Origin of the sequence: Vibrio sp. B1ASS3 (assembly GCF_905175355.1) — a bacterium.
GTDB classification, from domain to species: Bacteria; Pseudomonadota; Gammaproteobacteria; order Enterobacterales; family Vibrionaceae; genus Vibrio; species Vibrio owensii.
Map to the genome: position 1 here is coordinate 980,417 of NZ_HG992743.1, position 230,686 is coordinate 1,211,102.

Sequence of the window (230,686 nt, forward strand, 5' to 3'; positions counted from 1 at the left end):
ATACCCAAGCTGGCGTAGAGTTTGAAATCAGTGATATTCACTTCACGAAGTAAACAGACCATCTAGGAAAGTTACTCAATTAAGTCGAAACAAGGCGAGCCTCAATAGCTCGCCTTTCTCGTAGAGGAAGCCTTTAGAAGTCAAGTGTGAACTTTCTTGCGGCAATCTATGTGAAATCTCTTTAGAATGTCTACTTCGACAAGGAAGCAGTGAAGACACATGAGAAATACCGACGACTACATTATTTTCTATCATTTGGTTGAGCAAGGTTCATTCAGCGCCGCTGCAAGACAAATGGAACTTACTAAGTCGGTCGTCAGTAAGCGCATTGCCAAATTAGAGCAGGAGATAGGTGTTCAACTGCTTTATCGAACTACACGCACGCTTAAACTGACAGAAGCAGGGCAATCCTTCTTCGAACATGCTCGTAGTGTTTATCAAGCCGTCGCAACCGCCGAGGAGTCGATTGTTGGTTTAGGCAAGAGCCTATCAGGCAACATCAAGATTACCGTTCCGACCATCTCTGGTGAACTCATCCTTCCTACCGTTATTTCTGAATTCAACCAAGCTTATCCAGATATCAACATTGATATGGAACTGGACAATCGGTTTGCCGACATCGTCAACGAAGGTTTTGACCTTGCCATTCGTACCGGGGTTTTGCCTGACTCAAGCCTAATAGCACGCAAGCTCGTCGATGCAAACTGGATTGTGTGTGCATCGCCTAGGTACGTCGCCAAACATGGCAAACCCAAAACGCCGGACGATCTCACTAAGCACAACTGCTTGGTTTACGCCTATCAAGAGACAGGGGCTCGTGAGTGGGCTTTCAAGCGTGATGATGAGGTGTATCAGGTTAAGGTGGATGGGAATCTATGTACCAATAACTCATCTGCGTTACGTAACGTCGCTTTGCTGGGGCAAGGTATCATTTATGTGCCTCGGGTGCTGGTTTATGAAGACTTGCAGCAAGGTAAGCTGATTCAGTTGTTTAAAGACGAAACGGCTAAGTGCTTGGGTATTTATGCCGTGTACCCATACACCCGCCAGCAACCAGAAAAGATTAAGATCTTTATCGAGCATCTGTATCAGTGCTTTCAACGTCGTAGCCATCAATTCTAGTGGCTCAACTTTTCTCAAAGGAGTGATTCTCCTTTGATCGAACGGATTCGCTCTAAATTTTAAACTCACCAATCTATCGACTTTCTTCATTAACCGACAATGTCACAGCCATATAACGCTGCTATAATGTTATGGTGTTCATATGTTGTGGTTTTGTTTTGACTTAATTTTCTTTCAAGGTTAGGTATATAAGGGCTTGTTGACCCTTTTGACTTTCTTTTTCTTCGATATCGTGCACATTTGTTAACAATGTACTTTGCTATTGTTTCTTTTTGGAAACGATAAGTTTCTTTGTTGATTTTACAGTTCTGAGAATTTTAAGTAATTGAATATATGGGTAATTAATGTAGTTAACTTTATCTGGGCGTTGTTATCGGACTTTGGTGGCATGGACGTTCAGATTCGGACTACTTATATTGGCTGGGCATAATAACTAGAGATACGGATATGAAACAGAAGCAGCTCATCGACGCGTTTGTCACCATTGTCGGGGAAGAAAATGTCCTTACCGATCAAATCAAAACCAAGTATTACCGCAGCGGTTTTCGCTCAGGCAGCGGCACGGCGTTGGCGGTGGTTTTTCCTAAGACTCTGCTAGAGCAGTGGAAGGTCATCCAACAATGTGTGGACAATAATTGCATCATCATCATGCAAGCAGCCAAGACGGGCCTGACCGAAGGCTCTGCGCCAAATGGTAGTGATTATGACCGCGATGTGGTGGTGATCAATATTACCAAGATGAAGCAAATCTATCTGTTAGACGGCGGTAAGCAAGCAGTTTGTCTTCCGGGAGCAAGTTTACATTCGTTAGAAAAAGAGCTGCGAGCGGTTAATCGTGCGCCGCATTCAGTGATTGGTTCTTCCTCTCTTGGCGCAACCGTCGTGGGCGGTATTGCAAACAACTCTGGTGGCGCTTTGGTTAAACGTGGCCCTGCTTATACAGAGTTAGCCATATTCGCTCAGGTGGACAAAGACGGTAAGCTCAATCTTGTTAACCACCTTGGTATCGAAGGATTAGGCTCGACACCTGAAGAGATCTTACAGAACATTCAAGATGGTAACTTCGACCCAGATAAAGTGATTCATGATGAACGTATGGCGTCGGATAAAGAATACGACGAACGTGTTCGTGATGTGACTTCTGATATCCCATCGCGCTTTAATGCCGACGAACGTCGTCTGTACGAGGCGAGCGGTTGTGCGGGTAAGCTTGGCGTGTTCGCTGTTCGAGTCGATAGCTATCCAATCCCTGAGAAAGAGCAGGTGTTCTACCTAGGTACTAACGATCCAGATAAACTGACCAAGCTGAGAAAAGACTTCCTTACTCAATTCGAAAACTTACCAGAGATGGGAGAGTACCTTCACCGTGATATCTTTAACATGGCGGAGAAATACGGTAAAGATGTGTTCCTTTCTATCGATTTATTAGGCACAGACAATCTGCCTAAGATGTTCTCGCTTAAAGCTAAGGTTGAAAACTTCTTAGAGCGTGTTCCGTTGGTCAGCAAATACCTGCCAGACACTATTCTCTACTATGCGAGCAAGTTATTCCCGCAGCATCTTCCTAAGCGCATGTTGGAATACCGTGATAAGTACGAGCACCATCTTGTACTTAAAATGAGTGACGGCGGCATTGCCGAAGCGCAGAAATACCTAAAAGAGGTGTGGGCGGCTGAGCACGATAGTGACTTCTTCGAATGTACACCTGAAGAGGGCAAGAAAGCGTATTTACACCGTTTTGCAGCAGCAGGCGCAGCCATTCGTTACGAAACCATTCATCGCAAGGAAGTGGAAGACATTGTGGCTCTTGATGTTGCGTTACGACGTAACGATGAGGAATGGTTAGAAACATTACCTGAAGAAGTGAGTAAGAACTTGGTTAAGTCCCTCTATTACGGTCACTTTATGTGTTATGTTTTCCACCAAGACTATGTTTTCAAAAAGGGCACAGACACCAAGCTGATGAAGAAACTGATGCTGGAACACCTAAACAGTCGTGGCGCGAAGTACCCAGCAGAACACAACGTAGGGCACCTATACGAGGCAGAAAACTCGCTGCAAAAGTTCTACCATCAACTTGACCCGACCAATACCTTTAACCCAGGGATAGGTAAAATGGACCGCTACAAGCGCAACTGTAACTGCTGTGCTTAGAAGGTAAGAGTTTTGATTCTAAGAGCCGCTGACATACGCGGCTCTTTTTATTTGTACCTTTACAATCCACCAGAGATGACTGTTTAGAGGTAGATCACATGGAATCCAGCCTTTCAAATTAATAAGTCAGTATTGTGTGGCTTACTATCATTATGATTTAAAAATGCATTTTAAAAACTATCAGTTTTAATTATGAATTGTTTGGTTTTTAATCGTTCTGTTTGGTAATATTTCCTTCGCTAAATATTTAAAGGAAGTAATAATTATGAAATTGAGTTAATAATTATAAGGATTTTATATCCACATCGTTGCATTGGTTACTTACAGCGTCCTCCAAAATTAAAGTTAAGGTTAAAGTTAAATATAACTCAACATAACCTTGGGTTACTTACGCTTTAAATTTAATACCTATTACGTTCTATTTCTTTATATGTGCTTAGATACGCCATGTGAAGTTATAGTAATGTGCGTCACCCTTAGCTGATTTACATTCTGTAAAAATAGGTGAGGCTTTTATTGCTCATTGATTTTAGCAATGTCATGCTTGGTCGGACGGTCATCTGTAGTAGAGATGCAAGAAAATTAGTAACCCGTTTTGACTTGAATCATAAGTCACAAGACGTTGTTGTTTTCTATCCATAATAAGATATAAATCTAAAATATAATTATGTTTAATTTTAATAATTACTTACCAGTTAATGGCGTTAATTTAAATAAAAGATTCGTTCAAAAACTTGCTGTTATATCCCTTGCTATATTTTCGTCAAATATCTTAGCAGCATATATAAATGATGTAACGAACCAAAATAATCATCTACATCACCACCATACACATTATGATGTACATGAATCAAAAGAGAAATTGTTTGCTGATAAGAAAAATCTAAAACGAAAAATACAGCAGAAGAACTCAGACCTATTGGTCGCAATTGATAATTACAAGAATAATGATGGCGAAGCTAAATTACGTTATTTTTCAGAAGCATTAATGTTGCTCAAGTCGAGACAGGAAACTATTGCACAATTGGCTGACTTCGACTCAGACCTTGCAACAAAAGTCGCTTTTAACAACAAGCAGCGCAAGCTTATTCCATCAGAACTTCAAGGCTTTGTTGAGCAAGAGCAGCAGTTAGAAGGCGCTTTGGAAGTGTTTTATGAAGATGACGAAAAAACGCACTCCAGTCGTCTTCGTTATATCTTGAATTCTGGTAACGCACGTACCGAAATCAAATTTCCCCTTCATGCGTACGCGAAGCGCTTAAAGGATGGCGTCAAAGTACGCGCTAACGGCCTCAGCATCAAGCAAACGGGTAAGAAATTAGATGTATTAACATTGAACGAGGAGCCATCTAATTTATTGGTTTTGGCCGATGGTAGTAACACGATTTCTACAGCCGGAACTGATTCGACACAAGTGACCGCGAGTTCATTTGGTGAACAGCGTACTTTGGTGATGCTATTGAACTTTCTGGATAACACGCAGACACAGTGGTCAGTCGAAGAAACGCGAGAGCTTGTGTTCGGCCAAGTTAATGACTTTTATAAAGAAAACTCTGATAACCAAGTATGGTTAACGGGCGATGTCGCTGGTTACTATACCTTGCCAATGAATGCTACGTGCGACACTTGGACAATTCACACTACCGCTGAAGATGTTGCCCGAGACAATGGCATTAACTTTGGCAATTATGCTCGAATTGTTTACGTGTTTCCTGAAAACTCGACATGCGGTTGGACAGGCAAAGGAACCGTTGGCGGCAATCCCTCAAAAGCTTATGTGAATGGCTCTTTAACTCTGCGCACGGTAGGGCATGAACTTGGACACAACTTTGGCTTACATCACGCTATAGATCTCGATTGTGGCGCTGACATTGTCGGTGATCGATGTGCATCGGCAGAATATGGTGATGCGCTTGATATCATGGGTATGTCAGGCATCACTGGTCATTTTAATGCCTTTAGCAAGGAGCTCTTAGGCTGGATTAGTACAGACTCAGGAAAGGTTGTTTCTGTTGAGGTTGACGGCAGCTATTTACTTGAACCTGTTGAAACACCGCATATTGGTGGTGCCAAAGGATTGAAAATTAGACGTGGCACAGATGAAGTAACGGGTAAACCATTGTGGTATTACCTTGAGTATCGCCAAGCGATTGGGTTTGATAGCTTTGTTGAAGGCAAATCGGGCATTACGGATGGGGTAATTTTCCACTTAGCGACAGAAGATGACCCACAAAGTAACTTGATGCTAGATATGATTCCAAATAGTGGTCTGAGAGATCTTGATGAATCCGCTCTGCTTGTCGGCCAAACATATACTGATGTTCAAGCTGGTATTACCATTACGACGGAATGGGCAAATGCCAATGCAGCTAGCGTACATGTGACCTTTGATAATGAACAGTGTGTGCAAGCAAGCCCTTCAATTGATCTTGCATCCAGTCAAGTGGTGAGTGGCGTTGCTGGTTCTTCAGCCTCTTATAAGTTGAACGTGACGAACAACGATACGAATGCTTGCTCGTCAACGTCATTTAATGTGAGCGCAAATGTGCCATCTGGTTGGTCATCGACGCATGAGTCTTTGACACTGTCTTCTGGTGAGACGAAATCGGTAGAAATTAGCGTAGTGTCGAGTGATTCAGCACAAGAAGGCAGTTACGACATTCTGCTGAAGGCGGAAAATAGCACTGATTTAGCATTGGCCACCAGTATTCCAGCGGTTTATCAAATTGAACCAAGCGTTCAGACGTGTGAGATGGCTAATCCAACGTTAACGCTCGTTGCAAACTCAGCGGCGGAGTTCGAACCGGGAGCAATAGCTAACTACACCGCAACGATTACCAATAATGATAGCCAAGTGTGTGAGCCAGCAAATTTTCAAATCAATGCCAATGTGCCTGAAGGGTGGGTTACGACTAACAGCGTTGCTTCACTAGCTTCGGGTGAAACGACATCTATTAGTTTGAGTGTTACTTCTGACGTTTCGGCCGAAGCAGGAAGTTACAGTATTGATGCGATAGCAACCAACATGCTAGATGCTAGTTATAATGCGCGAGCGAGCAGCGTGTACAAAGTGGCTGAAGTGACGCCTACTTGTGAGCTAAGCCCTCCATTGTTGACCTTTTCTTCTTTGATTCAAGAGGGGGATGCCGGTGACACCTTGGTGTATTCCGCGACTTTCACGAGCCAGAATGGTCCTGAATGCGACTCTGTGTCATACACAATCTCTACGGATGTACCAAGTGGGTGGAGTAGCTCGACTCGCCAGCTATTGCTTGAGTCTGGACAGAAGGTGAGTGTTGAGTTGATGGTTACTTCTGCAGAGAATGCAACCGAGGGTGAGTATTCGATTCAAGTTCATGCGCTGTCAACGGAAAGCGGTGAAGACGTGGCTAATGGTGTTGTCGAATATCGCATCCTAGCGATCGCAAACTTATCTCCCATCGCTAACGACGACTCAGTTGTGTTGACGGCAAAAGAGGTGACCGAGATTGATGCGCTTGCAAATGATAGCGATCCTGAAGGAGACATACTGCAAGTCGTTGGCTTTACTCAAGGCTCTAAGGGAGCAGTCAGTTTAAACAGTTCTGGGCGCTTATTGTATTCACCGGCGAAGAAGTTTAAAGGGAGTGATAGCTTTAGCTACACCATATCTGATGGTCAAAATACAGCGACCGCAATGGTTTCCATCCAGTTAAGCAGCACGAGTGAGGGCGGTGGTAATAAGGGAAAAGGAAACAGTAAATAGAGTTTGTTGAGCTGCGCGATAGAGGAGGCAATAGCGAAAGTTATTGCCTCTTTTGGTTTATATTAGCGCTTAGTTAAACAGCTAGTTAGGCACTTTAAGAAGATCGTCAAACAGCGCGGAAAATACGTGATAATCTTGCGCACCAACAACCAGTTGTGCGCCGACTAATTGACCATCTTCAATACGTCCGACAACAAAACTTGGCGTCCCCCGAATACCAAGAGTGGATGCAAGGGCAATGTCGTTTTCTACATTTTTTGCCATTTGAGGATCTTCAAGACACGCGGAGAACTTGTCGATATCCAGCTTTAAGTCACTTGCGGTTTTTTGGTACAAAGCGGTATTTAAGTTGCGCATATTTGAAAACAAAGCGTGTCGCATTGGCCAATACTCGCCTTGCTTAAAGCTACAATTGGCAGCAATTGCGGCACCTTTAGCTTGTGGATGGAATCCCAGTGGAAAGTCTCTTGTTAAGTACTTAACTTTTCCTGAGTCGACATAGTTTTCTTTGATCTTTGCGAATGTGTTGTCGGTGAAGCGTTTGCAGTAAGGGCATTGGTAGTCAGAAAACTCGATGATCGCGATTGTCGCGTTGTCAGCGCCCATAGACGGAATGGTTCCATTGCCATCAAAATCTTTTTGATCGGGTAAAGTCCTGAATTTTGGTTTGGCCGCTTTGGCTGCATTTTCTTTAGCTAACTCAATGTCTGAGTTAATGCTTTCAACCTGCGCTTTTAAGTCTTTTACTTCTTGTCTTAATGCGGCTAATTCGGATTCCACTTTCTCATCATTGGCTGGTTGACAACCAATGACCAGCGCAATCGACAGCAGCATAACGTAAATGCTTTTTCCATACTTCAACATAGTGATATCCCCTTGTATGGATTGAGAAAAGGGGCAATGACGCTGCCCCTTTAATGTTAAGAACGTGAAGTTCTCTGTGTTGGTTACTCGACAGTGTTGACTTCGATAGATACGAAGTTGGTTAACGCATCACCATCATCGTCTTCAACCGTTGCTACAATACCGTCTAGTACACCTTGCGCTTGGAAGGTAATAGGATCGGTATTTTCCAGACCAGGTCGAAGTTCTACGGTAAACGCACAGGTGTAAACGTTGTTGCCTGAACCGCTGTAACCGAGCTCTTGTCCGATGTTACAAGGTGGATATGTCATACCACTGTGGGTGCCGCCTTGAGTATTAAAGATGGTAAAGTTGGCATTGCCATTACCATCGATAATATCAACGCCACGCAGAGTCAAACCAGTTAACTTGACATTGTCTACTTCAGACGTGTTGGTAAGTTGAATAATAACCAAACCACTCAATGCGAATGCAATATCCGTATCTGGAGCAAGTGGATCAAACGTTACTGTTGCATCATCCATCGCGCTTACACCTAGGCCGTCCTCGTCAGTACCATTAATAGTGGCAACGTTAACGTGGCTATCACCGGCATTACCTTGGACTTGTAATGTGATGGTACAGCTTGCTGTTTCGCCTGGGTCTAACTCAAACCCGTTTAACCCAGTTGGCGTGATAGCGCCGCCATTTTTCATGTCTACCATACAGTCGTCAGTGAGTGTTCCGAAACGGTTGTCATTTAGGCTAGAGAAGACCACAGTGTCGGATGTTGAGACGTCATCTATTGTGTCTTTGACCGTAAAGTAGAAGGTGTAATCAACATCTCTGAACAAGGTTGGATTATCGCCTGTCTCAAACACTGATGTTGGATTGGCTGTTTTTTCTAACGTAATCATAGAAGGAACATCCAGAACCATGATGGTGTGAGAATCCATAGCATTGGCTGTGTCATTCTCGTTGTCTCTCGCGGTTGCTGTCACTGTATTTGTGAAACTATCACCTGCATCGCCAGCAACAAAGACGCTTAGGGTACAGCTGTATGTTGCACCAAATGCTATCGTTACAGGGTTATCAAGACAGTCACTCTCAGCCCCAATTGCGCTTAGATCACCATAGATGGTGTCGACTAAGCTCACGAGTTCGATAGGAGAATCAAATGTACCGGAGTCGTTAGTCACTTCGAACGTAAATGTGACATTTTCTCCAGGCTCCAGTACTTCATTTTTATCCGCTGACTTAACAACGCTAATCGCTGGTGGGACATTCGTAATCTGAACTTGTCGTTCGACACTACAGCGATCGCCAAGTGCCGCGTTGCCAACTCCAACTGGACAAGTGTCGCCGTTTACCACAGGATCGCCGTTCTTGTCTTGTAATGTTACTTTGACAACGTCTTTATAGAGTTCAGGGTTTGGTATATCCGGAAGGTCACTATCTACGACAAAGACTTTGAACTCACAACTGTAGGTTGCGCTCGGAGCCACTTCATACAGAGGTGTACCGACTGGACAGTTAGTCGATGTCAGATAAACACCGTCAGCCATAGCAGGGCCTGAGGTCGCTCCCCAAAGATCGAAGCTAACGTCATAAGTGCCATCGCCGTTGATGTCGATTTCATCGGTTAATGCACTAATGAATAACGATGTTTGAGCGTTAGGGTTAGTGAAACTTAGATTAAAGGTAAACTCGCCGCCTGCTTCTGGGTGAGAGCTAGGCGCACCTTCAGATTTTACGATATCTGGTGGTGACGGTTTGATGAACACATCAATATTAAAGGTGTCACAGTTACATTTAGATTTGGTATTTGGGATCTGACCAGCGTACGGATCTTCATCGATCGTACAGTTATCTCGTTCTTGATTATCCCATGCTGCACAATAGGTAAAGTCGGCTCGGTTGTCGCCGTCGTTATCTGAACAGAGCATGGTAATGGTTTCGTTAAGTAGTGTGTATTCGTCCGGACCTAAAGCTTTAGTGATGTCACCACAAGCATCGCCATCTAACTGAGCATCAGCAGTCTCACCACTTCCTCCTGGCACGGGTAGAATCATGCTACAGTTTCTAAAGTTACCTTGAACGACCTGAGGGCTAGCCTCAGTTAAAGGAAGATAAAAGGTGGTGTCGTATCGTTCATTGGCGTTAGTTCGCACGGTAACGTCAGCTTGGAAAGAGAAGGTATCTCCAAGGTTACATTCTGCATTCGGATCGACGGGAATCACTTGCGTGATCTCGACGTCATTAGCGGTACAGTTTAAAGCATCTCTTGGTAATGAGTTTCCCGGCTCTTGCAAATAAGCATCTGCCATACAGAGTTTTTCTGTTGGTGAGAGGTTATAGGCTTCCGCTTGAGCAGGAGAATGACTCGTTACGCCATACAATGCCGCCGAGCTAACAAAGATGACACTTATCACTTTGCTTAATCGGCTGTGTATTAATCGTTCCATCATTGACCTTCTTTTTATTCGAAAGTTTGAACAAGAGGGCTATATGAACGCTGAGCAAACTTTCGTGTCCCCTTTAAAAAATGACACTTATCAGCGAGTTAAAAAACGAGCCCTCATTCCTTGACCAAACAACCTCTTGGGTGAATCTTGTTGGATTCACCGATGAGACAATGTGTTGGTTGCCCTCTGAAGAGCAAGAAATGAACCAAGTTCTATGTTATTGAATTTGCTAAATAATATTTATTAGGTGCTCAGAATAACTGTTAAGGCGTGTACAGGTTGTTCACTTGTGTTGAGTACCACTGAGTGGAAGTTGTTAAAAAGCGTTATTTATCAGTCAGGTAAGTCTTTTATGATAATTGTGCTTTTGGTGGACACAAGTTAACAGTTCGATCACTATTGCTGTTGCAAAGAAAGGGCGTTCAGAGAAGCACAGTATTTGCGCATGCCGATTATGATTTACTCAAAAAGAATGATTAATGTTCATTCGGTTGATAATTATAATAATTTTTGTTGACCTGAAATCTTAATCCGTTAAAGTACGCCTCGTTCTCACGGCGAAGGTCGTTAGAACTGATGGTGTCACCATCGCATTGATTGCGTTGCCCTGGTGGTGGAATTGGTAGACACAAGGGATTTAAAATCCCTCGACGTTCGCGTTGTGCCGGTTCAAGTCCGGCCCGGGGCACCATCCAAAAATTGAGTGGGTGAATTTAATATCCCGCCGTCGAGTTGACCGGCAGAGTGTCGGACCATAAATTCCGGCTCGGGACACCATCTCAAATTATGCGACACTAGCTCAGTTGGTAGAGCGCAACCTTGCCAAGGTTGAGGTCACGAGTTCGAACCTCGTGTGTCGCTCCAGTTGAGGCGCCTTGGCAGAGTGGCTATGCAGCGGATTGCAAATCCGTGGACCTCGGTTCGACTCCGGGAGGCGCCTCCATTCTTTTCGAAAGCTCGTCATTATGACGAGCTTTCTTCGTTTTAGCGCAATGGAATCGACGCGCGTTAATCCTTCTTTTTGCTGTTTACTTATTATCTCCTCCCTGATTATTTGATCGGGATTCAATAATTGCACTCAATTAGTTATTGGTTTTATAAATGTTATACATCTCAATAATTGTAGAGGGTGATTGGTGATAATTTCTCCACGATTGTAGTCCGAACTTTTTGTTGTACAACAGACGGTTAGTTGGATCTTTTCTTCCTGTCATGTTGGCTCTCTAAGCTCGAACTTCGTTCTAAAACGTGAGAGAAAAATAATGAAAACATTCAACCTTAAACCCACACTTTTACCTTTAACTTTGCTGCTCAGTTCGCCGGTAATGGCGGCTCAAAATGGAACCATGATGCAGTATTTCCATTGGTATGTGCCAAATGACGGTGCACTCTGGACGCAAGTTGAAAACAACGCGCCAGCACTATCTGACAACGGCTTTACCGCGTTATGGCTGCCGCCTGCCTATAAAGGTGCTGGTGGCAGCAACGACGTAGGTTATGGCGTTTACGATATGTATGACTTGGGGGAGTTTGATCAAAAAGGATCGGTGCGAACCAAATACGGTACTAAAGACCAATACCTCGATGCTATCAAAGCGGCGCACGCAAACAACATTCAAATTTATGGTGATGTGGTGTTTAACCACCGTGGCGGTGCGGATGGTAAATCGTGGGTCGACACCAAGCGAGTCGATTGGAACAACCGGAACATTGAGCTCGGCGACAAATGGATTGAAGCATGGGTCGAATTTAGCTTCCCGGGGCGTAACGACAAATACTCAGATTTCCATTGGACGTGGTATCACTTTGATGGCGTTGACTGGGACGACGCAGGTAAAGAAAAAGCGATCTTCAAATTTAAAGGCGATGGCAAAGCATGGGATTGGGAAGTCAGTTCTGAAAAAGGCAACTATGACTACCTCATGTACGCAGATTTAGACATGGACCACCCAGAAGTGAAGCAAGAGCTGAAAGACTGGGGCGAGTGGTACTTAAACATGACGGGTGTGGATGGCTTCCGAATGGACGCAGTCAAACACATCAAATATCAATACCTGCAAGAGTGGATCGATTACTTGCGACAGAAAACGGGCAAAGAGTTGTTTACTGTCGGTGAGTACTGGAACTACGACGTGAACAATCTGCACAACTTTATCACCAAGACGTCTGGCAGTATGTCATTGTTTGATGCACCGTTACACATGAACTTCTATAACGCTTCACGCTCAGGTGGTAACTTCGACATGCGTCGTATCATGGATGGTACCTTGATGAAGGACAACCCAGTGAAAGCAGTGACTCTGGTTGAGAACCACGATACGCAGCCTCTTCAAGCGCTAGAATCTCCAGTCGATTGGTGGTTCAAGCCTCTCGCGTATGCGTTTATCTTGTTACGTGAAGAGGGCTATCCGTCAGTCTTTTATGCTGATTACTACGGCGCGCAATACAGTGATAAAGGGCACGACATCAATATGGTGAAAGTGCCGTACATTGAGCAATTGGTGAAAGCTCGTAAAGATTATGCGCATGGTAAACAGCATTCTTACCTCGACCATTGGGACGTGATTGGCTGGACAAGAGAGGGGGATGCGGAACATCCTAACTCAATGGCGGTTATCATGAGCGATGGCCCTGGTGGAGCAAAATGGATGTACACAGGTTCGCCGAGCACTCGTTACGTCGACAAGCTAGGTATTCGGACTGAAGAAGTTTGGACGGATGCTAATGGATGGGCACAGTTCCCAGTGAACGGCGGTTCGGTTTCTGTTTGGGTTGGCGTTAAATAATCCAACTTTCAGACTTGCAGATGTGACGAATTTCGAAAATTGTTCGCATTTAATCAATGTCTTGTTTGATATTCATGAAACATATGCGTAACTTTATACCAAAGCATTATCACTAGGCAGATTAAGGAAAGGAATCTATGGCTGACGTTTTGATTGTTGCGATTGTATTCGGTGCAATATTTGGTGGTGGTATCGTTAAGCTGATTCTTAATCATCGTAAGGAAGTAAGAGCGTTAGAGATTTCTGAACGCAACCAGATGAGTCAAGAAGAGCGAGATGGTCTTAACAAGCAAGTAGAAGACCTAAAACAACGTGTTGAAGTATTAGAGCGCATCGTTACTGACAACAGATACCAACTTGATAAAGAAATTGCGTCTTTGTAATTCTGAACCAACAAGAAAGAGCCAGTTTAATACCGGCTCTTTTTGTATCTGCTTCTTTTTCCAAACTAAGTGAAGCGATTGACTACCGCTCATCAAAGAAGTCTTTGTTACGAATGTATTTGCTCATTAGATGGTAGGAGAAAGGGCGGATCAGCCAACTCACCAAAGAGCGTCCAAGACGCATCAATGTTGGCGTATTCTCATAAATTCTTCCGTTATAAAGCCAAAGCATTTTACCCACATGCCAGTAGAGAAAAGGTACTGGAGGCATAAAGGTGACAATGTCGATATCACAACAAATACGATAGGTTTTATGGCCTAACCCATACCGTTTTCTAAATGTCCAATCGCCAATTGCTGGCTGCCCAAATGTGACTACTCGTTTAATGCTTTTCGGGTACTTACGTTCGATATAGTCGGCAAAAACGCTGCCAATTGCGCCGCCCGATGAATGCCCAGTAATGGTGATGCGCTTACCCTGTAGAATCAGAGGTACAATGGTGGCTTCTAATCTCTCAATCACACTCAAACCGAGACGATCTTCATTTCTCGATGGTTGGCTTTCTTGGAATAACAAATGGTAGAAACCGGCATGGATGCGATAGTTGAGCCCAAGGCGCTTGCAGCTACGAGTCCACATGGCAAAGTTCAAAAGCCAATCGCTAATGCTGTGCGACCCCTTAATCACAACAACGACTTCTGTGCGCTTTTTACTCCACAGAACACGGATCATGGTTTTGCCAAACTCGTTTTTAATGATGCGCTGTCCATTAGGATCAAAACCATAGCGAGTCTGCCTAAAGACCCTAGGATAAGCGAGATTACAGAGCACAGCGTAGCGTTCGTATTGGTATCGTTTTAATGGCTTCACGTTTTTCTACTTAGTTTTAGTTAATGTAAAACTCTAGACGTGAAATATGAAAAGAACATGAATGGTTGTCATTAGGTAGGAAAATGAATTGATTTTTACTAGGAGTAGAGAGCGAGTACGTTGGCTGTTTCGATTCTTTTTCTAAATGCGGCCAAGTCTAGGAAGATCGTTTGCTTTGAGTTGTAGTGTTGGTCTTTTACGGCCTTGAGTAAGGCTTTGATAGCTTTCCTTTGAGGTTTTTCAAGATAAGATTGCGACTTTTGAAAACGGAAAAACGCTATTTGGCCTGAAGTGTCATTGAATATACCGAGACAATCTTGTAAGTGTTTGAGCTGTTTGATATTCGCCTTATGCTGAGCGCTATCATACAAAGGGGAAAAGTAATCTAGTAAATAGCGCAGCTTTTTGCATTCAATTCTTAACGCGTGAATTTTGCTATCTTTGCTTTCTGTCGTTAAACCATTGCTTACCTTAATTACCTTTTGAAAGTGCTGAGTAATTTTAAGATTGGCCAAATCCATCGCCTTTCCAACTTCGTGTTTGGGTTCGTACACGCGCGAGCGTTGAAGGCTGTTTTCGATGAGAATGCAGGTCTTATGGTAGCAATCAGACTTTAACCACTCAGACACCAGTTGTTGCTCCTTGGTTTGAAGGTTGGATATGTGAGCAAATACAGACTTTAGGGCCTCCTTTTGCTCTGGATGTTTGTTTAGATAGTGGGGAGTGTCAGAGACAAAAACGTCAAGATCGCGAAGCTGGTTCGTTTGCTTCATTAGGGTTCTGATATGGCGTTTCAATAGTCGATGTTCAAAAGGGGCAAAACGTCTTTTAAGAGCAAACTTAGGGAGTGGATACGACGTAAAGTGACTCGATATTGATGGTTGAACTCGGGGTCGTTTCCTCTTGCTACTCCCAATTCAAGCTGTCGTACATGGCGGAATTCATGGGCGAAAAACCGAGGTAAAGTGAAGCTCAAATCTGACTCCGTATGTAAGTCCCATGCAAAAGGTGGTTTCCGAAAAATTCCCATGATCCGTTTTCCTATTCTGATGTGGTTAAGTTTAGAATATTGCTTTCATACTCTCCCACTAAAGTGCATAACGTTTAGTGAGAAAGGCTAACGTTATGTTTTTATGGGATTGTCTTAATGCATTATTAAATCAGTAACATAATAATGTTGTTTTTATTATTCCTATTTCATAATGAAGTTCTTAAATATAAAATATTTAATAAGCATCAGTATGATTTGCAAAGCCTTATTTAAAAACTCTTAATTTTGATAACTTGGTTGGTTGAAATTTAAGCTATTTGTTTGTTAGTATCGCACTCACAATGAAATACAGTCATTATAATAAATGGATATAAAGCAGTGGATTAAGTCAGTTTTTCTAGGCTCTTCGTTCTAGAAACCTACCTTGATGAATTAAAGCGCGTCTATTGAGTTCTATTAGGCTCAATGTGTATCAGTTTGCTCCTTTTGATTGGACTGAACTGAGAGTCCGTGTGCTTTGAATGCCCCTTGTTTTCTGTCTTTACAGGCTGTAATTAACTAATGGAACCTCGCTTATATTTAGTGAGTAGTTTCGTGCACTTAAATAAATCTGACGCTTTGACATTGAAGTAAGTGAACGCAACAACATAGGAAATTACCACTTTATTAATCTTATTCTTTTAGTAACCGATTTAGTTTAATAGATTATCTCGTCTCTTTTTAATTCGAACCTATATTAATCGTCGAAATAATGAAGACGAGGGTCTGTTTTATTCTGTGGTAAAAGCAAGGCGATGTTTTTACTAGTTAATATATTTTGGCTTTGAGTGATTAAAGGCTAAATTTGAGGTCCATAAATTGAATTTATTCAACTCTACTAATATCTTGAGTTATATTTCTAACTTAAGGATGAAAGCAAAAGGAAAAGTTGCAATTTCTATTGCTGTTCTATTCACCATTTCTACATTTTCTACATTTTCTACATTTTCTACATTTTCTGCAATTGCAGGTGAAGTTTTACCTACGAAAGGTGAATAAAAGACGCTAGTTTTACTGGTCAATTTTCAAGAGAATCCCAATGAACAACCTTTAAGTGTTGAGCAAGCGGAGAGCCTTATATTCGGCGAAATAAACGACTTCTATCGTCAAGCATCCTTTGATCAAACGTGGTTATCTGGTGAGGTGGCGGGTTGGTTTACATTGCCGCTTTCCAACCAAGTCTGCGACTTTACTGCTGTTCAAAATGCTGCTGACGAAAAAGCAGTGGCAGCAGGCGTTCCTTTAGCAGATTACGACCGCATCATTTATTTAATGACACAAACAGCGTGTGGTGTCGCGGGTTCAGCCACACTAGAAGGTATTCCATCGAGAGCGCATATCAACGGAAACTTCTCTGCGACAAACATTACCCATGAACTTGGGCATAATTTTGGGCTACATCACTCTCGAGCGCTAGACTGCGGCGACCAAACATTAGGCGGGCAATGCGAGGTTCGTGAGTATGGCGATACCTATGACGTAATGGGTGGCCCTGATATTGGTTACTTTAATACGTTTCAGCGTGAACAATTGGGTTGGTTAGATGGTGAATATGCTGCTAAAACCATCGAATCAACGCAAGATGGTAATTACTCCATTGCTTACTATGAGTCCCAAGGTGAACAACCAATAACATTAAAAGTGCCTCGCGGAATAGATTCGGCTACTGGAAACATGCGTTGGTTCTATATCGAATACCGTCAGTCTGTTGGTTTTGATGACTTTCTTGATGGTCGTTCGTACTCTTTCTATCGTGGGGACGTAACGGATGCAATCATTATCCGTAGTGCCACTGAAGGAGATGCTCGAAGCAGCAATCTTCTGCATTTCAAGACGGATTCAGAATACAAAGCAGTATTTGGTCGTAACGATTGGTTTGACCCAGCAATGCCAGTCGGAGGCAGTTATACAGACCCAGAGTCGGGTGTTACTTTGAGCCTGACTAGCGCTGCGAACGGGACAGCTGAAATCAATGTTCATTTTGGCGACGACAACTCCGGTGAGGGCAGTACGTGTACGACTAATACCCCAAGCCTTGAAGTGACTCCATTGTCTGAGAGTGCGGTTTTTGCTGGTGCAAAAGTAGAGTATAAAGCACATATCACAAACCAAGATGGCGTTGATTGTGCGAGCACTACTTTTAATGTCAATGCAGCTGTACCTAATGGCTGGCAAGCGACAAATGGAGACATCACGTTGGCACCGGGCGAATCTGGTGACGTGTTATTTACCGTCACTTCATCAATCGATGCAACTGCAAAAGATTACTCAATTGCAGTATCGGTGAACCATAGTCAAGACGCGGAAGCGAATGTTGAAACCTCGGTTCTTTACACTGTGCTTGATGAAGGCGGTACACACCCAGAGCTTACTGCTGAAGATGACAGCGTGGTATTGACTGAGAAGCAAGCCGTCATCATTGACGTACTATCAAACGATAATATTGATGAACAAGTGCAAGTCACCATTGTTTCTTACTCGAACCCTAGCAAAGGTCGATTGGAGTTATTGTCGGATGGCACGTTCCGTTATAGTCCGGAAAATCGCTTAAAACACACAGATAGCTTCACTTACACCATTAGTGATGGTCACAATACTGCGACGGCAATGGTGAATATCACCTTACAAGAATCGTCGGGTGGTGGTGATGGCGGTGGAAACGGCAACGGTTCAAAGCCTGACAAAGGAAATAACAAGTAATCTGATGAAAATGCCCGGTAAACTCGCTACCGGGCATTTTTGTTGTGAGTTAACGATCATGTTGATGTTATTAATTCACCTTTGATAGTTACTCAGGACATTGAACTGGCTCTGGACAAGTAGGGCACAGAGTACATTCGGCGTATGCGGTCATCGCTTCGACGGTAGCGCCAAAGACCGTTTGACCCGCGGCATCGACAGTATCAGTAAACGCTGCCACTTGTTCACCAGGAAGAGGAAGTCCATCTGCTTCACCTGGGATTGGCTCATAATGACCAGTAAAGTCGGCACATTGAGCTGGAGTTAGAGTACCAATAAAGATAGGGTCTGAATCTTTGTTATCAATAACGACAACATCCTCTATCGTAATGTTCGAGGTATTACAAACGCTACCACTGTAGTTCACCTCTAATCCGTACTCATTAATACCAGTGTTCGCAAATCTGTTCACAACCACCACGTTACATTCTTTTTGCAGCGTTAATGAACCAGGAATGTTTTGGTTTGGACATTCCCAATCAGCGTTGTCAGATACCGCGATGTCACCTCCGCCAGCAAGAGCAGCAGTCACTTCTGCGTAGTTAGTGATACCATTTTGAGCAACTCGGAATGTAACGCTAAACTCTTGGTGATCACCGACGGCTAACGTGTCTAAGTTATAGACATGAACACCGTTATCTAGGTCTTCATTTACGGCTGTTGTGTCTGTAGCTACGATATCGTAAAGAGGCAATTGACCAATATTTTCTACTTTCAATAGGTAGTTATATTGTAGAGAGTCGCCGTTAACGATGTCACTGAAGGTACAAGTCTTCGTGATTTTGATTTCTGGTTTACCAGGGGTGTAACAAAAAGAGATATGACTTAAACCATAGAAATCGTCACTGTTACGCAAAGGGGAATGTAGCCCTGCATCGCTACTTAGCAGAAGTCCTTGGGAATAGTACTCATAAAGGTTACCAACTGGACCACCTTTAACGAAGATACCTTGGATGATCACTGGACTAGTGCCCTGATCCCAAGAAAACGTTTTTGCCCCTTCTTGGACAGATATTGTCACTTCCAATTCGCCATCGGAATAACCCCCATCAGCGACAGGTTCAATTTTGAACTCTTTTAAATCTGGCATCCCATAGAAGTCGGAACATGTTGGATTACCTTTATATTCGACGGGCTGGACACCGGCACTTGTCGGATCGCCAGCATCACCGCGTACACTATAAGCAGCGAATATTGCGCCTAAAACGAGCAACCATGCTAACGATTTAATCAGCTTTGAGCTCAGTATACTGGTACAGTTTAAATCCATAGAGTACCAGCACGTTTTGTTTGTTTGTTTCATAAAACCTCCGGCGGGTACAAATCCAAGAGTGCTCTTTGTACAACCGCATCGTTGTTCTTACTGAAATAAGTTAAGTACTGCATCGGGGTAGTTAGCATAGAGCGTTCCAATTTTAAGTGTTTGTATTTATTGATTAAAATATTTTTGGGTTTAGAAGGTTTACAGTTAGGTGTTTACCTTTATTTTTGTTTGTTGCTTCGGGTAGGTGTAAGCAATTGAAATGGTGGTGCTTATCTGGAAATAGCGAAAGTGTTCACAAAATGAACAGAGTGTAACAGCGCAGAAATAGGTAACTAAAAAGCAACGGCCGCATTAGGCACTACGGTGAGAGAAAATGAGGCACAGACAGCGGATTATGAAATAAATTTCTAGCATGAATGAGTAACCGCTATGAAGGAAGTCCTAAGACAAAGCCAGATTAATCGTGTGAAGATTGTTCGAATTGTTCGTGGAATGATCTTAGAAGTCTGCTTTTTAACCGTATGAATAAAAAAGATAAAATTTGTTGTTGACCTAGAATCTTAATCCGTTAAAGTACGCCTCGTTCTCACGGCGAAGGTCGTTAGAGCAGGTGGTGTTACCATCGCATTGATTGCGTTGCCCTGGTGGTGGAATTGGTAGACACAAGGGATTTAAAATCCCTCGACGTTCGCGTTGTGCCGGTTCAAGTCCGGCCCGGGGCACCATCCGCTAATTGAGTGCGTGGATTTAATATCCCGTCGTCGAGTTGACCGGCCGAGTGTCGGACCATCAATTCCGGCCGGGGCACCATCTCTCATAGATTGAGATTTATAAGAGTCTCAGAGAACAACAATTCGGTAAGGCGCCTTGGCAGAGTGGCTATGCAGCGGATTGCAAATCCGTGGACCTCGGTTCGACTCCGGGAGGTGCCTCCATTCAACATCGATATTTAAAGAGTACCATCGCTCTAAGTGTTGAATGATAAACCGACAAGTTGCTGCTTTTTATATCGAACGACTCAGGCTTAGGTGTTTTCCTTTGACACTCACTGATAATTCCGTAAAGTAGCGGCCATCGAAAGGGGTAACCCAGACGACACATTTCAGAGTTTCTTTATTGAAACGCTATGGCGCCTTGGCAGAGTGGCTATGCAGCGGATTGCAAATCCGTGGACCTCGGTTCGATTCCGGGAGGCGCCTCCATTATCTTTCTTTTCCCCCGTAAATTGAATCCAAAGCCCTAGTTCAGACCTCTGACCATTGCAAATTCCCAACAAAACTAACCTCTTAGAACCCACAAAATCGTTACACTTGATCGTTATTTACGTAAGTAATTTCGACAGAACCCTCATTTTACACTTTTTGCCTTTCTCTTTAGTTCCCAAAACACCGATTCAACTGTATTAACAGAACGTTGTTAATTATAAACTGAGTGCATTACCAAAGGCTAATTGATAACATCATATATAACTTATTGTTAATATATGACATTGTTAGTTTTTGGCTCAGGATGAGCCCATTTTGTTTTAGGGAGAAGTACACGTGTTATCTCATTTAAGCAGGCCATTCGTAGCCTTAACGTTAAGTGCTGCGTCACTCACTGCTTTCGCAGCCTCAATGGCGAGTTATCCAGAAGGTTGGCAAGATTGGCCAGTGGTTAAAGAGTCACAAAACCTACCTGCAGACACTGTTCTGCCGCCTGACACCTCATTGTTTATTCAAGAATCCGTTCGAGCGTATAGCTGGATCAATAATGGTCAAGGATCACCACTCACGATCCGCGTAAACCCTCAGAAAATCGAACAATACAAAACTCACGGTCCATATACTGATGGTCCAACGGCTGTGGCTATTTCAGAAGTTGACGGGATCGTTTGGGTGACTGAGCATATCGGTGGCATGGCCATCTATGGTAGTTATGATCGTCAAGGCAAAGATATTAGCCATACTCATCCTTCTTTAGAGCCCTCATTTTGTCAGAGCTGCCACACGACATATCAGGACATTTGTATCAATGGTACATGTGCTGAGCCCGTTCTAGGTGTTTATAAAGACAAACAGTAGTTAATTGTGAGTAATCGAGTTTTCGGCTGGTTGACGATTAACCAGATGCTGTTTGTTTCGCATCTGGTGTTGGTTCTTTCCATTATCTTAGGTTTATCATTTACGCGTTTCCAAAGTGAATGGAACATGCGTATTGAGCATGCCGCGACCATGGCGAAAACCCATTTGTCTTCTCAAGTAACGTTTTTGTCTGGCTCGATAGCTGGTCGCAACTACGCCAACCTGATGATGCCATCGACGAAAGAAAACCTTAGAGCGATCGATGATCTTCTGTTTATTGAGATATCAGGTGTTTCAGATTACAAAACTCAAAATGTAGCAGTGCGTTACCTGTCTGAATCGAACCAAGTGTGGCGAATTGATGTCAGTGATCAAGAAGTTAAGGTCTTAAAAAACCAAAAGGCCAATCTGGTGAAAATGTTGTCGTTAACGCCAGATACGGAGGAGATCAAACGCAATAAACTTCAATACCTGATAAACAAAACCAATGTGGATTTAGCGTCACTCTCGGCCAGTCAAACGTTAAACCGGGAGACAGAACTTCCTTGGAATAAAAGTGCTTTGCAGCAATCAGATTTTTATTACGATTCAACTCTTTCTGTATTGCATGTCTGCATACCTTTAAGAAATATCAATGGTGGGTACATCTGGGCTGTGTTAGATGCGAGCGCATTGGACAACATTAAAGGTCACTTGATAAAAGAGCTGCTTAGTGAGGCGTTAACGGCGACACTGATTTCTATGGTGTTGATTTATATGGTCACAATATGGATAGTGAGTCCGCTTAAGCGTCTTTCTCAATCAATGAAGAAAGACATCGAAAAGATTGACCAATCACATATCCCAGAAATCACACGTTCAGATGAAATTGGTGAACTCGCACGTTCCTATTCAAGTTTAATTACCAAAATCAAAAACCAATTGAGGGTACTTCGCCAGCAAACGGATACGGATACCTTAACAGGGATTGGCTCACGTTATTTGTACAAGCGCAGTGCCCCAGTATTCGTGAATGAAACCCTTAGCCATATGAATTATGCCTGCTTTGTGTTGTGCGATATCGATAACTTCAAAAAGTTTAACGATACCTATGGACACACTGAAGGGGACAACGCCTTGTGTGATGTCGCTGAAGTCTTTCGTTCTCAGCTAGGTAAAGATCAACCTTCATTTCGCTTAGGCGGAGAGGAGTTTGCTTTGCTTGTCTACGGTAACACTTTAGACGTGTTGAACTCCAAAGTTGAGCACTTGAGACGAGCAGTCGAAACACTTGCCATCCCCCATATCAAAAACCTGCCATCTGAAGTTGTGACGATTTCAGTGGGTGCGGTTCCACTTACAAAAGTAACGCCACACCTTGATTTAGAAGCCTGTGAAAAAGCGCTAGAGCAAGCCTTTGAAGTTGCAGATAAGAACTTGTACACAGCAAAAGATAAAGGCCGAAACGTTGTCATTATGGCAGAGCCTATCAGCCTGTAGATTTTAGTTTCATTCCATTTAATTCGGCTGTTCGGCCATTTAAGACCAAAAAAGAGAAAGGAGTCTCGATGCATAACATCGGAGAGGATAAGCATAACTGTCACCCACAAACACGAGTCTGGGTCGACACAGATATCACGATCGGACATCACGATGGCTTTAAACTTTGTGATGTCGATGATGGATACGCGTTAGGTTTACTACTAAGAAGCCAAGAAGTCGATATCGTCGGAGTAAGCTCGACACTCGGCAATTGTGATGACATTGAAGTGACCACAAGTATTGCGAGAACTTTCATTAAAAAGTTTGGACCGACTTACCTTGAAGTGTCGCAAGGGAGTGCCACTTACTTAGACTCTACGAAAGATATTCCCCCGGCCGTCAACGATCTTGCCACTCAACTAGAACAAGAACCATTAACCATTCTTGCAATTGGCGCACTGACCAACATTGCTTTGCTCATTCGTCATTTCCCAGAACAAGCTAAGAATATTGAAAAAGTAGTGTGCGTAGCGGGTAGACGCACTACAGAGCAGCACTTTGTTGCCAGCAAACGCCAACCGAGACCATTTCGAGATTTGAACTTTGAAGTTGATCAGGCGGCTTTTCAAGTACTGCTCGATAGCGATATCCCAGTAACACTTGTCCCATTTGAAGCTTGCGCGCAAGTTTGGATTAACTTTAAAGAGCTTCATAAAATGAGCCACGGGAGCAGTCTTAGCCATTTCTTAGAGTCCCATTCCATTGCATGGTGCGCTGAGTGGGAGGTGATCTTTGGTGCGAAAGATGGCTTTATTCCTTTTGATATGGTGGCTGCCGCTTACGTTGTGAATCCTGAATGGTTTATTTCCCGCCATTGGAAATCAAAGGTAGAGCTCGCTGTGAGTGATACAGAGAAACACAAAGAGAAAGCGTATCTGATCTGTAACGAGTCGATAGAGCAGGGGCGAGAGCTCGAATATGTGGTCGAAGTGTCACCGGATGCGGAGCCGGAAATGCTCAAGCGTCTTGCAGAACGCGACATTGGTGCTTTCGTGCTTGGCTTATCTCACATCAATGTCATTGTTGATGATGTTGATTTGGCAGCGGATTACTATCAGCGCGTGCTTGGATTTGAGCGTGCAGTCGATGCTCAAAGTCAAAAGATGGATTACCGCAGTGTGAGTATGGCCGAGTTTAACCAAGATGCAGGGTTAGGTGGGCAAGATGTCGTTGTTGATGTGTTATTTGTAAAGCATCCTTACGCATCAGTCTATCTTGAATTGATGAAATATCACACGCCAGTTGGGACAACCGAAATACCACCTCAACCAAAAACCTACGATATAGGTGGCCCACGTCATATTGCCCTCGAAGTCTCAAACTGTAGTGAGGTGTTCCGATACTTGAAAGAGCAAGAGGGCGTAACCATGATTGATGACTCAGATAACTATCACCCAGAAAAATTGGACGGGTTCCCGATCTCGTTTTTCTACTGGATAGACAAATATGGCATTCAATGGGAAATGGAAGAAGGTCGTAGAGTAGGGACATCCCGCGGAATTATTTAACACAAACCTACGAAACCCACTTGAATCTGATTAAAAAGCAAGCGTTTAGTCGTTTGCTTTTTCTTTGTTATGAAGAAATATGACATTTATATTGGGTTGATATTAGTTGGGTTACAGAAATTTTGTTTGAATTACGAAAGCAAAGGTTTAAATACTGATTAAAAACTACTCCTACCCCTTTAGGGTAGTTTGATTCTGTAATTGATTTACATCATGTATTAATTTTCTTTCACATTTAACAATGCGCTCAGTGATAAGAACCTAACCCTTAGGAAGTACAATGAGCAAGTTGAAGCTAGTAGTCATCGGTAACGGCATGGTAGGCCACCGTTACATTGAAGACTTAGTCGAGAAAGCTGATATGTCTAATATGGACATTACGGTTTTCTGTGAAGAACCTCGTGTCGCATACGACCGTGTGCACCTTTCCTCTTACTTTTCTCACCATACTGCAGATGAACTTTCTTTAGTGAAAGAAGGCTTCTACGAGAAATACGGTATTAACATGCTGATCGGCGAACGCGCGATTAACATCAACCGTGAAAACCGCATTGTTTACTCAAGCACTGGTCGCGAAGTTCAATACGACAAGCTGATTCTTGCTACTGGCTCATTCCCATTTGTTCCACCTATCAAAGGTCACGAAAGCAAAGACTGTTTTGTTTACCGTACTATCGAAGATCTTAAAGCGATCGAAGCGTGTGCGAAGAAGAGCAAATCAGGCGTTGTTGTCGGTGGTGGTCTGCTAGGTCTTGAAGCAGCAGGCGCATTGAAAGCTCTGGGAGTAGAAACGCACGTTGTTGAGTTCGCACCAAAGCTAATGGCTGAGCAACTTGACCTTGCTGGTGGTAACCAACTTCGTCAAAAGATCGAGCGTATGGGCGTGAACGTTCACACCAGCAAAAATACGCTTGAGATTGCGGCAGAAGGCACAAACGCACGCAATGTTATGCGTTTTGCTGACGGTTCAGAGCTAGAAACAGACTTCATCGTATTCTCTGCAGGTATTCGTCCACAAGACAAACTAGCACGCCAAATGGAGCTAGAAGTGGCACCTCGTGGCGGTGTTGCTATCAACGACCATTGTCAGACTTCTGATGAGAACATCTACGCTATCGGTGAGTGTGCGTCTTGGAACGAAATGTTCTACGGCCTTGTTGCTCCAGGCTACAAGATGGCGACAGTTGCTGTTGATCACCTACTAGGTAACACAGAAAGCAAATTCGAAGGCGCTGACATGTCTGCGAAGCTGAAACTGTTGGGCGTGAAAGTAGGTTCAATTGGTGACGCGAACGGTCGTACTGAAGGCTGTAAGAGTTACGTTTACCAGAACGAAGAACAAGAAGTTTACAAACGTCTTATCGTTTCTGAAGACAACAAGAAACTGCTTGGTGCGGTTATGGTTGGCGATACGTCTGACTACGGCGATCTGCTTCAACTTATGTTGAACGAAATCGACCTACCAGAACACCCAGATGCATTGATCCTTCCTGCACACGCAGGCGCTGAGAAACCAGCACTAGGTGCAGACGCTCTACCAGAAAGCGCAGTGATCTGTTCATGTTTCGACGTGACAAAAGGCAAGATCGCACAAGCAGTTGCTGATGGCCACCACACATTGGGCGACATCAAAGCAGTGACTGGCGCAGGTACAGGCTGTGGTGGTTGTATTCCGCTCGTGACGTCTGTTCTAAATGCTGAGCTTGCTAAATCTGGCATCGAAGTGAAGAACGACGTGTGTGAGCACTTTGCATACTCACGCCAAGAGTTGTTCCACCTAATCCGCATTGAAGAGATCAAAACGTTTGATGAGCTTCTAGAGAAATACGGTAAAGGTTACGGCTGTGAAGTTTGTAAACCATTGGCTGGTTCTATCTTGGCTTCTTGCTGGGGTGAGCACATTCTTAAGCCACAACTGGTTAAACTGCACGACACGAACGATAACTTCCTAGGTAACATCCAAAAAGACGGTACTTACTCTGTTATCCCACGTATGGCGGGTGGTGAAGTAACACCTCAAGCACTGGGTGCGTTAGCGAACGTTGCTGCAGAATACAACCTATACACCAAAGTCACCGGCGCTCAACGTATTGGTCTGTTTGGTGCTCAAAAAGACGATCTTCCAGAGATCTGGCGCAAGCTTATCGACGCTGGTTTCGAAACAGGTCAAGCGTACGCAAAAGCACTTCGTATGGCGAAGACATGTGTTGGCTCAACATGGTGTCGTTATGGCGTTCAAGACTCTGTTGGTCTAGGTTCTTACATCGAGAACCGTTACAAAGGCATCCGTACTCCTCATAAGATGAAGTTCGGTGTTTCTGGCTGTACTCGTGAGTGTGCGGAAGCACAAGGTAAAGACTTAGGCATCATCGCAACTGACGCAGGCTGGAACATGTACGTATGTGGTAACGGTGGTATGAAGCCTCGTCACGCAGACCTACTAGCAAGCGATCTAGATAAAGAAACGCTAATCAAGTACATCGACCGCTTCATGATGTTCTACATCCGTACTGCTGCGCCACTACAACGCACATCAGTTTGGATGGAAAACATGGAAGGTGGCGTTGACTACCTACGCGAAGTGATTGTTAACGACAAACTTGGCATCAACGCTCAACTAGAAGCAGACGTAGCGAAGCTTGTAGACGAGTACGAGTGTGAGTGGACTGCGACCATCAACGACGAATCACAACTGACTCGCTTCGCGCACTTCATCAACTCTGACAAGCGCGATGAAAACGTCGTGTTTGTACAAGAGCGTGAACAGCACCGCCCAGCAACCTTCACGGAAAAACACCCTGAAGCGAAAGGCGACATCCTACACGTAGCAATCACTGAAGCATAAGGGAAGGTTGATTATGTCATTTGAAAAGATTTGCCAAATCAGCGACATCGTACCGGGCACGGGTGTTTGTGCACTGGTTGATGGTCAGCAAGTTGCAGTATTCCGCCCAACACAAGCAGAAGAGGTGCTGGCGATCAGCAACACAGACCCGTTCTTCCAATCAAACGTACTTTCTCGCGGTTTGATTTGTGAGCACCAAGGCGAGCTTTGGGTGGCAAGCCCACTTAAGAAGCAGCGCTTTAACCTGACAACAGGTGCGTGCATGGAAGACGAGCGTTTTAGCGTGAAAGCGTACAAAACGCGCGTAACCAACGGCGAAGTAGAAATTTCTGCATAAGCTTGGTTTCCATTCCCTCCTCTAAGGGGGAGGGAATGAACCGAAATCTAGATTTAATAGGTAAAGGCTTTCCGTGGTTCATCTGCGGGGACAGGGAAGCTAGGTGTTACTCAGCGGCAAGCCTTTCTCTATTCAATCTTTAATTTTTAACTTTCACTTTTGAATAAGGACACATTCATGTCTACTGATTATAAGCCTGCAGAATTCGTTCAAACCATGATCAACGTGGGTGAAGCGAAAACCAACACTAGCACTCGCGATTTGTTACTTCGCGGTACTATGGCGGGTATCATCCTATCGCTAGCGGTTGTTGTTGCTATTACCACTATGGTTCAAACCGGTATTGGCATCGTGGGTGCACTTGTTTTCCCAGTTGGTTTCGTGATTCTAAGTGTGATGGGTTACGACCTAGTAACCGGTGTTTTTGGTCTAGCGCCTCTGGCTAAGTTTGCAAACCGTCCTGGTATCACTTGGGGTCGTATCTTCCGTTGTTGGGGTCTTGTAGGCTTGGGTAACCTTATCGGTTCTCTAATCGTTGCTTACCTTGTGGCTATCTCACTAACAGGTAACTTCTCTCTAGAACTGAACGCAGTAGCGAAGAAATTCATCGCTGTTTCTACCGCACGTAGCCTTGGTTTTGAAAACATGGGTATGGACGGATGGATTACATGTTTCGTACGCGGCATCTTCTGTAACTTAATGGTGTGTCTAGGCGTTATCGGCAACATGACTGCACGTTCAGTGTCTGGTCGCGTAGCAATGATGTGGTTCCCAATCTTCATCTTCTTCGCTCTAGTATTTGAGCACACGGTAGTAAACATGTTCCTATTCCCATTAGGTATGATTCTAGGTGCTGATTTTGGTATCGCGACTTGGTTGAACTTCAACCTTATCCCAACCATCCTAGGTAACATTGTTGGTGGTCTAGTAATGACTTGTATTCCACTGTACCTAACTCACGCAAAAACTGCGCCTTCTATCAACGCTGAAGAAGAAGTAAAAGCACAACCTGCAATGGCTAAATAACCATTAACGGGTAATTCGCTTAATATGGTCCCGCTTCTGGATGGGCGGGACTATTCTCTAACTTGGATTTCAATTTTTAACTTTCACTTTCGCGATATATTTTATTGGTTTAGCTATAAAAAGTAATAACTCCTTAGAGTGGTTTTAGCCCTAAGTGCATAACTCGAGTGTTACTCTTTATATCTAAATTTTTCGATAGGCGTTGATATGACTACTGCTCACTCATCTTTAAACAGCGGCTTTGTTTCTCTTGTTGGTGCAGGTCCCGGTGATCCTGATTTGCTCACCGTAAAAGGCTTAAAAGCCATTCAAGCAGCTGAAGTTGTGGTGTACGACCGATTGGTGTCGAAAGACATTCTTGAATTGGCTCATGCATCAGCAGAGATGATCTACGTAGGCAAAAAATTGGACTTTCACTGTGTGCCTCAAGATCAAATCAATCAAATCTTGGTGCAAAAAGCGCAAGAGGGTAAGCGTGTTGTACGTCTGAAGGGCGGCGATTCATTTATCTTTGGCCGTGGTGGTGAAGAGCTAGAAGAATTAGCGGAATTTGGCATCAAATACGAAGTAGTTCCAGGTATCACAGCGGCAGCGGGTGCAACGGCTTACGCCGGTATTCCATTAACACACCGCGACCATGCGCAAAGCGTTCAATTTATCACTGGTCATGTACAAAAAGATGGTCGTGAGATTGAATGGCACTCGCTAGCGCAGTCAAACAACACGCTCGTTTTTTATATGGGTTTGAAGCAAAGCGGTCATATTATGGACAAGCTGATCACACATGGATTAGACCCAGAAATGTCATGCGCAATCATTGAGAATGGCACGCGCCCAGAACAACGAGTGTCCCAAGGTAAGTTGAACGAACTTTCTAGCATGGCAGAGCAAGCAGTGAGCCCAGCATTGATTGTGGTTGGTAGCGTTACTCAGCTGCACAACAAATTGGATTGGTTCGGCAAGTAACCGAAGACTTATTCTTAAGCACTAGATCGCGCAAGGACTGCGTTTCTGTTGCATCTCTCTTTTCCGCATTGGCATTTCATCGATAAGGTTGTTGATAAATTGCCAATCGGTCTTCGCTCCCCAGCGGTGCTTCTCTTCGCCATCTTTACCCAAAAGAATCGCAGTGTGTTGACCTGCTTTGACTTCGTAGAGAGCGGCCAGCATTTTCAAATCGAACTCTTCTTTTAACCATGAAGGTTCAGTAAAACCGTCCTCTGCAATCACTAAAGTGATCACGTCGCGGTCTTCCAATTCACATTCATTCATCAAGGCTTCGAGCAAAAACTGTTTTACGTGGTCGTCATTCGCAGGTGCAAAATACAACACGCTACGATGCGGCCAGTATTGGGCATGCGCTGGATAACCAAATACCGGGCTCGATATGAGGCATGAAAGCAACAGGGCAATGATTGTCTTACTCATGGCTTCACTCCTAGTAACGCGAATACCAAGTTATACGGTAAGTTTAGTGGAATTAGCTCATTGTGCTTTGGTGCAAAGTGGCATAGGGTATGCGGCAAACAAATAAAGCGTATTAAATAGATGAATTCTGAAAGCAAACAAAAGATCGCAATCTTAGTCGACGTACAAAACGTCTATTACACCTGTCGTGAAGCGTACCGCAGCAATTTTGATTACAACCAGTTTTGGTATGTCGCGACACAAGGGAAAGAAGTGGTGAGTGCACGAGCTTATGCAATTGCGAGTAACGATCCTAAGCAGCGCCAGTTCCACCATATTTTGCGTGGTGTTGGCTTTGAGGTGATGCTTAAACCTTACATTCAACGCCGTGACGGCAGTGCGAAAGGTGACTGGGATGTGGGTATCACGCTAGATGCGATTGAAATTGCCCCTGAAGTGGATGAAGTGATACTGGTATCAGGCGATGGTGATTTCAGTCTGCTGGTGGAACGCATTCAGCAACGCTTCAACAAGAAAGTCACTGTGTATGGGGTACCAAAGTTAACTTCCCAAACCTTGATTGATTGCGCGGACAACTTTGTTGCTGTCGATGAGGACTTTCTTCTTTAATCTCTCCTCACGGTATAGCTTCGAGAAAAAAGAAAGGGCGAGTCACTTCAGGCTGTACGCAAACGTACAATGACTCGCCCCATATTCTGTCTAATGAATAGGTTATGACGGAATGATCATTTGCCCTAGCAAGTAACCCAAACAACACGCACCAATCACGCCGATTAAACCCACAGACATGAATGAGTGGTTGAAGTACCACTTGCCAATCTTAGTCGTACCTGAGGTATCGAAGTTCACAGTCGCGATATCTGAAGGGTAGTTTGGAATAAAGAAGTAGCCGTAAACCGCTGGCATTAAACCGATAAGCAGTGCTGGCTCTAAACCTAGACCTAAACCGACCGGTAACATCATGCGAGCTGTCGCTGCTTGAGAGTTCACCACAACAGACACAATGAATAGTGCTAGTGCGAATGTCCAAGGGTAGTTGGTTACCATCTCTACGATGCCTGACTTAAACTGAGGCATTGCGTATTGGAAGTAAGTATCTGACATCCATGCAATACCGAAGATTGCAATCGCTGCCACCATACCTGACTTGAACACCACGCCATTTGGTACGTCTCGAGGATCAGTCTTAGTCGCTAGCAAAATGATACCGCCGAAGCAGAGCATCATCATTTGAATCACAACCGCCATACTGATTGGTTTTGCACCTTCAACGATAGTACGAACCTCTGGCCACATCGCAATAACGACAATCACAAGAATCGATAGGATGAACAGCAGAACAGAGTTACGAGCACTAGACGGCAGTACTTCATCCAAAGAGGTTGCCGTTGTGTTTAAGATCTTGTCGCGCCAAACCGGATCTTTCAGACGCTCTTGATACTCTTCATCGTCTTCAAGCTCTTTGCCGCGTTTCAAGCTGTAAAGAGACATCAGTAATGTACCGAACAAGGTCGCAGGCACTGTGACAAGAAGAATCGATAGCAAGGTAATTTCGTGTTGAATGTCAGAAAGCTGCGCTAGGTAGTAAACCACTGCCGCCGAAATCGGGGATGCTGTGATGGCGATTTGAGAGGCAACCGATGCTGCAGCCATTGGGCGCTCGGGACGAATGCCGTTTTTCAGCGCAACGTCGCCAATGATTGGCATGATGGAGTAAACCGCGTGACCAGTACCAAGTAGGAAAGTCATAAAGTAAGTCACGAACGGCGCAATAAGAGTCACACGTTTAGGGTTCTTACGTAGTACGCGTTCTGCCACCTGCAACATGTATTTTAAGCCACCTGCGGCTTCAAGAATGGAGGCACAAGTGACCACCGCGAGGATGATCAGCATTACCGTCACTGGCGGAGACGTTGGAGGCATCTTGAAAATGAAAACCTCAATGACTAAACCAATACCAGAAACGACACCAAGACCAATGCCGCCATACCGTGAGCCGATATACAGCATCACGAGCAAAAACAGAAACTCAAGATACAACATGTTTAATTTCCTTATTAGAAACAGGGACTTCTATTGTTTCGATATTGAAGGGAAAAATACTTAGCCTTGTTCACATTCCGTTTTATAAGAAACAGCAATGTCCAATAATTGGGAATAACTCACGCTGAGCCGTGTCAGTGTTAATAGTGGTTTGAAAGGGTGTTGAAGGAATGTTTGAATCGTCGTCAGCTAAGGTTACAGCGGTCCATTTTGGTGCCAGGATTTTCAGTGGTTTTGAGCGCTTTTTGGCCTAGATGATAATTTAAACGATAGGTGTTAGATTTTCAGGTGACTCAATGCCGAGTTAACCTTGGTTAAAATAAAAAAGCCGCGTTATGCGGCTTTTCTTTTATGCTTCGTCAGTTGTTTGAGCTTCTTCACTCACTTGCGAAGTTTGCTCAGCTGCTTTTTCTTCAGCTTCCATCTTCGCGCGCTCTGCTTTTGAGATATAGCGAGGCTTGTTGCTCTTATGAAGCTTTGCATTTTGTTTTTTCAACTTCGCTTTTAAGATCGAATTGATTTTCTTCTTGCGGTTCATGGTGTTGGTCCTTTAATTTAGCGGGGCAGGATAGTGATTTTTCCACCAAGTTACAAGCCTAATGGATCCCTTATGAAAACACTTATTACAGAACGCCTGACACTTCGTCTTGTTAGTGTAGAAGATGCGCCGTTTATTTTAGAACTCTACAATCAGCCTGACTTTTATCGCTTCGTCGGTGACAAGCAAATTCGCACCTTGGAAGAAGCAAAACGCTACATTCAAGACAACATGTTAAGGATGCAAGAACTCAAGGGCGTCAGTTTGCTGGTGGTAGAAACCAATCATGATAAACAACCTATAGGTATTTGTGGTTTGGTCAAACGCGACACATTAACGGCGTTTGATATTGGTTACGGTTATCTACCTAGCGCTTATGGCAAAGGTTACGCAAAAGAAGCAGCGAGTGTCGTGGTCGATTTTGCTCGGGACGAGATGAACATAGAAAACTTGGTCGCCATCACCAATAATGACAATAATCGTAGTATAAGTTTGCTAGAAAAATTGGGTTTTCAGTTTGAACGTGTCGAGCAGACTTACGATAATAGCCGTACATTGCAACTCTATACCATGAAGTTGTGACCAGATAAGCGGTAACTAAAGCTTTTTGGTTAGTGCCTTATTGTTAAGGTCTCTGAGCCAAAACTGCTTTAGATTGAGGAAAGAATGAGCGATATTTTATTAGGCAAACTCGCCACAGAATTTAAAACCGTTAAAGCGATGGTGGAGGTTTACTGTAAAGACCACCACGGCACCAAAGGTGAGTTGTGCGCGGAATGTCGCGAATTATTAGAATATGCGGAAGTACGGCTTGATCGTTGTCCTTACGGAGAAGACAAGCCGACTTGCAACAAATGTCCGATTCACTGTTACAAGCCAGAGCCCAAGGAACAAATGCGTTTAGTGATGCGTTATTCAGGGCCGAGAATGTTGCTTAAGCATCCAATCTTGGCAATTCGACACTTGATGCATGAGAAGCGCGAGGTGCCTGAAAAACCCGCTGCCAATGCGTCGAATCGCCACAAACGGATGAGTGCAGAGCGCGAGGCTAAGAAATCCTAGTCAACATAAGAATTAAGAAGTTGTCACGACCGTTAAGTTCTTAATCCAATACTTTTGTGTGTATCTGCGGTAACACAATGCCAATTTCACGACTTCTTCGGCGATCATAAGCGCATAAACGTATTTGAATTCCCAATCTAATACAAACGCAGCAATTGCACACAAAGGTAGGCCCGTCATCCACATCGCGATAAAGTCCATGCGTAAGCAAAAGACGTTATCGCCACCCGCACGAATAATACCGTTGATGATGATCATATTAAGCATGCGAAGCCAAATTGCGCTGCATAAGATCACGACCGCAGGCGCTGCAAGTGGGTAAAGCTCAGGGTTGTCTAAGTTCAAAGCAGCAATGATTAACTCTCGGTTTAGTAGCAGTAACGCACCAATAGAAATACCAAACACAAATACCGCTTTAATGAAGAAGCTTGCCATGTGCTGAGCTTGTTCAAAAGCATCACGCCCTAACGACTGCCCAATCATCACTGAACACGCGACCGATATACCAAAAAAGATGGAATAACATAGCGACTCAAACGGGCCTAACATGCTAAATACCGCGAGTTCTGTCGTGCCCATGTGACCAAAAATCATTTGATACACCATGGTGCCAATAGCCCATAGTAGCGCACCTAACGTCATTGGAAGCGCTAAGCGGCGGTAAGAAAGCCACAAAGAAGGGCGCTCAGAACCTTCTTTCACTTCCAATAACCAATGCTTACGCCAACGCATGTAGCCAACCATTGCCAGCACTTGGAACAGGCGAGAAATTGTTGTTGCTAGAGCCGCACCCGCAACGCCCATTGCTGGTACACCGAAACCACCTTTGATCAGCCAGAAGTTCAGTGCGATATTAAGAACAATCGTCACCGCGCCCATAAGTAAAGGAGTGACGGTGTCACCGGAAGAGCGCATGCTCGCTTCTAAAACAATAATGATATGAGTGAGTAACAGAACAGGGAACGCATACCAAAGATAGGTGGAGCCGAGTTCGATGACTTGCGTATCGTTGGTTTGTAGACGCATGATAAGTTCGCTACCGACAGTGATTATCAGGGTAACAGGAATCAAGACTTTTAAACCAAATCGAATCGCTATACCAGTAACAGTTTTTGCGCTTACTGCGTCATCACGTCCCCAATATTGAGCCACAAGCGTACCATTTGCGGACGCCAAACCTGCCATGATCATAATCGCGACAAAATGCCATTTTGATGCAATTCCCACAGCTGCGGTTGCTTCTTTACCAAAGTCACTAACCATGAGAACATCAGCCAAGGCGAGAATAGCCACCAACGCACTCTGGATCGCGACAGGGAAACCCAAGCGGATGATCTGCTTCAGTAGCCCGCTAGATAAAGAGTTGTCGCTGTTTTTGATGCCAATGTTGTTCGTCATAGTTACTCCTCGAAATTTGTGAGGAATATAAAGCCAATAGGGACAGAAATACATGTGCGAAAAACCACAAAACCTGTGCGAATCCGTCATCGAACAATTTGCCATCAAAACAGAGTGGCACGACGATGTGCATTTAGCACCCGCATGTAAAGAACGATTCCTGACTCTAACTGAAATCCCCGAATGGAAACGAGCTGATATCTTTATGGCGGGGCTGGCTGAACTGCGCGATGGTTACCATGTCGAGCGAGACAAAGTGGGCGTTCATACCTTGCTGTTTACCATTGAAGGTGGCGGTGTTTTGATTACACCGGATTTCGTTAAAGAAATTGAGCCTTATACGCTGACTATTTTGCCCGTGGATACGTGTTTTCGATTTGAAATGAATCCAAGTAAAGGACTCTGGAAGATGGTTTGGCTTCTGCCACAAAATACCGAGGCTTGGCAGCACCTTTCTGACTTGGGGCAAACTGTGGTGCCGTTTCGGGGCTCTGAGCAGGTATGGTCATTGATGACCTTACTCTATAACGAAATTGGGGGTCGAACGGGGTTTCGTCAGTTGTTGATCAGTGAAGTGCAGCGATTGGTAAAAAGTGTTGAAACCCCAATCAGTACATCGCTATCGCGCGTTCAAACACTCTTTAACGAAGTAGAAGGTCAGTTACACTTACCGTGGACCATTGCCGAAATGGCCAAGCAGTGTTTTATCAGTGAAGAGCAGTTCAACCGTTTATCTAAACAGCTTTTCAATATGAGTCCGCGAAGCAAGTTAATTGAGCTTCGTATGCACAAAGCCGCCGACTTGTTGCAGTATCCAGCTTGGTCAGTCGCTATGATTGCGAACCGTTTGGGCTATCGCGATCCTTACAACTTCACTCATCGATTTAAAAAGTTCTACGGCACATCACCAACGCGTTATCGCAAGAGGTTATTGGTGAATCAAAACCAATGAGTCGTTTTGATTTCTAATGATCACCTAATGATCGAGAAAGTAGAGAATTCAGAAACAAAAAAACGAGGGCATTGACCCTCGTTTTTGTTTGTCTTTTTGGAAAGGCTTGAATTACAAACCCGCTGCCATTTGATGTTTTGACTTGGTTGCTGCGATTAGCATGTAGATGCAAGTTGCAAGTAATGCTGCGAACAAGTAGCCCAACAAGCCGTGCATTTGACCCATGAACTTATCAGCAACCACTGGACCTGCTACCGAGCCAACGCTGTAGCTGAACAGCATGACTTGTGTTGCAGACACGATGAAACGCTCGTCCAAACCTTCACAACCCAGATTAATCGCAATTGGGTATAGTGCGAATGTTGCCATGCCCAATAGGAACAGTGCCGCTGCCAATACTACCGCTGACGAAGAAACGAAGGTCAGACCGATAGAGAAAATACCAAGGATACAGAAGAACGCCATTAGCACTGTACGCGCCATGTACTTGTTTAAGGTTGTCACCATTGGTTGAACCAGCATGCCGCCTAGGATCACTAGCGCCATTAGAGTGCCAATGTCTTGGTGGCTGATTTTGCGGTTTGCAAGCTCAACAGGCATCAAACCGTAAATCGCACCTAAAGTAAGACCAGACACTACACAACCAATGATCGCAGCGTGGCTTAGTTTAGAAATCTGTTTAAACGACAGTGCAGTCGATTCATGGCTGTTTGGTTGTTCACAATCGATGAACAGTAGCACTAGCATCGCCATTAAGATCAGTGTTGTGATGGCAATAAAAGGAACACCGCCGCTCACACCAAGGATACCGATACCAAACTGGCCCAGTGCAGAACCACCGTATAGTGACAGCATGTACAGGCTCAAGCGTTTAGCGCGTGATGCTTCATCACCAGACATTAGCCATGATTCAACAATGACAAATACGCCAGCGACCGCAATACCTGCGATAAAACGTGCGACAAGCCATACCATGCCGTTGGGGATAATAGGCAGTACGATGATCGTTAGTGAGAATGCAGCTAAGCTACCTACAAACGCTTTACGGTGACCAACGCTGCGAACGATACGTTCAAAGAACATTGCGCCGATCAATAGACCGCCATAGAACACACTCGCCAACCAACTCGCGTAATCAGCAGAGATGTTGTATTCACCAAGCATAAGAGGGATCAAGCTCATCAAATAGCCTGACGCCACTGCATAAAGAGACAGTGCTACGACAGGAACTGTGACTCGTGGTGATGCTGCAGGAATGGCTGTGTTTTCCAATGTTTTGCGCCTATAAGTTAAGTAAAAATCAGGGGTTATTCGGCGCGAATATGAGGCTAATTAATAGGCAAGTAAAACGATATATTTGAGTCGTTTCGACAAAAGAAATTTATCGAAATTCTATGGGGAAATGCTGCATAAAAACGCCAGCCTGTAAGCGAGGCTGGCGGAAGGGATTATTTGCTAAGTGCTTGATTTAACCACTGATCGAATTGAGTCTTCGGTAGGGCGCCGTTGATCATATCCACGCGCTGGCCATTCTTGAAAACCATAATGGTTGGGATGCTACGAATACCAAATTGAGCGGCAAGCTGCTGTTGCGCTTCGGTATCAATCTTGACAAAACGAGCGTTTCCGGTCTGTTCTTGTGCCACATCCGAGAAAACCGGCGCAAAACCAACACATGGATTGCACCATGGTGCCAAAATCCACCACAACTGGCGTGTTACTTTCTAGCAGCGCCGAGAAGTTATCGACAGTACCTTCTATCGGTGCACCATCAAACAGGGCGTTTTTGCATTTACCGCAACTTGCAGCTTCTGCAACTCGCTCATTAGGGACACGATTTAAACCGCCACAAGACGGGCAACGAGTTTTAAACGATGACATGACTTCTTCCTTTATGACAACTTGATGAAAACATGACTTACCAGTCAGCCTCATAATTTGTATACTTATTTTTTAGCCTGCCGAATTATAAGACGGCAAGTCTGTATTTGGACCCGAACAGGTTCTAAGAAATTTCATTAAAATACAACAATAAATAGGTCTGCGATGACAAATTACTACGCTGAAATTACCGGTTGGGGAAAATGTCTTCCACCAGCCACGCTCTCTAACGATGACCTTAGCACTTTCCTTGAAACTTCAGATGAATGGATTCGCACCCGTACTGGTATTGAAAACCGTCGCATCAGCCACGTAAACACGTCTGACATGGCAACGGTAGCCGCGCAACACGCGATGGCTCGTGCAGGTGTAGAAGCGAGTGACATCGACCTAATCATTGTTGCGACATGCTCTCCTGATTCTCTTATTCCAAACATTGCTTCTAAGGTTCAGCAAAACCTTGGTATTCGCTCTGCTGCTGCATTCGATTTAAACGCGGCATGTACTGGCTTCGTATACGGCCTAGAAACAGGCACACGTTTGATTCAATCGGGCAACTACAGAAACGCAATCATTATTGGTGCTGAGCGTCTTTCTTTCTACATCGACTGGGCAATGCGCGATACTGCTGTACTGTTCGGCGATGGTGCAGGGGCCGTTGTTCTGACTCGTACAGAACAAGAAACTGGTCTACTGCAATCGCAAATTGGTTGTGATGCAAAAGGGCGCGACATCCTATCCGTACCTAAGTTTGGTACATGCATGGATCGCTTTGCGGAAGACAACGGTTACTGGGACTTCAACTTTGTAGGTCAAGAGATCTTCAAACGCGCCGTAAAAGGCATGGGTCTAGCGGCGAAAACGGTTCTGAAAGCTTCAGAACTAACCACAGATCAAATCGACGTGGTAATCCCGCACCAAGCAAACATTCGTATCATCCAAACACTGTGTGACCTTTCTGGTATCCCACAAGAAAAAGCGTTTGTGAACATCCAAAACTACGGCAACACTTCGGCAGCGACGGTGCCAATCGCATTGTGTGAAGCGCTAGAACAAGGTCGTGTTAAGCCAGGCGACAACATGTTATTAGCAGCGTTCGGTGCTGGCCTAACATGGGGTGCAGCTGTGTTGAAGTGGGGTGACCGCGTAACGCCTATTGCTGAAAGCGATGCTGCGTTACCTGAGAGTGACAAGTCTGCACTTGAGCTACTAGAGCGTGCTATTAAGCTTTGTAATGAACGCCCACGTGGTGAAGACGCATAACTAGCGCTAGCGGCTAACTGGTCAAAACAAATAATAAGCGAAAGGGAGCACAGTGCTCCCTTTTTTGTGCTTATCTCGCACGCGTTAAGGCGTTACGACATAAAGCCGAGATTTGATGAAGAGAAGTTTCGAATGTTAGGGAACACGTAATCCAACGCTGCGCCATCGGTAATGCCCATCCATTGAGCTAGCGTTGCACCCACTTGATCAGTACCGATTTTCGGAATCAAACGTCCTTTCGAGTAATCATCTTCGCCATCCAATACCAATTCAGGCCATGTTCCAATTGGCTTCGACCCGTTAACCGCGCCACCCATAATAAACTGATGTCCGCCCCAACCGTGGTCTGTACCGTTACCGTTGTTTGTCATGCGGCGGCCAAAGTCAGACATGGTAAATGTAGTGACATTGTCACGCATTCCAAGTGCATCGATTGCTCGATACATGGCAAACAGGTTTGTCGCCAAGTCTCCTAATAATGCAGGGTGTTTCGACAGTTGCGAATCATGAACGTCATAACCAGTATGTTTAACGAAGAACACTTGTTGCTGTTGATTCAAGTGGCTTTGGCTCGCAATCAATTTGTAGACCGTCTGCATTTGCTTCCCGAGCGTGGTAGAGGAAAACAGCGGTGCATCTTCTACATTGTGCAGTTGCTCTGCTAATACGCCGCTCATGGTCATAGACTCATCAACCATCAGATTAAAGTGGCCACTGAATGGATTATTAGGAGAAGTCGCCAAGAGTTGGTCATAGACCTCTTTGTAAAGTGGGTTGCCAATCGCGCTCAGCTGAACAGCTCGGTCTTTCTTAAGCACGGTTTGTCGGTGTTCAAGTGAACGTAACCACAAGGAATCACCATGAACACTGTACAGCGGCGTAATCTCTGAGTGTGAGCTCATGACATCAAGCATTCTTCCTGCCCAGCCTAGGTTTGTGAAAGTGTTCATGCCGCCTCGCATTAAGGTGTTGCTTTGCGAGTTGTGAGAAAAAAGCTGATCAGGCAAAGTAACCTCACCAGATTCAATCATCTGTTTCGTCATGGGTTGCTCAAGGACACCACTGTTAAGAACGACAGTGGCATCACCGTTATCGAACATTTCAGACAGTCGCGCTAACTTTGGATGCATACCCAAGGGTACCGTATTGCCTTGGTTGTCTGTGGCATTTAACCCAATAGGTATAATGCTGTTTTTGGCAACAGAGAGTTTGCCTCTCACATTGGCGTATTGGTCGTAATGGAAGTCGGATAAGGGTAGGAAAGTATTAATAGCATCATTACCGCCAGACAAATACACACAGATAAGCGCACGAAAATCATTGGTTTGTGAAGCCATTGCATAACCTGGTAAACCCACGGAAGCCATAGCACCCAAAGAAGCCGTACTTTTCATAAAATTGCGTCGTGAAAGTTTCATAAGTCGCTCCTAATTTTGAATGTAGAATTCGCTGCCAGAAATCGCGGTGAAAATCACTAAGGCAAGTTTGGTGGTGGGAACATAATTGGTTTTGTATTTGTTGAGTGCGTTGTGCATGATTTGTTTTAGCTGCGGAGAAGCCGTGCCCGCAAAGAAACGCACATCGATGGCCTCAACCAATGCCTCATGATCATCAAGCAACTCGTACAACTCAGTCATATCCAATGAGTAAGTAGAGCTAGAACCTTTACGGACGCTGTAAAGCATGAAGTTAACCAACTCTGTATATACCGACCAATCCAATAGTTCGTACTCAGGCGAAACCATTCCGGTAAACACAAAGTCGGCTGAAGGCTGATAATCGGGTGAATAGAAGTTAAACACAGAGGGTGACCTTAATGGTCCTTGATTGGCGATGTTCATCAAGGATACCGCGCCATCGTATCGTGCAGCGTCGAGTGTAAAGCCCGCCGCGCGATGGAAATTGGTGAGCACCAAGATTGGCTCTTTTACTTTTATTGGGCGAATGGATTTTTTTCCGCGAGCCTCGTCATCAAGTAAGATCGCTCGAATGACAGCATTCAAATCACCCTTCACATCATTGCCATTGTTATTGAACACGGTTGCGACTCTTGCAATGTATTCAGGTGTTGGATTAGAGGTCACAAAGCGTTGGATGAGCAGTTTAGAGACAAACGGCCCGATATTGTCGTGACTCATCAAAATATCAATGACACGTTCCAGTTCCTCTTCGGCGGTCAGTCCCGCAGGTATCTTGCTTCCGAGTACGTGTTTTTCACCAGTGTCGTGGCGGTTTTTAATCACGCGCATAGGCTTAACAAACGCGGTGTCTGACTTGTTCCAACCCGTCAGCGCGCGTGCGAGTTCTTGTATGTCTGTTTGCGTGTAGGTCGCGAGCGCATGCCCAGTTTCTAAATCGTATTTGACGCTGCCGTCTAAGTTCAATTGATACAAACCGATGGTGAACAGTTGCATCAATTCACGAGCAAAGTTTTCATCTGGAAGTGCGCCTGTCGCCGCGTTTGCTTTTGCGCTTCCCATCATCGACAAATAGTTTCCCATGGCAGGGTGCATAGCGGTTTTTAGCAACAAGTCACGATAGTTGCCAAAGGCATTTTCGACCAGTAAGTCATAATAATTGACCAGACTTTCCGGCTTGCTACCGAGTAGGCCGCCATATCGGGATACAACAAGAACTTGGCTAAGAGCAAAGGCCATTCTTTGTCTGAGTTGATCTTCGGAAGTGAGGACTATTTGATACCAAGCGTTTTCTCGGTTTGCTTGTGCCCCTTTACTAAAAGACGTGAAGTAAAGATCACTGTGATAAGTAGGAGGGAGAAGTATTTGTTCTGTAATCCATTCCTCGTAATTGGTTTGGTTTATTTGGTCGATCAAAGCAGGAGTGGGACCAAATGTGGTTTGATATAGAAAGCGTGCAGTTGGTAGATCTGGATCGTCTTCGTCCGCCGATACTGGTCCTACAAAAAACAACAGCATGGCAACAAAACCTAGCACCCAACAAGAAATCTCATTCTGTTTCTGACGTCTCATAGTTAACTCGCTTACCCAAAGGAACGACTTAAATCCATTTAACGGGAGTAAAATGAAGCTCATAGTGAGCTGTAAAATAAAGTAACGAAATCAAGCAGCTGCAGAGCGGAGTATAGACGGGAAAATTCACTAACAAAGTATGATTTCTCAGAAAATAATCTGGATTCAAAAATGTAGGCTCACGTTTGGTTTGATAAATATCTGATAGATAAGCGCCAAAACTGCCTTGTTAAACTTCAAATTAATTATGAAATTTTTAAGCAAGCTTTCATGTTTTGCCTGTTTTTATCATTCGAACACTCAATGGTTGGCTTGTTGATATATCACTTAGTTTGGTTGAATTGAGCCTTTAAAGAAAATAGATAAAAAAAACATGCCAGAGTGTTTACTTTACTGATCGATTTATTAATTAAGTTGCATAAAGCGTGAATGAGCTCACGATTGTACATAAATTACACAAACAAATGCGATCAGTAACTAACATTTACCGGGTCGATAAGTTCGACACGGTTCAATCCGCAGCTAGTAAAGAGGAGAGGTAATAGCTGCACCATAAATGTTGGATAGGAGAGCACACATGGAAGCTCGCAAAACTATGCTCGCTGTTGTTATTGCATCTACGGTCGCTGCGTGTGGCAGTGATGACAATGATGAGAGCGCCAGTCAAACGTACACACTTAATGGTACCGTCGTGGATGGGTACATCTATAACGCCTTAGTCTGGATGGACATCGATAGAGATGGTGAGCCAGATGCCGATGAACCTCAGGCAAACACTGGTCTTGATGGTACATATTCATTTCAAATTTCAGAAGCACAAAAGGACGCCTTAGTGGGTGTGCCGATTTTGGCTCAGTTAACGAACGACTCTGTCGATGTCGGGACTGAACCCCCAACTACGATGGAAGAGTTAGAGCAGAAAATCGCTGCCAATGAAGCAGAGAAAGTCTTTGAAGATGCTGAAGATGGGCACGCCATTGTTCTTGGGATGCCACCTTTAACACAAGCCGACTTTGATGATCTTGAAGACGGTGAACTCGATGGTCAGGTCATCAACCCTTTTACTACCCAAGTTCATGAAGAGCTGACATCTCGAGTAAGCGCCGTTCTGGAAGATCAAAACCTCGATGAGTTGAGTGATGAGGAAATAGCAGCGCTGCTTGTTTCGCTTGGGAGCCTGGTGAACCAAGCAATTGACGATGCAGTCGACGAGTTAAAAGAAGAGCTCGAAGATAGCACCTTGACCGATGAAGAACTTAAAGACCGTTTGATGGGTGATTTTATCGCTGAAGGCGACACAGGCGAAATTCTCGAACTAGCTGAAAGTAAAGTCGACGAGCGCGTATCGGATGAGCGAGTTGCCGAAGAGCTAGAAGATGAATACCCCGACGGTAAGGTGACCCATTACTCGTATACAGACAGTTACTACGGTACGCCGGACAACATGGATATCTCATTAGACTTCACGGTCGAAGGCAGTGAAACGGAGATCGTCGATGAAACCGCGAACACATTGACCTATCAAGCCACGGCTACAGAGTATTATGAACGAGCCGGCGTAAAAACGGTGTTCAGTACATTTACAGAGGAAGCGGTGCAGAACCTCGATGACGGTACCTTCACGGCCAAGATTACGTTTAAAGCAGACTTGAACTTCGATGGCGAGTTTGATTTTACCAGCCATGTATATGATGTCGGTGTCGCAGATGAGGGGGAGACTCGCGGTCAGTGGGAATTTACCCGTTACGTTGATGAATCCAATCCTGCCGATTCTGGTGGTGACAGCGTCACTACGGATGATTCAGAACGTGAGTTAAGTTACAGCACGGTGGATTTGTTTGCAGAAGCGGTCATGGCCGGCGATATGTCTGGTGTGGACTTACTTCAAACCATGGTTGAGGTAGAAGAAACAACGGCGGATTATGATTACGAATCTCGTGAATTTAAAGAGTACGACCTAGACGCTGCAGTTCCGCTAGAAGCGGCCACCTATGCGCAAGTTCGTGAGCGATGGGACTATGTGGATGGTGGGAACAAAGAAGTCATCATGCATGACTGGGATGCAGACGGTTCAGTTAATGAAACGACAACAAGTATGAACAATGCCGATGGCTCCGAGTCATACACGAAAGCAGGCCCGGTTTGGAACTGGGATGGTTCAGTTAGCTTCGAATACCAAGTCAATTATTGGGAAGAATATACCTATACCAAGGGTGCCAACGACGACGGTCAGAAAATCGAAACGAGTGTTGGTGGCAAATATATTCTCGATGAAGCTAACGCGGTCAAGAAAGTTGATGAGAATGGCGATGGTATGATGTTCAACCGTTGGGACGAAGTGAAAACCTATTGGTCAGAGACAGATATTCGTACTCATGTTGAATGGCAACACTTTGCAATTGAAGGGTATGACTACACCTTTAATGATGGTGGACAAAAATACAGTACTCTGATCAACGACAATTACACAGGTTATCCTGAATACGTCGGTCCTTATATTGAAGACTTAGACGAACTCGTCGACGGTTGGCTCGAAGAAGGACTGTCTGAACAAGCGATCTGGTTGCGAGTCATTGGTGAGTCTATCCGTGGCGTGAGCCGCAGTGAGGGTTACGATTACTGCGAGGTCAATGCGACTGGTGAATCAGTCAATGCCGCGTTGTTGGCGACAGAGCTGACAAACTGTGGTGGACTTCAACCATTAACGGCGGATGACGTTGTCGATTCAAGACTGACGAGACGCAAAGGAAACGGAGTCGAAGTTCGGTTCTGGGATATCTATGAAGGTGGTATGGCCGATCGCGAGACTTGGAAAGCCGATGGCAATACTGAAAACCTCGGTTGGGATTGGAGTATCACCTCAGAAGGTTACTTAAGGTTAAGCAAAGGAGACGATTTTGTCCGTTTGATTGCGCCTTACTTCAAAGGTGAATATGGCGCTGCCGTTATTATCTTTGACGAGTACTCAGATACAAGTATGAACGAAATGTGGAGTACGTATTTTGTCGATACTGTGGATTTATACATACCACCGCAACCTGAGTAAAATAGCCAAGTTGCTTGCAGCATCGATAACGAAATAAGCACAAGAGCTTAAACTAAAAAGCCGCTCACTCATTGTATTAACACGAGTGCGCGGCTTTTGGTTTTTAACGGTTTAGGCTGAACGGTTTATTTTCTCGCTAGCTTGTGATGCGCTCTAGAAAAATGATCGGCACAGAATGCACCAACAATGGAAAGCTCACCTGCCAAGCATAAACCTGCAGCGACTTCTGCTAACGCCTTTGCTTTGCCATTGCCGTGCAAGCCAAGGATATCCAAACACGCTTTCTGAGTTGGTAGGCCAGTACCGCCACCAACGGTGCCAACCATGATGTTTGGCAAAGTTACAGAGGTATACAGGTTGCCGTGAGAATCCACATCCATTCTAGTAATACCAACCGCAGATTCTGCAACGCACGCTGCATCTTGTCCGCAGGCGATGTACAAAGCGGTGAGGGCATTGGCGTAGTGTGCATTAATACCGATAGTGCCACTTAGCAATCCACCAACAGTATTCATTTTGCCAAATTTCACCATCGCCTCTGGTGTGGTGTGCAGGTATTTCTCGACCAAAGCTGCAGGAATCGTCACTTCAGCTGAGACTTTTTTACCGCGAACAGATCGTAAAGTGTGGGCGTTGGCTTTTTTATCACCAGACAAGTTGCCGTCAAGGTAAGCATCAGCCGGCGCGACTGGACTGTGTTCAAGAATGTAATGGAAGACTTTGTGTGTCGCGATGGTCACCATGTTCTGGCCAGACGCGTCGCCCGTTACGTATTCAAACACTAAGTAAACATGATTGCCTTCGATGTTAACGTTGATGTCTTTCAGCTTGCCGTGCGTGGTGGTGGATTCCGCTTCTTTACGGAAGATATCGTATTGAGTCACCACCCAACTGACGAACTGCGCTGCTTCTGCAAGTGATTGGAAACCAAACACCGGAGTACGACTCACGCCTTCGCTGATCAAAAGCGTACTTGCGCCACCAGCTGCGGTAATCAAGTTCGCGCCGCGGTTATAAGAGGCAACGAGCGCGGCTTCTGTTGTTGCGAGTGGTACTAGGTAGTCGTCATTCGCGAACAAGCCGTTAATACGTAGAGGCCCAGCAACACCGACAGGGACGTTAACCGTACCAATAAAGTGTTCAATGTTGTTGGCGTATTGGTCGAAATGCGATTGTGTGAAAGGATCCAGAAGAAGATCTTTGTCCGTCATGGATTCGAGTACTTTCCAACGGCGTTCAATGTGCTTTTCCGTCAGACCCGCACTGAGGCAAAGTTTCTTTTCTGGCTTGTGGTATTTCGGTTCTAATGCCGATTGTACTTTTCCGCAGGTTTCATTATCAGAGAGTGCAGAGCTATTCCTTGCGCTGTCTAAATTTAATTTCGGCATACAAACGTTTCTTTATTCATTTGGTTTGGAATTGTAGTGATACAAAACGTGATTACAATCCCGCGTATACGTTTTGCAACAAAAGGCTGCTCAGCTTCAAACTGATGAACATTCGGCTTGACCAATAGATAGAGCGTTATCCATTGGCCGACAAAAACGATATTTGGGCTAACTAATACGGTATGTTATTGAAAATTAGATAAAAGCTAATATGGAAGCGGGACTGAGAAGTAAAAGGCAATGAACAAACCACTTAATTTCTTCTTATTGTAAAAATTGTGCAAAGTGGGCGAACTACTCTAATTTGAGACTTCAAATATTGAGATTGGAATGTGGTCGGGTGGCGTAAAATGGTAAATAACTTGGTTTACGCCACGGCATAATAGCCCCACGTTTTCAATTGAGGGTAACGTATGATTGTTTACTTTCGAGTTCAGGACGTGGAAGTGCTGTGTGATGAAATAGACCTCGCAACACTGATGCAGGCCAAGCTCAAACAATTACCAAGTACCAAGCCTCAAATGGACTGAGCAGTATAACGTCACGAAGTGCTGGATGCGTTCAGCGCAATAGACTGTTTATACACTTTAGGAGATAACCCGGACACTCTTTTAAAGGCGCGCGAAAAGTGCGAAATACTGGTGTAACCAAGTTGATTGGATATATAGGTGAGAGAGTGTCCTTCTTCCATCAATTCGCAAGAAACAGAGAACATCAATGACTCTTTAATATGTCGGAAAGAAGTCCCTTCATTCTTTAACTTTCTTTGAAAGGTTCGAACAGAATAGCTCAGCAACTGAGCCGCTTCTTCTATCGACAAATTACGCTCACGCACATAAGGGCGCAGGAGTTCAAACACGCTATCGGTAAAACTGGTATGCCACTGAATCTGACTTGGTTCAGCGCCTAACTGTGAGTCCGATATTTGGATTGGTACGTTAAGAATGTCCGCGGGAATGTAAACACCGGTCTTCTCTTGACCCACAAATATCTGGCACTGGCTAGGAACAACACTTTTTACGATATCACTGTGGCTGCCTTGCAGGCGTACCTTGTTTGGGTACCAAGCGGTTTTGGTCAAAATGCTGATGAGTTCGATAATGTAAATCACGGCAAACGCTTCAGACCAATCCGCGATTTGAGTGTCTTTTTGTTCTGAGAAACGACAGAACCAGGCGTGGCCATGATGGGTTTCGAAAGAAACGTTACTGCCAGGTGAGTCTAAACTGAAGATTTCATCAATGTGCTGCATTGAATCGCCGATGGTTTGAAATGGCACAAACTGATGCAAGACATTGGGTATAACGCGGCGACGAAAGACTAACACCAGTAAGTCGGTGAATTTCGTTACGCCAAGTTGAGAAGAAGTGAGATGAATTAAACGTTTTATCGATTCAGACGGAATGTAGTCGCTCTCAGTTTGGAATAAGTCCGCAGGTAAGCCAGCGTCACTAAGTAGCTTATGCTTGTCCAAGCCATAGTCAGCAAAGACTTCGACTAGGATTCGAGCATAGTTAGTCTGAATGACAGGTAGATGAAACGTTTGATTTGGCATTTTTGCGGATACTCCTTTATCACTGTTTTATCTTAGCGCATAACGCACGGTTTTAGATATAGCTCGCTATTTATTATTCAATTAATTGAAGGTTGAGCAGGACGGTATATTCTTAAAATGTTCAATCTATTCAATGGCAAGGGGAAAACATGTCCGAGAACGAAAAACAACAACAGCCAACGGAAGTGGCGGATAATAACGAGGCAAGTAAAAACGACAAGGTGAAGAAGGTCACTAACTATCTCATTTTGTTTATTGTCGTCATGCTCGGGTTCAGTATTGTGGCAGATCGGATTATCCCAGTAACCGATAATGCACGAGTAAAAGGCTACATCGTTCCGATTAAACCTCAGGTCTCTGGTAACGTTCTAGATATTAGAGTTCGCCCGAATCAACTGGTGGAAGAAGGTGATGAGCTGGCCATTTTAGACAAGTCTGATTACGAAATAGCAGTAAAACAAGCTGAAGAGAATTTAGAGATCGCTGGCCAAAACGTCGGAGCACAAACCGCTTCTATTGCTTCCGCTCAAGCGCGATTGACTTCCGCAATAGTAGAACGTCAGAACACCGAAGCTCAAGGCAATCGAATTCTTGCGATGGCAGAGAAAGGTGTGGTGTCGAAATCAGACGCTGATAAAGCAAGAGCGGCATTGGCAACCGCAAGAGCGAACGTAGTAAATGCAGAAGCGGATCTTGAAAAAGCGAAACAACAACTTGGCGCAGAAGGTGAAGAGAACAGCCAAGTTAAAGCAGCATTGCTGGCACTTGAGCAAGCTCAACTGAATCTAGAACGTACTGTGATTCGGGCGCCAACTCAAGGTGGTGTTTCAAACTTCAGCTTGACCGAAGGTTTCTATGCTTCAGTAGGTCAGCCAATCATGACGTTTGTATCGACAGAAGACATTTGGATTGAGGCTTATTTCCGAGAAAACAGTCTAGGCAACGTGAGCGTTGGTGATGAGGTGGAAATCGCATTGGATTTCGCTCCGGGTAAGGTTATCAAAGGCAAAGTCAGCAGTATTGACTGGGGTGTGGATTGGGGACAAAACCAACAAGCCGGTAAGCTCGCGCAAGCTAATCAACAAACTGGTTGGTTACGTCAAACGCAGATGCTTCCGATTGCAATCGAGTTTGACCGCAGTGAAACGAGCGGAATGCTTCGTGTTGGTGGACAAGCAGATGTGATTGTCTACAGCAGCGATAACTTTATCTTTAACGCGGTTGGCAAACTTTGGATTCGTCTACTGAGTGTATTGTCTTATGTCCGATAACGTGAGCATTGATAACGCCACGCAACGCCGGATATTACGTTTTACTTTTGGTGTCGCGCTGGCGGTATTTCTTGCGGCTTGGTTGAATTGGTCACTGGCGTTTGTCGCGCCAGTGTTCACCGCGAAGTTCCTCGTGGACAAACCCAAAGCCCACAAAGAAACCGTGTATGAGTTGCTTTTGGCAATGATTGCGACAATGGGGCTAGGGTTGCTGTTATCGGGTGGCATTACGCAATTCCCAATCATTCTGTTATTGGCCGTTGGGTTAATGATGATATGGGGTTACTACCTGTTTACAGACCCTAAGTGGAATTTATTTGCGACGATATTGATGATAGCGGTGCTTATGCTGCCATTTATGGCGATAGGCAACCCCGCAATGTCAATTTATCTCGCAGGTGGCTTGGCAACATCAGGGGCGGTGGCGGTATTCATTTACACCCTGATGCACATTTATCTACCGGAACCTGAAAGTAAATTTGAAGGTTACGCAGAGCCGCCAATAAGCAAAAAACAACGTTGGAATGCAGCATTCAGAGCAATGTTGATTTCCTTTCCCTTGGTGTGCTTCTTCTTTGTTTTTCAAATCTCAGAAGCTTTGCTCACCATGATGTTCGTTGCGCTGTTGTCTTTGATGATTACTTCAGAGAAGTCCGTCAAATTGAGCGCGTTCTTGATCATCAGTAACGGAATCGGTGGTGTACTCGCCATCCTCGCGTTTTCTATCCTCGCGATTGTTCCGAACATTTGGTTTTACACCGCCTTCATCGCTTTGTTGGCTGTAGTGATAGGAACCAAGATATACACAGTGCCAGAGAAGGCGCCGGTGTTCGCCACTGCATTCAGTACGCTACTTGTTCTGATCGGCAGTACGTTGATGAGCTCTGGCGACATCGACAGCAACACATTTATCCGAATCTTCCAGTTGGTGATGGTTGGGACATACATGATTGTCGCCTCACTCTTTCTGGAAACCCGACAATGGAAGTTTTTGCAAACATAACACTTAACTTACAGTGAAAAGGTAACGCTATGAAAGCTTCAAATGATTTCTCTAAACAGGCGATAGACGCCGCAATCAAGATCGGAGCCGTAGCGTTACTGATCTGGTGGTGTTTCTCTATCCTCAGCCCATTCATTATGCTGGTTGTGTGGGGTGGCATTATTGCTATCGCGCTCTACCCAGTCATGATGTCTCTTCATAATCGCTTAGGTATTTCCAAAGGCAAGGCGAGTGCGCTCCTCAGTACGATAGGCGTCTTGTTGCTTCTGATTCCACTGATTGCTCTTTCATCTGGCCTTTACACCAGTGGTACTGAGGTTGTTACAGGTCTACAGGATGGCACGCTCGTTGTGCCTAAGCCTCAAGAGAGCCTGAAGGAAATCCCATTGGTGGGTGACAAACTCTATGTCGCGATCAACTACGCATCGACCAATATGGAAGGCTTCTTGGTTAATTATGGCGAGCAAGTAAAAGGTTTTCTTTCTCAAGCCGCATCTATCGTTGGTTCCGTAAGCGGTGGTTTCATCCAGTTCATTATCTCGACCATGATTGCAGGTGCGTTCATGAGTAATGCTGAAGTGTGCCAGAAAGGCTTTACCAAGTTGGCTGACCGTCTAACTAACAAGAAAGGCGAAGCGTTGATTGATCTTTCAAAATCGACCGTTCGAAGTGTGGTGCAAGGCGTAATTGGTGTCGCGTTAATTCAATCTGTTATGGCAGGTGTTGGTATGGTCGCGGTCGGCGTTCCTGCAGCTGCACTTTGGATGGTTGCCGTGATTCTGATTGCGATTGTTCAGTTGCCTCCAATTCTGGCATTGATCCCTGCGATTATTTACGTGTTTAGTGTCGAATCGACACTGGTTGCTGGCATCTTCCTAGTTTGGTGTATTTTGGTGAGCGCGAGTGATGCTGTACTGAAACCAGTTCTTCTAAGCCGTGGTTCTGACACGCCGATGCTTGTGACACTGTTGGGAGCACTGGGTGGTATGGCAATGTCTGGTATCGTCGGTCTGTTCGTTGGCGCCGTGGTTCTAAGTCTGACTTACCAGTTAATGGTGAACTGGTTAGATGAAGATGACACTGAAGAAAACAAAGCACTGAGCATTGACCATAAAGCGAAGGAGGAAGACAAAGTAGAGGTAGCATCATGAAACCGATGACCAGGGAAGATAACTTTTACTTTTTGTTTTTCGCACTCATTGCGTTGTTTTTCGGTTGTGCTGTGATGCATCAGTTTTATCCAGATGGGCAGGAATTTGTGCTTGCTCTTTTGGTGGTGACACTAGGCGCTTCTATTGTTGGTATCAACAAGAAGAACAAAACCAACCGAACATGGTATGGCGTGCTACTGATTGTCGCCGTCATCTCCTATGGGATGTCGTTCTTAGAGCATTTAGATCTGTCCATTTTAACGCTAGGTGCGTTATTGGTGTTCTTGTTTTCGCACATATACTCGGCGCTAAAGCAGGTGGTGTTAACCAAGTCAGTAACGACAAACCACATCATAGGTTCGATTTGCATCTATCTACTACTGGGGCTTGCGTGGGCGGTGATCTACTTGTTGGTGTTGGAGTTTTTCCCAAGCTCTTTCACAGGATTAGAAGCAAAACCTTGGCTGTCGAACTTGTTTAATGCTTTGTACTTTAGCTTTATCACATTAACGACAGTGGGCTATGGTGACATTTCACCAACGGTTCCAGTGGCTCAGTTCTTCGTTTTCTTTGAAGCGATAGTCGGGAGCTTTTACTTGGCCATCATGGTGGCAAGTTTGGTGAGTATTCGTTTAGCTCAAGCACAGAGTGAGTAAACAAATGAATGGTTTGAATGGCGGAGCTGAAAAGTCTCCGCCATTTTTGTTTTAAGAGGAGATGAACTTAGCCATTAAATGCACGAGCTACGCGACCTTCACAGCTGAGCGTGTAGTTCCCTACATAAGCAGGGATGAAAGCCGATTGCCCTTTGCCAAGCACCAATGTTTCGCCGCTTTCTGCAAGCAGCGTTACGTCCGCATCGATTGGCATTAAGATTTCTGCACTGGTCATCTCGACTTGTTGATCTTTTGGCTCTTGGAACACAGAGAACTTGAAGTCTTGTACAGGGACAGGGAAGTTGTGCTCACAGTCTTTGATTTCTGCTTTGGTTAGCAGCGTGTTCATTGGCTTTGGAATAAAGTCGGTACACTTAACCAGTTCCTCCACATCCATGTGTTTTGGTGTTAAACCAGCGCGAAGTACGTTGTCTGAGTTCGCCATGATTTCCAGACCAGTGCCTTTAATGTAAGCATGAGGTGTTCTTGCGCTCAGGAACATGGCTTCACTGGGTTTAAGAGTAATAACATTCAGCAGTAATGGGGCAAACAAACCCACGTCATTCGGGTATTGCTCTGCAAGGTCTAAAATCAATCCGCACATAGGGCGTACTTGGTTGGCTGCTGCGTAACTTAATAAGTGATCCACTGCGTTAGCCTTGCGAGCCTCTTCCATGGAGAGAATCTCTACGAAGAACTGACACAACCCATCTTGGTTGGGGTTGCGCTCAAACTGTTCTAGGTAGCCGTTAATCTCTGGAATGTCACACAGACGGAACTCAGCGATGATTTCATCAAACGGACGAAAGCCATTCATTGCTTGATATTCCGTTAGGGCGTAAACGAGCTCTGGCTTGTGGTTTGCATCTTTGTAATTACGATTGAATGCACTCAGCGGGACACTTAGCTGTTGTTCATTTGCATAACCGAGCTCTGCATCTTGCTTGTTTGGGTGCACTTGAATAGACAAGGCTTTATCCGCCGCAAGAATCTTGAAAAGGAAAGGTAGGTCACCAAATACTTCAGCCGTGTTTTGGGATAGAAACGCTGAAGGATCTTGTTTGATCAATTCTGATAACGACACATTTGTAGTTCCTTGATTGACGATAGAGCAACCATTCGGATGGGTGCCCATCCAAACTTCGGCTTGAGGTTGCTGAGCTTCGTTAGCGAAGCCAAACAAATCGTGGATAGCCGTGCGGCTTCCCCAGTCGTAGTTTTGGATCTTATTGTCCATTTTGAAGAAGCATTTTGATGAAATAGTATTCGAATTCATGAATTTTACCCGTAGAAATCCCTCCGAACTGAATCGGAAGCAAAAAATAGTGGAGATTAGACGGGTGAGCCGGTTAACTCACCCTAAGAGGTGTAGAAGTCGCTTCTACAATCAGATGTCTACAACCTAAGCTTAGGAGCGAGCGGCTTTCTTGAAGGTTGAGCCTGTAAGAACGGTAATAACAACAAGCCAATAACGGCTGCGCATACCGAGATAGTGATAAAGAACCCAGTCCAACTGTATTCTTCAAGAATCAATGCCAATGGATAGCCAGAAAGTGCAGCACCCATGTAAGCAAACAAACCAACAAAGCCCGTTGCTGCACCAGCGGAATCTTTGTGTGAACATTCCGCTGCCGCCATGCCAATCAACATTTGTGGACCAAACACAAAGAAGCCAATAGAAAACAGTCCCGCAGCTTGGAACGCGAAGTTGGTTAATGGCATCAACCACAGTGCAGCAACAGATAGGAATATACCTGCGGCAAACAATAGGTTCATCGGGCCTCGGTTACCACCGAACAGTTTATCCGAGCCCCAACCAGCCACCAGAGAACCAACAAAGCCACCGATTTCAAACATCGACAATGCCGCGTTAGCATTGATTAGACTGTAGTGGTGTTGTTCTGTCAGGTACAAGTTACCCCAGTCATTAATGGCGGTGCGCACGATATAAACCAGTACATAGCTGAATGCGAGCAACCAAATATACTTGTTGTTGAACACGTATTGTTTGAGGATTTCTTTATAACTCAGACCTTGTCCGTGATTTTCTTGAGCGAGTTCTAACTTGTCATCACGCCATTGACCAACTGTCGGCAGTCCTTGAGTGGTCGGTTTATCGCGCAAGCGCCAACAAACAATCACACCTAGAATCACGCCGATTACGCCCGGTACGATAAAACCTTCTCGCCAGCTGTAATGGAATGTGAGAAACCCAACGAGTAGGGGAATTAAAGCGCCGCCTACGTTATGCGCCGTGTTCCAAATTGCCCACAAGAAGCCACGTTCTGAACGCGAATACCACGTCGTAAGTAACTTAGAGCACGAGGGCCAGCCCCAACCTTGGAACCAGGCGTTCATCACCCACAGGGCAGCGAGTGCAACCAAAGAGCTAGAGAAACCAAACGCGATATTGATAAGGCCCGTCGCGATTAAACCGACACCCATAAAAAAGCGAGGGTTAGAACGGTCAGAAATGGTGCCCGAGATAAACTTCGACAAACCATAGGTGATGTAGAAAAGCGTACCAATCATACCGATATCGGCTTTATCTAAACCTAAATCAGCAATCATTGCGGGTGCAGCGTAGTTGAAGGTTTTACGAGTGAAGTAAAAGCCTGCATAACCAAGATACATACCCAGCATGATGTGCAGACGCCAATAACGATAGCGTTCATCCACTTGGTCTTTGCTAAGGGGAGCTTGGTTGTAGCTCGGAGACTGAAATAATCCAAACATGCTCGTTACACCTTAGGTAATGTGATGGCGATTTGTGTGCCATCCACATGATCGTTCAAAGAGTAGATATACATTTTGCCGCCAAGTGCTTGCACGCGTTCTTGCATGCCGCGAACACCCATGCCTTTCATGCAGTCTTCGGTTTTGAAACCAATGCCGTTGTCTGCAATGTTCAACGAAATGTTCTCGTCAATAGACAGCTCGATAACAATAGACGTCGCATTCGCGTATTTAGCTGCGTTGTTTAACGCTTCTTGGCATAAACGGAATAGGGTGACTTTTAGCGTGTCGCCTAAAGACTCATAGTCACCTTGCCAATCGAGCACAACGCGAGTGCCGTGATTGTCGAACTCCATTTCACGGGTTAACTGGTGAACGGAGTCTTTCAAATCCAAATCATCGAGCATTTTCGGACGCAGTTTGCTCAGCAAATGTTTAGTGGTGTCATAAACATTGAGTGATAGGTTCTCGATCATATCGGCACAACGTGTGTTCATTTCGGCGTTATCGACCCGCTTAATGATGCTCGCTTGGGTACGAATCGCCGTGATGTTCTGACCAATCTCATCGTGCAGTTCTCTTGCCACGTCACGACGCACCGACTCTTCCGCTTGAATGAGTTGTCGAGACAAAGTTTGGTTTCTCGACAATTCGCCACGCAGCTTTTGGTTAAGATCTTTTTGTTTCTGAACCGCTAAACCGAGCATGATGCCCGTTAAGGTTTGGGCCGAAAGGGACAACAGCAGGTCAGTGATTTCCAGATTCGAAACACCACTTCGCGCAGCGATCAAGGCAATACTGTTTAACATGGTCGCAAGCAGAGCGCCTTGCCAGCCGTAGCGTAGCGCAAGCACAATGATTGGTATCGCCATGCAAAAAGGCGCGAAGCGTTTTAACTCATCCGGCAAGCTGGTTTGAACCAAAATGCTGGCAATCAACAGCACGCTATAAAGCAGAATATGACGAACTTTGAATTGAACTTCATTCGCCAGTAGATTCGAAGTCAACGGTGACCAAGGGCTTTGGAAGAGATAGTTCCAAAGCAAATAGCACATTGGCAGAACCAACAAACCGCCCGCAATGCTCGCTAACCACGCCATGTAGACAGATTGAACGTGATAACCAACCGCAAGTACGTTAATGCAAGACGTCACGAGCAACACGACCGCCATCACCGCTAAGTGTTGATTCTGATCGCCTTTGTAATAACGTTTAGCAAGGTAAACAACCGGAATGCTCAATACGCTGGCCACCAACACCATCAGCCATTGTGGTTGTTCAAGAAGTAGAGCAAGAGCCACGGTCAATCCCCATTCAGCGAGATAAATCGTTGCCCAATACTTTGTACGCGTGTGCAGTGTTAGACCCAAACGCAACGCGAAGGGAAACAACAAGATCGCCAGTTCGGCATCGTTCACAAAGTAATAAGCGATCACCCACAGACAGAACCACGAGCATGCTGTCATGAATAAACCGCAAATAGAGGTGATGGTGTAGCTGCGCATTAAAATGACTCTTGCGAGAACAGTTTGGCGAGTTCAACGTTGTTCTTTACGCCAAGCTTATCCATGGCGTTTGCACGGTGAACGTGAACGGTTTTATGGCTTAAGCCAAGCTCAGTGGCGATAGACTTCACATCCAAGCCACGAGCCAGCAATTGGCAGACTTCGTTTTCTCGGCGAGTCAATTGAGTCAGCGTCGCCGCTTTGTCACTTGGTGTGGCGAGCTTCAATGCAATATCAGGCGTTAGGTAACAACCGCCTGAAGCACTGGTTCTTACGGCTTGAATTAACTCGTCAGGGCTACAACGTTTACTTAGGTAACCTTTTGCGCCGAGTTTAAGTGACTTTTCAACCATTGCTGGCGAGTCATGTACGCTCAACATGACACAAGCAATACCAGAAGGGATTTCGGAGAGTAGGGTAAGCCCACTTTCGTCTGCCATCGAGATATCTAGGATAACCACATTTGCCTTGCACGCAGGTAATCCCACTCGAGCTTCTGCTACCGAGCTAAATTCACCTACAACATTCATGTCTGTTTCAAGGCTCAGCAATTGAGCAAATCCAGAACGAACAATGACATGGTCATCAACAAGCGCTACGTTAATCATCTTAAATACCAAACTTCAGCAATACACAAACGAAAATGAGCTCTCAAAGAGCTCAATAAAAACCTACTATGATACTAAATTGACCAAGTTTATTTAATGATCTAGCGCGCTTTGACTAGCAAAGCGCGCTGTTTGATTAAGCTTGGTTTTCTGCGAGTTCAAGCTTCTTCTTGTTTTGACGAATCTTTTTCTCTTCTGCAATAGCAACGAAAGCAAGCAAAACAATACAAATCACTGCTGAGGTATCTAGGGCAGCGAACGTACCTTTCCAACCGGTTAGACCAAAGATTGGTGTGCCATCTGCAATCATACCAAGACCCAATTTCGCGAAGCTGTCACCAATTAGGTAAGCGAATGTGCCTTTTACGCCGTCTGCCACACTGATTGCTTTCTTAGGAACAAAGCCAACCGCGGCAACACCGATAAGCAGTTGAGGACCAAACACTAGGAAGCCAAGAACAAATAGCGACGCTAGGTACATGAACTCACTGGTTGCGTGTTGGTAGAACTCAAGTGATACGATGATCAAACCCAAAGAAACACAAGCCACTAGCGCACGGCGACCGTTTGCAAGGTCAGACAGGTAACCCCACATCAAAGTACCCACAAGCGCACCCACTTCGAATAGGGTAAAGCCAGAGATTGCTGCTTCTTTTGATAGACCAAGTTCTTGGTATGCGTAAACCGTTGACCATTGGTCGATACCGATACGCACGATGTAAAGGAAGATGTTTGCGAAGCAAAGTAGCCAGATCACTTTGTTTTTCAGAACGTACTCAACAAAGATCTCTTTCTTAGTCATTTGATTGCCTTCAGCCGCTTCGTCTTCTTCGCTGACTGCTTCATCAAATAGCTCTTCTACTTTACCTAGGCCGTAGGCTTCAGGAGAGTCGTTACCATAGCGCATACCGATGAAACCAACGATGATCGCAATGATAGAAGGGAACACGAACATGCCGATCACGTGACCGTCAAACAAGTAGTTAGCACCAAACAGAGCCACACCTGCAGCACCTGCACCACCTACGTTGTGAGACATGTTCCAAAGGCCTAGGTAAGAACCACGCTTGTTACGCGGTGTCCACTTAGTAATGGTTGAGTAACTAGAAGGACCACCAGTACTTTGGAAGAAACCACTTAGTGCGTAGAACGCCACCATCAAGAACAAGCTCGCGCTGCCACCACCCATGCTGAAACTGAAACCAAGCATTGCCAGGCCAGAAAGGATAAGCATGAAAGGAAGGAACTGCTTGGTGTTTTTGCCATCGGCGTAGTAGGAAACTACGGTCTTACCGATGCCGTAAGTAATCGAGAAACCCAGACCAATCAAGCCTAGATCTGTCATCGACAAACCGTAAGTAGAAATCATGTCGTTTTGCGCGACGTTGAAGTTTTTACGGATCAGGTACATAGTCAAATAGCCAATAAATACCACTAGGTAAGATTGGATAAATGGTTTGAACCACATTTTTCTACGTACTTCGACAGGAAGGTCGAGGGTAGGCTTCCGGACTTGTTCAAGGAATTTTAACATCGTGAACTCTCTTGTATTAGTGTGATGCACTTGCGTGCTCGCTTTCTTTTAGCTGTCGGCGATTTTAGAGAGTCCTCTTTTGAACCACATGAGAGGAGGGCTTAGATCGACTAGGAAAAATTCCTAGAAAACGATTGCTGATTAAGAAAGCGTGAAAATCATCACATTCATAGAAATATAAATAGCGCTTAAAAAGTGGATAAAACGCATTTGTGGCGCGAACTGGCAAGTATTCGCTCTGGCGCTGATCTATGTTGAAGGCCGATATTGGTTGGCTTGTTTGTTCGGAGTGAGTCACTTCTCAATATCAAATTGCACTTAGATTGCTATTGATGACAGCTCGGAAGTTTGTGCATAAACTAGAATAATCCTTGGTATTTTAAGATGATAGCTTGCATGCCCAATACAGATATTCCTTTGGTTCACTCGGAAGAAGTAAAGCTTTTTGCCACGATGCTCAATGAGCTTGATGGAGATATTCATTCATTACTTGAATCCGCCCGAATGCCACAGGATATCTTGTCTAACCAATCCCTTGACGCGTTTGTTCCCGAGAGCGCGCTAAAAGCAGTTTTCCAAACGTTAGGTGAACGCGCATCACCAGAGAAGTTTGCCTTGCTTACTTGGACACTTTGTCACGACATCTACGTTCCTAGATTTGCGAATCAAATTACTCAAACTCACTCGCTAAAAGCAGCCCTAGAAGATGTATCCCAACTGCTTAAACAAATCTCCGATAACGTGAGTATTTCTGTTCAATCACGCGGCGGGAAGTGGTGGCTGGTCAGAGAAAAACAAAACGCAGAGAGAGAATGGTTCCGCTACGCAGAAATGTTCTCCGCAATGTTCATGAATGAGTTGCTCAAAAAGCTTGTTGGCCCCCGATGGCGATTGGCAGAAGTCGGGATTCAAGATGTAGAAGCCGAGCCTTTCAATCTGTTGCCGGGTATGAAGAGCGCGCAGTTCTTTACTGGTAGACCGGTTACTGCAATCTCAATCCCTAATGAATGGATTAACCAGCCGATTGCTTTCACGCCATCTCAAGCGGCGCCAAGTACAAGTTTTCGGGGGGAGGATGATAAGTTCAGTGACGCGTTAGCAAGGGCGCTGACGCCTTATCTCTCGATGGGTAAGATCTCTATTCAGTTTGCTGGCGAGTTGATTGACATGAATGCTCGCACCATACAAAGGCGGCTAGCGAATGAGGATACGACGTATAGAGAAGTGATAGAAGGCTTGGTGCTTAAACAAACGCTAGAGCTTTTGGCGGACCGAGACCTAAGTATCACGCATATTGCGCTCAAAACAGGCTACTCCGATTCTGCTCATTTCACGCGTGCATTTAAGCGAATGATGAATCTCACGCCTAAAGCGTACCGCCAATCTTTGTCTTAATTACTTACACATAAAACCTCTGAATAATCGGAGGTTTTCGTCTCAACTCACATTTCTATAACAATATCCGCATGTTGTCGTGTAAAGGCAATTAAACCACCTTGAAAGTCGTCATTATGACTTCTATGTTTTTAACGTAAGTCGTCTGTTTCATATGTGTTTTTATCTGATCAGTTGTTTTTGGTGATCACTGAAATAGACGCCCTCATAACGCCGCTGTTTAAACAGGGAGGTTATAGGAAATGGACCCCAACTATCCAAAAACATAGGTGTAATAATGACAATTTCTAAGAAGAGCCTTTCTTTAGTTGCGCTATCTTGTGCGTTCGCCCTCAATGCCAATGCAGCCTCAACGCTGTTTACCAACGTCGATGTTTTCAATGGCACGGATGAAAAGCTACTGCAAAACCAGAACGTATTGGTTGTCGATAACTTAATCAAAGAGATTTCGGCTAAACCGATAAAAACCGACAAGCAAACCACGACGATTAACGGCGAAGGCTTAACCATGATCCCTGGCTTGATCGACATGCATTCCCACATGTGTATTCAGGAAGGCATGTTGGTAGGTCGAGATGGTTACGATCAAATGGCAATGGGGGCTCGTGCCCACGTTTCCATGATGCAGTACCTCGACCAAGGTTTTACCACAGCTCGTGACGCAGGCTGTAACATTCTTGGTATGGCAAAAGCCATCAACAATGGTTTGCTAGAAGGCCCACGGCTATTCCCAGCGGGCGGTTTCTTGAGTCAAACTGGCGGTCACGCAGATACCGGCAGCTTCAATGATGTACCAGGGCGCGTTGACGATCTTGAACGCCACGGCTTTGGTTATATCGTTGATGGTGAAACAGAGGCGCGTCGCGCTGCGCGTCAGAACCTACGTTCGGGGGCAACTCAAATCAAGATCATGGCTGGCGGCGGTGTCGCAAGTGAGTTTGACCCAATCCATATGACGCAATTCTCGAAAGAAGAAATGGAAGCGATTGTGGGTGTAGCGGAAGACTATGGCACTTATGTCATGGCACACGCCTATCATGACCGTTCGGTTAATCGTGCCATTGATGCAGGAGTGAGAGTTATCGAGCATAACTTCCTTATCTCTGAGGAAACCATCAAGCGAATGAAAGAGAAGGGTGTGGCACTTTCTGCGCAAGCGGTGATGTCTCTCGAAGCCTTTGCAGAACCAGAAAAGATCACCTTCTTTAGTCCAGATCAAAAAGCCAAAGCGACCAAAGTAAACGAAGGCGCAAAACAGATGTTTGAGTGGGCGCGTAAATACGACCTTTTGATTGTGACTGGCGGCGATATGTTTGGTCCGGCTTACAATACACGCCAAGCAGACAATATGGTTTGGATGGAGAAAGTCGGATTTACTCCTTATCAAATCATGAAGATGGGCACATCAAACGCAGCAGAAGTGCTTAGTTGGTCGGGTGGTATGAATCCATATAAATACGGCAAATTGGGCGTCGTAGAGTCTGGTGCATATGCAGATGTGGTGCTGGTGGACGGAAATCCTCTGGAGGACATCACAGTTCTTAACGATTACCAAGATAAATTCAAAGTAATTATGAAAGACGGCAAGATCCACAAGAACACCTTGTAGTAAACTCTGCAATCAGTTTGGGGGCATACGTTGTCCCCAAATTTTTCTCTAAAAGACAAAGAACTATTCAAGGGAACGTATGAAGAAGTACCTATTGGCTGGCTTAGTTTTGCTGGCTTCATCAAATGTATCCGCCGATCAATTAAGCTGGGAGCAATTGCTGCCGGTGAATGTTCCTCAGATTGAAGACCCATTTGTAAAACTCACAGACCAACAACTTTTTGAACTGGGCTCTCTTGCAAGATATCGCGATTCTCAAAATCTTAATGAGCAACAAAAGCAAACCATGAAAGAACTGGAAGACAGTTTAAAAGCTGACGACTTAGACATTGAGTGGTTGTTCAAAAAGCGCAACGAAATTACTGAACATCGTCGTATGTTGGCATCAATGCCAAACACAACACTAACAGAAGAAACTTATGAAATTCCTGGCTTTGTTACGCCGGTAGAATTTAACAATGACGTTGTCACAAAATTCTTCCTTGTTCCAACCATGGGTGCATGTATCCATACACCTCCGCCACCTGCAAACCAGATTGTATTGGTTGATTATCCAAAAGGTTTGAAACTGACTTCTCTTTACGAACCAATTTGGGTGAAAGGGGATCTGCATGTGAAAAAGACCAAAGCAGACGTTTCATACTCTGATGGTGCTGCGAACGTAGAAACTATCTACCAAATGGATGAGGTTTCTATCCGACCTTATCGATAAGAGTACATATCGAAAATACATAAAAGCAGTGAGCTGTCGCTTAATGGCAATTTTCAAAACTCTGAGTCATTAAAATCTCTTTCTAGAAATCAATTTAATGAGAACCCAGACATGAAAGTAACTGTTCCAAAGCTTAGTTTTATCGCTCTTTCACTTGTAATGGCATCATCGGTTCACGCGGCGAACTTTGGCAGCCCTGATACGGTGGACAATACTATTGCAGAAAATGCTCGAGAAAAACGCTCATGGCGTGAGTCATTAGCAGAGGAACATAATGTTACTTTCGGTCTGGACTATCAGTTCCTTGGTCTAACGACCTCAGACCCTCAAAGTGGTGGTGAAGATACAGCAAGCGCTGGTGTTGTTCGCTTTTACGGTAGTTGGAATCTTGTTGGGCTTGAATCTGGCAACACGGGCGGATTGGTTTGGAAAGTCGAACACCGCCATGCTTATAGCGATTTGTCACCGAAAGAGTTTAGCTTTATCGGTAATGGGTTAGGCTACGCAGGGATGATTGGTCCAGCATACAGTGATCAAGGGGCTCGTCTAACCAACCTATATTGGAAGCAAAAGCTCAACGGTGGCAAAACTTCCTTCATGGTGGGTTTTCTAGATACAACTGACTACGTTGATGCCTATGCATTAGCAAGCCCTTGGACCGGATTTACTAACCTTGCATTCAGCACTGGTGGCGGTTCCATTGGTCTACCGGATGATGGGATTCTGGGCTTAGCCGTGGGACACATGCTGACTGATAACTTATATATGGTTGCAGGCGTCGCAGATGGTAAAGGGCGTTCAGATGAGCCATTTGATGGCTTCGATACCTTATTCAACGATCATAAATTGTTTACGACGTTCGAGCTGGGTTGGACGGCTTCACAAGACCAAATCTATACCGACAATGTTCACCTAACGGCTTGGCATTTGGATGGCGATACGCAACATAACCTCACGAATAAAGACAGCGGACAGGGTATTAACTTTTCAGCAAGCTACTTTGCTACAGAGCAATTAATGCCATTTGTTCGCGGTGGTTTCTCGGAAGGTGATGTAGCGCTTTATGATCGCTCCCTAACGGTGGGGATTGGTTACTTTGGTTTAGGCAAGCCAACAAACAACCTAGGTTTTGCGGTTAACTGGAGCCATGTTAACGATAACCTAGAGCACGCTTATGGTGTAGATGACTCTGAACAGTTCACTGCCGAGCTTTACTACAACGTGCAGTTGAACGACTACATCCAAATCACTCCGGATATTCAGTACATCAAAGACCCAGCATTTTCGAACAAAAGCAGCACTTGGGTATTAGGTCTTCGTGCGCGAATATTCATCTAGATGAATATGCTTATTTGCCTTACTAAGAATAACTGTATATAAATACAGTTATTCTTGTTTTGGGTTAATTTTGCTATCGCAAAGAGAAAGGGAAAGGCAATGAACATCGCGTTAAGAGACAAAATCATTCAGGTGTGTAAGAAGAAAATAGAGCAGAAAGGCGACAATGTTGGCGTGTCCTTTTATGCCTTTTTCGCTAATAAGAATGACAATCCTGAGTTATTGATGAAAGCGGCGACTTGGTGGATTCAAATTCATCAACTCGACCACTTCGAAAAAGCGACCAAGATTATTCAATTAGTCGAATCCGAAATGTAAAAAGGGGCACATTACGTGCCCCTTTTTTATTTTCAGCCCTAAACCACCTACTTCAGTAGGTGGTTATCATCCGTTTCGGCTTTGCCTGTAAAACTACTCATGCTAAATGCGTCTTTGATTTTTCCAGAAGTCAAAGAGGACAAATAACATGAGTAGATACAATCAAGCTTCCCACGTATTTTGGCGATGTCAATACCATATAGTGTGGACTCCAAAGTATCGATTTAGGATCTTGAAGAACAATATAGGTAAAGAAGTTTATCGATGTATTTATGTTTACTGTAATCAACTTGGATGTGAAGTAGTAGAGTTAAACATACAAGTTGACCACGTGCATTTAGTAGTAAAGATTCCACCAAAGCTATCGATATCCAAGTTGATGGGGGTATTGAAAGGCAAAATAGCCTTAAAGCTATTTAGTAAGTTCCCTCATCTTAGGAAGAACAGGCTTTGGGGTAATCACTTTTGGCAAAGAGGCTATTTTGTCGATAGTGTTGGAATCAATGAAGAAATCATACGCCGATATGTAAGACATCAAGAGAAGCAAGAGCGAGTAGAGCAGCACCAGTTGGCGTTGGATTAAACAAAGGCCCCCTTTTAGGGGGCTCACACAAAGCCACCTTCTTTAGAAGGTGGTAATTTACTTTCAGCCCTAAACCTTAGATTTTTAGAATCAGAGATTAAGCTTTTGCGAACTTGTAAGTACGGTAACCGCCAAGTAGGTTACGTGCTTTAAACCCTGAGTTGACCAGTTGACGATAGGCGACGTTACCGCGCAAACCGACCTGACAATAAATCACGATCTCTTTGTCTTTCGGCAGTTCATTCATACGTTGGCGAAGCTGGTCGACAGGAATATTGATCGCGCCTTCAATGAAGCCTACAGATTCCAATTCTCCCGGGTTACGTACATCAAGCAGCACTTGGTTTTCTGACAGGTTGTCGATTTCATCAAAATGAATCGCTGTTGCGTCACCTTTAATGATGTTGTTCGCAACGAACGCTGCTTGGTTAATCACATCTTTCGCTGAACCATAAGGTGGCGCGTAAGTTAGCTCAAGGTGTTGTAATTGTTCTACCGTCATACCTGCACGCTGAGCAACTGCCATTACGTCGATACGTTTATCAACGCCATCTTTACCTACAGCTTGTGCTCCTAAAATCTTTCCGGTTGCTGGATCAAACAACATTTTGAACGACACAGTTTCTGCGCCAGGGTAGTAGCTGGCATGGCTTGCTGTGTGGACATACACTTTTTCATAAGCGATGTTTTCACGTTTAAGCTGCTTCTCGTTTTTACCAGTGGAAGCGATGGCCAAATTAAAGATCTTACAGATCGCCGTGCCTTGTGTTCCTTGATAAGTTTCTTGGCGGCCAAGCATGTTGTCTGCTGCCATACGACCTTGACGGTTTGCCGGACCTGCCAACGGAACAAGTGTTTGTTCGCCAGTGACAAAGTCTTTCTCTTCAACCGCATCACCAACAGCATAGATTGAAGGATCGCTGCTCTGCATGTACTCGTTGGTGTAAATACCGCCTAGCGCACCAATTTGAAGACCGGCTTCTTGTGCGAGTTTTGTCTCAGGGCGAACACCGATCGCCATGATCAGGATATCGGTATCAAGTTGATCACCATTGTTTAGAGACAGTGTCAGCATTCCTTGAAGGTGTTGGTGCGTGTCATCTTCACCCGCTTCAGTGTTAGCGACAGATTGGTTCGCAACATATTCAACAGAAGATAGAGCAACGCCTAAACGCAGGTCGATGCCTTTTTCGCGAATTTCAGCATGAGCAAAGCCAGCCATTTCTCGGTCAACGGGCGTCATCACTTGATCCGCCATTTCAACCAATGTGATTTTTACACCAAGCTGGTGGAAGGCTTCCATCATTTCCAAACCGATAAAACCACCGCCAACGACGGTAGCGTGTTCAACTTTGTTGGTTTCGATCGTCTTAATGATGCGATCCATGTCTGGAATATTACGCAGCGAATGCGTTAACGGGTTATCAATACCCGGAATAGGCGGCACTACTGGACCTGCACCAGGGCTAAGTAGAAGGAAGTCGTAACTCTCTTGGTATTCAGAGCCATCAAGTAGGTTCTTAACCGTAACCGTTTTATCTTGGCGGTTAATTGAAACCACTTCGTTCATCACACGAACATCAACATTGAAACGCGCTAAAAAGCTCTCAGGCGTTTGAAGAAGCAGTTTGCTGCGTTCTTGGATATCGCCACCAATGTGGTACGGCAAGCCACAGTTTGCAAATGACACAAATGGACCGCGTTCAAACATAATGATTTCTGCGTCTTCACTAAGACGACGAGCGCGAGCTGCTGCAGATGCACCGCCAGCAACACCACCAATAATCACGATTTTGCTCATGGATTTCTCCTACTGAATGATCGAAAACGCCTACACCTTACTTAAATAAATTAGTCATGTCTAATGTTAATTTAGCTACATTAGCATTGACTTAATAATATTAATTAGTAATATCTAATAAAACTTAACGTATTGATGAAGGGGCATAAGAATGGGCGACAGTATGCTACAAAGCGCGACCGAAGCGAGTGAGCTACTTAAAATTATGGCTCATCCGGAGCGCTTAATCGTGATGTGCAAGCTAATTCAAGGCGAAAAAGGGGTCGGTGAACTGTTTGAAGGCTCAACATTAAGCCAATCAGCCTTTTCACAACACCTCACCGTATTGAGAAAACACGACATCATCAAAGCTCGAAAGGTGTCTCAGCAGGTGTTTTATTCGATTTCTGATGGAAGAGTCGCTCCGCTGATCGAAGCGTTTAACCAAATTTTCTGTAAGCAATAATTCAAACTTTATATTGGTGATTGTTATGTTTGAAGTTCCTTGGATGTCGCTTTTGGGCGGCGTAATGGTTGGCGCATCAGCGGTAATATTGATGCTCTTCACTGGTAAGACAGCGGGAATCAGCGGGATCTTAAATGGCGCGATTGAGAATACAGATCGCGTTTGGCGAATTGTGTTCTTAATTGCGATGGCATTAGGCGGTGTGTTTGCTGTTTATGCCCTTGGCGGACACGTACCAACTGAGTACAGCGGTTCTCTTGGTTTGGTTGTCGTTGCTGGTTTACTGGTTGGGGTAGGTACACGTATTGGTAATGGTTGTACAAGTGGTCATGGTATTTGCGGAATGGGGCGTTTCTCTATCCGTTCTGTTGTCGCGACGTGTACTTTTATGGCAACAGCTATGTTGACCGTCTTGCTAATATCGTAAGGAATAGTGTCGTTATGAAAACTGACGTAATGAAAAGTATTAAACAAATTTCCATTGTTGCATTTTCTGGTGTGCTCTTCGGCATTGGTATGGTGATTTCCGGTATGGCAGACCCGGCAAAAGTGATCGGCTTTCTCGATATTACCGGTTCATGGGACCCAAGCTTGGCCTTCGTTATGGGCGGAGCACTTGCGGTGTTCGTTCCTGCTTATCTGTTATTAATAAAGCCAAGAAGCGAATCTGTGTTTGGTGATGAGATTGTATGTCCAACTTCTAAAACGATAGACAAAAAGCTAGTTGGTGGTGCAGCACTGTTTGGTGTTGGTTGGGGCTTATTGGGTGTGTGTCCTGGTCCTGCGGTTGCCAGCCTTTTTACTGGCAACGTACAAGTTCTGCTCTTTATAGCGGCAATGTTGGTTGGGTCATTCACCGCTAAAAGAGTGGTTCATCGCTAAAGAAAGTATCAACGTTAAAAAGAGAGCGTCGTAGACACCGGGCAATGATCACTCAGTTTGTAGTCGAGCACATCTTGTGTTTTGAAAACGGTTTGAACACCAGACGACGCCTTTAAATCACCACTCACAATAATGTGGTCTATCACCGAGCGGAATTGGTGGGTTTTATTCGGATTACGATTAGAACGCACTTTACATTCCGCTTTGGTATTTTTGGTCACTAACTTAGCATCGGTCTTGTCCGATAGTACTTCCCATAACCAATCTCCTCGATAACCCAAATTGTGGTTAAAGTCGCCAAGCACAACATATTGTTGTTTGTTGTCTTCGCGCGCTTTTATCCACTTAGCTAGTGCCTGTCCTTGTTGTTTCACTATCTTACAGTCTCGGTTATTGCGATATGCGCCACTGCAACCCGCTTTTAGATGCACAGAGAGTAGGTGAGTCTCGTTGTCTTGGTTTGGATTCAAAACAAGGTAGCTGGCGAAGCGGAGCTTGCTGTTGCCTCGTGTAATAGAAAAGTCAGGTTTGTCTAATACGGTTACGCCATTACGCACCGCGAAACCTGTGTATTGATTGGTATCGTTGAACTGAAGATGTCGATTAGAGGCGTTCGCACGATCAGACAGATAAATAGTGAAGTCATTACCAACAGCTTTTTGGATGGCAGCAGCACTTTCGACTTCTTGAAAAGCAAGAATGTCGGCTTGTGTTTTATCCACATAGTGGGTCAGTTTTTCAAAATCTTGTGGTGTTCTCGAAACTTTTCCACCATCTATAGATAACCATTCAATATTCCAACTGGTTAAGTTGATGGAATTTTGAGCGAATGAAAGAGAACTAAAAAGTAATATCGTCGTAACAAAAAGTGATCGCATTTTGGTCTGTTGCACTCCTATTATTTAGCGCATTCCTTTCCATCCTTTATCCTATAAGACCTCGAAAAAAAGCAAGTGGATTTCGCTCCAATTTTGCAATTTTCACAGTTTTCTTCGCAACTGAGATCAACGCCAATAAGATCGATTTGTTCTTGTTCGCTACCCATTTTTTATTGATCAAAATCAATGTTTTCAATTGGTGCTTCTCGTTAAATACGCCACAATATATTGTGTCATCAGAATAAGAAATAACCCCATATAGTGTATTTGTGGATAACTCTGTGAGTATTTTGGGGTAAGGAGAAAAAGTGAAACCAATCGTAATCAAGCGTGACGGCTCAAGAGCTCCGTTTAACAGGGATCGTATTCAAGCAGCAGTAGAAGCAGCAGCGGAAAACAAAGACAAAGATGTCGCCATTTATGCACTAAATGTTGCTCTGGCAGTTGAGTTACAGCTTCAGGATCACGATGAAGTTCACATCCATGAGATTCAAGACTTAGTCGAGAATGAACTCATGCAAGGTCCTTACAAAGCCCTAGCACGTTCTTACATCGAATACCGCCACGATCGCGACATCGCTCGTGAAAAACAAAGCGCATTGACTCGCGAAATCGAAGGTCTGATTGAAGAAAGCAACCTAGACCTAATCAACGAGAACGCGAACAAAGACGGTAAAGTAATCCCGACTCAACGTGACTTGTTGGCAGGTATCGTAGCGAAACACTACGCGAAGACACACATCCTTCCACGCGATGTGGTTCAAGCACACGAAGTAGGTGACATTCACTACCACGATTTGGATTACGCTCCGTTCTTCCCAATGTTTAACTGTATGCTTATCGATCTTAAAGGCATGCTTACGCACGGCTTTAAAATGGGTAACGCTGAGATTGATACGCCAAAATCAATCTCGACTGCAACAGCAGTAACGGCACAGATCATTGCTCAAGTAGCGAGCCACATTTACGGCGGTACAACCATCAACCGTATTGATGAAGTTCTAGAACCGTACGTAATCACAAGCTACGAGAAACACCTAGAGATCGCAAAAGAGTGGAACATTGCTGAGCCAGAAGAGTTCGCAAAAGCGCGCACTGAGAAAGAGTGTTACGACGCGTTCCAATCTCTAGAATACGAAGTAAACACGCTACACACGGCGAACGGTCAAACCCCATTCGTTACGTTCGGTTTTGGTCTTGGTACAAGCTGGGCTTCACGCCTTATCCAGAAATCGATTCTGAAGAACCGTATTGCAGGTCTAGGTAAGAACCGTAAAACAGCGGTATTCCCTAAACTGGTATTCGGCATCAAAGATGGCTTGAACCACAAATCAGAAGATCCAAACTACGACATCAAGCAACTTGCGCTTGAGTGTGCGTCTAAGCGTATGTACCCAGACATTCTTAACTACGACAAAGTAGTGGAAGTAACGGGTTCATTCAAAACCCCAATGGGCTGTCGTAGCTTCCTTGGTACTTACGAAGAAAACGGCGAGCTGATTCACGAAGGTCGTAACAACCTTGGCGTAGTGAGCTTGAACCTTCCTCGTATCGCTATCCGTGCAAACGGCAGCGAAGAGAAATTCTACGAGCTTCTAAACGATCGCCTACGTCTTGCTCGTAAAGCGCTAGAGACACGTATCACTCGTCTAGAAAACGTGAAAGCACGTGTTGCACCAATCCTTTACATGGAAGGTGCGTGTGGTGTTCGCCTGAAAGCTGACGACTCAATCGCAGATATCTTCAAGAATGGTCGTGCGTCTATTTCTCTTGGTTACATCGGTGTACACGAGACAATTAACGCGCTATTCGGTACAGAAGCGCACGTTTACGATGACGCTGTGCTGCGTGAAAAAGCAGTAGCGATCATCAAGCACCTGAAAGACACAGTAAACGGTTGGGCAGAAGATACTGGTTACGGTTTCAGCCTATACGCAACGCCAAGTGAAAACCTATGTAGCCGTTTCTGCCGCATCGACGCGAAAGAGTTCGGCGTTATTGAAGGCGTAACAGACAAAGGTTACTACACCAACAGCTTCCACCTAGATGTTGAGAAAAAGGTGAACCCATACGACAAGATCGACTTTGAGATGCCTTACCCAGAAATCTCAAGCGGCGGCTTTATCTGTTACGGCGAGTTCCCGAACATGCAACGTAACGTTGAAGCACTAGAAAACGTATGGGACTACAGTTACACCCGCGTACCTTACTACGGTACAAACACTCCAATTGATGAGTGTTACGAGTGTGGCTACAACGGTGAATTTGACTGTACAAGTAAAGGCTTCACTTGCCCAAGCTGTGGCAACCATGATTCAACCAAAGTGTCAGTGACACGTCGTGTTTGTGGCTACCTAGGCAGCCCAGATGCACGTCCGTTTAACTTCGGTAAGCAAGAAGAAGTGAAGCGTCGAGTTAAACACCTGTAAGGTTTACTTAAGCTCAAACCCAATAATGAAAATCAACCTGTCGTGGGTTGATTTTCTTTTCTAGCCAGCAAAACAAGGCACGATTATGAACTACCACCAATATTATCCAATTGACGTTGTTAACGGACCAGGTACACGCTGCACGCTATTTGTGTCGGGCTGTGTACACCAGTGCCGCGGCTGTTATAACCAGTCGACGCAACGCTTGGATTCTGGTGTGTTTTTCACGCAAGAAGCAGAAGACAAAATCATTGCAGACCTAAACGACACGCGTATCAAACGCCGTGGTTTATCTCTGTCTGGTGGTGACCCTTTGCATCCAGCGAACGTGCCGCACATTCTTAAGCTTGTAAAACGCGTAAGAGAAGAGTGCCCAGGCAAAGATATTTGGGTTTGGACAGGTTACACGCTTGAAGAGCTCGACGATGCGCAGCGTGAAGTGACGCAATACATCGACACATTAATCGATGGCAAATACGAGCAAGATAAACGAGACCTCAATCTAGAATGGCGAGGCAGCTCGAATCAAATCATCCATCGATTCACTGAGCTTTAAGCGTTCCAACTCAAGAAAAGCCAAACATAAAAAGGGCACATTCGGATATTTCGAATGTGCCCTTTTGGTGTGAGTTCTTTTAAAGCTTTGATTGATGAAATCGTTCGGTGTGAGGCTTGACTCAACAACTATAGCACAACGTTACAGTTACGCCGTCACACTAGAGTCATCATCAACTATGTTGTTAATCCATCGCTTAGACTGAATTCGGTGTGTGGTCAGAATACCTTTTACTAATTCTTCGACCAGTAGGGACATCAACACCCAATGCAGTGGTAAACCTAACACCATCCCTGTGTAGTAGGTAAGCGGAATACCAATCGCCCATTGACCAAACGTGTCGATGAAAATGCTATAGCGAATATCAGCGCCACTCTTTAATACGCCTCCAATACCAACCATATTAAACACGCGCAGTATCATGCCTAATGCGAGCACCAAACATACATTTAACGCCATTTGTTTGTCTGTGAGCGGGCTCATCTCTAACAAATTCAAAATCAAAGGCGAGCAAATCCATACGGCAAAGAACAAAATGGTTGCCAATACTGCGCTCGTTAATACATACCACCACGCGGTTTTCTCTACACGGTCATATTGTTGGGCTCCAATGTCATTCCCAAGCAGCACAGATGCGGCAACAGCGAATCCCATAAAGGTTGAAATCAATACCCCTTCAATTGGTGATAGGAACGAGATAATCGCCAGTTCGGTTACGCCCAATTGGCCGTAAATGATGCTGTAGACTATTAATCCGCCAGTCCACAACGCATCGTGGATTAACATTGGCATAGAGACTTTGAAATATTTGTTTCGATACTTCTTTACTGTGCCTTCACGCCAATCTGAAAGAGTAGGGAGCAGATGGGAATACCGACGACAAAAGAAGTAAACCAGTACCGCAGTTTGGAAAAAGCGTGAGATAAATGTACCGACTGCAGCCCCAAATACACCCCATTGTGGAAATCCTAGCAAGCCAAAGATCAAAACCGCATTAAGGAAAACGTTCACGATGATAGCGGCAATACTAACGTAAGTCGGCATCTTTGCCTCACCGACGGATCTCAAAACCGACTCAATAGGAACGACAACTGCCGTGCCTATCAAACTCAAACCTGTGACGACTAAATATTCTCTCGCATAGCCAACATACTCAGGATCGTCCGCCATAAAAGAGACGATCTCTTTGTCATAAACCACATACAGCCAGATGAATGGCAGAGTTACCACCAGCGAAATAAACCAAGATTGCGCTAGCGTTCTACGTATGCCAGCAAGGTTTCCAGAGCCATAATATTGGGAGGCTAAAACCGCTACTGCACCACACAATCCAAACACTACGGCGAGATTAAAGAAAAAGATTCGGTTACCAACGCCAACCGCTGCTGTCGCAGACTCACCTAACTGACTCACCATAAAAATATCGATGGCACCGAGTAACGAAAACAGCATGGATTGCAGTGACACAGGTACACCGATCGCAATCAGTTTTTTCCAAAATGCTTTGTCTATGTATTGACGTGTTAAGAGCATCGCATTTCTCCTCTAAGAACAATGCGAGTAGTTTATCCGTATGATTTGACGGTGTATTTTTCAAAGACATCCAAAAGTTTTGTCAAACTATCCAGTCTTTATCGATGCTTTGATAAAACACGTTTGCCTTAAGTGCATTTGTGAGTTGTCGTCCCATGGAAGAAAAACAAGAACGCTACGCTATTTCAGATAAGACCTATCAAGAATTTGTCGATCACACTCGAGTACTTGCCCTCGAAGAAAGAGGGATCGTCCAATGCGGCATCGCGACTTGCCGAGATTTCTTTTCGGTTTATCGCAAAAACCAGAAGAAACACATGTTGCTGTATACGGTTCGTGGAAAAGGCTGGTTAGAGAGCGGAGCTTGTCGTTATGAACTTGAGCCAGGATCATTAGTGATCGTGCCAGCAGGCATTGAAAATGGCTTTGGGATGGAAGACGAGACATGGCAAATCGCATGGGTGTTTCTTTCCCAATATAAAGAGTGGGAAATGGTGAATGACGATATCGACTATCAACTAACTCCAGCGCCAGAGGTGATGTATTCCTGTATTCAAACCCTATTGCGTAGCATCAATTTGCCCATAGATTACGGTGGTGAGGTAGGGGCGCATAGCGTTGCTCAACTAGAGCTTATGTTAAACATGCCGCACTCTGACGCGCTTTCAAGAAACCAATTAAAACTGCGTCGTGTATTCGATTTGGTTCAACGACAGCTCCACAAAGATTGGACAGTAGAGCAACTTGCCGCACTTTATCCTTGTTCAGAGCCTCACTTACATCGCCTGACGCAACAGCAGTTTGGTCGAAGCCCAATGGCACACTTAACTCGTATGCGAATGGAATACGCAGCCCGTTTGTTGAGATCGACTGAGTGGTCCATTCAACATATTGGTGAAATAGTTGGTTATCCAACTGGAGCAAACTTTAGCACTCGGTTCAAAGCATGGTCGTCAATGACCCCTCGTGAGTTCAGGAAAAATGGCAAACTCGATATCAATTACAATGAGTGAATCGTTCTTTTTGTGACCGATTGAGTTCATAAAATTCCGCAGTCACCAGAATTTTGTACTCTAATTGGCGAAATGAGTAAAAAATCATTTCGCCATTGTTAGCGAAAGTGTTACCGTGAGGTTCGATACTTGAATTTCAAAGGGTTATGACTTTCATGTTTTCTAATCTACCAACTCCCGTATTAGATCCCATTTTGTCTCTTTCCGTCGCATACCGCGGCGATGAACGTCCAAACAAGGTTGACCTTGGTATTGGCGTATACAAAAACAGCGCTGGTGAAACGCCAATCATGAAAGCCATTCAAATGGCACAAGAAGTGGTTGTCGAAAACCAGAAGACCAAGTCTTACGTTGGCCTTGCTGGCTGTGAAGAATTCAACCAAAGCATGATCGATTTGCTTCTGACTGGCACGTCAGCAACAGATCGCGTGGCTGCGATTCAAACGCCTGGTGCGAGTGGTGCGTTACGTATGCTGGGTGACCTAATGAAGGTTGCACAACCAGATACAACGGTTTGGATTTCAAACCCAAGCTACGTAAACCACAAGCCAGTGATGGAAGCGGCTGGGCTTAGAGTGAAGTTCTACCATTACTTCTCTCCAGAAACCAAGCAAGTTGATACTGCGAAAATGCTAGAAGACCTTTCTAAAGCAGGTCCTTCTGACGTGGTTCTTCTGCATGGTTGCTGCCACAACCCAACGGGTGCAGACATCGACTTCTCTGCATGGCAAGCGATTACAGAGCTTTCGCAAAAGAACGGTTTTACTCCGTTTGTAGATATTGCTTACCAAGGTTTTGGTGACGGTCTAGAAGAAGATGCAAAAGGTCTTCGCTTTATGGCCGACAATGTTGAAGAAATGCTGATCACGACTTCATGTTCGAAGAACTTTGGTCTGTACCGCGAGCGTACTGGTGCAGCGATTGTAATCGGTAAAAATGCAAAAGATGTGGCGAATGCGAAAGGCAAACTGCTTACGTTAGCGCGTTCAACATACACTATGCCGCCAGATCACGGTGCAGCATTAGTGAAAACTATCCTTCAAGATGTAAATCTTACTTCCGTTTGGAAACAAGAATTGAACGAAATGCAGCAACGCTTGCTAAACCTTCGTCAAACTTTGTGTAACGAATTGAGAAACAACCATAATACAGATCAATTTGATTTCATTGAGAGCCACAAAGGCATGTTTACTGTGCTAGGCTTTAGTGAAAACCAAATGGCGCAACTGCGTGAAGATTATGGCATTTATGGTGTCGGTGATGGTCGTATCAACATCGCTGGTTTAACCGAAACTCATATTCCTTACGTTGCTGACGCTATCCAAAAAGTATCTCAACGTTAATTGGGAGAGTTAATGAAGAACTGGAAACTGATTCTGCCGCTAATGATGAGCGGCGGTCTTATCGCTTGTACGTCGACACCGACGACCACTGAGCCCGTTGAGCCAGAAACACCAGTCGTTGAGCAACCGGTTGAAACACCGGATGTGAAACCTGAAGTAGAACCGAAACCTGAGGTGAAGCCGGAACAAAAACCGGAAACTAAGCCTGAGAAGAAACCAGAACCAAAGCCAGAAAAACCAGCTAAGGTACAAAAAACACCTGATGGTATGTTGATTCTGGGCGCTGAAGAGTGGGTCCACATTCCAGCTATCAACCAGACGTTCAAAGGACGTGTTGATACTGGCGCAACGACATCATCGATCAGTGCTACTGAAGTAGTTCCATTTGAGCGTGATGGCAAAGACTGGGTTCAGTTCAAAATCGACATCAATGGCAAGGCGAGCAAAGAGTTCAAACTGCCTGTTGAGCGTTGGGCCAAGATTCGTCAATCTTCATCTGAAGACGTAGATAAGCGTCCCGTCGTTTTAGCTTACATCCAAGTCGGTGACTTAAAAGAGCAAACCGAGTTTACGTTAACAGAACGTGGTCACATGAAGTTCCCAATTTTGTTAGGTCGTAGCTTCTTCCGTGATGTAGCCGTTGTGGATGTATCTAAGAAATACGTTCAGAACAAACCAAGCGGCAAATAACTTACTGTTAAGCGCTTAACGTAATAACAAAAAAGCCTCTCAATCGAGAGGCTTTTTTAATTTTAATCAATCACTTATTGGTATTAATAAGCAAAACGCGCAGAAAGAACAAGCTGTTGACCATACGTGCCATTGTCTTTTAAATCTGCACCCAACGACAGTTGTTGTGTTGAATGGAAGCGAGCACCAAGGTTGTAGATGGTTTTAGAATCATCATTGTCGATCAACTGGCCAATACGACCGTGTAATTCAACGTTCTGCATAAACCAAATACGTGTGCCAATGTTAACTTCGGTTTTCCATTCGTCACCATCACCATTGTCTTTTTTAATGTTGTGGACCAACATTTGGCCGAAGATATCCGCGAACTGACCAGCAGGGCCATTAAAACCAATACCACCTGCAATGTCCCAATCGCCGCTGAACTCACTATCGGCACGGCCTACAAAGTGTGTGTTTTCAGTGAAGTAGGTTGTTACTTCTCCACCAAACGTACCTGGGCTAGTACCCATGCGGAATTCCATCGTGTTGTAGTTGAAGTTGTTTGCATGTGCAGATAGCGGCAAAACAGCGCACAAACCAAAGGCAGCAACCTTTAGAGCTTTACCTAACATGGGTGTCTCCGGGCAAGAAAATAATACGAACGAAAAAAAGGTCTGCAAAATGCAGACCAAGATTTACAAAGTATCATTTTAGGCGTTTCCCGTCACCTAATGCACTAGGACAAAGTGCGTATGATTTTTCAGTTCAATGTTGTGCAGCTCAATTGAGCGGCGAAAAGGCAAAATTACATAACAACAAGGTGTTCTACTTCAATCTCTGGCTTGCTGCCGCCTTCAAACTCGCCAAACAGACGTACTTTTGTCGTTTGGTCAATTGGCGTCGTTAGGCGGATGTCGTCGTCCAGCTCAACCATGATTTCACCAGAGCCGTCGCTAAAGATAAATTGGTCGGCACGAGTTTGACGAAGTAGGTTGCCTTCAACAACCACGTCTTTCTCAGTGAACATGCTTGAGTCTTTAATCAATGCATCGACTTTCTCAACGGTAACAGGGCCATTAAATTGAATGCTTGATTGGCCATGGTTGTGGTCTTTAGCCATTGCAACAGTAGGAGCGATAGCAAGTGCAGCGATAGTAGCGATAACAGTGTTTTTCATAATTTGGTTTCTCTATACAGGTGTTCGTTTTTGATGGTGCTATTAAAACAAACCTTATTTGAACCATTACTGATTCGAACATTCATATTCGATTCATTTTCTTGAGTCCTATGCTGAGATAACGTTATGATTGTTCACCTTCTTTTTTCTCTTATTAAACGTTCATGAAATCACCAATCCCTTCATTAATGGTTCAAGGTACAACTTCAGATGCCGGAAAAAGCGTTCTTGTGGCAGGTTTATGCCGGGTATTAGCCCGCAAAGGGATAAAGGTTGCCCCATTCAAGCCACAGAATATGGCTTTAAACAGTGCGGTAACCAAAGATGGCGGAGAGATTGGTCGTGCTCAAGCGGTTCAGGCACAAGCTTGCAACGTTGAGCCTACGGTTCACATGAATCCTGTGCTGATTAAGCCTAACAGTGATACCGGTGCTCAGATCATCTTACAAGGCAAAGCGTTGTCGAATATGGACGCTGTCGGCTTTCATGATTACAAGAAAGTGGCAATGGGAACGGTGCTGGATTCATTCGCAAAGCTAACAGATGAATTCGAATCCGTGATGATTGAAGGCGCTGGTAGTCCTGCGGAAATCAACTTAAGAGAAAATGACATCGCAAACATGGGCTTTGCAGAAGAAGCCGACGTTCCGGTCATTATTATTGCGGATATCGACCGTGGTGGTGTGTTTGCCCATCTGTATGGAACGCTGGCGTTACTATCCGAATCTGAACAAGCTCGCGTTAAAGGCTTCGTTATAAATCGCTTCCGTGGCGACATCAGCTTGCTTGAATCTGGTCTTGATTGGCTAGAAGAGAAAACGGGCAAGCCTGTACTCGGTGTATTGCCGTATCTTCACGGATTAAACCTTGAAGCGGAAGATGCCATTACGGCACAGCAAGAGCTGTCTTCACAAGTGAAACTCAATGTTGTGGTACCAGTATTAACGCGCATCAGTAATCATACCGATTTTGATGTGTTGCGCCTAAATCCAGACATTAATCTTCGCTATGTGGGTAAAGGCGAAAAGATCGATAAAGCCGATCTCGTGGTCCTACCGGGCACTAAGTCAGTTCGAGACGATTTGGATTACCTACGTAGCCAAGGTTGGGATAAAGACATTCAACGCCACATCCGTCTGGGCGGTAAAGTCATTGGCATCTGTGGTGGTTACCAGATGCTTGGCAACGTAATTGATGACCCAAATGGCGTAGAAGGCCAGCCTGGTCGCAGTGAAGGTCTTGGTTTGTTAGACATCACGACAACTCTAACCGACAGTAAACAGCTTACTCATTCCCAAGCAGATCTATCCCTAAACGGCAAAACAGCCAAAGTGAAGGGTTATGAAATTCATGTAGGAAGAAGTGAAGTGCAGGGCGCTCAACCTCTCAAGTTAAATTCTGGTGAGTCAGAAGGAGCGCTGAGTGAATGTGGCCAAATTATGGGAACCTACCTACACGGGTTCTTCGATGAGGCAGATGTGCTGAGCTTGGTATCTGAGTGGGTAAACGGTACTCAAATCAAACAACAAGACTTTGAAGAGTTAAAAGAACAAGGCATTAATCGCATTGCGGATGCGATAGAACAACATATGAATCTTGACTTTCTGTTCAAATAAATCCAGTTTTTAACTGTTTGAAGCATAAATAAAAGTGGGCACGTTGTTCCACAATATCTTTTTCTGCCTGTCTAGCACCGGAGTGTTTTTATGAAAGCATGGAAGATTCATGCTTGCCTAGCGGCAATACTGAGCGTTTCATCAGCAGCAAACGCAACGACCGATTTAAAAGTCTATGCGGCTTCGTCAATGACCAATGCGATTGACGATATCGCGCAAAAATTTGAACAACAATACGACGTAAAAGTCACACCAGTATACGGCGGGTCTTCATCCATCGCTCGCCAAATTCTAAACGGCGCACCAGCTGATGTGTTTATCTCTGCAAACACTAAGTGGATGAACTACTTGGTAAAATCAAAAGCGGTCAAGAGTGACAATGTCACTGAACTGGTTCGTAATAGTCTGGTTCTTATCGCACCTAAAGCTTCAACCGTCACTTCATTTAACTTTTCAGACGCCAATGCATGGGGCCAAGCTTTAGAGGGCAATCGCCTTGCGCTAGGTAACCCAGTCTCGGTTCCTGCGGGCATGTATGCGCGAGAATCTCTTACTAACCTTGGTGTTTGGAAACAACTTGAGCGACAAGTAGCGCCAGCGAAAAACGTTCGACTCGCCTTAGCATTAGTTGAACGCGGTGAAGCGCCACTTGGTGTGGTTTACAAAACGGATGCGCTTTTAACAGATAAAGTAAAAGTGGTCGGTGAATTTGCCAATAACACCCACGCTGATATCGTCTATCCAGCGGCTATCGTTAAAGACTCGACGCAATCAGAACAATTCTTCGAATATTTGAAATCTGACGATGCCAAACAAGTGTTTGCGCAGTACGGTTTTCAATAAAAAGGGCCCAGAGTGACAGAACTTGAATACCAAGCCTTAATGTTAAGCCTAAAAGTTGGCGCGTATGCCGTCGTGTGGCTTATTCCATTGGGCGTCGCTCTTGCTTGGTTGCTTTCACGAAAAGAGTTTATCGGCAAATCCATTCTCGACAGCCTCATTCATTTGCCCTTGGTTTTACCACCAGTAGTGATCGGCTATCTACTGCTGATCTCTCTAGGTCGCCAAGGCGTTTTGGGTAACTGGCTATTTGAACACTTTGGTCTGGTGTTCAGTTTCAATTGGAAGGGCGCAGTTATCGCTTGTATCGTCGTTGCATTGCCTCTAATGGTGCGCTCCGTTCGCCTTAGCTTAGATAACGTTGATCCTAAACTCGAACACGCCGCATCAACGCTAGGCGCGTCACCTTTCAAAGTCTTCCTAACTATTACGCTACCTTTAACGATTCCCGGCATCATTACTGGCACTATGCTGTCTTTTGCTCGCAGCTTAGGAGAGTTTGGGGCAACGATCAGTTTTGTCTCAAACATTCCCGGAGAGACACAAACCATTCCTTTAGCGATGTACAACTTCATAGAAACACCCGGAGCTGAGATGGAAGCCGCGCGCTTATGCATCATTTCTATTGTTTTGGCTCTGTCGACGTTAATGATTTCAGAATGGTTAAATCGCAAAGCTGCAGCGCGTCTGGGAGCTAAGCGATGAGCATAGTAATTCAATTTAAACAATCACTTGGTGAAACTGATTTTGATATCGACCTATCGTTACCGGGTAACGGAATAAGCGCGTTATTTGGCCGTTCTGGAGCCGGAAAGACCACACTAATCAACGTTATCAGCGGGTTGGTCACGCCAAAGCAAGGTAAAGTGTCGATTGGTGAATACGTTCTTTTCGATAGTGATACCGGAATAAATTTACCCACGCACAAACGCAAAATCGGTTATGTATTTCAAGACTCGCGCTTGTTCCCGCATTACTCCGTGAAAGGTAACTTGCTCTACGGCGTAGCCGAAAAAGACGATGATTACTTTGATAAAGTGATAGAGCTGCTCGCGATTAAGCCGCTATTAAAGCGCTTTCCAATCTCGTTATCCGGCGGTGAAAAGCAGCGTGTCGCTATTGCTCGAGCCTTGCTATCAAAGCCAAATCTACTATTGATGGATGAGCCTTTAGCGTCATTGGATATGCCACGTAAGCGTGAAGTCATGCCATTTTTGGAAGAGTTGTCTGAGCAGGTCAATATTCCTATCGTCTACGTTACCCATAGCTTGCAAGAGATCCTGCGTTTAGCGCAGCACCTGTCGATTCTCGATAAAGGCAGAATCATGACTTCAGGTAAATTAGAAGAGGTATGGGCATCTCATGCTATGCGTCCTTGGCAATCATTCTCAGACCACAGCAGCTTGTTTGAAGGCAAGATCGCGACACACCACGAGAAATACGCGTTAACGTGCGTGAAACTCGCCCCAAGCGCTTGTCTGTGGGTTCAAAAAGTGGATGGGGAGCCAGATACGCCAATCCGACTGCAAGTGCGTGCAAACGACGTTTCCATCGCGCTAGAGAAGCCAGTCTCAACATCGATTCGAAACGTACTACCAGCGACTGTGGCATCAATAGAGGCGTTCTCTGCTGGGGAAGATAAGCAAAGTATCACAGTCTCGTTAAAGCTTGATGAAGATTGCCATTTATGGGCGACGATAACACCGTGGGCATTGGATGATCTTAATTTGAAAGTCGGTGATGAGGTTTATGCTCAAGTTAAAGGCGTAAGTGTCACGCAACGCGATATTGCTTTGGCGCACCATTAAGCTTTCTAAACCGTAGATACACAAAAGGCCGCAGGGTGCGGCCTTTATTATTAAAGAAAGTGTCGGAATTACTTCGCGAAAACTTCTTTGAATTCACGCTTAAGAAGAGGGTCACGACGTGCTTTCTTAAGTTGCTTAACCATGTCTTTTACACAGTTGTGTAGAACATTGTCTAGCAGTTGAGCACGGTAGTCTTCTTTATCTTCATCTGTCATGTTTTCTGGCAGGTTAAGAGTCGGGAATTCTTCCATTACATTCAGACCAGCAAAAGCTTGGCCAACAGAAACTAGAGCGTGGAACTGCTCGAAGTTGTCTAGAATGTTTTGTGCACTTCCTGGCATTTCATCCCAAGATGCACGAACAGCTTCTTCAGACACTTCATGGATAGAGGTAACCATCTCGAACATTTGCTCTGGAACTTCATCGAATTCGATAACTTTACGTAGTTCTGGAGAAATAGCTTCTAGATCGATTTTTTTGCTTTCGTTGTTAGTTGCTTCTGACATCATGAGTCCTGTTAGTACATAAGAGCGCACGTAATTTGTAGTGCGTAATGTAACCAGATTAAAGTGTCTCTAGTTACAAAAGGCGGGAATATTAATACCAAATGCGTCAAATAGCTACCATAAGAACTATTTGATTACGTGACCGTTCAACAAAAAAATATAGCACTAAATTTGTCGCGTAATGCAACAACCTCGTGTGTATGATATATGTTTAATAAAGACTGATAAAAAGAATGGAACGCGCTATGCAACCGACAGGGACATCGATGCGCATTCTCTTAGTTGATGACGTTCAGCTAGATCGAATGCAGTTGGCAATCCGATTAAAACAACAAGGTCACATTGTTAAAGCCGTTGGTAGCGGGATGGAAGCCCTCAATACCTATGAGAGTTTCGACCCTGAACTCGTGCTGCTGGATATTGCGATGCCAGACATGAACGGCTTCGAAGTCTCACTTCATATCAGAGAAACATTTCCTGACTGGATTCCAATTATCTTCTTAAGCAGTCACGAAGAGCCAGAAATGATCGCGAAAGCAATCGAAGCGGGCGGTGATGACTATTTGATTAAGCCTGTTGATAAGCTTGTTCTAAACTCTAAGTTAATGGCAATGCAGCGAATTGCGCACATGCGTCGTGAGTTAAAGCAAGCCACCGCACAGCTCGAAGAGATGAATTCACGTTTGCAACAACAAGCAAATGAAGATGGCCTGACTAAACTCTACAACCGTCGTTATATTGATCAGAAGCTCGAAACCATGATTGCGTGGCACGGTCGTCACCACATGCCGATGGCGCTAATTCTTCTTGATGTCGATTTCTTTAAGCCGTTTAACGATAACTACGGCCATATAGAGGGGGATCGCTGTCTACAAGCCATCGCGAATCAGTTAAAAGCAACCTTCTGTCGTTCTGGTGAATATGTGGGGCGTTATGGAGGGGAAGAGTTTGTCATCTTGCTTAATAGCACAGATGCGCAGACCGCCGAAAAAGAAGCTGAGCGTGTACAAGAAGCCATGTACTTCCTAGATTATCCTCATGCGTATTCAAGCGTCGCAAATAGAGTGACAGTGTCACAGGGGGTGTTTGCATTTCAACCAACAGGTAAGGATAATGTCGCCGAATTGTACGCGACAGCAGATAGGGCGCTATATACGTCCAAATCGCTTGGAAGAAACACGTACACGGTGGTAAATGCAAGTTAAATCAAAAGGATAAGATGAAATATGCTTTAGTGACATTGTCACTTATTTCAATGGCAACTCACGCCAGCCCTGTTCAACAAACTTTGCAGAAAGAGTTTGAGCGTAACTTTGCCATCGGTATCGTCCTATCAGACAGTGATGTGTTCACCCTTGGCTTTCACGACTTTGACCCTAACAAATACCTCGACATAGACAACGAAGACATAGGAACGCAAGACTCCGTTGACTTAAGAAAACAAGTTGCTATTTCCACACTTCCTTATCATCTCTCTCTCACTGACGACGAGCAATCCCCAACAAAGTACAATTTAAAAGGGCGCTTGTATGCATTGGGAATCGATCAAGACGTTCATATAAATGAAGACAAAACCCCTGATCGAAACAAAGAGCTTATCCTAGGTTCTTATACCGAACTCGAACGCCAAAACAAACTTACAGAACATCTCACGTTGAGCACCGCCGCTGGCGCTCATCTTATGTATTATCGCAACGAGTATGACTACCGAAGTGATGCTATCAGTGACTTGAGGCCCTTTTTAGATGGCGTATTCCTGAATACGGATGCGTGGGCTATTGTGGGTGAAGTGAACGCCGAACTGAAGTATTTAGAAAACGAGCATTGGGGTAAATGGTATGTTTGGTCGTCTCCACATTATTTCTACGGTAAGGGATGGGGAGAAGGCAATAACGGGGATGTCGGCAACCCAGAAGGCTGGTATTGGGTCAACGGGGTAAAGTTATTCTATGACTTTACCAAGGTAGGCCGAACCGTCCAGTCCGTTTATACCAGCTTTAACCGAGTTGATGTAGGTGGAGACACGAGCAAACCGATGAACACGTCGCATTACTATGAAGCGAGTGTCGGTTGGCTGATGACACCACCTTTTAAGTCAGATTGGATTGATAACGTCGGTCTGGGGCTGACCATTAACTATGGCAGCGCGCTAAAAGGCGGCAGTTTAGTGTTGTTCTTTAATCAAGAGTAGTTTTTATAAGCGTTAGGCGTGGCAGTACTTCACACAGTTTCTGCCCGCTTTTTTGGCTTTATACAAAGCTTCATCCGCAAGCTTAATGACATCTGCAGGGTTGCGTGCACTGCGACTGTCTGCAACACCAAAGCTTGCTGTAACTGACACCGTTTTCTTCTTCGAATCTGCACTACCGCGTTTTTTACGACCTTGCTTGTTGTCGTCAGGGCGGGTGTCTTGGTCACGAAGAATCATTTCATATTGCGCTATCAATTCACGAACTTCTTCTAAATGCGCTTCACAGTCTTCCGTATATTTGCCTTTGAATACAATGGTGAACTCCTCGCCACCAAAGCGGTAAACTTTCGCGCCACCTTGTGTCTTCATTAGGCGTGATGCGACCATTTTTAACACGTCATCGCCTGTGTCATGACCATAGGTATCATTGAACTTTTTAAAGTGGTCAACGTCTAGCATCGCAATAGTAAATTTACGTCCCATGTGTTTAAGCTCAAGATCCAGCGCACGGCGGCTTGGAATCAGCGTCAAACTGTCGGTAAAAGCCAATTGATGACTAGCCGAAGTAGAGTAGATGATGATCAAAAGACCTGTCAGCGTAAACATCGTGCTCGAAATATACTGAACGTCAAAGAAGATAAACGTTGCTGATGCAAGCACCATCGCAGAGTAGGTCATGGCGTGAATGATCTTGTTTTTCTTTAAGACCAAGATACCCAGAAAACACACGATGCCAATGCAATACAACACCAAGACGAGTGGTAACTTAGAAAGCGTCGGCACGATAAACAAAATACCGTTTGTCCATTCGTCAAATCCACCTTCGACGTAATACGTCAAAGTCACGTAGGACCAAAATACGAACATGATCAGCATGAACACGTAAGTCAACGTCGCTCTTGAATCAAAACCTTCTTTATTGAAGATGAACACCGCGAGAAATGAAACGGGTAACAAGCTCGCTAGTATGGTCAGCTCTAAAAGCGCAGTTCCGGTTTGAAGAGGGACTTGAAGGCGATATTGAATCACAAAGTAGGCAAAGAGCATGGCGATACAAACCATGGACTCTCGGCCTTGCTTGAACGAATAACACATCAACAACGCACAACCGAGTAAAATGTACGGCAAATTCGCAGCAATTCCCCAGTTAGATTGCGTCATCTGAATGATGTTATCCATACCCAAACTGACTACGCCCAACAACAAGATTGGGAATAGGAATCGAAAGCCTGGGGAGGTCATTAAAGATGAAACCATCTACTGCAAATTACCTGAAAATAGTTGAATATATCTAGTGAGTTACGTTAAGCATTCAATTAATACCGTGTGCAAACAGTATAAATTCTGTAACTTTCAAAACTAACAAGAATACGTGTATTTGGGAATTTTCCAAGTGTTTTACAGCGAACGCTTACAAAAAGAGAGAGGTTGATTAAATTAAGAGCAATCAACGAGTTGCACGTTAGTCCCGACTGCTATACTTTCAAAGTGTTGAACAAAGGAGAAAAATCGATGCAGATCAGTTCAGACGTACACAATTACATGGAAACATTGGTTGGGCAGGTGCTTGCCTCAGAGCAATACGTGGAGCAGTTCGACAATGAACAATTGGCAGATATTGCGTGTTTAGCGCTCATTCAACTTAAGCCAGTATACATTCGTCATGACATCGATTTTTTGTCTGCACTTCCAGAGCGTAAACTGGCTCAATTCAAACAAAGTGTCGATGTGGCGGTTGAGAACGCAGCAGTGATGATTCAGGAAGACAGACGCAAAAATCGTAACAATGATGTGCCTGTAATTTTGTCGCATACCAGTTATGATGAAGACAAAGAACTGGATTGGTTCGAGAAACCGATCCTCAACGTCAACATAAAGTAATTGATGCTCACCACTGTATAGGAAACGACCTATAAGAGAGTGGGCATACCCAAGGAGGAACCGTGGGATTCTTTTCGCGCTTGTTTGGTGGCAGTGACAAAGCTGCCGAAGTAAAAACCGTTGAACCAGTAGAATACAAAGGCTACTTAATTTACCAAGAAAGCCTTTCAGAAGGTGGCCAGTACCGCATCGCAGGGCGTATCGAAAAAGATTTCGACGGAGAAGTGAAATCACACCGTTTTATCCGTTCAGATTTGCTAGGTTCAGAGCAAGATGCCAACGAACTGATGCTAAAAAAATCGCAGATGTTTATCGACCAAATGGGTGAAAAGATCTTCGATTAAGAAATCACTGCAACTTGATTCGAATCATCTTAAAGAGAGCCATTAGTGTATATGCTGATGGCTCTCTTTCTTTTTTAGGCTTAAATATCTGTAAAACAAGCAGTTAGCAGACATCTGGTTAGACCTCTGCTTAGTGATGCAAATCGTTGTTATTTTTCAGCGCGAAGTGGAGAATCATTCATTACGTGGCGTTATATGTAATGAAATTTAGTATTTTTATTACAAAACACTTGAAGTCACGATTGACGTTAGATAAAAACAGAATAATAACAGGACTGTTAGTCAAGAAGTGACTGTGCAAATGGGTGACCCCAAACACCATCATTCGTTTGTATTTATCTTGCGTAGTAAACAGATAGAAATAAAAAAGAATTAGAGTAGAGCGACGCTCTGTTTTGGGACTAATTTATTGATATGTATACAAGGAGTATGCGTTTTGCAAATCGGTGTACCTAGAGAAATACTCGCGGGTGAATCGCGAGTAGCTGCATCACCAAAATCGGTTGAGCAGTTAATTAAGTTGGGGTTCGATGTCGCAATCGAATCACAAGCGGGGGGGCTAGCCAGTTTCGATGATGCCGCTTATGAAGCTGCAGGGGCGAAAATTGTATCTAGTGAAGAAGTATGGACATCAGGCTTAATCCTTAAAGTCAATGCGCCACTCGTAGATGAAGAAAAAGGCATCGACGAAATCGCATTACTGCAAGATGGCGCGACATTGGTTAGCTTCATCTGGCCTGCTCAAAATGCAGAGTTAATGGAACAACTCTCTAGCAAGAACATCAACGTTCTCGCAATGGACGCGGTTCCTCGTATTTCTCGTGCTCAAGCATTAGACGCACTCTCTTCTATGGCGAACATTGCCGGTTACCGTGCAGTGGTTGAAGCCGCTCATGAATTCGGTCGATTCTTCACTGGTCAAATCACCGCTGCTGGTAAAGTACCGCCTGCGAAAGTATTGGTTGCAGGTGCAGGTGTAGCAGGTCTTGCTGCTATCGGTGCAGCAGGTAGCCTTGGTGCTATCGTTCGTTCTTTTGACGTTCGTCCTGAAGTAAAAGAGCAAGTTGAATCGATGGGCGCAGAGTTCCTAACGGTAGACTTCAAAGAAGACTCTGGTTCAGGTGACGGCTACGCAAAAGAAATGTCGGATGAATTCAACAAGAAAGCAGCTGAGCTTTACGCTGAGCAAGCGAAAGATGTTGATATCATCATTACAACTGCACTGATTCCTGGCAGACCAGCGCCAACGCTTATCACCAAAGAGATGGTTGATAGCATGAAAGCGGGCAGTGTGATCGTTGACCTTGCTGCTGCAAACGGTGGTAACTGCGAATACACAGTAAAAGATCAAGTTATTACCACGGCTAACGGCGTGAAAATCGTTGGTTACACTGACATGGTAGGCCGTCTGCCAACGCAATCTTCTCAGCTTTACGCAACCAACCTTGTAAACCTTCTTAAACTGCTTTGCAAAGAGAAAGATGGCAACATCAATATCGACTTCGAAGACGTTGTGCTTCGTGGCGTAACAGTAGTAAAAGAGGGCGAAGTGACATGGCCTGCGCCACCAATTCAGGTTTCAGCACAGCCGCAAGCCAAACCGAAAGAACCCGTTAAACCTCAACCTAAAGTTGAAGAACCTACGTCACCACTGAAGAAATTTGGTGCTCTAGCTGTTGGTTTAGGTGCCTTTGCTTGGGTTGCCTCTGTTGCTCCGGCTGCATTCCTATCTCATTTCACCGTATTCGTACTGGCGTGTGTAGTAGGTTACTACGTAGTTTGGAACGTAACACATGCACTGCACACACCGCTTATGTCTGTAACCAACGCGATTTCAGGCATCATCGTAGTAGGTGCACTGCTGCAAATTGGTCAGGGTAATGGTGTCGTTACCTTCCTATCATTCATTGCTGTACTCATTGCGAGCATTAACATCTTTGGTGGCTTTACCGTAACCAAACGTATGCTCGAAATGTTCCGCAAAGATAAATAATAGGAGTGACCAATGTCTGCAGGATTAGTACAAGCGGCATACATCATTGCTGCGCTATTTTTCATCTTAAGTCTCGCGGGACTTTCTAAACAAGAATCGGCAAGAAACGGTAACTACTATGGTATTGCGGGTATGGCGATTGCGCTTATTGCGACAATCTTTAGCCCGAATGCGGAAGGTTTTGTTTGGGTCATCATCGCGATGGTCATCGGTGGTAGCATCGGTATCCACTACGCGAAGAAAGTAGAAATGACTCAAATGCCAGAACTGGTTGCGATCCTACACAGCTTTGTAGGTATGGCAGCAGTCTTGGTAGGTTACAACAGTTACCTAGAGCCACCAGCACCAGTTTCAACTGACCTAGCTGGTATGCACGCTGAACACGTAATTCACCTAGTGGAAGTCTTCCTTGGTGTGTTCATCGGTGCGGTAACCTTCACTGGTTCAGTCGTTGCTTTCGGTAAGCTACGCGGCACGATCTCTTCTTCGCCACTTAACTTGCCTCACAAACACAAAATGAACCTTGCGGCGATCGTCGTTTCTACGCTTCTTATGATTTACTTCGTAAAAGCGGACGGCAGCATGTTCGCACTGATCGTAATGACGCTGATTGCTTTTGCATTCGGTTACCACTTGGTAGCGTCTATCGGTGGTGCAGATATGCCAGTTGTAGTTTCAATGCTGAACTCATACTCAGGTTGGGCAGCAGCGGCAGCAGGTTTCATGCTTGCAAACGACCTATTGATCGTGACAGGTGCATTGGTAGGTTCTTCTGGTGCGATCCTTTCTTACATCATGTGTAAAGCAATGAACCGCTCGTTCATCAGCGTTATCGCTGGCGGCTTCGGTCAAGAAGTTGTGATTTCAAGTGATGAAGAGCAGGGCGAGCATCGCGAAACTTCAGCAGAAGAAGTAGCAGAAATGCTGAAGAACTCAAAATCAGTGATCATCACTCCGGGATACGGCATGGCAGTAGCTCAAGCGCAATACCCAGTGCATGAGATTACTGAGAAGCTACGCGCGCAAGGTATTGAAGTTCGCTTCGGTATTCACCCAGTAGCGGGCCGTCTACCTGGTCACATGAACGTACTGCTAGCGGAAGCAAAAGTGCCTTACGATATCGTGCTAGAAATGGACGAAATAAACGATGACTTCCCAGAAACAGATACCGTTCTTGTCATCGGTGCAAACGACACGGTTAACCCGGCAGCTCTTGAAGATCCAAACAGCCCAATTGCAGGCATGCCTGTACTAGAAGTTTGGAACGCGCAAAACGTAGTCGTATTCAAGCGTTCAATGAATACAGGTTACGCAGGTGTACAGAACCCACTGTTCTTTAAAGAAAACACCTCAATGCTGTTCGGTGATGCGAAAGAAAGCGTCGAGGCAATTTTCAAAGCACTTTAATATAATTTGCTTTAAAACTAATCAAGGCCAGCATTCGCTGGCCTTTTTTTGTGCGCTTTCAATGTTATAGTACTGCAAATCCTTAAGCCGTCTAATGTCATTTGCTTGTTTATTGATGTATAGTTCTGGCTAATATAATTAGTAACGGTAACAGTTTGATTAAACAGTTTTTGCTACGTTCTGCCTTAATGCTGCCAATTTTTTCGGCACCCGCATTTGCAGATTCATTACCAGAACGAATAGATACGTTTACAGAGCTATTTAATTACGAAGTGGCTCTTAAATCGTATGACATACGCATACTGCAGTCTAACTATCCGACCAAGTTACTGTCGCCGGATTCGATGTTGCCTCAAACGGCAGATTATCCGCTGAAAGACATTCAGCAGCTGTACCGTTTAGCGAACACGTGTCGCGGAAAATTACCATTAAGTCCTTTAATTACTGAACCTTTAGTCTTTACACGTGCCTTATGTAAGGGGACGCAACTTACGCCACGTTGGTTCTCGCGCAGCGGTTTAATTCACCCAGGTGGTGGTACCTACGCAGCACGTTATGCAGAGAAGTATCCTGAGCTGCGTCCTAAGCTTGCTCAGTACATGCATATCAAAGAGCGAAAAAACGACGAAGGGGACGAGCTACTCGAAAGCCTACAGAATATGGATGATGACGCGATCAACGCTCTCATCGCTGGCGCGAGTATGTTTATTGAACGAAAAGAGTTGTGGTTACGCCGTGGCGACCATTACTTTGTATTCGCTAAAAACGTCTGGCAGGAGAACGTAGCAAACGCTGGTCTGTCTTACGGTTTAGCATCAGAAAGCCGAAGCTGCTTCGTAAAGCGTGGCAACATTTGTTGGGATGTCGAAGATCACTCGCAAGTGTTGCGGATCAGTATGATCATCCTCGTGATTGCCAATATTTTGTTGGTGATTGGTTGGGCAGTGTATCGTTGGAACAGTAAACGGGAAGAAATGCGCAGCCGAATGTTGGTACTGCAAATTCTAACGCACGAACTGAGAACGCCGATCGCATCGCTGTCTTTAACAGTTGAGGGTTTCCGTCGCGAATTTGAACATCTGCCCGAAAGTGTTTATGACGAATTTCGCCGATTGTGTGAAGATACGCGCCGATTACGCCAATTAGCAGAGGCAAGTAAGGATTATTTGCAATCTGATAACCAAATGCTTGCAACAGACTGGGTTCCATCCGTTGCAGAATGGCTAGAATATAAGATTGAAGAAGAATTTGATAACGCTGTACTTTTCAAAATAAATGAAGATGTAGCTGCTAAAGTTAACGTGTATTGGCTCGGGACCTGTATCGATAACTTGCTACGTAACGCATTGAAGTATGGTGAAGCACCGGTTGAGCTATGTGTAGAAACCAGTGCAGATAAAATCATTATCCAAGTCATCGATGCCGGCAGTTTAACTGCGAAAGATTGGGCAAACCTAAGAAAACCGTTCGTGAGTAAGAGCGGCTTAGGACTTGGACTAACAATAGTTGAATCAATGGTAGGCCGCATGGGCGGAAAAATGTCCCTGATGGGACCACCTACAACCTTTATATTGGAGATACCTTGTGAAACAGACACTGCTTCTCGTTGAGGACGATAAAAACTTGGCTGACGGCCTGTTAGTAAGCCTGGAACAAGCAGGATATGAGTGTTTACATGTGGAGCGTATTTCAGACGTTGAGCCACAATGGAAAAAGGCTGACTTAGTCATTCTGGATCGCCAACTACCAGACGGCGATTCTGTACAATCTCTTCCTGAATGGAAAAAAATTAAAGATATCCCAGTAATCCTGCTAACAGCATTGGTTACTGTTAAAGATAAAGTAGCGGGCCTAGACTCTGGCGCAAACGACTACTTGACTAAACCTTTCGCTGAAGCGGAGCTATTTGCTCGCATTCGTGCACAACTACGTGCACCAGATTCAGCAGAGCAAGGTAACGCTGATAAAGTGATGACAAAAGACCTAGAGATCGACCGTGCAACACGCGAAGTCGTATTTAAAGGTGAAATGATCACACTGACTCGTACAGAGTTTGACTTGTTGTTGTTCCTAGCATCAAACCTAGGCCGTGTATTTACACGTGACGAATTGCTTGACCACGTATGGGGTTACAACCATTTCCCAACAACGCGTACAGTTGATACTCACGTACTTCAGCTTCGCCAAAAACTGCCTGGTCTTGAAATCGAAACGCTTCGTGGCGTTGGCTACAAGATGAAAGCGTAAGAGCAAGAATGAAAACACTACTTCCTGTAGTTCTATCATTACTGTTAATGAAACCAGTCCATGCAACGGACTGGTTTCAAACAAACACACCTCTCACACAAGCGCACCAACATCTCCTAGAAGATGACCTTGGTGGCATGTTCAATTCCCTGGTCGAACTCTGGCAAAGTGAACCCAATAAAGAGCTAAGACCGCATCTTAATGACTTGCTTGCTCAATCATTATCTAAAGACTGTGGTAAATCCCTTACTGGTGTAACACTGCCTGATTGGATCAGCGGTATTAACGTTATTCGTCAGACTATTCAGAGTCCCGGTCGTGATACTTACCGCTTAGTGGTGAAGTTACGTGCAACCACCGATATTGAAGACATTTCGTTTCGTCGTTGGGTTGATAGCTCAATCTCTGCGGATGCCTCATTTAACTATGAAGAGCCGCAAGAGGGCACAGAACTTGCGAATGAACGAAACTTCCTTAAGCGCTATAACTTAACCGGTAAGCTAGACGCAGGGTTGTACCATCTCTCTATCACCACAAAAGACAAGCGCACTTATCGCACTTGGGTGATTTTGGGTGACTCAAACTCATCGCAATATGTTCGTTGGACATCTAAAGAGAATTGGAAGGTCGAAAAGAGCGCATTACGAAATCCGCACTGTCCATTGCCACAACTCGAAGTCGGTTTATACGATTATGTTGAAGGGCAATACGATCAGGTTTGGAAAAAGACCTACGAGTCTAACTATCCAAATGCACTCGAGCTTGAAGGCATCCCTAACGACCGCTATGTGTTAGCTGTGAGCATTAACAGTCGCCGTTGGCAAGGGGACATTATTGTGGAGCAAGCTCAAACTATTAGTCGAACTTATGATGTTTCTCTCGAAGAATAGTTAAAGAAATTACACTTGTGCCGATATAAGTTCAGGAAGAACAAAAACACAAGTGTAGTATGAAGACACAATACAAAATTTTAGCCACCACAATGACTGCTGCGCTATTCTCTGGCGCGGCTTCTGCTGCTACTTACGCAGTCGAGGCACGCAGTGATGCGATGGGTGGCGTTGGCACCGTATCTGCCTCTTACCTAACAGCACCATTCTTTAACCCAGCCCTTACCGCGATTTACCGACGTAATGATGATGCTGGTATGATCGTACCGAGCTTTGGTATCAACTATAACGACCAAGATGGTTTAATCGATGAGATTGAGCGCATTGGTAAACTTAATGACCCTACAGATATCGTCAATTCACTGAACGCCATTGATGGGCAGAAGATGGACTTCGATTTGGGCGGCGTTGTGGCAGTTGGTATCCCTAATCGATTTTTATCGGCAACGGCTTACGGCAAGCTTTACACTGAATCCTTTGTAGCTCCGGAAGTTGATACTTCGGTTCCAGCCGATTCTCTCAAAAACAGTTATGTTCGCGGTGTTTCAATCGGTGTAGCAGAAGCGGGGATCTCACTCGCGAAGTACACCAACTTCATGAACCAGCACTTGTCATTTGGTATCACACCTAAACTTCAGCGCATTTACACATATTCATACGCGACAAGCTTTGCTGCGTTCGATACTAAAGATCTACGTGAAAATGAAACCGAAGAAACCATGTTCAACTTGGACGCTGGCGCTCTTTGGTTCTTCGGTCCGTATCGATTAGGTATTTCTGCGAAGAACTTGATTGGCCGAGATGTGAAAACCAAGTCATTCACATACAACAGCGACACAATCCAATCCTATGAATACAGCATGCGACCTGTTTACACCGTTGGTGCAGGTTACGTAGCGGATTACTTTAGCTTCAGTGTTGATTACGACCTAAATGAAGAGAAGAAGTTCTCTACCTTTGATGACAACACACAAATGCTTCGTGCGGGTTTTGAAATCGATGTACTACGCCAGCTCGCGCTTCGCGGCGGTTACATGAAAAACCTAGCTCGTTCAGACGACGAGGGCACGATTACTGCGGGTATTGGATTATCACCACTCAACCTAATAGAGATGGATATTGCCGCTCAATACACCAATGAAAACGCAATGGGCGCTTCAATTAATTTCCTTGCGACCTACTAAGCGAATCGTTATAGTCAGCTCCTCACATTGAGGAGCTTTTTTATGTTTGACGATTTACCACCTCTGTCCCATCAAGAACAGCAACAAGCTGTAGAACGTATTCAAGAGCTAATGCAAAAGGGTACCAGTACCGCAGCAGCGATTAAGATCGTTGCAGAGCAAATTCGAGCAGAATACGCAGCAAAGAAACAAGACTAAGAAATTACGAAGAGCAGGGCACAGACCCTGCTTTTTTACGCCTGTCGTATACCCAACCAAAGCAGACAACTCACCACCTTTCTTCTAACAAAACATTCCGTTACCACGTCACACCAATAAGCCAGAAGTACAGTAGGAACCTCTACCATAATCAGTTAGTAAAATTTTACTAACTTCAATTAACTGTCACTTTTAAAATGCAGAGGAAAACACCGCCCATAGAGGGCAACGCCAATAAAAACCATAAAATACAGCGAGTTAACAAAGAACAAAAGACTAACGTAGAATTATGCGAAGCATGATTTTGTAATTAAATTACAAAGGCCAATTTGAGCGAGTGAGTGGGTAGTGGAATATTCTGCAAAAATCTAAAAGAGACACCGTCACTTTGATGCTTACTTAGTTAAGTTCGATATAAAGGGAACTTTGAGGACAGTAAGTGCTTGCGGACTAACATCCATTAATCCAACAGCACTCACCCAAAACAGCAAATCCTAAATGCGTGAATAGAAAGAAATCGGATTGGACGGATGTACAGTTAGTGCTGTTATTTTTAAGAAAATGATCATTGGGCAACACAGCGAGGCAGAGCGATTCTGGAACCTCTTTTACTTACGTGTTACGTCGTAACGTACTGTGTGACGAAAAGAAATAGAGCATAAGCCGCTCGTACTATGAGTAGCGATCTGAGAAGGGAAGTTCGGTTTGACTACCTGATTTTGCTTCAATACAGAAGCTCAGTGGTGAGTTCTCGAAAGAAAATAGAAGAATGTAAGTAGGGTTGAGTTATGTATGGTCGGTCTAATCATTGTGTAATGAGGATCAGTAAAACGCTTAAACCTTCCGAGCGAGTTCAGACCCACACTAATGACGATTTACACAGCGGGCAGTGAACCAATACATTTGGCAGGTCGATTGACCTCGACAGGCTTCCAATTCGTTTTCATCGACGTCCACCAAAATCAAGAAGCCTTAAAAAGCCGAACCTTAGCGATGGGGTTCGGCTTTTTACTTTAAATCTTATGCATATAGTTTTAATCGACTCTTGAAAGAAGGATAATGCACAATAGAGTTATAACTTCAGAATTAATTGGATGAAGCACGGTGCGAAAATGTTAAATGAACTCACAAATATAGAAGTCATTAAACTTACTCTGGGAGCCGCTTCGGTAGTAACGGGGTTCGCTGGAGCTTGGTTCGGTGCCGTACTTGCTTTAAGAAAAAACAAACAAGAAAAGGTGTGGGATGAAAAAAGGGAACTTTACAGTCGGGTAATTGTGGCGTCAGAAGATATCCTTTATTGGGCCGAACAAGTTAGAGCAGAAAGATGTGGAGAGTATACAAACAGTATAGACTCAAACGTAAACGAATCATTCAGAGAGATTGAAAAGAGCGCAGTTACAGGTCGTTTAGTCATGAACGATAGATTCTACGGCGTGCTTAAGAGCCTCAACGATAAACTTCAGGTTGAAAACTTCAGATCTCACGAAGACTATCTTGAGTCGATGGATAATCCCAGCTCAGAGCATCGATTTAGACATGCATTAAATATAAGGGATATAGTTTCAAATCATCTTGAATCATTAATCGACGCGGCGAAAGAGGATATGCCGAACAAAAAATGGCGATGGTTAAGAGTCGTAAAAAGCAAATACAAAGTCATTAACTAAAAGTATGAGTTTATATGGTTGAGATATGGAATCATTATTAAGTGTAAGTAGTCTCGTTGCTGCAATATCCGGTGCTTTAGGGGCTTATTTCGGTGCGTACTTGAAAGAAAAAGCAAAAAATAAAGCCATTCAAGAAGACTTGAAAGAGTTACAAAAGCAACTTAAAGAAAATACGTTAATTGTTGAACGAGTTCGCACAGATTTCGGCGAAAAAGCATGGATAAGTCAGCAAGTCTGGGGGAAAAAGCAAGAAGCATATCACGCAATATTTGGTCTATTGCTACATATTAAACGTTACGTCGAGCATCAAGTTTTAGAATTTGAAGAATGGGAATATATTCATAGATATCACCCTTATTTTCAGAACTTTGATAAATCTCATGAAGAGGGGCTTCGAGCTATGTGGGAAAAAGACCGCAAAGATTTTGAAGAACTAAGAAAAGAACCAGATAGTGAAGAACTCACAAGGGAGCTCAAGACTAAATATGACGATGCAATTCTAGAGTTACTCCAAATTGTTGAATTAGAGGCTATCTATATTAGTTCAGAAATTCCGATAGAGCTAAATAACATGAGAGATGAGCTCGGTAAGACTTACGATGCAGAAGACTGGGACGAGCACTTCTCAAGGCTTGCATCACAAATGGATGAAACCATTAATAAGGTTAGAGAGATTAGTCGCGTAGAACTAAAACTATGAAGATTAACACCAACTAACGACGCTTACTTGGTATCCATTCGGCGGCTTTCATTCGATGGCCGCCTTTAAACGGCAACACGTTTTCTTTTGCAGGATAGACCTTTGGCTGGTCTATGTGCCCAAACTTTTCTAGAAGCTGACGATGCTCGTCACGCCAGAACACAAAGCTTTCCAATTATTTAGGGCTGAACTCACGGCCAGACGGCGTAATGATGATGGCGCGTTTCTCACAGACACGAAAGGCAGACCAACGTAAATCGTTAGGCAACTAACCAAGCGACTTAATCAGCATTAGTTTTCTTGCCATTGGAATGATTGGAACAGAGCCAACGAGTCATCGTCGGTTTGGACAACTGAAAGTATTCAGCGCCTTGCTTGATGGATTTAAACTCACGCCAAAAGAGTGTGCGAAATGATTCGTGAAAGATCACAATGCTGGAGTTAATACAATGAAGCGATAATTATCTTTTTTACTGAAGGTAATCAGCAACGGCTAAAGTCTTAAAAGGAAAGAATGCTGTTAATCTTAGGAGGACATTTTAAAATGGCTCAAGCCGGACATTACTATCTGGGACTTACACCTTGAGTTCGCATTATGTATAAAAGGGTTAATAGGGGGTTAGACTGGTGCGCGAGACTGTAAAGCATTGATTAGGCGAGGGTTTACGGTCTTTTCATCAAGTAAACCGTACACAACATCTTGATCATCGAGTTCTAATAAGTCGGCAATTTTAAACGCCATTTCCCAATCAAGTACACTGCGTCCATTGCGGTAGTTGCTAATTCTACTAGACCCAACGTCCAAAAACTTAGCCAACTGATAGTCAGAGGTAAGCTCTAACTGGGTTTTCAGTTGGTCTAAAAGCACGTTTGTATAATTAGTCATGTTCCCACATCCCTTCACTGTATTGTTAAATTTTAGTGGATAGTATTGCTTCTTTCACTAACGCAAGCGACTTGCGCGGCCAAAAAGATTTCCTTAACGTTATTTTTGAGACAGGAAATCAACAGCTTGCGGAGGCTAGAACATGGAACGTATCGTTACCAACCCCATTCACTTACCTTGCCCAGATATGGCAGGGTGCAAAAACCCAGACCCAAATAAAACGGCTAATTCGTTGCGTAAAGTTGCAGAGTTACGCCAGAAGTTTGCAGAGCATTTCCCAAAGAAAGAGCAAACCTACATTCCAGCACGTTTTCGTCAGGGAGTAGTAGCATGAATATTAGTATCTGGAAATCTCGCCGCAACAAAAACCAGCTTGTTGCATCGCAAAGCAACGGAATTCATATCTACTTCGATAGTTTTGAACTCGAAACCGTCGAAGCATCATTATGGCTTTACCAAGGCAGCGTGTTAGTGGCGTGCTTTGAGGCGAAAAGCGACACCTTAAACGAATTAACAAAAACGGCTCAACGCATGTTTGCTAACGGTGCTCAAAATCATGGCGCACCGCTAAACGATTTCCGCAAGCAAGATGAAGCGTCCCAAGTGGGCGCGGATTCTTCCTTTGTGGAGGCGTAACCGTGAAGCATCTTTATGAGGCGCAAGAACCGCGCCCATTCACCAATCAACTAAGCCCACAAGATGTGGGCTTTATAACGGCTTTAGCTCAAGACGTCACCATCACTGAGAAAAACATTACCGCTATCGAAAGCGTTTTTTTAGTGCTGAAAATACCCAGAGTCTCGATTCAGAGTTGCAAAAGCTTAAAGCTTTGGAGCAAATCCACTTCATTCGCACACAACAAAGTGCTGAACTTGGGCGCGAAGCGCTGGACGAAGTCCAGAAAAGACTAGGCTCGTCAAAGGGCGCAAAAGTCGGACACGGAAAACGAAAGCAGATAGACCGCTTAATTACCCGTTCTCGACGCTTGCCGCCGCGCCACAAAACAGAATCGTTTTGTGGCGACAACGTGACCGATGAATATCGAGCACGCCCAGAATCGCAGACAGGCTGGATTCTGAACGAAAACAAACGCTTGGAATGGCAACCAATCGGCAAAAGTCGCGCTTATTTGATGCGCCGAAGCTGGGCAAAACAAACCAAGATGCAAGTGAAGTTTCACCCAAGCCCATCGGACGCGCCAGCGCCGCAAAGTGGTGAGCGATTCACAGAAAAACTGACGCCTCGCGCTGTAAAGAAAATCTTTGAAGCGGGCGCATATGTCGCAGCGTGTCACGGTGGATTCAGCACATTTCTCACTTTGACGTTTTCCCCAAAACAGCGCGAGCGCATCTTTGGCGGTGAGGCTGTGACGGATGAAGGTCTGCCATATTGCCCAATCCAGACCACGATTGGCGCGGAGGTTTCCCGCTTCTTGGATGGTTTGAAGAAGATGTACCAGCGCGGTTTCGAATATGCGGCAACCGATGCCAACCAGCTTGGGCTTGATGGTAACAAAATCAAAGTGTCGGGTAGGTTGGGACGCGCTTTAAAAGCCGCTTGGAAAGATGACGACGGCATCAAGCACGTGAAAGAGATTCACGGCGCAACGAAAAAGCCTTTTGACTTCCATTATATCTGGGTTGCCGAGTCGCCAGCCAATGAAGACGGTGAACCAAACCCGCATGTACATGTACTTTTGAACTGGCGTGTTGAAAAACATCACTTTGCTGGCTGGGCTAAACGCATCGAGCAGCTTTGGGGTAATGGCATGGCGCACCTAGAGAAAATCAAATTCAGTGAAGCCGCCGCCGGATATCTGATTAAAGCGGTGGGCTATGCCGCCAAGGGTGATAACGCCGACCAAGGGCTAATCAAAGGCAACCGTTACAACATTTCACGCTGTAGCCGCGCACCTGATTGGGACGTTTTAGCCTCGTTCGAGGTAGACAACATGACGGGCATTATTAAGGAGTGTGGCTACATGTTGGAGCAATGGCGCAAGCCAATGCAGCGCGAAATCAAGCGCAAACAAATCAAGAAAGATGAAACGATTAAAGCCATCGACATCAATAAAAAGCAGGGCAAAGTCAGCGCGGTGGTGAAACTTAATCACCTGATCAAACGACTCGATACCGAAGCGCGAGAACTGCGCCAAGAAATCAAGCAGCGCGGCACGTTCGCCAGTAGTCAAAACCAATTTTCTATCGTGTTTGAAGGTGACGACGCTCAAAGCAAAGCTGATGATTTTCTTTACTGGGCGCATGGTGCGCGAGGTTGGTCAATGAAGTGCTCTATTGAAACATTGGGTAATGATATTGAGCTATACCGCGCCAGTGCAACGCATTTGTATGGCGAACAATTTGAACGCTTTCAACTCAGCCAAGCCAATTGGAAAAGCCAGCTACAGCAACCTATACCACCGGAGCCCGATTTCAACACCATAAAGAGCAATAACATGGCGGAGTACCTTGATTATTGCCGTTCTATTTAGCCCGTTTGAGCACTTGCTTGCGAAATGATTTCAGCAAACTAGGAAAGGAAACCCAATGAGCAACATCGACAAAATCACCGATGCAATGGAAAAGGAAGTAAAGCGCAGCAAGGGCGGCGTGTTTTGGCGCCTCTTGTTGGTCTGGATGAAAGAAGTGAACAAACAAATCCAGAAGAAACCCGACACCGACGAACTAACAGCCGAGGTTAACTAAATGAAAATGCTATCTCTTAACGAATGTCACCAAGCTATTGCGGCTCTGGACGCTGCCGACAAACTGAACGCCAGTGTTGAAAAGGAATTGAGCCAGTTTAAAGACTTGGACACCAACGCGATAATCAAGCGTGCCAGCAAGATGCTTATGACGGGTAACTTTACGCTTGAAGCATTTGGTTTAAATCCGGCGTTATTCACCCATATCGAGCAACTAACCAAACTCAACAATGTGGCGCGTGAGAAGTACCGCGCCTGTGTTGAAGCTAACATTGAACAGCTTTCTGATGTTGAGGCGGTTGCCGATGAGTAAACATCCAAACCCAATTCGCGGGCACGTTTCGTGCCCAGTTTGTAGCAGTCCGTCAACCGTTCACCGTGTCGGTGAAGGCAAGCTGATTGCCGAAGGTGAGCCAACCAAAAACGGGCGTAATTTGGGGCTGCTTTATTACAAATGTCCAAGCTGCGGCAACAGTCCAATGAGCAAAAGCATTAACTCATTTGTCGAATCCAACATGGTGGAATCGGTAGACCAACTGAACACGCCAGAGTTGAGTGACGCCGTCACTAATGAGGGCGATATTTCAACGGTTGAGCCAGTGGTTGAAACCGTTGAAAGCACTGATACGCCTAGCTTAGAGCAAAGTGAAGTGGTAACGGTTGAAACGCTAGATAGTGAACAGCCAATGCCCGTTAAAAAGCGTGTCTTTCCGGTTAAAAAGGTCTTGGCTGGGCTGGCAATTATTGCGCTTTTGCTTTGGGCAGTACGCCAACTGATACCAACCAAAAAACCAACCGAACAGGGAGAGCCAATCAATGCAGGGTGAACTTGAAAACCAACCGGAGCACGATGATTGGGGCGACTTTTCAGCGGTTATCAGTGGACTAGAAGAAACCGAAACCACCACTGTGATTGATGCGCCAACCGAAGCCGCCAACGACGAAAAGCCAGCGGGTGAAATGTTCGAAGGGGCGCTGTCTGTCCTGTTTACCATTGCCGAGCAAGCAACCAGCATCATTTCGGGTGTGGACTTTGAATTCGATGAAAAAGGCAAAGCGGCAGTGATTGATGCTGCCTTGCCAGTGCTTGAAAAGCATGGTGACACGGTCACTTCTCTGTTCGGTAATTACATGGAAGAAGCCGTGTTAGGTTTGGCGGTGCTGTCTTTGGTCTACAGCGCGAAAAAGACCATGACACACCAAAAGGAACTGTTAGCCATAGAGGAGAAAAAACAGCGTGAGCAAAACCAAAAAGACGCCGCTTAAATTCCCTAATCCGGTGAACTCGAACCCGTCACACGATGCTGAGCATGTGATTTATGTGGCGGGTACTGGCGGGGGTAAAACCTCCGCCGTTAAGCACTTGGGATTAGTACCGAAAGCCGCGCAAGCGGTTTTTTTTGACCCATACCGAAACTATGCGGGTGCGAAGTATCGCGGGCAAATGTGCCTTGAAACCTCATCACGTGTCGCGTTCGTCAAAGCCTTGGTGTTAGCGCGTAAGCGTGGCAAGTCGTTCAAGTTGGCGTATGTACCCAGTGAGGGTGCGTGCGGTGATGAATTGGAGTTTTTCAGTGCTGCGGTGTGGGCGGTCGGTAATGGCGACGCTGACCGTCTGCACGTGGTGATTGAAGAACTCGCCAGTTGTGTGGAGACGTCCGGCAAACTCAAAGGCAAAGCGGGCGAACTGTGGCGTGGTGGCCGTCAATATGGTCTGGTGCTGCATTCGATTTTCCAACGTGGACAGGAAGTGCCGAAAACCGTCACCGAGCAATCACCCGTTTGGTGGATTGGCGCTGTTAACTCGATGGCTGACGCTCGTTGGCTTGCTGATAAAAAGGGCTTGTGTGTCGAAACGCTGGCAGGGTTGAAATCTGCCAAGCACAACAAAGCCGCGATAGGTAAACCCATTGCCGAATATTTATTGGTTCGTGATGGTATCGGCAACGTCGAAAAGTCCTCGTTTAACTGCCTGACGGGTAAGATTCACGGCTAATTTCAACGCTCATTCAACCTATAGGTTAGCCACTTAACCTATAGGTTGCTCCAACTTCCCAGCCTTTCAAATTCCTTGTTTCATGAATGCACTTTTTAACCGTGTGCAACCGAAAGGAACAACATGAAACAGCAACATAAAAACCTATTGATGGCGCTCATCATCACGCTAATCGTGATTGCGGCTATCAACAACATCAGCGTACTGACTCCGGTGCGTGAGACTCTAAACGGCGACAAAGGATGGTTCTAAATGGAAGCGCTAAAACAGCCTTTTAACCCTCGTCCTCGTGAACTTGATCCAGTGGAAGGTGTGAACTGGGGCAACCAAGCCACGCTGCGATTGGTATCGGGTCCAACTTATCAAAACATTGAGCTGGTGACTGATATTACCGACCCGTCAGACATTGAGCGCATCACTGTGAAAGTGAACGGTCGTGAAATCGTGAACGTAACCGCGCAAGACTTGATTGACTTGCAAGAGCACAAAAAAGAGTACGTGCAACAAGGTCGTTACGTGCTCAACTTCTCTGATATGTCGATGCGCACCAAGCTGGGTATCCGTACAGGTGAGCTAGTAACCCTACAAGGTGAAATCTGGTTTATGTACATCCAGCTAAAAGCTAAGTCTGGTCAAGCTGCGCCAATGATTCGAGCTCGTGCTCATACGACAGCAGCGCAATCACAACGCATCTACATGCCTCGTATCTACTCACAAACATGGTATGCAGCCTCTAGCGGTCGTACACCGTTTGACTTTGCCGAGCGTAGCGCGGCGCTGTCTCTAAAGCGTGTTCATTTGAAAGACGCAACGATTGAGCGTGTGCGTGTTCTACGTGATGAGCGCGAAGAACTGAACGTCAACAAAGCCGATAACGCTTATGACTTGGCGGCAGCGGGTCGTGAGCAAAATGCGGGCTTCTTCTCGATGGACTTCACGCGCTGCGGCTTTGGCAGTGAAGCACGTTTGCCAACGGCAGCCATGAAGCAACTCGCGTTCGAAGTCGAAAAGACGGCGGCGGGCAGTATTCCGGTACTGATTGAAGCCATCGAACAAGTGTCTGTGCCTACAGCGCAGTAAGGGGGCGTTATGGTGATGGCGCAGGAAACGTGGGGCGGTGTTTGGGATGGCGTTTTAGAAGCGGGCGGTGAACTGCTAACAGACGTAACCAGCATTGGCAAAGATTGGCTCGGCATCAAACTGCAAAATGAAGCGCAGCGCGTCGAGTCCAGCAACCCCGACGAACAGCGCAAGCACAATAACGACTACCAGCAACCAACGGGTGAGCCTGTTCATACCTCCGCTTTTGCGGGGGTAAACCCGACTTATCTCGCTATGGGTGCGGTGCTCTTACTGGTGCTTTTGTTAGTGGTATTTACCGCTAAGGGGAAGAAGTAATGCCGCTCATTCCATATCTGATTGCAGGTGCGGTGGGTGCATGGGCAGGCATCAAGGTTACGGGCGGTTTTGACCGCATCGGCTTGGTGCTTGGCTTACTTCTGGTGTGTTACATCCTCTACAAGAAAGGATTCAAGCTGTGATAGGTGGACCACTTACTAATTCTGGCTCAATGCCAATCAATGCGGGCGCCGGTCCCGCGACCAGTGGCTCAAAAGGTCAGGCAAATGGCAGCCTTTCAATGGGCAACATCAACATGGGCGGCAGTGGTATCGACCGCATCACGTTGATTGCCATTGTGATGGCGTTATTGGTGGGGCTGTGGCTATGGAAAAAGAAGTAATTCAAGTCATGACCCATTCAGCGCGTGCGCTTGGCGAACTCAAGCCAGCGTTTCGCGCTGTGCCTAACGAATACAAGGAGCTGTGCAAAGCCGTCAAGGAAGGGCGCGTGTCTTTGTATCGCTTAACCAGTGATAAGTGCGACTTGCTGATTGCGGGCGAACGTGATGGTGACAGCTATTACCTATGGGCGGTTGTCGGTCACGGCTTGGCATCGGGTATCAAGCAACTGTGTAAAACCGTGAAAGCGGCGGGCATTGGCTCACTGGTTGCGGATACCGCTTTTGAAGGTGTGGCGCGTTTGGTTCGTCGCCTTGGCGTCACACAAAAACACGATGGCGATTTCATTCGCCTCGATTTGGAGGGCTTTTAGATGGGACGTTCCAAGTCCAAATCAACCAGCACCAACAATACAACCAACGTCAGCGGTCAAAATGCCATTGATGGCGATAACCTTGGGGTGGCGCTGTCCGGCGTTAATAACTCCACGATTAACGCCAACATGACCATGACCGACCACGGCGCCATTGATGCGGCGTTGGCATTAGGTGAAGAAGCGTTTCACCTTGGCGGGGAAATGATTGATAGCAACGAGCGGGTGACGCTTGAAGCGATGGACATGAACCGCGACATGGCAGAAACCGCCATTGATGAAGTTGCCGATTTTGCGGGGGCATCGCTGAAAACCTACGCTTCAACGAACAGTGAAAACCTCAACATGTTGGCGGGGCTGGCTGGCAACCAAGCGGCGCAGAACTCGAAGAATCTCGAATCAATGATGGATCTTGCCAAGTTCAATAAGGACGGCGGGCAAGTGGAAACCAGCAAGATGATGATGGCCGTTGCCATTGTGTTGGTACTGATGCTTGGCTTTGTAATGGTGAAACGATGAATACCACTCTTATTGCGGGACAACAAATCCCGCTTACTCCAGACGGCAATTGGCTGTATTTGAAAGCGGCGCAAGGTGAAATTGATGTTTATCGAGAAGTCAGCGGTGAGCGCGTCACGCTTGGGCAGTCGTCCGTATTTAACGTGGGTGAAGGTAAGCAGCTAGGGCGCTTGCTTATCTCAAGCCGCATTGATAACGAAATCGAAATCCAGTTTGGTTTTGGTACGTTCACGCCGCCAGTGGAAGGTCAAAGCGTGGTGATTCAAGCGCTGCCAAGTGTCGAGATTAACGCCTTGCCACCAATGCAGATTGCAGAAAATCAGCAAGTCGCTATCAGTGCATTGCCATCGGTACAAATCAACCAACTGCCAGCGGTGAGCATTGCTGCCAATCAACAACTGGCGGTCAGCCAATTGCCAGCGCTTCACCTAGCGTCATTGCCTCCGGTAGCGCTGGACGGGGAGCAGTCGGTAAAGATTGCCACCATGCCCGCCGTTCGTATCTCTGCCGCGCAAATTGTTCGTGTCGCAGAAGAAGCCAGCAGCGAGTTAATCACCGAAGCGGTGAGCACTTTCCCGCACAACATTGCCCAAAAGGACACCCGCAAAGCCATCACCATCAAGGCAGCTAAGACCAACACGGAATCGGTGTTTGTCGATGCCTTTGAGTTGGAAGCGGGCGAACGTATCGAAATCGCCAGCAAAGCCGCCATGACGTTAACAGGCGCGGCGGGCGACAAAGTCACACTAATGGAGATTTAAAGCATGGGAGTTATTCGCTCAAATCTGCCAAACGGCAGCCCACGCAACAAAATCGAATATCTAGCTGACTTGCTAGATTCAATGGGAACGGGTGAAACCGTTATCAATCTACTGCCAAATGGCGAAATCAATCTTAATACGCATAGTTTGCCAACGGCGCCAACTATCAGCGTAAAAACAACTCAACCCGTAAACCCAAACGCAACCATTGAGTTTGGTCGCAATGCTGTAAGCGGTATTTATGGCTGGGGCTTAGAGCTTGCCACCTCAAAAGATACAACGGGCTGGGTGAAGCATGAAAGCAGCATCAAGAGCAGCTACAGTCACCCATCTATTCCCGCAACCAATGGCGTGCTGCGCTGTAGCATTGGGGGCGATGGTGTGGCTTATAGTGTGTTTAGCGCGCCCCAAGGCGGTAAAGCGCATAATGCTCTCAAAGCTCGCGTCCTTGTTGGCGCTTCGGCCAATGCCAATATCACTGTTGGTATTGCTCGCGTACTCATCGACGAAAACACGGGTGAAATCAGCATCACCAAAGTGATGGATAACCAATATCACCGCATGGAAACCAAAGCCAAGGCCGAGCACTACATTACGCCAACATGGATTGAAACGCCGGAGCTCGTTTGCCAGTTTGACGGGGGTGCTGGCTTGTTTGTTGTCTATGTGCATGTAACCAATGATACGTCATTCATGATTTACGGCGCAGAAGCCTGGCACGCGTCCGTTGGTCATTTAGCACAGGGCGATGCTGTGACATTGCCCAATCCAGTGGCAATGACGGCTTATCACAATTACACCCGCATGCTGAAAAGTAGCAACGCCGAGTACATATCAGGCCGCCGCTATAAGTGGAGCTTTAGTCGTCATTATCACTTTGCGTTTCACCCTAAGCACCATTTAACACTGTGGCACAGCATGAGCTATCAAAACGGGTTTAGCGCCGACATTGTGGAATATGGGAGCAATTACGTGGTGATTGAATACTCTCAAGCAATGTTTGATTGGCTTACTGACAATCAATCGCTGAGTGTGGCTTATACCGCGATTCCGGTCTGCATTAACTTTTACGGTTAACGCTTATGCCTCTGTTTTTAATCGTATTTGTCATTCTAGGAATGGGAGCTTTTACCATGACAACCACATCAAGCGTTCGCGGGGTGCGCATCAATAACCCGCTTAACATTCGTATTGCTGGCAACGCATGGAAAGGCAAGGTGACGCCGTCACGCGATAAGGCATTCGAAACCTTTAAAGCACCTGAATGGGGCTTTCGTGCGGGTGCTGTCTTGCTGCGCAATTACCAGCAACGGCATGAGCTGTTCACGCTAAGTGAAATCATTCACCGATTCGCGCCACCAATCGAGAACAAAACCCACAATTACGCGCAGTTCGTTGCGGGTCGTGTTGGGGTTGGTATCGATGAGCGCATTGATTTGGTCAACAACATGCCGCTATTGGTCGAAGTCCTGCACGCCATGAGCATCATGGAAGTCGGGCGCCATTACAGCAAAGACACCGTGATTAAAGGTGTGAAACTGATTTAGGGAGAAATCAAACATGTTTGAACGTTCAACATTAAAAGGCTTGGCGTTATTAGGTTCAGTCGTCGCTGCAGCGACAGGCTACGGACATTTATTCAGTGTCGAAATCACCGAAACGGGCGTACACCTCGGCGGTGCGATTGGCTTGGCAATTCCGGCGGTTATCGGTGTTTATGAAGCGCTGCCGGACAGCTGGAAACCGACCAAAAGTGTAGGGGGCTTGGATGGAAGCCGCCCTAGTTAACGCTTTATCTGGTTTGGGCTTTTCGTCTGAATCGCTTGTGATGTTTGCGCTTATGGGGATGAATCTGAAATACCAGATTGCTATCAACAAGCAACTCACCAAAGGACTGCAAGATGTTAGAGAAAGCGTGTTAGTTCTTAAAGCTAAAAACGAGAAGGGAAGTCACTAATCCATCAAAAGAATATAAAACTAGTTGAGCACATGACAAAAACCACAGTAATATAGTGGTTATACATAAAAATCATTCGAGGTTTATCAATGAGTTATTTTGTTATGTGCACTTTTGATTTATTTAATGCGACATCAGCAGACTATGAGAATGCCTATTCTGTTCTGGAGGATCACGGTTTAAAAACATCATTAACTTCTAGTAGTGGAAAAACTGTTGATTTACCGAACACGACAGCTGCAGGTTTATTTACTGGTGAAAAATGCGCATCGATAGGAGATGACATTCTTCAAAGGGTGAAGGAAGGGTTTAACGCGAAAGGATTAAAGTATAAGGTTTTTGTCACCGTAGCTGACGGATATGCTTGGAGACACTCGAAAAACTAATTGTTACTAACTCGCCCTTAACGTCCTGAAAGACTGCATCTTTACCATCAGTCTTTCAGGATTATATAAATTAAGCCATTAACTCATTTCTTTTTATAACCTTATATTTTTCAATGTTTTTTTAACTCACCCCCTTGGAATAATGTGCAAAAAGCCTCATATAACTTAAGTCCTGAATTGCTATAGGGACAAGTAACCAAACATTTTTACGCGAGGCTTTATTAATGCATGATTACGCAATATTTAACCATTCTCGTTCTTTTATTGGACGTTACCTTGGGCTGGCTTCGTTTGTACTAGCCTCAGCTCTAACCTCAATGTTTGCCGCACTATCTGTACTGACTGGTACAGTTCTTTTCGCTGGAGCTAGTGTTACTTCCGCTTTAGTTTATTTAATACTTCATTGGCTCTTCAACCGTGTGGCATGGAAGATCAAATGGTTTGAAATTCCCGACATAAGCGGGGTTTGGTTAGTAAGAGGAGAAACATTAAACGATGATGGCACCGTTCGTTATCACTGGGAAGGTGAGCTAGATATAAGCCAAACATGGGAAAAAATCCTGATTTCACAAGAAACAGCCAAGAGTGAAAGTAATAGTTATACAGCAACCCTTGCCAAGCTCAACACAACAAAAGGCGGCAGTATCCTTCATTACAGTTACAAAAACACACCTAAAAGTGACCAATACCATGAACTCCAGCATCACACAGGGTACTGTGAGATCAAGTTTGCTCAAGATGCAAAGAGCGCCGAAGCAGCTTATTTCAACAGCAACGGAAGACGAACGTTCGGAAAAATGTACCTAACTAAGAAGGAAGCATAAGATGATTGATTTTGAAAAACGCTTGAGCAGCTTGAAAGATAGACGCCAAGGGGCGTTAGCAAGAGCTACTTTAGATAAAATTGCTCTAAATAAGTCGTTAGGTCTTGAGTCATCGAGTCTGGATGATCGAAAAACCGAGGATTATGAAGCGTTAACTCAAAGTGCAGCTATTAAATATACGATTGGAGCAATGAGTGCTGTAGATGATAAGTCGACGCAAGTTTCTATTAGTGAAGGAGAACGTGTTGCAAGCACGTTAGTCAGTCTATTAGAGACTGATGGCATTAATACTTGTTTTCGAATGCAAGGCTCAGTGCCGTTGGATGTTCACATAAAAGGGCACTCTGATGTAGACATGCTGATCCTTTTAAGAGATATCTTTATTTATGAAACACCATGTGCCACAGGTGTTAATTACTACCCTGCAAGTGACCAACGAGCAATGGTTGATATCGTTAAAGAACTTCGAGAAAAGTGTGAAGAAAAACTGACATCTCGCTATTTTGTTGCTGATGTAGATTGTAATAAAGCGAAAAGTATCGAGATGAGCGGCGGCAGCTTGAGAAGAAAAGTAGATATCGTACCGTCATGTTGGTACAACAATATTGACTTTCAACTAACTGGCGACGAAACAGAAAGGCAAGTCCGTATTTACAATAAAGAAGAGCATAAGCTAATAGGTAACTCACCGTTTAAGCACATTAAGCTAGTTGACCAAAAAGACAAACTTTACAACGGAAACTTGAAAAAATGTGTCCGATTGGTAAAAAACTTAGTAGCCGACATGCCTGAATACAAAAAAACGACGGCTAAAAAGCTTTCCAGCTTTGACATTGTCGGCATTGTTTACAATATGAATGATCTGTTGCAAGCCAGCACCTATACTCCTTTAGCACTGGTTAACGCGTTACGTATCCAGTTCGGTCTCCTTAAACTTATTGAAGCAACGAGAGATATAAAGGTTCCTGACGGCTCAAGAAAAGTTCTTGATTCTGAAGAAAAAATAGAGGCGCTAGGGGTAATTTATGACGAAATTTTAGCTTTATCAGAAGCTCTAAACAAAGACATTGACCCTTGGAGCTCGTCATACAAGCCAGAACGTCTTACTGAAAAGGTTATTTGGTTTTAACTTTTGACGGTGTCCACTTGGCGGCTTTCATTCGATGGCCGCCACGAAAAGGTAAGACGTTTTCTTTTGCTGGGTAGACCTTCGGTTGGTCTATATGTCCAAACTTTTCGACAAGCTGGCGGTGCTCATCACGCCAGAACACAAAACTTTCCAATTCTTTCGGACTGAACTCACGACCAGACGGCGTGATGATGATGGCGCGTTTCTCACACACGAAAGCCAGACCAACGTAAATCATTAGGCAAGTAACCAAGCGACTTAATCAGCATGAGTTTTTCTGCCATTGGATTGATTGGAACAGTGCCATCAAGCCAACGGGTAATCGTCGGTTTGGACACGTGAAAATATTCAGCGCCTTGCTTGATGGATTTAAACTCACGCCAAAAGAGTGTGCGGAATGACTCGTGAAACATGACAACGCTCGCATATTGGATAACTGACTAAAATTAATTTTCTTGTTGTTTTTGCCGATACGGAACGCTTCATAATGTTGCGGTCGGGGATTTCGGCGTTTTTCGTAGATTGCACAAAACAATCGTTAGGAATAGTACAAGTAACTTGAGTTATGGAAACTCACAAAATTAAAAATTACAGCTTGGTTATCAGACACTTATGAAACGCTTAATCAAATAGTTAGCCTTTGTTAACAATCACCCCTCAAGTGCGCATTATGTATATTATGTTAAATTATATATCCATGTACGCCAATTCTTCTCTAGTTTGGTCTCCTATCCCTCTCAGATTTTAAAATACAGCGCTTTTTGGCGGTGTCATTAAACATAACCGTGATTTACCATAAAATAGCTAATATGGATCTATCAATCTACGATTGCTCGCTCTGCTATTAGCTGGTTTTCTTTGACGGACAATTTGTGTTTATCGTTCTGCACTGATTGTTATCTGCCGTTTCGCTCTACAAGTCATCACACAAACTACAGATACAAAAAGAGCGTCAATTGAGACGCTCTTTAAAATCTACTGAACAGTTTGAATTAACCACCGGCTAATTTTACTGTCATGCCTTTCTTCTCAAGATGTGCTTTGATCTTGTCACGAGCATCACCTTGAATTTCGATGTTGCCATCTTTTACAGAGCCACCGCAACCGCAGACTTTCTTAAGTTCAGCGGCTAACAGTTTTAGTGGCGCGTCATCCATATCCAAACCAGTTACGATACAAACGCCTTTGCCTTTGCGGCCTTTAGTTTGCTTTTGAATACGAACAATACCGTCGCCTTTAGGACGTTCGACTTTTTCTTCTTCTGGTTTGATTCGACCAGTTTCTGTTGAATATACGAGAGTCATACTCTTATTTCTTTTGTTGTTGTGCTTGTAGCGCTTTTTGTTTCGCAACCAAATACGCTTCGATATGGCGTTGAATCGCAGGCTTCGCGCCCTTGATCAATTTGCCATTGAACATACAGTACCAAGCGTTAGGCTCGCCTGTGTCGTTCTTTATCGTGTAGCCGTTAAATACTTCAGATTGAGGATTGTTAGTGCTTTGCGCTCTTTGCCCCAGAGTTGCGAACTCTTTTGGGTCAATAATAGAAGCAGTGTCACACCACCAATCTATGCTCTTTTTTACCGCCGTCAAACTGCCTTGTAAAACGTGGTTTTTGATCTTTACCTTCCAAACGCTACCATCAGGTCCGCCCGATTGCAGGTTAAAACCTCTATAATTTGAAATTGCCATACCACTGAGCCATCTATTTAATGCTTTGATACAATCATAAATGCAACTGAGTAATATTCAAACTTTAACGCTGTGACATTACTCAGTTATGCTTAGGTTTACCACAAAATGAATGACGGTAACGTTAGTTAGATTGCAGTATGAATACAATCTGCTAGGAATTCGTGGAATTTGTGACCGTTGTTTTGCAGCATTTTAGGGAACATCGAAATCGGCGTCATACCCGGGAACGTGTTTACTTCGTTTAAGTAGATTTCATCATCTTCTGTTAAAAAGAAGTCGATGCGCGATAAATGACGTAAATTCATTTGCTTAAACACAGTTTCTGAAGCCACGCGAATCGCTTCTACCTGTTCTTCCGTTAGGTTTTTCGCTTCTACTTCAGTCAATGAATGGCTCGAGCTGCTGTACTTTTCATCGTACGAGTAGAAAGCACCATCAGGCGCAATCACTTCGCCAGGCTTAGTGATGAATAGCTGACCATTCATCTCATAAGCTGCGACTTCCAGTTCACGAGGCTTGACTGATTTTTCTACCAATACTTGCTCTGAGAAACCAAATGCATCGTTAACGGCTTGCGATAAAGCTTCCTTTTCAGTGACGCTGTAACAGCCAACTGAAGAACCTTGACGAGCCGCTTTGACAAACACTTTACCCCATTTATCAAACGCTTGTGACGCTTGTTCATGGGCTTGTTCATCATTACGCGTTAAGAAAAGGTATGGTGTGTTTGAGATACCAATCGCATCGTACCAAAGCTTTGATGTGATCTTATTGAAGCTGTTGCTGCTCGCTTCAGGCCCACAACCTAGGTAAGGAATACCCGCGATTTCAAACATAGATTGGATATCACCAGTTTCACCCGGGAAACCGTGGATACAAGGGACAATGAAATCGATATCTAGGTTAAGGTTGTCTGAGCAAAGCTTTTTGGTATTAAGGTCCAAATAAACCAGTTCACCTTGGTTTGTCACCCAACCTTCATTTTTGATTTCTACGCGCGTCACGCTTACGTTTTCGATCAGATTTAACTGTTGCTCTACAAAGTTTGCAGAAAGCAGTGAAATCTCGTGCTCAGATGAGCCGCCACCGCATAGTAAAAGGATATTTTTGATCATGAATCAATCTTTCCGTGATTTCCAAAAGATACTATTCAGTATGATAAACCTTTGAGTAGTAACGTACAGTAATTTTACTGTGAGGAATACTGTTCGAATAGGAATTAACCAAAGAAAGAAGGGAGCATTTTGCTCCCTTCCCTTGTTCAATTAGTTTAGCTTGTTAAGCGTTGGATATGCCGAGTTTTTAATGGCATCAATGCTCTTAACGAAAGGCTTAAGTTGCTGGAAATGACTCGGTAATGTTGAGATCGCATTCTTCGCTTCTGCGCTTGTTGCGTAATCACCGTAAAGCACTGAGAACCATTTCGTGCCGTTTACCACTTTGTAGTTTTCCCAGATTGGCTGGCCGTTTTGAGGAAGTTGACGTGCAAACTGGTCAACTTTCGCTTGGCTACCTACAGCAACAACTTGAATGGTGTAACCAAAGCGCTGGATACCCGCTTGTTTCTTGCTAGGCGGAATGATCTTAACTGGTTTCGCCTGATCTTTAGGGGTTAGTTTCACCACCTTTTTCTCTTCAGGCTTCGCAGTCATTTTTACAACTGTTGGTTCTACGTCTTTCTCAACCACTGCGTTCTCAGACGACATAATTGGTTTAGAAATTGACTGAGATTGGTAGTCTTCTCGGTAGCTTTCTGACGTTACGTCAGTGATGTAAGTTTCCGATGCACAAGCAGAAAGCAGTACAGACAAGCCGATGATTGCGATTTTTTTCATGAAGTAACAAACGCTCTGGATAAATATTACGATAAATCATGCCGATAGCAGGCTATTTTATCAAGCACCAAACACAATAAACTGTGATTTTGATGTGATGAGTGACACAAACTCTGTACGCTTGGCTCAGTTTTAAGCCAATGTCTGACCTGTTCATATTTCAACAGTGACTTATTCGTTTATGATTGTATGAGGAATGACCAACCGTTCTCGGTGTCACTGGCCAAGGAGTCACAATGAACAAACTACAAAAACTCTTTAAACCGAATTCTGTTGCAGTGATTGGTGCTTCTCAAAAAGAACTGCGCGCCGGCCAAATCGTAATGCGAAATTTACTACAGAGTGGCTTTGGTGGCGCTATCATGCCCGTCACACCGAAATACAAATCAGTCTCCGGCGTGATTGCTTATCCAAACGTGGCTTCCCTGCCCTATACGCCTGATATTGCCATACTCTGCACCAATGTTTCTCGCAATAAACAGCTGTTGAAAGAGCTTGATGAACGCGGGACTGAGTTTGCAATTGTCATCTCTGACGATGCAGAAAGCTTAGATCTCTCAGACTTGAACATTCGTGTGCTTGGCCCTAACAGTCTCGGCATCATTCTACCTTGGCATCACTTTAACTGTTCCTTTTCTCCTGTTGCGGCGAAACCAGGAAAGATCGCCTTTATTTCGCAGTCCGCAGCGGTGTGTACGACCGTGTTGGATTGGGCGAATGATAAAAACATCGGTTTCTCTTCATTCATCTCTATTGGGCAAGGCCAAGATATCGACTTTGCTGAGCTGCTTGACTATTTGAGTATGGATGGCAAAACAGAAGCGATTTTGCTTTATGTCGACTCGATTAAAGATGCACGACGATTTATGTCCGCAGCACGAGCAGCTTCTCGTAATCGACGCATCTTAGTGCTTAAAGCAGGACGTTCGACTCAAGCTCGTACGCTTGGAGAAAAAGATATAGATTCTCTCGACGTTATCTATGATTCAGCAATCAGAAGAACCGGTATGCTGCGTGTTGGTAATACACACGAATTATTCGCCGCAGTTGAAACGCTCACACATTCAGTCCCGCTACGAGGTGAACGTCTCGCGATAGTAACCAATGGCGGTGGCCCAGCAGTGATGGCCGTTGACACCTTATTAGATAGAGGTGGCAAGCTAGCAACGTTAGATGAAGATTCTATCGCTAATCTGCGTGGTCAATTGCCGGATAGTTGGCGAGGTGTAAATCCAATCGACTTAGCTGGCGACGCAACGAAAAAGCGATACGTCGATACCATCAACGCATTGATGAACAATGACTGCGCTGATGCGATTTTGATTATGCACAGCCCTTCGGCTGTCTCAGATTCGTTAGAGACAGCAAACGCAGTAATCAAAGCCATACAAGCGCATCCGAGACATAAACATTTTAATATTCTCACCAATTGGTCTGGTGAACAGACCTCTAGAGAAGCACGCTTAGCATTCACGCAAGCAGGCATTCCAACCTACCGAACACCAGAGAGTGCGGTCGTTGCTTACATGCACTTAGTCGAGTACAGACGAAACCAGAAACAACTGATGGAAACACCGACTACGGCGGAACCGCTCCATTCCGGCAGTGTGAGTTCTGCTCGCGAATGGGTGAATGAGCAACTACTGGATAAAAACACAGTTACATTAGATACACACCAAACAAGCCCCCTATTTGAGCAGTTTGGTTTTGATATTCTCCCGACTTGGATTGCTTCAGAAGTCACAGAAGCCGTTCATATGGCAGAGAATATTGGCTATCCGGTTGCAGTAAAGCTTCGGTCTCCAGATATTGCTCATAAATCAGATGTACATGGTGTCGCGCTTAACCTGCGCAATAGCCAAGAAGTATCTAGCGCCGCGCAAGCCATTTTAGATACCGCTAAGCTCAGTTACCCTGCAGCCAACCTTCAAGGCCTTTTAGTACAAGGGATGGCAAAGCTTGGTAGCGCAGAGGAGTTGCGTGTCAGTATTGCCGTGGATAAGGTTTTTGGCCCTGTAATCTTACTTGGACAAGGTGGTTCAGACTGGAACATTACTCAAGATGCCGTTGCAGCCCTGCCACCACTGAACATGAATCTGGCGCGCTATCTGATCGTCATAGCGCTCAAATCAGGCAAGGTGCGGCTGCAGAAACACAAAGACGCTCTAGACATCACAGAGCTGTCAAAATTCTTGGTGCGAATCTCTCAGATGGCCGTTGAACTACCAGAAATAGAAAGACTGGATATTCATCCAGTACTGGTGTCTGGTAGCGATTTAACCATCATCGATGCGGACGTTACGCTGAAGAAATACGAAGGCGACGCGCAAGAACGATTAGCTATCCGCCCTTTCCCTGCCGAGTTCGTGGAGACGGTGACCTTACGAGATGGGCAACCTATTTTGCTTCGTCCAATCTTACCAGAAGACGAACCAATCCATGCGCAGTTCATCAATAGCGTATCTAAGGAAGATTTATATAACCGATTCTTCTCTGACGTCGGCGAGTTCAACCATGAGGCACTCGCGAATCTGACACAAATCGATTATGACCGAGAGATGGCTTTTGTCGCCGTTGCATTCGATGAAAATGGACCTTCCATTATCGGTGTGGCGAGAGCGTTAATAACACCGGACAATAGCGACGCAGAATTTGCGATTTTAGTTCGTTCAGATTTGAAAGGAAAAGGATTGGGTAAACTGTTGATGCAAAAGATCATCAGTTACTGCCAAATCAAAGGGACCAAACAGATGTCTGGTATGACGATGCCCACTAACCGCGGGATGCTGTCACTTGCGCAAAGTTTAGGTTTCGAATTGGATGTTCAGTTTGCAGATGGCACTGCCGATATGGTTTTACCTTTGAATTAATTGTGTTCATCTACTGATGAAGTAACAAAAGAAAGGACGCATCGCCGCGTCCTTTTCTTTATTCCTGTACAAATTAGTGACAAGGTCACTTCATTTTCCAGTTTTTCTTTAGGTATTGTACGCACCAAGACTTCGCTTCACCCATCGTATTTCTACGCCAAGCTAGGATGATATCTATCGGCTTACTTTCTGCGCCATCAATGTACTTGAGCTGACCGCTTTCTACCAAAGGCTGTGCAACTTGCGTTGGCAAGGTACCGATCCCTAGTCCCGATAATAGAGCTTCAACCTTTGCTGAAAAGTTAGTAACGGTCAGACGTGGTTGTTTTTGCATTACATTGATCGACAGCGCTGGTTGTTCTCGCGCAGTATCTGCAATGGCTATGACTCGATACTTTTCCCTTGCCGCGTCATCAAATTCCCCACTGCGTTTATGAACATAATGATCAGCCGCTGCTACCCAAACCATACTTAGTTTGCCAATTTTTTCTGCTTTTACATCTTGTGGGAGCGTATCTAAAGCTGGACAAACCAATAAATCTGAACGCCCGGTATTTAATGATTCCCAACTGCCAGCAAGAATCTCTTCTTGCAGTCGGATCCGTGTACTACTCACATTGGACAACGCATCAACCATAGGGAAGAAATTTGCGATAGGAATAATGCCATCGAACGCAACGGTAATATCCAACTCCCAACCATTCGCTAACAAGGTAGCATCATTGACGAGTTTTTCGCTTGCTTGAAGGATTGCCCTGCCACGCTCAAGTATTAACTTACCGGCTTCGGTGAAATGTGCTTTATGACCAGAACGGTCGAAAATGATGATATCAAGGTCTTGCTCTAGCTTTTGAATCTGATAACTCAACGAAGACGGTGCGCGGTCTAACTCGTTGGCTGCAGCAGCAAAACTTCCTCTTCTATCAATGGCATCCAAGATATGAAGTGCTTCTAACGTGATTGGACTCTGCACAATAACTCCCTATTTATGTGATAGCTATCACAGTAGTGGTATTTGAAAAATCACTCAAAAAAACGACTTTAGACAATATAACACATTGATTATCAAAGACTAGGCGGTGCGTAGTACAAATTTCCATTGATAAAAACAACATTAAACAACAATGGTAATGATAGTAATTACCATTTAGATCCACTAAGATGCCGCACGTTGTTATTGCCTATTATGGATTTAAGGTATTAAAGCCAATGTATAAAAAATCAATTTTATCAGCCTCTATTGTCATCGCCCTCTCCCAAGGCGCTTACGCTGAAGAAACATCAACGTTCAATGAAGTCGTTGTTTCTGCCACTCGTACTAACCAAACTATGGATACTGTAGCAGCTTCTGTTGCCGTTGTTTCTGAGAAAGATCTCGAAGAAAACATGGCAAAAGATCTTAATGATGTATTCGAATACACACCAGGCGTTACTGTTAACGGTACTCAACGTCAAGGTGTTCAAAGCATTAACATTCGCGGCATGGAAGGCAAGCGAGTGAAAATCTTGGTAGACGGAGCTTCTCAGCCAGGTGTATTCGACGGCGGTCCATACTCTTTCATTAACTCTAGCGCCGTGACTGTCGACCCTGACATGCTAAAAAGCGTTGAGATTGTAAAAGGTGCGGCTTCTAGTTTGCACGGTAGTGATGCTATCGGTGGCGTTGTTGCATTTGAAACGAAAGATCCAAGTGACTTCTTGAAGGACGGCAAAGACTTTGGTGGCCAAGCTAAGCTTTCTTACTCTTCTGAAGATAACTCGTTTGCAGAGCACATTGCGGTTGCGAAACGATTTGATAATCTTGAAGCATTGGTGGCATACACACGCCGTGACGGTTCTGAACTACAAAACTTTTCTAAAGCGCCTTACGACGACTACTCAGTGACGGACCAAGATTACTACAAAAACGATTTGTTGGTTAAATTGCAGTCACAATTGAATGAAGACCATCGTTTGGAGTTTTTGGGTGAAGTAATTTACAACCAAACGGACTCAGACATCGCGAGTTCTTCATACAAAAACTTCAATGCAGAAGACCAAACTAAGCAAAACCGTCTTGGTTTGAAACACATCTGGTTTGCTGATTTAGCTATCTCAGACACGATCACTTCTCAGCTAACTTGGACAAGTAAAGAAGAAAACGGTGTAACAAACCGCTTTAAAGAAGCAAGTCCTGGCTTCCCACCGTGGGTTCCGCCTAATGGTGATAACCAGCAGAAAAAAGACTACGAATACACTGAAGACAAGATCGAATTTGAAACTCAGTTAGACAAAGAGATTCAAAACCACTACTTGGTTTACGGCCTGTCTTACAAACACAGCGACATCAGCAACACAAACCGCGAGTTTAACTCTGATCCAGGCACGCCTGACACGGTTTACATTTACACGCCAGATGCTAAAGAACAAAGCTTTGGTTTATTCTTGCAAGATGAAATCGCACTACTTAACGACAAGTTAATCTTAACTCCTGGTGTACGTTACGATTACTTCTCTACTGATCCATCAGATACCTCTGAAGAGTCATTCAAGAAGTTCAGCGATTCTGCGTTTACTGGCCGTCTAGGTGCAACATATAAGCTGTCTCAACCAGGTACGGTATTCGCTCAAGTAAGCCAAGGTTTCCGTGCACCATCATTTGATGAGCTTTACTACACGTACGACAACCCAGGACACGGTTACACTAACCGCCCTAACCCAGACCTAGAGTCTGAAAAGAGCTTGTCTTACGAATTAGGTTACCGTCATAACACAGCAGCGTCGGCTACAGAGTTCGCACTTTACTACAGTGATTTCACCGACTTCATTGATCAAACATCATCGAGTAATGGTGGTCTAACTGAATACACGTTCATCAACATCAATGAAGCTACAGTAAAAGGTGTCGAGCTGTCTAATAGCCTTGACTGGCACGCTATTGCTAGCCTTCCTAAAGGTGTAACGACTCGTCTAGCTGCAGCGTACACTGAAGGTGAAGATGGTGATGGTAATCCGCTTAATAGTGTGAACCCTTGGAATGCGGTTGCTGCAGTAAACTACGATTCACCAAACGCACTTTGGGGTACAAGCTTAAAAGTTAACTACACAGCGAAGAAGTCTAACAGTGATATCAACTCAGATGGTGACAATGGCGGAACTCAAGACCAAGTTGCACTACCATCAGCGACAGTTGTTGATCTAACGGCCTACTACAAGCCAATGAAAGACCTAACCGTTCGTGCAGGTGTGATGAACTTGACGAATGAAGAGTACTACTTGTGGAACGATGTACGTGGTGAAACTGAGCTAAGCCGTGATATCACGCAAGCAGAGCGTAACTACAACATTAGTGTCAAATACGAGTTCTAAGTGTTACAAACACAAAAAAGCCAGCATTATGCTGGCTTTTTTTATGTGCTTTCATTTCAAAAATGTTAAGAAAAGAATGAAAAATGAAAGACTATTGTTTTGCCATCTCTTTTTTCACCATTACTGCTGCTGCAACGATGAATGCGATGATTAAACCAAGTTCCATGAACTACCCCGAATAGTTTAATGAAAATTTACGACCTAAATTAAGATTCGCACATAGTTTAGCATTTCTATTTATCGAAGCTACCTTTTAACCAGTAATTTACGAATTTTTCCGATTTAGATCAAAAAAGGCGCAGAAGTGCGCCTTTTTGTTATAAAAGTGTAAAACTTGAAGTTTTAAGCGTCTGGATAACCTTGAGGGTTATTTGACTGCCAGCGCCAAGTATCACTCGTCATCTCTTCAAGTGTACGGGTCGCCTTCCAACCGAGTTCGTTTGCTGCTTTTGAAGGATCCGCCCAACACTCTGCGATATCGCCAGGACGGCGATCCACCAGCTTAAACGGAACTTCTTTGCCAGAAGCGGCTTCAAACGCTTTCACCATTTCCAATACGCTGTAGCCATTACCTGTACCCAGGTTATAGATATGTAGGCCTGCTTTGTTGCCTACTTTATCAAGAGCAGCAACGTGACCATCAGAAAGATCCATTACGTGGATGTAATCACGAACACCTGTACCATCTTTAGTTGGGTAATCACTACCAAATACCGACAGGAATTCACGACGACCGACCGCAACTTGAGAAACGAACGGCATCAAGTTATTAGGAATGCCTTGTGGATCTTCGCCAAGCTCACCGGTTGGGTGTGAACCAACAGGGTTGAAGTAACGCAGAAGTGTGATGCTCCAATCTGGATTCGCTTTTTGGAAATCCGTTAGACACTCTTCTACCATCAACTTACTGCGACCGTATGGGTTGGTCGCACTTGTTGGGAAGTCTTCCATAATTGGCACAGAAGCTGGATCACCGTAAACCGTTGCTGAAGAGCTAAATACGATCGATTTAACGCCGGCTTCGCGCATAGCATCAACAAGAACAAGCGTACCATTTACGTTGTTATCGTAATATTCAAGTGGCTTTTCTACCGACTCACCAACCGCTTTAAGACCAGCAAAATGGATAACGGCTTCAATGTTGTGTGTTGTCATTGCATCAACAAGCGCTGCTTTGTCGCGAATGTCTGCTTCAATGAATACTGGTTTTACGCCACAAACCTTTTCGATGCGCTCAAGCACAGTTGGTTTACTATTGTAAAGGTTATCGAGGATAACTGGTGTCATACCAGCTTCGATCATTTGAATACAAGTGTGGCTGCCAATGTAGCCCATACCACCCGTAACAAGTACTTTCATTTTATCATTCCTTCTGACGCGAATCGGGCTAGTCTAAAGGTTTCTAGCCCGTTTTTAAACTGTATCTGGGGATTCGCAACCCATTAAAATTGCTTGGCCTTTACCGGCCTTCTTCGCTTGATACATGGCAGTATCTGCGCTTTTAAGAATTCGGGTAGCGTCACGCTCGTTAACACCCACCAATTTCACACCGATACTAACGCCAACTTTCAACAAAGAACCACGATACTCTATTGGAGCACAAATCGTTTCTAATAACTGCTCTGCAATCCTAGTCACCACTTTTTGATTGGCTGGATTCACTAACATGACAAATTCATCACCAGACAAACGAGCAATCAAATCACTGTGTCTTGTGGCTCCAGTCATACGTTTAGCGACAATCTTAAGCACTTCATCCCCAGCATCATGACCATAAGTATCGTTGATACCCTTAAAACCGTCCAAGTCGAGATAAAGTACCGCAAACTCGTCACGCAGATAGCCTGATCTTTGTACTAATTCTTCCAATTCGAAATGGAACTTTGAACGGTTAGCAAGTCCCGTCAACGGATCGTGATGCGCTAAGTATTCTAAACGCTCCATCTCTTTTGCACTTGAAAGGTCGGTTAGGATTATCACCATATCGAACGAGTTCTGATCTTCACTCTTAATGATACGATTCACTCTCGCAAACATTGGTATAAGCTGGCCTAGATGGTTTTTTTCTATTACTTCACCTTGCCACATTCCATAGTTTTCAATCGATTCGATGATACTTGGCATCATTGCTTGCAGTTTCCGCCAGCGAATTGATTTTATAAACGGCTGTCCAACCAATTGTTCGGCGGTCAAACCAATCAACTTTGTCACCGCCGGGTTTACCATCGTAATAACCCCAAGATGGTTGAGAACAACTAAGCCATCTTGACTGCTTTCAAATACACGCCCGGCAACTCGTTGTCGGTTCATCGCTTCTTCGATCTCGGTGATATCCTGAATCACAAAAAGAAGATAGCCGTGTTTTGCTAATCGGCGACTGGTTAAACTTAATTGCTGTTCATCTTCTGCATTTTGTAGATGGATGTCGTCACACTCTAAGCCTCGACTTAAAATTTGTCCTAACTCATTTGGCGCTTTAGTTTGGATCAAGTCGCAGATATTTGCCGTTTCTAATCCATGGTAAGTCTTTTCGAAAATCCTCTGCGTTGCCTTATTACAGTGAATTACGCGACCTAAGTTATCCGTTACGATAAGCGCATCTTGAATCGAATCTACCACTTCTTCTGCAAACGCTTTACGACGTTCCAGCACTTCCAAACTGTGTTTACGTTGTTTTTCTAGTCTTTTTTGCTTGTCTACCATCAGATTCAGAGTAGCCACGAGTTGCCCTACTTCATCTTTTGAACGGTGACTAATGCGGCCACTCAAATGATGGCCATTAGCGAAGTCTTGGAGTGCTTGATTGACTTCCACTAGAGGGCGAAGAACACGACGCTCGACACCGATATAAAAGGTAACGCCACCAGCAAGAAGAATGATTAGGAACAGAAGCCCATCTTGCAATAGCGCATCTCTTACCTGCATCAAAGGACGTTGAGACAATGTGACTCTAATCGTTCCAATCACCTGTCCGTCATGGATTATCGGTTCAAGCACATAAAGAAAATGAGCAGATAACGCATACCCCATTGCATGCAGATGACTTCGCTCATGCTTTGTTGGCGAAGGCGCTGAAAAACCGTCGAGAGCAAAAATCGCAAATGGTTGATTTTCTTTGTCGTAAAGCTTAACGCGTGATACGTTTGGCTCCTTCAGAAAGTCAGCCAAAATAGATTGCGCTTTTTGCTTGTTCTTTGTGGCCAGCGCATCTTTAATTGAGTGAGATACGTCATTGATGAGCACTTTTGTTTGTTCAACAAGTTCATGTTTTGCTGACTGGTAGGTGATGTACGATGTGTAACTTTGAGATGTAACAAAGATGACCGTGATGAAAACGAGAATCGGCCATATTAGCTTTGCTCTTAATGACATATATATTCCTGTCGCAGAAAGCAACCAAAAGAACAAAAGGGTTGCTATGCAAACTATTACACAAAAAGAAGAGCCAAGACTAACACGACAGGCACTGAAATGAACCTAAAATTCTCAGATATTAGACTGATTAATCATGATTTTCTTGAAAATTCGGATCATTTCAAATTCCCAGTCGATCATTTATGGCGTATTTTTTCGAACACCTGCTTGAAAAATGACGTTAGTCACTGAACCAAAACGTAATTTCCTTGCATTTTTAAGCATACTTTGGACACAATAAACGTATGACATTGAACAACCAGCAACTAACACTAAACTGCGATATGGGCGAAAGCTATGGCGCATGGACCATGGGTGCAGATGAAAGCGTAATGCCTTTCATAGACATGGCGAACATTGCTTGTGGCTTCCACGCGTCTGATCCTAATGTCATGCACGATACCATTACCCTCGCTAATCAACATGACGTTGAAATTGGTGCGCATCCTGGTTATCCAGACTTACAAGGGTTTGGACGCCGCAGCTTAAAGATGACCTACGAAGAAATCACTAATATGGTGATTTACCAAGTTGGCGCACTCCAGGCTCTGTGTAAGGCACAATATACTGATATTGGTTACATCAAGCCTCACGGAGCACTCTACAACGACATGATGCTAAGTGATGGTATTTTCTTAGCGGTCGTTAAAGCGGCAGCCCTGTTTAAAGTGCCTCTTATGATATTGGCGTCCCAAGAAAACGAAAAATACTTAGAAATTGCCGATGATTTTGATGTACCTCTACTCTTCGAAGCATTCGCGGACCGCCTTTATCAAGATGACGGGTTACTAACGCCAAGAACACAAGCTAATGCGGTACTAAACAGCGAACATGCAATACTAGAACAAGTCAGAATGCTGGCAGAATCAGGTCGAGTAAAAACGACATCTGGGCAATATATTTTGTTAGAGGCCGACACGATTTGTGTACATGGCGATAATGATGAATCTATCGCGTTGATTCAAAAAATTCGTCAGAGTCTCTACACCGGAGGAAATTAATGAATCAAGGGCAGTTTTCGATCTCTCCTATATCTGAATGCAGCATTCTAATTCGCTTTGATGAAACTATTACTGTTGAGCACATAGGCGAGTTAGCACATCAAATTGTAGATAAACTCAATCTCATCGTAATGAATGTGGTTCCTTCTTACCGCACCATTTTGATTGACTACCTGCCCTTTAGAGTTCAAGAGTCTGTGATACTCCAAACGCTCAATGAGATCGTGAGCCGCTTTGACGTTCAGTCTATGGACAACAAACAGCCGAACTACATTTCTATTCCCGTTTATTATTCGAATGAAACGGCTCTCGATTTGGAACGATTTCAACAAAATGGGCTATCAATGGACAAGCTTATTGAACTGCATACCAAGCCTGTTTATACCGTTTCAGCCATTGGGTTCGCTCCGGGCTTTGCTTTTCTGTCGGATGTAAGTCCAGAACTTCACATGCCAAGACACCATACACCTCGTACCAATGTACCTGCCGGAAGCGTGGCGATTGCCGACAGTAAAACCGCAGTCTATCCATCCGACAGCCCTGGTGGATGGAACATCATAGGCCGTACGCCAATCTCGTTATTCACTGATACTCCACCCTTCATCCCTTTTGAGGTTGGTGACAAGGTCACGTTTGGTTCAATATCCAAACAAGAGTTTGTCAGTTTAGGAGGCGTTTTATGGGCTTCGTAGGATTGTTAGTAGAAAAGCCGGGCCCACTCTCTTTGATTCAAGATTTTGGTCGTTTTGGCCTTGCTCATATTGGGATAACTCAAAGCGGCCCTGTCGATGATTATGCTTACAGTTGGTCGAATCATCTTCTAGGCAACCCCGTTAACTGCTCTGTTATCGAAATCACATTGGGTAATGCGAGCTTTAAAGCCCTAGCCGATTGTCATTTGGCCCTTTGTGGCGGTGATCTTAATGCATCAGTAAACGGTGAGCCTATCTCTAATTGGTCTGACTTTTGCCTCAGAAAAGGCCAGACACTTAAGTTCGGAATGCCAAAGAATGGTTTACGTGCGTATCTTGCTGTTAAAGGCGGATTTAGTGTTGAGAAACACCTAGGGAGCACGTCTACGGTAGTGAGAGAATCTCTCGGCGGTATGACAAAAGATGGTGAGCCTTTGAAAGCCGGAGATATTATTAGCTTTGAGCCACACTCGCTTCCAACGTCAAAACCCAAACAGATGACGTTCCGATTTAAACCAGATTACAACTTGCCATTAAAACTGAGAGTGATCGAAGGCTACCAGTTCGAAGATTTTTCCCAGCAGTCTATTGATGATTTCTATTCTGCTAGCTTTAAGATATCACCCAATTCAAATCGTATGGGTTATCGTCTTGAGGGTAAAACGATACAGCCGCCCTATGACGGCGTGCTTTCAGAAGGTATTGCACTGGGCTCTATTCAGATTCCAAACGATGGCAACCCGATCGTCTTATTGAACGACCACCAGACCATTGGTGGCTATCCGAAGTTTGGTTGTGTCGCAAGAATTGATCTGCCACGCTTGGCGCAAGCTAAACCCGGGCAAGCAGTGAGTTTCGCCAGAGGAGACAGACAAGGCCTGCAAGATGTGTGGTGTCAATGGGCTCAGTTTTTTGGTTACTAAGCCCATCTAAAGTCGTCATTAAATTGTGAGCGCTACATCCCGTAGCGCTCTGCCAATGCTTTTGGATAACCGCGCTCTTGAGTGAGTTTTACCGCAAACTGCTCTATGTCTTCTTCACTCCAATGTACCGTTACAGGATGTTCAAGTTCCACATTGGCATTCGGAGCTATATCAAACCAATATTGCGCCATTTTCTGAGCTGCTAGTAGCGTTGAAGAAGCTTTAACTACTTCAATTCGAGCATAGTTGTTGTCTTCAAATGTCACGTCTGCTGCACGCAATACAGGGTCAGTACCTGGGATTTGCTGCGCACCGAACAGTGCTTTCCCGCCTTTCACTGCACTTTGATAATCCGGAATGAATTGAGACATATGCTTAATCGCATTATCAGTACGCTCATCGAGGATCTCTTGTCGCCACCCGTTGCGTATTTTTGACAGTAAACTGGTTGGTAACTCAGGTTGTGCAGAAATGTTTGAGCTTTCCACCAAACCATCATCAAACAGCGTGATGCCTTTGGTCATTCCATGTAATTGGAAGTAACCATCACCGTAGGGCGTTAATTGAGCCATGCCTTTGTCTGTACCGCGAGGGCCATGGAAGATCACTTCTGGCCATTGTTGAGTACATTCATTCCAACGGGTAACGTAAGCCGCTTTGAATTCGACAAGTCGATCGCGCTTTACGCCAATCGCATCATCAACTGCGCCGGTCTCAAAGCCACAAGCATTAACTAAGTAATCACAACGTAGTGTCTTTTGTTCATCAGCTTGAAGGTAAGCCAGTTCCCAATCAGAGCCACTCCAATGGGTGTGTTTTAGCTCTGCTTGCGTCAGTACATCAACATTAGGAAGTTGTTCTAGCGTCATGTTCGCTACAGCTGCAAGCCTAAATACGCTCCATCCGTATTCCTGAACAGCGACCACTGGATACTTGAGCGCATCAAGGTCTGCGTGCTGAGCAAACGGGATAGCCCACTCGTCAATGCTTTGCGGGTGTTGTGGCTGTACAAGCTTAGAAAGCGCCATGAGGGCCTCTTTGGAGTACAACTTGTAATACTCGTCTGGTTCTCCCAACACCTGATTACTTGTGTCTTGTTCAACCAGAGATTGATAAGCACGTTTAATTACTTCTAATCGAGGTAATAATGCTTCTGGGTCTCCTCCATCTGAATGAGGCACGGCAATGATGGTAGGACGAATGTTCAGTGAATGTGGATACAATCGGATTGTGTCGATCGATTGAGTCAGAAGATCCAAACATTGCTGTTCGGAAATCTCACGATAAAGGTTTCCGCCTGCGTGTAGGTGGCAGATCGGAGGTCCATTTACTAATGAGACCCCTTTCTCGAGAATGGAGACTTTAAAACCTAACTCGGCAAAGTGGATTGCCGCGGTAGAGCCAGCGACACCGCCACCAACAATAGCGATGTGTTTATCTTTACGATTTGGAAACTCAGACTTCATTGCTTCACTGAAATTTTATAAGGAGAAATCTTTACTTAATGTGGATTCTACTCGGGTTTGACTATGATTAAAATCACAAAAAGTTCATGGGTTTGCATTTGTTAAAGGTATACGCGAAAAGTTACTTTCGAGAGCAAAAAATTTCCGAAAAAAGTGCTTGACGAGGTTGTTGGGAAAGCCCGATTTTGACCCTTTGTGAATAATAATTTAACGCTAACACCCATGGCGTAAAGCCTGCGGAAACACCCCACTTTATTAACACTTCAGTTATCCCAAAAGTTATCCACTGTTTTTGTGGATAACTAAAATAAAACTGTCATGGAGTGCTTCCGTTTTGCCTTATTACAAGCTAATTAAGTGTTTACTGGCGTTAACAATCTTTTCAAAAGACTCATAACGACCAAGGCGAGAACGGCAAACGTAGCAAATGGTAAAGCTATCCACAATTCTGGGTGGATTTGCGCATTCAACTCGAAGCCATACTTCATCACCGCAGCGACACAAAGCTCGGCTGCAAAAACCGCCACACCACTTGCGACGAGAGCCATAATTCCGTATTCCGCCCACAATGTCGTGTTAATCCGTTTTTTGCTAGACCCGAGAGTTCGGTAAAGTCGAATTTCTTGCTGACGTTGAGACAAGCTCAATCGAAGCAATGTGAATATCAACAATAAGCCAGCGACAACGCCTAACAACGCCAAGATGGTAATGGCTGACACAATCTGCTGAATAAGCTCTTGGATTTTATCGCCCATCGTTCGTATATCTAGCACTGAAACAGTTGGGTGCTCACGTGACATAGATGCCAAGAGCGCTTCATTCTCTTCGCCAATGCGGTAACTAATCAGGTAAGAACCTGGCAAGCTCGCCATAACATCCGAAGAAAAAATAAAGTAGAAGTTTGGCTTCATATCTCGCCATTCAACATGACGAATGCTGTCGACTGTCGCATCGAAGTTCTGACTGTTGATCACAAATCGTAATTTGTCGCCCAACTCAATGCCAAGCTCACTGGCCACTTCTGCTTCTACCGATACGCTACCTTTGTTGGTCCACTCTCCAGAAAGAATGTCATTGTACTCTGGTAGAGAATCTCCCCAAGTAAGGTTGAGTTCACGACTCACCGCATCAGAGCCCTGACCTTCAGATTTGATCTCTTTGACGCTCACGTCATTAATCTCAGCCAACCGTCCTCGAATGATCGGGAAAGCTTGTGACCGCGTCACGCCATTTTTGTCCAACGTTTCCACATAGCTATCAAGTTCGTAATCAGCGATGTTCAATGCAAAGACGTTAGGTGCATCCGCTGGGAGTGTTCTCGCCCAATCAGCAAGTATGTCACTACGTACAAGCCAGATAATAGAAAGCAACATCAATGACAGTGATAATGCACCAAACTGCAATCCACTTGTCACGGGCGTACGGTTGATGCGACTTAAGGCTAATTTCATTGCAGGTCGAGTTGAAACGCGAGCGAACAACTTGGTCAACATCACACTCATTATTGCGAGTACAACAAACAATGCGGCGATTCCCGCAAGTACAATCCAAACGAGTGTGTTGTTCGCGTAAAGGATAAGCAATGGCACCACAGGAACCAACACTAGCCACATACGCTTCCATGAACGTTTACCTGAACCTTGCTGCAGAACTTCTAAAGCCGGCGTTTTGATCAAACCAAGTAACGGAATCCCCAGCGCAGGAACCGTAATCAGAACCGCTGAAACAACAGAAACTAAAAACGGAGTGACACCGTAACTAGGTAGTGGATTTGGCAGCAAGTCCTTGAGTGGAATTCGTAACAAATACTCCAAACCACTACCCAGCAACAAGCCCACAATGCTTGCACTGACCAGCAAAATGGTAACTTGAATCAATAACCACTTTTCAATCCAACGACGACTCGCACCTAAGCTTTTCAACATCGCGATGGTTTGTGTCCGGCTGTTTACGTAGCTTTGACACGTCAAAACCAAGGTCGTTGCCGCCATGATGATGACAATCGCTACCGTCAAAGAAAGGTATTGCGTTGTACGTTCAAACACCTCATTGCTTCGACTTGCCGTATCCTGAGTACGCCAACGGTCACTTGGCGAAAGTTCAGTGCTGTCTTGCAGTTGCGTCAGTGTTGCATCATCCCCTTTAAGGAATAAGCGATATTGTACTCGGCTACCTACCTGAATAGCGCCAGTTTTATCAACGTCGCTATTGTGGATGTAAGCAGAAGGCATTTGTTGGAAAGGGTTGAAACTCAATCCTGGCTCCATCAAAACGGCACCGGAAACCGTGAAATCGGCGTCGCCTATAGTGACAATGTCACCCTTATCAACATCCAATTGTGCCATGATGCGCTCATCCAACCACAACTGATTTGGCTTTATGTGCCCTGATGAGTCATTGTCCAAAACCAAGTCACCCATCAATGGGTATTGCTCATCGACTCCGCGTACCGAGATAAGCTGCATACCATTATCGCTGAATGCCATGGTTGCAAAGCGCGTCATGGTCGAGCGCTCAAGCTCTTTAGTTGAAGTGAGAAGCGTATCCGGAATAGGGTTTGCTGAAACAAACACGGCATCGGCTGTTAATGCATCTTTGCCTTGCTTAACGATGACCTGCTCCATTCGTTCTGCCAACGCAGACAAAGCAAAAATACTGGCTATAACAAGAATGAGTGCGACACTAATCGGCCACAAGTTACCTTGACGTATTTCCCCAAAGCTCCAACCAACCAAGCTTTTATTCGGCGACTGATGAGCTTTTTTATTTGATGCAGAGCTTTGTTCACTTGAGGAGATCACGGACATAGCACCTCCTCTTTTAGCTCACCCGCTTCCATACGGTAGACACGGTCACAGCGACTCGCTAAATGACTGTCATGCGTAACTAAGATCAGCGTCGTGCCATGCTGCTCATTAAGATCGAATAGAAGCTCAATGACTTTCTCTGCCGTTTGATGATCAAGGTTGCCCGTTGGTTCATCGGCGAATAACAGTTCTGGCTGAGTCATGAATGCGCGAGCTAGAGCAACTCGTTGTTGTTCACCACCGGATAACTGACTTGGCAAATGGTCAAGACGCTTCTCAAGCCCTACCGCAGTCAGTAGTTCTGTCGCTCGTGCATCATCTTCAGATTCACCACGTAAAAGACATGGAAGAGTAACGTTACGTAGTGCACTCAAACTCGGGATTAACAAGAAGCTTTGAAACACAAATCCCAGTGAATCTGCGCGGATTTTAGCGCGAGCTTCATCGTCCAGTTTAGATAGCTCTTGTCCAAGTAACGTGATTTCACCAGACGTCGGCGTATCTAGCCCAGCAAGCAGCGTCATGAGCGTCGATTTACCGGCACCAGAGGTGCCAACGATAGCAATCTTCTCACCCTTTCTAATGTCAACATTTACATTTTTAAGGATTGTTAATTGCTCTTGATTAGTAGAGACTTGTTTAGAAACTAAATTAGCTTGAACAATAGGTGCTTTAAGTACAGGTGTTTGCATGATTCGTATACTTTCCTTAGTTCTCTTTTTCTGCCTTTCCGCCACCGCACATGCGAGCGAAAAGGTACTTGTTTTGGGCGACAGCTTGAGCGCTGGTTATCAAATGCCGATTGAGAAGAGCTGGCCTAGCTTACTTCCTGATGCCTTATTAGAACACGGCCAAGATGTAAAAGTTGTAAACGGCAGCATCTCCGGAGACACCACTGGCAATGGCTTAGCTCGTTTACCCTCTCTTCTTGAGCAACACACACCGGATCTTGTTCTTATCGAACTCGGCGCTAACGATGGCCTTCGTGGTTTTCCACCTAATGTTATTACGTCGAACTTATCGAAAATGATTACCATGATCAAAGATTCTGGTGCGGATGTTGTCATGATGCAAATCCGCGTCCCGCCAAACTATGGTAAGCGATACAGTGATATGTTCTACGATATCTATCCGAAACTCGCCGAGCATCAACAAGTCGCGTTAATGCCATTCTTTTTAGAGCACGTCATCGTCAAACCAGAATGGATGATGGACGATGGCCTGCACCCTAAACCGGAAGCTCAACCTTTCATTGCCGACTTCGTCGCCGAAGAATTGGTTAAACATCTCTAATTTTACTGGTCTAGCTCAATAAGTTTTACCTAACTTTACGTTACCCTGTCGAAAGTATTATTCACCAAGGTTAGATAATAAAAATGCAAATAGAACCGTTGATTCAAGGTGTTGTAGCTCGTTCGGCACATCCGTATGGGTGCCGCGCTTCCATCAAAGAGCAAATTGAATACGTTAAACAAGCTCCGCAGATCAAAAATGGCCCCAAGCGTGTTTTGATCATCGGTGCTTCTTCAGGTTTTGGCTTGGCCGCCCGTATCGCCCTTACATTTGGTGGTGCTGAAGCAGACACCATTGGCGTCTCATTTGAACGCGGTCCGTCAGACAAAAGTGTCGGTAGTGCTGGTTGGTACAACAACATCTTTTTTAAAGAAGAAGCCATTCATCATGGACGCACTGCAGTAAACATCGTTGGTGATGCTTTCTCAGACTCAGTTCGCAGCCAAGTTATTGAAGCCATTGAAACCTACTTTGAGGGTGAAGTAGATTTAGTGATTTACAGCTTAGCAACAGGCGTTCGCCCTAAGCCTGAATCTGAAGAATTTTGGCGTAGTGTCATTAAGCCAATTGGAGAATCGGTAACGGGCGCTTCAATCATGCTGGAAAACGATCAATGGGTAGAGTCCACATTGGCGCCAGCAACAGAAGTAGAAGCAGAAGCCACGATTAAAGTAATGGGTGGTGAAGACTGGGAAAGCTGGATAGACACACTGATCAACTCAGAATCTGTTGCCAAGGGTTGTAAGACGATTGCCTTTTCTTACATGGGCCCTGAAGTTACACACCCAATTTACCTAGATGGTACGTTAGGCCGAGCAAAAGTTGACCTTCACCAAACCAGCCATGCATTGAACATGAAGATGGCGAACTTTGGCGGCGCTGCCTACGCAACAGTCTGTAAAGCGCTCGTCACCAAGGCAAGTGTGTTCATCCCTGCCCTAAGCCCTTATCTACTTGCGCTATACCGCGTAATGAAAGAGAAAGGTACTCACGAGCGTTGTATTGAGCAAATGCAACGTCTGTTCACGACAAAGCTTTACGACCAAAGCAAAGTACCCGTTGATGGCGAACGCTTGATTCGTATCGATGATCTTGAGTTAGATCCTCAAGTGCAAGAAGAAGTTTCTGCACTTTTAGAGCAAATGAACGCAGACAACTTCGCTGATATCGGTGATTACGACGGCTTTAAAGGCGAGTTTATGAAATTGAACGGCTTTAACTTTGAGGGTGTCGATTATGCTCAAGACATCTCAATGAAGACTCTGAAAGCATTAAAGCCTTAATTTAAAGCGTCTCACTATTGAGATAGTGCCAAGTAATTCAAAGTCCTGAAAGGTTTTCGGGACTTTTTTTGTTTCCGAATCCGCCCCCCCTATACTTTAAATAAACGAGTGGTTAAATAACGAGCTCGCGCAAAAACAAAAACGATATTCATTCACAGGACGTGAAATTACGGGAAAGGATGACCTATATGGGTACATTGCAAACATTAGATTACGAAATACCCGAATCCATGCGGAAAAGCTGGCAAAATATCGTCAACCTGCTCGCGCGCATCGCGGATGTCCCAACGACGCTGATCATGCGTATCCACCCAAACCACATTGAAGTAAATACCTCCAGCGAGACTGATAACAACCCTTACAAAGTCGGTGACAAAGAAGAACTAGGTCATGGCCTTTACTGTGAGCATGTCATTAAAAACAAACGCGAACTCATCGTTCCTAATGCGCTCATTGATGACGAGTGGAAAGACAATCCTGATATTAAGCTCGGCATGATCTCGTATTGTGGCTTACCACTCTATTGGCCAAACGGGGAAACGTTCGGCACCATCTGTATGCTCGATACCAAAGAGAATCAGTACAATGACACCTACCGAGAACTATTGAGCACATTTAAAGAATCTATAGAGGCTCAACTAGCCGTCGTTTTCCAACAACATAAGCTACTGCGCTTAAATAACGAACTGAAAAATAGAGTCGAGAATAGAACGACGGACCTCGCCCAACTTAGCTACTCGCTAACAAAAGAAATTGATCGACGTAAGGCCGCAGAGAAGCAAGTAAGCTATCAACAAACCCACGATCATGGGACGGGCTTTTTAAACCGCGTAGCACTTGAAGAAGTGTTAGACCACATCTTAGAAACCATGGACCATGACCAACAATCTTTGGTGGTGATTAACGTCGGTTTTAGTAACGCGCGCAGTATCGAAACAAAATACGGATTTGAAGCCTTTGACGAGGTATTGAAAGAGTTTCGCTTCCGCCTAGGCCACAACGAATCCAGTTATTTTGTGACTGGTCGTCCAAGTTCAAACGACTTGGTGATTGTTGTCTCTGGTGAAGATATCGAATCAAAAGTCCAACACTTACTTGAAGACATCACCCATGTTAGCGTCGGCAACTTCCACATTGATGAAAACGAAGTCCACCTTCACTCTTATATTGGCGTCGTTCAAGCGCACAGAAGCAGTCACGCCAAACAACTGCTGCAAAACGCCTGTTATGCTATGTTGCTATGTAAAGAGTCTGGTGAATCGTACAACTACTTCTGTGAGAGCCACACTCAAGAACTGAACAATCACAATCAGCTTGAAAGCTACCTATTACAAGCCGTTCGCAACGACGACTTAATGCTTTACTTCCAACCTAAGGTACTTCCACATACGCACAAATGGATAGGTGCCGAAGCACTACTGCGATGGCGTCATCCTGTCTTGGGTGATGTATCCAACGAAGCATTAATTCACATGGCTGAACAAAACGGATTGATTTTCGAAGTCGGCTCTTTTGTCTTGAGAACCGCGATTGATAAAGCCAAACAGTGGTCTGAGCTGGTGGACAATTTCAAGATTGCAGTGAACGTGTCTCCGATCCAATTACAAAACGTTAATTTCGCTGAGCAAATAGAACACCTCCTTGAAACCTTCCACCTGCCGGCACACTTCCTAGAGTTAGAGGTGACTGAAAGTGCGTTGATTGCAGATGAAGTCGTGGCTCGTAACACATTGAATAAATTACATAACCTTGGAGTGACACTGTCACTTGATGACTTTGGCACGGGGTACGCATCATTCAGTTATCTGAAAAAATACCCTTTTGACGCGATTAAGATCGACAAAAGCTTTGTTCAACAAATGGAGAAATCTGATGACGACAGAGCCATCATTTGTTCAATCATACACATTGCGAAAAAGCTCGATCTACAAGTGGTCATAGAAGGCATTGAATCAGCCCAACAAGAGCAGTTTTTGATCAATGAAGGCTGCGATATTGGACAAGGCTTTTTGTATGGTAAACCTATGCCGTGCAATGAATTTGAACAAAGTTTGTTTAATCAAAACCTTTTAGGTGGTCAATACACCTATTCTTCCTAAGCATTTCCTTTACTCTGCAGGCGGTGGTTTCTATAATCGCCGCCCGCTTCCAATAAAAAGGCCATTATCTTCATGGATCAGTTGACTGCCACGCTTAAGAAAATCGAAAAGCAGAACTACCGCGCATACCAACAAATCAAGGGTCAATACGACTTCGGTGATTTCGACTTGTACATTGATTACGTTCAAGGCGACCCATACGCATCTGCTTCTCGTCTACGTGCAACTCGCGCGTGGTCTTTAACCGGTCTTGAGTGGCTAAAAGACGAATCACCTGCATTTCAGCGTGCGGCTCGTGACTTTATTGCTCGAAGCTTTGATGACTTTGCGAAACAAGAGAACGCAGTATCAATCTCTTTAAGCGGCCAAACCGTTCTAGACAACACAGCAGTGCTATTCACTGAAGAAGGCATTGAACTTCGCTTCCGCGTTAACTTGCCTGCAGAAGGTCGTTCTGTTCTTGGTAAGAAAGCCAACAACATCCTTAGTTTCTACTTGCCGAAGTTTATCCGTCGCGCGACGCTAGAGCGTGAGCTGAACAAAGATGCGTTGATTGAGCACTGTAAAGTGATTGAAGACCAAGCATCTCTACGTGAACAGCTAGAGGCGAACAACTTGGTTGCTTTTGTGGCGAATGGCAGCATCCTTCCACGTATCGCAGGTAACTGTGACTTGCCGATGAAAGACGCGGTTGAGTTCAAAGCGCCAGAATCCCTTCAAGTTACGCTACATGCGCCTAACAAAGGCTACGTAACGGGTTTGGGTATCCCTAAAGGCATTACTTTGATTGTTGGTGGTGGTTTCCATGGTAAATCGACGTTGTTGAATGCCGTTGAACGCTCTATCTACGATCACATTCCTGGCGATGGCCGCGAATACATCGTGACAGATGGAAATGCGATGAAGATTCGTGCGGAAGATGGTCGTTGTGTTCATCACTTGAACCTATCGAACTACATCAATCACTTGCCAATGGACAAAGACACGGCTGATTTCTCTACACAAGACGCATCGGGTTCTACCTCTCAAGCGGCTTGGCTACAAGAGTCTATTGAAGCAGGTGCAAGTTCTTTGCTTATCGATGAAGATACTTCAGCAACCAACTTTATGATCCGTGATGAGCGCATGCAGGCGTTGGTAGCAAAAGGTGATGAGCCAATTACACCATTAGTTGACCGTATCGGCCAGTTACGTGATGAGCTAGAGATCTCGACCATCATCGTTATGGGTGGTTCTGGCGACTACCTAGACGTTGCAGATACCGTAATCCAAATGCACGACTACCAAGCGGTTGATGTAACTGAAAAAGCAAAACAAGTGATTGCTCAGCACCCTACTCAGCGTCATAACGAATCTGAAGAAAGTCTGCAAACGTTCCGCCCTCGTGCGTTGAACCGAGTAGCACTGATGAACATTCTGACAGACGGTAAGTTCCGCGTGAACGCGAAAGGCAAAGATTCTCTTCGCTTTGGTAAAGAGTTCGCAGACCTAAGTGCACTTGAACAACTAGAATCCGCAGATGAAGTAAACACGATTGGTTGGTTGTGGTTCCAAATTGCCCAACTTCCGGGTTGGTGTAACCACCCAGCAAAAGAAATCGAAGACATGCTTTCTGGCGAATGGCAAGCGACACTACCTAAACAAGGTGACTTAGCAAAACCACGCACATTGGATGTAATGGCAGCCCTAAACCGCATGCGTAAGTCTCAGTTCAAACCTTCTCGTTAGTACTGGACAAGACAAATAGCAAAAGGCAGCGATGAACGCTGCCTTTTTTGTATCTAGCTGATAGGTAAAAGGATAAATAACGTTACACTGTGACTAACGTTTGTTTTATCCGCTACGCAGTACATTCCAAGCCTCGCAGAGAATACGAAACCTATCTGCATCACCGTTCTCTCGATCTGGGTGCCACCGTAATGCAAGCTTTCTCCACTGCTTACGAATATCCGCCCGAGTCGCCTCCGAACCCAACTCAAATAAACTTAACGCTTTCGCTCGATCCAAATCGCTAAAACTGCTTCCGCCAATGTAGCGTTGATATCGACTCCAAAAATCATTGAGCAGTCTACGTACCTCGCCTTCATCGGCTTCGTAATTTTTCCAATCAAGGTAGTACTCTCTGAGTGGGTCATTAATGTCGATGCTGTGACGGGAAGCTTCAATTGCAGACATTAGCACAATGTTCATCGCTTCAATTTGTAGCCAACCGTCTGGATAAAGCGTTTCTTGCAGTTGATAGAGCGCGTTCATCAACAAGAAATTGCGCTTAAAGAGGTCTTTATCCGGAGATGGATCTAACTGAGGAATATAATCGTGCTCACTGAGCTCTTGCGCAAGTGTGTGCACCTTCCAACTCGTTGGTTGTTTACGGAGAATTTCTAGAATCGGCCACAACAATGGATTTTCCATGTATTGCTGACCGTTTTGGCAAACGTCGAATTGTTCGTCCATGTATCCCCTAACCGTTTTAAGTACCTGTTATTAAAGCTAGTCAATTTGTACCATAAAGACAAAAAGGCTGACAGTCATAAACCATCAGCCTTTTGAAGGAGGATCTCGTTAGCTTAAATAACGCCAAGTTCTCTTAGGCGCTCCATTAGGTAGCTATGCGCTGTGTAACGCTCAGACAAAACCGTATCTGGCTTCGGGTGTAGGAACAATGGAAGCGAGATACGAGACTTCTCTTGACGGCCACCCGTTGGGTTAATCACACGGTGAGTCGTGGATGGGAAGTAACCACCAGATGCTTCTTGCAGCATGTCACCGATGTTAATGATCAAATTACCAAAGTCACATGGCACATCTAACCAATCACCTTCTTTGCTCTTTACCTGAAGGCCAGGTTCGTTTGCTGCTGGCAGAACAGTCAGCAAGTTAATGTCTTCATGTGCTGCCGCACGAATCGCACCTGGTTCCTCTTCGCCCGTCATTGGTGGGTAATGCAGAACGCGTAGTAGTGTTTTGTCGCTGTTGTTGATCATTTCAGACAACGCGATAGAGAATTTCTCTTGAACCTCTTTTGGTGCATACTCTTCCACCCATCCAAGAAGCTCTTGAGCAAAGGCATTTGCGCGCTCGTAGTACTCAAGAATTTCTTCTCTAAGTTGCTCTGGCATTTGACCCCAAGGGTAAACATGGAAGTACTCTTTAATGTCTTTAACTGAGTGCCCCTTCGCGACTTCAGAAACTGATGGTGGAAAATAACCGTCTTGTGTTTCAACATTAAATTGGAAGTCGTTTTTTTGTTCAGAACAGAAGAACTCGTACCAATTTTTGTAAATAGACTCGACGAGCTCTTGTGGAATTGGATGGTTCTTAAGAACACCAAAGCCCGTTTCGCGCAGTGAGGTGACGAACTGTTGAGCAGCATCGTCAGCAAGATAATCGACAGTTTCCAGTTTCATGACTTTACTTCTTTTTTATTAGACTGAGCGGTGAATTCTATGGATGGCCATGTTGTAAATCAAACTTTAATGAAATGTTTACGCGCAAACGTTTTATTGTTGAGCAGTTTGGCAATATATCAACATAAAAAGTAAGCATCTCCCCGACAAAATAAACAATTGCACACTGTACAATTAAGTGTAATCATAATCACAGATTTCAATTGAAGGATCAATTTCTCTATGAAAAGTACTTCTACCTTATTGGGTTTAACGATTTTCTACGCCGTTGTTTTTTTGTTTTCTGCCTTAGAGCCAAGCTCTCGCGCGGTGTGGTTTGCAGAGATCGTTCCAGCCATCGGTATTCTCATTGCCATTTGGGCGCTTTCCATTCGTTACCAATTCAGCAATACCGCTTATGTACTGATGTTTATCTGGCTTTGTCTTCATACCATTGGTGCCAAATACACGTTTGCAGAGGTTCCGTTTGATTGGTTCAACAACTTAATTGGCTCGGAGCGCAATAACTTTGACCGTGTAGCTCACTTCTCGATTGGCTTATACGCTTACCCGATTGCTGAATATCTAATTAATAAGAAAAAGATCAGTGTTGGATTTGCTTGTTGGTTTGCTTTGTTTGCCATTATGTCTTTGGCAGCTGGCTACGAGATCATCGAATGGTGGTATGCGGAAATTGCAGGCGGTGATGAGGGAATTGCCTTCCTGGGATCGCAAGGCGATATTTGGGATGCCCAGAAAGACATGTTATGTGACACCATGGGTGCGATATTGTCGTTGCTTCTACTGACAACTCAACGTCGACTGGCGAAGCCACTCTAAATAAGGGTTAAAACCTTCTACAATTGGGACCTGTACGATCTGAGCCACCTCATATTCGTGCAGGTCTTTTATTTTGTCTTCGACCAATGCGTATAAGTCTTTGCGTGTTTTAATGATCAACAACCACTCATTATCGCTACACACTTCCCCTTTCCACACATAATGGCTCTCTATTGCCATGGTCTGTATACAAGCAGCAAGTTGACCTTCCAACAAACCTTTGATGATCTCGTCTCGGTTCTTCTGCGTGCCAGCGGTACTCAATACCATGCAGTATTCATGTTGTTCGCTCATAACTGACTCTTATTTCATCGTCACCTTGCCGCCAATCATCTTGTAGGCAGGTGTTCCTCTTACTAACGTGTCTCTTGCAAACTCTTGTTCACAACCCGGGCAAATGCAAGGTGTGTTGGTGAAATCTTCAACAATGCGTTCTTTAAAGCACTTCACTAATGCCCCTTTACCGCCTTTGCGATATTTAAACAGCTGCGTTTTACATTTTGCACAAAATATCTCAACCGTTTTGGTCGGTTGCTTCTTATTCGGTTTCGCCATCTTTCTCTATCTTCGGTTTTACCCACACGGTACTGAAATCAAACCAACCTAAGGCGTTACATTTGGCGTTTTGCAGCGCACCGCTGTGGTCTTTGTTCACGCCTAACCAACAGTGGAACATCGGGATCACTTGGCAGCTCTTTACCAGTTGTCTGCCTAACTCTCGGGCAGGAAAATCCGTGTGTTGCCCCGCTCTCCATTGATCCACCAGCGTTGACCAACCGGAGAAATCATAACCCGCACTAAACTTATCAATATCGCTGTAATCCAACAGCCAACCTGCAAGTGCGTCGTTACGGTTGGTCGCAATGCCCATTGCTTTGATCCAAATATCCACTTCTTCTGGTGAAGGCGGCTGAGTATCGTAACGAATGAACTCCACATCAATTCCATGTGGCTTGAGCAAGGTTTTGATCGCTTTAGCAATAACAGGAAACATAGGGTGTTTCTTTTGGTAAGCGACACAAATGGTTTTCTCTTTCTGGGGCGCGTCACCGGACATTGTCGGTTTAAGGTCAATCCACCCAGGCTTTAATCCAAATGCTTGCAGCACTCCTAGTTCAATGACCTTGTCTTGGGGAACATGGGAGTACACTTGGTAGCTGTTCAAGGTTTGACTCAAAAACTCCGCCCATCTTGGGTCTTTTGCGATACCTGTATTTTTATTCAGTAGTAGGAAAGTACAACCGGGATCGAGCTCGACTTCATCCGTCGACGCTTGTTTATCCATTTGTGGCTTAGTCAAACTTGGGTAAACCATCGAAGAATACGCCTCGTCGATTACCCACACTTCAACTTGATCCAAGAGTGGACGCAAACCAAAATAGCCATCAAACGCCGTCAGAATTAAGCGTTTGTCATCATTGACTTTAACTTGGAATGGGCCTGTGCCGATTGGCTTTCTATCGAATTCTTCTGAACGTAAGTTGCTTGGTAATAAGACTTTGGCTTGTGACTCACTCAATGCAAGTGGCAGGTACTTATCCGGGCGTACTAGATGGATGTCTACCGTCCAAGGCTCTGGAGAGATGACCTTTTCTATGTGAGAGAACAAGTTGAGTTCGCTTAACGCCCCAATACTTTCGATAACGCAATCTGTCGTCAGCAGTTCGCCATTATGAAAACGAACCCCACGACGTAGATAGAAACGCCAATGTGTATCTGAAAGTGCTTCCCAGTAATGCGCTAAATCGGGTTGAAGCTGCTCGTTGTCGTCGAGTTTCGTAAGGCCACTGAACACCTGACGCGCGATATGCTGCTCTGAACGGCGCATTGGCTTTTGCGGGTTCAACATAGAAAGCGGTCTGTAATAAGGTAAACGAACGACCTGCTCACCTTGTCGATGTTGCAGACCTAAATAGCCCTGAATAACCTGAGTGAGCTTAGCTGCATCGTTGTCGAGCGCTTCAAGGGCTTGACCTATTTTCCCTTCGTCTAAGTAACGACGTGCAAGGTTCTCACTTACATCGCTACGATTGCGCTTGAAGATCAGTTTAGAAAGCTTGCCTCGACCTGCGGCAGGATGCCATTCGATCCACCCTTCTTCCTCTAGTTTATTGAGGACGATTCGAGCGTTTCGACGAGTACAAAAGAGTGCTTCGGTAATGTCTTCGAGCTGAACATCCGTGTCATTACCAGAAAATTTTTCAAACAGCGTTTCAAACTGAACGCGTAAACGAGGGCTACTCATAAAGAGGAAATTTTAGTTTTCATAACGATAAACTAAGTTTCCTCATTTTTTGTGAAAAGTGCAAACTCAGACGTGCAAATTATTGAATGTCGATACCAATTTCTTGCGCTAGTTGGCGTAATTGATCTTCATCGTCGAGTTTGATCGACCATTTCGTTTCCGCACCATGAGCCAAAACAACATTCGCACCACGTCCAAGTAGCTGAATTGCATCAGTTTGTGCTTGCAAAGTAACCATCGCGCTACCCGTAAGTTTGATAACAATTTCACGCTGCGTTGCTATGATTTTTCCTAAAGAGAATTCAATGACCATATGAGTATTCTCTTACTGAACTTGTTTTTCTTTCGGATGTTTTACTGCGATCGTCAAACGGCTCGTACAAACCAGACGTCCGCGTTCATCGGTGATTTCGATTTGCCACACTTGTGTAGACACGCCCAAATGAACAGGCTTTGCGGTACCAATAACATGGCCACTGCGCATCGCACGAACATGGTTTGCATTAATGTCCAAACCAACACAGTAACAGCCTTCCTCAACACAGAAATTCGCAGCAAGTGAACCAAGCGTTTCCGCAAGTACAACAGACGCACCACCATGCAGCATACCCAATGGTTGGTGCGTAAAGCTGCACACAGGCATGGTCGCGCTCAGTGAATCATCAGTGAAATCGGTATAGACGATTTGCAGATGCTCCATCATGGTATTTTTTGACGTGGCGTTAAGAATGTCTAAGTTAATTGGCTTTTTCCAAATACTCATTTTTCGCTCTTATCTCGTCCCGTATCGCACTGGACGGTTTATCTATGAAAAGTGCGCCTAGCATAGTCCTGATCGCATCGCGACTTCAAGGTCAAACGCAAGTCTCAACGTGATCAACATAATGACTTAACGTTTCTTTACTAAGCGTTATACTATTGGTACAAAACAAAAAATATTTATATGGACCCCGCTATGAGAACATGGATTAAAGCCTCAGTACTTTTGACCGTTGCAGGTCTAACAGCGTGTAGCTCTTCGCCCACTGGCCGTAACCAAATTTTGATGTTTTCCGACCAAGAGATGTCATCGCTCGGCGCAAAGTCATTCGACCAAATGAAGAAAGAGATACCAATCAGTAAAGACAAAAAGACCAATGCCTACGTTCAATGTGTTGCGAAACAAATCACCGACACGATTCCGCCTCAAGCAGGCTTCAAAGAATGGGAAGTGGTTGTGTTTGACAGCCCTCAGGTAAACGCCTTTGCTTTACCGGGCGGTAAAATTGGTGTTTATACCGGCTTACTGAAAGTGGCGAAAAACCAAGATCAACTTGCAACGGTAATCGGTCACGAAGTCGCACACGTTTTAGCTGATCACAGTAATGAGCGTTTGTCTCAAAGCCAGTTAGCCAATGCAGGGCTATCACTTGCTAATGTTGCAATCGGTGCGTCTGAATACAAGCAATACCAGCAGATGACGATGGCGGCGCTTGGTGTGGGTGTTCAATACGGTGTGATTCTTCCTTATGGACGAACTCAAGAATCTGAAGCCGATATTGTTGGCCTTGGATTTATGGCAAAAGCTGGCTTCGATCCTAACCAAAGTGTCGATCTTTGGAAAAACATGAGCGTTGCAGGTGGTGCTCAACCACCAGAGTTTTTCTCAACTCACCCATCGCACAGCACTCGTATTAGAGATCTACAGGCAACCATTAAAACGCTGCCAGCATCTAACGTTAAAGCACCCAAGTGTGGTTGATTCAAAACCCAAGGCATTCTAACTAAGAACTATCCTTAAGCCGCAAACAAGAAGAGCTCCATTTCGGAGCTCTTTTTATACGTCTATGTTTTTACTTATTGCGTCTACGTACCTAAGATCTGCAAAGGCAAGCTTAACAAGCTGTCTCCTAACCCAGCGAAGTACCAAATGATGGCAATAAAGCCACCGATAGAAACTAAGTACCAAGCAAACGAGAACAGTTGCCCATATCGGGTTAATGGCAGCAAATGACTGTGGTGTCGAGTTCGCCATTCCATTACCACCTCTAACATCCCCATCAATAGCAAGAAACCAAGCAACGTTAAGCCGAAGGTGTAACTGATGTAGATGCCAAGCAACGCCGTGACAATACTCCCTGCCAAACCAATCCATGTATTCATTGAAAAAGTGATACTTTTAAGAACATGTCCGCCATCTAATGGCAAGATCGGCAGCAAGTTGAAGAGGTTTAACAAGGCGTTAAACACAGCAAGGCCCGCAAAGATCATCTCCCCTGTCATCCAATATAAGACGGTGAATAGAATGCTGAGGACTAACCCAAAGAACGGGCCCATGATGGAAATAACCACATCTTGCCAACGTGTGTTTATCTTTTCATCGCTTAGCGCTAAGCCACCTAAAAATGGGATGAGATAAATGCCTTTGGTCTTCATGCCAAAGTACTTCATCGCTCGGATATGGCCATATTCGTGAAAAACCAAACATGCCACCAATGCAAGGGCGAACTCAATCGAAAACAGCCATGAGTATGCCGCAAGGCTTGCAGAGGCTAACGCCACCTTAATGACCTTCGCGCTTTTCAACGCTTTCATGCCGAGCGACACAATACCAATTAGACTAAAACGCTTTTCTGCCGGTGGCGGTTCGACCGGTACTTGGCGTTCGATGTCTTTTTCGTCACGAGTCCCTTCGACAACCAGTGAGTCATTCACTGTCGCTTGATACTTAAAGTCAAATGGCTGCCAGTTTAGTTCACAGCTCAATTGGCAATGTAAAACGTCCTCTCCAGCAGTGAGCTTGAACTCATGCTCTGTCTTGCCTGAGTCATCATCGCTCGCAGCAATCTGCGAAACTAAGGTGTTATCCCAAAACAGTTGTTGCCAACCCGCCATAGAGCCTTCAAGCCTGAGCGACTTTCCTAAAAATTCAATGTGTAGTAATTCCAACGCGATTTCCAATGCGATAAACACAAAGTGCGAATTATGCCTGCAATGGCACCGAACGAAAAGCATGTTAACAACACGTATTTGATTGGCTTTTAATCATAAGATTTACAAAACAACTCTGGTCATACCATTCTTTACAAAAATATCACCATAATACATGACCTTATTAATTGCGGTTTGACCTATGCATCAAATTTAAAACGCAATATACGTCTGATCTTTGACAAGTTAACAAACATACAATTAACATTATATTTACATTACAGTTGTAAATCGAACCGACAGCAACTGGTGTAAAAGGCACACAACAAATACAAAGACTTCGGTCTAATATAATGACACCCTAGGAGGGTCAAGGATGAACAAGAAGCACTGCTCTCTGCTTACAATTTCAATATTGTTTGCGTGTAATGCCCAGTCTGCGGGCTTTCAGGTGGCCGAACACTCGGCTTCTGGTCTTGGTAGAGCATTTTCAGGTGAAGGCGCAGTAGCCGACAATGCGAGCGTATTAGCCCGCAACCCAGCTGCGATGACACTTTTTAAAGAAGCTCAATTTTCAGGCGCGCTGTCTGTCGTCGATCCTGAAGTTAACGTCTATGACACTTTCCATAAAGAACACGCGAATGACGTTGCCCCACTACAAATCGTTCCGGCTGGCTACTACATCAGCCCAATCAACGACAAATGGGCTTGGGGTATTGGCATGTTCACAACCTACGGTGTCGCGACCGATTACCCAGATGACATTTCTGCTGGTGACATGGCGGGTGATACTTCCCTACTTTCAGTCAACATTAACCCGAATATTGCTTACCGCATCAACGAACAATTTAGCGTTGGTGGTGGTATTAACATTGTTTACGCGCATGCAGAGCTTACTCGCCACAAAGGCTCATTGGCGCCGCTATTTGGCCCAGGAAGCAAAAAATCTGACAACCTAATCGGCATGGAAGGCGATACTTTCGCTTTCGGTTGGAACATTGGTGCCCTTTACGAATTGAATGAAAACAACCGTTTTGGATTCGGTTACCGTTCCAAAGTGGATTTAGACTTCGATGAAGGTGAATTTAGCAGCTATGACTCTGGCATTGCTAATGCGTCAAAAGTCGATGGCCGTTTACAAATCTCTCTCCCATCCATTATCGAATTGTCTGCATTCCATCAATTAAATGATAAATGGGCGATCCACTACGGATGGCAACAGACAGACTGGAGCACATTTAAAGAGCTAAAAGCAACCAGTAAAGACTGTGTTGATGGCGTTTGCTTCTTTAAACCTGAGAAATATGAAGACAACAACCGTTACTCCTTCGGTGGTACATACACACTAAACAATCAATGGACACTTCGCGCTGGTATCGCATACGACGAGCAAGCAGGTGAAGCAACATTGAGTATCCCTGATAGCGACCGTTTCTGGTACAGCGCAGGCGTGACTTATGCAATGAAAGAGAACCTAACCTTCGATGCAGGTTTTGCTTTTGTTAAGAGTAAGTCCGGCTCGTTCACTGAAACCAACGCAGCAGATCAAGAGATCACATTCGACTCAGAAGGTACTGCTTACATCAGTGCTGTTCAAGTGAACTACACCTTCAAATAATCAGGATTAACGGAGTAAACCAATGAAACACACGTTTAAACTATCACTGCTTTGTTCTGCAATCCTACTTGCAGGTTGTGGTGACGATACCTCTAGCTCGGGCACATCGGATACCGTCACGTTTGAGCCAGCAGTTCAAGCGCTTCTTGACCGTAACACGTCTATCAGCTTTACACTTCAAGGTGCCAATGCAGATGTTCCTGCACCATCTTACCTATTGATGGATACAACAGACGGAACACTTGGTCTTCCTACCGGTGGTGATGATGCTCTAACTAACCCGTTAGCGGCAATGAACACCATGGATGGTTGGTCAACATCAATGCCTATCGTACTAAACTTCAACGGCGATGGTTTCGCTGATGGCCTTGTTACGTCAGGCGTTAGCGTTATTAAGATCAACCAACGCTTGACTGATTGGGATGGTGCTTCAAACCCAATTGAAAAAGTACTAACGCTTGGTACAGATTTCGTTGTGCAAGCAAGTGGTAACTCGCTTTACATCCAATTCATGAATTCTCTCGATGAATCTGGCGAATATATTTTCGCAGTAACTCAAGCGATTCAGGATGTTAACGGCAACCCTATCGGCACTTCAGGCAGCTACGCGACTGGTAAATCAAAAGAGATTGTCTACGAGACTGGTGACCTAGCTTCAGTACAAGCGGCAACAACCGCTGTAGAAGGCATTTTCGGCCTAGCAAGCGTGAACCCAGCTGACATCGTTTACTCTTCATGGTTTAGCACCCAGTCTGTCGGCGATACGCTTGCTGCAGTAAAAGGCGTGACAGCAACAGGCTTTGCTACAGGTGCAAATACGTTAAACACGGTTTACAAGAACGATGCGAATGAAGGTTCTGTAGATTTAGCAACAGCATACACAATGACATTGGGTACAACGCAAGACTTTGTTACTGCACTAGATGCCGATGAAGATTTCAACAAATACATCAGCGATCTGGATGCTGCTAAGACGGCAATCAAAGGTTTGTACGCTGGTGCAATGGTGGATGTGAATGTCACTCAGGGTGTAGTGCGACTACCACATTACCTAGAGAAAGGCGCAGACTGGAACATGCAGCCTATGGTTTCTGCAATGCCTAGCCTAGCGAAGCTAAGTGCAGCCTTGGCAGATCCTGCAGAGCAAGCGAACATGGTTCAACAACTGTCTACTGGTGTATTTGCTGATGATCCTGTTGATGTGACCAAGCTAGCAACCGACCCAACCGAGCAGTTGAAACTGGTTGGTTCTACGCTGTTCCTATCAGACGGCACTCAACTAGATAGCGACCGCATTATTACTCGATACTCTCCAGTGCCTGTGGTTAAATCATTAGAAGACGTGGAGTTCCTACTGTTTACGCCAGAAACTGGTACTCCTACAGATGTTGTGATTTACCAACACGGTATTACGTCAGCCAAAGAAAATGCTTACTCTTTTGCGTTCAACATGGTGAAAGCCGGTGTTGCTGTTATCGCAATTGACCTGCCTATCCACGGTACTCGTAGCCTAGATGACCAACGCTCTGCAAATGCGGATGTACTGGCTTACCTAAACCTGTCTAACCTAGCGGTAGCGCGTGATAACCTTCGCCAAAGCGTGCTTGATGTTCTTGGTCTACGTGCAAGCTTAGTTGTTTCAGCGCAAGCTGGCCTTCTGGCAAGCAGCCCGCTTCAAGGCTTTAATCCAATGACGGGTTCAAAAGTGAAGATGCTTGGTCACTCATTGGGTGGCATTGTTGGTACTTCTGCTGTAGCGGCAGCGAACAACACATTGGGTAGCCCAACGGCAGACGCGTTGTACACGTTCAGCGGTGCATCAATTCAAAACGCAGGTGGCCAAATTGGTAACCTACTGCTTGGTTCGTCTAACTTTGGCCCACAGATCAAACACAACTTGGCTTATGCAGCATCAACTGAGTACGCGAGCTACGCTGATGCATCTTGTGCAGAGCTATCAGATAAAGCGTGTTACGAAGCATTTGAGCAAGTAGCAACAGAAGCACAATTAGCAGCACTTGAGTCTGGCTTCTCTAGCTTTATCTACGCCGCGCAGACGACGCTAGATACGGTTGATCCATTTACTAACGCGAGTGACCTAATGGCTTCAGGTTCGCTATCAACACCATTCTTTATGACAGAAGTCGATGGTGACGATACTGTGCCAAACAACGTAGCCAATGCACCGTTTGCGGGTACTGAACCTCTAGCAGCGAAACTAGGACTAACAACTGTAAACAGTTCGAACACAACCGTGTCTCCTTCAGCGAGCTTTGTACAGTTCAATGCAACTGCGACACACAGTACATTCGCTTCTCCTGGCGGTACGTTAGCGGACCTAGACCATCATGTAGAGATGCAGATGGAAAATGCTGACTTCCTAATGGACGATATGCTAACGGGTGTAACTAACACCGCTGTACTTAAGTAAGCATCGTTACCAAACCAAAGCCCAGTTTCGACTGGGCTTTTTCGTTTCTGTTCTATTCAAACCCACTCATATTTCCTCTGCTATAGTTAAAACGTTGTCTTTGTCTAACTTACTTGTTTAAAAAGGAAAACTTATGCGCGTATTGACCGTTATTGCTACTGCACTACTTCTTGCCGCTTGCGGCAGCAGCCAATACCTAATGTCAACGAATGAAGGGAAAATCATTACCTCTTACGGCAAGCCGGACTTAAATGAAGATACTGGTATGTACGAGTACGAGGACGTGGATGGCAAAGAAATGAGTATTTCGAAAGACCAAGTCGTGCAGATTATTGAACGATAAAACGACATGCCCTCTGGAAATCAGGGGGCACTTTCCATTCATTTTGAATAACTTTACCCCTCAGCAATAACATTCACCAATGCAACTGATTCATCACTCAAAGCAATCAACACCCTTATTTATATTCTAGATATTATTTGTTTAGCCAATATTTTACATCTTCACCTCTTTCAGGTTGGAATATTGTAAAATCTCGCCTTTAATTCTCTAACACCCTTTTATTTCTCAGGATAAAGTGGATAATACCGCCACCAAAAAACATTACTAAGGTGAGTCCTTATGTCTATCGAAGCTACTCTGCTTGCTCGCTGCGAGTCAAAATGTGAACTGTGTTCTTCTGAATCTCAACTAACAGCATTTGCTGTTCCACCACACGGTAACGTGACGGTTGATACTGCTATCATGGTTTGTGATAAGTGTCTTGGTGAGATCGAAGATCCTAAAGACATTAACCACTGGCGCTGCTTGAACGACAGCATGTGGAGTCAGGTTCCTGCGGTACAAGTAACTGCATGGCGCCAACTTACTCGCCTAAACACAGAAAGCTGGGCTCAAGACGCTCTTGACATGATGTACATGGAAGAAGAGCAAATGAACTGGGCTATGAAAGGTATGTCTGCTGACGATAAAACTGTTGACTGCAACGGCACTGAACTTAAGAAAGGTGACGATGTAACAGTAATCAAAGACCTACCAGTTAAAGGTACAAACCAAGTAATCAAACAAGGTACTGTTATTCGCGGTATCAGCCTTGGTGATGACCCTAAACTTGTTTCAGGTAAGGCAAACGGTGGTCAGTCAATGTACGTGATCGCTGAGTACTGCCGTAAGAAGTAATCTCAACATTACTTTCGAATTAAACGGGGTTCCAATCGGGACCCCGTTTTCGTTCCTGGTGTTCTGCACCTTTCGGTTATCTAACTCACTACTTATCTGCCTATTTACTCCGCCTATCCTTTTCCGTTAGTCACTTTCGCTCATCGCTATTTTCATTTAAGGTTCAACCAGGAAGAATTTAGATGGATTGTAGTATGAAGAAGTTAACTATCCTTGACGGCGGTATGGGAAGAGAACTGAAACGCATGGGTGCCCCATTCTCTCAACCACTTTGGAGCGCACAAGCTCTGATTGAATCGCCAGAATTCGTTTACCAAGCGCATAACAACTTTATCCACGCTGGCGCAGAGATCATCATCGCCAACAGTTATGCCTGTGTGCCATTCCACCTTGGACAAGCTCTTTACGATCAGAAAGGCGGTGACCTAGCACGTTTTGCAGCCCAAATTGCTCGTGAATGTGCAGATAAGTCATCGACACTCGTTCAAGTAGCAGGTTGTATTCCACCAGCGTTTGGTAGTTATCGACCAGATCTGTTCGAACCCAAATTAGGTGAAATCATTTTCAGGACTTTGTTTGAAGCTCAAGAGGATTACGTTGATCTTTGGTTAGCAGAGACCATTTGCAGCCTTGAAGAGCTAACGTGTTTACAAAGCGTGTTCGCACGCAGCACCAAACCTACTGCGTATGCCTTTTCTTTAATGATGATTCATTGGAAACCGCATTGTTGCGCTCTGGGGAAACCGTTATTCAAGCCATTGAACACATTGTACAAAGCGCAGATAACACCAATACCATCAGTGTTTACTTTAACTGTTCAGTACCTGAAGTAATGACAAAAGCTGTCAGTGATACCAAAGCAGTTTTAAACCAACATAAGCTCGACATTGAAATTGGGGTTTACGCGAACAACTTCACCGCAATCAAATCTAACCACGAAGCTAATAGCGCATTACAATCGATGCGGGAGCTATCACCAGAAGAGTACCTGACTTTTGCGCAAGAGTGGCATCAACGCGGGGCTACCATTATAGGTGGGTGCTGCGGTATTGGACCAGAACACATCAAAGCGCTTTCGGATTGGAAGGCGTCCCTCTAATTCGTTTATCGAATCTCACCCGCGACAGTCTGAACACGATTAAAGGTCCCCGGCTCAGTCACCCACGCAGCAACAGCATCAATGTTCTTGATGGGTTGATTGAGCTTAAACCTCCACTTTCCATTCTTTGAGCGACCTTGTTGCTTCTCTAATGCGACAAAATCATGTTCTAGTACTGTACCTCTGTTTTCACCGCGCTTAACCGGCGTGGTTTCATTACTTGAGAGAAACACAATCGTTGCGTCATACGTACCATTCTCTTCAAATCGTAGAGTGAATTGGTTGCCAGAGCGCTCTAGTGCTAGTGATTGGGCTTTCTCGTTGTCGTTGCTGGGTAATACGCGCTTGCGCCAATTGAAAAAACCGCGCCACTCTTCACTATCAACGACAAATGCCGGAGTATAGACACTCCCTACCGCGCCATAAGCACGATACAAACGTTGCAACTGCGAGAATTCAGGCTTTGCGAATTTGTCTTTCCAGCCAAGATAGTCCCAATAATCAACGTGGTAGGCAACGGGAATGTACTTTCCCCACAAATCAGGGTTGGATTCAAACGTAGAAAGGTATTTGTCTGCTGGTGGACAACTTGAGCAACCTTCGGAGGTAAACAGTTCTATCACTTGTGCGGGCTGTCCTTCATGAACCCAACTTTGTGATGCTGAAAGACTGGTAATAGCAGCAAGTGCAATCGCGTTAATCATAGACAGCTCCTTTTCTTTGATACTGACTATGACCGTGCTAGCGACAGATAGCTTTCAATGCGGTTTTAGATGTGGCGATTTCAGATACAAAAATGCCGGCGATTAAGCCGGCATTTCGAATTCGCTTTCCATTCAGATTAACGGTACATACCGATGTCTTTCTGAATGTGTGCAGATAGGTCTTCTGCGTAGTAGCTGCGAGGTGCAGAGTTGTCTACGAAAAGAATATCTAGTAAGTGAGCAATCAATCCTTTGAAGTTAACCGCGTAGGTCTTCTTGTCCATAGAGGTTGGTAAAGCTACATTTGTCATTTGCATTGCTTGTGCCATGATTGCCTCTCTTTAAAAGCAGTAAATTGTTTTGTTGGTTGTATATTAGTCATTTTTTCTCTGAGCAAAAAATGACAAAATTTGGTTATTCAGATTAGTTTTTCTTATAAAACAAATTCGTTACAAACCATAGGAATACAAAATCCAACTAACTGCATATTTATTCAACAAAGCGAATCTTTAGTTGAATAACTTGGATTTACATAAGTAAACCCAAGTTTATTTGCAACATTTAATTAACCAAATAATCTTTTAAAGGATTTTGCATTTACAAAAAACTTAAGAGTTTTGATTAGTAATTTTAACGCTAGAACTATTGGTTTCTTTGTTCTTATAGATAGAAGCAATAACCGCTGTCGTCATCACTGTCACTAGGAAAGTTAATGACCAAACCGTTGGGATCTCGTATTGCGTGCCAACCAGTAGCATCTTCACACCAATGAACATCATGATCACTGACAGCGCTGGTTTTAGGTACACAAACTTGTCCAACATTGCTTGCAGTACAAAGTACAGAGAACGTAAGCCAAGCAGAGCAAACACGTTAGCCGCTAATACCAAGAATGGTTCACGCGTTACTGCAAAGATTGCAGGGATCGAATCCAGTGCAAACATCACGTCCATCACCGCAATCACACCAACAACAATCAACATTGGCGTTGCAACCCACTTACCTGCTTGTTTCAAGATCAGGTGGTTACCTTGATACTCTTCTGTCACTGGTAAGAATTTACGAATGAACTGCTCAGGGTATGGGTTCACCTCTTCTTCTTCGCCTTTATCTCGCGCCAGTTTAATACCAGTCCAAATTAGGAATGCTGCGAATAGGTAAAGCACCCAATGGTATTGAGCAAGTAATTGAGCACCTACTGCGATCATGATTGCACGTAGAACTAACGCACCAATCACACCCCACAATAGAGCGCGTGGACGCAAATGCTCTGGCACCTTGTATTGCGCAAAGATGATTGCGAACACAAACAAGTTATCGACACTTAACGATTTCTCAAGCAAGTAACCAGTTAAGAATGATATGGTCGCTTTTTCGTGAGTATAAACGCTATGAGGCGCGTAATAATCCCAAAAGAAATAGATAGAGCCTGCAAAGACAAACGCTAATAAGAACCAGAATACGCTCCAACCAATTGCTTTTTTCATGGTAATCACGCCGCCACGAGTCTGATAGATATCGAGAGCGACTAAAACCAAAGTAAATAGGCCGAATACACCGTACATTGTCAGTGATTCTTGCAGTGGAACAGACTGGGATAATTGGGTGGTATTTTCGATAAGAGACATGCTTCCTCCCATGCGGAAGGACATTATTCGGGCTGACCTTCCGCAAACAATACAAACCAACAGTCACATTACCCATGTGTCTGCTAGTCAATGAATGCGTTGGTCTCGTTGAAGTGATCACATGACGAATCAAGTGACACCTTTATTTACCGGATAAGCTGATGCTTAACGAGATGACGATAAATAAACTTGCGCTAACTACTCCCCAAACGCCGCCATCATACCCCTGCTTGCGTCGATATCCAACAAAAAATCGTTATCGATAACAACAAAGTATTTTGTGAAGAATGTTTATCAACGTCATGAATTTGAAGCGGTTCAGATACAAAAAAGGAGCACTTATGCGCCCCTCATTTGTTGAATAGTCGATCCTTTAAAAACCAGCTAACGGTACAAAGTAAACCAGTGTTGACCAAACTGCGACCCAAGCAACGACAACCGCTGCGTCAGCCCAATCTTTTTTCCACATACTCTCTTCCCTCTTAATCGCATGTGCATCAGGAAGGCAGCAAAAAGGATACCAATAACGGTTATTGATTCTTCTGCGAGTAAAGTTTGTGACCTTGGTTCAAACAGCTTGGTTCATCCGTAAGTAATTCAATAAAGCAATCCGCCATGGAGAGGTTGCTAACGAAGCCTTCGCCTTTCATATCCAGCAACGCCTCATAGCCCTCTTTGCCTTTCATGGTATAAGCGGACGAAGCACCACGATACCAAGCCTCATCGTCAATCTGACACCAACGCTTACCATCAAAAATTTCTAGGTTTTTAATACGTTGACCTTTTGGAGCGTCTGCTTGGTATTCAAAATTCAAGTTATGTGTATATGGGTAGCTGCCAGAACCGGTACCTTCAACGCCGTTGTTCAGCGCATTATTGATTGCGCCTTCTAATGCTAGGCGAACCACTTTACCCTGCACGTCATAACAACCGATTGGAACGGCAAATGGCAACAATCGTCCGGCAACATCTGCCACAGTAATATTTCCCGGATTGAGAGAAGTACGCACGCCTCCCGCATTATGAATTGCAAATTGAACGTTGTGGCCACGCTTGTTAAGCGCATACAAGAAAGAGTGTGCGACTGCCGGAGCAAGTTCGCTTCCACCAAATTCATCAGGAACACGCACATGACGTTTCTTTTCTGCCACATTGGCAATCACTTGTGACTGAAGCTTACGTACTCTCGGGATGTACTTGTCGCTTAAGATCGCTTGTGTTTCTGGGTGCTTTTTACAAACGACCACGTTTGGTTGACCATGAATAAAGTCACACGCTTCTTCGAACACACCTTGGTCAAGTTGCTCATTTAGTGTCGAATCCCAGAAAATGCGTCTTCCGAGTAGCAACTCATTTTGACCACTTAACATGTTCGCTTTGCCGCTTTCATCAAATTCCAGAACGCAGTGCCCCATGGTTAATGCGTGATAACCGGCTTGTACAACATAAGTATCGTTGACTTTAACACCATAAGGGTCGTCTTCGCCTAAACCGATCGCCGTGAAGTTACCTTGTAACCTATGACTATGACCTCCCACAATAATACCAATGCCATCCACTTGCGCTGCGAGCTCTAAATCCCCTTCATAACCTAAGTGACTCAAAAGGATGATGTTTTTGATGCCCGCTTGATGAATTTGTTCAACAGTATGTCTTGCCGTTTCAATAGCAGAGATAAATGGCGTATCGGCATCTGGGTTGGCAATGTCGCTCATCTTGTCGATAGACAGACCAAAGATGGCAACTTTCTCTCCGTGAAACTCTTTCACCAGATATTGCGCGCTTTGAGTTGTCGTATCGAAGCTCAATACGTTATTGCAATCGCCCATGCGGTGATCTTTTGTTGGCAATTCATTTGATAGGTCCCAGTTACCGGCAAGCAGCGGGAAGTTGGTACGCTGACAAAACAAAGCAACGGGCTCATTACCCATATCCAGCTCGTGATTGCCTAAAGCCATCGCATCGATGTTTAGCGCGTTTAATAAGTCGGCGTTTGCTTTGCCTTTAAATAACGAAAAATACAACGTGCCTTGGAAACAGTCGCCAGCATGAAGAAACAGCATGCCCTGACCTTGGCGCTGTGCATCATCGCGAAGCTGCTCTACGCGCGTTGCAATACGTGAAAATCCACCAGCGCTCACGTAAGGCTCTAGTGTACGTTCGTTATCAATATTGAGTTTTAGCTGTAATGACGTTGGCTCAAAGTAGGAATGAGTGTCATTGATGTGTGCCAGTTTGATTCTGACTGGCTTATGATTTTTATTCATTGTCATCTTCTCTCTTTTCATTCCTTTTAATTATTAGAACTGAATCATGACAGAATCATGAATTTTATGAAACAGAGAAATTGTCATTTCATTTTAACGTGATCAAGATTCATCTTACGTACGAATTTGAAAGTGACTGTACGCCTAAACGGTCTGTATTCATAGGTTGATTGCTCTTAAATTTGTGAACTGAGCTTAACTTGCCTAGATCAATTTCATATATGCTTAGGAGAAGCAAAAGAACCCTCGATAATTCAAATAATTGCAAGGAGGAGCGAGATGAGACTAGAACGCATCGAAATCTCTGGGTTTAGAGGCATCAAACGCCTTTCACTCTCTTTTGACGAGCTGACAACTCTGATCGGCGAAAACACTTGGGGCAAGTCTTCCCTTCTTGATGCCCTATCCCTCGCACTGCCAGCTGATGGCTCGCTTTATCAATTTGAAATGACGGATTTTCACGTCGATTACGCCATTTCTCATCCACAGACGCAACACCTTCAAATCGTCTTGTGTTTCAAAGCTCAAGATAAGCAAGAGGTCAACGCGGGGCGTTATCGCCGGATAAAACCAACTTGGTGTATAAATGCTGATAACGAGAACGTCATCTACTATCGCTTAAGTGCGACGCGCGATGGACACCATATTACCACCAAATATGCATTTTTAGACTGTGATGGTGAACCTAAGCAGCTTCACCATTCAGAAAAGCTCGCAATTGAATTGATGACGTTACACCCAGTAATCCGACTACGCGATTCGCGTCGATTCCCACAACCCAACCACATTAATGGTGAAAATAAGAACGCCCGCATTGAGAAGCGCATTAACAATACATGCCGCCGCTTGTTTGCCATGCCGGGCCATGTAAATAAAGGCGAAGTACGAAGTAGTTTAGATTCGATGCAAACCCTAGTGGAGCATTACTTCGCTTTCAGAAGCGTAAAAAAAGGCAACCCTCGAAAACCACGCGATGGACTCTTTTATGCCAGCCCTTCTTCAGACAAAGGCTTACCGCAGTTTTTGAAAGAGACAAACAACAAACAATCACGTCTATTGTTAATGGGTTTGCTTAACGCTTACCTTCAAGCAAAAGGACCGACCGATTTAAGACGTTGCGCTCGACCGATTTTGATCATCGAAGATCCAGAAGGACGTTTGCACCCTACCCATCTCTCTCGTGCTTGGAGCTTGTTGCAACTTCTTCCGATGCAGAAGATTCTAACGACAAACAGTGCTCGATTGCTTGGATCGGTTCCTCTCGCCTCAATACGTCGGTTAATGCGCTTGTCTGACCGTACCATTGCAAAATCACTCAACACTAATCGATTCAGTGTCGATCAATTGCGTCGCATTGGCTTCCATATTCGCTTTCACCGTGCAGGCGCTTTATTTGCTCGCTGTTGGTTGCTAGTCGAGGGCGAAACCGAGGTCTGGTTGTTCAACGAATTAGCTCGTCAATGCGGGTATGATTTGGCCGCAGAGGGCGTGCAGATTGTTGAGTTTGCTCAATCGGGATTGAAGTCACTGGTCAAAGTTGCGAAGGAATTCGGCATTGATTGGCACGTGGTAACAGATGGAGATCCTGCAGGTAAGAAATACGCCCATACTGTTCGCGCACATCTGGAAAATGACCAAGAACGTCATCGATTAACAGAACTTCCAGACAGAGACATTGAGCACTTCCTTTACAACAATGGCTTTGAATTATTCTTTAAGGACATTATCAAAGTTCCTCATGATCATCCCATGCCCGCCAAGAAAGTTGTAAGTCGTGTTTTGAAAAAACAGGCCAAGCCAGATTTAGCCTTAGCGATAGTCGCAAACTGTGAAGAGAGAGGAATGGAATGCATTCCTGTACTCCTTCGCTGGACGCTTAAACGCGTGGTAACCATGGCAAATGGCAACACGTGACAACTCGAAGACAAAAAAAAGCACACCAATTGGGTGTGCTTGTATCAAGAATCAGTAATTTTGATTAACGGTATTGAGCGGGATAAGTCTCAACACACAGCGGATACAAATAAGATCGGGGGTTCACTACTGTACTTGCTCAGCAAGCGAAGAAGTAGCGGCTGATTTCGCATGTAACCAAAGTCCTGTTGCTTTCATTAGGTAACCAAACACACCACCTAAAATCAGCGATGGCACCACAAGTTGCCAATTGCCGTCTGCAGCAAAAGTCGCGCATGAGCCAATGAAAGTACCAGGGATATACGCCAACCAAGCTTGCTTAGCTTGAATACACATGAAAAACGCAACCACAGCAGTAATTACATAGCCAAGAATCTCTAGCCCTGCATAAGTCGAACCGTAGATGATCACCATCGCCCAGAAAACACCACTCATGTTGGTGATTAAGCTAATTCCTAAGCCTTTCAAGCCACTTGTCGGGGATGCAAAGTAACTTGTACAGCCAAGAAAGCCAGCCCAAGATAATAGGCCTAGGGAGATCGCGATCCAGCCCCACACGCCAGAGAGAATGCCAGTGGTAATAGAGATTGCTAAAAGTGTTGTCATGGTATTCTTACCCGCTTGCTAGTTTCGTACCGTTATGGTTCGAAAACTGCCTTCATACATTGAAATCAGGCAGTCAATACTAGGCATATAGATCGAATACTTCGGTGATTACGATCACATTAAAGTTTATATCGTTTCATTTTTTACACGTTAAATTTGACGCAACCGATAAATCAACAGATTTCGAAAATAACAAAGTCACAATAAATTGGGCGAACCGAGCAATAAATGACAAAAAAGGCCCTGCGAGATGCAGAGCCTTTTCTAAGATACGATCATTTTGTTTCGAATATCGCTTAAAGCACTGAAGGTTTACCCTTCATCATGCGTAAGCCTTCACGCTTAATGCAATCAACCAGCGGGTTTTCCGCCATATCGGCACGCCAGATAAATGACAACGTTCGATCCATCTTTAAATCAGGTACGTTCAATGCAACCAAATCACCGGCTTCGATGTAACGTTCTACATCAAGGTATGGTAGACACGTTAAGTATTGGCCATTCGATACTAAACTTCTGAGTACTGGCACGTGTTCATATTCGCGCCATACATCCAAATCTTCAATAAGATGGTGAATTGAACTATCAAAAATCTTGCGAGTTCCAGAGCCGTGTTCACGCAATACCCATTTTGCTTGCTCTAGTTGCGCTAGGCTCACAGACGAGTTACGCGCAAATGGATGGTGAGACGCTGCAACTACGGTAAGATGGTCACGACACCAAATCTCTTGGTGTAAACGGTTGTCATCGCAGCGACCTTCAATAACGCCTAGGTCGTATTTGTAATCTAGAACACCATCAATGACTGCTTGCGTACTTTGCACGCCTAACGAAATTCGCATCTCTGGAAAGTCGTTATCAATGATACTGATAAGGTCAGGAACCAAGTGTTCTGCCGGCGTTTGACTCGCACCTAATCGAATATGTCCACTCAGCAAATGTTGCTCATAAAATCCCATTTCGATTTGCAGTGCGTCTTGTAACAAACGCTTTGCTTTCGGCCTTAACCACATCCCCCAATGCGTTAACGCCATTTGCTTGCCTTGCCTTTCAAATAAAGGTCTGCCAAGCATTTTTTCTAACTGAGCGAGCGACATACTCGTCGCTGATTGTGTCAGAGCCAGTTTATCTGCGGCCTGGCTTACACTGCCGGTATCTGCAACTGCGTCAAAAACCGCTAATTGCTTAAGTGAGTAGCGCAAAGTTTCCTCCCTAATTGGCGAGTATTCACCATACTCTCGCAACCCCAAAAATACTGCGTTAATACGCAATGAAGTTCATTTTACCTGCCTTGAAAAACTTATCAAATAATTTGATGAGGATTCTAAATATTATCAATTTTACCTGTAGCTCTGACCTGCTTAATCTGGATATGCGGTTCGGGAACACCGCAACAAAAACAATAACACCTTCACTTTCGAGTACAGAAAACACTCGAGTTCATTAACCAAGGAGTTCATATGGAACCACAGACTAAGGAGTCATTATGGCGGTGACCAGCCCTCAAAATCACCAGTATTTCTCTCCAAAAGAGATGATGGCTGAAGCTGAGAAGTTTGCCCTTAGCAAAGCAAACAAAACCAGCGGCATGACACTGGGTTTGGCAATTATGGCAGGCGCATTCATCGGTTTAGCATTCTTGTTTTACATTACAGTGACAACAGGTAGTGCGGACGCAGGTTGGGGGCTTAGCCGTCTTGCAGGTGGTTTAGCATTCAGTATGGGTTTGATACTCATCGTCATTTGTGGTGGTGAGTTGTTTACCAGCTCAGTGCTTTCGAGCATCTCATGGGCAAACAAACAAATCTCATTCGGCAAAATGTTGTCGATTTGGGGCAAGGTTTATGTAGGTAACTTCATCGGTGCGATGTTCCTACTTGCATTGGTAAGCGCTGCTGGCTTGTACCAGATGGATGCGGGTCAATGGGGTTTAAACGCACTAAACATTGCACAGCACAAGCTACACCACACATTGGTACAAGCATTTGCACTGGGCATTCTATGTAACTTATTGGTTTGTCTTGCTATTTGGCTAACGTTCAGTTCTGCAAATGCAATGACAAAAGCAGCGATGACCATCATGCCAGTGGCAATGTTCGTCAGCAGTGGCTTTGAGCACTGTGTAGCAAACATGTTCATGGTACCGCTAGGCATCGTAATCGCGAATTTCGCACCGGAAACTTTCTGGACTTCGGTTGGCGTATCGGCTTCTCAATACGCAGACCTAAATGTTAGCCACTTTATCACTGCAAACTTAATTCCAGTGACTCTGGGCAACATTGTTGGCGGCGCTGTGTTAGTTGGCTTAGCTAACTGGTGTATCTACCGTCGACCAGAACTAAAAGCAGCAAAAATTTCATCCATTACAAACACTACAACACTAATGTCAGTTAAGGAAACCACTATGAAAAACGCATCAATTGTAAAAGAAATCATGAACCCGAGCCCAGTTACTCTGAGCGTAGAAATGCCAGTTTCAACTGCACTAGATACCCTATTGGACAACAATCTAATCAGTGCTCCTGTTGTTGACATCGACAATCGTTTGGTTGGTTTCTTCTCAGCGCACGACGTAATGGTTGAATTGTGGTGCCAAGATTACATCCCTGCTCAAGAACAAAAAGTGGTAGATTTGATGAGCCGTGACGTTGTAGCGATTGACGCTGGTGACCGTTTAGTGGATGTAGTTGAGTTCCTATGTATCGATAAAGAACAACTTTACCCAACAACAAGTATGGGCATGGCGACGCGCTTTACTTCTCTTTCTCTTGAAGAGCGTGCTAAGAGCATCAAAGTAAGCAAGCCACAAGTGCTTCCTGTATTAGAAAACGGTTTGATGGTTGGTGTAGTAACACGTAACGAAGTACTAAAAGCACTACGTCCAGTTTACGGCGAACGTCTAAACCTAGTTGAAGACAAAGTACTAGAAACTGCATAAGACTATTACAACGAATAACTAGCAACTAACAAGAAAAGTTGGCACCAATAAAAAAAGCGCTCTATTTAGAGCGCTTTCTTCATTTATGTCGTTAAGAACGAGGTATAGCGAGAGGAGCTAGAGGAGCTAGAAGTTACTTCTTAACACCTTCGATGTGCAGTTCCATATCAACATAGCTTGAAGAACCCATTACAGGAATTTCAAAATCAGCAAGCTCAAGACGAGTTTGACCGATGAAGCCTGCACGCTCACCACCCCATGGGTCGTTACCTGCACCAACAAATTCCGCTTCGATTGTGATTGGTTTCGTTACACCATGAAGAGTAAGGTCACCCGTTACATCTAGTTTACCGTCACCTTTGTCTACAACTTTTGTACTCTTGAACGTCGCTTCGCTGTATTTACCTGCGTCGATGAAGTCGCCGCTACGGATGTGCTTGTCACGCTCAGCATGGTTTGAATCAAGGCTTGTCGTATCAACCACTACGTTTACTTTAGAGTCAGCGATGTTATTTTCATCAAAAGAAAAGTCACCAGAAAATGTATTAAAACGACCTTTGATGAAACTGTAACCTAGGTGGCTAACTTTGAAGTTGATTGATGCGTGAGCACCTTTAGTATCGATAACATAATCTGCAGCGTTAGCACCAAACGGTAGTGCCATAGCGATTGCTAATCCTGTAGCGAAAAGTGACTTTTTCATTTTGAAGCTCCTAACATTTTTCTTAATGTGTTGTCTTTATCGATAAAGTGATGTTTGAGTGCAGCAGCAGCATGCAATCCAGCCATTAGGATCACAGCCCAAGCTGCATAAAAGTGGATTTCACCTGCAATGTCTGATTGACCAGGGAATAACTCCCCTGCGCTTGGTACGGTAAACCAGTTAAACACTTCGATACCGCGACCATCAGATGTTGAGATGAGGTAACCTGAAACAAAGATAGTAATAAGCAACAGGTACATAACCCCATGTGCGGCTTTTGCTGCAACTACCTCGTAAGGTTTACCTTCTACTTTTGGTGACGCCGTCACATATTTCCATACGATGCGACCTAAAGTGAGTATTGCCAGTAAAATGCCCACAGAGCGGTGATAATGTGGTGCGGTTTGGTACCATTCACTGTAGTAGCTTAAATCGACCATCCACAGACCCACAGCAAACAAGCCGATAATGCAAAGCGCTGAAATCCAATGCATCGCTCTCGCCGGCACGTTGTAGTTCTTTACCAGTGTTTCCATCTCACGTTCCTAGATATTTTCCTAAGTTGATGTTGAGCAAGAAACACAACATTAACTTATTTGCTTTGTATGCAACAGATTATTTACCATCCTTTACATCAAACCAATAATACCTTTTTAAACAACTTGTTCGAAAAATTAGAAGGAACTTCAAACCATTTAAAAATCGGACACTTAGAGTTGAACTTCTTGCTCTATCTCATACAGTTCATCTGTCATTTTTAACATGCGTCGTTCAATCACGGTTTTGGCGTCTTCGATGCCCTTGTTGTAGTAGATAGGCGCTAATTTTTCAGTGATGAAGTCAATCAAAAACTCACTGTCGAACTGGCCTATTTCCACTTCCAACTCATCTTGCATGTAATCTTGTATCGCTGTCGCCAATGCTTCTTTTTGTGCTCTTTCTAGTTTGATCATATTTTACCTGCGGAACTCTATTCTCAATTTTGATGTTTAGATCAAGAAGTTGCCTATCTAAATTAGTCTATCCTAAAAGGACTATGCTAACCTTTCGCCGTTCTATTTGTTAACCGTTAAGGGATATTCTTTGCTACTCGACTTAGTCATCCAAAGTGTCAATGATTTTCAGGACGATTGTCTCAAACTGTGTGAGAAGCATTATCCTGCGGTACATAACCAAGGTATGAGTGAACACCATCTAGGCCTCGCATTTGCTCGACGCATGGAACACACTTTTCGTCACTTTGGTCATAGCAGTACCATCAAACCTATTGAAGTACTTGATGCCCCCGACCTGCCTCACCACTACCGAATCTCATCTGAAATTGGAACGGTTTGGGTATTGAGCCACCATTTAGTCAGCGCTGGTAACTCATGCCGAGAGAACCTACTCTCCTCGATAACGGAATGGCAAAGTGAATATGGTTATGCCCTGCAGCCTAACGACCTATTGTTTTTAGTCAGCGATCATTGGATCAGTCGCAGCAAAACCAGCCGTGAGCTGTTGCACTGGTGGATGGGAGAATTACCAGAACCGATTAACGAGTATACAGAGCAAGGTATTACCCTGTTTACCAGCGAATCACAGCTGACTCATTCATTAGATACACGTTTTGGGATCAGCCCTTGTTACATCAAATTCGGCCACCCTTTACGACGTTCCAATAAACAACAACAGGTAAGAAAGTACATTCAGCTGTATGCGGTTTTACAGTGGTAGCATCAAATAGCAACGGGTAGATTATCAGTTCATTCAGCGATTTGTTTGAGGCGGGTCGATATTTCTGAGTGTGTTGAGCTATCTCGCTTGCCTTGCCTACGCTCCCCGCTTAGATTCAAGAAACTAAAGTAAAACTAGATGCACAACAATCAGTTAAGCATCAATACAGTGTCTTGGTCTAGGTTACAACAATAATGATGAGTATCTCGCAGCTGCTTAGCTGCATTTTAAAACAAGTAGATGGTCAGTACATCGCGCAATATAAACAACTGACATTGCGTAGCGTGTTTCAACCTATTTATCAAAAAGATCTTTCCATTATCGGTCTAGAAGCCTTGGTTCGTATTAGTAACCAAGACGGCTTAATGATTCGACCTGACCAGTTCTTTCAATCCACTACGATTCCTACAGAAGATCAAATCAACGTTGAGCGACTAAGCCGTCTCATTCACATCAGTAACTTTGGTCAATCCAAATTCCGCAATAAAAAGCTTTTTCTCAACGTGCTACCAAAAGCGGCAGAAATGCTCGCAAAAGACATTTCCTATAGTAACTTGTTAAAGCAGTCCATTATTGAAGCGGATTTGTGCCGTGAACAGATTGTGATGGAATTGGTAGAGCTCGATGCGAGCGACGAAAACTTCTTATACAAAGCAACAAAAGAGCTAAGCGATAACGGCTATTTATTGGCAATAGACGACTACGGTATTGATGCTTCAACAATAGAACGCGTTAGGTGTGTAAAACCCAACATCATTAAAATCGATCGTTCGTTGTTATTGAGATATGAGAATGGTGATTTTTCTTGTTTGATGGAAGCGTTGTCTTTGGCAAAAGATATTCGCTCAAAAACCGTTATAGAAGGAATTGAAACCGAGCATCAACTTAACTTAATGAAAAAGCTCGGTTTCGATATGTATCAAGGCTACTTATTGGCAATGCCACAAACGCTTGAAGCCTACCGGGAAGCAAAGACGGCATAATCAGAGTTACTGATGAATACCATCATCTTTTTATTTTCGGTTCTTACCACGGTTTTTATGAATCGCCAGTTTCGCCTTCATCTTGCGTTTTTCTGATGAACGACTCTTACGACGACCACCGCCATTACGCTCCGGTTCAACCTCTTCGATTAAACTCGGTTCAAAACCTTCCAACCATTCTTGCGGCAAACGTTGATCAAGCAGGTTTTCTATAGCATGCAATAGATACTCTTCGTCGCGGCTCATCAAAGAAACGGCCAAACCAGATTTACCTGCACGACCAGTACGACCGATGCGGTGAACATAATCTTCGGCTTTGAATGGCATGTCGAAATTAACTACTTGTTCTAACTCTTGAATGTCCAAACCACGAGCCGCTACATCCGTCGCGATCAGCGCACGTACTTTGCCTTCTTTGAATTCATCAAGCGCACGTTGACGCGCACCTTGTGATTTATCGCCGTTGATAGAAACCGCTTTGATGCCATCCAGCTTAAGCTCTTTGGCCAACTCATCACTGCCTTGTTTGGTTTTTGTAAACACCAACACTTGCTGCCAGTTACGAGAACCAATCAAGTAAGCAAGTAGCTCACGCTTGCGCTTTTTATCGACTGGATAAACCATCTGCTTAACGGTTTCTGCGGTCGTGTTTGCTGGAGAGACTTCCACCTCAACCGGAGAATCCATCAGTTTGTACGCGATGGTTTTGATACGCTTCTCAAATGTTGCTGAGAACAACATAATCTGTTTATCTTGAGGTAGGCGACGAAGAATGCGTTGTAGATCTGGCCAGAAGCCCATGTCTAACATGCGGTCTGCTTCATCAAGCACAAGAACACCAGTTTTAGAGATGTTTACATTGCCGTTAAACAAATGGTCAAGCAAGCGGCCAGGCGTCGCGATCAGAATGTCTGCGCCCTCTTCCAGCTTTCTCTTTTGTACGCCAATGCTCGTACCACCATAAACACAAACAATTTTAAGATCGGTGTTTGCTGAGTACTGCGTCAGGTTATCCATCACTTGCTGAGCAAGTTCACGCGTTGGCACGAGAATCAGTGCTTGCGGTGTTCCGTTTCGTTTCTTGTGCTGAACCGTTTGAATTATCGGCAAACCAAATGCAGCCGTTTTACCTGTACCGGTTTGAGCGGCAGCCAGTAGATCTTTACCTTCCAAAACATGCGGAATCGACTTTTCCTGAACAGGTGTCGGGGTAACGATATTCATACCGCTTAGGGTATCAACCAACTGTTGTTCAATGCCAAGATCAGCGAAATTAACGGACATGATAAACCTCATAATTTTTGGAGCGCAGAGTTTACCAGAGCCCCTTTGGTCATACTACCTTTAGCAGTCAAGACGTTATGAATTAATTAACTGTTGGTGATACTCAGCGGATTGACGCAACACATCTTGATATAGCGCAGCAAATTTCGCTTCCAATTGCTCATATTCATTGTCCAAAACTTCGAACGTTGTCGTTAAGTCAGCCATTCTTGGGCTTCTTTGGGACATTCGATGAAGAGCAAATTCGATGTTTTCTAAGTCTTGATATGACTGTAGCCAACCGCCCCTCCACATTCGGCTGTGAAGCATTAAAAATCGCGGTGGAAGATCGTCAGAGATTTGTTTGTTCACTTCGCTATATGCATAACGAACGAAGGAATCTAAGGATTGCGGGCTGAATGTGCGCCAATGTTTCGCTAAACAATGGTCCCAAAACATATCAAGTGCGATGGGTGCGAAACGTCGAGCGACACCTGTGAAGTGCGGTTTGCATTCTTCAACAAGAGCATGATGGTCTGTAATGCGATCAACGAAACGGTGGAGTTTGATGCCATTGGAAATATCAGTCTGATATTGCTTGCTTGGATCTCCCTTTACGAAATCTCCAAGCAAGTTTCCCATTAAATGGCTATTACAGTGATCTGCAATATGCAGGTGGGCTAGAAAGTTCATTAGACGCTGTGAGTGGCCTTTTGGCTCGTCTTACATGAACTTAGTATAACGTCTGTTGTGACGCGATGAGAGTACTAATTGTACTTATTCGGCTTCGTCTTCTGAGCCAATGTAGTCCGAGAGGATAATACCGATTTCAAGAGCATCTAGCATCTCTAGGCATTCGTCGTTTTGATATTGGTCGCTCATTGTGACCTCCTTTGTTTTACATCTCCTGAAGCTGCTTGCTTCAATCTCTACTGCCATTTCTTTTCTTCATCGATGACAGCAACTCCTTTTTATAGCCTTTATATGACACATTCATGACAGCGAGAAGTAAAGTTTTAGAAAGCTATGACAGAAATCATAAGTAAACGTTTGCTCTAATAACACCCTCTCGTTCATTAATTGCATTAAATTGCACCCACCCTTTCTTTAACAAACTGTCAGTATTTATTTAGTTTTTTGTCATTTATGGAGACGACGTACCGTTATAAGCGATCATAGATCTCATATTTTGAAATCTATCAACCTCTCGTTACATATTTTGCTGATAACCATCGCATATTTTGTTTCGATATATCTCTAAGTTTGTTCATCCCCTTTTCATCTCAAATGGAGCTATAAATGAGAGAAGTTGAGTTTAGAACGATAGACAGGTTATTTATCAAGATGTCTATCAACGACAAAATGTGGGTCATTTTCCTTCTATTCCTAGTGACTTTAACTTCAGTGGCGGGAAGCCGTTATTTCAATGATATTCAACAGTTTGAGCAGCAATCTATCCTAGCGGCAGAAGCGAAGCTCTCAGGCGTAGTTCAAGCTCAAGTACAAAACGTGGCAAGCGTGAATGGTGTGGTAAACGTGAGCAACGTTAATGATGCCAAATTCAACAACGGCACCGTGACGGTTTATGCGAAGCTGAGTTCAGGTCAGGCAATCCAACTGACAGAAAACCTTTCACGCCAGTTTGAGCAAGCAAAATCTGACGCTTTAACCTCTTTCCTTCTTAGCTTGCTTTGGATGGTACCATTCGCCCTTTTCACTTACTGGGTTGCGACTTTCCTTGGTGGTGCGCTTTGGGTGCTATACACCACTACGCAGAAAATTGGAGAAGGTGACTTAACTTCTCGCCTAGGTTTTCATCCGGGTCGTGATGAGTTTGGCACGATTGGTTGCGCACTAGATAAATCAATGGATACGCTGACAGAACTTGTCAACAATGTAAAAGACAATGCCAACACGTTAAGTGAGACATCCGCTGCGTTTGAGCAAGACATGAAGCTCAGTGAAACGCAAATCGCACATCAATACCAGACGCTGGATTCTGTTGCGACAGCGATGGAAGAGATGACGGCTTCAGCAAAAGAAGTCTCAAGTATCTCTCAGCAAGCTACGTTGCAATCAGATCAAGATGCTCAGCAAATCGAAAATAGCCGTAGTCGGGTTCAAAGCGTCATTTCAGAAATCGAAACACTATCCAGTTACATCGAACAAGCATCCGCATCTGTTAGCAGTTTGAACGAAAACACGACACAGATTAACGATGTGATTACCACGATTAACGCGATTTCAGAACAAACTAACCTTCTCGCGTTAAATGCAGCTATTGAAGCGGCGCGCGCTGGTGAACAAGGTCGTGGTTTTGCCGTAGTGGCGGATGAAGTTCGTACCCTTGCTAGCCGCACGCAACAGGCAACCGTCGAAATCCAAGCGATGATCGAGAAATTGCAAACGGAAAGCCAGAACATTGCGTCTATCACTGACCGTACGGTTCAACAAGCACAAACAAGCAGTCAGTTGATAGATGAGATTGGTGGTGACGTCACTGCAATTGCCGACTCTGCACGTTCATTAATGGATATGAGTATTCAGATTTCAACATCTGCAGAAGAACAAAGTGCCGTCGCGAATGACATCGCTTCTGAGCTGTCTGACATTCGTTCGCAATCCAATACTATTCGTGAAGTTGCCGAACAATCGACAACTGGTGTGGCAAACTTAACCAAAGCTTCTCAATCCCTTGGCGAAATATTGAAGCGATACCGAACAGCCTAAAACTCGAACACGCTAAAAAAGCTCCCAAAGTGGAGCTTTTTTTATGCTCGAACAACGGCAACGGGCAAAAAGCAACCATTAGATTGTCGAGGGAAAGCGAGCGGAAAAATAATTAAATCAAGCGTTCGATGAGTGCTTGTTTAATTTACTTTGAAGTGAATCGAAATAATTCTCTGAATTCGACTAAAGAATGTTCAAAGGTTAGGTGTTCGGCTATTCTAGATCTTGCCAATTTAATTTTGCTGCTGGTGAACAATATGAATAATTACAACAAAACAAAAGACACTGAAGATCTCCAGTGTCCACTCTGCCAATGCGATGAATATCTGATTTCATCCGATGGTGAAAAATTCACATGTGCCTCTTGCGGGTTTCATACAAAAAACTTTTCTTCCATCCAGTGCTTACATCAAACTCCTTACCTACAAACTAAATTTAAACACATCCATAGTTTGAGTAATATTTGTCACTAAACTGAGCAGCCTAAGAGCTGCTCTTTTAGTTCATCTAGATGGGAAATTTGAATAACACGTTCGTCATCGACCAAGTTAATCGGTGCGCCGTTGTATAGTTGTACGGTTTTTATGCCAGCGTTAAGCCCTGCTTCAACGCCTTTCGGCGTGTCATCAATGTACAAGCAATCACTTGGTAAAAAACCCATATTCATCGCGCTGTACATGATCAAGTCTGGTTCAGGCTTCCAGCTGTTCGCATCGAACGCAGAGAACACTTTGCCTTTAAACGCATCAAGTAGCCCCGTCAACTCAAGCGAGTATTCTATTTTGTCTTTTGGTCCATTTGACGCCACGCAATACTCAATATTGTGCGAATCTAAAAACTGGATAAGTCGTTTCGCACCGTCCATTGGTTTTAAATGACGGACAAACAGTTTCTGTAACTCGTCACGGTACTGCGGCTCTAGTACATCAATCGGAACATTTAAGTTCATCAACTCTTTAGTGTCACGAAGGATATCCGCAAGCTTACCGCCTCTGAAGTGTTCTACGCATTCACTAAAACTCATCTCTGCACCGTATTGGCCAAAGACGTTCACTAGGGCCTGACAACACAAGCGTTCACTGTCTACTAGTGTGCCATCGCAATCAAAGATGACACATTTTATATTGTTAATAGCCATACGCCCTTCCCCCCGACGCTGAATATCTTAAAGACTTTAGCTGACCAATTTAATTGGCCTTATTGACTTATTTATTTATACTAAATATGTATCAACATGATAGGTAAGTTTAGAAATGTTTAAACGACAGACTTGGCATTTCGTAGAAATGAGAAAGAGGAATTAATGATTTTTTAAGCGAGATCACCGAATGAAGCCCCTAAATTAAGAAATATGAAACTTCACTCGGTACAAAGGAAAGGATTAAACTTCAGAATCTGGATATAAATAACGCACTTCTATAAAGTCGTCCAAATTATCCAATAACAATTGGCTCAGCGTTGGATCAAAGTGTTTACCTTTTTCACGCGTAAACAGATCCACAACTTCTTCAACCGTCCAAGCTCGCTTATAACAGCGTTCACTCAGTAAGGCGTCAAAAACATCGGCAATCGCCACAATACGTGCAAACAGATGAATCTCCTCACCTTTTAGGCCATTCGGATAACCCGTACCGTCCCAACGCTCATGGTGTTCATGAGCAACAATGGCGGCCAACTTAGTGATTTCGCCTTCACGATTGTTCAGCAATTCATAACCTTTCACCGTATGGCGCTTCATGATTTCCCATTCAGCCTCATCTAACTTGCCACTTTTGTCCAAGATAGATTCAGGAACCGAAATCTTACCAACGTCATGCATTGGGCTGATGACTTCAATCATCTCAACTTCACGATGGCTTAACCCGCAAAACTCAGCCAAGGTCGCAGACAATCTAGCAACACGTTTAACGTGCTGTCCTGTCTCACCAGAGCGCGATTCAATCGCCTCGCCAAGAACGTGAATCATCTCCTTTTGAACGCTCAAGGTGCGCTTTTGTAAGGTCACGATCTTGCGGTTCTTCTGATCGATCACCTTACGCTGGCGAATGGTCATAAACTGACTAACAATGACCAAAGAAAGCAGAACTATCAGCGCACAAGCAAAGAGCAACAGTTTGATATTAACTTTAACTGCAGGAGGCGGTGCATTGATAATGTGGGCTGATTTAGGAATGTCGTAGCGACTGATACCATATTTTTGAATAGCCACGAAATCTAATACGGCTTCAGAAATCAATTCGTTCTCGGTTTTGGTCATCGATAGACCCAACTTGGCAGCCATTAGCTCTGCGGCTTCGTGACCATATTGCTTCGAACGATTTAAGAATCCCCCCAAGATACCCGGTTCTTCTAGGTACATTTCCCACAAGACAAATACAGGAGCAACACTTTTAGCGCCAATAACGTGTGCCACTTCTTGGTAAGAATGGTAATGGCCTTGTTCCGCTTCTGTGTTGAAATGAGTCAGCAGCACGGCATCATTTGGGTTAATCTTTGAAAGCCGATCCGCAGCTTCAGCCAAAGGTTCATCCCGAAGCTCAATCAAATTGATTTGTGGAAACTTCTTCATCTCTTCTACAACACGAGCATGAACCAGTTCCGATGTCATGCTTCTGTCGGCGAGATAATACAAGTTCTTTATCTGAGGACGTAGCTTAATGATGAGCTTGATGTTTTCGATAACTTTATCTTGTTCATACAAGATACTACCGGAAGTGCTTAAAGAATCTAACGTTGCTTGTGTGTTATTGATGCCAACGGCCACTAAAGGTACAGAGCGTTCGTCGTTTGGTAAGTAACGTTTAGAAAATTCTAATGCAGCGTCGTCCGAGATGATGATGCCGTCAAACTTGTAGTTTTGATATTTAAGCTGCAGATAATTGGCCATGTTTTGAAAATAGCCATCTGAATGCACGCGCTTAGCGTCTAGGTATTCGATCGATAGTTTGACTTCGCTGTTGGTCTGCTCAAAGCCCTCTTCGACACCACGTTGAATGTCATTGGTCCATTGGTATGAGGGCTCATACGAATGTAAAACCAGTACTTTTTTGATTTCCCAATCCGTTTGGTCAGCATTGACTGCGGCCGTCCCTAGGCATAGAAATAGAGCCAATAAACGCGTCAAACGCATAACCATGTGTCGCCCAGCCGAGAAAGAATGTTGTTGCACATATTAAATGCCAAATCCCCATCTGGGACCGACATTGATCAATTTTCTACAACTATTGTTTCACACAACTTTTGATCGTCGTTCAATTTTTTCGCCAAATCACACACAAACTGCGATTTATCCAAGTTTTGAGAAACGGTAATGTCAGAAACAAGTGTGTTGCCTTCATATTGGCTGACAATTGCAGCTGCTACAGCCTCGCCTTGTTTAAAACCGACATAAAGCTCAAACTCAGGTGTCAAAATGATCTGAGTTAAGTATTCGACGATCATTTCTTGCTCGTGCTTATCCGACCAACGTTGTGACTGTAGAATCGAAAACATCACGGTAAGCCTATGAAAATCAACAAGGAAGATGTCGTCCCCTGTTAACTCTTGCCCGTTTTCTAAAAGCGTAGTTTTATCGACAGCATCGTAGGTTAAAGCGTCGAGCATACGAGTATAGATGGCTCGCCCTTCAATGCTTTCTTTAGTAGGAAATTCGACTTCTACTAAATCATGCAACCACGCATTTTTTCTGTTGATGCTTTCTAATTGTTGTTGGTTCATTTTCTTACCTTAAGCGCTGCAAGCCTAGTGTTTTACAGCGAATGAAAAACAGGACTTTGATTAGAAATGTAGGCGTCATCTGTTCTGGAGCGGTACATTAGCATGAAGCCTCTTACAAACCTAGCTAAACTCCTGAGGTAACGCCAAATTTTGTTTTAAGTGTGTGCGTCTGATAAATTGAATTAATAAATTAGCCTAATTAAGGGATGAAAAATGAAGAAAAGCTTGCTTGCTTTGGGTTTGGTAACTGTTCTGGCTGGGTGTAGTGATAATGAAGTGGGTGACGTATCACTGGGTATGTTCACAATGAAAGACATCAAAATCGGCCACCTACAAGACGAAGTCGTGACGGGTGTAACCTGTCATATTGCTTCTATCGAGGCGAATTTAAGCCTGTCTGATCCAAGTGACAGTTCTATTTCATGTCGTCAAACAGGTGACATCACGCCAGAGATGATTGCAAAGATTGATAAAAGCAAATCTGGTGAAGTCGTCTTCAAGAAGTCAAAAAGCATCTTCTTCAAGACCATGAAAGTACGTCGCATCTACGATCCAGAAAACCAAACGCTACTTTACTTGTCTTACACAACCAAAGAGACAGAAGGCAGTTTCAAACATAGCTTATCAACTGTTCCTCTATATGGCACAAAAGCTTATGTAGAACCGACTGTAACTCCTACAAATTAACCCCAATTTGTGTGTAAAAACAGCAGCCCGTTGAATTTTTCAGCGGGCAAATTTCTTTGCAAGAAAACGGAACGATTTTCAAAATTTTGTGATACAATCCCGCCTCTTTTTTTCTCACTCAAGAACAAGCATGAAGTTTCCTGGTCAGCGAAAATCTAAACACTACTTTCCAACTCACGCTCGAGATCCATTAGTAAACCAAATTCGACAAGCACCGAAATTGTACCGCCCTACGGTCGTTGGTGTGGGTCAAACCATCGTAGATATCGAAGCGCGCGTAGATGATGCGTTTTTAGAAAAATACAACCTAAGTAAAGGACATTCTCTCGTTCTTGAAGAGAGCAAAGCGGACGCACTGTACGAAGAGCTAGTAGAACAAGGCCTGATTACTCACCAATACCCAGGTGACACTATCGGTAACACTCTTCACAACTACTCCGTGCTTGCGGACAGCAAATCAGTGCTACTCGGCGTTATGTCAAAGAACATTCAAGTTGGTTCTTTCGCTTACCGTTACCTGTGCCGTACCTCTTCTCGTATGAACCTAAACCACCTACAAACCGTAGATGGTCCAATTGGTCGTTGTTACACGTTGATCACTCACGATGGCGAACGTACTTTCGCGATCAACGAAGGTCACATGAACAAACTCTCTCCAGAGAGCATTCCAGAAGAAGTATTTACCAAAGCATCTGCTCTGGTTGTTTCTTCTTACCTAATGCGTGGTAAAGAAGAAGATCAAATGCCTCAAGCCGTTCAACGTGCGATTGAGTTTGCTAAGAAGCACGAGGTCCCTGTAGTACTGACGCTTGGTACTAAGTATGTGATCGAAGGCAACGCTGAATGGTGGCAAGAGTACATTCGCGAGAACGTATCTGTTGTTGCAATGAACGAAGAAGAAGGCGCAGCACTGACAGGCGAAGGCGATCCACTTGCAGCAGCGAATAAAGCGCTTGAATGGGTAGATCTAGTTCTTTGTACTGCAGGTCCTGACGGTCTTTACATGGCGGGTTACACTGATGAGAAAGTGAAACGCGAAACGACGCACGATATTCTTGAAGGCTCTATTGAAGAGTTCAACAAGTTTGAGTTTAGCCGTGCAATGCGTAAAGACGATTGCCAAAACCCAATGAAAGTGTACTCACACATTGGCCCTTACCTTGGTGGTCCACTTGAGATCAAGAACACCAACGGTGCAGGTGATGCAGCATTGTCAGCGCTTCTACACGACATGGCGGCGAACTCATTCCACCATAAAGAAGTGCCAAACTCTGAAAAACACGAAGTACGCTGCCTAACTTACTCTTCTCTATCTCAGATCTGTAAGTACGCAAACCGTGTAAGCTACGAGGTGTTAACTCAGCACTCTCCTCGCTTATCACGTGCACTACCAGAGCGTGAAGATAGCCTAGAAGAAACCTACTGGGATCGCTAAGAACCAAGTACTTAGAGCAATAAATATGCGAAGGTCACCATTTGGTGGCCTTTTTGTTTTGATCTAGCGCAGTAATTAGTGGTTTTTGTTATGATGTAGCACGCTAAGGCGCACGAACTGCTTTACACCTCGTTTTTTACCAGTATTATTCTCGCGCAAACGTTTGCGCAACACTTGCTAAGTCTTTTGCTTACTTGATGTTGAACGCCACGTGTTAGCCATTTTTTTGGAGTATCCATGCAGTCTGATATTGAAATTTGCCGAAACACACCGTTGTCTTCTATCGCTACCGTCGCTGCCAATGCCGGTCTTTTACCACAAGAGTTAGATACACACGGAAAACACAAAGCTAAAGTTCATCCCCAATGTCTTGATCGCTTAAACGCAAATCAAGACGGCAAGTTGGTGTTGGTTACTGCAATTACACCTACCCCTCTGGGTGAAGGTAAAACCGTAACTACAATCGGCCTTTCTCAAGGTTTATCTAAGATCAACCAATCTGTAATGGCGTGTATCCGTCAACCATCAATGGGGCCAGTCTTTGGTGTCAAAGGTGGCGCTGCAGGTGGTGGTTATTCCCAAGTTGCACCAATGGATGAGTTAAACCTACATCTAACCGGTGATATTCACGCGGTAACAGCGGCACATAACTTGGCCTCTGCTGCATTAGATGCTCGCCTTTATCATGAACAACGTGAAGGCTACGAGGCGTTCGAAGCCCGTACTGGCTTAAAAGCATTGAAAATCGATGTTGAGCGAATCACTTGGAAACGCGTGATGGACCACAACGACCGTGCACTGCGCATGGTTAAGATTGGACTAAATGAAGAAGGAAAAACCATTAACGGCTTTGAGCGCGAAGAAGGTTTTGATATCTCTGCCGCTTCTGAGCTAATGGCGATCCTCGCTTTAGCTAAAGACTTAAAAGATCTGCGCCAACGCATTGGCCGTATCGTCGTGGCTTACAACTTAGATGGCCTTCCAGTGACAACTGAAGACTTGCAAGTTGCTGGTGCAATGGCGGTTACACTAAAAGAGACGATTGCACCAACTTTGATGCAAACACTAGAAGGTGTGCCAACCCTAATCCACGCGGGTCCATTTGCGAACATCGCTCACGGCAACTCTTCTATCATCGCAGACCAAATTGCACTAAAGCTTTCTAGTTACGTTGTCACTGAGGCGGGTTTTGGCTCAGACATGGGATTCGAGAAAGCGTGTAACATTAAAGCGCCTGCTGCGGGTCGTGCACCAGATTGTGTCGTGATTGTCGCTACGTTACGTGGTTTAAAAGCAAACTCAGGTCACTATGATCTGCGCCCAGGTATGGCCATTCCGGATTCAATTTTCAATCCAGACCAAGCTGCACTTGAAGCAGGATTTGAAAACTTAAAGTGGCACATTAACAATGTCCATAAATACGGTATCCCTGCCGTGGTTGCCATCAACCAATTCCCACAAGATTCTCAGCAAGAATTGGCAGTACTTAAGGCGTTGATTCATGAATTTAACCCGGAAGTAAAGGTGGCCGTCAGCACAGCATTTGGTCAAGGTGGTGAAGGAGCCATAGAACTAGCGCAACACGTTGTTGAAACGTGTGAACAAGCTTCTGATTTCCGCCCTCTTTACCGCAAAGAGCAAACTCTAAAAGAGAAACTCATGGCCGTTTGCGAAGCGGGTTACGGCGCTGCAAACATTGAAATGAGTGAACTCGCGACACAACAGCTAAAGCACTTTGAACAATTGGGCTTTGATGAACTAGCGGTATGCATTGCGAAAACGCCGCTCTCCATTACCACTGATTCAGCTATAAAAGGAGCGCCAAGTGGCTTTAGCGTTCCTATTCGTGAGCTACGCTTATGTGCAGGTGCTGGTTTTGTTTACGCGCTTTCAGGTAATGTTATGACCATGCCTGGTTTACCGGATAAACCCGCGTTCATGAATCTCGATCTTGACGATCAAGGCAATATTATCGGCCTTTCATAGCGTTAAACGTTTATCTCAAACAAACAGGAGCCATGGTGCTCCTGTTTTCATTTTAAATGACCGCTAATTTATTGTTTTTAAAGCCCTTTACACTGTAAACTGAAACCACCAAATTAAAGTATTTACTTTATTTCACCAATTCGGTGCAGCAACAATTTCCTCACTCCCTAATATAGTGCAATAAATAATACCCCACCTCTAAAGGGCATTGATTTTATTAACAAAATCCAATGGCTCGAATCTTGTACTACGTTATATAGCACTACCATTTATAAGTTCAAAGGACACTCAACAACGTCACTCGAAAGCCACCAGCAGTTGGCTAACTCCTCAGGCTTTAAGTTGCTTTCGATGTACGTAACATAAGGGAAAGGGAACATTATGCAAGACGCACTCGCAGTAATCTTAGCTGGCGGTATGGGATCAAGGTTGAGCCCTCTTACCGATGACAGAGCCAAACCAGCCGTTCCATTTGGCGGTAAATATCGCATTATTGATTTCACACTAACTAATTGTCTTCATTCAGGTTTAAGAAAGATTTTAGTGTTAACTCAATACAAATCACACTCGCTACAAAAGCACTTGCGAGATGGTTGGTCGATCTTCAATCCCGAACTTGGTGAATACATCACTGCAGTTCCACCTCAAATGCGCAAAGGTGGTGCATGGTATGAAGGCACAGCAGATGCCATTTACCACAACATGTGGCTATTATCTCGAAACGACGCCAAGTATGTCGTCGTTCTGTCCGGCGACCACATTTATCGCATGGACTACGCAGCAATGCTGGAAGAGCACAAAGAAAACGGCGCGAAGTTAACGGTCGCATGTATGGATGTGCCTGTCGAAGAAGCAACTGCATTTGGCGTAATGGGCATTAAAGAGAATGGTTTGGTCGAGTCCTTTGTCGAGAAGCCGAAGAACCCACCTACTCTTCCTAACGACCCAACGCAGAGTCTAGCGTCTATGGGGATTTACATCTTCGATATGGAAGTTTTGCAAGATGCGCTTGAAGAGGACGCAAAACTCGACGATTCAAGTCACGACTTTGGCAAAGACATCATTCCAAAACTCATCGATTCTCAATCAGTTTATGCTTACAAATTCTGTGGTAGTAAAGGACGTGTAGACAAAGACTGTTACTGGCGCGATGTCGGTACCATTGACTCTTTCTATGAAGCCAATATGGACTTGTTAGAACCCGTCCCACCAATGAACTTATACCAACCAAACTGGGCGATTCGCACTTACGAAGCTCAGTTTCCGCCAGCAAGAACGGTATCTTCTGCGACTGGTAATGAAGGTATTTTCATTAATTCCATCATTGCAAACGGCGTAATTAACTCGGGCGGTTCAGTTCAGCATTCGGTTATTGCTTCTAATGTACGCATTCACGACAGCGCGACGGTAGTCGACAGTATTATCTTTGACGATGTCGAAGTTGGTGAAGGTAGTCAGCTGGTAAGTTGTATCATCGATAAGCATGTTCGCATCCCGCCGCACACTCAAATCGGCATGAACAAAATTGAAGATGCAAAACGATTCCATGTGTCAGAAAAAGGCATTGTCGTGATCCCAGAAGGCTATGAGTTCTGACCTTTGCACTCAGCTATTCGTCATAGCAACTCCCAACGCTCCACCAAATAAAAAGCGCGCGATGTGAATCGCGCGCTTTTACTGTCCAACTAATCTGGATTAGACATTACATACTGTAGACCAGCTACCATCGCTACCCGGCTCTGATGCAGTCCACCAGTTTGCTTGGTATACCACACCATTGTGAATCACTTTATCACCTTGGTTAGCGTGGCTTGGGTTACCTTGCCAATCTGTTTGCGGAAGATCTGGGTAAGTAACTAGACCCGTAGTATCACATGTACCCGGCTCAGTACCACCGCCGCCACCAGTACCAGAGTTTAGGTCACCAATTGGTAGGTCTGGTTGTTCAAACTTGAACGCAAACTCTTTACCGCCAGAAATCACCGTGTAGTTAGCTGGACCAGAGATTGGTAGGTAGTAAACCATATCAAGTTCGTAAGTGCCGCCCGCTGGTAGGTCTTTCCATGCAGGTAGAGAGAAAGATACGCGGTGCATTACGCCATCCAAACCACCAATGTTGTTCGCACGAGTATGACCAGAAGCAATCACACTTAGACCGCCGCCAGACTGATCTTTCGCGTTATCTGGTGCAGATACAGGAATATCGAACTGGAATTCTGTACCACCAGGAATCGCTTGACCCGTGTTGTTTGTGAACGTGATCTTAGGGTTGATTGGGTAGTTTTGGTCACCGACTTTGAAGCCACCAACACTCACTGCAATGTCTACTGCTTCGGTTGGGATTGCACCAGTTGCGATCTTGTTACCGTAAGGCGTTGCAGACTTAAACTTGTCGTAAATCGCTTTAGTCATAGTGTTACCCATGTGGTATTCACCATTGCCCGCAGCACAAGCTTGTTCTGTTGCATCAATCGTCGTACGGTTACCGTTCGCGTCTAGTACGTAACAGTTATAGTCACCTGCTAGCTCCCAGAACATGATGCCGCCGATTTCTTTGTCGATAACGTAGTCCGCTTTCACTTCAACAGACGCTTTGTCCTCTGTTGATAGGAATACGCTCTTCTCTGCATTCCATAGCCAAGGGGCTACAGCAACATCATCGTAATGACGCGTGTAAGAACCGACAAACTTATCGGAAGGATCATTTACAGGGTCAAGACCGTAAGCTTGAGCGTAAGAACCCCAAATGCCCTTCTCTAGGTTCTTCGCGTGCCACATTGGGTTTGAACCTGCGCCCATTTCGTTGCCTTTAGGGTCAGTATCATGCCACATGTTATCGATACCGATAGCGCCGTGACCACAGTTGTTCTTCTCTCCTTCGCCAGTGCCTGGAGCACACTCTGATTGATTAGGAAGTGCAGCGCGGCCCCATAGACCGTTATCACCACCAGTTACACCTTGCCAACCACGGGTGTAGTAAGGCACACCAATGTTAATACGACCTGCTGGCATAGAGCCACGGAAGTAATGGTAAGCCCAGTCAGTGTTCAAGTAACCGATACCGCCGTAAGCAGCCGTGCCGTACACGTTCCATTGAGCAAGCTCAGAGTCTTTACCCGTATCGAACAATGCCGCGTTGTGGCCAACGTGGTCGTTCCAAGCACCATGCAAATCGTAAGTCATAATGTTCACGTAATCGAGGTACTTAGTGACGTCGAACGTTTCCATACCACGCAATAGGTAACCTGAAGAAGGCGCTGCGATAGTCAGCATGTAGTGGATGCCATCTTGTGCAGACGCCGCATCCAATTTCTCACGCAGAACTTTCATTAGCTCTTGGTAAGAAGCCCATAGGTATGGACGACGTGGTTCCATAAAGTCTTTATCGTAAGGGTTACCAGCGCCCGCCATTGATGTTGGGTACTCGTAGTCGATGTCTAAACCGTCGAATTTGTAGGTACGCATCATTTCAACAGCAGACGTAGCGAACTTCTCGATACCCGCGTGGTTAATAGAACCATCCGCGTTGGTTGTCATGGTGTAGAAACCACCGTCAGCAACGCGGTTGCCATCAGCACCGAAGTGACCGCCTGTTTCAGCCCAACCACCAATTGAAATCAGTGTTTTAACGTCATGTTTTTGCTTGTAAGTTGCTAGCGCACCGAAGTGACCTTTAAAGCCAAGTGCTGGATCTACTTCTACGCCCGGCCAAGTTTTACCTGTTGCCGGGTTCGTTGGATCTGTCACATCACCAACGTTTACTTTGCCGTCTGAACCAATACTGACGAACGCGTAGTTAATGTGGGTAAGTTGATCCCATGGAATGTCTTTTACTAAGTAAGCGGCTTGTGGGTCATCGCCACTGCGCCAGCTAGTGAAGTAACCGATCACACGACGTGGGTGATCAGCCCCCATTAATTCACGACCCTCTTCATCGTAAATTGTACAGTAAGGGACATCGACACCAGCCGTTTGGTAGAGGCCGTCAGGACGACAATTCGATGTGATTGCACCGCCATTTACTGTCAGAGATACAAGAGAAGAATCTGTTGTTGCGCCTGCATCGTCTGTCGCTTTCGCGTAAATAGAAACACTGCCCGCTTGTGCTGGCGTGAAATCTACCGCGTATGGTGCTGTTGTTACTGTACCAACAAGAGAACCGGCAGCAAAGAATTCAACTTTCGCCACTGTACCATCCGCATCAGCGGCATTAGCTGTAACGGTAACCGTCGCGCCTAGTTCAACAGAAGTCGCTGAAAGAGCGACATCTACAGTCGGCGCTTCATTACCCGGTTGACCCGCGTTTACTGTTAGCGTTACGGCACTCGCGACACTAACAGCGTTTTTATCATCATACGCTTTAGTCGAGAATTCGTGGGCACCTTCAGTCGCCGTCCATGAAGCAGTGAAAGGTGCTGCGGTAGAGGTACCGACTAATGCGCCATCAACAAAGAATTCAACCTTACTAATTGAACCATCCGTGTCAGCAGCGTCTGCAGCAAGATTTACAACATCTCCGGCAGTTATAGAAGCCGATGCACTAGGGGATGTTAACGTCACAGTAGGCACTTCATTAACTGGAGGATCTACAGGGCCAGTGCCACTACAAGCACCTAGATTTTCCCACTCACCCCATTCACCTGCTTGCGCTGGATTATTGTTTTGAGTCCAGTAGCGCGCTTTATAAGCGTTACCTTCGTGTTGAACTTGGTCACCGCCGTTATAAACCTTCGACGAATCCCAAACTTCTAGAGGTGCACAATCAACCGCTGCATAGCTGTTGAAGGCCATTAGACAAGACGCAGTTAATGTACTGAGTGTAAAGGCACTCTTCACTGCTTTCCCACTTCTAAGGTGCATATTGCTCTTCCTTAAGTTATTGTTAATACAATACAAAATACGCTTAACTAACACGTATAGTTACTTTTGTTTCGACGTAAAATAACTTAAGTACAAGTGCAGCATTTCACACTATGTATTTATAAATTTTCAGCAGCACCTCTCAAGAATCCACTAAATGATTGCAACAATTAACACCTTATTTTGCACCAACAACTAATTTCATTGCCCAAATAAATATATCGATCGCAATTTATTAAAAAAGACAAAAAAAGTCCTACTTTTGAAATAAAGATCACTAAGCCTTTGTTGATCTGGGTGTTTCGTTGAAGTGTCGCTTGTACTCTCGACTGAACTGTGATGGGCTGCTGTAACCCACAAGGCGCGCAGCATCGTTCACTCGGCGCCCCTCTAACTGAATCAATTCACGTGCCTTGTTTAAACGCACCTTTTTGATGTATTGCAAAGGCGACTCTAGAGTCACACTTCTAAACGCTTGGTGGAATGCAGAGACACTCATGTTCGCTTCTTCAGCCAAGGTTTGGACATTGAGTTGTTCGTGGTATTCCTGATGAACACGGTTTAGCGCTTTTGCTACCCTTGCGTAAGAACCTTCTTGGTGTGCGAGCTCAAACAGAACATGACCAGATTCACTCACCAGCGTGCGGTACACAATTTCTTCTAACAGCATGTCACCGAGCATTGCGACTTCAAGATCGCTGCATAATGCCGTCATAAGGCGTTTGCACGCATCCAACATTTGGTCGTTCATGCGTACCGATTTCAACCCACAGCGAGTGTCATCCTCACAAACATTACTGAAGCGTTGTGATTCCAACTTCTTGACCAACTTTTGCAGCATGGCGGGAGAAATGTCGATGGAGATGCCCAATAAAGGCTCATCGTCAACAGCAATCGCTTCACACTCAAGTGGCATGGGTACACCGACAACCAAATAGTCATCTGGGCCATAACGTACTGGTGTTTGGCCAATGTGAATGTTTTTGTAGCCTTGTCCTAAAACGATGATGCCAGACTGATACACAAACGGTTGGCGATTGTTCCCTTTGCTACTGCGGTAGAACCATACCCCATCAATGGCGGTTTCTTTGATGCCCTCTAAATCGTCTAAACCAAATTTAGTGGCGTATTGCTGCATGATCTCAGCAAGTGTCTTCATCTTGTCACTCCAATAGTTATGCACGCACTATACTTGGAGTTCTGATTACAGTTCCAGCATAAGAAACGCACATTTGTAGAAATAGGCAATAAATTTGCAGAAATCGGCCTACTCGTTCTCACAAACGCGTACTAATATGCATGTATTCACTCTCCTCACATTGGAAGCAAGAGGTCTAATAATGAACTTTTCATACGTCAACCCAACTCAAATCTTCTTCGGCCAAGGCCAAATCGCAGCAATCAAAGAAGCGATCCCTGCCGATCAAAAAGTGCTCGTTATCTACGGTGGTGGTTCTATTAAAAAGAACGGTGTTTACGACCAAGTAGCACAAGCATTAGAAGGCCGCGAATGGCTTGAGTTTTCAGGTGTAGAGCCAAATCCAACAAAAGAGACATTAGATAAAGCGGTTGCTATCGTAAAAGAGCAAAACGTTGATTTTATCCTAGCTGTTGGTGGTGGTTCAGTTATCGATGGTTCTAAGTACGTTGCAGCATCTGCAAAATACGACGGTGACGGTTGGGACATCATGGTAGGCAAACATCAAGTAACAGAAGCAACGCCGCTTGCTGCGATTCTTACTTTGCCTGCAACAGGTTCTGAGTCAAACATGGGCGCAGTAATCACTAAGAAAGAAACCCAAGATAAATTGGCATTTCTAGCGCCTGCTGTTCAACCAAAATTTGCCGTGCTTGATCCAGACGTAATGAAAACTCTACCAGAGCGTCAGCTTATCAACGGCCTAGTTGATGCGTGGGTGCACGTATGTGAGCAATACCTAACGCTGCCAACTGGCGCAATGGTTCAAGACGGTTACGCAGAAGCGCTACTTAAAAACCTAAAAGTATTGGGTGATCAGTTCGCAGAACGTGATAACGACCAATGGCGTGCGAACCTAATGTGGACAGCAAACCAAGCATTGAACGGTCTAATCGGTAGCGGCGTTCCTCAAGATTGGGCAACGCACATGATTGGCCACGAGCTGACTGCACTATGGCACGTAGACCACGCTCGTTCACTAGCGATCATTCAACCATCTCTACTTCGTAACCAAATGGAATTCAAACGTCCTAAGCTTGAGCAAATGGGTCGTAACGTATTTGGCTTGGCAGAAGGTGAAGATTTGGCAGAACGCACAATCCAATCGATTGAAGCTTTCTACCATCAGCTAGAAGTCGCGACTCAACTGGAAGGTTACGGTGATGACCGTCAAGCAGCTATCGATGCTGTGATTGATCAACTGAACAAACACGGCATGACGGTTCTTGGCGAAAACCAAGCAATCGACCTAGAAAACAGCCGTAAAATTCTAGAACTTGCCGTTGCATAACGACTCGAGCTATTAAATTACTGCCTTTTGACGGCATTGTGTCTACACGGACACAATGCCGTTTTTTTATGTTAATTTAGCGCAACATTGACAACTCGATAAATATTGAACTTTTCTGCTAGAAAACTAACAAATAAGCGATGGTTCGATGTTGTTATGTAAGCCGATGACCAAAAACAAACCAAGTGCTTACTATTCGAAGTGTCATTTTTTAGCTTGCTCATAAAAAGATGAGCGTTTAGTCGTCTATTCAAGAGTTATTCGTATGTGGCTGATTGTCATAGCTTGTGCGTTCATACATATCATCAGTATTAAGACTGGCCCAAAGTGGCTATTCTTTTTGACCAAACCGCTTCCGATCGTCGCCATGATTGGAATGCTACTCCTATCACCTTCAAATCACCTTCCCTACACTCAGTGGATCATCGCCGGTCTGTCAATTTCGCTTATCGGTGACTTAGTCATGATGCACCCGAAAGACAAGTTCATTCTCGGTATTAAGCTATTTTGCCTAGCATTAATTTGTTACGCCTTAGGCTTCATTAATATGGCAGCTTGGCACTTTACACCTTGGTTGCCTTTTGCGGTGTTCGGCGTCGGCCTCTGCGCTTATTTCTTCTTTAAACCCGATTTGGGGAAAGAGAAATGGTCTGTCGCGAGTTACATCTTCGTCCTCATGACTATGTTGTGGATGTCGATGGAGTACTACGCCAGTGGTAAAACCCAATCTTCCGCATTTGCAGTTTTAGGCAGCTTTGTCTTTACTTTATCCGGTGCGGTTTTGGCGTTTGAACGCTTCGGTGGCACGTCGATTTTCTCTCGACAAGTGGTCATGACCACCTACTATTCCGCCCAATATTTAATCACGATGTCCGTGTTCGCCATAGTGATCCGTTTCCTCTAAAACTGACTATATTATCGGTTAGTTTTATCACAAGTTATTTGCTCACCAGTTGGACAGTTTATGCTTGATTAACAGGTGCAATACGGTTAATAACTTGTTATTGTAGAAAGAAATTTATTCTAAAAGTTGGCAGCCTTGAAAGAGAAAAATATCGTTGTTGAGTTCAGCGGCGTAAACAAGTGGTATGGTGAATATCACGCCCTCAAAGACATTAATTTTTCAGTACACACCGGTGAAATCGTTGTTGTTTGTGGCCCTTCCGGTTCAGGTAAATCAACACTCATTCGTTGTATCAACCACTTAGAATCCATCCAAGAAGGTGAACTCAGCGTCTTCGAACAACCAGCCGATTCTAAAGCTCAAAAACCTGGCAAAGTCGGCATGGTGTTCCAGCACTTTCATCTGTTTCCACATCTTACCGTGTTAGAAAACCTCACTCTTGCTCCTATCCGCACGTTAAAGCTATCCAAACAAGAAGCGGAAGAACGTGCAATGCATTATCTCAAGCGCGTGAACATCGAAGAGCAAGCCAATAAGTATCCAATTCAACTTTCTGGTGGTCAGCAGCAACGTGTTGCTATCGCGCGTTCCCTTTGTATGGAGCCCGATCTATTGTTGTTTGATGAACCGACTTCGGCACTCGATCCTGAGATGATCAACGAAGTGCTAGACGTGATGGTGGAACTCGCACAAAGCGGCATGACCATGATTTGTGTGACGCACGAAATGGGCTTTGCTAAGAAAGTGGCGAATCGAGTGGTGTTTATGGACGAAGGTGAAATCATCGAGATGAACTCCCCAGTAGCCCTTTTCGAAACACCGCAGCATCCACGAACCCAAGCGTTTTTGAATCAGATTCTGAGCTACTAGCCTATGGTAATTCGAATCCTAAAACCTGTTTTACAAGCCATATTACAAATCGCCATTCTATTGATAGCGATCGTGTGGGTACTCGATTCCGGCGCACAAGCGATGGGGTACCAATGGCAATGGGAGCGCGTACCCGATTACATCGCCTTTTACGAAGATGGTGAGTGGTGGCCAGCGGAATTGGTCGACGGTCTTATCGTCACCTTAAAAATTTCGGCGATCAGTCTTTTCTTCACACTAGTGATTGGTTTCGTCACCGCATTATTGCGACTCAGCAACTCAAAAGTTGGTAACGCGATCGGCACCGCTTATGTCGAGTTGATTCGCAATACCCCACTACTGGTGCAAATATACCTACTCTATTTCGTGTTTGGCCCCGTCATTGGGTTAGATAGATTCAGTACCGCTGTTTTAGCACTGTCACTATTCCAAGGTGCTTATACCGCAGAAATCTTCCGTGCGGGCTTAAACAGCATTCCAAAAGGTCAGTTTGAAGCCGCCAAAACCTTAGGTTTATCCCCTTTGTTTGCCTACAAAGACGTGATTCTTCCACAGGTACTTCAACGCACTTTGCCACCCTTGACTAACGAAGTGGTGTCACTGATTAAGAACTCTTCAATCGTCAGTGTGATGGCAATATTCGACCTGACAACCGAGGCGAGAAACATCGTATCTGAAACGGCGATGCCGTTTGAGATTTGGTTTACTGTGGCAGCAATCTACCTGGCTCTCACATTATCACTTTCTGGCTTATCCGCTTGGCTAGAACACAAACTAGGAGCCAGTTGGCGCAAATTATAAGGAGATAACATGAAGTTATTCAAAGCGACCATTACTGCATTATTAGGGCTTGCAATTGCTTTACCTTCATTAGCCAATGAAGAAGCAGCGACACCAAACGTTGATCAAATCAAAGAGCGTGGCACGCTGCGCGTTGGTATGTCGACATTTGTACCTTGGGCAATGCGTAATAAACAAGGTGAGTTGATTGGTTTTGAAATCGATGTGGCGAAGCGACTCGCAGCGGATACAGGCTTAAAAGTTGAGTTTGTACCGACAGCGTGGGATGGCATCATCCCTGCTCTTCTTGCTAAGAAATTCGACGTAATCATTGGCGGCATGTCGATTACGCCAGAACGTTCAAAGAGCGTATTGTTTACTGAACCTTACTCGCACTCAGGCGTTCAAGTAGCAGCAAACAAAGAGCTAGCGGCGGGCTTTAGTGAGTTTTCAGACTTTGACTCTCGCCGTGTGAAAATTGCCGCTCGTCGTGGCGCGTTCACTGTGCAAGTAGCGCGTGAGACTTTCCCTAAAGCGAAGATCCTTCAGTTTGATGACGATGCACAAGCATTCCAAGAAGTATTGAACGGCAACGCACACGCAGTAATTGCATCAAGCCCGAAACCGGAACATGAAGCGATCAAACATGCTGACAAGCTGTTCATTCCATTTACTGAGCGTCTATCCAAAGGTAATGAGGCATTTGCTGTTCGTCTAGGTGAAGAAGATAAGAAAGCCTTCTTCAACGAGTGGATTGAAGCTCGTACCCAAGACGGTTGGCTAGATGAGCGTTACGAGTACTGGTTCTCAACGCTAGATTGGCAAGACCAAGTTGCACAAGGTCAGTAACCTAAATCGTCGCAATAATTAACAACACCGACTCGTACTGCGGGTCGGTTTTCTTCTTTACTATCGGAGTTAAACCTTGAGCGGACAAACCACCACTCGCGTTGCACCAACCAAAGCAAAATCAGGCTTCTTCTTAAGTCGTTTTAACCTACTCGATTGGGTACTGCTTGCCATCTGCGCGTTGGCTGGGGTTTGGCTCTATCATCGTTCTACCGTCGGCGTAAACTACATCTGGCATTGGAAAGAAGCAATCGACCTCTTGTTCACCCCAAGAGCAGATGGCGGCTTGCCGTATTTCTTCCAAGGCTTAATCTCAACACTACGCTTGAGCCTTTGGGGCATCATTTTTGCTCTCGTATTAGGTACATTGCTTGGGTTAGCGCGTTTTTCAAATACAGTTTGGTTGCGCACGCCTGCCAACGCATTTATTCAATTGGTACGAAACATTCCACCTTTGGTGTTCGTATTCATCTTCTACTTTTTCATCTCTAATCAGTTAATCCCATTACTTGGCTTGGAAGACCTTCTCCGTAACTATCGCGGCGAACCTAACGCGGTTCAGCACTTCTTCTTTGGCCCTGCTAACCTATGGGAAAACCTTGCGTCCGGAGTGCTTTGTGTGGGTTTGCTCTCTTCTGCCTACATTGCTGAAGTGGTTCGTGCCGGTTTGCAGAGCGTCGATAAAGGCCAGTGGGAAGCGGCTGACTCGCTTGGTCTATCTCGTTGGGTGAAATACCGTTTCATCATCGCGCCACAGGTGCTAAAAGCGATTACACCCGCACTTGCAGGACAAACCATTTCACTGGTTAAAGACACCTCCATCGTTTCGCTGATCTCGATTCAAGAAATGACCTTTGTCGGCACAGAGATGGCTAACTCCTCAGGCTACATTTTCGAAATCTGGCTAATTGTCGGCTTCGTTTACTTCCTGATTTGTTTCGGTCTATCAATGTTTTTTAGATACATCGAGAAAAAATCGGAATCTATTTCAAATTAACTCAATAGGCTTCAAAAATAAGACAGCGTAGCGCTTCAAATCGGAATTCCATCCTGTTACAGTCGTTTTCATGCTAATTTTTTGGCGTTTTTCATGGAGTTAAAGAAGCAGTCCGACTACGAGCAGTACATAAGGCAGGACAGCCTTGGCGAATACTACGTTGTGCTCAATCAATACACTTTCCACAGTGTTTATCAGCCTATTTTTGATAAACACCAACAAATGATCGGGATGGAAGCCCTGCTGCGTATTCGTGGTGCAGATGGCACGAATATTCGACCGGATCTCTTCTTTGCTGATGCCAGCATCGATACTTACTTCCGACTTTGTATTGAATTTCTCTCCCGTGCGATTCATATCCGTAACTTTGCTCGTCACTTTGCAGGTTCACCAATAAAGCTGTTTCTTAATGTCATGCCACAAACCTTGCTGACGCTGACCAAAGACATGGGCTTTAAAGACAATGGCCTGCTCTACAAACGATTGTTTGAGTTAGGTATGGAACCTTCTGATGTGGTCTTTGAAGTCGTTGAGGAATCTTGCGGTGATACAGAACTTTTGATTCAAGCAGTGCAACTCATGAGAGCAAACGGCTTCTTATTTGCGATTGATGATTTTGGCTCTCACCATTCAGATATGTCACGTGTTAAGCAGCTTTGCCCAGACATCATTAAAATAGATCGCTCTTACCTACTCGATTATTGCTCTGGTGACACATTAGCGATCGCCAATGCAGTAGAGCTTGCTGAAGAGATGAACGCAAAAGTGGTCATCGAAGGTGTCGAAGAGAATACACAGCTTTCAGCCATGCAAGCACTAAACTTGGATTACTACCAAGGCTTTTATCTTGCGAAACCAAACTCGATTCACCATTGGACTGAGCAAAAAGAAACAGCCAAAGTGCTACATTAAACGCGTTACCACAGATACAGATTAAATTGCTTTAGATACAAAAGCGCCGCCAAGGTTACTCACCAAGGCGGCGCTTTTATGTTTACGTCGATTTTAATATCGAAACAAATCGCTTAGAAGAAGTCGATAGAGTTACGACCACTTTTAGGATCGCGTGCAACCTGCGGCTTTTCCTCTTTCTTGCCTTTCTTAGCAGATTGAGACAATGCTTCTTTTTGTGCTTTACGCTCTTTGTGCGCTGCTTTACGACCGGTAGATTTAGGGCCTTTAGCACTTGGTTTGTCGTTCTTTTTCGAGCGAGACTTTTCTTTACGTGCCGCTTGCGCTTCTTTCTTCGCCTTCTTCTCTGCTTTTTCTTCAGCAGTTTCAGGTTCGGTTACTGGCGCGTCACATACCACAACGTAGTACTCTTGGTTAAATTCGAAGAAATCACCGTCGTACATTTTGCGACGTTTACGAGTTTCTAGCTCACCGTTTACGGCAACGTAACCTTCTTCGATGATGTGTTTTGCTTCACCACCACCACTCACCAAGTTCGCGATTTTGAAAAGCTTGTACAGCTCAATTGGGTGCGCATCAACGTCGATACCGATCGCTTCGATCTCAATCTCTTCGCCTTCTAAATACTCTTCGTGTTCGTAATCTTGGGTCATGTTCGTTACTCATTTTTCTTGATGAACGGAGTTTAAACGGAATGCGTACAAATAGAAACGTGATCTTCACTCATCTTGTCCAATTGGGTATATACTCACCCAATAACTCCTTGAACGAGCGATATTTTGTCTAATAAGAACCACATTACCTTTGCCACCGCCAACCTGTTTAACTTTGTTGCACCACCTGGCGCGTATTACGACTTCGAGAACATTTATTCTCGCGACGATTGGCAGGACAAACTCGCTTGGACCAAATCGCAGTTCGAACAACTTAATCCCGACATCATCGGCTTGCAAGAAGTGTTCAGCATCGAAGAAACCAAAACCTTCTTTGCTGAAATGGGTTATGAACACTTTGCTTGTGTCGATACGCCGCACATTGAAGGCGATTACATTTATTCTCGCCCAGTGGTTGCAGTGGCCTCGCGTTTTCCGATTGAAAGCTTTGAAGCGGTCACGTTCGATAAAGACGCGCTCAATGCCTTTGGTGATATCGACGCTCCACCTTTTAGCCGCAAACCCGTCCGTGCCTGTGTTGTTCACCCAATTATTGGTCATATCTCTGTATACGTCACACATTTGAAGTCACAGCGCCCTGCCGATTCAACCACTCCAGAACAAGCGAGCAGACCAATTGCCCGTTGGCTATCTACGCAACAACGTGGTTGGGAAGCGGCAATGCTGCGTGACGCAATGCAAAGGCAGTATGCTTTGAATCCAATGCCGACAGTATTAATGGGTGATATGAACCAAGGCATCACTTCAACCAGCGTTAACAATGTCTTGACTGAGCATTATGGTGACAGCGTCATTGATTTACAACTCAACGACGGATGGGAATTGCAAGTAACGCCCTCATTGGAGTCACGACCAGCAACGCACTATCACTTTGCGAAAGGAAACGTGTTGGATTACATCTTGTTGTCGCAAGAGTTTGATGCGTACGCCAATGTATCAATAGCAGAAGTCACGAACTACCAAGTGCTGGATGCGCACTTAATCAATCCGTCTTTTGAGAGAGATAAAAACGCCAGCGACCACGCATTTGTGGCGCTGACGGTAGAAATTAAGTTTTAGCGTCGGTGTGGCGCTTTACAATCTTACGCGGAATCAACTCTACACCCGCTTTATAGCGTTTAGCTGAGGCATTAAGCGCCAACTCCATTGCGCTGTCGGCAATCAGCTCAAACTGCTGTGGAAGAGAGTTGATTTTGATTGGAAGGAAATCGAGCAAGCGGTTATCACCAAACGTGGCCAAACGTACTTTGCCCATCAACTCTGGCTTTTCTAGCATCACGTCTAACACGCCTTCTAATAAGGTGTAAGACATGGTCACCACAGCATCCGGCAGCTTGCCCTTTGCGATCCAGCCCTCAAGCACCTTCTTGCCTTCTTCACGGGAGAAGTGCTGACCATAGCCAACCAAAACGCCAGTGCTACCTTGCTGACAAGCCGAACGGAAACCAAGTTCACGCTCTTTAGAGACTTGCAGTTCTTCTAACGCACCAATCAAACCAATCGAATCAATCTCTGAAGACAATACCGATTCTGTTAACTCAAACGCCGCATCAAAGTCTTCACTGATCACACAACAGAAGTGCTCATCATCCATTGGACGGTCAAGTGCGATAACGGGCGTGCCCGAGTTTTGCAGCTTAAGATAATATTCGCTGGCTGCTGGCATACTGCTCGCAACGAATAGCGCATCAATACGACGACTCACAAGCGCCTCTGCAACCTTTTGCTCGGTTTGCGGATCATCATCAGAACAGCCAATCAAAATTTGGTAGCCCGCTTTACGCGAGTTCTGTTCAATCAGTTTTGCTAAACGTGCGTAACTGGTGTTCTCTAAATCTGGAATGATCAAACCGAACGAACGTGAGTTGCCCGCTCTTAAAGAAGATGCTGCGTGATCCGGTTTGTAATTGTACTGCTCAACCACCGCCATGACTTTCTTTTGAGTCTTTTCGCTGATGCGGTATTTCTGCGCTTTTCCGTTAATCACATAGCTTGCCGTGGTCTTTGAAACCCCAGCTAATTTCGCTATTTCATCCAGTGTCATATTCTAAGCCCTATTCTGTGCGCGGGATCATATTAATACATCAACGATCCTTCGATAAGTTGAATTATATGCTGAACCGATTCAGTATAAAAGCTGAAAGGATTCAGCAAAACTCAAAAATTGACGAGAATCACCAAAATCAAGCAATACAGTCTCCCTTTGCTAGGCTTTAAAAGCATTGAGACACTGAGTGGTTAAGTTTCGATTTTAAAAACAGTTTCGCTGAGTGTTTTAAAAAATTTAACCAAGTGCTGAATCGATTCAGTTTCTTTTGTTCAGCAAATTGTTGTTAAGCAAAACCGTCTCGAATAGAGAAATGACGAACAAAGACACGTTCAGCAACTATAGATAAACGGCGTTACGCAAACAAAGTACTGCGTAGCCAAGATGAATTAGAAATAGATACCTTAAGGCTGGAGAAGCACCATGCTTAAGCTAAGTAAGAACGACATTACCCTATCTCAATCCGCTACAGATAAGTTTGAAGCGATCAAAAGCATCGCTCAGAGCCTGACAGACAAAGGTCTGGTTGAACAAGGCTATGTAGAAGGCATGCTAAACCGTGAAAACCAGAACTCTACTTTTCTAGGTAACGGTATCGCGATTCCACACGGCACGACTGACACGCGCTCAATGGTGAAAACCACGGGCGTTGCTGTTCACCACTTCCCAGAAGGTGTTGAATGGGGCGACGGCAACACAGTTTACGTTGCTATCGGTATTGCAGCGAAATCAGACGAGCACTTGGGCATTCTTAAGCAGCTAACAAAAGTATTGGGTGCGGACGGCGTTGAAGAGCGTCTACGCAATGCGAAAAATGAAGACGACATCATTGCCCTACTTCACGGCGACGTTCAGCTAGAAGCGGATTTCGATGCTTCTCTCATTCAACTTCTATTCCCAGCAAGCGACATGATTCAAATGAGCGCGGTAGCTGGCGGCCTACTAAAAAACACAGGTTGTGCAGGTACGGAGTTCGTTGCAGATCTAGTAACAAAAACGCCAACGCATCTAGGCCAAGGTCTATGGCTTGTTGGTAGTGATAAACAAGTAACTCGCACTGGCGTTTCTTTTGTATCAACAGCCAATGATTGTGAGTTTGAAGGCGAGAAAGTGCGTGCTCTAGTTGCATTTGCAGCTTGCAACAACGCTCACCAATCTATCCTAAGCACAATTTCAAAGCTTGTGTTTAACAACGAACACAGCAAATTGCTTGATGCTTCTGCTGAGCAGATCCTTGCACTGTTCAAAGGCGAAGAAATGGCAACTGAAGCGGCCGAAGATGGCAACACAGCAATCTTCAAAATCAAAAACGCTCACGGCCTACACGCTCGTCCTGGCGCAATGCTAGTTGCTGAAGCGAAGAAGTTCGAATCTACCATTCGTGTGGCAAACCTAGATGGCGACGGCAAAGCGGTAAACGCGAAGAGCCTAATGAAAGTTATCGCGCTAGGCGTGAAACACGGTCACCAGCTTCAATTCTCTGCTGAAGGTCCAGATGCTGCACAAGCACTTGAGTCAATCGGCAAAGCAATCGCATCTGGTCTTGGCGAAGGTTAAGGGGCGAGAGAATGACAGTATTGAAAACCAACAAAGTCGTTACCATCACGCTTAACCCTGCCCTTGACCTAACAGGTTCGCTGGACTCAATTAAAGTGGGTTCTGTCAGCCTAGTTGAAAAGAGCAACCTACACGCGGCCGGTAAAGGCGTAAACGTAGCGAAAGTTCTTAGTGACCTAGGTGCAGACGTTACAGCGACGGGCTTTCTTGGCAAAGACAACCCTGAGTTGTTCCACCAGCTATTTAGCGATATCAAGGTTAAAAACGAGTTCGTTGAAGTCGAAGGCGCAACTCGCATCAACGTGAAATTGGTTGAAGCAGATGGCCAAGTAAGCGACATCAACTTCCCTGGCGTTCAAGTTACGGCAGAAGAAATCGCGCGCTTTGAAGAAACCCTATTCCGCCTTGCAGAAACACACGATTACTTTGTATTGGCAGGCAGCCTACCGGGGGGGGTTACTGCAGAGCAATGCGCAGCATGGATTGAAAAACTGCATCAGCAAGGCAAGAAAGTCTTGTTCGATAGCAGCAAAGCGGCACTACGCGTAGGCATCGACGCTCACCCTTGGTTGATCAAACCAAACGACGAAGAGCTAAGTGACTTTGTCGGCGAGCACCTTGCAACGCCAGAACAATGCCAAGAAGCAGCGCAAACGCTAAGCGATAAAGGCATCGAGAACATCGTAGTCTCTATGGGTGCAGACGGCGTGATGTGGCTTAACCAAGGCGAATGGTTGCGTGCTCAACCACCACGAATGAATGTAGTAAGCACTGTTGGTGCTGGCGATACGCTTGTTGCTGGCTTGTGCTGGGGTCACATGCAAGTGATGCCGAAAAACGATTTACTGCGCTTCGCTACCGCGCTTTCTGCCCTAGCAGTAAGCCAAGTTGGCGTTGGCCTAACCAGTCAGGAAGAACTGGAGAACATCAAGCTCCAAACGCAAGTAACCGAGCTTTACCCTAATACGAACTTAGACAAAAACTAAGGAACAGAAGGTTATCAGTATGAATATTGCCATTATTACAGCTTGTCCAAGTGTAACTATTCACCCATGAGCTATTGACGACGGTTTACGCTAAAAATACTGGCGCCTGATAATCAACTTTCAACATGTGATGTTCGACGATTTCACGCAGCCATTTATAAGCAGAGACCTGCTGAAGTTTGGCTGTTTCTATCAGCGAGAACATTCGTTCGCGGAACTGGTCGCCTCGATATGAGCGAGTCACGTAACAACACTTCCTCATCAGTATGTAATTACGGAGAACTCGCTCCGCTGCGTTGTTTGTTAACGGGCACTCGGAGTCGTCCATAAACCGCCAGACCATAGCATCATCAGCGATGAGATTTCGACATCTACCTCGATATCGTTTTGAGCATTGATAACTACCCAATTTGAGCCAATGAAGCCAGCTCTTTCGTAACCGCCTGAGTCGGCGGTAATATTGGCTTTCGGTAATTTCTTCTTCGATATATCGGTGATGACACCTGAATACGCTATGAGCGATTAAAGCGAGTTTGTCTCCGATTTTTTGGTTTTCAGGACAAACGCTTTCCTCGATAGCGATGACGTTCCTTAATATGTGAGCCCAGCATAATTGGCGCTTAGATTCGTCGATATATTTGTAGGCAGAATATTGGTCAGTCACTAAAAGGTGTGAAACCGCTTCACCAAGTAGTCGTTTGGCAGCATGTTGGTTTCTTCCGCTGTTAATTTGGAAAAAGGCTACGTTATTGCTGAGTGCGGCCCACATCCAGCGTTTATCATTATTGCGCTGATGTGAAGTCTCATCAGCCATAATCAGTTTAGATGCTTTTACTGTGTCATGGATTTGAGTATGAGTATCAGCTAAGTATTCAGTGACTCGTCCTTGCGCCGCAGATATTGCACCTGTTGAGAAGTTAAGCTGGAAGACGTCTTTCAGCATAGATTGTATTTTACCTATGCTTTGGTGGTGCTGCGTCGCTTGGATTGCGATAAAGCTATGTAGATTTGGCCCCATTTGAACATCGGGCACAGACTCTGGAAGCTCCGCTTGATGCTTATCACCACACCATGAGCACTCGCCTTTAAAAATTTGATGTTCAACAAGCGTGTATGAGATATCTGGCAAGTCAAAGATTTGGTGTCGTTTATAAGGTTTTCTATTTGGAATAACACACCCACCGCAGTGGCATATCTTATTCGGTAAATATTGCTCAACCGAGGCGCTCTCTTCAATAGGATGAAGCAGTCGGCGATTGCCTTTATGACCTGGTTGAGCTCCTTGCTTTTTTCCAGATTTCTTCCGATTCGGCGAAGTATTTTTAGCTTTATTATGCAGGGGTTGTTGAGATGATGGCACAGAAGAGTTGCGACTATTTTGGTTTAGCCTATCTTCAAGCTCAGCCAACTTATTCCATAAAAAGTGGATGATATCTTTCGCCTCTTCAGGCGAATCGAAATCTGGCGGTGGAGGTAATGTTTTCTTATTCATACCTCCAGATTGCCACCACAAAAAGATCACTCAAGTTGAATGTGGGATCAAGTTAACTCAGTCACATAAATTTGCTGTCAATAGCTCCTGGGTGAATAGTTACGTCCAAGTGGTGTTGCGAACAGCATCATTGCGGCAGGTCTACTAGAACAAGCAGCGGCGAAGCTGGGTTGGAACGCAAAGATTGAATGCCAATCAAGCGTGGTTGAACCAACACTGCTGACAGACGCTGACATTGAACAAGCAGAAGCGATCGTAATTGCGGCTAACACTCCAGTTGATACTTCTCGTTTCGTAGGTAAAAAAGTCTACCAAGCAAATATCAGCACCGTAGCGAAAGACGCATCCGCTTTCTTACAAACTGCGGTTGAAAGTGCAGCAACGCTAGAGCAAGCAACCACAGTTACAGCACAAGTAGCAGCACCAGCAGAAAGCGCCTCTGCAACGAAGAAGATTGTTGCTATCACAGCATGTCCAACCGGCGTTGCACACACCTTCATGGCAGCAGAAGCGCTAGAGGAAGAAGGCAAACGTCGTGGTCACCAAATCAAAGTGGAAACGCGTGGCTCAGTAGGTGCAAAAAACCAACTGACTGACCAAGAAATCGCAGACGCAGATTTGGTCATCATCGCAGCAGACATCGAAGTACCTCTTGACCGCTTCAACGGCAAGAAGATGTACCGCACCAAAACAGGTCCAGCACTGAAGAAAACAGCGGAAGAAATGGACAAAGCGTTTGAACAAGCAAGCGTATACCAACACTCTGGCTCTTCTAGCGCATCATCAGCGACAGAAGAGAAGAAAGGCGCGTACAAACACCTAATGACAGGTGTATCTCACATGCTTCCAGTTGTGGTTGCCGGTGGTTTGATCATCGCCCTATCCTTCGTATTTGGTATCGAAGCGTTTAAAGAAGAAGGCACGCTAGCAGCAGCGCTTATGAACATAGGTGGTGGCTCTGCATTCGCATTGATGATCCCAGTTCTTGCTGGTTACATCGCCTTCTCAATTGCTGACCGTCCGGGTCTGGCTCCGGGTCTAGTTGGCGGTATGCTAGCAAGCTCAACTGGTGCAGGTTTCCTTGGTGGTATCGCAGCAGGTTTCATCGCAGGTTACGCTGCTAAGTTCCTTGCCGACAAAGTAAAACTTCCACAATCAATGGAAGCACTTAAACCGATCCTTATCATCCCGTTCGTGGCGACATTGTTCACGGGTCTTGTGATGATTTACATCGTGGGTGGTCCAGTATCTGGCATCATGAGCGGCCTAACTGATTTCCTAAACAACATGGGTTCAGACAGTGCGGTTCTACTAGGTATTATCCTTGGCGCGATGATGTGTTTCGACCTTGGTGGTCCAGTAAACAAAGCCGCATACGCATTCGGTGTAGGTCTATTGGCTTCACAAACTTACGCGCCAATGGCTGCAATCATGGCAGCAGGTATGACACCGGCACTAGGTATGGGTCTTGCGACGTTCATTGCTAAGAACAAGTTCGAGCAAAGCGAGCGTGAAGCAGGTAAAGCATCATTCGTTCTTGGCCTGTGCTTCATCTCTGAAGGTGCAATCCCATTCGCAGCGAAAGATCCAATGCGCGTAATCCCATCATGTATGGCAGGTGGCGCACTAACAGGTGCTCTATCAATGCTGTTCGGTGCAAAACTGATGGCACCACACGGTGGTTTGTTCGTACTGCTTATCCCTAACGCAATCTCACCAGTGCTAATGTACTTGGTAGCAATTGCAGCAGGTACAGCGGTAACAGGTTTCACTTACGCGTTCCTAAAGAACAAAGCAGAAGCGAAACAAGAAGCAGCTGCTTAATCGTGACTAACTCGCTTAGACGGTTCTAAGCAACGATTAACAATGCCTCCCTCGATTTGGCATTCGACACCTCCCTCTAGCCTCGGCATTGGGAGGTGTTTTTTATTGAGCAATAAGCGGAATCTAACGGACGCTAAATCCGATAGCAGATAAAGTTACTCTCTTCTGTTTCGCTCTGATTGAAAAAGAACAGTTGTTCATCCTCCACTTTGTAAATGAAGTCCGTTTTTGTGCCCACGTATGAGTTCATGTCTCTTACGAAAACTTCACTCTCCGTTGGCTGTTCATTCCAGCTGACTTTCTGATAATCCACCGTCAACGCATGCCCATCCACTTGATACTTGCCGTTGTAAACCAGTTCATATTCTTTGCTTTCGCCCTTTTTCGTTAGCAAGGAGCCTTTCTGGAAAATGTACATGTCTCTATCCGAGCTAAACACCACGACAGAACGGTCACTGATATTTTCATAACGTCGGTAACCTGTAGTAATAAAGTCTTCTTCAAACGTTGCACACGCCCAGCGCGAACCAGTAATTTCATCGGATTGGAAATACTTTTGGTGAACAACCACGCCCACGAGTCCCGTTGCCAATGCAATATTAAGTACGAGGAGTTTGTTTATCCGCATATTGCATCCGCCCTGCTCATGCTCTCTAAGACCGTTTCTTTCAAGGTGTCGATATCGAGAGAAAACTTAATGTAGTTGACGTTCTTATTGCTGTTTTTGGCGAAAGCAAACGCACGCAAAATATGTGCTCCTTCTCGGTAAGCCGATTCAGATACGCGCAAATACACGATGGCCGGGCACACTGGAAACACTTCATCATTGAGGCTCTTTGCCAAAGCCGAAAGATCTAACTCATCATGATTTTGGTCGTAAAAGTAGAAGTCCGTTTCAGACACAGAAAAGTGTTGGTAGTCCGAATCATCAAGAAAATCAGGATGTGGCACAAACGGACGAAAATAAAGCACAGAGACAATCGCGATAATCAGGAAAGCCGTCATCAATATCGGAGTTAAACTAAATGCCTTATCTCGCGATTCAGATTCTTGTTTGGGCGCTGCTTTGACTTGAGGTTCAACATCATCAATTTCGAGCGTTTGGAGTTCCGGTATCTCAACTTTCTGTTTGATGGGTTTCACATCCTCATCAACTTCCAGTAAATAGCCAATTTTACTCACCGTTTTAATCTGTACGCCTTGTGCGTTCAACTGAGCCAGTTTCTTTCTTAAACCGGAAATCACATTGGTTAATGCTTGATCGGTCACGACTGAGCCATCCCAACAGATTTCGAACAACGCCTCACGAGTCACATGCACGCCCTGCTTTTCTATCAGCAAGTTCAATACTTGGTATGGCAGCGGTCTTAGGGGAACATCATCGCCGCCTGAATTGGACAGTTTCCTTGTCGTCGGATCGAGGATTAAATTGGCGAAATAAATTCTATGCATACAGGCTCACTACTTTCTCAACTCCTTGAATTATAGGTTAGGTTTCTCAAACCATTCGAAAAACCAAATCAACCTCATCACACCAACATAAAGCGTCCAGTTTGGACGTAATCAAGGATTCAAACATCGATTTCTTGTTATGCATACCTTCCAATCACACAAAAAACACACAATTGCCTAAGTGACTAAATCAATGGGAATTATTTGGTTTTTGTTTGCTTTTTGTTTAGTTTTTCAGCGCCTCATTTAGATAATGAACACCGTTTTAAATATAAAAAGACAGACAGTCATACAGAGGTAACTATGAAAAACACAATCATCCTTTTATCCGCTCTTTTTAGCGTTTGTGCTCAAGCAAATGGTTCGCAAGATGTCTCAGGTTTTTATCTTGGAGGCGGTGTGGGTAACAACACGTTTAGTGATGATAACCCGTTTACAAAAGTGGATGACAACGGCACCGCGTTCAAAATCATTGGTGGTTATCAGTTCAACCGTATCGTTGCGGTTGAAACGCAGTACACCAATTATGGTGATTTTAAGATCGTAGATACGGCTTATGATTTAAGTGCGAGCAACGTCTCGGTAGCGGCGAATATTGGTTACTCATTCAATAATGGCCTGCGCCCTTTCGCAACCTTTGGTTTGGGTTACATGTCTGTTGATATTCCGACGACAGACAATGAAGACGATTTATCCCTACGTATCGGTGCAGGTCTGGAATACACGCCAATTCAATTAGAAAACATCACCTTTCGCGCGGCGTATGAAATGGACCATTTCACAGTAAAACCGAAAGGTTCAAGTCTGGATACAGACGTACAGATTGGCTCTTTCTATGCGGGCGCTACCTATAAGTTCTAAACTGGCTAGGTTCTAACGCAGCCTAAGCTCTAAAAAACAATAGAAATAAAAGCAAACACATAGAAACCACAAAGGGCGAACTCTTATGATAAGTGTTCGCCCTTTTCTTGTTTAAGTTGGCAGTGTTTAAACCGACAATTTATTGCATTGGTTCAGATTCGATATCCACGTCGCCGCTGCTCAAGTTCACCGTTGCATTGTACACACTGTGCGGGTCGCCATGATGCTTAAAGGTAAAGTGATAAACGTTCGCTGGCGTCCAGATCTCTTTATCGTCGACAGGCAGAATGTCGTAACCGTCTTGTTGGTAAAGCTCGGTAGCCATCACATACGCGATTGCTGTTTGTACTTGAGTGTTGTGGTCGTATTTTGGCTCGACAGATGGGTTACTTGGGTAAGAGTCACCATTAAAGCTCATTTGACGGTAAGCACCATTACTCCACACTACAAAGTCTTGCCAACCGTTACTGTAGCTGTCAATGAGTGCAATTGGTGTTCTAGTTACCGACATGCGGTTCAGTACTTTGCCGTTGTTATCGAACATATACGCCGTGCAACCACCACTTCCGCAGAAGAAACGGTCTTGGAATAGCACCAAATGCTCTGCTGTGCCGTCACTATTCAAATCCGCTGATCCAGTAACATAACGAATTTTATCTGTTTCTAAAGAAAGGCCCTGTGGCATCAGAACGCTTTGGTCGATCCAAGTTGCAATTGTGGCTGCATCCGCGCTTTTTAATTCTACTGGCGCTTGAGAGTCTGCGTTATCGGTAGAGATGCCGTCTGTTGAAGAACAGCCAATTAGCGTTAGTGAGCCTAAAAGGAAGAGTCCGTGTAATCCGCGATTGTTCATTTGCGTTCGCTCTTTTATTGATGATGTGCTCTTAGTATACGCAAGATTTATCAATCGCTTGTAAGAAAATCATAAAAATCAGTGAGGTGTACACTAAAGCACCACCCCTGCTTTTCGCCTTCATTCTCTTCTCGACTCTACACTCTCGCATCTCGCATCTCGCATCTCGCATCTTAATTCTCTCCGATCAAAAAAGCCCTGAGGAAAGTCCCCAGGGCTAGGCAGGAATCTGACAATAATAAAAGTCAGGAAGTCCCTTATGCAGTGGTTGGTTTGATCTTAAACAGAATTGCAAACATGACTGGTACAACAATCAGAGTCAAAACTGTAGCAAAACCAAGGCCTGCCATAATCGTAATCGCCATTGATCCGAAGAATGCATCAAACACCAATGGAATCATACCGAGGATGGTGGTCAGTGCCGCCATACTTACTGGTCGAACGCGGCTAATCGCACTATCGACAATCGCTAAGTAAGGATCTTTGCCCGACTCCAACTCAAGATTGATTTGGTCTAGAAGTACGATACCGTTTTTCAGAATCATACCGCTCAAACTCAATAGACCAAGGAACGCGGTAAAGCTGAATGGCATATTCGTGGTTAACAAACCAAACGACACACCGATGATAGACAGCGGAACGGTGAACCAAATAACCAGTGGCTTCTTCAGTGAGTTAAACAGCAGCATAGTAATGATGAACATCAACAGGTAACCCATTGGCAGTGAGCCAAACAGACCTTCTTGTGCATCTTTCGATGACTCGTACTCACCACCCCAAGTGATTTCGTACCCTTCTGGAATATGCAGTGCCATCACTTTTGGTTGAACACGAGCAAACAAGCTTGCCGCTGTATCGTCACTCAGTACATCGTGGTCAGCCAGTACCGTTAGAGTACGCTTTCGGTCACGACGCTGAATTAATGGCTCTTCCCAATCCAGTTTCACTCCATCAATCACTTGGTCTACTGGAATGTAGCTTTGAAGCGATGGACTCCAGATATTCACGTTCTGCAGTGATTCAAAATCCACACGTTCCGCTTCTGGCAGACGCGTCATGATAGGCAAAATGTGCGTACCATCGCGAAGGAAGCCAAGTGTGCTGCCACCAAACGCCATTTGCAGTGTGCTTGAAAGATCTTCTTTCGAGATGCCCAAGCGACGTGCTTTAGATTCGTTGAATACAGGCACTAGCTCTTTAGTGCGCTCACGCCAGTCATGACGGATATTACGAGCACCCGGGTCAGTATGAAGAATATCTTCTACTTGTACCGCAAGCTCACGTAGCACTTGTGGATCTGGGCCAGTAATACGCGCTTCAATCTTTGACGCTGGTGACGGGCCGAATTCCATCAACTTGAACTGGAACGTTGGCTTGTCGAACGTCTTCGCTAGGTTGTCGTCCAACTTGTGCAGCAGCTCAAACATGTTCTCACGGTCCGTGGTACGAACTTGGAACTGTGCGTAGGCTTCGTAACTCTTCTCTGGTTGGTAAGTCAGAGCGAAACGCTGCAAACCTTGACCAATCGACGCTGAAACGAAATCAATGTTGTCTTGAGTGCGAATGTAGCTTTCTACTTCTTCCGCTTTCTTGATGGTCTCGCGAATGTCTGTGCCTTCTGGCATCCACATATCAACGTAGAACATCGGCGTGTTGGATGGCGGGAAGAACTGTTGCTTCACACTACCAAACGCAACCACAGCACCAACGAGCAATGCCACCATGCCTGCTACCGTTAACCAACGGAAACGCAACGCAAATTTAAGAGACGCACCAAACGCGACGAACAACCAACCTTTATATGGGTCTTCGTCTTCTGCATCTGCATTCTTGTCTTCTTCTTTCAATAGAAGGTCTGCAAGGAATGGCGTTAGCGTAATCGCCGTAATCCAGCTCAAGAATAGTGAGAAGCATAGAACCCAGAACAGAGAACCCATGAACTCACCGGTCGCGTCTTGTGACAGACCGATAGGCGCAAACGCGGTAATAGCAATGACTGTCGCACCAAGCAGCGGCCACTGAGTTTGCTTTACGATATCTGTAGCTGCTTGAACTTTGGTTCGTCCTTTCTTAAGGCCAACCAATATCCCCTCGACCACCACGATGGCGTTGTCCACCAGCATACCGAGTGCAATGATCAGTGCACCAAGTGAGATACGGTGCAGCTCAATGTTGTTGTAGTTCATCAAGATGAAGGTGCCAAATACCGTCAACAACAGCACCAAACCGATGATCACACCACTACGTAAACCCATGGTGAACAGCAATACGATGATTACGATAGCAACGGCTTCTGCCAAGCTAATAACAAACGCTTTAACTGAATCGTCCACTTCTTGTGATTGGTTGTAGAAGTAGTTCATATCGATACCAGCTGGCTTGATGGTCTCAAGGCTTGCTAGTTCTGCTTCAATACGTTGACCGACTTCTACTACGTTTACGCCAGAGGCAAACGAAATACCAATGTTGATTGCTTTCTTACCGTTGTATAGCAGCACATTGCCCGGCTTTTCTTGAATGCCACGGCTGATGGTTGCAACGTCTTTCAAGCGAATCAGGTTACCCGTATCACGACCATGAATAATCAGGTTTTCTAGTGCTTCAACCGTGTTTAACGTACCGCTTGGGCGAATAATAAGGCTCTCGCCGTTTACCATTACCTCACCCGCAGAAACCACATTGTTCTGTTGGTTCAGCAAGCCAGAGATTACGTTCATGTCGAGGTTTAGAGCCGCCAAGCGATCCAAGGAAATCTCAACAAACAGCATCTCTTGTTGGTCGCCAGCGATATCAACTTTACCCACACCATCGATCAGTTCGAGTTCACGTGTGAGTTGGTCTGCGTAACGTTTCAGTTCTACGTAATCGTAGTCGTCACCCGTTAGCATCAGCATCACACCGTATACGTCGCCAAAGTCATCTATGATTTGCAGAGATTGAACGCCTTGCGGCAAAGTTGGTTGCAGATCGTTGATTTTACGGCGCATTTCATCCCAGATTTGCGGCAATTCATCCGGACCGTAGTCCATCTTCATGCTCACCATAATCTGAGACATACCACTAGAGGACGTCGACGTGATCTTATCGATATAAGGCAGCTTACGAATCTCCTTCTCAAGCGGATACGTCAGCTCTTCTTCTACTTCTTTAGAAGTCGCACCAGGATAAGTCGCAATCACCATCGCATCTTTGATGGTAAATGCAGGGTCTTCCAACCGACCCAGTTCTAGGAACGAAGTCACGCCGCCGATCGCTAGAATAACGATGAACAGCCAGCTGATGACTTTGTTCTTAATTGAGTATTCAGCAATGCTCATTATTGTTGTTTCTCCACCACATCCACATGCTTACCTTCGCGCAGTTTGCGTAAGCTGGAATTCACTAATACATCGCCTTGAGCAACACCTGATGACACAATTGCGCCTTCGCCATTCACTTGGTCGATAGACACTTCAACTTTAGTGACAGTGTCACCGTTTAATTTCCAAACGAAAAACTCACCAGCATGACTGCCCGCTTGAAGTGCCGTCATTGGGATGTTGTAGCCATCAATGGAAGTAATGCCCGCTGCTACCATGTCTACTGCAACGCTTACGCTAGTACCCGGCAGAATCTCTTGCTCAGGTTGTGGCATGGTTAAATACATTTGGTAAGTTTGCGTTTGTGCGTTTGGCTCACTTGTGTGCTCTAAGTAATCCAAAGAGTAAGATTTCGCGTCACCCGAGAACGTGGCTTGAGGCTGGTAGCTCATGCTTTGCGTATTTGGATTTACCATCGCAAGTACGTTGTCTGACAATTCGATACGAACGTACACTTTGTCGCTCTGATAAAGGTTGAGAACCGGCTCACCAATCGCCACACGCTCAAAACGCTCTTTGAAAACATCCGAAACCTTGCCCGCGAACGGTGCAAACAAACGTGTGTAGTTCAATTGGTTTGTCGCGTTGTAGAAGTTTGCTTCCGCCAGTTCTTTGTTTGCTGTTAGTTCATCCAGCTCCGCTTTTGAAATCATTTGGCGGTCATGCAGCTCTTCACCACGTTTAAGCTGACGAATCGCAAGCGTGTATTGTGCTTCTGCATCGTTTACTGCTTGCTTCTCTTTGCTGTCGTCTAGCTTGGCGATCATCTGGCCTTGTTTCACCGTGTCACCCGCCTTTACTAACACATGCTGAACTTCGCCTGCGCGACGGAATGCAATTGGCGTTTGCTCGGCAGGCACAACCTGACCTTTAAATGTGCGGTATTGGCTTTTTACTGGTACATCGACAGCAACCGTAGAAACATACAAAGGTTGCTCTGTGGTCACTTCGTCTGTGCTGTTACAACCGGTGAGTACCGCCAGTGCGATAGCCGATACTGTGAATAATGAACGTTTCATTAGATACCTTCCTCACGAACCCAAGCTTTCACAACTTGGCCTTCCACTAACCGTTCAACACCTGCGATAACCACGTAGTCGTTGTTATCTAAACCAGACTCCACAGCGCCATTAGCACTTAGTGACAATGTCACCTTATTTACTTGTTGTGTATCGCTGTCCATGACCCAAACTTCACCATGAGCCGCGTCTTTCGACACCCAGGCTGCATTTGGCAGCATCATGGCCTTAGAAACGTTTTGCTTCGCAATGTGTACTTGCCCTGTCATTCCCGTTAGCAAGTTACGATCAGACGGACGCGTAATCGTCACGATCGCTTCGTAGCTGTTGGTATCGGCATTGGGTTGAGTAGAGATTTCTTTGAATTTGCCTTGGATGCGGTTGTTTGGTTCGCTGTCCATCGTCACCCACATCTCTGCGTCTTTAAGTGAGTTCAACGACACCGCTTCGGCGTAAGTCACAGGCAAAGTAAACGACACATCCAAAGTGGTGTTGTCGATTAGGTTTAGGATTTCTTGCTTAGCAGCAACCACTTGGTATGGCTTCACGTAGGTATAAGACACCACACCATCAAACGGCGCGTGAATCTCTGTGTAGCTCAAATCGGTTTTCGCTTGCTCTAGGTTTGCCAGTGCCGCTTTGTATTGCGTTTCTTGTTGATCGTAACTGTCTGTACTGATCAGCTTCTTGTTGTACAAGCTTTTCGAGCGTTCCCATTGGGTTTTCGCTAGTGCGTACTGCGCTTGTGATGCATCAAGAGCTAACTGCAAGTCTTTTGGGTCTAGCGTTGCAAGTACATCGCCCTGCTTCACCTCTTCTCCCATTCTCACGATCAACTTCTCAATTTCGCCACCTACCTGAAATGAAAGTTGGGCTCTGTACGTTGCATCTATTCGTGCAAGGAATGCATCGGAATCGGCAACAGTCAGATCATTAACAGCAAGTAATTTTACAGGTTTGATTAATGGCTCAGACGGTTCTGATACGGCTTTGTTACACCCTGTCAGCATCGTGGCGAGGCTCAATGCCACCGCTGCTCCGATAAATGTGCGCTTTAAGTATTGTTTTCGCACTGGCTTTCTCCATCGACTTTATATTTACTACACAGGTGTACAGTATATGTATAACGAAAAAATGATCAACATATTTTCCACGTGGACAATAAAATAATTAGGCAAACTGTCCGGTTTCTGGTAAAAATAGGCGCGTTGATTAATATTCGGGAAAATTCGAACTATGACAGAAAGAAAGCAAGGCCGTAGAAGTGCTGAAGCCGCTGAGCAAACTAAGTGCCTGATTCTAAGAGTCGCGGCAGATATGTTCTGTGAGTTAGGGTACGACCGAGTCTCGCTTCGAAACATCAGTGAGAAAGCTGGTGTGTCCCATAGTTTGATTCGCCACCACTTCGGCAGCAAAGAGAAGATCTGGCAAGCCGTCAGCGATGGCATGGACGAATTCATGCAAAGCTACATGGCGCAGTTGGTAAGCGAAATGCCAGCGAATACGCCATCGAATCAAAAAATCTACCTGTTCATGGTAAGAATGCTGGCGTTTGCACTCGTTAACCCGCACCCAGTTCAAATGATTGCCGATGCGATTCGCCAAGGCGACGATGCATTATTGCAATACTTCTTAAGATCTAAAGATGAATTCGCGGCGATCTTTACCGACCTATTTGCTGACTACAACGTAGAATACCCAGAGCATCGCATTGACCAATGGGAATCAAAGTGGCAAATGCTGGTGTTTGCACATGGTGCGATTAGCCTAGCGCCTATGATGCAAGAGACGTGGCCAGAAGATGCAGACAATCGCGAGAAAATGCTGATCAACCACTGGGAATTGTTCAACACCATCATGGCAAGCCAGTTTAGCGTGAACAAAGAAGACATGATTCACCCAAGCAAGCTGAGTGAAGTTGTGATTGAAATGTGTTGCCCTATCGAAGAACTCACTGCATAAGTTGAGCTTTCAAAAGAACATAAAAAATGCCGAGCAATGTGCTCGGCATTTTTGTTTGTGCTTGTCGATTCAGAGAGGAAACTTAATGGAACCTACGTTCTGATGGTTAGATTCCTAGTTTTGTTTAGGCTCGCTGGAATAACGAGCCTTATTTAACTCTCTAAATCAATGAATTAGCTTAATTAACCACGGTAGTAGCGTTGTGGTACGAACGGCATTTTTTCTACCGTCATTGGTAGCATCTTGCCACGTACTTCTGCAAACAGCTCTGTACCGATAGCCGCTAGATCTGCGCGTACGTAACCCATTGATACTGGCTTGCCTGCGTTAGGGCCTGCTGTACCACTTGTTACCACACCAATCTTGTTACCGTCTGCGTCGAACAGCTCAGCACCTTCACGAACTGGCGCTTTAGTTTGACCAACCAAGCCAATACGCTTACGTGCAACGTCTTTCGTTTCGATCTGCTTAAGAATGATGTCAGCACCAGGGAAGCCACCTACACGCTCGCCATCTGCGCGACGTACTTTTTGTATGCCCCATAGTAGGCTTGCTTCAACAGGCGTTGTTGTTGTGTCTAAGTCATGACCGTACAGACACAGACCACATTCAAGACGAAGTGAGTCACGAGCACCAAGGCCAATCCACTCTACTTCTTCTTCACCTGTGAGTTTACGAGCCAGCTCATCTGCTTTGTCCGCAGGAACAGAGATTTCGTAACCGTCTTCGCCAGTGTAACCACTACGAGAAACAATGCACTCAACGCCTAGTAGTTCAACTTTGCGAACATCCATAAATAGCATCTCTGCTACTTCTGGTGCGAAACGCGCTAGTACTTCTGCCGCTTTAGGGCCTTGAATCGCAAGCAGTGCGCGATCATCAATGATCTCTAGCTCGATGCCAGAAGGAAGATGCGCCTGAAGGTGTGCAATGTCTTGCTCTTTACATGCTGCGTTCACAACAACAAACAGGTGATCGCCAAGGTTAGCCACCATCAAGTCGTCCATAATGCCGCCCTGCTCATTAGTAAAGAAAGCATAACGTTGCTTGCCCGCACCTAGGTCAACAATATCAACCGGAACCAGTGTCTCTAAGAACGCTGCTGCGCCATCACCAATCAAACGAAGTTGACCCATGTGAGAAACATCGAACAGACCTGCTGCATCACGAGTGTGTAAGTGTTCTTTCTTTACGCCTAGTGGGTATTGAACTGGCATGTCGTAACCCGCGAACGGGACCATCTTTGCGCCTACTTCAACATGAAGTGCATGCAGTGGTGTTTTCAGAAGTTCTTGAGTCATTTTCGTCTCCATTTAGATAGACCCGATGATGCTGTCGGCATTCAATGTGTTTCCAATAATAAACACGCTTGATTCAATTTTGCACGAACAAGACATCGCTCGACTTTCAAAAGTGTGACTTTTAACATTTTAATCACAACAAAACGCACAAAAAAGGCGCTCTGTTGAGTGAGATATCATCAACAGAGCGCCATCATAACGCATTCAAAACCGATAGCAAACGTTTGCTTTCACTATAGGAAATTTACAACTATTTATCACTATTTGGCAGTCACCCACAAAATGTGCGCGTCTTCTTCACTCACACTGGTCAACATATGACCCATGTTCGCATCGTAATACACACTGTCGCCTTCGCTTAATACAACAGGCTCATAGAACTCAGAATAAAACATCACCTCACCTGATAAGATGAGTAAAAACTCTTCCCCATCATGGCGAACCCAGTCTTTGTATTCGTCAAAACTACGGGCACGAATTTGGCTCTTAAAAGGCATCATTTTCTTATTGGAAAGTTGAGTCGCCAACAGCTCGTGTTCGTAGGTTTGGGTTGGGTGTGGTTTACCCTCTTTTTTCTTGGTTACATCCCTGCGCCCTGTAGCGACCTTTTTTCTAGGTGGTTCAAACAGTTGCGGCATATCAATTTGTAAGCCATGCGCTAATTTTTGCATCGCTTGAAACGTTGGAGAAATCTGTTCGTTCTCGATCTTACTCAGCGTAGAACGCGCAAGGCCAGTTCGTTGGCTCGCTTCTTCTAACGTAATACCAAGTTTAGAGCGGATATCTTTAATGCGCTGACCGAGCTTAAGCGGTTCAATATTCTGGTCTTGCTGCTCTTTCGCCAACGTCATTGACGGGTATTCATCGTAAATACTTTCTGCCATAAATCCCTCTGTAAATATCCTTTATTCCTTCCTATTAGCATTGTGCATGAAGCCTATAGTGGATAAAAGTCCACCGAGTTAATTAAAGCGTGCTCTTGTTAACAAAACCAGAAATCTCGTTTCCTATAGGAAATTTTTGGTTGATTGTTCGTGCCGCAAGCGCTATGTTACCAACTTGTTAGATGTAGAGATGCACATTTCCGTAAGAGATTGGACAAGAGAAACCACAATCCGACGGAGTTTTGCCCACTTATTCGGGCCGAAAGTTCACTCTGTTCTGCTATGCAGTTCAGCTGTTTTGAGGACAAATGAGCCACCATCGCAATCAAACAACTATTTCTACTGCGGGTTCATTTTCAGATTTGGAAGGTCAACTACCATGAACAAGAGTTACCCTAACCACAGCTTGGAAAACTTTTTCTCTACCAACCTCTCTGCGACAGATGACGCTGTCTTTGCTGGAATTCAGGCAGAATTCGCTCGCCAAAACGAACAAATCGAACTTATCGCTTCTGAGAACATCGTTTCTAAAGCGGTAATGCAAGCTCAAGGCACATGCCTAACAAACAAATACGCTGAAGGTTACCCAGGTCGCCGTTACTATGGTGGTTGTGAGCACGTAGATACAGTGGAAGCCATTGCTATCGAACGCGCGAAAAAACTTTTCAATTGTGAATACGCAAACGTTCAACCACACTCAGGCGCACAAGCAAACGGCGCAGTAAAACTGGCACTACTTCAGCCTGGCGACACCATTCTTGGTATGTCTCTAGACGCAGGTGGCCACCTAACACACGGTGCTCGCCCAGCACTTTCTGGTAAATGGTTTAACGCAGTTCAATACGGCGTTGACCGCGAAACACTAGAAATCAACTACGAAGACGTTCGCCAACTGGCACTTGAGCACCAACCTAAAATGATCATCGCAGGTGGTAGTGCAATTCCACGCACTATCGACTTCGCTAAATTCCGTGAAATCGCAGACGAAGTAAACGCGATTCTTATGGTCGACATGGCACACATCGCCGGTCTTATCGCAACAGGCGCGCACCCTAGCCCGCTTCCTCACGCACACGTTGTTACAACTACAACGCACAAAACACTGCGTGGCCCACGTGGCGGTATGATTCTGACCAACCACGAAGACATCATTAAGAAAATCAACTCAGCGGTATTCCCAGGTCTGCAAGGCGGTCCTCTGATGCACGTGATTGCGTCTAAAGCAGTCGCGTTCGGTGAGGCGCTTGGTCCTGAATTCAAAACTTATATTGATTCAGTGATCAACAACGCAAAAGTTCTGGCGGAAGTATTGCAAACTCGCGGTTGCGACATCGTAACCGGTGGTACAGACACGCACTTGATGCTGGTTGACCTTCGCCCTAAAGGCTTGAAAGGTAACAAAGCGGAAGAAGCACTAGAGCGTGCAGGTATCACGTGTAACAAAAATGGCATCCCATTCGACACAGAGAAGCCTATGATTACATCGGGCATCCGTTTAGGAACGCCTGCGGGTACAAGCCGCGGCTTTGGCGCTGAAGAATTCAAACTCATCGGTAATTGGATTGGTGACGTACTGGACGGTTTGGTGAACAACCCTGAAGGTGACGCAGAAGTAGAAAAACGCGTACGCAAGCAAGTGAAAGAGCTTTGCAGTCGTTACCCTCTTTACCAATAAAAGATTTATTAAATCAGAAACTATCCTGACAAGTTATTTGGAGATTAAGCAATGGACAAAACACTGAAGTTTACAGATAGCCACGAGTGGGTACGTGACAACGGTGACGGCACAGTAACTATCGGTATTTCAGAGCACGCTCAAGAGATGCTAGGTGACGTAGTTTTCGTTGACCTACCAGACGTGGAAGATGAAGTCGAAGCGGGCGAAAGCTTTTCTTTGGTTGAGTCAGTAAAAGCAGCTTCAGACATCTACTCACCAATCACAGGCGAAGTAGTTGAAATCAACGAAGAGCTAGAAGACAGCCCAGAGCTAATCAACGAAGAACCATACGAAGGTGGTTGGATTGTGAAAGTGAAGCTTTCAAACCCATCTGAGTTGGATGACTTAAAAGATGCGGAAGAATACCTAAGCTCTATTGAAGAAGAGTAATTAGGATGAGACGAAAGCTGTCCCCTAGCATAACGATTAGTGGACAGCTTTTTTTCTAGGTTCGGACGTATAATTTAATTTATCAGTAACGCAAATCCGTTACCCGAGCCAAGGAGTAGGTAAAGGACAATGACTGAATTACTTCAAAGCCTCAGCACACAAAACGAGTTCGTTGCTCGCCACAACGGACCAAACAAATCTGACCAACAGAAAATGTTGGAAGCGATCAACGCAGTTAGCCTAGATTCGCTTATCGACGAAACCGTTCCAGCACAAATTCGCCTAGAGCAGCCAATGAGCTTGGCAGAAGCGAAAAGCGAAGCAGACATGCTGGCAGCAATGCGTGAGTTCGCCGATCAGAACCAAGTTAAACGTACATTCATTGGTCAGGGTTACTACAACACCTTCACGCCAAACGTAATCCTACGTAACGTGATGGAAAACCCGGGCTGGTACACCGCTTACACCCCTTACCAACCAGAGATCTCACAAGGTCGTCTAGAAGCACTTCTAAACTACCAACAAATGGTGATGGATCTTACTGGTATGGAAATCGCAAACGCGTCATTGCTCGATGAAGCAACGGCAGCAGCAGAAGCGATGACACTTTGTAAGCGTGCGGGTAAGAGCAAGAGTAACGTATTCTTCGTTGCTGACGACGTTCACCCACAAACCATCGAAGTAGTAAAAACTCGTGCGAAATTCATCGGCTTTGAAGTCCTAGTTGGTTCTCTAGAATCACTACCAGAGCAAGACGTATTCGGCGCGCTAGTTCAATACCCAGGCACAACAGGTGAAGTTCGTGACCTAACGGACATCATCGCAAAAGCGCAAGCGAACAAAACACTAGTAACCGTAGCGACTGACCTATTGGCTTCTGCCCTACTGAAACCTGCAGGTGAAATGGGCGCAGACGTAGCAATCGGCTCAGCACAACGTTTCGGCGTTCCTATGGGTTACGGCGGTCCACACGCAGCCTTCATGGCAACACGTGACAAGCACAAGCGTACAATGCCAGGTCGTGTTATCGGTGTTTCTATCGATACTAACGGCAACCAAGCACTGCGCATGGCAATGCAAACGCGTGAGCAACACATCCGTCGTGAAAAAGCGACATCAAACATCTGTACCGCTCAAGCTCTACTAGCGAACATGGCGTCTTTCTACGCGGTTTACCACGGCGCAGAAGGTCTACGCACGATTGCTCGTCGTACGCACCACATGACCGCTATCCTAGCTGCTGGTCTAACGAAAGGCGGCTTCGAGCTTGCTCACAACAGCTTCTTCGACACCATCACCATCAATACTGGTGCACAAACTGAAGACCTATACGCGAAAGCACTAGCAGCAGACATCAACCTACGTAAGTTGGGTACTCAGCTAGGTGTAAGCTTTGACGAAACCACAACCGTGGCAGACGTAGAAGCCCTATTTGCAGTATTCGGTGTGAAAGAAGAAGTCGCAGCACTATCAACGGAAATCGCAGGCAACGAATTTGCAGCGATTCCAGAAGCACTGCGCCGCACAACAGAATACCTAACGCACCCTGTGTTTAACACGCACCACAGCGAAACACAGATGATGCGTTACCTAAAACAGCTAGAGAACAAAGACTTCTCGCTAACGCACGGCATGATCCCACTGGGCAGCTGTACGATGAAGCTGAACGCAGCAGCAGAGATGATTCCAGTAACGTGGCCTGAGTTTGGTTCGATCCACCCGTTCGCACCAGCAGAACAAGCAGCCGGTTACGCAGCACTAGCAAAAGATCTGAAAGAGAAGCTATGTGAAATCACAGGCTACGACGCATTCTCACTGCAACCAAACTCTGGTGCATCTGGTGAGTACGCAGGTCTTATCGCTATTCAACGCTACCACGAAAGCCGTGGCGAAGGTCACCGCAACGTATGTTTGATCCCAAGCTCTGCGCACGGTACTAACCCTGCGACAGCGTCTATGGTGTCAATGAAAGTGGTTGTTGTTAAGTGTGATGAAGAAGGTAACATCGACGTCACTGACCTAGCAGCGAAAATCGAGAAGCACAAAGACAACCTATCAAGCATCATGATCACTTACCCTTCTACGCACGGCGTATACGAAGAGCAAGTGAAAGAAGTGTGTGAAATGGTTCATGCCGCGGGCGGTCAGGTTTACCTAGACGGCGCAAACATGAACGCACAGGTTGGTCTAACAACGCCGGGCTTCATCGGCTCTGACGTTTCTCACCTAAACCTACACAAAACCTTCTGTATCCCACACGGTGGTGGCGGTCCGGGTATGGGTCCTATCGGTGTGAAATCGCACCTAGCACCTTTCCTACCGGGTCACATTGAAAATGGTGCAGACGGCGAAAACTTCGCAGTGTCCGCAGCGGATATGGGTAGCGCGTCTATCCTGCCTATATCTTGGGCTTACATCGCGATGATGGGCGACGCTGGCCTAACAGACGCAACGAAAGTAGCGATTCTGAACGCGAACTACGTGATGGAGCAATTGCGCCCTCACTACCCTGTTCTTTACCGTGGCTCTAACGGCCGTGTAGCGCACGAATGTATTATCGATATTCGTCCACTAAAAGAAGAAACAGGCATCAGCGAAGAAGACATCGCGAAGCGTCTAATGGACTACGGTTTCCACGCACCAACCATGTCGTTCCCTGTAGCAGGCACGCTAATGGTTGAGCCAACGGAATCGGAAGACCTAGAAGAGCTAGACCGCTTCTGTGATGCGATGATCGCAATCCGTGAAGAGATGACAAAGGTTAAGAACGGTGAATGGCCGCTAGATAACAACCCGCTTGTTAACGCGCCACACACTCAAGTTGACCTAGCGAAAGATGAATGGGATCGTCCATACTCTCGCGAGCTTGGCTGCTTCCCTTCTAAAGCAACTAAATCTTGGAAGTACTGGCCAACAGTAAACCGCGTAGATAACGTATACGGCGACCGTAACCTAATCTGCTCGTGCCCAAGCATCGATAACTACGAAGATTAATTTTTGTAGAATCTAAATAGACAAAGGCGAACCGATTGGTTCGCCTTTTTGTTTTTGAGTAAAAGCTTGACTGTGATTTATAAAATTACTAACTCATTAATTAAATAGGATATGTTAAATAGATATATGAGTATCTGAATTAACGCTCCAATCCCTAATGCTAGTGGGAAATAAAGTGCAAAAGCAGCCTTAGTACTGGGTGTTAGCACTTCTTTTTCAATATGGAACACCACCATTTGACAGGATACGCTCTGCATCTCGGTCATAACTGTCAGCTAGCTCCCTTAATGTCAAAGCTAACCGTTGGTATCCAGCATTCTCAACTTCATCTGCTCGTTCTCGATATTTGTCTGCTAGGTCTCTCTCTGGTTTAGCTTCGGGGTCAACTGTGTGAACTCCTCGTGAATTGAAAACCCCAGTACGATATCCATCTCTTAGACTAGAACGCTCTCTGCTATTCATTGCATTTGCTATCACTGGATGTATCCACAAATTATTGCCCCCGGCAGGAGAGTGAACAAGTACATCACCAAGCTGAATCAACGCGACATCATAATGTCCTGATGCTTTTACAATCTCTTCCATTGTCGCAAGCCATGCTGTGAATTCTTCCGGGTTAAATTCCCGGTTTGGTTTAGTGCCTGGAACAGTTCGCCATGCAGAGAGCAAACGATATGCGTTAGTGGCAATCTTCCGACTCTGTTCGGTTGGTTCAACCGCATCAGCTTTAACGCCCTTCGCTCGATATATGAGCTGAATCAACTCGCAGAAAAAGCTCGGAGTAGACGCCAACCTTCTTTCCAAGGTAACAGGAGAGCCTTCAGAATGCTGACCCAACAATGAAACGTATGCCCATTCAACCTGAAAAAGTTTATCTTCGTCTGTATTGCTATTCTGTTGAAGCGACTTAATAATTTGTGTGATGTGATAACTATCGACTCTCCCTACCTGGTCCTCTGACTGCACGAGCGCCAGTAGAGCCTCACACGCTATGTCAGTGTTTAGCCCCTTGTTATCACGTGCATTTCTCGACAGTCCATTAATTACAGCGCTTGGGCGGTCATATTTTAGAAGCTTTGATAGAGCAAAGTCTGCGTCATCTTCTGTATCGTATGTATTAACCTCTGTATTTCTCCAGTATTCATGCTCATTCTCACCAAGCAAATGCGTGGCTCTTTCCCATGCGTCTTTAGTAAAAGGCAATGCGCAGAGCAAGTTGGCTATTTGTTTAGGACTCCATTCAGTCATGTCTATACAATCAAACCATTGCCAGCCATCCTTAAACCTACGACGCCAAACATATGAAGAAACCATGGACCATTTCTTTTGCTCTTTCATATCTAACCAGCTAGGCAGCAGCTTTGTATCAAAGTCGAGGCTATCAAAATCTGCAAGCACACTCCCAACTAGGTGGGAGCTGTTCACCGTTGACGAAAACTCTAGCACCTTGTTGATACCACCTTCAGCTAAGATTTCTTCAACCGCAGCCCTACGCATTAGGAATAGTCTTTCCTGCTCTTCTCGCCAATTACCATCACCTTTATACAGGTGAGTGTCTGATTCTGAGAACAGCATACTATGTAACAAACTTGGGTCATTTGGTGCTAACTTAGTAGCAATCTCATCCAATGGCAAAAGGCGCTCTTCCCCGATCGACCATTCAGCTTCAGGGAAGCGGCGGTGGCGTGCAATAAGTTTGCACAGTCTACTCCAAATTGGTAACCGATCCTGTTCGGGCAAGTTCAAACAAGAGTCCGACAACAACCTATCTCTCAACGTATCCGATGCTGGTGATGGTAAGCGATCATAGTTTCCAATCAGTGATGCGAGCTTCTCAACATCGAACTCTGCTTGCTCAACTATTAGCTCAGCGCAGAATCGAACTTGCTCCCAATATTCGTCGTTTGTGACCCCTTTCTCCCAACCTTCAGGAAATATATTTTTCCAAACAGGTTTGTGAGTTCCTGATGTTGTGGAGTATTGATTAGGCAACAAACTTTCTAACAACTTCCATGCGACTTCAGGTTGCTCGGAGCATATTGTTCTCAAAGCGACCTGTCGCTTCTCAACTGAAGCTAACGTATGAGGCATCCATGGTAGGAAAATATCCGTCAACGAGTTTCCCGGTCTATTTGCCCAGTTACCCCCAGGATCATGTGACGCTATCTCCGCCAGAACCACTGCAACTCGACTAAGGTGAACTTCATCCCAGGCAATACCTTCAAGCGCCCACAACAAACCAGCGATATAATTTCTACCAAATACGCCAACGTCTTCTTGCTTAAATAGAGCATCTAATGGAGATGGGGAAATGGACATAGCATTCTCTACAGCTGAAATAAATTCGCCTGGGTCAGCTTCAGAGAGATTTGGAAGCAAGTTGTGGAGGCTCCCCCACCGCAGCCAATCACTATTTTCAAACAGTTCGCGGATTGATAACGCCGCGATGCCATCAGCCTTACCAAAACTGCAATTTTCTAGTAGAGCGTTCTGACTCCCCACTAGTGCTAACGTTTCAGTTAGTCCCTCACGTAAATTGTTGGAGTGTGGAAACACCTTGCCATAAACTGCTGCTGCGTATCGCTCATCACTTGGTAATTCAAACGACGGGTCATTGACACACAGGACTTCTAATGCCGAACTTTTCAAAGTATCCAAGTGGTCATCAAAAATTCTACCTCCTAAGACTTGCCATGATTGCAAACGCTCCTTGAATGTCCACAATCCATTCTTGTATATCAAAGGAGTATCGTGAACCTGTAACGTTTCTCTCAAGTCAACTATCCAATCACTATACTTTTCACCAACCACCTGACTAACCACTTCAAGATCTGCTTCGTTAGATTCGTTCCAGCTACCAATGAGCATTGCCAGAGCCAACTTTGAGGCTGAAGAATGTTGATTCCAATCTGTAACGATAAGTTCATCAACGACTTCAACTTCATCGATAGCATCTTCCTTGATAAAGCCCTTCGGAATATAGTTAATCTCAGGATCTCTAAAATGACTGACTAAATCTTCAGATAAAGTTTCAGTTGTGATGGTTCCAGCATACTGATTGAAATCTTGAACTTCGCTTAAAATCTGGTACCAGATTTTATCTGGGATGTCCTTATTAAACTGGGAAATGTGCGAATGTAATAAGGATGAAACAACACTTCCCTTTTTGGCCAGATCATAGCCAAGCAAATGGAAATGCTTCAAAAACTCGTACAAGTCGATGTTGTTAACATCATAACCACCATTGGCGGTTTTTAACTGTACTTTAAAAGCTTCAAGCTTAGCTCTAACTGTATCCGAACAGAAGTTAGCACGAGCTACCTGAGTAAGAAATTCGTCAACATCACGAGTGTGACGAGCCTGCTCCAAGAGACCATTTACTCCATCAGTATCCGTTGCATTAATCGGCCCAGTGATTAACGCGATGATATCTTTTCCTTTAGTAAAGAGTTCAGTATTGTTGAAGTCATTCCATGCAGCCTGAATAACTTCCGCAAAAAGTGAGCTTTTTGCGGTGATCGCGATAGAATTTTTAACTTGCCCGAGCAATCGACGCCTTTCGTTATTTGCAGGGTTTTCCACAAAAACAATCAGGTCATCCGTTCCGTAGCCTGAAATTGCTCCTTGTAATTTAATCTCTACAATTGGCCACGCAGGTAAACAAGGTGCATAGCCACCACTAAGCATCAAGGTGACAAATGTAGCCTGAATGTTAGCCTCGAACCTTGAACCGCCGCTACCAGTCGAAAAAGCGTTACTAAGCTGTTTTCCATCCTGTGACATTGTTATCTATTTCCTATGAACTAATGTTCGTTTAATTCTGTAATACACATTACCGGCAACATAAAAAATAAGTCAAAAGTTGTTCTCTACGATTGATTCAAGATGCCACAACAACCAATATCTACTAGGCCAACTTTATATGACTTGATTGTTATCAATAAGCTTGTGAATTATAAGAAAACTTATTACTAGTAGAAGATCATTGCTTAGATGCATGTGTACCAATGTACTAAAAGGCGTTCGCCGCAAAAGAAATGCTCGACTATTTGTATAGATATCTCTGCTCATCTTATTTATGAATTCTTACTTGACGTCATTTCAATAACGCCCCCCAAACTTGCTCTGTTATTAGAACCTAACGCGCGGTAGGTAGATTCCTAGTCTCGCCTAGGCTCGCTGGAATGACTCATCAGAAACACCGAGTGTAGTGGTTCAGCTTTTGCGCTGAATTTGAGTGACCCACTAAACACTGAGCTTCATGATCGAAAAAGGCGAACCGTGTGGCTCGCCTTCTTAGTAGTGCATGAGGTAACTGAGTTGGACTGAGCCGTTTATTAGGGTGTTAAACCTAAGCTAATCACGAATAGGTTGTTCCTATCTTCCTTAGTTACCAGTCAGATTATTGCTCTTTACCACTGCGACGTAGTTCTCAATCACTGGGTGATCGAACTGTTCCGATTCGTACATTACCCAGCGTTGGGCGACGGTCAGGTCAGTAAACGAACCATCCTTAAAATCACCATGCCAACGTACATCAAATTCAGCGGCATATTTACCTCTGCCAAGGTAAGAGACATCAACACTCTCGATATCGTGGTCGTCAGACAGCGCTAAGTCATGTATCCAATGGTGCTAGTCCATAAACTCATTTTAAGAAAAATCTTAGTTTAACGGACTGACATCGTTGCCTAATTGGCTTTTTACTTCCGTTTCTGGCTATCCATGTTCACGCTCCAATCCCTAATGTAAAGCTTCGGATTTGATAATTAGAGGGCGTATAGAACACTAGTTAAACGACCAATATTCCAATTACAATTCACGCGATGGAACTAGAACAACTCTCACTTTATAAACTCATGAATGACAACATCAGCATTGTCTTGGACTGACTCGTTGCCAATTATCTCTGGCCAATATGTCACTTGATTTGCCAATTTGCCTGTTAGTCCTTTTTCACTGCCCCACCAGATACCAGATTCAAAAGCCTCTATATTTAACATCACATCGACATAGCGTTTAGCCCCCACTTCTACAGAATGGGCTCTACCAAGGAGTTGCATTAGCCGCATTGTGGCATTGGTCGCCCACTTTTGATACCAAGGAAAAGCATCAGCTCCAGACGTACCCGCAGCCATTCCTGGATCAATAGTAACGAACCTAAAGTTCTTATGTTTGCGTGCCATACTCATGGTCCATAGGGCACCCATAAGTTTTACGGAACCATAGTGGTCGGTATAAGCCTTGTTATTGGCAAATTTTTCTCCATTTACGACCGACATCCACTCTTTTATAGATCCTTCTGTAATTGGAGGTTTCGCTGCGCCAATCTCAGGAGCACCTCTGGCCGCAAAGCTGGCGACATACATGACCGAGCCTCCTGTGTTTAACTTGCCGTTATCCATTAAAAGCTCAGCCAAATGGGTGTTTCCTAACACATTTACTGCAAAGGTAAAAATAACTCCGTCATTTGTTAGTTTTGTGGGCTCAGAGCCGCCTGCACCACCAGCATTCAGTACAATGCCATCGACTTTGGCGTCAAGATTCTCAGCCGCTTTTCGACATGATTCTAAGTCACTCACATCTACTATTAATGTTTCGAAAATTTTCTTGCCTGTTAGTTCTTCTAATTGATGAAGCGCCTCTGCAGCTCGCGTTTCACTTCGACATGCCAAAATAATTTTGGAAATACCTTTTCTTTGGGCGAACTGTCTAGCAGCCTCGAAACCAAGCCCAGAGTTAGCGCCGGTGATTAAAATTGAAGAATAAGTCATATCGAACACCTAGTGTTGGGGATAGAAGATTAGAAGTGAAAGAGCTGTTGATATATTAAAAAAGATTAATGACTCAAATTTTAGTTCATTAAATTCTTACGCAGCGAACACTGAACATATACTCTTTTGAGCTAGTGGCACGACGAATTTCGCCTTTGTGCGAGTTCCACCACGAGTAAGCCAATGTGCGAATAATACCTTTAGAGTCAGAAGCGCTATCTGCAGTCCAAAACTCGGTGTAAGCACCTTCAGTGATATAAAAACCGTTCCACTTCACACCAGCAGGCCTTGCGAAAAACTTATGTTTATTGACCAATGATTGGTCCACTTTTTTAAATGGTCCGTCAGTTTGCGCCTCTTTCAGTTGCAAACCAATATCTTGGTCACCACCGCGCCAACCCTCTTGGTGAAGCTCCTCTTCAGACATACCGATGCTTCGCTCAAGCGTCTTCCAATCTTCGTCAGTTGCGACTCTCCAACCTCCAGGGCAAAGGTTTCTCTCATCAGCAACGTCATGCCAATTGTAAAGTCGACCGTACTTTAACAAGTTAGCTTCGTCATCGTTTGGAATGACGCCAGATCGCACCGCAGAGCCATCTTGGAATCGAGTACTTCTTAATCCTTCGGCTAACCAAACCTGATCGCCGATGGTCACCGTTCTATAGATGTTACCTTCTGCGTCCTGCACAGTGTCTTCTAATTGATAAAGCGCATTATTGATGCCATTCGCAGAGGTTGTAGCAGCAAGGACCATACTGACTCCTGTAGATAAAATGATATTTTTCACGACAAGTAACCTTTCATTGGCGTAGTGTTATTACTATATCTATCACTTTGTATCTAAACTAGGCGAAATACTCTTGAAAAAATGCCTATTTGTATCACGCATGGATTCTAAGCTATCTCGTTGTATGGTTCGATAACTAGGTAATATTCTCCATAATGTCCTTCGACTGGCTCCATTGTTTAGGCGATTGACCAAACATGCGCTTAAACTCTCGGCTAAATTGAGAGGAGCTCGCATACCCTACCGCCATCGCCGTCTCGTTAACGCTCATCCCTGAAGCTATCTTCATAGCGGCTTTGTTTAGGCGCATCGACTTCATAAATTGGATTGGGGACATACGCGTTGCTTGTTTGAATTTGCGATGGAAAACTGCACGACTCATATTAACGACAGAAGCGAGTTCTTCGATGGTAACGTTCTTACTAAGATTAAGTGATAGATACTCAATCGACTTAGCGATTTCGTTGCCAATACCAAACGCTCTTCTTGCAGAAATGCCTGCGTCGCCTTTCAAGACTGCGTAGTAGAATTCGCGTAGGCGACTTTCACCCAAGATCGCGGTATCTGCGCTGTTCTCGCAAAGTTGGAGTAACCTTAGCAGCGCATCAGAAAAGGTGTCATCCCAGTTAGCTAATGACATACCAGGCGGTTGTGAACTACTTTTGGGTAATTTTATTGCGCCAACAGTACTTTCCATTTCAATAGCCAGTTCTGTCATCACCTTGGTATCTAGAGATATATAGACTCCCAATAATGGATCTTCTGAAGAAGCTTCAGGTGTCCCCGCTTCAACGGGCAGAGATACCGTGCAGCACATGTATTGACTGTTGTCATAGATGTAATGTTCGCCCTCAAGAATCGCTTCTTTCTTGCCACTCAATATTACAACCACCGCCGGTTCATATACCGCTGGCGCACAAGGAATCGAGTGCGTCACTCGGAACAGGTTGACACCCTTGATTCCCGTTTCGATGATGCCGTCTTCGGTGATACGGCTCTCTACTATTTGTTTAATTCTCTGTTTCATTTTTAGCTACGATGTTTACGTTGATACAAATAGGCACATTTTCGAGATCATTTATTCCACTTAGACAATCCCACGAGAGATATAGTCAAATCTACCTAACGATAGCCCCTCCAATAACAGCTTGCAAATACAGTTCACCATTAGCAGCGAGCTCCACAAGATCGAAGAGACTCACACGATGACGATTCGACGACTTGGCAAAAAACTGATTGTAGAGAACCCTGCGCTCACAAATTGTCATGATTCAGCCACTGAGTCTGAATTAGAGTTAGCCCACAAACATCAAACCCGAGAGATCAAAAAAGGCGAACCACTTGGCTCGCCTCTTTTGTCAGTAAGGATTTGTTAGCTCGTTTTTGATGCCGCGTGCTGCGCTACCATAAACGCGATGACTTCTTCGTTTAGGCAAGATTTGCTGATGTATTGGCGCTGTTTACCAAGGTGAAGGATTAAGCCCAAATCAGTTTGTTCGAGTTGATCGATTTCATTCCAAGCGAGGCTGCGGTCAACTTTACCGCTTTTGTAGCGTACGCCCTCTGCATTCACATCAAAAACCACTTTGCTGCCACGGCTTGAACTGATGGTTTGACGCCACAGCCACCAAGTTCTTTTGAAGTAAACGCTGCACGCTTCAATCACACTCAATACGATAAAGAACCAACCGACATAACCGTTAGGTAGCAGTTCAAACTCCAATAAAACCACACCAAAGACAAGAAACAGTATCCCTTTTAGATATGCCTGTGGGAACTTCGTTGGCTGGCTTGTTTGATCATAACACTCAGCAAAGAAAGGTTTGTCGAGTATATATTCTGTAGTGAATTCGAAATCTTTAGACATGTATGGTTACTTCAAGGCTTCTGTAAATGAGTAATCTTGGTTGCACTCTCGCAACGCGTGCATTGTAGCGCGTCTCGGGACTTATCTTTAGTCCTTTTGATTCTGTTTTGTAAATCAATGATACCGCCACACTAAAAGACCTCGGTGCACTTGCCAAGATCAAACAAGGCGAACCATTTGGCTCGCCTTGTTAATTAGTGACCTATGTGACTTATTGAGGTTTTCTACTTTAGAGGGTCGTTGTCTGGCAATGCACTGTGTATCCATACTGCCAGTCGGTGTTTGATGCTTGCGCCGTCTAGCTTGCTTTCCGGTAGTGGTGTGATCTGTTTGGCATCAACCAAGAATAGGTAAATCGCTTTTACTCTTAGAGGTTGTGGTGACTGAGGAAGGTCAAAACCTTGTAGCTTCGCCATCTTCCCACCAATCTCTAGTGCCTTCTTAACCAGTTTGTCTTCATTGTGAAGCTTGGAGCTTTTTGACATTGATAAATCCTCTTCTTCGCTTCAATTAAGAATACATGAAGTGTCACGTATGGCGTGTTAGTACGCTCGCATATTGATAAGTTTATGCCTTACAACTCGGTAAGTGCTTAAAAATCAATCATAATTTCGTACCTTCTATCTCGCGTTGCTTTATAGAAGCCAACCACAAAGCGTTAACAGCATCACCTCTAGAAACTCTTAATGCGAGATCAACGACGGATAAAAAATATACCGTTCAGTTTCGACCAATATCATGTTCTCGTGATGAAAGAAGAAGAAATTTCATTGGATTCGATATGTTCATATATGCTTATGCCTGTGAACTATAATCAATAAGATTCCACGCATTCTATAAATAACAAAGGACTGTGTTATGCCACGAACGTTAGAACAGGCTGTTCAAATTTTAGACCGAGACTTAGAAGAGTTTCTCAACCTCTTCCCACTATCGATATTCAGTGCAGGTCAACAAAAAGGGGTCGTTAGATACTATTTGTACTCTCTCGGCGAAACGGCACTCGGGCTTAATCACGGGGTACCAATGACAGAGACGAAATTACGCCTTGGCCCTAAATCGTTAGCCAAAAATTCAAAATCACTTCAATGCATTCATATCCCTGTCTCGAAGTATCAACAACTCAAACCCGAATCCATTTCAAAAGTCACCCATTATGATGCGGCCGATTTCCTTGTGACGACACAGTTAGTGGGATGTACATTCGCTATTCGTAATTCCAAAGACGGAGGACTCGAGTTTTTACACGTTCAACCACAGGGCAATATGGACGGCGTAAGCGTTCAGCAGGAAATGCAAAAAACCTTTGAGGTGTCGATGGGTAAAGGGAATGGAACCGGCACGACTTACGGTCAAAATATGCGGGTTAGCGTGATGGGGGCGCGTCGTAATGGCCTTTGGACTGTCTATGCACAACACATTGATAGTAGTAACAATGTAATTAAGGTTGAGTGCATTTATCGACAACCAAGTACGGTGGCTTACGTGGATTAGCCTTCCCCATCTAGGTTCTTTACTCACTACTCCAAAAAGCAAAGAATGTGAGTTGGCCAAATAGGTTGACTCACTTCCCTATCTCTTCCGTAACAACCTTTCCTTTCAAACTCTTCTCGTGACTTATTGCTGTACTCAAAAAGTTATCAATATTAGACATCAGCAGCCTGCTGCATAAACTTGGCTTCAGCCTTTGAGTAACACTGCTCACCAACGTAGATTTCACTTTCTAGCAAATACATGCCTCGCTTACTCTTGATGCAATGCGCTTCCACTCGGATAGAACGATTGAGAGGGATAGGTTTGATAAAGCGCACCTCTAGCTTAGCCGTCATTGCGCAGATATCTTGGGCGAAAAGGCAGTGTGTCATGGCAGTATCGTGCAGCGCACTGATGGCACCGCCTTGCATTACGCCTTGATAGCCTTGAACCTTTTCTGTCGGCACGATTTGTCCCTGCACGCCACCACTCGGCATTGCAATAAATTGAATCGTATCGTGCGCGTTGAAAAACGGCTGGCAGCAGACTGCGCAATGTTGGTGGTTTCTAGGAGCGCGAATAGACATAAAGACCTCTGAGTTTGAGATTGTCTGTGGAACAAAACAGAATGAGTAAAGAGAACAAAGAAAAGAAGCGTTAGACTTGGCGAGCGACTGACATGGTGAATTTCTTTATCTATTTGAGGCATTCACTTTATGCCCTGTAATTAGCATATGCCAATAACAAAAAGTGAGAAATTAGGTTCCATCGAGCTGGATGCCTTCGCCAAAGAATCACTCTCTTATCGAAACTGACTCACCACTGGTTTCACGTACCAAAGTCGCTTACTATGCCAAGTACCTATAACGCTTTGTGAGCCACTCATGAGCAGTAAAAATAATAAAAATCTCGGCATTCTTCTTAAGCTCAACACCTTCGTTTCACCTTATAAATGGCGTGTTGCTGCTGCCTTAGTTGCCCTTATCGCCACAGCCAGCCTAACGCTATCTGTCGGCTACGGCGTGCGCATTCTTATAGACCAAGGCTTTGCTCAGCAATCGCTGCAAGAACTCACCAATGCGATTCAATTTATCGTCGGTGTGACGCTGTGTATCGCGGTGGGGACGTTTTTCCGTTTCTATCTGGTTTCTTCTGTGGGCGAACGCGTCAGCGCGGACATTCGTCTTGCAGTGTTTAACCATGTGATTACGCTGCATCCTAGTTATTTTGAGACCAATAGTAGCGGCGATATTATGTCTCGGCTCACCACTGACACGACGTTGCTGCAAAGCATTATTGGGTCATCATTTTCTATGGCGATGCGTAGCGCGCTTATGTGTGTTGGTGCGATCATCATGTTGTTCGCAACCAACTTTAAGCTCACTTTGATTGTGCTGGCTTCTGTGCCATTCGTACTGGTTCCGATTTTGGTTTATGGAAGACGAGTACGTGCCCTATCACGCCAAAGCCAAGACACCATGGCCGACGTCGGCAGCTATGCAGGCGAAGCGATTGAGCACATCAAAACGGTTCAAAGCTTTAGCTCAGAGCAACATGAACGCGCGGCGTTTGCTGTCGAAGTAGAAAAAGCTTACGAGGTGGGTAGACAGCGAGTAAAACAGCGCGCGATTCTGATTTCTGGTGTTATCGTCATTGTATTCAGCGCCATTGCTGGCATGCTTTGGGTTGGTGCATACCGCCACAAAGTAGTTCATTCATTTTTATTACATATCCCCTTCCATTTGACTTGTAGCCAGAGTAATAAAAAACACCTCATTCTTTGAGATTATTTACCCATAAATTCCCTGATATACGCAAATGTATTACCTTACCACTAGTGCTATGCTCATCCAATGAGTATACAACACTTCGATAGTAACAAGCTTGCGCCATCACCATAGTAAATACAGTGCCAAGCTTACATGTTTTTTTGCGCTGTTGATGTTAGCTGCTAACTGTCTTATTTCATTGTAAAGAGATAGCCCGTCAAAACCAAGGCGTAGTTGACGTCTAGCTAAAGGTTGGCTTTGTTGCTTAATTCGGTGAGAAGACATGGCAGTCCCATGTTGAACGCTTCTTAAACAACATACTGAGTTTCAGGCATACCAAGCCCTGTTAGCTTGTTCAGCGCTTTGATCATGGCATAAGTTTCGCCAACCTGAGCGTTGTAGTTTCTTAAGCTTAATTTTCCACCTAACAACTGTTTCACCCGATGCATTGTTGTCTCTGATAGTGAGCGCTTATGATAGCCATACCGCTTTTTCCACTTCTCGTTGGAACCGTAGAGCTTCTGGCAACCTACTGCTAAATTTCGAGGGTGTCCTTGCTCCCAGAAGGCTGCCCCTTCTCGTGGCGGAATGAGCGGAACTGCTCCCTTGATTCGTATAGCATCGTGACAACTCCTTGTGTCATAAGCACCATCACCTGATATCTCGATGATTTTACGACGTGTCTGCTTGAGTAAGTTGGGGAGCACTTCGGCATCGGTTACGTTCGATAAACTCAGCTCTGCTGCGATTATCTCGTGGGTGCTCGTATCTACTGCGATATGCAACTTACGCCATACTCTGCGCTTCCCATCAGTACCATGCTTCTTAGCCTTCCATTCACCTTCGCCATAAACTTTGAGGCCAGTGGCATCAATTGCCAGGTGTTGTATCGCACCTCTGGTTTTAGTTTTAAATGAAATCTCAACTTCCTTGGCTCGACGGCTTATACAGGTGTAGTGTGGACAAACTAGCGGGATATTAGCTAGCTTAAATACAGAGTCTAGAAAACCTTGTAGCGCTCTCAATGGCATAGAGAAAATGCGTTTCACCATCAGTGCAGTAGTAATGGCTAAGTCGCTGAACCGGCGAGGTCTACCACGCTTGCCTTGTTTGTTTTGTTTCCACTCAGCTATCGTTTCCTCATCAATCCAAAAGGTCAGAGAACCACGGTTGATTAAGGCTTTGTTGTACTGCTTCCAGTTAGTTGTTTTGTAACGAGGTTTAGGCATGAGGCTACGACGATTGATGGGTGTAGCCGATCAGATCGTAGCTTCTAGATTTAGTTCCATCGATTTAAGCAACAAAGCCACGTTCTGGTCATTGACGGCGTCTGTTTTAATACCGTTGATCTGTTCTGAAATATCAAAACCAATCTCTTTTAACACGTCCCATCGAGCATTTCTTTCTCGAATTAACACAGCCACCTGAGACAAGGAATTTGCAAAGCTGTCGGTTAATGCATTTAACTGCTCTTGATTAACATAACCAAGTTGCGTCAAATACAATTTCCACTCGTCGAGCTTTGATTCAAACTGCTGATAGTCTCGCTCATTATTGGTCAATAAGTATTCTGTCCCTTCTTGTGTTAGCGCTTTAAACACCAAGGTGGCGTCAGCAAGTTCCGCGCGATATTGCGTTACATCGGTCGCTTCAGAAAGGCGTTTTTCTAACTTTGATTCCACTTGCTTTTGAAAAGAGACAAGTTCGGCAACCTTTAGATCTCGCTCTTTCATTAAGCGAGAAACGTCATTTAGATTATCCATGTAGCGAACCAATTCAGCAGTCACTTTTTCAAATCGAGTTTTACGCTCTGGATCGAAGGCATTTTCAGCCTGTTTTTGTGCTTCGGTAAGGGCTAATTTTAACGCATCCATAGATCGAGAAAAAAAATTGAGGATCGCGATTCGTCCGATATGTCAGTGCATTGGTTCGAGCGGTTAAAAGGTTTGTTTCGATTTCGGTTGCTTCAAACGCAGTGGTATTGATGGTTTGAAAATGAATAAAATTATTGTTGATGTGTTTGGTGGTAACAATACCAACCGCGGTGATTGCAAATAGCACCAAAATAACGGCACTTAAAATCAGGTAAAACTTATGTTTTATTTTTTTAATCTTGTTTAGCATTCCGCCTAACTCCGTGAGAACAGCAAGAATGAAATACTAAAAACCCATGGATTTAGGTGCAAACTGGCCAATCAAAGCGAAACACCCTATCTATCTGTTATTATTGAATTTATATCAGAATATCAGCTTTTTCCGACGAGAAACAAAGATTGATACGTCAATGTAAGACCGTCATTCTCTCACGCGCTATCTAATTGATTCTATTATTTTTAGCGTGACACTTTCTCACATACGAGACACACCCTTTCAAATAATGAAATTGTCATTTTCACCCACTCCTCACAGATTTTTCCTACAATCCTACCTCGTTAAATAAGTGCTGAAAGGAAGCGGCAAGTAAATTGAAATATAAGGTGAGGCACAAATATGAATAACGTTCTTATTATCGACGACCAACCGTTATATAGCGAAGCGCTCGCTTCTCTTGTTCAAACCGCTTTCCAATCTGTTAACGTCGTGGAGTCAACAGACAGCGCTGAAGTTATGGAAATTATTCGTAACCAACCTGTAGATTTGGTTATTTTAGACGTCGTACTAGGTGATCGAGACGGCATGCGCTTGGCTAAGAACATATTAGCGACAGGCTATCAAGGCAAAATCTTGTTTATTTCTTCTCGTGATTATTCAAGTTTGTCTAAAGCCGCATTTGAAATGGGCGCACACGGCTTTTTAAATAAGAATGAAGCGAAAGCCACCATTATGGATGCGATCGTGAGCGTAACGCGTGGATATTCGATGTTTAAAGCGACGCATAACCAATCATCGGGTAACGTCACTTTATCTAACCGAGAAGCGATGGTATTTCACTACCTTGCACAAGGTTACTCAAATAAGAAGATCTCTGAACAACTGTCACTGAGTGCTAAAACCATCAGCACCTACAAAACTCGCATCTTGAAGAAATATCATGCCGAGTCTGTCGTAGAGCTTCTTAATACTCTTCCTCAAGAAGAATGTGGCAGTCTTTGCTGTTAGTTTTGTTCAGACACTCAGTTTAGGTAATTACGTATCTCGCGATGGCATCAGTTAATAACTGGTGCATCGAGTTGTAGCGATGAGTTTGTTTCATCTGCACCACAACTTTCGGACGCCCCTCTGGGTAGAAGGTTTCCGGTACTGGAATAAAATTAAAACCATCTATCGGTTTTTGATACTCAAGCAAAATTGTCGCTGCTGCCCTTTTTCTGATTACCTTTAATAAGCTGGTGATGTTTCCGATAGTCGCGACTCGGTCAATATTTAATCCGCTCTGCTCAAGCGCTCGCTTCGTCACTTGCTCCCTATCCTTCCAACCCGCTAATTCCAGTAGGATAAATTTAAGCTCACACGCTTTCTCTATATCGTGAATACCCAGCTCTTCTGGAACCACAACAACAGCAGGCGCGTAGCCAATAAACTGTTGATGGATCGTTTTAGGATATTCTTCATTAAAGTAATGCAATTGCATATCGACTTTATCTTCCAGAATATCGGCGATGGTGTTGTCTGTACTGCTTGCAACATTCACGTAAGCATTGGGAAACAAATCCATCAGGTCACCTAAAAGCAAGTGACCAAACGATTGCTGTGCAGATTGTGGCAAACAGATAGTAATGCTTTTATCGTAAGACAAAGGATCAAATTCACGTCGTACCAAACAAGACTCAAGCTGATCGAGCGCACTTGTGATTTCTGGCAGTTTTCGTTTTAAGTAGTCGGTGGGTTCAAAGTGATGAGCGTGCCGAATGAAAAGCTCATCTTCCAGTTGTGTTCGTAAACGAGTCAGGTATTTACTGATTGATGCTTCGCTTTTCCCTAGTGCTTTCGCAACAGGCTTAAGTTGGCGATGTCGCTCTAGCAGCACCAGTATTTTGAGGAGGTTTAGGTCTAGATCTTTATTCACAGCGCGGTTACCAAATAGAATCAAAGATTAAAATTGTGATTTTTATAATTACCTTCAGCCAAATACAAAGAAAGCAGCCTTTGCATAGGCTGCTTTACTATAGAAGACCAAAGTCACGTTTTGGTCAAGTTTATCAAACTCTTATATCGCCACTTACTGACATTTAAGTCATTTACTGCGATTTGCAGACATAAGACACTGTCTCAATTTAGCATCGCTTTCGCTTACATTCGTATAGATCTTCATCTGCACGCATGATGACATCTTGCAAAGATTCATGCTCGCTACTTACCGCTAATCCAGTACTTACTCTGATATCTACCTCCATTTTCTTTAATGGGTTGTCCTTAACTACATCTTGTAACTTCTTCTCTAACATAGATGCTTTGCTAGCGCTGCAACCCGGTAAGATAGCCACAAATTCATCTCCCCCGGTTCTAACCAAGTAGTCTGTGGTCCTGAATACTTTGCGCATTGCCTCTGCGATAATCACGATAACCTCATCACCCACGTGATGCCCAAACTTGTCGTTAATTCGTTTGATTCTGTCACCGTCAATGGCAATAACAGAATATGGTGCGGTTCTTAACTTGCGCTTAAATAGCTCTTCTCGAAATACTTTCCGATTGAAGAGTCCCGTCAGTTCATCTTTGGTTGCGTTTGAGATGGCATTGGCCAATTCGACTCGTTTCTCTCTTGTTTCTTGTACCTTGGAAAAGTAGGCAAAGGCGACTGTGAAGTAGATCAAAAATAAAAACGAATAATCAATAACGACTTTACTCAATGGGTAGTCGTAAACAATTAGGTTATTGTTGTCTGCCATGTAAGTTTGACTATACGCAAAGTGTGGCCAAGGATAACCAGGAAAGAACAGCAATATATGCTTGTAACCATTATTGATGTTGACATCAATCGCCTTCCCTTCCTGATACAGTGAATTCAGATACACTTGCTCTCCGAATTCACCAACCAATTTCCCGTTCAGATACACAGGACTCATGATGGTGAATGCCATCGCTCCCGAATAAGGCGTTTTGAACGGGTTAGATATTAGAATTCGGTCCGTTAACTGATCATTCCAAGCCGACAACAAACAGGAGTAGTTCTTTTTACACCACTCTT

204 protein-coding genes, 6 tRNA genes and 8 pseudogenes (2 of these 218 cut by a window edge) are annotated in these 230,686 nt (G+C 44.7%); 129 read left to right on the forward strand and 89 right to left on the reverse strand.

Annotated elements, in window-relative coordinates; translation table 11 throughout:
- The 4 genes from KJB05_RS22845 to KJB05_RS22860 form a co-directional block, all read left to right on the forward strand.
- On the forward strand, positions 1-53 hold the final stretch of the coding sequence (locus KJB05_RS22845; protein ID WP_208444734.1) for a hypothetical protein. 94 nt of this gene lie to the left of the window's left edge; 53 of the gene's 147 nt are visible here — the last part of the coding sequence; its start codon lies off the left edge, out of view; its stop codon occupies positions 51-53.
- A gap of 166 nt (positions 54-219) precedes the next feature.
- On the forward strand, positions 220-1,122 hold the full coding sequence (locus KJB05_RS22850) for a LysR family transcriptional regulator (RefSeq protein WP_039987637.1): 903 nt from the start codon (positions 220-222) through the stop codon (positions 1,120-1,122).
- A 447-nt stretch (positions 1,123-1,569) separates the two neighbouring features.
- A complete protein-coding gene (dld, locus tag KJB05_RS22855; protein WP_199460528.1) occupies positions 1,570-3,276 on the forward strand; it encodes a D-lactate dehydrogenase in 1,707 nt (568 codons plus the stop codon).
- A 988-nt stretch (positions 3,277-4,264) separates the two neighbouring features.
- Entirely contained in the window at positions 4,265-7,021 is a 2,757-nt protein-coding gene (locus tag KJB05_RS22860) for an NEW3 domain-containing protein (protein WP_244142907.1), read from the forward strand.
- A gap of 81 nt (positions 7,022-7,102) precedes the next feature.
- Here the strand turns inward: KJB05_RS22860 and KJB05_RS22865 are convergent, their stop codons facing one another.
- Positions 7,103-7,885: a thioredoxin domain-containing protein gene (locus KJB05_RS22865; protein ID WP_208444735.1), complete on the reverse strand. Its 783-nt coding sequence runs from the start codon at positions 7,883-7,885 to the stop codon at positions 7,103-7,105.
- 83 nt (positions 7,886-7,968) lie between these two features.
- Positions 7,969-10,332, reverse strand: coding sequence for a DUF11 domain-containing protein (locus KJB05_RS22870; RefSeq protein ID WP_208444736.1), 2,364 nt, complete (start codon positions 10,330-10,332; stop codon positions 7,969-7,971).
- A 601-nt stretch (positions 10,333-10,933) separates the two neighbouring features.
- Here KJB05_RS22870 and KJB05_RS22875 point away from each other — a divergent pair.
- The 5 genes from KJB05_RS22875 to KJB05_RS22895 all read left to right on the forward strand — a co-directional run bounded on the left by KJB05_RS22875 (position 10,934) and on the right by KJB05_RS22895 (position 13,498).
- Positions 10,934-11,020 (forward strand) — tRNA-Leu (locus tag KJB05_RS22875).
- Positions 11,021-11,117: 97 nt separating this feature from the next.
- Positions 11,118-11,193 (forward strand) — tRNA-Gly (locus KJB05_RS22880).
- A 5-nt stretch (positions 11,194-11,198) separates the two neighbouring features.
- Positions 11,199-11,272: transfer RNA gene (locus KJB05_RS22885), tRNA-Cys, on the forward strand.
- Between the two features lie 319 nt (positions 11,273-11,591).
- Positions 11,592-13,115, forward strand: a complete 1,524-nt coding sequence (gene amyS / locus KJB05_RS22890; protein ID WP_208444737.1) for an alpha-amylase — start codon at positions 11,592-11,594, stop codon at positions 13,113-13,115.
- A gap of 137 nt (positions 13,116-13,252) precedes the next feature.
- Positions 13,253-13,498 (forward strand): hypothetical protein, encoded by a 246-nt coding sequence (locus KJB05_RS22895; protein ID WP_005427091.1) that lies wholly within the window; start codon positions 13,253-13,255, stop codon positions 13,496-13,498.
- 82 nt (positions 13,499-13,580) lie between these two features.
- On the opposite strand, the gene KJB05_RS22900 is transcribed toward KJB05_RS22895, so the two are convergent.
- The 4 genes from KJB05_RS22900 to KJB05_RS28820 form a co-directional block, all read right to left on the reverse strand.
- Complete coding sequence (locus KJB05_RS22900) at positions 13,581-14,369, reverse strand: lipase (protein WP_038891268.1); 789 nt, start codon at positions 14,367-14,369, stop codon at positions 13,581-13,583.
- Between the two features lie 98 nt (positions 14,370-14,467).
- Positions 14,468-15,142: a CHAD domain-containing protein gene (locus KJB05_RS22905; RefSeq protein WP_244142908.1), complete on the reverse strand. Its 675-nt coding sequence runs from the start codon at positions 15,140-15,142 to the stop codon at positions 14,468-14,470.
- A gap of 20 nt (positions 15,143-15,162) precedes the next feature.
- Positions 15,163-15,399, reverse strand: coding sequence for a CHAD domain-containing protein (locus tag KJB05_RS28815; protein WP_244142909.1), 237 nt, complete (start codon positions 15,397-15,399; stop codon positions 15,163-15,165).
- 851 nt (positions 15,400-16,250) lie between these two features.
- Positions 16,251-16,421, reverse strand: coding sequence for a hypothetical protein (locus tag KJB05_RS28820; protein WP_244142910.1), 171 nt, complete (start codon positions 16,419-16,421; stop codon positions 16,251-16,253).
- Positions 16,422-16,542: 121 nt separating this feature from the next.
- Here KJB05_RS28820 and KJB05_RS22910 point away from each other — a divergent pair, with 121 nt between their 5' ends.
- On the forward strand, positions 16,543-18,099 hold the full coding sequence (locus KJB05_RS22910) for an Ig-like domain-containing protein (protein WP_244142911.1): 1,557 nt from the start codon (positions 16,543-16,545) through the stop codon (positions 18,097-18,099).
- Between the two features lie 88 nt (positions 18,100-18,187).
- Here the strand turns inward: KJB05_RS22910 and KJB05_RS22915 are convergent, their stop codons facing one another.
- Positions 18,188-19,441, reverse strand: coding sequence for a hypothetical protein (locus KJB05_RS22915; RefSeq protein ID WP_208444738.1), 1,254 nt, complete (start codon positions 19,439-19,441; stop codon positions 18,188-18,190).
- A 599-nt stretch (positions 19,442-20,040) separates the two neighbouring features.
- Between KJB05_RS22915 and KJB05_RS22920 the strand changes: the two genes are divergently transcribed.
- The 10 genes from KJB05_RS22920 (at position 20,041) to cobA (ending at position 29,668) form a co-directional block, all read left to right on the forward strand.
- Positions 20,041-20,127, forward strand: a tRNA-Leu gene (locus tag KJB05_RS22920).
- Between the two features lie 136 nt (positions 20,128-20,263).
- A tRNA-Cys gene (locus KJB05_RS22925) sits at positions 20,264-20,337 on the forward strand.
- 193 nt (positions 20,338-20,530) lie between these two features.
- A tRNA-Cys gene (locus KJB05_RS22930) sits at positions 20,531-20,604 on the forward strand.
- Positions 20,605-21,018: 414 nt separating this feature from the next.
- Positions 21,019-21,465 carry a hypothetical protein gene (locus KJB05_RS22935; RefSeq protein WP_217706805.1) on the forward strand — a complete coding sequence of 149 codons (447 nt, stop codon included), beginning with the start codon at positions 21,019-21,021 and terminating at the stop codon, positions 21,463-21,465.
- A gap of 126 nt (positions 21,466-21,591) precedes the next feature.
- Entirely contained in the window at positions 21,592-22,944 is a 1,353-nt protein-coding gene (locus KJB05_RS22940; RefSeq protein WP_208444762.1) for a diguanylate cyclase, read from the forward strand.
- A gap of 68 nt (positions 22,945-23,012) precedes the next feature.
- Positions 23,013-24,494 (forward strand): nucleoside hydrolase, encoded by a 1,482-nt coding sequence (locus KJB05_RS22945; RefSeq protein ID WP_208444739.1) that lies wholly within the window; start codon positions 23,013-23,015, stop codon positions 24,492-24,494.
- Between the two features lie 280 nt (positions 24,495-24,774).
- Positions 24,775-27,339 carry a nitrite reductase large subunit NirB gene (gene nirB / locus KJB05_RS22950; protein ID WP_208444740.1) on the forward strand — a complete coding sequence of 855 codons (2,565 nt, stop codon included), beginning with the start codon at positions 24,775-24,777 and terminating at the stop codon, positions 27,337-27,339.
- Positions 27,340-27,352: 13 nt separating this feature from the next.
- Positions 27,353-27,676: a nitrite reductase small subunit NirD gene (gene nirD, locus KJB05_RS22955; RefSeq protein WP_005387969.1), complete on the forward strand. Its 324-nt coding sequence runs from the start codon at positions 27,353-27,355 to the stop codon at positions 27,674-27,676.
- A gap of 177 nt (positions 27,677-27,853) precedes the next feature.
- Positions 27,854-28,702: a formate/nitrite transporter family protein gene (locus tag KJB05_RS22960; protein ID WP_038891276.1), complete on the forward strand. Its 849-nt coding sequence runs from the start codon at positions 27,854-27,856 to the stop codon at positions 28,700-28,702.
- A 207-nt stretch (positions 28,703-28,909) separates the two neighbouring features.
- Entirely contained in the window at positions 28,910-29,668 is a 759-nt protein-coding gene (gene cobA, locus KJB05_RS22965) for a uroporphyrinogen-III C-methyltransferase (protein WP_208444741.1), read from the forward strand.
- Positions 29,669-29,689: 21 nt separating this feature from the next.
- On the opposite strand, the gene KJB05_RS22970 is transcribed toward cobA, so the two are convergent.
- Entirely contained in the window at positions 29,690-30,130 is a 441-nt protein-coding gene (locus tag KJB05_RS22970) for a DUF4174 domain-containing protein (RefSeq protein WP_208444742.1), read from the reverse strand.
- Positions 30,131-30,250: 120 nt separating this feature from the next.
- Here KJB05_RS22970 and KJB05_RS22975 point away from each other — a divergent pair, with 120 nt between their 5' ends.
- Positions 30,251-30,739 carry an NYN domain-containing protein gene (locus KJB05_RS22975; protein ID WP_005427009.1) on the forward strand — a complete coding sequence of 163 codons (489 nt, stop codon included), beginning with the start codon at positions 30,251-30,253 and terminating at the stop codon, positions 30,737-30,739.
- Positions 30,740-30,841: 102 nt separating this feature from the next.
- Here KJB05_RS22975 and KJB05_RS22980 read toward each other — a convergent pair whose 3' ends face one another.
- Positions 30,842-32,173 carry an anaerobic C4-dicarboxylate transporter gene (locus tag KJB05_RS22980; protein WP_009705346.1) on the reverse strand — a complete coding sequence of 444 codons (1,332 nt, stop codon included), beginning with the start codon at positions 32,171-32,173 and terminating at the stop codon, positions 30,842-30,844.
- A 349-nt stretch (positions 32,174-32,522) separates the two neighbouring features.
- Complete coding sequence (locus tag KJB05_RS22985) at positions 32,523-32,711, reverse strand: DUF2986 domain-containing protein (RefSeq protein WP_020196844.1); 189 nt, start codon at positions 32,709-32,711, stop codon at positions 32,523-32,525.
- Positions 32,712-32,783: 72 nt separating this feature from the next.
- Here KJB05_RS22985 and KJB05_RS22990 point away from each other — a divergent pair, with 72 nt between their 5' ends.
- Together KJB05_RS22990 and KJB05_RS22995 are read left to right on the forward strand one after the other, a co-directional pair.
- Positions 32,784-33,293: a GNAT family N-acetyltransferase gene (locus tag KJB05_RS22990; protein ID WP_208444743.1), complete on the forward strand. Its 510-nt coding sequence runs from the start codon at positions 32,784-32,786 to the stop codon at positions 33,291-33,293.
- Positions 33,294-33,377: 84 nt separating this feature from the next.
- Positions 33,378-33,773, forward strand: coding sequence for a nitrous oxide-stimulated promoter family protein (locus KJB05_RS22995; protein WP_020196846.1), 396 nt, complete (start codon positions 33,378-33,380; stop codon positions 33,771-33,773).
- A 12-nt stretch (positions 33,774-33,785) separates the two neighbouring features.
- On the opposite strand, the gene KJB05_RS23000 is transcribed toward KJB05_RS22995, so the two are convergent.
- Complete coding sequence (locus KJB05_RS23000) at positions 33,786-35,171, reverse strand: MATE family efflux transporter (protein ID WP_208444744.1); 1,386 nt, start codon at positions 35,169-35,171, stop codon at positions 33,786-33,788.
- 52 nt (positions 35,172-35,223) lie between these two features.
- Between KJB05_RS23000 and KJB05_RS23005 the strand changes: the two genes are divergently transcribed.
- A complete protein-coding gene (locus tag KJB05_RS23005; protein ID WP_208444745.1) occupies positions 35,224-36,123 on the forward strand; it encodes an AraC family transcriptional regulator in 900 nt (299 codons plus the stop codon).
- A 111-nt stretch (positions 36,124-36,234) separates the two neighbouring features.
- Here KJB05_RS23005 and KJB05_RS23010 read toward each other — a convergent pair whose 3' ends face one another.
- Together KJB05_RS23010 and trxC are read right to left on the reverse strand one after the other, a co-directional pair.
- Complete coding sequence (locus tag KJB05_RS23010) at positions 36,235-37,395, reverse strand: MFS transporter (protein ID WP_199454974.1); 1,161 nt, start codon at positions 37,393-37,395, stop codon at positions 36,235-36,237.
- Between the two features lie 176 nt (positions 37,396-37,571).
- Positions 37,572-38,004 (reverse strand): annotated as a pseudogene (trxC, locus tag KJB05_RS23015) (thioredoxin TrxC).
- A 165-nt stretch (positions 38,005-38,169) separates the two neighbouring features.
- On the opposite strand from trxC, the gene KJB05_RS23020 reads away from it, so the two are divergent.
- Complete coding sequence (locus tag KJB05_RS23020) at positions 38,170-39,267, forward strand: ketoacyl-ACP synthase III (protein WP_009705353.1); 1,098 nt, start codon at positions 38,170-38,172, stop codon at positions 39,265-39,267.
- Positions 39,268-39,359: 92 nt separating this feature from the next.
- On the opposite strand, the gene KJB05_RS23025 is transcribed toward KJB05_RS23020, so the two are convergent.
- From KJB05_RS23025 to KJB05_RS23030, 3 genes and pseudogenes are all read right to left on the reverse strand, one after another.
- Positions 39,360-40,634: a DUF1501 domain-containing protein gene (locus KJB05_RS23025; protein WP_348542168.1), complete on the reverse strand. Its 1,275-nt coding sequence runs from the start codon at positions 40,632-40,634 to the stop codon at positions 39,360-39,362.
- Positions 40,615-40,713, reverse strand: a pseudogene (locus KJB05_RS28985) (hypothetical protein); the annotation flags it as partial. The pseudogene KJB05_RS28985 and the gene KJB05_RS23025, both read right to left, overlap by 20 nt.
- The gene (locus KJB05_RS23030; RefSeq protein ID WP_208444747.1) at positions 40,695-42,257 is read right to left on the reverse strand and encodes a DUF1800 domain-containing protein; all 1,563 of its coding nucleotides are present in this window, start codon (positions 42,255-42,257) and stop codon (positions 40,695-40,697) included. The gene KJB05_RS23030 and the pseudogene KJB05_RS28985, both read right to left, overlap by 19 nt.
- 577 nt (positions 42,258-42,834) lie before the next feature.
- Here KJB05_RS23030 and KJB05_RS23035 point away from each other — a divergent pair.
- A complete protein-coding gene (locus KJB05_RS23035) occupies positions 42,835-45,303 on the forward strand; it encodes a hypothetical protein (protein ID WP_208444748.1) in 2,469 nt (822 codons plus the stop codon).
- 125 nt (positions 45,304-45,428) lie between these two features.
- On the opposite strand, the gene KJB05_RS23040 is transcribed toward KJB05_RS23035, so the two are convergent.
- Both KJB05_RS23040 and KJB05_RS23045 read right to left on the reverse strand, forming a co-directional pair.
- Positions 45,429-46,691, reverse strand: a complete 1,263-nt coding sequence (locus KJB05_RS23040; RefSeq protein ID WP_208444749.1) for a hydroxymethylglutaryl-CoA reductase — start codon at positions 46,689-46,691, stop codon at positions 45,429-45,431.
- 541 nt (positions 46,692-47,232) lie between these two features.
- Positions 47,233-48,246, reverse strand: a complete 1,014-nt coding sequence (locus KJB05_RS23045; protein ID WP_005435268.1) for an AraC family transcriptional regulator — start codon at positions 48,244-48,246, stop codon at positions 47,233-47,235.
- Positions 48,247-48,395: 149 nt separating this feature from the next.
- Here KJB05_RS23045 and KJB05_RS23050 point away from each other — a divergent pair, with 149 nt between their 5' ends.
- The 4 genes from KJB05_RS23050 to KJB05_RS23065 are packed head-to-tail and all read left to right on the forward strand — an operon-like array spanning position 48,396 to position 52,327.
- Positions 48,396-49,517, forward strand: a complete 1,122-nt coding sequence (locus KJB05_RS23050) for an HlyD family secretion protein (RefSeq protein ID WP_208444750.1) — start codon at positions 48,396-48,398, stop codon at positions 49,515-49,517.
- Complete coding sequence (locus tag KJB05_RS23055; protein ID WP_005435260.1) at positions 49,507-50,520, forward strand: DUF2955 domain-containing protein; 1,014 nt, start codon at positions 49,507-49,509, stop codon at positions 50,518-50,520. The genes KJB05_RS23050 and KJB05_RS23055 overlap by 11 nt, the downstream gene beginning before the upstream one ends.
- A gap of 29 nt (positions 50,521-50,549) precedes the next feature.
- A complete protein-coding gene (locus tag KJB05_RS23060; RefSeq protein WP_208444751.1) occupies positions 50,550-51,671 on the forward strand; it encodes an AI-2E family transporter in 1,122 nt (373 codons plus the stop codon).
- On the forward strand, positions 51,668-52,327 hold the full coding sequence (locus KJB05_RS23065; RefSeq protein WP_208444752.1) for an ion channel: 660 nt from the start codon (positions 51,668-51,670) through the stop codon (positions 52,325-52,327). The genes KJB05_RS23060 and KJB05_RS23065 overlap by 4 nt, the downstream gene beginning before the upstream one ends.
- 67 nt (positions 52,328-52,394) lie before the next feature.
- On the opposite strand, the gene manA is transcribed toward KJB05_RS23065, so the two are convergent.
- The 5 genes from manA to uhpT all read right to left on the reverse strand — a co-directional run bounded on the left by manA (position 52,395) and on the right by uhpT (position 58,710).
- Positions 52,395-53,603, reverse strand: a complete 1,209-nt coding sequence (gene manA, locus KJB05_RS23070) for a mannose-6-phosphate isomerase, class I (RefSeq protein WP_208444753.1) — start codon at positions 53,601-53,603, stop codon at positions 52,395-52,397.
- Between the two features lie 119 nt (positions 53,604-53,722).
- Positions 53,723-55,063, reverse strand: a complete 1,341-nt coding sequence (locus KJB05_RS23075) for an MFS transporter (RefSeq protein ID WP_005435249.1) — start codon at positions 55,061-55,063, stop codon at positions 53,723-53,725.
- A gap of 5 nt (positions 55,064-55,068) precedes the next feature.
- Complete coding sequence (gene uhpB, locus KJB05_RS23080; RefSeq protein ID WP_208444754.1) at positions 55,069-56,568, reverse strand: signal transduction histidine-protein kinase/phosphatase UhpB; 1,500 nt, start codon at positions 56,566-56,568, stop codon at positions 55,069-55,071.
- Positions 56,568-57,176 carry a transcriptional regulator UhpA gene (gene uhpA / locus KJB05_RS23085; RefSeq protein ID WP_208444755.1) on the reverse strand — a complete coding sequence of 203 codons (609 nt, stop codon included), beginning with the start codon at positions 57,174-57,176 and terminating at the stop codon, positions 56,568-56,570. Before uhpA ends, uhpB begins: the two co-directional genes overlap by 1 nt.
- A 136-nt stretch (positions 57,177-57,312) precedes the next feature.
- Positions 57,313-58,710, reverse strand: coding sequence for a hexose-6-phosphate:phosphate antiporter (uhpT, locus tag KJB05_RS23090; RefSeq protein WP_199454963.1), 1,398 nt, complete (start codon positions 58,708-58,710; stop codon positions 57,313-57,315).
- 396 nt (positions 58,711-59,106) lie between these two features.
- Between uhpT and KJB05_RS23095 the strand changes: the two genes are divergently transcribed.
- The 6 genes from KJB05_RS23095 (at position 59,107) to tnpA (ending at position 64,665) form a co-directional block, all read left to right on the forward strand.
- Positions 59,107-60,105, forward strand: a complete 999-nt coding sequence (locus tag KJB05_RS23095; RefSeq protein ID WP_208444756.1) for an AraC family transcriptional regulator — start codon at positions 59,107-59,109, stop codon at positions 60,103-60,105.
- A gap of 277 nt (positions 60,106-60,382) precedes the next feature.
- Positions 60,383-61,714 (forward strand): amidohydrolase family protein, encoded by a 1,332-nt coding sequence (locus KJB05_RS23100; protein WP_208444757.1) that lies wholly within the window; start codon positions 60,383-60,385, stop codon positions 61,712-61,714.
- A gap of 79 nt (positions 61,715-61,793) precedes the next feature.
- Positions 61,794-62,426 carry a DUF3299 domain-containing protein gene (locus KJB05_RS23105; RefSeq protein WP_009705370.1) on the forward strand — a complete coding sequence of 211 codons (633 nt, stop codon included), beginning with the start codon at positions 61,794-61,796 and terminating at the stop codon, positions 62,424-62,426.
- A gap of 111 nt (positions 62,427-62,537) precedes the next feature.
- A complete protein-coding gene (locus tag KJB05_RS23110) occupies positions 62,538-63,764 on the forward strand; it encodes a carbohydrate porin (protein ID WP_208444758.1) in 1,227 nt (408 codons plus the stop codon).
- Positions 63,765-63,863: 99 nt separating this feature from the next.
- On the forward strand, positions 63,864-64,082 hold the full coding sequence (locus tag KJB05_RS23115) for a DUF6500 family protein (protein WP_208444759.1): 219 nt from the start codon (positions 63,864-63,866) through the stop codon (positions 64,080-64,082).
- Positions 64,083-64,230: 148 nt separating this feature from the next.
- Positions 64,231-64,665 carry an IS200/IS605 family transposase gene (gene tnpA, locus KJB05_RS23120; RefSeq protein WP_033007908.1) on the forward strand — a complete coding sequence of 145 codons (435 nt, stop codon included), beginning with the start codon at positions 64,231-64,233 and terminating at the stop codon, positions 64,663-64,665.
- Between the two features lie 97 nt (positions 64,666-64,762).
- Here tnpA and KJB05_RS23125 read toward each other — a convergent pair whose 3' ends face one another.
- Positions 64,763-66,466: an FAD-dependent oxidoreductase gene (locus KJB05_RS23125; protein WP_208444264.1), complete on the reverse strand. Its 1,704-nt coding sequence runs from the start codon at positions 66,464-66,466 to the stop codon at positions 64,763-64,765.
- A gap of 151 nt (positions 66,467-66,617) precedes the next feature.
- Here KJB05_RS23125 and KJB05_RS23130 point away from each other — a divergent pair, with 151 nt between their 5' ends.
- Genes KJB05_RS23130 through KJB05_RS23140 form a run of 3 tightly spaced genes read left to right on the forward strand, consistent with a single transcriptional unit; the run spans position 66,618 to position 67,793 of the window.
- The gene (locus KJB05_RS23130; RefSeq protein ID WP_208444263.1) at positions 66,618-66,911 is read left to right on the forward strand and encodes a metalloregulator ArsR/SmtB family transcription factor; all 294 of its coding nucleotides are present in this window, start codon (positions 66,618-66,620) and stop codon (positions 66,909-66,911) included.
- A gap of 13 nt (positions 66,912-66,924) precedes the next feature.
- Positions 66,925-67,338, forward strand: a complete 414-nt coding sequence (locus KJB05_RS23135; protein WP_348542169.1) for a YeeE/YedE thiosulfate transporter family protein — start codon at positions 66,925-66,927, stop codon at positions 67,336-67,338.
- Between the two features lie 14 nt (positions 67,339-67,352).
- Complete coding sequence (locus KJB05_RS23140) at positions 67,353-67,793, forward strand: YeeE/YedE family protein (protein ID WP_208444261.1); 441 nt, start codon at positions 67,353-67,355, stop codon at positions 67,791-67,793.
- A gap of 14 nt (positions 67,794-67,807) precedes the next feature.
- On the opposite strand, the gene KJB05_RS23145 is transcribed toward KJB05_RS23140, so the two are convergent.
- Positions 67,808-68,671, reverse strand: a complete 864-nt coding sequence (locus tag KJB05_RS23145) for an endonuclease/exonuclease/phosphatase family protein (RefSeq protein WP_208444260.1) — start codon at positions 68,669-68,671, stop codon at positions 67,808-67,810.
- Between the two features lie 308 nt (positions 68,672-68,979).
- Here KJB05_RS23145 and nrdD point away from each other — a divergent pair, with 308 nt between their 5' ends.
- Positions 68,980-71,100, forward strand: coding sequence for an anaerobic ribonucleoside-triphosphate reductase (nrdD, locus tag KJB05_RS23150; RefSeq protein WP_005435223.1), 2,121 nt, complete (start codon positions 68,980-68,982; stop codon positions 71,098-71,100).
- Between the two features lie 85 nt (positions 71,101-71,185).
- Positions 71,186-71,656: an anaerobic ribonucleoside-triphosphate reductase-activating protein gene (gene nrdG, locus KJB05_RS23155; protein WP_005435220.1), complete on the forward strand. Its 471-nt coding sequence runs from the start codon at positions 71,186-71,188 to the stop codon at positions 71,654-71,656.
- A 147-nt stretch (positions 71,657-71,803) separates the two neighbouring features.
- Here nrdG and KJB05_RS23160 read toward each other — a convergent pair whose 3' ends face one another.
- Positions 71,804-73,189, reverse strand: a complete 1,386-nt coding sequence (locus KJB05_RS23160; protein WP_208444259.1) for an MATE family efflux transporter — start codon at positions 73,187-73,189, stop codon at positions 71,804-71,806.
- Positions 73,190-73,344: 155 nt separating this feature from the next.
- Here KJB05_RS23160 and KJB05_RS23165 point away from each other — a divergent pair, with 155 nt between their 5' ends.
- The 3 genes from KJB05_RS23165 to KJB05_RS23175 all read left to right on the forward strand — a co-directional run bounded on the left by KJB05_RS23165 (position 73,345) and on the right by KJB05_RS23175 (position 76,235).
- Positions 73,345-74,202 (forward strand): AraC family transcriptional regulator, encoded by an 858-nt coding sequence (locus tag KJB05_RS23165; protein ID WP_180826218.1) that lies wholly within the window; start codon positions 73,345-73,347, stop codon positions 74,200-74,202.
- A 155-nt stretch (positions 74,203-74,357) separates the two neighbouring features.
- Complete coding sequence (locus KJB05_RS23170; RefSeq protein ID WP_208444258.1) at positions 74,358-75,545, forward strand: amino acid aminotransferase; 1,188 nt, start codon at positions 74,358-74,360, stop codon at positions 75,543-75,545.
- A 12-nt stretch (positions 75,546-75,557) separates the two neighbouring features.
- Complete coding sequence (locus KJB05_RS23175) at positions 75,558-76,235, forward strand: RimK/LysX family protein (protein WP_009705382.1); 678 nt, start codon at positions 75,558-75,560, stop codon at positions 76,233-76,235.
- An 83-nt stretch (positions 76,236-76,318) separates the two neighbouring features.
- On the opposite strand, the gene KJB05_RS23180 is transcribed toward KJB05_RS23175, so the two are convergent.
- Together KJB05_RS23180 and KJB05_RS23185 are read right to left on the reverse strand one after the other, a co-directional pair.
- The gene (locus KJB05_RS23180) at positions 76,319-76,849 is read right to left on the reverse strand and encodes a hypothetical protein (RefSeq protein ID WP_005435209.1); all 531 of its coding nucleotides are present in this window, start codon (positions 76,847-76,849) and stop codon (positions 76,319-76,321) included.
- A gap of 173 nt (positions 76,850-77,022) precedes the next feature.
- Positions 77,023-77,394, reverse strand: coding sequence for a NirD/YgiW/YdeI family stress tolerance protein (locus KJB05_RS23185; RefSeq protein WP_005427087.1), 372 nt, complete (start codon positions 77,392-77,394; stop codon positions 77,023-77,025).
- 164 nt (positions 77,395-77,558) lie between these two features.
- Between KJB05_RS23185 and KJB05_RS23190 the strand changes: the two genes are divergently transcribed.
- From KJB05_RS23190 to modC, 4 genes are all read left to right on the forward strand, one after another.
- Positions 77,559-79,010, forward strand: coding sequence for a cobyric acid synthase (locus tag KJB05_RS23190; protein WP_208444257.1), 1,452 nt, complete (start codon positions 77,559-77,561; stop codon positions 79,008-79,010).
- A 90-nt stretch (positions 79,011-79,100) separates the two neighbouring features.
- Positions 79,101-79,853 carry a molybdate ABC transporter substrate-binding protein gene (gene modA / locus KJB05_RS23195; protein WP_045478042.1) on the forward strand — a complete coding sequence of 251 codons (753 nt, stop codon included), beginning with the start codon at positions 79,101-79,103 and terminating at the stop codon, positions 79,851-79,853.
- A gap of 12 nt (positions 79,854-79,865) precedes the next feature.
- Positions 79,866-80,555 (forward strand): molybdate ABC transporter permease subunit, encoded by a 690-nt coding sequence (gene modB, locus KJB05_RS23200; RefSeq protein WP_208444256.1) that lies wholly within the window; start codon positions 79,866-79,868, stop codon positions 80,553-80,555.
- Complete coding sequence (gene modC / locus KJB05_RS23205; protein ID WP_208444255.1) at positions 80,552-81,658, forward strand: molybdenum ABC transporter ATP-binding protein ModC; 1,107 nt, start codon at positions 80,552-80,554, stop codon at positions 81,656-81,658. Before modB ends, modC begins: the two co-directional genes overlap by 4 nt.
- 68 nt (positions 81,659-81,726) lie before the next feature.
- Here modC and KJB05_RS23210 read toward each other — a convergent pair whose 3' ends face one another.
- The gene (locus tag KJB05_RS23210) at positions 81,727-82,164 is read right to left on the reverse strand and encodes a DUF3069 domain-containing protein (protein WP_005435194.1); all 438 of its coding nucleotides are present in this window, start codon (positions 82,162-82,164) and stop codon (positions 81,727-81,729) included.
- A 245-nt stretch (positions 82,165-82,409) separates the two neighbouring features.
- On the opposite strand from KJB05_RS23210, the gene KJB05_RS23215 reads away from it, so the two are divergent.
- Together KJB05_RS23215 and KJB05_RS23220 are read left to right on the forward strand one after the other, a co-directional pair.
- A complete protein-coding gene (locus tag KJB05_RS23215) occupies positions 82,410-83,369 on the forward strand; it encodes a diguanylate cyclase (RefSeq protein WP_020196882.1) in 960 nt (319 codons plus the stop codon).
- Between the two features lie 14 nt (positions 83,370-83,383).
- Positions 83,384-84,355: a Solitary outer membrane autotransporter beta-barrel domain gene (locus KJB05_RS23220; RefSeq protein ID WP_052447874.1), complete on the forward strand. Its 972-nt coding sequence runs from the start codon at positions 83,384-83,386 to the stop codon at positions 84,353-84,355.
- Positions 84,356-84,367: 12 nt separating this feature from the next.
- On the opposite strand, the gene KJB05_RS23225 is transcribed toward KJB05_RS23220, so the two are convergent.
- On the reverse strand, positions 84,368-85,612 hold the full coding sequence (locus KJB05_RS23225) for a GGDEF domain-containing protein (RefSeq protein ID WP_208444254.1): 1,245 nt from the start codon (positions 85,610-85,612) through the stop codon (positions 84,368-84,370).
- A 255-nt stretch (positions 85,613-85,867) separates the two neighbouring features.
- Here KJB05_RS23225 and KJB05_RS23230 point away from each other — a divergent pair, with 255 nt between their 5' ends.
- From KJB05_RS23230 to KJB05_RS23280, 11 genes are all read left to right on the forward strand, one after another.
- Complete coding sequence (locus tag KJB05_RS23230; protein WP_038896671.1) at positions 85,868-86,236, forward strand: late competence development ComFB family protein; 369 nt, start codon at positions 85,868-85,870, stop codon at positions 86,234-86,236.
- Positions 86,237-86,298: 62 nt separating this feature from the next.
- Positions 86,299-86,580: an HlyU family transcriptional regulator gene (locus tag KJB05_RS23235; RefSeq protein WP_005427008.1), complete on the forward strand. Its 282-nt coding sequence runs from the start codon at positions 86,299-86,301 to the stop codon at positions 86,578-86,580.
- 436 nt (positions 86,581-87,016) lie between these two features.
- On the forward strand, positions 87,017-88,573 hold the full coding sequence (locus KJB05_RS23240; RefSeq protein WP_208444253.1) for a Re/Si-specific NAD(P)(+) transhydrogenase subunit alpha: 1,557 nt from the start codon (positions 87,017-87,019) through the stop codon (positions 88,571-88,573).
- Between the two features lie 12 nt (positions 88,574-88,585).
- On the forward strand, positions 88,586-89,980 hold the full coding sequence (gene pntB / locus KJB05_RS23245) for a Re/Si-specific NAD(P)(+) transhydrogenase subunit beta (RefSeq protein ID WP_005435174.1): 1,395 nt from the start codon (positions 88,586-88,588) through the stop codon (positions 89,978-89,980).
- A 188-nt stretch (positions 89,981-90,168) separates the two neighbouring features.
- On the forward strand, positions 90,169-91,590 hold the full coding sequence (gene vxrA, locus KJB05_RS23250; RefSeq protein WP_307797861.1) for a sensor histidine kinase VxrA: 1,422 nt from the start codon (positions 90,169-90,171) through the stop codon (positions 91,588-91,590).
- Complete coding sequence (gene vxrB / locus KJB05_RS23255; protein WP_005435172.1) at positions 91,565-92,227, forward strand: response regulator transcription factor VxrB; 663 nt, start codon at positions 91,565-91,567, stop codon at positions 92,225-92,227. Before vxrA ends, vxrB begins: the two co-directional genes overlap by 26 nt.
- 8 nt (positions 92,228-92,235) lie before the next feature.
- Positions 92,236-93,117, forward strand: coding sequence for a DUF2861 family protein (locus KJB05_RS23260; protein ID WP_208444251.1), 882 nt, complete (start codon positions 92,236-92,238; stop codon positions 93,115-93,117).
- Positions 93,118-93,176: 59 nt separating this feature from the next.
- The gene (locus KJB05_RS23265; protein ID WP_208444250.1) at positions 93,177-94,301 is read left to right on the forward strand and encodes a conjugal transfer protein TraF; all 1,125 of its coding nucleotides are present in this window, start codon (positions 93,177-93,179) and stop codon (positions 94,299-94,301) included.
- A gap of 42 nt (positions 94,302-94,343) precedes the next feature.
- Positions 94,344-94,499 (forward strand): YoaH family protein, encoded by a 156-nt coding sequence (locus tag KJB05_RS23270; RefSeq protein WP_208444249.1) that lies wholly within the window; start codon positions 94,344-94,346, stop codon positions 94,497-94,499.
- A 1,112-nt stretch (positions 94,500-95,611) separates the two neighbouring features.
- Positions 95,612-96,169, forward strand: coding sequence for a hypothetical protein (locus tag KJB05_RS23275; protein ID WP_213053132.1), 558 nt, complete (start codon positions 95,612-95,614; stop codon positions 96,167-96,169).
- A 25-nt stretch (positions 96,170-96,194) separates the two neighbouring features.
- Positions 96,195-96,869, forward strand: a complete 675-nt coding sequence (locus tag KJB05_RS23280) for a hypothetical protein (RefSeq protein ID WP_102388844.1) — start codon at positions 96,195-96,197, stop codon at positions 96,867-96,869.
- A 13-nt stretch (positions 96,870-96,882) separates the two neighbouring features.
- On the opposite strand, the pseudogene KJB05_RS23285 reads toward KJB05_RS23280, so the two are convergent.
- A pseudogene (locus KJB05_RS23285) lies at positions 96,883-97,297 on the reverse strand (phage protein).
- 191 nt (positions 97,298-97,488) lie between these two features.
- Positions 97,489-97,755 (reverse strand): helix-turn-helix transcriptional regulator, encoded by a 267-nt coding sequence (locus KJB05_RS23290; protein ID WP_042602296.1) that lies wholly within the window; start codon positions 97,753-97,755, stop codon positions 97,489-97,491.
- Positions 97,756-97,897: 142 nt separating this feature from the next.
- Between KJB05_RS23290 and KJB05_RS23295 the strand changes: the two genes are divergently transcribed.
- The 23 genes from KJB05_RS23295 to KJB05_RS23400 all read left to right on the forward strand — a co-directional run bounded on the left by KJB05_RS23295 (position 97,898) and on the right by KJB05_RS23400 (position 110,143).
- Positions 97,898-98,089, forward strand: a complete 192-nt coding sequence (locus tag KJB05_RS23295; RefSeq protein WP_042602297.1) for a hypothetical protein — start codon at positions 97,898-97,900, stop codon at positions 98,087-98,089.
- Positions 98,086-98,391, forward strand: a complete 306-nt coding sequence (locus tag KJB05_RS23300; RefSeq protein WP_208444247.1) for a hypothetical protein — start codon at positions 98,086-98,088, stop codon at positions 98,389-98,391. The genes KJB05_RS23295 and KJB05_RS23300 overlap by 4 nt, the downstream gene beginning before the upstream one ends.
- A 175-nt stretch (positions 98,392-98,566) precedes the next feature.
- Entirely contained in the window at positions 98,567-100,246 is a 1,680-nt protein-coding gene (locus KJB05_RS23305; RefSeq protein WP_244868334.1) for a hypothetical protein, read from the forward strand.
- Positions 100,247-100,301: 55 nt separating this feature from the next.
- Complete coding sequence (locus KJB05_RS23310; protein ID WP_208444245.1) at positions 100,302-100,460, forward strand: hypothetical protein; 159 nt, start codon at positions 100,302-100,304, stop codon at positions 100,458-100,460.
- Complete coding sequence (locus KJB05_RS23315; RefSeq protein ID WP_010647857.1) at positions 100,461-100,772, forward strand: hypothetical protein; 312 nt, start codon at positions 100,461-100,463, stop codon at positions 100,770-100,772. It abuts the gene before it with no gap.
- Positions 100,765-101,286 (forward strand): hypothetical protein, encoded by a 522-nt coding sequence (locus tag KJB05_RS23320; protein ID WP_208444244.1) that lies wholly within the window; start codon positions 100,765-100,767, stop codon positions 101,284-101,286. The genes KJB05_RS23315 and KJB05_RS23320 overlap by 8 nt, the downstream gene beginning before the upstream one ends.
- Entirely contained in the window at positions 101,276-101,725 is a 450-nt protein-coding gene (locus KJB05_RS23325) for a hypothetical protein (RefSeq protein WP_208444243.1), read from the forward strand. Before KJB05_RS23320 ends, KJB05_RS23325 begins: the two co-directional genes overlap by 11 nt.
- A complete protein-coding gene (locus KJB05_RS23330) occupies positions 101,697-102,455 on the forward strand; it encodes a hypothetical protein (RefSeq protein WP_208444242.1) in 759 nt (252 codons plus the stop codon). Before KJB05_RS23325 ends, KJB05_RS23330 begins: the two co-directional genes overlap by 29 nt.
- Before the next feature lie 123 nt (positions 102,456-102,578).
- Positions 102,579-102,707, forward strand: a complete 129-nt coding sequence (locus KJB05_RS28910; RefSeq protein WP_005455307.1) for a hypothetical protein — start codon at positions 102,579-102,581, stop codon at positions 102,705-102,707.
- Positions 102,708-103,535, forward strand: a complete 828-nt coding sequence (locus tag KJB05_RS23335) for a major capsid protein P2 (protein ID WP_050914289.1) — start codon at positions 102,708-102,710, stop codon at positions 103,533-103,535. It begins immediately after the preceding gene.
- Positions 103,536-103,544: 9 nt separating this feature from the next.
- The gene (locus KJB05_RS23340) at positions 103,545-103,853 is read left to right on the forward strand and encodes a hypothetical protein (protein WP_078609543.1); all 309 of its coding nucleotides are present in this window, start codon (positions 103,545-103,547) and stop codon (positions 103,851-103,853) included.
- Complete coding sequence (locus KJB05_RS23345; RefSeq protein WP_010647846.1) at positions 103,853-103,996, forward strand: hypothetical protein; 144 nt, start codon at positions 103,853-103,855, stop codon at positions 103,994-103,996. Before KJB05_RS23340 ends, KJB05_RS23345 begins: the two co-directional genes overlap by 1 nt.
- Positions 103,993-104,196: a hypothetical protein gene (locus KJB05_RS23350; protein WP_010647844.1), complete on the forward strand. Its 204-nt coding sequence runs from the start codon at positions 103,993-103,995 to the stop codon at positions 104,194-104,196. The genes KJB05_RS23345 and KJB05_RS23350 overlap by 4 nt, the downstream gene beginning before the upstream one ends.
- Positions 104,181-104,567: a hypothetical protein gene (locus tag KJB05_RS23355; protein ID WP_045376663.1), complete on the forward strand. Its 387-nt coding sequence runs from the start codon at positions 104,181-104,183 to the stop codon at positions 104,565-104,567. The genes KJB05_RS23350 and KJB05_RS23355 overlap by 16 nt, the downstream gene beginning before the upstream one ends.
- Positions 104,568-105,086 carry a chemotaxis protein gene (locus KJB05_RS23360; RefSeq protein WP_208444241.1) on the forward strand — a complete coding sequence of 173 codons (519 nt, stop codon included), beginning with the start codon at positions 104,568-104,570 and terminating at the stop codon, positions 105,084-105,086.
- Positions 105,083-105,847 carry a hypothetical protein gene (locus tag KJB05_RS23365; RefSeq protein ID WP_208444240.1) on the forward strand — a complete coding sequence of 255 codons (765 nt, stop codon included), beginning with the start codon at positions 105,083-105,085 and terminating at the stop codon, positions 105,845-105,847. The genes KJB05_RS23360 and KJB05_RS23365 overlap by 4 nt, the downstream gene beginning before the upstream one ends.
- A 3-nt stretch (positions 105,848-105,850) precedes the next feature.
- Positions 105,851-106,924 (forward strand): hypothetical protein, encoded by a 1,074-nt coding sequence (locus tag KJB05_RS23370; RefSeq protein ID WP_208444239.1) that lies wholly within the window; start codon positions 105,851-105,853, stop codon positions 106,922-106,924.
- 5 nt (positions 106,925-106,929) lie between these two features.
- Positions 106,930-107,394, forward strand: coding sequence for a structural protein (locus KJB05_RS23375; RefSeq protein WP_208444238.1), 465 nt, complete (start codon positions 106,930-106,932; stop codon positions 107,392-107,394).
- A 13-nt stretch (positions 107,395-107,407) separates the two neighbouring features.
- The gene (locus KJB05_RS23380; protein ID WP_208444237.1) at positions 107,408-107,635 is read left to right on the forward strand and encodes a hypothetical protein; all 228 of its coding nucleotides are present in this window, start codon (positions 107,408-107,410) and stop codon (positions 107,633-107,635) included.
- The gene (locus KJB05_RS23385) at positions 107,616-107,804 is read left to right on the forward strand and encodes a hypothetical protein (protein ID WP_208444236.1); all 189 of its coding nucleotides are present in this window, start codon (positions 107,616-107,618) and stop codon (positions 107,802-107,804) included. The genes KJB05_RS23380 and KJB05_RS23385 overlap by 20 nt, the downstream gene beginning before the upstream one ends.
- 89 nt (positions 107,805-107,893) lie before the next feature.
- Entirely contained in the window at positions 107,894-108,190 is a 297-nt protein-coding gene (locus KJB05_RS23390) for a hypothetical protein (protein WP_208444235.1), read from the forward strand.
- 224 nt (positions 108,191-108,414) lie between these two features.
- On the forward strand, positions 108,415-109,014 hold the full coding sequence (locus KJB05_RS23395) for a pancortin-3 (protein ID WP_208444234.1): 600 nt from the start codon (positions 108,415-108,417) through the stop codon (positions 109,012-109,014).
- Position 109,015: 1 nt separating this feature from the next.
- A complete protein-coding gene (locus KJB05_RS23400) occupies positions 109,016-110,143 on the forward strand; it encodes a hypothetical protein (protein ID WP_208444233.1) in 1,128 nt (375 codons plus the stop codon).
- Here KJB05_RS23400 and KJB05_RS23405 read toward each other — a convergent pair.
- From KJB05_RS23405 to KJB05_RS23425, 5 genes and pseudogenes are all read right to left on the reverse strand, one after another.
- Positions 110,130-110,556, reverse strand: a pseudogene (locus KJB05_RS23405) (phage protein). The gene KJB05_RS23400 and the pseudogene KJB05_RS23405 overlap by 14 nt on opposite strands.
- 579 nt (positions 110,557-111,135) lie before the next feature.
- The gene (yciH, locus tag KJB05_RS23410; protein WP_005435166.1) at positions 111,136-111,447 is read right to left on the reverse strand and encodes a stress response translation initiation inhibitor YciH; all 312 of its coding nucleotides are present in this window, start codon (positions 111,445-111,447) and stop codon (positions 111,136-111,138) included.
- Positions 111,448-111,451: 4 nt separating this feature from the next.
- On the reverse strand, positions 111,452-111,835 hold the full coding sequence (locus tag KJB05_RS23415; protein WP_020196894.1) for a DUF3319 domain-containing protein: 384 nt from the start codon (positions 111,833-111,835) through the stop codon (positions 111,452-111,454).
- A gap of 128 nt (positions 111,836-111,963) precedes the next feature.
- Positions 111,964-112,953, reverse strand: a complete 990-nt coding sequence (locus KJB05_RS23420; RefSeq protein ID WP_208444232.1) for a D-alanine--D-alanine ligase — start codon at positions 112,951-112,953, stop codon at positions 111,964-111,966.
- 150 nt (positions 112,954-113,103) lie between these two features.
- Positions 113,104-113,673 (reverse strand): SPOR domain-containing protein, encoded by a 570-nt coding sequence (locus tag KJB05_RS23425; protein WP_208444231.1) that lies wholly within the window; start codon positions 113,671-113,673, stop codon positions 113,104-113,106.
- A 236-nt stretch (positions 113,674-113,909) separates the two neighbouring features.
- Here KJB05_RS23425 and KJB05_RS23430 point away from each other — a divergent pair, with 236 nt between their 5' ends.
- The gene (locus KJB05_RS23430) at positions 113,910-116,543 is read left to right on the forward strand and encodes an acetate--CoA ligase family protein (protein WP_208444230.1); all 2,634 of its coding nucleotides are present in this window, start codon (positions 113,910-113,912) and stop codon (positions 116,541-116,543) included.
- An 85-nt stretch (positions 116,544-116,628) separates the two neighbouring features.
- Here KJB05_RS23430 and KJB05_RS23435 read toward each other — a convergent pair whose 3' ends face one another.
- Positions 116,629-117,516: a LysR family transcriptional regulator gene (locus KJB05_RS23435; RefSeq protein WP_005435159.1), complete on the reverse strand. Its 888-nt coding sequence runs from the start codon at positions 117,514-117,516 to the stop codon at positions 116,629-116,631.
- Between the two features lie 236 nt (positions 117,517-117,752).
- On the opposite strand from KJB05_RS23435, the gene KJB05_RS23440 reads away from it, so the two are divergent.
- On the forward strand, positions 117,753-119,891 hold the full coding sequence (locus KJB05_RS23440; RefSeq protein WP_208444229.1) for a TonB-dependent hemoglobin/transferrin/lactoferrin family receptor: 2,139 nt from the start codon (positions 117,753-117,755) through the stop codon (positions 119,889-119,891).
- A 342-nt stretch (positions 119,892-120,233) separates the two neighbouring features.
- Here KJB05_RS23440 and galE read toward each other — a convergent pair whose 3' ends face one another.
- Both galE and KJB05_RS23450 read right to left on the reverse strand, forming a co-directional pair.
- Positions 120,234-121,250 (reverse strand): UDP-glucose 4-epimerase GalE, encoded by a 1,017-nt coding sequence (gene galE / locus KJB05_RS23445; RefSeq protein ID WP_005435155.1) that lies wholly within the window; start codon positions 121,248-121,250, stop codon positions 120,234-120,236.
- A gap of 54 nt (positions 121,251-121,304) precedes the next feature.
- Positions 121,305-123,263 (reverse strand): diguanylate cyclase, encoded by a 1,959-nt coding sequence (locus tag KJB05_RS23450; RefSeq protein ID WP_208444228.1) that lies wholly within the window; start codon positions 123,261-123,263, stop codon positions 121,305-121,307.
- Positions 123,264-123,550: 287 nt separating this feature from the next.
- Here KJB05_RS23450 and KJB05_RS23455 point away from each other — a divergent pair, with 287 nt between their 5' ends.
- Genes KJB05_RS23455 through KJB05_RS23465 form a run of 3 tightly spaced genes read left to right on the forward strand, consistent with a single transcriptional unit; the run spans position 123,551 to position 125,921 of the window.
- Entirely contained in the window at positions 123,551-124,306 is a 756-nt protein-coding gene (locus tag KJB05_RS23455) for a 5-oxoprolinase subunit PxpA (RefSeq protein WP_009704442.1), read from the forward strand.
- Positions 124,306-124,998, forward strand: a complete 693-nt coding sequence (locus KJB05_RS23460; protein ID WP_208444227.1) for a carboxyltransferase domain-containing protein — start codon at positions 124,306-124,308, stop codon at positions 124,996-124,998. Before KJB05_RS23455 ends, KJB05_RS23460 begins: the two co-directional genes overlap by 1 nt.
- The gene (locus tag KJB05_RS23465; RefSeq protein ID WP_208444226.1) at positions 124,986-125,921 is read left to right on the forward strand and encodes a biotin-dependent carboxyltransferase family protein; all 936 of its coding nucleotides are present in this window, start codon (positions 124,986-124,988) and stop codon (positions 125,919-125,921) included. The genes KJB05_RS23460 and KJB05_RS23465 overlap by 13 nt, the downstream gene beginning before the upstream one ends.
- A 32-nt stretch (positions 125,922-125,953) precedes the next feature.
- Here KJB05_RS23465 and KJB05_RS23470 read toward each other — a convergent pair whose 3' ends face one another.
- From KJB05_RS23470 to KJB05_RS23480, 3 genes are all read right to left on the reverse strand, one after another.
- On the reverse strand, positions 125,954-127,387 hold the full coding sequence (locus KJB05_RS23470) for an FAD-dependent oxidoreductase (protein ID WP_208444225.1): 1,434 nt from the start codon (positions 127,385-127,387) through the stop codon (positions 125,954-125,956).
- 353 nt (positions 127,388-127,740) lie between these two features.
- The gene (locus tag KJB05_RS23475) at positions 127,741-130,194 is read right to left on the reverse strand and encodes an FtsX-like permease family protein (protein ID WP_208444224.1); all 2,454 of its coding nucleotides are present in this window, start codon (positions 130,192-130,194) and stop codon (positions 127,741-127,743) included.
- Positions 130,185-130,886, reverse strand: coding sequence for an ABC transporter ATP-binding protein (locus tag KJB05_RS23480; RefSeq protein WP_005435141.1), 702 nt, complete (start codon positions 130,884-130,886; stop codon positions 130,185-130,187). Before KJB05_RS23480 ends, KJB05_RS23475 begins: the two co-directional genes overlap by 10 nt.
- Between KJB05_RS23480 and tesA the strand changes: the two genes are divergently transcribed.
- The 4 genes from tesA (at position 130,885) to KJB05_RS23500 (ending at position 136,597) form a co-directional block, all read left to right on the forward strand.
- Positions 130,885-131,487, forward strand: coding sequence for a multifunctional acyl-CoA thioesterase I/protease I/lysophospholipase L1 (tesA, locus tag KJB05_RS23485; RefSeq protein WP_078609514.1), 603 nt, complete (start codon positions 130,885-130,887; stop codon positions 131,485-131,487). The two genes, KJB05_RS23480 and tesA, sit on opposite strands and share 2 nt — an antisense overlap.
- Positions 131,488-131,570: 83 nt before the next feature.
- Positions 131,571-132,770, forward strand: coding sequence for an enoyl-ACP reductase FabV (fabV, locus tag KJB05_RS23490; RefSeq protein WP_208444223.1), 1,200 nt, complete (start codon positions 131,571-131,573; stop codon positions 132,768-132,770).
- A 188-nt stretch (positions 132,771-132,958) separates the two neighbouring features.
- Positions 132,959-134,869, forward strand: coding sequence for an EAL domain-containing protein (locus KJB05_RS23495; protein WP_199483141.1), 1,911 nt, complete (start codon positions 132,959-132,961; stop codon positions 134,867-134,869).
- Positions 134,870-134,941: 72 nt separating this feature from the next.
- On the forward strand, positions 134,942-136,597 hold the full coding sequence (locus KJB05_RS23500) for an ABC-ATPase domain-containing protein (RefSeq protein WP_208444222.1): 1,656 nt from the start codon (positions 134,942-134,944) through the stop codon (positions 136,595-136,597).
- A gap of 105 nt (positions 136,598-136,702) precedes the next feature.
- Here KJB05_RS23500 and KJB05_RS23505 read toward each other — a convergent pair whose 3' ends face one another.
- Both KJB05_RS23505 and KJB05_RS23510 read right to left on the reverse strand, forming a co-directional pair.
- The gene (locus KJB05_RS23505; RefSeq protein WP_208444221.1) at positions 136,703-137,323 is read right to left on the reverse strand and encodes a DNA-J related domain-containing protein; all 621 of its coding nucleotides are present in this window, start codon (positions 137,321-137,323) and stop codon (positions 136,703-136,705) included.
- A gap of 113 nt (positions 137,324-137,436) precedes the next feature.
- Positions 137,437-138,276: a 2OG-Fe(II) oxygenase family protein gene (locus tag KJB05_RS23510; RefSeq protein WP_009704452.1), complete on the reverse strand. Its 840-nt coding sequence runs from the start codon at positions 138,274-138,276 to the stop codon at positions 137,437-137,439.
- Positions 138,277-138,498: 222 nt separating this feature from the next.
- On the opposite strand from KJB05_RS23510, the gene KJB05_RS23515 reads away from it, so the two are divergent.
- Positions 138,499-139,095: a DUF2238 domain-containing protein gene (locus KJB05_RS23515; protein WP_005435133.1), complete on the forward strand. Its 597-nt coding sequence runs from the start codon at positions 138,499-138,501 to the stop codon at positions 139,093-139,095.
- Here the strand turns inward: KJB05_RS23515 and cutA are convergent.
- The 5 genes from cutA to KJB05_RS23540 form a co-directional block, all read right to left on the reverse strand.
- Positions 139,057-139,389, reverse strand: coding sequence for a divalent-cation tolerance protein CutA (gene cutA, locus KJB05_RS23520; RefSeq protein WP_009704454.1), 333 nt, complete (start codon positions 139,387-139,389; stop codon positions 139,057-139,059). The genes KJB05_RS23515 and cutA overlap by 39 nt on opposite strands.
- 9 nt (positions 139,390-139,398) lie before the next feature.
- Positions 139,399-139,650, reverse strand: coding sequence for a hypothetical protein (locus KJB05_RS23525; RefSeq protein WP_009704455.1), 252 nt, complete (start codon positions 139,648-139,650; stop codon positions 139,399-139,401).
- The gene (locus tag KJB05_RS23530) at positions 139,634-141,340 is read right to left on the reverse strand and encodes an SgrR family transcriptional regulator (protein WP_005435131.1); all 1,707 of its coding nucleotides are present in this window, start codon (positions 141,338-141,340) and stop codon (positions 139,634-139,636) included. The genes KJB05_RS23525 and KJB05_RS23530 overlap by 17 nt, the downstream gene beginning before the upstream one ends.
- A gap of 79 nt (positions 141,341-141,419) precedes the next feature.
- A complete protein-coding gene (locus KJB05_RS23535; protein ID WP_020196912.1) occupies positions 141,420-141,653 on the reverse strand; it encodes a DUF3389 domain-containing protein in 234 nt (77 codons plus the stop codon).
- A 12-nt stretch (positions 141,654-141,665) separates the two neighbouring features.
- Positions 141,666-142,103: a hotdog fold thioesterase gene (locus tag KJB05_RS23540; protein WP_208444220.1), complete on the reverse strand. Its 438-nt coding sequence runs from the start codon at positions 142,101-142,103 to the stop codon at positions 141,666-141,668.
- Between the two features lie 192 nt (positions 142,104-142,295).
- On the opposite strand from KJB05_RS23540, the gene KJB05_RS23545 reads away from it, so the two are divergent.
- Complete coding sequence (locus KJB05_RS23545; protein WP_009704459.1) at positions 142,296-143,081, forward strand: M48 family metallopeptidase; 786 nt, start codon at positions 142,296-142,298, stop codon at positions 143,079-143,081.
- A gap of 104 nt (positions 143,082-143,185) precedes the next feature.
- Here the strand turns inward: KJB05_RS23545 and KJB05_RS23550 are convergent, their stop codons facing one another.
- A complete protein-coding gene (locus tag KJB05_RS23550; RefSeq protein WP_208444265.1) occupies positions 143,186-144,214 on the reverse strand; it encodes a site-2 protease family protein in 1,029 nt (342 codons plus the stop codon).
- A gap of 412 nt (positions 144,215-144,626) precedes the next feature.
- On the opposite strand from KJB05_RS23550, the gene KJB05_RS23555 reads away from it, so the two are divergent.
- The 5 genes and pseudogenes from KJB05_RS23555 (at position 144,627) to KJB05_RS23575 (ending at position 150,578) form a co-directional block, all read left to right on the forward strand.
- Positions 144,627-145,868 carry an outer membrane protein transport protein gene (locus KJB05_RS23555; RefSeq protein WP_005435122.1) on the forward strand — a complete coding sequence of 414 codons (1,242 nt, stop codon included), beginning with the start codon at positions 144,627-144,629 and terminating at the stop codon, positions 145,866-145,868.
- A gap of 22 nt (positions 145,869-145,890) precedes the next feature.
- The gene (locus tag KJB05_RS23560) at positions 145,891-148,299 is read left to right on the forward strand and encodes a VolA/Pla-1 family phospholipase (RefSeq protein WP_208444219.1); all 2,409 of its coding nucleotides are present in this window, start codon (positions 145,891-145,893) and stop codon (positions 148,297-148,299) included.
- Positions 148,300-148,432: 133 nt separating this feature from the next.
- Positions 148,433-148,642, forward strand: a complete 210-nt coding sequence (locus KJB05_RS23565; protein WP_005435119.1) for a YgdI/YgdR family lipoprotein — start codon at positions 148,433-148,435, stop codon at positions 148,640-148,642.
- 279 nt (positions 148,643-148,921) lie between these two features.
- Positions 148,922-149,479, forward strand: a complete 558-nt coding sequence (locus KJB05_RS23570) for an alkylphosphonate utilization protein (RefSeq protein WP_005441869.1) — start codon at positions 148,922-148,924, stop codon at positions 149,477-149,479.
- A 245-nt stretch (positions 149,480-149,724) separates the two neighbouring features.
- A pseudogene (locus tag KJB05_RS23575) lies at positions 149,725-150,578 on the forward strand (homocysteine S-methyltransferase family protein).
- 5 nt (positions 150,579-150,583) lie between these two features.
- Here the strand turns inward: KJB05_RS23575 and KJB05_RS23580 are convergent.
- The 4 genes from KJB05_RS23580 to KJB05_RS23595 form a co-directional block, all read right to left on the reverse strand.
- Positions 150,584-151,282, reverse strand: coding sequence for a DUF1223 domain-containing protein (locus tag KJB05_RS23580; protein ID WP_208444218.1), 699 nt, complete (start codon positions 151,280-151,282; stop codon positions 150,584-150,586).
- Positions 151,283-151,419: 137 nt separating this feature from the next.
- The gene (locus tag KJB05_RS23585; protein ID WP_005451745.1) at positions 151,420-151,611 is read right to left on the reverse strand and encodes a hypothetical protein; all 192 of its coding nucleotides are present in this window, start codon (positions 151,609-151,611) and stop codon (positions 151,420-151,422) included.
- A gap of 279 nt (positions 151,612-151,890) precedes the next feature.
- Entirely contained in the window at positions 151,891-152,910 is a 1,020-nt protein-coding gene (locus tag KJB05_RS23590) for a TerC family protein (protein ID WP_005441878.1), read from the reverse strand.
- A 530-nt stretch (positions 152,911-153,440) separates the two neighbouring features.
- Positions 153,441-155,183, reverse strand: a complete 1,743-nt coding sequence (locus KJB05_RS23595) for a bifunctional UDP-sugar hydrolase/5'-nucleotidase (RefSeq protein WP_208444217.1) — start codon at positions 155,181-155,183, stop codon at positions 153,441-153,443.
- A 273-nt stretch (positions 155,184-155,456) separates the two neighbouring features.
- Between KJB05_RS23595 and KJB05_RS23600 the strand changes: the two genes are divergently transcribed.
- Positions 155,457-157,091 carry a DUF2813 domain-containing protein gene (locus KJB05_RS23600; protein ID WP_061009240.1) on the forward strand — a complete coding sequence of 545 codons (1,635 nt, stop codon included), beginning with the start codon at positions 155,457-155,459 and terminating at the stop codon, positions 157,089-157,091.
- 126 nt (positions 157,092-157,217) lie between these two features.
- On the opposite strand, the gene KJB05_RS23605 is transcribed toward KJB05_RS23600, so the two are convergent.
- A complete protein-coding gene (locus KJB05_RS23605; protein ID WP_005441887.1) occupies positions 157,218-157,697 on the reverse strand; it encodes a DUF1097 domain-containing protein in 480 nt (159 codons plus the stop codon).
- Positions 157,698-157,993: 296 nt separating this feature from the next.
- On the reverse strand, positions 157,994-158,899 hold the full coding sequence (locus tag KJB05_RS23610) for a LysR substrate-binding domain-containing protein (RefSeq protein ID WP_005441888.1): 906 nt from the start codon (positions 158,897-158,899) through the stop codon (positions 157,994-157,996).
- 284 nt (positions 158,900-159,183) lie between these two features.
- Here KJB05_RS23610 and focA point away from each other — a divergent pair, with 284 nt between their 5' ends.
- A complete protein-coding gene (focA, locus tag KJB05_RS23615; RefSeq protein ID WP_208444216.1) occupies positions 159,184-160,635 on the forward strand; it encodes a formate transporter FocA in 1,452 nt (483 codons plus the stop codon).
- A gap of 133 nt (positions 160,636-160,768) precedes the next feature.
- On the opposite strand, the gene KJB05_RS23620 is transcribed toward focA, so the two are convergent.
- The 3 genes from KJB05_RS23620 to KJB05_RS23630 form a co-directional block, all read right to left on the reverse strand.
- Positions 160,769-161,338, reverse strand: a complete 570-nt coding sequence (locus KJB05_RS23620; protein WP_009704468.1) for a YceI family protein — start codon at positions 161,336-161,338, stop codon at positions 160,769-160,771.
- A complete protein-coding gene (locus KJB05_RS23625) occupies positions 161,335-161,874 on the reverse strand; it encodes a cytochrome b (RefSeq protein WP_208444215.1) in 540 nt (179 codons plus the stop codon). Before KJB05_RS23625 ends, KJB05_RS23620 begins: the two co-directional genes overlap by 4 nt.
- Before the next feature lie 174 nt (positions 161,875-162,048).
- On the reverse strand, positions 162,049-162,291 hold the full coding sequence (locus KJB05_RS23630) for a DUF2164 domain-containing protein (protein WP_208444214.1): 243 nt from the start codon (positions 162,289-162,291) through the stop codon (positions 162,049-162,051).
- 130 nt (positions 162,292-162,421) lie between these two features.
- Here KJB05_RS23630 and KJB05_RS23635 point away from each other — a divergent pair, with 130 nt between their 5' ends.
- A complete protein-coding gene (locus tag KJB05_RS23635) occupies positions 162,422-163,054 on the forward strand; it encodes a hypothetical protein (RefSeq protein WP_009704469.1) in 633 nt (210 codons plus the stop codon).
- A gap of 194 nt (positions 163,055-163,248) precedes the next feature.
- The gene (locus KJB05_RS23640) at positions 163,249-164,037 is read left to right on the forward strand and encodes an EAL domain-containing protein (RefSeq protein ID WP_005441895.1); all 789 of its coding nucleotides are present in this window, start codon (positions 163,249-163,251) and stop codon (positions 164,035-164,037) included.
- 30 nt (positions 164,038-164,067) lie between these two features.
- On the opposite strand, the gene KJB05_RS23645 is transcribed toward KJB05_RS23640, so the two are convergent.
- Positions 164,068-165,321, reverse strand: coding sequence for a DEAD/DEAH box helicase (locus KJB05_RS23645; protein ID WP_208444213.1), 1,254 nt, complete (start codon positions 165,319-165,321; stop codon positions 164,068-164,070).
- Between the two features lie 75 nt (positions 165,322-165,396).
- Positions 165,397-165,993 carry an ACP phosphodiesterase gene (locus KJB05_RS23650; RefSeq protein WP_033006573.1) on the reverse strand — a complete coding sequence of 199 codons (597 nt, stop codon included), beginning with the start codon at positions 165,991-165,993 and terminating at the stop codon, positions 165,397-165,399.
- A gap of 606 nt (positions 165,994-166,599) precedes the next feature.
- Between KJB05_RS23650 and KJB05_RS23655 the strand changes: the two genes are divergently transcribed.
- Positions 166,600-168,030: a methyl-accepting chemotaxis protein gene (locus KJB05_RS23655; RefSeq protein ID WP_208444212.1), complete on the forward strand. Its 1,431-nt coding sequence runs from the start codon at positions 166,600-166,602 to the stop codon at positions 168,028-168,030.
- Positions 168,031-168,499: 469 nt separating this feature from the next.
- Here the strand turns inward: KJB05_RS23655 and KJB05_RS23660 are convergent, their stop codons facing one another.
- From KJB05_RS23660 to KJB05_RS23670, 3 genes are all read right to left on the reverse strand, one after another.
- Positions 168,500-169,168 carry an HAD-IA family hydrolase gene (locus KJB05_RS23660; RefSeq protein ID WP_061009234.1) on the reverse strand — a complete coding sequence of 223 codons (669 nt, stop codon included), beginning with the start codon at positions 169,166-169,168 and terminating at the stop codon, positions 168,500-168,502.
- A 243-nt stretch (positions 169,169-169,411) separates the two neighbouring features.
- On the reverse strand, positions 169,412-171,166 hold the full coding sequence (locus KJB05_RS23665; protein WP_033006575.1) for an HD domain-containing phosphohydrolase: 1,755 nt from the start codon (positions 171,164-171,166) through the stop codon (positions 169,412-169,414).
- 71 nt (positions 171,167-171,237) lie between these two features.
- On the reverse strand, positions 171,238-171,747 hold the full coding sequence (locus KJB05_RS23670) for a hypothetical protein (RefSeq protein ID WP_005441903.1): 510 nt from the start codon (positions 171,745-171,747) through the stop codon (positions 171,238-171,240).
- 213 nt (positions 171,748-171,960) lie between these two features.
- On the opposite strand from KJB05_RS23670, the gene KJB05_RS23675 reads away from it, so the two are divergent.
- The 4 genes from KJB05_RS23675 to glgC all read left to right on the forward strand — a co-directional run bounded on the left by KJB05_RS23675 (position 171,961) and on the right by glgC (position 177,451).
- The gene (locus KJB05_RS23675; RefSeq protein WP_005441905.1) at positions 171,961-172,434 is read left to right on the forward strand and encodes a CreA family protein; all 474 of its coding nucleotides are present in this window, start codon (positions 171,961-171,963) and stop codon (positions 172,432-172,434) included.
- A 130-nt stretch (positions 172,435-172,564) separates the two neighbouring features.
- The gene (locus KJB05_RS23680) at positions 172,565-173,869 is read left to right on the forward strand and encodes an inosine/guanosine kinase (protein WP_009704476.1); all 1,305 of its coding nucleotides are present in this window, start codon (positions 172,565-172,567) and stop codon (positions 173,867-173,869) included.
- Between the two features lie 237 nt (positions 173,870-174,106).
- A complete protein-coding gene (locus KJB05_RS23685; RefSeq protein WP_208444211.1) occupies positions 174,107-175,855 on the forward strand; it encodes a formate--tetrahydrofolate ligase in 1,749 nt (582 codons plus the stop codon).
- A gap of 381 nt (positions 175,856-176,236) precedes the next feature.
- The gene (gene glgC, locus KJB05_RS23690; protein WP_208444210.1) at positions 176,237-177,451 is read left to right on the forward strand and encodes a glucose-1-phosphate adenylyltransferase; all 1,215 of its coding nucleotides are present in this window, start codon (positions 176,237-176,239) and stop codon (positions 177,449-177,451) included.
- Between the two features lie 99 nt (positions 177,452-177,550).
- Here the strand turns inward: glgC and KJB05_RS23695 are convergent, their stop codons facing one another.
- Complete coding sequence (locus tag KJB05_RS23695; RefSeq protein ID WP_208444209.1) at positions 177,551-180,715, reverse strand: glycosyl hydrolase family 18 protein; 3,165 nt, start codon at positions 180,713-180,715, stop codon at positions 177,551-177,553.
- Between the two features lie 277 nt (positions 180,716-180,992).
- Positions 180,993-181,874, reverse strand: coding sequence for an AraC family transcriptional regulator (locus KJB05_RS23700; RefSeq protein WP_020197048.1), 882 nt, complete (start codon positions 181,872-181,874; stop codon positions 180,993-180,995).
- Positions 181,875-182,055: 181 nt separating this feature from the next.
- Between KJB05_RS23700 and KJB05_RS23705 the strand changes: the two genes are divergently transcribed.
- The 7 genes from KJB05_RS23705 (at position 182,056) to KJB05_RS23735 (ending at position 188,516) form a co-directional block, all read left to right on the forward strand.
- A complete protein-coding gene (locus KJB05_RS23705; protein ID WP_009704481.1) occupies positions 182,056-183,204 on the forward strand; it encodes an iron-containing alcohol dehydrogenase in 1,149 nt (382 codons plus the stop codon).
- Positions 183,205-183,469: 265 nt separating this feature from the next.
- Complete coding sequence (locus tag KJB05_RS23710; RefSeq protein ID WP_005441916.1) at positions 183,470-184,108, forward strand: lysoplasmalogenase; 639 nt, start codon at positions 183,470-183,472, stop codon at positions 184,106-184,108.
- A 135-nt stretch (positions 184,109-184,243) separates the two neighbouring features.
- The gene (locus KJB05_RS23715; protein WP_009704483.1) at positions 184,244-184,978 is read left to right on the forward strand and encodes an amino acid ABC transporter ATP-binding protein; all 735 of its coding nucleotides are present in this window, start codon (positions 184,244-184,246) and stop codon (positions 184,976-184,978) included.
- Between the two features lie 3 nt (positions 184,979-184,981).
- Positions 184,982-185,779: an amino acid ABC transporter permease gene (locus KJB05_RS23720; protein WP_009704484.1), complete on the forward strand. Its 798-nt coding sequence runs from the start codon at positions 184,982-184,984 to the stop codon at positions 185,777-185,779.
- A gap of 9 nt (positions 185,780-185,788) precedes the next feature.
- Positions 185,789-186,607, forward strand: coding sequence for a transporter substrate-binding domain-containing protein (locus tag KJB05_RS23725; RefSeq protein ID WP_038894847.1), 819 nt, complete (start codon positions 185,789-185,791; stop codon positions 186,605-186,607).
- 76 nt (positions 186,608-186,683) lie between these two features.
- Positions 186,684-187,604: an amino acid ABC transporter permease gene (locus tag KJB05_RS23730; protein ID WP_208444208.1), complete on the forward strand. Its 921-nt coding sequence runs from the start codon at positions 186,684-186,686 to the stop codon at positions 187,602-187,604.
- Between the two features lie 93 nt (positions 187,605-187,697).
- Positions 187,698-188,516, forward strand: coding sequence for an EAL domain-containing protein (locus KJB05_RS23735; RefSeq protein WP_132697314.1), 819 nt, complete (start codon positions 187,698-187,700; stop codon positions 188,514-188,516).
- A gap of 113 nt (positions 188,517-188,629) precedes the next feature.
- On the opposite strand, the gene KJB05_RS23740 is transcribed toward KJB05_RS23735, so the two are convergent.
- Entirely contained in the window at positions 188,630-189,169 is a 540-nt protein-coding gene (locus KJB05_RS23740) for an RNA-binding S4 domain-containing protein (RefSeq protein WP_005441925.1), read from the reverse strand.
- A gap of 126 nt (positions 189,170-189,295) precedes the next feature.
- Between KJB05_RS23740 and KJB05_RS23745 the strand changes: the two genes are divergently transcribed.
- Positions 189,296-190,249 (forward strand): endonuclease/exonuclease/phosphatase family protein, encoded by a 954-nt coding sequence (locus KJB05_RS23745; protein WP_208444207.1) that lies wholly within the window; start codon positions 189,296-189,298, stop codon positions 190,247-190,249.
- Here the strand turns inward: KJB05_RS23745 and cra are convergent.
- Positions 190,239-191,234, reverse strand: a complete 996-nt coding sequence (cra, locus tag KJB05_RS23750) for a catabolite repressor/activator (protein ID WP_208444206.1) — start codon at positions 191,232-191,234, stop codon at positions 190,239-190,241. The two genes, KJB05_RS23745 and cra, sit on opposite strands and share 11 nt — an antisense overlap.
- A gap of 426 nt (positions 191,235-191,660) precedes the next feature.
- Here cra and fruB point away from each other — a divergent pair, with 426 nt between their 5' ends.
- Both fruB and pfkB read left to right on the forward strand, forming a co-directional pair.
- Entirely contained in the window at positions 191,661-192,794 is a 1,134-nt protein-coding gene (gene fruB, locus KJB05_RS23755; protein WP_005441930.1) for a fused PTS fructose transporter subunit IIA/HPr protein, read from the forward strand.
- An 11-nt stretch (positions 192,795-192,805) separates the two neighbouring features.
- Positions 192,806-193,780: a 1-phosphofructokinase gene (gene pfkB, locus KJB05_RS23760; protein WP_208444205.1), complete on the forward strand. Its 975-nt coding sequence runs from the start codon at positions 192,806-192,808 to the stop codon at positions 193,778-193,780.
- Positions 193,781-193,865: 85 nt separating this feature from the next.
- On the opposite strand, the gene KJB05_RS23765 is transcribed toward pfkB, so the two are convergent.
- Entirely contained in the window at positions 193,866-195,272 is a 1,407-nt protein-coding gene (locus KJB05_RS23765) for an IS66 family transposase (RefSeq protein WP_208446529.1), read from the reverse strand.
- A 105-nt stretch (positions 195,273-195,377) separates the two neighbouring features.
- On the opposite strand from KJB05_RS23765, the pseudogene fruA reads away from it, so the two are divergent.
- Positions 195,378-197,096: pseudogene (gene fruA / locus KJB05_RS23770) on the forward strand (PTS fructose transporter subunit IIBC); the annotation flags it as partial.
- Between the two features lie 133 nt (positions 197,097-197,229).
- Here fruA and KJB05_RS23775 read toward each other — a convergent pair.
- Positions 197,230-197,724: a hypothetical protein gene (locus KJB05_RS23775; RefSeq protein ID WP_208446004.1), complete on the reverse strand. Its 495-nt coding sequence runs from the start codon at positions 197,722-197,724 to the stop codon at positions 197,230-197,232.
- Positions 197,715-198,548, reverse strand: a complete 834-nt coding sequence (locus KJB05_RS23780; RefSeq protein ID WP_208446003.1) for a winged helix family transcriptional regulator — start codon at positions 198,546-198,548, stop codon at positions 197,715-197,717. Before KJB05_RS23780 ends, KJB05_RS23775 begins: the two co-directional genes overlap by 10 nt.
- 303 nt (positions 198,549-198,851) lie before the next feature.
- Here KJB05_RS23780 and KJB05_RS23785 point away from each other — a divergent pair, with 303 nt between their 5' ends.
- Complete coding sequence (locus KJB05_RS23785; protein ID WP_208446002.1) at positions 198,852-199,409, forward strand: porin family protein; 558 nt, start codon at positions 198,852-198,854, stop codon at positions 199,407-199,409.
- A gap of 139 nt (positions 199,410-199,548) precedes the next feature.
- Here KJB05_RS23785 and KJB05_RS23790 read toward each other — a convergent pair whose 3' ends face one another.
- The 4 genes from KJB05_RS23790 to KJB05_RS23805 all read right to left on the reverse strand — a co-directional run bounded on the left by KJB05_RS23790 (position 199,549) and on the right by KJB05_RS23805 (position 205,713).
- On the reverse strand, positions 199,549-200,262 hold the full coding sequence (locus KJB05_RS23790; RefSeq protein WP_208446001.1) for a hypothetical protein: 714 nt from the start codon (positions 200,260-200,262) through the stop codon (positions 199,549-199,551).
- A 257-nt stretch (positions 200,263-200,519) separates the two neighbouring features.
- On the reverse strand, positions 200,520-203,579 hold the full coding sequence (locus KJB05_RS23795; protein ID WP_208446000.1) for an efflux RND transporter permease subunit: 3,060 nt from the start codon (positions 203,577-203,579) through the stop codon (positions 200,520-200,522).
- Positions 203,579-204,640, reverse strand: coding sequence for an efflux RND transporter periplasmic adaptor subunit (locus KJB05_RS23800; protein WP_208445999.1), 1,062 nt, complete (start codon positions 204,638-204,640; stop codon positions 203,579-203,581). The genes KJB05_RS23795 and KJB05_RS23800 overlap by 1 nt, the downstream gene beginning before the upstream one ends.
- Complete coding sequence (locus KJB05_RS23805; protein WP_208445998.1) at positions 204,640-205,713, reverse strand: efflux RND transporter periplasmic adaptor subunit; 1,074 nt, start codon at positions 205,711-205,713, stop codon at positions 204,640-204,642. Before KJB05_RS23805 ends, KJB05_RS23800 begins: the two co-directional genes overlap by 1 nt.
- 163 nt (positions 205,714-205,876) lie before the next feature.
- On the opposite strand from KJB05_RS23805, the gene KJB05_RS23810 reads away from it, so the two are divergent.
- Positions 205,877-206,602, forward strand: a complete 726-nt coding sequence (locus KJB05_RS23810) for a TetR/AcrR family transcriptional regulator (RefSeq protein WP_208445997.1) — start codon at positions 205,877-205,879, stop codon at positions 206,600-206,602.
- A gap of 182 nt (positions 206,603-206,784) precedes the next feature.
- On the opposite strand, the gene gcvT is transcribed toward KJB05_RS23810, so the two are convergent.
- Both gcvT and KJB05_RS23820 read right to left on the reverse strand, forming a co-directional pair.
- Entirely contained in the window at positions 206,785-207,903 is a 1,119-nt protein-coding gene (gene gcvT / locus KJB05_RS23815) for a glycine cleavage system aminomethyltransferase GcvT (protein ID WP_208445996.1), read from the reverse strand.
- Positions 207,904-208,163: 260 nt separating this feature from the next.
- Complete coding sequence (locus KJB05_RS23820; RefSeq protein WP_005431308.1) at positions 208,164-208,787, reverse strand: XRE family transcriptional regulator; 624 nt, start codon at positions 208,785-208,787, stop codon at positions 208,164-208,166.
- A 379-nt stretch (positions 208,788-209,166) separates the two neighbouring features.
- On the opposite strand from KJB05_RS23820, the gene KJB05_RS23825 reads away from it, so the two are divergent.
- The 3 genes from KJB05_RS23825 to gcvP all read left to right on the forward strand — a co-directional run bounded on the left by KJB05_RS23825 (position 209,167) and on the right by gcvP (position 213,888).
- Positions 209,167-210,462: a serine hydroxymethyltransferase gene (locus KJB05_RS23825; protein ID WP_005451650.1), complete on the forward strand. Its 1,296-nt coding sequence runs from the start codon at positions 209,167-209,169 to the stop codon at positions 210,460-210,462.
- A 51-nt stretch (positions 210,463-210,513) separates the two neighbouring features.
- A complete protein-coding gene (gene gcvH, locus KJB05_RS23830; protein WP_005451648.1) occupies positions 210,514-210,894 on the forward strand; it encodes a glycine cleavage system protein GcvH in 381 nt (126 codons plus the stop codon).
- Between the two features lie 129 nt (positions 210,895-211,023).
- A complete protein-coding gene (gene gcvP / locus KJB05_RS23835; RefSeq protein WP_208445995.1) occupies positions 211,024-213,888 on the forward strand; it encodes an aminomethyl-transferring glycine dehydrogenase in 2,865 nt (954 codons plus the stop codon).
- Between the two features lie 216 nt (positions 213,889-214,104).
- Here the strand turns inward: gcvP and KJB05_RS23840 are convergent, their stop codons facing one another.
- Positions 214,105-217,671: a hypothetical protein gene (locus KJB05_RS23840; RefSeq protein ID WP_208445994.1), complete on the reverse strand. Its 3,567-nt coding sequence runs from the start codon at positions 217,669-217,671 to the stop codon at positions 214,105-214,107.
- Positions 217,672-218,259: 588 nt separating this feature from the next.
- On the opposite strand from KJB05_RS23840, the gene KJB05_RS23845 reads away from it, so the two are divergent.
- The gene (locus KJB05_RS23845; RefSeq protein ID WP_208445993.1) at positions 218,260-218,505 is read left to right on the forward strand and encodes a hypothetical protein; all 246 of its coding nucleotides are present in this window, start codon (positions 218,260-218,262) and stop codon (positions 218,503-218,505) included.
- Between the two features lie 227 nt (positions 218,506-218,732).
- Here KJB05_RS23845 and KJB05_RS23850 read toward each other — a convergent pair whose 3' ends face one another.
- The 5 genes from KJB05_RS23850 to KJB05_RS23870 all read right to left on the reverse strand — a co-directional run bounded on the left by KJB05_RS23850 (position 218,733) and on the right by KJB05_RS23870 (position 222,801).
- Positions 218,733-219,662, reverse strand: coding sequence for an SDR family NAD(P)-dependent oxidoreductase (locus KJB05_RS23850; RefSeq protein ID WP_208445992.1), 930 nt, complete (start codon positions 219,660-219,662; stop codon positions 218,733-218,735).
- An 88-nt stretch (positions 219,663-219,750) separates the two neighbouring features.
- Positions 219,751-220,449, reverse strand: coding sequence for a fibrobacter succinogenes major paralogous domain-containing protein (locus KJB05_RS23855; RefSeq protein WP_244868325.1), 699 nt, complete (start codon positions 220,447-220,449; stop codon positions 219,751-219,753).
- 136 nt (positions 220,450-220,585) lie between these two features.
- The gene (locus KJB05_RS23860; protein ID WP_208445990.1) at positions 220,586-221,476 is read right to left on the reverse strand and encodes an AraC family transcriptional regulator; all 891 of its coding nucleotides are present in this window, start codon (positions 221,474-221,476) and stop codon (positions 220,586-220,588) included.
- A gap of 345 nt (positions 221,477-221,821) precedes the next feature.
- The gene (locus KJB05_RS23865) at positions 221,822-222,316 is read right to left on the reverse strand and encodes a YcxB family protein (RefSeq protein WP_208445989.1); all 495 of its coding nucleotides are present in this window, start codon (positions 222,314-222,316) and stop codon (positions 221,822-221,824) included.
- Positions 222,317-222,540: 224 nt separating this feature from the next.
- On the reverse strand, positions 222,541-222,801 hold the full coding sequence (locus tag KJB05_RS23870) for a DUF5062 family protein (protein ID WP_005376453.1): 261 nt from the start codon (positions 222,799-222,801) through the stop codon (positions 222,541-222,543).
- A 373-nt stretch (positions 222,802-223,174) separates the two neighbouring features.
- Between KJB05_RS23870 and KJB05_RS23875 the strand changes: the two genes are divergently transcribed.
- Entirely contained in the window at positions 223,175-223,810 is a 636-nt protein-coding gene (locus KJB05_RS23875; protein WP_208445988.1) for a hypothetical protein, read from the forward strand.
- Positions 223,811-223,962: 152 nt separating this feature from the next.
- Here KJB05_RS23875 and KJB05_RS23880 read toward each other — a convergent pair whose 3' ends face one another.
- A complete protein-coding gene (locus tag KJB05_RS23880) occupies positions 223,963-224,376 on the reverse strand; it encodes a PaaI family thioesterase (RefSeq protein WP_208445987.1) in 414 nt (137 codons plus the stop codon).
- Positions 224,377-224,673: 297 nt separating this feature from the next.
- Here KJB05_RS23880 and KJB05_RS23885 point away from each other — a divergent pair.
- A pseudogene (locus KJB05_RS23885) lies at positions 224,674-225,480 on the forward strand (ABC transporter transmembrane domain-containing protein); the annotation flags it as partial.
- Between the two features lie 386 nt (positions 225,481-225,866).
- Here KJB05_RS23885 and KJB05_RS23890 read toward each other — a convergent pair.
- Together KJB05_RS23890 and KJB05_RS23895 are read right to left on the reverse strand one after the other, a co-directional pair.
- Positions 225,867-226,787 carry an IS5 family transposase gene (locus KJB05_RS23890; protein WP_213053073.1) on the reverse strand — a complete coding sequence of 307 codons (921 nt, stop codon included), beginning with the start codon at positions 226,785-226,787 and terminating at the stop codon, positions 225,867-225,869.
- Between the two features lie 30 nt (positions 226,788-226,817).
- Entirely contained in the window at positions 226,818-227,432 is a 615-nt protein-coding gene (locus KJB05_RS23895) for a hypothetical protein (protein ID WP_244142926.1), read from the reverse strand.
- Between the two features lie 616 nt (positions 227,433-228,048).
- Here KJB05_RS23895 and KJB05_RS23900 point away from each other — a divergent pair.
- Positions 228,049-228,657 carry a response regulator transcription factor gene (locus KJB05_RS23900; protein ID WP_009705265.1) on the forward strand — a complete coding sequence of 203 codons (609 nt, stop codon included), beginning with the start codon at positions 228,049-228,051 and terminating at the stop codon, positions 228,655-228,657.
- 19 nt (positions 228,658-228,676) lie between these two features.
- Here KJB05_RS23900 and KJB05_RS23905 read toward each other — a convergent pair whose 3' ends face one another.
- Positions 228,677-229,564, reverse strand: a complete 888-nt coding sequence (locus KJB05_RS23905; protein WP_061009584.1) for a LysR family transcriptional regulator — start codon at positions 229,562-229,564, stop codon at positions 228,677-228,679.
- Between the two features lie 208 nt (positions 229,565-229,772).
- Positions 229,773-230,686, reverse strand: a pseudogene (locus tag KJB05_RS23910) (GGDEF domain-containing protein) (it continues 451 nt past the right edge of the window).

Coding starts and splice junctions, on each gene's coding strand:
- KJB05_RS22850 (WP_039987637.1), top strand. CDS start 220: ATGAGAAATACCGACGACTACATTATTTTCTATCATTTGGTTGAGCAA.
- dld (WP_199460528.1), top strand. CDS start 1,570: ATGAAACAGAAGCAGCTCATCGACGCGTTTGTCACCATTGTCGGGGAA.
- KJB05_RS22860 (WP_244142907.1), top strand. CDS start 4,265: ATGTTGCTCAAGTCGAGACAGGAAACTATTGCACAATTGGCTGACTTC.
- KJB05_RS22865 (WP_208444735.1), bottom strand. CDS start 7,885: ATGTTGAAGTATGGAAAAAGCATTTACGTTATGCTGCTGTCGATTGCG.
- KJB05_RS22870 (WP_208444736.1), bottom strand. CDS start 10,332: ATGATGGAACGATTAATACACAGCCGATTAAGCAAAGTGATAAGTGTC.
- amyS (WP_208444737.1), top strand. CDS start 11,592: ATGAAAACATTCAACCTTAAACCCACACTTTTACCTTTAACTTTGCTG.
- KJB05_RS22895 (WP_005427091.1), top strand. CDS start 13,253: ATGGCTGACGTTTTGATTGTTGCGATTGTATTCGGTGCAATATTTGGT.
- KJB05_RS22905 (WP_244142908.1), bottom strand. CDS start 15,142: ATGAAGCAAACGAACCAGCTTCGCGATCTTGACGTTTTTGTCTCTGAC.
- KJB05_RS28815 (WP_244142909.1), bottom strand. CDS start 15,399: ATGGGAATTTTTCGGAAACCACCTTTTGCATGGGACTTACATACGGAG.
- KJB05_RS22915 (WP_208444738.1), bottom strand. CDS start 19,441: ATGAAACAAACAAACAAAACGTGCTGGTACTCTATGGATTTAAACTGT.
- KJB05_RS22935 (WP_217706805.1), top strand. CDS start 21,019: ATGGCGAGTTATCCAGAAGGTTGGCAAGATTGGCCAGTGGTTAAAGAG.
- KJB05_RS22940 (WP_208444762.1), top strand. CDS start 21,592: ATGCGTATTGAGCATGCCGCGACCATGGCGAAAACCCATTTGTCTTCT.
- KJB05_RS22945 (WP_208444739.1), top strand. CDS start 23,013: ATGCATAACATCGGAGAGGATAAGCATAACTGTCACCCACAAACACGA.
- nirB (WP_208444740.1), top strand. CDS start 24,775: ATGAGCAAGTTGAAGCTAGTAGTCATCGGTAACGGCATGGTAGGCCAC.
- nirD (WP_005387969.1), top strand. CDS start 27,353: ATGTCATTTGAAAAGATTTGCCAAATCAGCGACATCGTACCGGGCACG.
- KJB05_RS22960 (WP_038891276.1), top strand. CDS start 27,854: ATGTCTACTGATTATAAGCCTGCAGAATTCGTTCAAACCATGATCAAC.
- cobA (WP_208444741.1), top strand. CDS start 28,910: ATGACTACTGCTCACTCATCTTTAAACAGCGGCTTTGTTTCTCTTGTT.
- KJB05_RS22970 (WP_208444742.1), bottom strand. CDS start 30,130: ATGAGTAAGACAATCATTGCCCTGTTGCTTTCATGCCTCATATCGAGC.
- KJB05_RS22975 (WP_005427009.1), top strand. CDS start 30,251: ATGAATTCTGAAAGCAAACAAAAGATCGCAATCTTAGTCGACGTACAA.
- KJB05_RS22980 (WP_009705346.1), bottom strand. CDS start 32,173: ATGTTGTATCTTGAGTTTCTGTTTTTGCTCGTGATGCTGTATATCGGC.
- KJB05_RS22985 (WP_020196844.1), bottom strand. CDS start 32,711: ATGAACCGCAAGAAGAAAATCAATTCGATCTTAAAAGCGAAGTTGAAA.
- KJB05_RS22990 (WP_208444743.1), top strand. CDS start 32,784: ATGAAAACACTTATTACAGAACGCCTGACACTTCGTCTTGTTAGTGTA.
- KJB05_RS22995 (WP_020196846.1), top strand. CDS start 33,378: ATGAGCGATATTTTATTAGGCAAACTCGCCACAGAATTTAAAACCGTT.
- KJB05_RS23000 (WP_208444744.1), bottom strand. CDS start 35,171: ATGACGAACAACATTGGCATCAAAAACAGCGACAACTCTTTATCTAGC.
- KJB05_RS23005 (WP_208444745.1), top strand. CDS start 35,224: ATGTGCGAAAAACCACAAAACCTGTGCGAATCCGTCATCGAACAATTT.
- KJB05_RS23020 (WP_009705353.1), top strand. CDS start 38,170: ATGACAAATTACTACGCTGAAATTACCGGTTGGGGAAAATGTCTTCCA.
- KJB05_RS23025 (WP_348542168.1), bottom strand. CDS start 40,634: ATGGCTTCCGTGGGTTTACCAGGTTATGCAATGGCTTCACAAACCAAT.
- KJB05_RS23030 (WP_208444747.1), bottom strand. CDS start 42,257: ATGAGACGTCAGAAACAGAATGAGATTTCTTGTTGGGTGCTAGGTTTT.
- KJB05_RS23035 (WP_208444748.1), top strand. CDS start 42,835: ATGGAAGCTCGCAAAACTATGCTCGCTGTTGTTATTGCATCTACGGTC.
- KJB05_RS23040 (WP_208444749.1), bottom strand. CDS start 46,691: ATGCCGAAATTAAATTTAGACAGCGCAAGGAATAGCTCTGCACTCTCT.
- KJB05_RS23045 (WP_005435268.1), bottom strand. CDS start 48,246: ATGCCAAATCAAACGTTTCATCTACCTGTCATTCAGACTAACTATGCT.
- KJB05_RS23050 (WP_208444750.1), top strand. CDS start 48,396: ATGTCCGAGAACGAAAAACAACAACAGCCAACGGAAGTGGCGGATAAT.
- KJB05_RS23055 (WP_005435260.1), top strand. CDS start 49,507: ATGTCCGATAACGTGAGCATTGATAACGCCACGCAACGCCGGATATTA.
- KJB05_RS23060 (WP_208444751.1), top strand. CDS start 50,550: ATGAAAGCTTCAAATGATTTCTCTAAACAGGCGATAGACGCCGCAATC.
- KJB05_RS23065 (WP_208444752.1), top strand. CDS start 51,668: ATGAAACCGATGACCAGGGAAGATAACTTTTACTTTTTGTTTTTCGCA.
- manA (WP_208444753.1), bottom strand. CDS start 53,603: ATGAATTCGAATACTATTTCATCAAAATGCTTCTTCAAAATGGACAAT.
- KJB05_RS23075 (WP_005435249.1), bottom strand. CDS start 55,063: ATGTTTGGATTATTTCAGTCTCCGAGCTACAACCAAGCTCCCCTTAGC.
- uhpB (WP_208444754.1), bottom strand. CDS start 56,568: ATGCGCAGCTACACCATCACCTCTATTTGCGGTTTATTCATGACAGCA.
- uhpA (WP_208444755.1), bottom strand. CDS start 57,176: ATGATTAACGTAGCGCTTGTTGATGACCATGTCATTGTTCGTTCTGGA.
- uhpT (WP_199454963.1), bottom strand. CDS start 58,710: ATGTTAAAATTCCTTGAACAAGTCCGGAAGCCTACCCTCGACCTTCCT.
- KJB05_RS23095 (WP_208444756.1), top strand. CDS start 59,107: ATGCCCAATACAGATATTCCTTTGGTTCACTCGGAAGAAGTAAAGCTT.
- KJB05_RS23100 (WP_208444757.1), top strand. CDS start 60,383: ATGACAATTTCTAAGAAGAGCCTTTCTTTAGTTGCGCTATCTTGTGCG.
- KJB05_RS23105 (WP_009705370.1), top strand. CDS start 61,794: ATGAAGAAGTACCTATTGGCTGGCTTAGTTTTGCTGGCTTCATCAAAT.
- KJB05_RS23110 (WP_208444758.1), top strand. CDS start 62,538: ATGAAAGTAACTGTTCCAAAGCTTAGTTTTATCGCTCTTTCACTTGTA.
- KJB05_RS23115 (WP_208444759.1), top strand. CDS start 63,864: ATGAACATCGCGTTAAGAGACAAAATCATTCAGGTGTGTAAGAAGAAA.
- tnpA (WP_033007908.1), top strand. CDS start 64,231: ATGAGTAGATACAATCAAGCTTCCCACGTATTTTGGCGATGTCAATAC.
- KJB05_RS23125 (WP_208444264.1), bottom strand. CDS start 66,466: ATGAGCAAAATCGTGATTATTGGTGGTGTTGCTGGCGGTGCATCTGCA.
- KJB05_RS23130 (WP_208444263.1), top strand. CDS start 66,618: ATGGGCGACAGTATGCTACAAAGCGCGACCGAAGCGAGTGAGCTACTT.
- KJB05_RS23140 (WP_208444261.1), top strand. CDS start 67,353: ATGAAAACTGACGTAATGAAAAGTATTAAACAAATTTCCATTGTTGCA.
- KJB05_RS23145 (WP_208444260.1), bottom strand. CDS start 68,671: ATGCGATCACTTTTTGTTACGACGATATTACTTTTTAGTTCTCTTTCA.
- nrdG (WP_005435220.1), top strand. CDS start 71,186: ATGAACTACCACCAATATTATCCAATTGACGTTGTTAACGGACCAGGT.
- KJB05_RS23160 (WP_208444259.1), bottom strand. CDS start 73,189: ATGCTCTTAACACGTCAATACATAGACAAAGCATTTTGGAAAAAACTG.
- KJB05_RS23165 (WP_180826218.1), top strand. CDS start 73,345: ATGGAAGAAAAACAAGAACGCTACGCTATTTCAGATAAGACCTATCAA.
- KJB05_RS23170 (WP_208444258.1), top strand. CDS start 74,358: ATGTTTTCTAATCTACCAACTCCCGTATTAGATCCCATTTTGTCTCTT.
- KJB05_RS23175 (WP_009705382.1), top strand. CDS start 75,558: ATGAAGAACTGGAAACTGATTCTGCCGCTAATGATGAGCGGCGGTCTT.
- KJB05_RS23180 (WP_005435209.1), bottom strand. CDS start 76,849: ATGTTAGGTAAAGCTCTAAAGGTTGCTGCCTTTGGTTTGTGCGCTGTT.
- KJB05_RS23185 (WP_005427087.1), bottom strand. CDS start 77,394: ATGAAAAACACTGTTATCGCTACTATCGCTGCACTTGCTATCGCTCCT.
- KJB05_RS23190 (WP_208444257.1), top strand. CDS start 77,559: ATGAAATCACCAATCCCTTCATTAATGGTTCAAGGTACAACTTCAGAT.
- modA (WP_045478042.1), top strand. CDS start 79,101: ATGAAAGCATGGAAGATTCATGCTTGCCTAGCGGCAATACTGAGCGTT.
- modC (WP_208444255.1), top strand. CDS start 80,552: ATGAGCATAGTAATTCAATTTAAACAATCACTTGGTGAAACTGATTTT.
- KJB05_RS23210 (WP_005435194.1), bottom strand. CDS start 82,164: ATGTCAGAAGCAACTAACAACGAAAGCAAAAAAATCGATCTAGAAGCT.
- KJB05_RS23215 (WP_020196882.1), top strand. CDS start 82,410: ATGCAACCGACAGGGACATCGATGCGCATTCTCTTAGTTGATGACGTT.
- KJB05_RS23220 (WP_052447874.1), top strand. CDS start 83,384: ATGAAATATGCTTTAGTGACATTGTCACTTATTTCAATGGCAACTCAC.
- KJB05_RS23225 (WP_208444254.1), bottom strand. CDS start 85,612: ATGGTTTCATCTTTAATGACCTCCCCAGGCTTTCGATTCCTATTCCCA.
- KJB05_RS23230 (WP_038896671.1), top strand. CDS start 85,868: ATGCAGATCAGTTCAGACGTACACAATTACATGGAAACATTGGTTGGG.
- pntB (WP_005435174.1), top strand. CDS start 88,586: ATGTCTGCAGGATTAGTACAAGCGGCATACATCATTGCTGCGCTATTT.
- vxrA (WP_307797861.1), top strand. CDS start 90,169: ATGCTGCCAATTTTTTCGGCACCCGCATTTGCAGATTCATTACCAGAA.
- KJB05_RS23260 (WP_208444251.1), top strand. CDS start 92,236: ATGAAAACACTACTTCCTGTAGTTCTATCATTACTGTTAATGAAACCA.
- KJB05_RS23265 (WP_208444250.1), top strand. CDS start 93,177: ATGAAGACACAATACAAAATTTTAGCCACCACAATGACTGCTGCGCTA.
- KJB05_RS23270 (WP_208444249.1), top strand. CDS start 94,344: ATGTTTGACGATTTACCACCTCTGTCCCATCAAGAACAGCAACAAGCT.
- KJB05_RS23275 (WP_213053132.1), top strand. CDS start 95,612: ATGTTAAATGAACTCACAAATATAGAAGTCATTAAACTTACTCTGGGA.
- KJB05_RS23280 (WP_102388844.1), top strand. CDS start 96,195: ATGGAATCATTATTAAGTGTAAGTAGTCTCGTTGCTGCAATATCCGGT.
- KJB05_RS23290 (WP_042602296.1), bottom strand. CDS start 97,755: ATGACTAATTATACAAACGTGCTTTTAGACCAACTGAAAACCCAGTTA.
- KJB05_RS23295 (WP_042602297.1), top strand. CDS start 97,898: ATGGAACGTATCGTTACCAACCCCATTCACTTACCTTGCCCAGATATG.
- KJB05_RS23300 (WP_208444247.1), top strand. CDS start 98,086: ATGAATATTAGTATCTGGAAATCTCGCCGCAACAAAAACCAGCTTGTT.
- KJB05_RS23310 (WP_208444245.1), top strand. CDS start 100,302: ATGAGCAACATCGACAAAATCACCGATGCAATGGAAAAGGAAGTAAAG.
- KJB05_RS23315 (WP_010647857.1), top strand. CDS start 100,461: ATGAAAATGCTATCTCTTAACGAATGTCACCAAGCTATTGCGGCTCTG.
- KJB05_RS23320 (WP_208444244.1), top strand. CDS start 100,765: ATGAGTAAACATCCAAACCCAATTCGCGGGCACGTTTCGTGCCCAGTT.
- KJB05_RS23325 (WP_208444243.1), top strand. CDS start 101,276: ATGCAGGGTGAACTTGAAAACCAACCGGAGCACGATGATTGGGGCGAC.
- KJB05_RS28910 (WP_005455307.1), top strand. CDS start 102,579: ATGAAACAGCAACATAAAAACCTATTGATGGCGCTCATCATCACGCTA.
- KJB05_RS23335 (WP_050914289.1), top strand. CDS start 102,708: ATGGAAGCGCTAAAACAGCCTTTTAACCCTCGTCCTCGTGAACTTGAT.
- KJB05_RS23340 (WP_078609543.1), top strand. CDS start 103,545: ATGGTGATGGCGCAGGAAACGTGGGGCGGTGTTTGGGATGGCGTTTTA.
- KJB05_RS23345 (WP_010647846.1), top strand. CDS start 103,853: ATGCCGCTCATTCCATATCTGATTGCAGGTGCGGTGGGTGCATGGGCA.
- KJB05_RS23355 (WP_045376663.1), top strand. CDS start 104,181: ATGGAAAAAGAAGTAATTCAAGTCATGACCCATTCAGCGCGTGCGCTT.
- KJB05_RS23360 (WP_208444241.1), top strand. CDS start 104,568: ATGGGACGTTCCAAGTCCAAATCAACCAGCACCAACAATACAACCAAC.
- KJB05_RS23365 (WP_208444240.1), top strand. CDS start 105,083: ATGAATACCACTCTTATTGCGGGACAACAAATCCCGCTTACTCCAGAC.
- KJB05_RS23370 (WP_208444239.1), top strand. CDS start 105,851: ATGGGAGTTATTCGCTCAAATCTGCCAAACGGCAGCCCACGCAACAAA.
- KJB05_RS23375 (WP_208444238.1), top strand. CDS start 106,930: ATGCCTCTGTTTTTAATCGTATTTGTCATTCTAGGAATGGGAGCTTTT.
- KJB05_RS23380 (WP_208444237.1), top strand. CDS start 107,408: ATGTTTGAACGTTCAACATTAAAAGGCTTGGCGTTATTAGGTTCAGTC.
- KJB05_RS23385 (WP_208444236.1), top strand. CDS start 107,616: ATGGAAGCCGCCCTAGTTAACGCTTTATCTGGTTTGGGCTTTTCGTCT.
- KJB05_RS23390 (WP_208444235.1), top strand. CDS start 107,894: ATGAGTTATTTTGTTATGTGCACTTTTGATTTATTTAATGCGACATCA.
- KJB05_RS23395 (WP_208444234.1), top strand. CDS start 108,415: ATGCATGATTACGCAATATTTAACCATTCTCGTTCTTTTATTGGACGT.
- KJB05_RS23400 (WP_208444233.1), top strand. CDS start 109,016: ATGATTGATTTTGAAAAACGCTTGAGCAGCTTGAAAGATAGACGCCAA.
- yciH (WP_005435166.1), bottom strand. CDS start 111,447: ATGACTCTCGTATATTCAACAGAAACTGGTCGAATCAAACCAGAAGAA.
- KJB05_RS23415 (WP_020196894.1), bottom strand. CDS start 111,835: ATGGCAATTTCAAATTATAGAGGTTTTAACCTGCAATCGGGCGGACCT.
- KJB05_RS23420 (WP_208444232.1), bottom strand. CDS start 112,953: ATGATCAAAAATATCCTTTTACTATGCGGTGGCGGCTCATCTGAGCAC.
- KJB05_RS23425 (WP_208444231.1), bottom strand. CDS start 113,673: ATGAAAAAAATCGCAATCATCGGCTTGTCTGTACTGCTTTCTGCTTGT.
- KJB05_RS23430 (WP_208444230.1), top strand. CDS start 113,910: ATGAACAAACTACAAAAACTCTTTAAACCGAATTCTGTTGCAGTGATT.
- KJB05_RS23440 (WP_208444229.1), top strand. CDS start 117,753: ATGTATAAAAAATCAATTTTATCAGCCTCTATTGTCATCGCCCTCTCC.
- galE (WP_005435155.1), bottom strand. CDS start 121,250: ATGAAAGTACTTGTTACGGGTGGTATGGGCTACATTGGCAGCCACACT.
- KJB05_RS23450 (WP_208444228.1), bottom strand. CDS start 123,263: ATGTCATTAAGAGCAAAGCTAATATGGCCGATTCTCGTTTTCATCACG.
- KJB05_RS23455 (WP_009704442.1), top strand. CDS start 123,551: ATGACATTGAACAACCAGCAACTAACACTAAACTGCGATATGGGCGAA.
- KJB05_RS23460 (WP_208444227.1), top strand. CDS start 124,306: ATGAATCAAGGGCAGTTTTCGATCTCTCCTATATCTGAATGCAGCATT.
- KJB05_RS23465 (WP_208444226.1), top strand. CDS start 124,986: ATGGGCTTCGTAGGATTGTTAGTAGAAAAGCCGGGCCCACTCTCTTTG.
- KJB05_RS23470 (WP_208444225.1), bottom strand. CDS start 127,387: ATGAAGTCTGAGTTTCCAAATCGTAAAGATAAACACATCGCTATTGTT.
- KJB05_RS23475 (WP_208444224.1), bottom strand. CDS start 130,194: ATGTCCGTGATCTCCTCAAGTGAACAAAGCTCTGCATCAAATAAAAAA.
- tesA (WP_078609514.1), top strand. CDS start 130,885: ATGATTCGTATACTTTCCTTAGTTCTCTTTTTCTGCCTTTCCGCCACC.
- KJB05_RS23480 (WP_005435141.1), bottom strand. CDS start 130,886: ATGCAAACACCTGTACTTAAAGCACCTATTGTTCAAGCTAATTTAGTT.
- fabV (WP_208444223.1), top strand. CDS start 131,571: ATGCAAATAGAACCGTTGATTCAAGGTGTTGTAGCTCGTTCGGCACAT.
- KJB05_RS23495 (WP_199483141.1), top strand. CDS start 132,959: ATGGGTACATTGCAAACATTAGATTACGAAATACCCGAATCCATGCGG.
- KJB05_RS23500 (WP_208444222.1), top strand. CDS start 134,942: ATGGATCAGTTGACTGCCACGCTTAAGAAAATCGAAAAGCAGAACTAC.
- KJB05_RS23505 (WP_208444221.1), bottom strand. CDS start 137,323: ATGGACGAACAATTCGACGTTTGCCAAAACGGTCAGCAATACATGGAA.
- KJB05_RS23510 (WP_009704452.1), bottom strand. CDS start 138,276: ATGAAACTGGAAACTGTCGATTATCTTGCTGACGATGCTGCTCAACAG.
- KJB05_RS23515 (WP_005435133.1), top strand. CDS start 138,499: ATGAAAAGTACTTCTACCTTATTGGGTTTAACGATTTTCTACGCCGTT.
- cutA (WP_009704454.1), bottom strand. CDS start 139,389: ATGAGCGAACAACATGAATACTGCATGGTATTGAGTACCGCTGGCACG.
- KJB05_RS23525 (WP_009704455.1), bottom strand. CDS start 139,650: ATGGCGAAACCGAATAAGAAGCAACCGACCAAAACGGTTGAGATATTT.
- KJB05_RS23530 (WP_005435131.1), bottom strand. CDS start 141,340: ATGAGTAGCCCTCGTTTACGCGTTCAGTTTGAAACGCTGTTTGAAAAA.
- KJB05_RS23535 (WP_020196912.1), bottom strand. CDS start 141,653: ATGGTCATTGAATTCTCTTTAGGAAAAATCATAGCAACGCAGCGTGAA.
- KJB05_RS23540 (WP_208444220.1), bottom strand. CDS start 142,103: ATGAGTATTTGGAAAAAGCCAATTAACTTAGACATTCTTAACGCCACG.
- KJB05_RS23545 (WP_009704459.1), top strand. CDS start 142,296: ATGAGAACATGGATTAAAGCCTCAGTACTTTTGACCGTTGCAGGTCTA.
- KJB05_RS23550 (WP_208444265.1), bottom strand. CDS start 144,214: ATGGCGGGTTGGCAACAACTGTTTTGGGATAACACCTTAGTTTCGCAG.
- KJB05_RS23555 (WP_005435122.1), top strand. CDS start 144,627: ATGAACAAGAAGCACTGCTCTCTGCTTACAATTTCAATATTGTTTGCG.
- KJB05_RS23560 (WP_208444219.1), top strand. CDS start 145,891: ATGAAACACACGTTTAAACTATCACTGCTTTGTTCTGCAATCCTACTT.
- KJB05_RS23565 (WP_005435119.1), top strand. CDS start 148,433: ATGCGCGTATTGACCGTTATTGCTACTGCACTACTTCTTGCCGCTTGC.
- KJB05_RS23570 (WP_005441869.1), top strand. CDS start 148,922: ATGTCTATCGAAGCTACTCTGCTTGCTCGCTGCGAGTCAAAATGTGAA.
- KJB05_RS23580 (WP_208444218.1), bottom strand. CDS start 151,282: ATGATTAACGCGATTGCACTTGCTGCTATTACCAGTCTTTCAGCATCA.
- KJB05_RS23585 (WP_005451745.1), bottom strand. CDS start 151,611: ATGGCACAAGCAATGCAAATGACAAATGTAGCTTTACCAACCTCTATG.
- KJB05_RS23590 (WP_005441878.1), bottom strand. CDS start 152,910: ATGTCTCTTATCGAAAATACCACCCAATTATCCCAGTCTGTTCCACTG.
- KJB05_RS23595 (WP_208444217.1), bottom strand. CDS start 155,183: ATGACAATGAATAAAAATCATAAGCCAGTCAGAATCAAACTGGCACAC.
- KJB05_RS23600 (WP_061009240.1), top strand. CDS start 155,457: ATGAGACTAGAACGCATCGAAATCTCTGGGTTTAGAGGCATCAAACGC.
- KJB05_RS23605 (WP_005441887.1), bottom strand. CDS start 157,697: ATGACAACACTTTTAGCAATCTCTATTACCACTGGCATTCTCTCTGGC.
- focA (WP_208444216.1), top strand. CDS start 159,184: ATGGCGGTGACCAGCCCTCAAAATCACCAGTATTTCTCTCCAAAAGAG.
- KJB05_RS23620 (WP_009704468.1), bottom strand. CDS start 161,338: ATGAAAAAGTCACTTTTCGCTACAGGATTAGCAATCGCTATGGCACTA.
- KJB05_RS23625 (WP_208444215.1), bottom strand. CDS start 161,874: ATGGAAACACTGGTAAAGAACTACAACGTGCCGGCGAGAGCGATGCAT.
- KJB05_RS23630 (WP_208444214.1), bottom strand. CDS start 162,291: ATGATCAAACTAGAAAGAGCACAAAAAGAAGCATTGGCGACAGCGATA.
- KJB05_RS23640 (WP_005441895.1), top strand. CDS start 163,249: ATGATGAGTATCTCGCAGCTGCTTAGCTGCATTTTAAAACAAGTAGAT.
- KJB05_RS23645 (WP_208444213.1), bottom strand. CDS start 165,321: ATGTCCGTTAATTTCGCTGATCTTGGCATTGAACAACAGTTGGTTGAT.
- KJB05_RS23650 (WP_033006573.1), bottom strand. CDS start 165,993: ATGAACTTTCTAGCCCACCTGCATATTGCAGATCACTGTAATAGCCAT.
- KJB05_RS23655 (WP_208444212.1), top strand. CDS start 166,600: ATGAGAGAAGTTGAGTTTAGAACGATAGACAGGTTATTTATCAAGATG.
- KJB05_RS23660 (WP_061009234.1), bottom strand. CDS start 169,168: ATGGCTATTAACAATATAAAATGTGTCATCTTTGATTGCGATGGCACA.
- KJB05_RS23665 (WP_033006575.1), bottom strand. CDS start 171,166: ATGGTTATGCGTTTGACGCGTTTATTGGCTCTATTTCTATGCCTAGGG.
- KJB05_RS23670 (WP_005441903.1), bottom strand. CDS start 171,747: ATGAACCAACAACAATTAGAAAGCATCAACAGAAAAAATGCGTGGTTG.
- KJB05_RS23675 (WP_005441905.1), top strand. CDS start 171,961: ATGAAGAAAAGCTTGCTTGCTTTGGGTTTGGTAACTGTTCTGGCTGGG.
- KJB05_RS23680 (WP_009704476.1), top strand. CDS start 172,565: ATGAAGTTTCCTGGTCAGCGAAAATCTAAACACTACTTTCCAACTCAC.
- KJB05_RS23685 (WP_208444211.1), top strand. CDS start 174,107: ATGCAGTCTGATATTGAAATTTGCCGAAACACACCGTTGTCTTCTATC.
- glgC (WP_208444210.1), top strand. CDS start 176,237: ATGCAAGACGCACTCGCAGTAATCTTAGCTGGCGGTATGGGATCAAGG.
- KJB05_RS23695 (WP_208444209.1), bottom strand. CDS start 180,715: ATGCACCTTAGAAGTGGGAAAGCAGTGAAGAGTGCCTTTACACTCAGT.
- KJB05_RS23700 (WP_020197048.1), bottom strand. CDS start 181,874: ATGAAGACACTTGCTGAGATCATGCAGCAATACGCCACTAAATTTGGT.
- KJB05_RS23705 (WP_009704481.1), top strand. CDS start 182,056: ATGAACTTTTCATACGTCAACCCAACTCAAATCTTCTTCGGCCAAGGC.
- KJB05_RS23710 (WP_005441916.1), top strand. CDS start 183,470: ATGTGGCTGATTGTCATAGCTTGTGCGTTCATACATATCATCAGTATT.
- KJB05_RS23720 (WP_009704484.1), top strand. CDS start 184,982: ATGGTAATTCGAATCCTAAAACCTGTTTTACAAGCCATATTACAAATC.
- KJB05_RS23725 (WP_038894847.1), top strand. CDS start 185,789: ATGAAGTTATTCAAAGCGACCATTACTGCATTATTAGGGCTTGCAATT.
- KJB05_RS23735 (WP_132697314.1), top strand. CDS start 187,698: ATGGAGTTAAAGAAGCAGTCCGACTACGAGCAGTACATAAGGCAGGAC.
- KJB05_RS23740 (WP_005441925.1), bottom strand. CDS start 189,169: ATGACCCAAGATTACGAACACGAAGAGTATTTAGAAGGCGAAGAGATT.
- cra (WP_208444206.1), bottom strand. CDS start 191,234: ATGACACTGGATGAAATAGCGAAATTAGCTGGGGTTTCAAAGACCACG.
- fruB (WP_005441930.1), top strand. CDS start 191,661: ATGCTTAAGCTAAGTAAGAACGACATTACCCTATCTCAATCCGCTACA.
- pfkB (WP_208444205.1), top strand. CDS start 192,806: ATGACAGTATTGAAAACCAACAAAGTCGTTACCATCACGCTTAACCCT.
- KJB05_RS23765 (WP_208446529.1), bottom strand. CDS start 195,272: ATGAATAAGAAAACATTACCTCCACCGCCAGATTTCGATTCGCCTGAA.
- KJB05_RS23775 (WP_208446004.1), bottom strand. CDS start 197,724: ATGCGGATAAACAAACTCCTCGTACTTAATATTGCATTGGCAACGGGA.
- KJB05_RS23780 (WP_208446003.1), bottom strand. CDS start 198,548: ATGCATAGAATTTATTTCGCCAATTTAATCCTCGATCCGACGACAAGG.
- KJB05_RS23785 (WP_208446002.1), top strand. CDS start 198,852: ATGAAAAACACAATCATCCTTTTATCCGCTCTTTTTAGCGTTTGTGCT.
- KJB05_RS23790 (WP_208446001.1), bottom strand. CDS start 200,262: ATGAACAATCGCGGATTACACGGACTCTTCCTTTTAGGCTCACTAACG.
- KJB05_RS23795 (WP_208446000.1), bottom strand. CDS start 203,579: ATGAGCATTGCTGAATACTCAATTAAGAACAAAGTCATCAGCTGGCTG.
- KJB05_RS23800 (WP_208445999.1), bottom strand. CDS start 204,640: ATGAAACGTTCATTATTCACAGTATCGGCTATCGCACTGGCGGTACTC.
- KJB05_RS23810 (WP_208445997.1), top strand. CDS start 205,877: ATGACAGAAAGAAAGCAAGGCCGTAGAAGTGCTGAAGCCGCTGAGCAA.
- gcvT (WP_208445996.1), bottom strand. CDS start 207,903: ATGACTCAAGAACTTCTGAAAACACCACTGCATGCACTTCATGTTGAA.
- KJB05_RS23820 (WP_005431308.1), bottom strand. CDS start 208,787: ATGGCAGAAAGTATTTACGATGAATACCCGTCAATGACGTTGGCGAAA.
- KJB05_RS23825 (WP_005451650.1), top strand. CDS start 209,167: ATGAACAAGAGTTACCCTAACCACAGCTTGGAAAACTTTTTCTCTACC.
- gcvH (WP_005451648.1), top strand. CDS start 210,514: ATGGACAAAACACTGAAGTTTACAGATAGCCACGAGTGGGTACGTGAC.
- gcvP (WP_208445995.1), top strand. CDS start 211,024: ATGACTGAATTACTTCAAAGCCTCAGCACACAAAACGAGTTCGTTGCT.
- KJB05_RS23840 (WP_208445994.1), bottom strand. CDS start 217,671: ATGTCACAGGATGGAAAACAGCTTAGTAACGCTTTTTCGACTGGTAGC.
- KJB05_RS23850 (WP_208445992.1), bottom strand. CDS start 219,662: ATGACTTATTCTTCAATTTTAATCACCGGCGCTAACTCTGGGCTTGGT.
- KJB05_RS23860 (WP_208445990.1), bottom strand. CDS start 221,476: ATGAAACAGAGAATTAAACAAATAGTAGAGAGCCGTATCACCGAAGAC.
- KJB05_RS23865 (WP_208445989.1), bottom strand. CDS start 222,316: ATGTCTAAAGATTTCGAATTCACTACAGAATATATACTCGACAAACCT.
- KJB05_RS23870 (WP_005376453.1), bottom strand. CDS start 222,801: ATGTCAAAAAGCTCCAAGCTTCACAATGAAGACAAACTGGTTAAGAAG.
- KJB05_RS23875 (WP_208445988.1), top strand. CDS start 223,175: ATGCCACGAACGTTAGAACAGGCTGTTCAAATTTTAGACCGAGACTTA.
- KJB05_RS23880 (WP_208445987.1), bottom strand. CDS start 224,376: ATGTCTATTCGCGCTCCTAGAAACCACCAACATTGCGCAGTCTGCTGC.
- KJB05_RS23890 (WP_213053073.1), bottom strand. CDS start 226,787: ATGCCTAAACCTCGTTACAAAACAACTAACTGGAAGCAGTACAACAAA.
- KJB05_RS23895 (WP_244142926.1), bottom strand. CDS start 227,432: ATGGATGCGTTAAAATTAGCCCTTACCGAAGCACAAAAACAGGCTGAA.
- KJB05_RS23900 (WP_009705265.1), top strand. CDS start 228,049: ATGAATAACGTTCTTATTATCGACGACCAACCGTTATATAGCGAAGCG.